Source organism: Lentzea sp. HUAS TT2 (genome assembly GCF_051853195.1).
Taxonomy (GTDB): Bacteria; Actinomycetota; Actinomycetes; order Mycobacteriales; family Pseudonocardiaceae; genus Lentzea.
This window is the reverse complement of the sequence record NZ_CP196667.1, coordinates 7179587-7410272: the sequence shown is the minus strand read 5'-3', so window position 1 is coordinate 7410272 and position 230686 is coordinate 7179587. Positions and strand designations below refer to the sequence as shown.

156 protein-coding genes, 1 pseudogene and 2 riboswitches (2 of these 159 cut by a window edge) are annotated in these 230686 nt (G+C 70.3%); of the genes and pseudogenes, 62 read left to right on the top strand and 95 right to left on the bottom strand.

Annotated features, from left to right (window positions below; all coding sequences use genetic code 11):
* From ACSHWB_RS35115 to ACSHWB_RS35090, 6 genes are all read left to right on the top strand, one after another.
* Window positions 1-75, top strand: the end of a protein-coding gene (locus tag ACSHWB_RS35115; RefSeq protein ID WP_439657597.1) for a YbaB/EbfC family nucleoid-associated protein. 384 nt of this gene lie to the left of the window's left edge; the window shows 75 of its 459 coding nt (coding positions 385-459); its start codon lies off the left edge, out of view; the stop codon is at window positions 73-75.
* 11 nt (window positions 76-86) lie between these two features.
* Complete coding sequence (locus ACSHWB_RS35110) at window positions 87-395, top strand: type VII secretion target (protein WP_439657596.1); 309 nt, start codon at window positions 87-89, stop codon at window positions 393-395.
* Window positions 392-1870, top strand: a complete 1479-nt coding sequence (locus tag ACSHWB_RS35105; RefSeq protein ID WP_439657595.1) for a WXG100 family type VII secretion target — start codon at window positions 392-394, stop codon at window positions 1868-1870. Before ACSHWB_RS35110 ends, ACSHWB_RS35105 begins: the two co-directional genes overlap by 4 nt.
* 85 nt (window positions 1871-1955) lie before the next feature.
* A complete protein-coding gene (locus ACSHWB_RS35100; RefSeq protein WP_439657594.1) occupies window positions 1956-2486 on the top strand; it encodes a pentapeptide repeat-containing protein in 531 nt (176 codons plus the stop codon).
* A gap of 19 nt (window positions 2487-2505) precedes the next feature.
* Complete coding sequence (locus tag ACSHWB_RS35095) at window positions 2506-3012, top strand: YbaB/EbfC family nucleoid-associated protein (protein ID WP_439657593.1); 507 nt, start codon at window positions 2506-2508, stop codon at window positions 3010-3012.
* A 295-nt stretch (window positions 3013-3307) separates the two neighbouring features.
* Complete coding sequence (locus tag ACSHWB_RS35090) at window positions 3308-4345, top strand: hypothetical protein (protein ID WP_439657592.1); 1038 nt, start codon at window positions 3308-3310, stop codon at window positions 4343-4345.
* Window positions 4346-4648: 303 nt separating this feature from the next.
* Here ACSHWB_RS35090 and ACSHWB_RS35085 read toward each other — a convergent pair whose 3' ends face one another.
* The 3 genes from ACSHWB_RS35085 to ACSHWB_RS35075 all read right to left on the bottom strand — a co-directional run bounded on the left by ACSHWB_RS35085 (window position 4649) and on the right by ACSHWB_RS35075 (window position 7988).
* Window positions 4649-5383, bottom strand: coding sequence for an anti-sigma factor (locus tag ACSHWB_RS35085; protein WP_439657591.1), 735 nt, complete (start codon window positions 5381-5383; stop codon window positions 4649-4651).
* Complete coding sequence (locus ACSHWB_RS35080) at window positions 5380-5988, bottom strand: sigma-70 family RNA polymerase sigma factor (RefSeq protein WP_439657590.1); 609 nt, start codon at window positions 5986-5988, stop codon at window positions 5380-5382. The genes ACSHWB_RS35085 and ACSHWB_RS35080 overlap by 4 nt, the downstream gene beginning before the upstream one ends.
* A gap of 209 nt (window positions 5989-6197) precedes the next feature.
* Entirely contained in the window at window positions 6198-7988 is a 1791-nt protein-coding gene (locus ACSHWB_RS35075) for a GAF domain-containing SpoIIE family protein phosphatase (protein ID WP_439657589.1), read from the bottom strand.
* 301 nt (window positions 7989-8289) lie between these two features.
* Here ACSHWB_RS35075 and ACSHWB_RS35070 point away from each other — a divergent pair, with 301 nt between their 5' ends.
* The 4 genes from ACSHWB_RS35070 to ACSHWB_RS35055 all read left to right on the top strand — a co-directional run bounded on the left by ACSHWB_RS35070 (window position 8290) and on the right by ACSHWB_RS35055 (window position 12915).
* Window positions 8290-9840 (top strand): DUF4331 domain-containing protein, encoded by a 1551-nt coding sequence (locus ACSHWB_RS35070; RefSeq protein WP_439657588.1) that lies wholly within the window; start codon window positions 8290-8292, stop codon window positions 9838-9840.
* A 68-nt stretch (window positions 9841-9908) separates the two neighbouring features.
* Window positions 9909-11204 carry a tetratricopeptide repeat protein gene (locus ACSHWB_RS35065; RefSeq protein ID WP_439657587.1) on the top strand — a complete coding sequence of 432 codons (1296 nt, stop codon included), beginning with the start codon at window positions 9909-9911 and terminating at the stop codon, window positions 11202-11204.
* Window positions 11201-12583: a nickel/cobalt transporter gene (locus ACSHWB_RS35060; protein WP_439657586.1), complete on the top strand. Its 1383-nt coding sequence runs from the start codon at window positions 11201-11203 to the stop codon at window positions 12581-12583. Before ACSHWB_RS35065 ends, ACSHWB_RS35060 begins: the two co-directional genes overlap by 4 nt.
* A gap of 8 nt (window positions 12584-12591) precedes the next feature.
* The gene (locus ACSHWB_RS35055; RefSeq protein ID WP_439657585.1) at window positions 12592-12915 is read left to right on the top strand and encodes a hypothetical protein; all 324 of its coding nucleotides are present in this window, start codon (window positions 12592-12594) and stop codon (window positions 12913-12915) included.
* A gap of 647 nt (window positions 12916-13562) precedes the next feature.
* Here ACSHWB_RS35055 and ACSHWB_RS35050 read toward each other — a convergent pair.
* From ACSHWB_RS35050 to ACSHWB_RS35010, 9 genes are all read right to left on the bottom strand, one after another.
* Window positions 13563-13997: an SRPBCC family protein gene (locus ACSHWB_RS35050; RefSeq protein ID WP_439657584.1), complete on the bottom strand. Its 435-nt coding sequence runs from the start codon at window positions 13995-13997 to the stop codon at window positions 13563-13565.
* A 126-nt stretch (window positions 13998-14123) separates the two neighbouring features.
* Entirely contained in the window at window positions 14124-14438 is a 315-nt protein-coding gene (locus tag ACSHWB_RS35045; RefSeq protein ID WP_439657583.1) for a hypothetical protein, read from the bottom strand.
* 513 nt (window positions 14439-14951) lie between these two features.
* The gene (locus tag ACSHWB_RS35040) at window positions 14952-15392 is read right to left on the bottom strand and encodes a hypothetical protein (RefSeq protein WP_439657582.1); all 441 of its coding nucleotides are present in this window, start codon (window positions 15390-15392) and stop codon (window positions 14952-14954) included.
* Between the two features lie 62 nt (window positions 15393-15454).
* Window positions 15455-16981: a hypothetical protein gene (locus ACSHWB_RS35035; protein WP_439657581.1), complete on the bottom strand. Its 1527-nt coding sequence runs from the start codon at window positions 16979-16981 to the stop codon at window positions 15455-15457.
* Window positions 16982-17551: 570 nt separating this feature from the next.
* A complete protein-coding gene (locus tag ACSHWB_RS35030) occupies window positions 17552-17971 on the bottom strand; it encodes a pyridoxamine 5'-phosphate oxidase family protein (RefSeq protein ID WP_439657580.1) in 420 nt (139 codons plus the stop codon).
* Window positions 17968-19683: an aa3-type cytochrome oxidase subunit I gene (gene ctaD, locus ACSHWB_RS35025; protein WP_439657579.1), complete on the bottom strand. Its 1716-nt coding sequence runs from the start codon at window positions 19681-19683 to the stop codon at window positions 17968-17970. Before ctaD ends, ACSHWB_RS35030 begins: the two co-directional genes overlap by 4 nt.
* Window positions 19680-20072: a sigma 54 modulation/S30EA ribosomal C-terminal domain-containing protein gene (locus tag ACSHWB_RS35020; RefSeq protein ID WP_439657578.1), complete on the bottom strand. Its 393-nt coding sequence runs from the start codon at window positions 20070-20072 to the stop codon at window positions 19680-19682. The genes ctaD and ACSHWB_RS35020 overlap by 4 nt, the downstream gene beginning before the upstream one ends.
* 143 nt (window positions 20073-20215) lie before the next feature.
* Entirely contained in the window at window positions 20216-23398 is a 3183-nt protein-coding gene (locus ACSHWB_RS35015) for an ATP-binding protein (protein WP_439657577.1), read from the bottom strand.
* A complete protein-coding gene (locus tag ACSHWB_RS35010; RefSeq protein WP_439657576.1) occupies window positions 23391-24449 on the bottom strand; it encodes a hypothetical protein in 1059 nt (352 codons plus the stop codon). Before ACSHWB_RS35010 ends, ACSHWB_RS35015 begins: the two co-directional genes overlap by 8 nt.
* 526 nt (window positions 24450-24975) lie before the next feature.
* Here ACSHWB_RS35010 and ACSHWB_RS35005 point away from each other — a divergent pair.
* Complete coding sequence (locus ACSHWB_RS35005; RefSeq protein ID WP_439657575.1) at window positions 24976-25728, top strand: sigma 54 modulation/S30EA ribosomal C-terminal domain-containing protein; 753 nt, start codon at window positions 24976-24978, stop codon at window positions 25726-25728.
* Window positions 25729-25767: 39 nt separating this feature from the next.
* Here the strand turns inward: ACSHWB_RS35005 and ACSHWB_RS35000 are convergent, their stop codons facing one another.
* From ACSHWB_RS35000 to ACSHWB_RS34960, 9 genes are all read right to left on the bottom strand, one after another.
* Window positions 25768-26466: a GAF and ANTAR domain-containing protein gene (locus ACSHWB_RS35000; RefSeq protein WP_439657574.1), complete on the bottom strand. Its 699-nt coding sequence runs from the start codon at window positions 26464-26466 to the stop codon at window positions 25768-25770.
* A 159-nt stretch (window positions 26467-26625) separates the two neighbouring features.
* Window positions 26626-27639, bottom strand: coding sequence for a zinc-dependent alcohol dehydrogenase (locus ACSHWB_RS34995; RefSeq protein WP_439657573.1), 1014 nt, complete (start codon window positions 27637-27639; stop codon window positions 26626-26628).
* Between the two features lie 74 nt (window positions 27640-27713).
* A complete protein-coding gene (locus ACSHWB_RS34990; protein ID WP_439657572.1) occupies window positions 27714-28928 on the bottom strand; it encodes a GAF domain-containing protein in 1215 nt (404 codons plus the stop codon).
* A gap of 33 nt (window positions 28929-28961) precedes the next feature.
* The gene (locus ACSHWB_RS34985) at window positions 28962-29273 is read right to left on the bottom strand and encodes a hypothetical protein (RefSeq protein ID WP_439657571.1); all 312 of its coding nucleotides are present in this window, start codon (window positions 29271-29273) and stop codon (window positions 28962-28964) included.
* Between the two features lie 178 nt (window positions 29274-29451).
* Window positions 29452-30174, bottom strand: a complete 723-nt coding sequence (locus ACSHWB_RS34980; protein ID WP_439657570.1) for a mycothiol-dependent nitroreductase Rv2466c family protein — start codon at window positions 30172-30174, stop codon at window positions 29452-29454.
* Window positions 30175-30226: 52 nt separating this feature from the next.
* The gene (locus tag ACSHWB_RS34975; protein WP_439657569.1) at window positions 30227-31315 is read right to left on the bottom strand and encodes an NADH:flavin oxidoreductase; all 1089 of its coding nucleotides are present in this window, start codon (window positions 31313-31315) and stop codon (window positions 30227-30229) included.
* A 253-nt stretch (window positions 31316-31568) separates the two neighbouring features.
* Complete coding sequence (locus tag ACSHWB_RS34970; protein WP_439657568.1) at window positions 31569-31703, bottom strand: PLP-dependent transferase; 135 nt, start codon at window positions 31701-31703, stop codon at window positions 31569-31571.
* 267 nt (window positions 31704-31970) lie between these two features.
* Window positions 31971-32870 (bottom strand): pyridoxamine 5'-phosphate oxidase family protein, encoded by a 900-nt coding sequence (locus tag ACSHWB_RS34965; RefSeq protein ID WP_439657567.1) that lies wholly within the window; start codon window positions 32868-32870, stop codon window positions 31971-31973.
* 4 nt (window positions 32871-32874) lie between these two features.
* Complete coding sequence (locus tag ACSHWB_RS34960; protein WP_439657566.1) at window positions 32875-33255, bottom strand: hypothetical protein; 381 nt, start codon at window positions 33253-33255, stop codon at window positions 32875-32877.
* Between the two features lie 150 nt (window positions 33256-33405).
* Between ACSHWB_RS34960 and ACSHWB_RS34955 the strand changes: the two genes are divergently transcribed.
* Window positions 33406-34335 carry a PDR/VanB family oxidoreductase gene (locus ACSHWB_RS34955; RefSeq protein ID WP_439657565.1) on the top strand — a complete coding sequence of 310 codons (930 nt, stop codon included), beginning with the start codon at window positions 33406-33408 and terminating at the stop codon, window positions 34333-34335.
* A gap of 19 nt (window positions 34336-34354) precedes the next feature.
* Here ACSHWB_RS34955 and ACSHWB_RS34950 read toward each other — a convergent pair whose 3' ends face one another.
* Window positions 34355-34921, bottom strand: coding sequence for a TetR/AcrR family transcriptional regulator (locus ACSHWB_RS34950; RefSeq protein WP_439657564.1), 567 nt, complete (start codon window positions 34919-34921; stop codon window positions 34355-34357).
* 82 nt (window positions 34922-35003) lie between these two features.
* Window positions 35004-36089 (bottom strand): hypothetical protein, encoded by a 1086-nt coding sequence (locus ACSHWB_RS34945; RefSeq protein ID WP_439657563.1) that lies wholly within the window; start codon window positions 36087-36089, stop codon window positions 35004-35006.
* A gap of 99 nt (window positions 36090-36188) precedes the next feature.
* Here ACSHWB_RS34945 and ACSHWB_RS34940 point away from each other — a divergent pair, with 99 nt between their 5' ends.
* Window positions 36189-36542 carry a MerR family transcriptional regulator gene (locus ACSHWB_RS34940; protein WP_439657562.1) on the top strand — a complete coding sequence of 118 codons (354 nt, stop codon included), beginning with the start codon at window positions 36189-36191 and terminating at the stop codon, window positions 36540-36542.
* Between the two features lie 150 nt (window positions 36543-36692).
* Window positions 36693-37889, top strand: coding sequence for an MFS transporter (locus tag ACSHWB_RS34935; RefSeq protein WP_439657561.1), 1197 nt, complete (start codon window positions 36693-36695; stop codon window positions 37887-37889).
* A 400-nt stretch (window positions 37890-38289) separates the two neighbouring features.
* Here ACSHWB_RS34935 and ACSHWB_RS34930 read toward each other — a convergent pair whose 3' ends face one another.
* Entirely contained in the window at window positions 38290-39141 is an 852-nt protein-coding gene (locus ACSHWB_RS34930; RefSeq protein WP_439657560.1) for an AraC family transcriptional regulator, read from the bottom strand.
* A 94-nt stretch (window positions 39142-39235) separates the two neighbouring features.
* Here ACSHWB_RS34930 and ACSHWB_RS34925 point away from each other — a divergent pair, with 94 nt between their 5' ends.
* Both ACSHWB_RS34925 and ACSHWB_RS34920 read left to right on the top strand, forming a co-directional pair.
* Entirely contained in the window at window positions 39236-39886 is a 651-nt protein-coding gene (locus ACSHWB_RS34925; RefSeq protein ID WP_439657559.1) for an alpha/beta fold hydrolase, read from the top strand.
* A gap of 210 nt (window positions 39887-40096) precedes the next feature.
* Window positions 40097-40267: a hypothetical protein gene (locus ACSHWB_RS34920; RefSeq protein ID WP_439657558.1), complete on the top strand. Its 171-nt coding sequence runs from the start codon at window positions 40097-40099 to the stop codon at window positions 40265-40267.
* 50 nt (window positions 40268-40317) lie between these two features.
* On the opposite strand, the gene ACSHWB_RS34915 is transcribed toward ACSHWB_RS34920, so the two are convergent.
* The gene (locus ACSHWB_RS34915; protein ID WP_439657557.1) at window positions 40318-41940 is read right to left on the bottom strand and encodes a hypothetical protein; all 1623 of its coding nucleotides are present in this window, start codon (window positions 41938-41940) and stop codon (window positions 40318-40320) included.
* A 112-nt stretch (window positions 41941-42052) separates the two neighbouring features.
* A complete protein-coding gene (locus tag ACSHWB_RS34910) occupies window positions 42053-42907 on the bottom strand; it encodes a class I SAM-dependent methyltransferase (protein WP_439657556.1) in 855 nt (284 codons plus the stop codon).
* A gap of 66 nt (window positions 42908-42973) precedes the next feature.
* Here ACSHWB_RS34910 and ACSHWB_RS34905 point away from each other — a divergent pair, with 66 nt between their 5' ends.
* On the top strand, window positions 42974-44281 hold the full coding sequence (locus tag ACSHWB_RS34905; protein WP_439657555.1) for a hypothetical protein: 1308 nt from the start codon (window positions 42974-42976) through the stop codon (window positions 44279-44281).
* A gap of 605 nt (window positions 44282-44886) precedes the next feature.
* Entirely contained in the window at window positions 44887-45777 is an 891-nt protein-coding gene (locus ACSHWB_RS34900) for an aminoglycoside phosphotransferase family protein (protein WP_439657554.1), read from the top strand.
* A 249-nt stretch (window positions 45778-46026) separates the two neighbouring features.
* On the opposite strand, the gene ACSHWB_RS34895 is transcribed toward ACSHWB_RS34900, so the two are convergent.
* Window positions 46027-47328: an SLC13 family permease gene (locus ACSHWB_RS34895; RefSeq protein ID WP_439657553.1), complete on the bottom strand. Its 1302-nt coding sequence runs from the start codon at window positions 47326-47328 to the stop codon at window positions 46027-46029.
* A gap of 58 nt (window positions 47329-47386) precedes the next feature.
* A complete protein-coding gene (locus ACSHWB_RS34890) occupies window positions 47387-48493 on the bottom strand; it encodes a PrpF domain-containing protein (protein WP_439657552.1) in 1107 nt (368 codons plus the stop codon).
* Between the two features lie 266 nt (window positions 48494-48759).
* Between ACSHWB_RS34890 and ACSHWB_RS34885 the strand changes: the two genes are divergently transcribed.
* Window positions 48760-49671 carry a LysR substrate-binding domain-containing protein gene (locus ACSHWB_RS34885; protein WP_439657551.1) on the top strand — a complete coding sequence of 304 codons (912 nt, stop codon included), beginning with the start codon at window positions 48760-48762 and terminating at the stop codon, window positions 49669-49671.
* Between the two features lie 227 nt (window positions 49672-49898).
* Entirely contained in the window at window positions 49899-51380 is a 1482-nt protein-coding gene (mycP, locus tag ACSHWB_RS34880) for a type VII secretion-associated serine protease mycosin (protein WP_439657550.1), read from the top strand.
* A 57-nt stretch (window positions 51381-51437) separates the two neighbouring features.
* On the opposite strand, the gene ACSHWB_RS34875 is transcribed toward mycP, so the two are convergent.
* Genes ACSHWB_RS34875 through pdhA form a run of 3 tightly spaced genes read right to left on the bottom strand, consistent with a single transcriptional unit; the run spans window position 51438 to window position 54795 of the window.
* Entirely contained in the window at window positions 51438-52733 is a 1296-nt protein-coding gene (locus ACSHWB_RS34875) for a dihydrolipoamide acetyltransferase family protein (RefSeq protein WP_439657549.1), read from the bottom strand.
* Complete coding sequence (locus tag ACSHWB_RS34870) at window positions 52730-53719, bottom strand: alpha-ketoacid dehydrogenase subunit beta (protein ID WP_439657548.1); 990 nt, start codon at window positions 53717-53719, stop codon at window positions 52730-52732. Before ACSHWB_RS34870 ends, ACSHWB_RS34875 begins: the two co-directional genes overlap by 4 nt.
* Window positions 53719-54795 (bottom strand): pyruvate dehydrogenase (acetyl-transferring) E1 component subunit alpha, encoded by a 1077-nt coding sequence (pdhA, locus tag ACSHWB_RS34865; RefSeq protein WP_439657547.1) that lies wholly within the window; start codon window positions 54793-54795, stop codon window positions 53719-53721. The genes ACSHWB_RS34870 and pdhA overlap by 1 nt, the downstream gene beginning before the upstream one ends.
* Before the next feature lie 160 nt (window positions 54796-54955).
* Between pdhA and ACSHWB_RS34860 the strand changes: the two genes are divergently transcribed.
* Window positions 54956-55414: an Lrp/AsnC family transcriptional regulator gene (locus ACSHWB_RS34860; RefSeq protein ID WP_439657546.1), complete on the top strand. Its 459-nt coding sequence runs from the start codon at window positions 54956-54958 to the stop codon at window positions 55412-55414.
* A 34-nt stretch (window positions 55415-55448) separates the two neighbouring features.
* On the opposite strand, the gene ACSHWB_RS34855 is transcribed toward ACSHWB_RS34860, so the two are convergent.
* The 3 genes and pseudogenes from ACSHWB_RS34855 to ACSHWB_RS34845 form a co-directional block, all read right to left on the bottom strand.
* A complete protein-coding gene (locus ACSHWB_RS34855; RefSeq protein WP_439657545.1) occupies window positions 55449-56762 on the bottom strand; it encodes a protein kinase domain-containing protein in 1314 nt (437 codons plus the stop codon).
* Between the two features lie 134 nt (window positions 56763-56896).
* Window positions 56897-57601, bottom strand: a complete 705-nt coding sequence (locus ACSHWB_RS34850) for a cold-shock protein (protein ID WP_439664726.1) — start codon at window positions 57599-57601, stop codon at window positions 56897-56899.
* Window positions 57602-57631: 30 nt separating this feature from the next.
* A pseudogene (locus ACSHWB_RS34845) lies at window positions 57632-57835 on the bottom strand (cold-shock protein); the annotation flags it as partial.
* A gap of 254 nt (window positions 57836-58089) precedes the next feature.
* Here ACSHWB_RS34845 and ACSHWB_RS34840 point away from each other — a divergent pair.
* From ACSHWB_RS34840 to ACSHWB_RS34815, 6 genes are all read left to right on the top strand, one after another.
* Complete coding sequence (locus ACSHWB_RS34840) at window positions 58090-58893, top strand: AfsA-related hotdog domain-containing protein (protein WP_439657544.1); 804 nt, start codon at window positions 58090-58092, stop codon at window positions 58891-58893.
* Entirely contained in the window at window positions 58890-59540 is a 651-nt protein-coding gene (locus ACSHWB_RS34835; RefSeq protein WP_439657543.1) for a methyltransferase family protein, read from the top strand. The genes ACSHWB_RS34840 and ACSHWB_RS34835 overlap by 4 nt, the downstream gene beginning before the upstream one ends.
* A 64-nt stretch (window positions 59541-59604) precedes the next feature.
* Window positions 59605-62271 (top strand): PEP/pyruvate-binding domain-containing protein, encoded by a 2667-nt coding sequence (locus ACSHWB_RS34830; protein WP_439657542.1) that lies wholly within the window; start codon window positions 59605-59607, stop codon window positions 62269-62271.
* Entirely contained in the window at window positions 62268-63140 is an 873-nt protein-coding gene (locus tag ACSHWB_RS34825) for a hypothetical protein (protein WP_439657541.1), read from the top strand. Before ACSHWB_RS34830 ends, ACSHWB_RS34825 begins: the two co-directional genes overlap by 4 nt.
* A gap of 20 nt (window positions 63141-63160) precedes the next feature.
* Window positions 63161-64351, top strand: coding sequence for a cytochrome P450 (locus ACSHWB_RS34820; RefSeq protein ID WP_439657540.1), 1191 nt, complete (start codon window positions 63161-63163; stop codon window positions 64349-64351).
* Between the two features lie 30 nt (window positions 64352-64381).
* Window positions 64382-64987, top strand: coding sequence for a nitroreductase family protein (locus ACSHWB_RS34815; protein ID WP_439657539.1), 606 nt, complete (start codon window positions 64382-64384; stop codon window positions 64985-64987).
* Between the two features lie 124 nt (window positions 64988-65111).
* Here ACSHWB_RS34815 and ACSHWB_RS34810 read toward each other — a convergent pair whose 3' ends face one another.
* The 17 genes from ACSHWB_RS34810 to ACSHWB_RS34730 form a co-directional block, all read right to left on the bottom strand.
* Window positions 65112-66302 carry a cytochrome P450 gene (locus ACSHWB_RS34810; protein ID WP_439657538.1) on the bottom strand — a complete coding sequence of 397 codons (1191 nt, stop codon included), beginning with the start codon at window positions 66300-66302 and terminating at the stop codon, window positions 65112-65114.
* Between the two features lie 97 nt (window positions 66303-66399).
* On the bottom strand, window positions 66400-67863 hold the full coding sequence (gene ahcY / locus ACSHWB_RS34805; RefSeq protein ID WP_439657537.1) for an adenosylhomocysteinase: 1464 nt from the start codon (window positions 67861-67863) through the stop codon (window positions 66400-66402).
* A 21-nt stretch (window positions 67864-67884) separates the two neighbouring features.
* Complete coding sequence (locus ACSHWB_RS34800; RefSeq protein ID WP_439657536.1) at window positions 67885-68883, bottom strand: carbohydrate kinase family protein; 999 nt, start codon at window positions 68881-68883, stop codon at window positions 67885-67887.
* A gap of 2 nt (window positions 68884-68885) precedes the next feature.
* On the bottom strand, window positions 68886-70085 hold the full coding sequence (gene metK / locus ACSHWB_RS34795) for a methionine adenosyltransferase (protein WP_439657535.1): 1200 nt from the start codon (window positions 70083-70085) through the stop codon (window positions 68886-68888).
* Between the two features lie 44 nt (window positions 70086-70129).
* Window positions 70130-76492, bottom strand: coding sequence for an SDR family NAD(P)-dependent oxidoreductase (locus ACSHWB_RS34790; protein ID WP_439657534.1), 6363 nt, complete (start codon window positions 76490-76492; stop codon window positions 70130-70132).
* A 151-nt stretch (window positions 76493-76643) separates the two neighbouring features.
* Window positions 76644-78851, bottom strand: a complete 2208-nt coding sequence (gene fabD / locus ACSHWB_RS34785; RefSeq protein ID WP_439657533.1) for an ACP S-malonyltransferase — start codon at window positions 78849-78851, stop codon at window positions 76644-76646.
* On the bottom strand, window positions 78848-102175 hold the full coding sequence (locus ACSHWB_RS34780) for an SDR family NAD(P)-dependent oxidoreductase (protein WP_439657532.1): 23328 nt from the start codon (window positions 102173-102175) through the stop codon (window positions 78848-78850). Before ACSHWB_RS34780 ends, fabD (ACSHWB_RS34785) begins: the two co-directional genes overlap by 4 nt.
* Window positions 102162-111521, bottom strand: coding sequence for an SDR family NAD(P)-dependent oxidoreductase (locus ACSHWB_RS34775; protein ID WP_439657531.1), 9360 nt, complete (start codon window positions 111519-111521; stop codon window positions 102162-102164). The genes ACSHWB_RS34780 and ACSHWB_RS34775 overlap by 14 nt, the downstream gene beginning before the upstream one ends.
* 13 nt (window positions 111522-111534) lie before the next feature.
* On the bottom strand, window positions 111535-113520 hold the full coding sequence (gene asnB / locus ACSHWB_RS34770) for an asparagine synthase (glutamine-hydrolyzing) (RefSeq protein WP_439657530.1): 1986 nt from the start codon (window positions 113518-113520) through the stop codon (window positions 111535-111537).
* A gap of 6 nt (window positions 113521-113526) precedes the next feature.
* Entirely contained in the window at window positions 113527-113790 is a 264-nt protein-coding gene (locus tag ACSHWB_RS34765; RefSeq protein WP_439657529.1) for an acyl carrier protein, read from the bottom strand.
* Window positions 113787-115358: a thioesterase domain-containing protein gene (locus ACSHWB_RS34760; RefSeq protein ID WP_439657528.1), complete on the bottom strand. Its 1572-nt coding sequence runs from the start codon at window positions 115356-115358 to the stop codon at window positions 113787-113789. The genes ACSHWB_RS34765 and ACSHWB_RS34760 overlap by 4 nt, the downstream gene beginning before the upstream one ends.
* A 193-nt stretch (window positions 115359-115551) precedes the next feature.
* Window positions 115552-115743, bottom strand: coding sequence for a hypothetical protein (locus tag ACSHWB_RS34755; RefSeq protein ID WP_439657527.1), 192 nt, complete (start codon window positions 115741-115743; stop codon window positions 115552-115554).
* Window positions 115744-115827: 84 nt separating this feature from the next.
* Window positions 115828-116868 carry a hypothetical protein gene (locus ACSHWB_RS34750; RefSeq protein WP_439657526.1) on the bottom strand — a complete coding sequence of 347 codons (1041 nt, stop codon included), beginning with the start codon at window positions 116866-116868 and terminating at the stop codon, window positions 115828-115830.
* 181 nt (window positions 116869-117049) lie between these two features.
* The gene (locus ACSHWB_RS34745; protein ID WP_439657525.1) at window positions 117050-120133 is read right to left on the bottom strand and encodes an AfsR/SARP family transcriptional regulator; all 3084 of its coding nucleotides are present in this window, start codon (window positions 120131-120133) and stop codon (window positions 117050-117052) included.
* A gap of 452 nt (window positions 120134-120585) precedes the next feature.
* Entirely contained in the window at window positions 120586-122343 is a 1758-nt protein-coding gene (locus ACSHWB_RS34740) for a choline/carnitine O-acyltransferase (protein ID WP_439657524.1), read from the bottom strand.
* 1 nt (window position 122344) lies between these two features.
* A complete protein-coding gene (locus ACSHWB_RS34735) occupies window positions 122345-123148 on the bottom strand; it encodes a class I SAM-dependent methyltransferase (protein ID WP_439657523.1) in 804 nt (267 codons plus the stop codon).
* 9 nt (window positions 123149-123157) lie between these two features.
* Window positions 123158-124015: a HalD/BesD family halogenase gene (locus ACSHWB_RS34730; protein WP_439657522.1), complete on the bottom strand. Its 858-nt coding sequence runs from the start codon at window positions 124013-124015 to the stop codon at window positions 123158-123160.
* A 356-nt stretch (window positions 124016-124371) separates the two neighbouring features.
* On the opposite strand from ACSHWB_RS34730, the gene ACSHWB_RS34725 reads away from it, so the two are divergent.
* Window positions 124372-127080, top strand: coding sequence for a GH92 family glycosyl hydrolase (locus ACSHWB_RS34725; RefSeq protein ID WP_439657521.1), 2709 nt, complete (start codon window positions 124372-124374; stop codon window positions 127078-127080).
* Between the two features lie 91 nt (window positions 127081-127171).
* Here the strand turns inward: ACSHWB_RS34725 and ACSHWB_RS34720 are convergent, their stop codons facing one another.
* The gene (locus ACSHWB_RS34720) at window positions 127172-127564 is read right to left on the bottom strand and encodes a TIGR03618 family F420-dependent PPOX class oxidoreductase (protein WP_439657520.1); all 393 of its coding nucleotides are present in this window, start codon (window positions 127562-127564) and stop codon (window positions 127172-127174) included.
* A 970-nt stretch (window positions 127565-128534) separates the two neighbouring features.
* On the bottom strand, window positions 128535-131462 hold the full coding sequence (locus tag ACSHWB_RS34715) for a BTAD domain-containing putative transcriptional regulator (RefSeq protein ID WP_439657519.1): 2928 nt from the start codon (window positions 131460-131462) through the stop codon (window positions 128535-128537).
* 154 nt (window positions 131463-131616) lie between these two features.
* On the opposite strand from ACSHWB_RS34715, the gene ACSHWB_RS34710 reads away from it, so the two are divergent.
* Entirely contained in the window at window positions 131617-132807 is a 1191-nt protein-coding gene (locus ACSHWB_RS34710) for a hypothetical protein (RefSeq protein WP_439657518.1), read from the top strand.
* Window positions 132804-133082, top strand: coding sequence for a hypothetical protein (locus ACSHWB_RS34705; protein ID WP_439657517.1), 279 nt, complete (start codon window positions 132804-132806; stop codon window positions 133080-133082). Before ACSHWB_RS34710 ends, ACSHWB_RS34705 begins: the two co-directional genes overlap by 4 nt.
* Here the strand turns inward: ACSHWB_RS34705 and ACSHWB_RS34700 are convergent.
* Together ACSHWB_RS34700 and ACSHWB_RS34695 are read right to left on the bottom strand one after the other, a co-directional pair.
* Window positions 133066-135171 (bottom strand): tetratricopeptide repeat protein, encoded by a 2106-nt coding sequence (locus ACSHWB_RS34700; protein WP_439657516.1) that lies wholly within the window; start codon window positions 135169-135171, stop codon window positions 133066-133068. The genes ACSHWB_RS34705 and ACSHWB_RS34700 overlap by 17 nt on opposite strands.
* Before the next feature lie 7 nt (window positions 135172-135178).
* The gene (locus tag ACSHWB_RS34695) at window positions 135179-135793 is read right to left on the bottom strand and encodes a helix-turn-helix domain-containing protein (protein WP_439657515.1); all 615 of its coding nucleotides are present in this window, start codon (window positions 135791-135793) and stop codon (window positions 135179-135181) included.
* A gap of 948 nt (window positions 135794-136741) precedes the next feature.
* Here ACSHWB_RS34695 and ACSHWB_RS34690 point away from each other — a divergent pair.
* Together ACSHWB_RS34690 and ACSHWB_RS34685 are read left to right on the top strand one after the other, a co-directional pair.
* Entirely contained in the window at window positions 136742-139591 is a 2850-nt protein-coding gene (locus ACSHWB_RS34690; protein ID WP_439657514.1) for an nSTAND1 domain-containing NTPase, read from the top strand.
* Window positions 139592-139656: 65 nt separating this feature from the next.
* On the top strand, window positions 139657-142929 hold the full coding sequence (locus ACSHWB_RS34685; RefSeq protein WP_439657513.1) for an NACHT domain-containing protein: 3273 nt from the start codon (window positions 139657-139659) through the stop codon (window positions 142927-142929).
* A 154-nt stretch (window positions 142930-143083) separates the two neighbouring features.
* Here ACSHWB_RS34685 and ACSHWB_RS34680 read toward each other — a convergent pair whose 3' ends face one another.
* The gene (locus tag ACSHWB_RS34680) at window positions 143084-143998 is read right to left on the bottom strand and encodes a LysR family transcriptional regulator (RefSeq protein WP_439657512.1); all 915 of its coding nucleotides are present in this window, start codon (window positions 143996-143998) and stop codon (window positions 143084-143086) included.
* A 642-nt stretch (window positions 143999-144640) separates the two neighbouring features.
* On the opposite strand from ACSHWB_RS34680, the gene asnB (ACSHWB_RS34675) reads away from it, so the two are divergent.
* The 4 genes from asnB (ACSHWB_RS34675) (at window position 144641) to ACSHWB_RS34660 (ending at window position 150250) form a co-directional block, all read left to right on the top strand.
* On the top strand, window positions 144641-146806 hold the full coding sequence (gene asnB, locus ACSHWB_RS34675; protein WP_439657511.1) for an asparagine synthase (glutamine-hydrolyzing): 2166 nt from the start codon (window positions 144641-144643) through the stop codon (window positions 146804-146806).
* 3 nt (window positions 146807-146809) lie between these two features.
* Window positions 146810-147838, top strand: a complete 1029-nt coding sequence (locus ACSHWB_RS34670; protein WP_439657510.1) for a diiron oxygenase — start codon at window positions 146810-146812, stop codon at window positions 147836-147838.
* Window positions 147839-147874: 36 nt separating this feature from the next.
* The gene (locus tag ACSHWB_RS34665; RefSeq protein WP_439657509.1) at window positions 147875-149122 is read left to right on the top strand and encodes an MFS transporter; all 1248 of its coding nucleotides are present in this window, start codon (window positions 147875-147877) and stop codon (window positions 149120-149122) included.
* A 93-nt stretch (window positions 149123-149215) separates the two neighbouring features.
* Window positions 149216-150250 carry a pyruvate kinase gene (locus ACSHWB_RS34660; protein ID WP_439657508.1) on the top strand — a complete coding sequence of 345 codons (1035 nt, stop codon included), beginning with the start codon at window positions 149216-149218 and terminating at the stop codon, window positions 150248-150250.
* On the opposite strand, the gene ACSHWB_RS34655 is transcribed toward ACSHWB_RS34660, so the two are convergent.
* From ACSHWB_RS34655 to ACSHWB_RS34620, 8 genes are read right to left on the bottom strand one after another with little or no spacing between them, the layout of a single operon-like run.
* Window positions 150232-150783, bottom strand: coding sequence for a GNAT family N-acetyltransferase (locus tag ACSHWB_RS34655; protein WP_439664725.1), 552 nt, complete (start codon window positions 150781-150783; stop codon window positions 150232-150234). The genes ACSHWB_RS34660 and ACSHWB_RS34655 overlap by 19 nt on opposite strands.
* A gap of 2 nt (window positions 150784-150785) precedes the next feature.
* Window positions 150786-151700 carry an ArsR/SmtB family transcription factor gene (locus ACSHWB_RS34650; protein WP_439657507.1) on the bottom strand — a complete coding sequence of 305 codons (915 nt, stop codon included), beginning with the start codon at window positions 151698-151700 and terminating at the stop codon, window positions 150786-150788.
* Window positions 151697-151984, bottom strand: coding sequence for a PqqD family peptide modification chaperone (locus tag ACSHWB_RS34645; protein WP_439657506.1), 288 nt, complete (start codon window positions 151982-151984; stop codon window positions 151697-151699). Before ACSHWB_RS34645 ends, ACSHWB_RS34650 begins: the two co-directional genes overlap by 4 nt.
* Entirely contained in the window at window positions 151981-152802 is an 822-nt protein-coding gene (locus tag ACSHWB_RS34640) for a hypothetical protein (RefSeq protein WP_439657505.1), read from the bottom strand. Before ACSHWB_RS34640 ends, ACSHWB_RS34645 begins: the two co-directional genes overlap by 4 nt.
* Window positions 152799-153449, bottom strand: a complete 651-nt coding sequence (locus ACSHWB_RS34635; protein ID WP_439657504.1) for an O-methyltransferase — start codon at window positions 153447-153449, stop codon at window positions 152799-152801. The genes ACSHWB_RS34640 and ACSHWB_RS34635 overlap by 4 nt, the downstream gene beginning before the upstream one ends.
* Window positions 153446-154165: a hypothetical protein gene (locus tag ACSHWB_RS34630; RefSeq protein WP_439657503.1), complete on the bottom strand. Its 720-nt coding sequence runs from the start codon at window positions 154163-154165 to the stop codon at window positions 153446-153448. The genes ACSHWB_RS34635 and ACSHWB_RS34630 overlap by 4 nt, the downstream gene beginning before the upstream one ends.
* The gene (locus tag ACSHWB_RS34625; protein WP_439657502.1) at window positions 154162-155220 is read right to left on the bottom strand and encodes a pyruvate kinase; all 1059 of its coding nucleotides are present in this window, start codon (window positions 155218-155220) and stop codon (window positions 154162-154164) included. The genes ACSHWB_RS34630 and ACSHWB_RS34625 overlap by 4 nt, the downstream gene beginning before the upstream one ends.
* Window positions 155221-155230: 10 nt before the next feature.
* Window positions 155231-156232 carry a phosphotransferase gene (locus tag ACSHWB_RS34620; RefSeq protein ID WP_439657501.1) on the bottom strand — a complete coding sequence of 334 codons (1002 nt, stop codon included), beginning with the start codon at window positions 156230-156232 and terminating at the stop codon, window positions 155231-155233.
* A 258-nt stretch (window positions 156233-156490) separates the two neighbouring features.
* Here ACSHWB_RS34620 and ACSHWB_RS34615 point away from each other — a divergent pair, with 258 nt between their 5' ends.
* The 5 genes from ACSHWB_RS34615 to fabD (ACSHWB_RS34595) are packed head-to-tail and all read left to right on the top strand — an operon-like array spanning window position 156491 to window position 168649.
* Window positions 156491-160834: a beta-ketoacyl synthase N-terminal-like domain-containing protein gene (locus tag ACSHWB_RS34615; RefSeq protein ID WP_439657500.1), complete on the top strand. Its 4344-nt coding sequence runs from the start codon at window positions 156491-156493 to the stop codon at window positions 160832-160834.
* Complete coding sequence (locus ACSHWB_RS34610) at window positions 160831-161805, top strand: phosphopantetheine-binding protein (RefSeq protein ID WP_439657499.1); 975 nt, start codon at window positions 160831-160833, stop codon at window positions 161803-161805. The genes ACSHWB_RS34615 and ACSHWB_RS34610 overlap by 4 nt, the downstream gene beginning before the upstream one ends.
* Window positions 161802-166175 carry a beta-ketoacyl synthase N-terminal-like domain-containing protein gene (locus ACSHWB_RS34605; protein ID WP_439657498.1) on the top strand — a complete coding sequence of 1458 codons (4374 nt, stop codon included), beginning with the start codon at window positions 161802-161804 and terminating at the stop codon, window positions 166173-166175. Before ACSHWB_RS34610 ends, ACSHWB_RS34605 begins: the two co-directional genes overlap by 4 nt.
* Window positions 166172-167794: an FAD-dependent monooxygenase gene (locus tag ACSHWB_RS34600; protein WP_439657497.1), complete on the top strand. Its 1623-nt coding sequence runs from the start codon at window positions 166172-166174 to the stop codon at window positions 167792-167794. Before ACSHWB_RS34605 ends, ACSHWB_RS34600 begins: the two co-directional genes overlap by 4 nt.
* Before the next feature lie 15 nt (window positions 167795-167809).
* Entirely contained in the window at window positions 167810-168649 is an 840-nt protein-coding gene (gene fabD, locus ACSHWB_RS34595) for an ACP S-malonyltransferase (RefSeq protein ID WP_439657496.1), read from the top strand.
* 465 nt (window positions 168650-169114) lie between these two features.
* Here fabD (ACSHWB_RS34595) and ACSHWB_RS34590 read toward each other — a convergent pair whose 3' ends face one another.
* The 7 genes from ACSHWB_RS34590 to ACSHWB_RS34560 form a co-directional block, all read right to left on the bottom strand.
* Entirely contained in the window at window positions 169115-170050 is a 936-nt protein-coding gene (locus ACSHWB_RS34590) for an SDR family NAD(P)-dependent oxidoreductase (RefSeq protein WP_439657495.1), read from the bottom strand.
* A 24-nt stretch (window positions 170051-170074) separates the two neighbouring features.
* Window positions 170075-170686: a TetR family transcriptional regulator gene (locus ACSHWB_RS34585; protein WP_439657494.1), complete on the bottom strand. Its 612-nt coding sequence runs from the start codon at window positions 170684-170686 to the stop codon at window positions 170075-170077.
* Window positions 170687-170695: 9 nt separating this feature from the next.
* The gene (locus ACSHWB_RS34580) at window positions 170696-172096 is read right to left on the bottom strand and encodes a fatty acid desaturase (RefSeq protein WP_439657493.1); all 1401 of its coding nucleotides are present in this window, start codon (window positions 172094-172096) and stop codon (window positions 170696-170698) included.
* Between the two features lie 63 nt (window positions 172097-172159).
* Window positions 172160-172456 carry a hypothetical protein gene (locus ACSHWB_RS34575; RefSeq protein ID WP_439657492.1) on the bottom strand — a complete coding sequence of 99 codons (297 nt, stop codon included), beginning with the start codon at window positions 172454-172456 and terminating at the stop codon, window positions 172160-172162.
* 61 nt (window positions 172457-172517) lie between these two features.
* Window positions 172518-174428, bottom strand: coding sequence for a GH36-type glycosyl hydrolase domain-containing protein (locus ACSHWB_RS34570; protein ID WP_439657491.1), 1911 nt, complete (start codon window positions 174426-174428; stop codon window positions 172518-172520).
* A gap of 45 nt (window positions 174429-174473) precedes the next feature.
* On the bottom strand, window positions 174474-176846 hold the full coding sequence (locus ACSHWB_RS34565) for a VIT domain-containing protein (RefSeq protein ID WP_439657490.1): 2373 nt from the start codon (window positions 176844-176846) through the stop codon (window positions 174474-174476).
* Complete coding sequence (locus ACSHWB_RS34560; RefSeq protein ID WP_439657489.1) at window positions 176843-177409, bottom strand: MerR family transcriptional regulator; 567 nt, start codon at window positions 177407-177409, stop codon at window positions 176843-176845. Before ACSHWB_RS34560 ends, ACSHWB_RS34565 begins: the two co-directional genes overlap by 4 nt.
* Window positions 177410-177542: 133 nt before the next feature.
* On the opposite strand from ACSHWB_RS34560, the gene ACSHWB_RS34555 reads away from it, so the two are divergent.
* From ACSHWB_RS34555 to ACSHWB_RS34535, 5 genes are all read left to right on the top strand, one after another.
* The gene (locus ACSHWB_RS34555; RefSeq protein WP_439657488.1) at window positions 177543-178601 is read left to right on the top strand and encodes a hypothetical protein; all 1059 of its coding nucleotides are present in this window, start codon (window positions 177543-177545) and stop codon (window positions 178599-178601) included.
* The gene (locus tag ACSHWB_RS34550) at window positions 178598-179122 is read left to right on the top strand and encodes a GNAT family N-acetyltransferase (RefSeq protein ID WP_439657487.1); all 525 of its coding nucleotides are present in this window, start codon (window positions 178598-178600) and stop codon (window positions 179120-179122) included. The genes ACSHWB_RS34555 and ACSHWB_RS34550 overlap by 4 nt, the downstream gene beginning before the upstream one ends.
* A gap of 82 nt (window positions 179123-179204) precedes the next feature.
* Window positions 179205-180332: a BMP family lipoprotein gene (locus ACSHWB_RS34545; protein WP_439664724.1), complete on the top strand. Its 1128-nt coding sequence runs from the start codon at window positions 179205-179207 to the stop codon at window positions 180330-180332.
* Between the two features lie 54 nt (window positions 180333-180386).
* Window positions 180387-181184 (top strand): ion transporter, encoded by a 798-nt coding sequence (locus tag ACSHWB_RS34540; RefSeq protein WP_439657486.1) that lies wholly within the window; start codon window positions 180387-180389, stop codon window positions 181182-181184.
* 17 nt (window positions 181185-181201) lie between these two features.
* Window positions 181202-181912 carry a type 1 glutamine amidotransferase domain-containing protein gene (locus tag ACSHWB_RS34535; RefSeq protein ID WP_439657485.1) on the top strand — a complete coding sequence of 237 codons (711 nt, stop codon included), beginning with the start codon at window positions 181202-181204 and terminating at the stop codon, window positions 181910-181912.
* On the opposite strand, the gene ACSHWB_RS34530 is transcribed toward ACSHWB_RS34535, so the two are convergent.
* Window positions 181909-182745, bottom strand: coding sequence for an endo alpha-1,4 polygalactosaminidase (locus ACSHWB_RS34530; RefSeq protein ID WP_439657484.1), 837 nt, complete (start codon window positions 182743-182745; stop codon window positions 181909-181911). The two genes, ACSHWB_RS34535 and ACSHWB_RS34530, sit on opposite strands and share 4 nt — an antisense overlap.
* A gap of 113 nt (window positions 182746-182858) precedes the next feature.
* On the opposite strand from ACSHWB_RS34530, the gene ACSHWB_RS34525 reads away from it, so the two are divergent.
* Window positions 182859-184088, top strand: a complete 1230-nt coding sequence (locus ACSHWB_RS34525; protein ID WP_439657483.1) for a putative glycoside hydrolase — start codon at window positions 182859-182861, stop codon at window positions 184086-184088.
* Window positions 184089-184095: 7 nt separating this feature from the next.
* Here ACSHWB_RS34525 and ACSHWB_RS34520 read toward each other — a convergent pair whose 3' ends face one another.
* A complete protein-coding gene (locus ACSHWB_RS34520) occupies window positions 184096-184689 on the bottom strand; it encodes a TetR/AcrR family transcriptional regulator (RefSeq protein ID WP_439657482.1) in 594 nt (197 codons plus the stop codon).
* A 63-nt stretch (window positions 184690-184752) separates the two neighbouring features.
* Between ACSHWB_RS34520 and ACSHWB_RS34515 the strand changes: the two genes are divergently transcribed.
* Window positions 184753-186171, top strand: coding sequence for an aldehyde dehydrogenase family protein (locus tag ACSHWB_RS34515; RefSeq protein WP_439657481.1), 1419 nt, complete (start codon window positions 184753-184755; stop codon window positions 186169-186171).
* A 151-nt stretch (window positions 186172-186322) separates the two neighbouring features.
* Here ACSHWB_RS34515 and ACSHWB_RS34510 read toward each other — a convergent pair whose 3' ends face one another.
* From ACSHWB_RS34510 to ACSHWB_RS34485, 6 genes are all read right to left on the bottom strand, one after another.
* Entirely contained in the window at window positions 186323-187282 is a 960-nt protein-coding gene (locus ACSHWB_RS34510) for a TIGR03564 family F420-dependent LLM class oxidoreductase (RefSeq protein ID WP_439657480.1), read from the bottom strand.
* A gap of 47 nt (window positions 187283-187329) precedes the next feature.
* A complete protein-coding gene (locus ACSHWB_RS34505) occupies window positions 187330-188268 on the bottom strand; it encodes a LysR family transcriptional regulator (protein WP_439657479.1) in 939 nt (312 codons plus the stop codon).
* Window positions 188269-188304: 36 nt separating this feature from the next.
* Window positions 188305-188685, bottom strand: coding sequence for a TauD/TfdA dioxygenase family protein (locus tag ACSHWB_RS34500; protein ID WP_439657478.1), 381 nt, complete (start codon window positions 188683-188685; stop codon window positions 188305-188307).
* 133 nt (window positions 188686-188818) lie between these two features.
* Entirely contained in the window at window positions 188819-188950 is a 132-nt protein-coding gene (locus ACSHWB_RS34495) for a TauD/TfdA family dioxygenase (RefSeq protein ID WP_439657477.1), read from the bottom strand.
* A 94-nt stretch (window positions 188951-189044) separates the two neighbouring features.
* Complete coding sequence (locus ACSHWB_RS34490) at window positions 189045-189638, bottom strand: GNAT family N-acetyltransferase (RefSeq protein WP_439657476.1); 594 nt, start codon at window positions 189636-189638, stop codon at window positions 189045-189047.
* Window positions 189639-190193: a CGNR zinc finger domain-containing protein gene (locus ACSHWB_RS34485; RefSeq protein ID WP_439657475.1), complete on the bottom strand. Its 555-nt coding sequence runs from the start codon at window positions 190191-190193 to the stop codon at window positions 189639-189641.
* A gap of 84 nt (window positions 190194-190277) precedes the next feature.
* On the opposite strand from ACSHWB_RS34485, the gene ACSHWB_RS34480 reads away from it, so the two are divergent.
* Window positions 190278-191207, top strand: a complete 930-nt coding sequence (locus ACSHWB_RS34480; RefSeq protein WP_439657474.1) for an EamA family transporter — start codon at window positions 190278-190280, stop codon at window positions 191205-191207.
* Here the strand turns inward: ACSHWB_RS34480 and ACSHWB_RS34475 are convergent.
* Entirely contained in the window at window positions 191204-193018 is a 1815-nt protein-coding gene (locus ACSHWB_RS34475) for a hypothetical protein (RefSeq protein ID WP_439657473.1), read from the bottom strand. The two genes, ACSHWB_RS34480 and ACSHWB_RS34475, sit on opposite strands and share 4 nt — an antisense overlap.
* A gap of 112 nt (window positions 193019-193130) precedes the next feature.
* Complete coding sequence (locus ACSHWB_RS34470) at window positions 193131-194027, bottom strand: DUF4082 domain-containing protein (RefSeq protein WP_439657472.1); 897 nt, start codon at window positions 194025-194027, stop codon at window positions 193131-193133.
* Between the two features lie 233 nt (window positions 194028-194260).
* Between ACSHWB_RS34470 and ACSHWB_RS34465 the strand changes: the two genes are divergently transcribed.
* The 3 genes from ACSHWB_RS34465 (at window position 194261) to ACSHWB_RS34455 (ending at window position 200113) form a co-directional block, all read left to right on the top strand.
* The gene (locus tag ACSHWB_RS34465) at window positions 194261-197374 is read left to right on the top strand and encodes an NACHT domain-containing protein (RefSeq protein WP_439657471.1); all 3114 of its coding nucleotides are present in this window, start codon (window positions 194261-194263) and stop codon (window positions 197372-197374) included.
* Window positions 197375-197765: 391 nt separating this feature from the next.
* Window positions 197766-198530, top strand: a complete 765-nt coding sequence (locus tag ACSHWB_RS34460) for a hypothetical protein (protein WP_439657470.1) — start codon at window positions 197766-197768, stop codon at window positions 198528-198530.
* Complete coding sequence (locus ACSHWB_RS34455; RefSeq protein ID WP_439657469.1) at window positions 198527-200113, top strand: hypothetical protein; 1587 nt, start codon at window positions 198527-198529, stop codon at window positions 200111-200113. The genes ACSHWB_RS34460 and ACSHWB_RS34455 overlap by 4 nt, the downstream gene beginning before the upstream one ends.
* Here ACSHWB_RS34455 and ACSHWB_RS34450 read toward each other — a convergent pair whose 3' ends face one another.
* Window positions 200114-202147 carry a hypothetical protein gene (locus tag ACSHWB_RS34450; RefSeq protein ID WP_439657468.1) on the bottom strand — a complete coding sequence of 678 codons (2034 nt, stop codon included), beginning with the start codon at window positions 202145-202147 and terminating at the stop codon, window positions 200114-200116.
* Window positions 202148-202178: 31 nt separating this feature from the next.
* Here ACSHWB_RS34450 and ACSHWB_RS34445 point away from each other — a divergent pair, with 31 nt between their 5' ends.
* Together ACSHWB_RS34445 and ACSHWB_RS34440 are read left to right on the top strand one after the other, a co-directional pair.
* Complete coding sequence (locus tag ACSHWB_RS34445; protein ID WP_439657467.1) at window positions 202179-203177, top strand: hypothetical protein; 999 nt, start codon at window positions 202179-202181, stop codon at window positions 203175-203177.
* Window positions 203178-203205: 28 nt separating this feature from the next.
* Complete coding sequence (locus ACSHWB_RS34440; protein ID WP_439657466.1) at window positions 203206-207072, top strand: CHAT domain-containing protein; 3867 nt, start codon at window positions 203206-203208, stop codon at window positions 207070-207072.
* 20 nt (window positions 207073-207092) lie between these two features.
* Here ACSHWB_RS34440 and ACSHWB_RS34435 read toward each other — a convergent pair whose 3' ends face one another.
* Window positions 207093-207965 (bottom strand): hypothetical protein, encoded by an 873-nt coding sequence (locus tag ACSHWB_RS34435; protein ID WP_439657465.1) that lies wholly within the window; start codon window positions 207963-207965, stop codon window positions 207093-207095.
* A gap of 86 nt (window positions 207966-208051) precedes the next feature.
* Here ACSHWB_RS34435 and ACSHWB_RS34430 point away from each other — a divergent pair, with 86 nt between their 5' ends.
* The 7 genes from ACSHWB_RS34430 (at window position 208052) to ACSHWB_RS34400 (ending at window position 213677) form a co-directional block, all read left to right on the top strand.
* A complete protein-coding gene (locus tag ACSHWB_RS34430; protein WP_439657464.1) occupies window positions 208052-208627 on the top strand; it encodes a hypothetical protein in 576 nt (191 codons plus the stop codon).
* Between the two features lie 124 nt (window positions 208628-208751).
* Window positions 208752-209210 carry a hypothetical protein gene (locus ACSHWB_RS34425; RefSeq protein ID WP_439657463.1) on the top strand — a complete coding sequence of 153 codons (459 nt, stop codon included), beginning with the start codon at window positions 208752-208754 and terminating at the stop codon, window positions 209208-209210.
* A complete protein-coding gene (locus tag ACSHWB_RS34420; protein WP_439657462.1) occupies window positions 209207-210940 on the top strand; it encodes a hypothetical protein in 1734 nt (577 codons plus the stop codon). Before ACSHWB_RS34425 ends, ACSHWB_RS34420 begins: the two co-directional genes overlap by 4 nt.
* Window position 210941: 1 nt before the next feature.
* Window positions 210942-211094, top strand: coding sequence for a hypothetical protein (locus tag ACSHWB_RS34415; protein WP_439657461.1), 153 nt, complete (start codon window positions 210942-210944; stop codon window positions 211092-211094).
* Between the two features lie 4 nt (window positions 211095-211098).
* Window positions 211099-211605: a hypothetical protein gene (locus ACSHWB_RS34410; protein ID WP_439657460.1), complete on the top strand. Its 507-nt coding sequence runs from the start codon at window positions 211099-211101 to the stop codon at window positions 211603-211605.
* Between the two features lie 15 nt (window positions 211606-211620).
* The gene (locus ACSHWB_RS34405) at window positions 211621-213165 is read left to right on the top strand and encodes an AAA family ATPase (RefSeq protein ID WP_439657459.1); all 1545 of its coding nucleotides are present in this window, start codon (window positions 211621-211623) and stop codon (window positions 213163-213165) included.
* A 50-nt stretch (window positions 213166-213215) separates the two neighbouring features.
* Window positions 213216-213677, top strand: a complete 462-nt coding sequence (locus ACSHWB_RS34400) for a DNA topology modulation protein FlaR (RefSeq protein WP_439657458.1) — start codon at window positions 213216-213218, stop codon at window positions 213675-213677.
* A gap of 40 nt (window positions 213678-213717) precedes the next feature.
* On the opposite strand, the gene ACSHWB_RS34395 is transcribed toward ACSHWB_RS34400, so the two are convergent.
* The 10 genes from ACSHWB_RS34395 to ACSHWB_RS34350 all read right to left on the bottom strand — a co-directional run bounded on the left by ACSHWB_RS34395 (window position 213718) and on the right by ACSHWB_RS34350 (window position 228093).
* A complete protein-coding gene (locus ACSHWB_RS34395; protein WP_439657457.1) occupies window positions 213718-215388 on the bottom strand; it encodes a cellulose binding domain-containing protein in 1671 nt (556 codons plus the stop codon).
* Window positions 215388-217649 (bottom strand): cellulose binding domain-containing protein, encoded by a 2262-nt coding sequence (locus ACSHWB_RS34390; protein WP_439657456.1) that lies wholly within the window; start codon window positions 217647-217649, stop codon window positions 215388-215390. Before ACSHWB_RS34390 ends, ACSHWB_RS34395 begins: the two co-directional genes overlap by 1 nt.
* A gap of 436 nt (window positions 217650-218085) precedes the next feature.
* Window positions 218086-218919, bottom strand: coding sequence for a TetR/AcrR family transcriptional regulator (locus ACSHWB_RS34385; protein WP_439657455.1), 834 nt, complete (start codon window positions 218917-218919; stop codon window positions 218086-218088).
* A 28-nt stretch (window positions 218920-218947) separates the two neighbouring features.
* Window positions 218948-220330, bottom strand: coding sequence for a flavin monoamine oxidase family protein (locus tag ACSHWB_RS34380; RefSeq protein WP_439657454.1), 1383 nt, complete (start codon window positions 220328-220330; stop codon window positions 218948-218950).
* A gap of 46 nt (window positions 220331-220376) precedes the next feature.
* Window positions 220377-221189: an ECF transporter S component gene (locus tag ACSHWB_RS34375; protein ID WP_439657453.1), complete on the bottom strand. Its 813-nt coding sequence runs from the start codon at window positions 221187-221189 to the stop codon at window positions 220377-220379.
* Entirely contained in the window at window positions 221186-222775 is a 1590-nt protein-coding gene (locus ACSHWB_RS34370; protein WP_439657452.1) for an ABC transporter ATP-binding protein, read from the bottom strand. The genes ACSHWB_RS34375 and ACSHWB_RS34370 overlap by 4 nt, the downstream gene beginning before the upstream one ends.
* Complete coding sequence (locus ACSHWB_RS34365) at window positions 222772-223890, bottom strand: CbiQ family ECF transporter T component (RefSeq protein ID WP_439657451.1); 1119 nt, start codon at window positions 223888-223890, stop codon at window positions 222772-222774. Before ACSHWB_RS34365 ends, ACSHWB_RS34370 begins: the two co-directional genes overlap by 4 nt.
* Window positions 223887-224789, bottom strand: a complete 903-nt coding sequence (locus tag ACSHWB_RS34360; RefSeq protein ID WP_439657450.1) for an ABC transporter substrate-binding protein — start codon at window positions 224787-224789, stop codon at window positions 223887-223889. The genes ACSHWB_RS34365 and ACSHWB_RS34360 overlap by 4 nt, the downstream gene beginning before the upstream one ends.
* Window positions 224786-225625: an ABC transporter substrate-binding protein gene (locus tag ACSHWB_RS34355; protein WP_439657449.1), complete on the bottom strand. Its 840-nt coding sequence runs from the start codon at window positions 225623-225625 to the stop codon at window positions 224786-224788. Before ACSHWB_RS34355 ends, ACSHWB_RS34360 begins: the two co-directional genes overlap by 4 nt.
* Window positions 225625-228093 carry a hypothetical protein gene (locus ACSHWB_RS34350; RefSeq protein ID WP_439657448.1) on the bottom strand — a complete coding sequence of 823 codons (2469 nt, stop codon included), beginning with the start codon at window positions 228091-228093 and terminating at the stop codon, window positions 225625-225627. The genes ACSHWB_RS34355 and ACSHWB_RS34350 overlap by 1 nt, the downstream gene beginning before the upstream one ends.
* Window positions 228094-228175: 82 nt before the next feature.
* Window positions 228176-228294: riboswitch (cobalamin riboswitch) on the bottom strand.
* 119 nt (window positions 228295-228413) lie between these two features.
* Window positions 228414-228526: riboswitch (cobalamin riboswitch) on the top strand.
* Window positions 228527-228561: 35 nt separating this feature from the next.
* Between ACSHWB_RS34350 and ACSHWB_RS34345 the strand changes: the two genes are divergently transcribed.
* Window positions 228562-229560 carry a peptidase gene (locus ACSHWB_RS34345; protein WP_439657447.1) on the top strand — a complete coding sequence of 333 codons (999 nt, stop codon included), beginning with the start codon at window positions 228562-228564 and terminating at the stop codon, window positions 229558-229560.
* A gap of 38 nt (window positions 229561-229598) precedes the next feature.
* Here the strand turns inward: ACSHWB_RS34345 and ACSHWB_RS34340 are convergent, their stop codons facing one another.
* Both ACSHWB_RS34340 and ACSHWB_RS34335 read right to left on the bottom strand, forming a co-directional pair.
* Window positions 229599-230462 (bottom strand): hypothetical protein, encoded by an 864-nt coding sequence (locus ACSHWB_RS34340; protein ID WP_439657446.1) that lies wholly within the window; start codon window positions 230460-230462, stop codon window positions 229599-229601.
* Window positions 230463-230466: 4 nt separating this feature from the next.
* Window positions 230467-230686 carry the 3' portion of a hypothetical protein gene (locus ACSHWB_RS34335; protein WP_439664723.1) on the bottom strand. Its footprint extends 173 nt past the window's final position, so 220 of the gene's 393 nt are visible here — the last part of the coding sequence; its start codon lies off the right edge, out of view — the gene reads right to left on this strand; it ends in the stop codon at window positions 230467-230469.

The following is a 230686-nucleotide window of genomic DNA, read 5'->3' as shown; positions in this document are numbered from 1 at the left end:
CCGCCCGACCCGTTGGCGGCACGCGGACGACTGGTACACGACGACGACCGCGAAGGCCCGTCCGTCATGGAGTGAGGGGGTTGCTCATGAGCGGCGAACTGGATGTCGACGGCGCGGAACTACGCGCGCACGCCAACCGGTTGAGCGGCGTCGAGAGCAAGTTCGACAGCGCGCTGCGGCAGGCCCGCGAAGGCGACTTGCCCACCGAGGCGTTCGGCAAGTTCGCCACCATGTTCCCGCCGGTCGTGCGAGCCGTCGGCGACGTCGGCATCCAGGTCCTGGTGGAGATCGAGGCCGCAGTCGACCACATCATCAAGAACGTGCGCGACACGGCGGACGTCTACGACGGCGTGGACGAGGGCGGCGCGAGCGCGATGAAGGGCAAAGGGCGGTGAACGCAGCCGCCCCGTCGCAGGCCGCGCAGCTCTCCAGCGAGGCGCTCACCGGCATCGGGATCGCCGAGTCGGCGATCGACCTGCGCAACGGCATCGCGAACGGTTCCTGGGTGGAGGGCGGTCTGGCCCTGGCGAGCACCGGCCTGGAGGCGTTGTCGCTCGCCGTCGACCCGCTGGGCACGCTGGCGGAGTACGCGTTCTCGTGGGTGATCGAGCACTGCGGTCCGCTGCGGCAGTGGCTGGACTGGCTGGCGGGCGACGTCGGCCGGATCACCGCGTACGCGGGAACGTGGCACGCGGTTGCCAAGACCGTGGCCGAGGCGACGACCGACTTCACGACCGAGGTCGACGGGAGCGCATCCGCCTGGCGCGGCGACGCGAGCAAGGACTACCGGGCGTCCATCGCCAAGCACGTCGCGTTCTTCTCGGCGAGCCAGGTGTGCGCCTCGACCATCGGGACCACCGTGGAAGTGGTCGGCGCGCTGGTCGGCGTCGTCCGGGAAGCCGTGCGCGACATCATTTCCCGCGCCGTGGCCACGCTGATCGTGCGCGTGCCGTTCTGGGCCGCGGCGGCGAGTGTGCCGGTCTTCTTCGCCACCGTCCCTGTCGCGACGCAGGTGACGACGCTCGTCGAGCGCACCGTCCTCGACATCACCGATCTGACCGTCAAACTGGCGCGTTCCCTGGACAGACTGCGCCCGCTGATGACTCGGCTGAACGGGATCTGGGAGCTCATCGACACGGGACTGCGCAACCTGCGCAAGGCCGACACCGGTGGCGAGATCAAGCTGCCCGATGCGGTGAAGCAGTCTGGCGTCACCACGCCTGCCGGCGCCGGCGGTGGCAGTGGTGGTGGCGCCGGCGGAGGCGGGAACACGGTCACGTCGAATGCGGGCAGTGGCGGCAACCACGCGACGGTCGACCAGCCCACGGCAGGAGGCGGCGGTCAGGGAGATCCGCCGCCGCCCGGAGGCACGAACCCCCCACCCGGCCCCGGTGGACCGCCGAGACCGCCGAGCCGGCGCGCCGATCTCGACAAGCCGCACCGGGAGCTGACGCCGGAGGAACGGAGCAGGCTGAGCAGCCACCTGATCGAGCTGGAGGCCAGGTACCCGGAGAAGTACAACGACACCGTCCGTGATCCGGACCATGGTGGACGCGTCAACCCGTCCTCCCAGGACGAGGCGAGAGTTGCGTTGGACTTGAGGGAACGCGGCCAGCTCACCGAGAACTACGCCCGGCCGTCCGAAAGAGGGAACGGCGACTTCATCGACGACGGCAAGAAGTGGGACATCAAACGTCCGCGCGAGCCGTACGACGACAAGGACTTCAGGGTGGAGCTCGGTCGCCAGATCGGCACCAAAGACCGCTACGTCGTCATCGACACGCGCGAGGTCGCCCAGCAGACCATCGACAAGGTGGCACAGACAGTGCAGGACCCCCGCTGGAGAAACCGTGTCATCTGGTACCCGTGACGAGTGGCGGCCACTGCGATGGCCCGGATCGCCGGAAGCGGCCCACGCCCTGGCCGGCTGGCTGAATGGCGATCGGAGCGCACCCATGTCTGCTGAGGGCCTCGACTTCCTCGGCGCGGACTTGTCCGGGGGGCCGTTCGGCAGGTCGTCATTCCGGCACGCGAACCTCGCCGACACGGCGGTGCGCGGCGTTGAGCTGTGGCGGGCGAACTGCGAGGGAGCCCGGTTCATCCGCGCCGTCCTCACCGACGCGGACTTCGTGAAAGCCTGCCTGCACCGCGCGAGCTTCGTACGCGCGGTGCTGATCGGCGCCGACCTCACCCGCGTGGAGGGCTCGGACGTCCGGTTCGTCGAGGCCGACCTCCGGCGCGCGGACCTCACGGACGCGATGCTCGTGGGCTGCGACTTCACCCGCGCGAACATGTCGGGGGTGCGGGTCGACAAGACGGTGCTCGACAACTCGATCCTGGTCGGCGCCGTGCTGACGGGCATGACGGGCACGGTCTTCGGGCCGGTCATGTCCGCGCCCGGCCACCGCCTCGACGGGCACGAGCTGGAGCAGTGGTTCGCTGCCCGCGGCGCGCACGTGTCCGTGCTGCGTCCCGCGTACCTGTAAGGCTGGCGAGGAGCGCGTGATGACCGATGCCGAGTTCGGTGGCAGCGAGGTGCGCACGGAGCGGGAGTTCGCCCGGTGGGCGGCGGCCGTCGCGGCCGCGTCGGAGAAGTACCAGCAGGTGAGCACGCGGGTGACCGAGGCCGTCGTGCACGAGGCGTCGCGAGACGGCCTGGTGAAGGTCACCGTGGACGCCACCGGGGTGCTGCGTGACCTGGAGATCTCCGACCAGGCGCGCGGAGTGTCCGGTGCGACGCTCACCGCGTCGATCATGACCACCCTGCACCGCGCCCAGTCGCGGATCGCGGACGCGGTGTCCGAGATCGTGGCCGAGGTCGGCGTCGACGCTCCAGGAGATGCCGAAGCGCTGGTGTCGTCGTACCGGCGACGTTTCCCGGAGCCGTCCCCCGACACCCCGGCGTGGGCGAACCAGGTGCGCTCGTCGGCGCCTCCGCCGCCTCTGAAGCGGCCGGCCCAGCACCACTCCCAGGACGACGAGGACTGGGATGGACCCGCCGTCACCGAGTAGGCCTACGAGGTCGTCGCCGGCAGGGCGGCCTGTCCGGTGAAATTCGGCAGCGCCTGCGCGATCTCGTAGCAGCGCTGTGCTGCTCAGTTCTCCGCGGGTGCACGGCACGAGGGATCGTCGTGGCGGAAATGAGTACTGGCGACGATCCTGGGCCTCGATGATCCCTTTGGGCTATGTCCCACGGCATCGGATTTCAGCGAAAGCAGGCAATCCCGATCAACGGGTGGTCGGTCCGCGACACGTGGTGTACGGCTTGTCCGGTACGAGGGGCGCCACGGTTGGCGGAGGGGTTGTGATGGCGGATTCCGGCCGTTTCACCTGGAATGTTGTGCGGTTCTCGGTGCTCACAGCGGTCGCCGCGCTCGGTCTGGTCGCAGGAGTCGGGGTGATCCGGGTCCTGGCGACCAACGCGGCACACGCGCAGGCGACCGTCGAGGTCGTGGGCCGGGTGGTCGACGGGTACCGGCCTCCGGACGAGGAGGCCCTGGTCGTGTGGAACGACCAGGAGGGGAACGAGCAGACGACCTGGTTCGAGCTGGACGAGCCCGGGAAGTGGGCGCCGGGACGTCCGTTCCGCGTCCGGTACGACCCCCGCGAGGGCAACCCGGAGGAGAGGGGCCCGTACCTGCCGGCCTTGGACCGGGAAGCGGTGGTGTCGGCGGAAGCCGGTGCTCACAATGCAGAAGAAGCCGCGGGGTGGGACTACTGGTGGCCTACCGCGGTGATCGGCGCGGTGGTGTTCCTGGTGCTGCTCGCCTGGGCCACGCGCGGTTGGCTCAACCGGTCGGCCGCCACGGGGCGTTCCGAGACGATGAGAGTGGTGGTGGTCCGGGGTCATAGCGACAACCTGGGGGCCAAGAAGAGCATGGCGCTGCTGCTTGCGCCAGCCGATGCGCCGCTGGAGCCGGAGGTGCTGGCCGAACTGCCGAATGTGCCGCGTGTGGTTCCGGGAGCGAGATGGCAGCGCGTCTACTGGCACCCCGTGCTCGAGCGCCTCAACCCCGGTCAGACGGTGACTGCGCGGCTGAAGGACGGGTTCGGCGCGCGGGCGGTGCTGGAACCGGAGCCGCACGTCCGCGTCTGGCCCGCGGGAGGCCTTCGTGCAAGGTCGCGCTGGGGCATCGTCTACACGGTGCAGCCCGCCTTGTCGCGTCCCCGCTGGGTCGACTCGCCGCGCCCGCCCCTGGCCGTGTGGCTCGTGCCGATTCCGGGAGGACTGTTCGTCGCTGCGCGTGGCCACTTCCTCGCCGATGCCCCACTGGTCATCCTCGGCGTGCTCGTCATCACCACGTTCCTGTGGGCCTGGTACACCCCCGCTCCGGCGGAGAACTGACCACTACCGGTCGTCGCGACGGACAGCCGGGCCCGCCCGGCATCCCGTCCCGGTGCCGGGCCGGGGCGCTCCCTCAAGTCCGCACCCATTTGCGCGCCGAGAATCGACCCTCGTTCTGGCTGGCCTGCACCGGACTGCGAAGCGCGGACGTAGGCCGTTGGCTTGTCGCCCAACAGCTTGCGCCATGGCCGAGGGGTGCACCTCCGCATCTCGACCTCGAGCACCTAGACAACGCTCCGCACTGCGCAAACGCGCCGACATCCATCAAGGCGCTGTCCACCTGGCCATGAGCACCGTCTTGGGTCACACCACCGAGACAGCGAAGACCGGGGTCGTGGTGGGACTGGACGACCCACCGCTCGGTTCGACGGTCAGCGCAAGCTTCTGAGCGTCCGCAAGGCCTTCTGCGACAACGGGTTCGTTCCGCAGGAGGCCTGCCGAGCGTGGTCCGTCCGGCCCGACCACCCACAGCTGGTACGTGCGGTCCGACGGCAGCTGCGGCAGTCCACTCGCGAGGAACACCGCCTTGCCCCGGCTCGGCGAGACCACGACGGTTCCCCTGCCACCCGTGGATGCCGAGTCGCTGACGAGTTTCGCGTCGGGAGCGTTCAGCAGATCGGAGACCTGGCTGTGGCCGGCGGCCGACTGGCGGAGCTCGTCGAGTTCCTGACGGTCCTGCACACCCTGAACACCGAGCACGACAGCACCGAGCACAGCGGCGGCGGTCGTGAGCAGGCTCGCCCGCATCAGCCACTTCCTCGGCGAGCGCGGAGCGAGCACGGTCACCGTGCCGGTCGTCTCCGGTGGTGACTGAGGAGTGGCCGCTGCCTTCGCCAGCACCTGTGAACGCAGATGGGGCGGGGGCTCGATCTCCGTCGAGAGACTGAGCCTGACCGAGGTGGCCTGCAGTTCGGCGACCTCCTGGGCGCACGAGCCGCAGTTCGCCAGATGCTCCTCGAACTCCGGTCGTTCGGCCTCCGGCAGGGCGTTCATCGCGTACACGCCGGTCAGCAGGTGCAGATCTGACGACAGGCTCACGCGACCACCCCCAGGCAGTCCCGCAGCCTGATCAGGCCATCACGCATCCTGGTCTTCACCGTGCCCAGCGGGACACTGAGCAAAGTGGACACTTCCGGATAGCTGTAACCCTGGTAGTAGGCCAACAACACCGACTGACGCTGCAGATCGGTCAGCGACGACAGGCAACGACGCACCTTGCGCTGCTCGATGCGGTCGGTGACCTGCTCCACGACCTCGTCGAACGGGGTGTCCACGCTCATCGCCGCAACGCGTTCGTCGCGGTTGGTCGCCGCCTGCGCGGACCGCACCCGGTCCACCGCGCGCCGGTGCGCCATGGTCATGATCCAGGTCGTGGCCTTGCCGCGGTCCGGGTCGAACCGGCTGGCCGTCCGCCACACCTCGAGCATGACCTCCTGGAACACCTCCTCGGACTGCGCCTCGTCCCGCAGCACCCGGCGCACGAGCCCGAACACCATGCCCGCCGCGAGGTCGTACAACCGCCCGAACGCCGCCTCGTCCCCACGTGCCACCAGCGCCAGCAGGTCCTCCGCTGAATCGTCCGGTACCGGGGACTCAGCGGAAGCACGGGAGATCATCCGTCGTGCCAGGTCGCTTTCCTGCATCGCGCTCCTTCTCGTGATCCTGATCGGACCACGGTTCGAAGCCGAGACGTGATCACCTGGGTGAGACGTCACTCCCGCTGCGCAACGCGATCACACACCGGTGCACGTACACCAGAAGCGGTCGGCGATCAGATAGAAACTCAACGTAACTCATTGTCTGCCGATGCCGAAATTTCACTTTCGAGTGAACTGCCACTCCTTTCGTGTAATCAGCAAACAATCTCGCAGGTCGGAACGCGAACGACGAGCACGGCGATGTCGTCGTCCGGGTGCCTGCCGCCGACTTCGTCCACGAGAAGCTCCAGCAGATCGGGCAGAGGCCGTGTCCCGTGTCGGGTCAGGACGGTGATGGCCTTTGCGGTGCCGGAGTCGATGTCCCGATCGAGCTGCTCGATGAGACCGTCTGTGTGGAACAGGACGCAGGTGCCGGGCGTGAGCCTGACCCGGTGTGTGGTTCGTCGTGCCGGCGCCATGCCGGGAAAGAGCATGATGTCGTGGCCCCCGACGGCCTCGACGTCACCCTCGGGCCGGCGCAGCAGGGGGTGCGGGTGGCCGGCGTTGGTCCACGTCAGTTCCCAGCAGCCGTCGCCGTCCTTGCGCAGATGGGCGTGCATGAGGGTGCCGGAGGCGTTCACACCGAGAACGAGGTTCGCGTGTTCGAGCGCGGACAGCACCTCTGAGGGGCCGGCATCGGGGTGGTCGAGGTCGGCCTGGCGCAGCATGCTGCGGATCTGACCCATTTTGGTGGTGGCACGGATGTCGTGGCCGGTGATGTCGCCGATCGTCACGGCGAGTGCCGCCGGGTCGCCGGCGGTGAGCGGGTAGGCGTCGTACCAGTCGCCGCCGACCAGTTCGCCGGTGGCGGCGGGCCGGTAGAGCGCGGCGATCTCCAGGCCGTGGACGACCGGCGGGTCTGTGAGCATGGCCTGCTGCAGTTCCTGGGCCACGATGATGCGGTGGTCGACGAAGACCGCGCGTTCGATCGCGCGGGCGGTGTAGCCGGCCAGCGCGGTGACGATCGCCAGTTCCAGCGCGTCGACCCGGTGAGGTGTGTCCCACGCGATCACGAGCGTGCCCAAGGGGCCGAACGCACTGGGCAGCGGGACGCAGATCGCGGTGTGCAGGTCGAGCATGGTCCAGGCGTCGACAGCGTCTCGGCTGTATCCGCCCGCGGCCAGGTCGTCGGTGCCCTGGATGACGACGGTGGTGTCGTCCCTGGCCGCGCGGGCGGTCGGCCACTGGTCGTCGAGGCCGTAGCGCTCGTAGGTGTGTTCCATGATCGCCGCGCCGTTGTCCTCGTCGATCAGGCGTCGCAGCCGCCTGCCCTCGATCAGCACCAGGCCGACGTAGCGGGGTTTGAGGTCGCCGGTGATCAGGTCGCGGACCTTTCGGCGGACCTGGTGGAGGCCGGTGGTGTTGGCCAGGTCGTCGGCGGCGTGCAGCAGCAGTTCCGCGCGAGTCAGCGCGAGTCGTGTGCTCTCGGTGAGTGTGCGTGCGCGCGCGTGGGCCTCGGCGGTGCGGCGCGACGCGATGAGCAGCTGCAGTTCGGCGCTGCACGCGGCGGCGAGGTCGACCAGGTCCTGCAGTTCGGCCTCGGTCCATTGGTGGGGTGCGGTGTCGATCGCGCACAACGAGCCCAGCACGTTGCCGTCGCCGTCGGTCAACGGCATGCCCGCGTAGGCCGCGACGCTGAGATCGGTGACCGCGGGATGCGCGCACCACTTCTGGTCGGCCTCGGTGTCGTGCAGCACGAGTGGACGACCCGACCGCGTGACGTGCTGGCACAACGAATGCGACAACGGGGTGGTGCGTGAACTCGCCCATGGCTCACCGAGCCCGATGAGACCGGGGAACACCTGCCGGTCCGGCTCCACCAGCGAGACCAGCGCCACCGGCACGCCCAGAACGCTGGCGACCAGCCGGGCGAACCGGTCCATGCCCCGGTCCGGGCGAGCGGTCAGGCCCGTGGCGCGCAGGGCCTCCAGGCGAGCCTCGTCCATTGGCCCCGCCACTGCGTGTGAAGCCTCCGGATGATCATCACTCACTGCCGCATCCATCCCGCCCCGGCACGCCGTCACTGTCGATCGTGAACTTTAACCGCGCCGCAGGTGATGGCCACAGTTCGCCCGCACTTGATGCCAGATACATGCAAGAGGGCATTCGAGTGAACCCGGCAAACCTCTGCTCCATCAGTGGCGAATGGAAGAGGTCCTGTCCGCGTGGCGGGTTTCGCCCCGGACGGGCTTCGATCCGAAGGGATGGAGCATGTCAGCACCCCCTCCCACGCGTCGTCGACGACGCGTGGCGGTAAGTCTGATCGCGGTCGGGAGCACTCTGCTCGCGGCAGGTTTGATCGGTGGTTCAGGCCTGGCCGGTGCGTCGAGCCACCGCGAGGCGCCGTTGATCGCGGGTGATCCCGCGGTGGACAACACCGACGTGTACGCGTTCGTCAGCCCCGACAAGCCCGACACGGTGACGCTCGTGGCGAGCTGGTCGCCGTTCCAGGAGCCGAACGGCGGGCCGAACTTCTACCCGTGGGCCACGGACGCCCGCTACGACATCAACATCGACAACGACGGTGATGCCAAGGCGGATCTGACCTACCGGTGGACGTTCCGCACCGAGGACCGACGCGGCAAGTCGACGTTCTTGTACAACAACGGGCCGGTCACGTCGTTGGACGACGAGAACCTGTTGTTCCGGCAGACCTACACGCTGGAGCTGATCGACCGCGACGGCCGTGACCGCAAGCTGATCCGGTCGGGCAAGGTCGCGCCGTCCAACACCGGCCCGGCGTCGATGCCCGACTACGGCGCCCTGCGCGCCCAGGCGATCACCGACGTGCCCGGTGGCGGCAAGAGCTACGTCGGGCAGTCCGACGACGCGTTCTTCCTCGACCTGCGGGTGTTCGACCTGCTCTACGGCGCCAACCTGTCCGAGGTCGGCCAGGACACGCTGCGCGGCTTCAACGTCAACACCATCGCGTTGCAGGTGCCGAAGTCGCAGCTGGCGCTCAAGGGTGACGCGACCCGCAACCCGGTCATCGGGGTGTGGAGCGACACCGAACGCCAGTCGATGATCCTCACCCCCGGCGAGTCGCGGGCGGTCGGCCCGTTCGTCCAGGTCTCACGCCTGGGCAACCCGCTGGTCAACGAGGTCGTCGTGCCAGCGGGCCTGAAGGACAGGTTCAACGCTCTGACGCCCGACCAGGACGGCAAGACCCCGGAGCTGGTCAAGCGGGTCACCGACCCCGAGGTGCCCAAGCTGATCCAGGGAATCTACGGCCTGCCCGCCCCGGCGACGCCGCGCAACGACCTGGTGGAGATCTTCCTGACCGGCATCACCACCAAGGCCGGCGGTCCGATCAAGGCCGACCTGAACTCGCAGCTCAACAACGCCGACGTGAACCCGAAGAAGTTCACGCCGTCGGAACAGCTGCGGCTCAACACCTCCATCCCGCCGGCGGCCTCGCCGAACCGGCTGGGCGTGCTCGGCGGTGACCTGCAGGGCTTCCCCAACGGGCGCAGGCTCACCGACGACGTGCTCGACATCGGCGTGCAGGCACTGGAAGGCGCCGCGGTCAGCGGCATCGTGCCCGCACTCGCGGCCGGGGACAAGGTCAACGCCAACGACAAGGCGTTCGGCACCGCGTTCCCGTACGTGGCACTGCCGAACAACACCTCCGTCAACTCCGGCGCCGCCGGGGCAGCGGCACCCGCGGGTGGCGCCGGTGGCGGCGGTCTGCCGGACGGACTGATCCTCAACGGCCTCCTCGCGGCGTTGCTGATCGGCTCCGGCGTGTGGCTGCTGAACCGCCGTCCACTTCGGACAGCCGTTCCCGCAGTCGCGTAAGAGCCTGCCGGGGAACGGAATCCTCCGTTCCCCGGCACGTCCCCCGGCAGCAACCCACGGAGCGCGCCATGAATCGCCGCAAGATCATCGCAGTGCTGGCCATCACCGCAGGCGCCGCGCTGCTCGCCACCACCGCCACCGCGCTGAGCCGCGGCGACGACCCCGCTCCTCCCGCTCCCGGCGCCGCTGTCGTGCGCAGCGACGTGCAGCGCACCGTCACCGCCGCCCAGGAACGGCTCAAGCGCGTGCCGGGCGACGCCGCCACCTGGGCACAGCTCGGCTCCGCCTACGTCGAGCAGGCCCGCATCACCGGCGACCCCTCCTACTACGCCAAGGCCCAGGGCGCTCTGGACACGTCCCTGCGCCATAAGCCGGACGGCAACGGCCCCGCCCACCTGGGGCTCGGCGCGCTGGCCAACGCCCGGCACGACTTCGCCACCGCCCGAGACCAGGCCGAACTCGCCCGCGCCGCGCTGCCCGACACCGCCGAGGTCTACGGCGTGCTCGCCGACGCCCTCACCCAGCTCGGCGCGGCGGACGAGGCACGAGCCGCCGTGCAGCGAATGCTCGACCTCGAACCCGGCGTGCCCGCGTTCACCCGCGCCGCCTACGACTTCGAACAACGCGGCGACGTCGACTCCGCGCGGCTCGCCCTCACCCGCGCACTCGACGCCTCGCCCTCCCCCGCCGACACGCTGTTCTGCCGCTACCACCTCGGCGAACTGGCCTTCGACAACGGCGATCTCGACGAGGCCTCCTCCCAGTACGAGCAGGGCCTGCTGATCGACCCGCTCGACCCCGCGCTGCTGCAGGGACGCGCCAAGATCGCCGCCGCCTGGGGGAACCTGAACGACGCGCTCACCGGCTACGCGGACCTCGTGGCACGTGTGCCCTCACCGCAGTACCTGCACGAGTACGCCCTCCTGCTGCAAGTCGCCGGACGCACCGAGGACGCGACCCGCCAGTTCGACCTCCTCGCGCAACAGGAACGGCTGCTCGCAGCCGCGGGCAGCACCGACGAGCTGGCCACGTCGACAGCCGCCGCCGACCGGGGCGACTCCGCCACCGCGCTGGCCACCGCCGAACGCGAGTGGAACCGCCGTCAGCACCCGCTGGTCGCGGACGCGCTCGCCTGGGCGTTGCACCTGGCCGGACGCGACGCCGAGGCCATCGGCCACGCCGACCGTGCCGCCGGCACCGGCTGGCGCAACGCGACGTTCGCCTACCACCGCGGCATGATCCTTCGCGCCCTCGGCCGCACCCAGGAGGCCGCCGACGCACTCGGCTCCGCACTGAAGATCAACCCGCACTTCTCCCCCGTGGACGCCCCGGCCGCCCGCGCAGCCCTGGTTGGCCTGCGGTGAAGGCACTGGCCGTCCTCGTGCTCGCGGTCCTGGCCGCGCTGGCGGTCCCGACCAGTGCCGGAGCCCACCCGCTGGGCAACTTCACCATCAACCACCACCACGCCATCACCGTGCACCCGGACCGGATCGACCTGGTCTCCGTCCTCGACCTCGCCGAGATCCCCACCCTGCAGGAGCAACCCGCGCGCCAGACCGACTACGCGGGCCGCGAGTGCGACACCGTGCGCAGCAGCACCGAGGTGACCGTCAACGGCACGCGGACGGCCGTGGCACTGCGGTCCGCCTCCGTCGAGTACCCCTCGGGCGAAGCAGGCCTCGCCACGACCCGGCTCACCTGTCTGCTGAGCGCGACCACCGACCTGAGCACCGCGGCCACCGTCGAGGTGCGCGACACCTACCGGCCGGGCCGGGTCGGCTGGCACGAGATGACCGCCACCGGCGACGGCATCGCGCTGATCGACTCACCGGTGCCGTCGACCAGTTCCAGCAACGAACTCCGCTCCTACCCCGACGACCTGCTGGCCAACCCCCTCGACGTCCGCACGGTGAGCCTGCGCGTGGAACCGGGATCCGGCACGACCCCAGGGATCGCCGCGGCACAGGACGGCGGCACGGTGATCGGAACGGCCACCCGCGCCTTCACCGCTCTGGCCGGCCGGCAGGACCTCACCCCGCTGGTCGGGATCCTCGCCGTGCTGCTGTCTCTGCTGCTCGGCGCGTCCCACGCCGCGTTGCCCGGACACGGCAAGACAGTCATCGCCGCCTACCTCGCGGGCCGTGACGGCACCGCGCGTGACGCTGTCGTGGTTGGTGCCACGGTCACCCTCACCCACACCCTCGGCGTGCTCCTGATGGGTCTGGTGATCAGCGCCTCCAGCGCGCTGGCCGGAGAATCCCTGCTGCAGGTGCTCGGTATCGCCAGCGGTGTGCTCGTCACCGCGATCGGGGCGTTCCTGCTGCGGTCGGCCCTGCACCGCGAGCCCGTCTCCGTAGGACACGGTCACGGACACGGTCACGGGCACGGCCATGGGCACGGCCACGGCCACGGGCACGAGCACGGGCACGGGCACCGTGTGGGTCGTGGCGGTCTGATCGGCATGGGCGTAGCGGGGGGCCTGGTACCCAGTCCGTCGGCTCTGGTCGTCCTGCTCGGCGCGATCGCCCTGGGACGCACCTGGTTCGGCATCCTGCTCGTCCTGGGCTACGGCCTGGGCATGGCCACCACGCTCACCGCCGTGGGCCTGCTCCTGGTCCGACTGCGCGACCGGCTCTCCGCCGTCGAACGCTTCCGCGACCGCTTCACCGCACTGCCTGTCATCACCGCCGGGCTCGTCCTCGTCGTCGGCCTCGGGCTGACCGCCCGAGCCCTGTTCGAATAGGAGGCGCGATGCGCTTTCTCGTCCCGCTCCTGTGCTGCGCCACCGTTCTGACGGCCTGCACCACAACTGCAGACCCTGGACCGGTCTTCGACAACGAGAACGGCGCGGACCTCACCTGTCTGCGCCACCAGTCCCAGCCACCTGGCCCTCGCTACACCGACGAGTCGATGCGCAACACCGGCGAAACCCTCTCACTGCTGCGCTACTACACAGCACACGGCCGAAAACCCTTCTGCGACAACCAATCCCCCACCGACGCCGACAAGCAGTGGGCCCAGCTCTACGTGACCCTCGGCGCCGACCGCACCAACGTCACCGCGCTGCTCGGCTGAACCTGTCGCAACGAGGTTCGAACCGCCGAGCCTTGGACGTGACGACCTTCAAGCCGGCCAGGCGTTGCAGCGGATCGTGCTGGCCGCGACACCAGGAACATCGACGTCCCGGTCCTGGCGCCCGTCACCTCGACCATGAGAACACGGTTGCGACTCGAGCTCGGGTCGAGTCTGGTACCGCAGGCGCTGCTCAGGATCGGTTACGCCGAACGCAGTCACGCCGAGCACGCCTCAGCACCGACCACGAAACCCGTTTCCCCGCGTTAGAGCGCAGAGAGGACACAAAGACCCTCCTCAAAGGACCAATGACACTCCCCCGCATCCCGCCACATCCCGCACTGTGGTCCTCATGAGCAGTCCGACGGATGGCACATCCCTGCGACCGAGCTACGCCACGTTGATGGTCTGGTTCGACGTAGGGCAGCGGGTCCTGGTCCGTGGCGGGGAGCACCACGGTCGTCGCGGCACAGTGGTCGTGAGACAGCCGGACCTCCGCCCGGGGACCGTCTGGGTTCGGCTGGACGACCTCGGTCCCCGCCTCATGCCCCACTACCGCCTGACGGCGGACTAGAACCCGGCTCTGCGAGCCCAGCCCGGGCTCGTTGCCCGATCAACGGCCATTGTCAGCACGATCCCGACCGCAGGCCTCACACCCGTTCCACACACTCCCGCAGACGGACGAGGTCTGCGGAAATGCTCCTGCGCACCTGGCGGGCCATCAACGGAGTCGCCCAGCCGAAGAACCGGCCCGGTGACCCTGTCGCCCTGATCACCACACGGGTCGCGTCCGGAACGTCCTCCAGCTCGTAGCGCACCGTCATCGGGAAAGGCCGGTCCACCGTCATCTCCACGAGCCGATCAGGTTCGTGCTCGGTGACCACGTACCCGTAGACGAACTCACGGCCGAGAAACCGCGCGGTGCGCTCGACCACGGCCCCCTTCGTGAGCGGACCCGGCTGCGCGGGCCTGCTGGAGGTGATGCCCCCGGTCCACTCGAGGTCGTGGGCGGGATCGAACATGAACGCGGCCACCTCGGCGCGCGGGCGACGCACGATCACTTCAGGGCGTACGTCGACGACCACGGAACACCTCCCGGCGAACAGGCCGAGCCAACCTACGTCATACCCGTCGTCACCGCAGGAGAACTCCGCTCTCGACCACGCTCGGACGTGCTTCAAGCCGGGATCCCAGCGCGATGCCGACCGCGCTCAGCGTTCGAAGGAAGAGCGGCTGCCCGACGACCCGGTTGGCCGGGACCACTCGGTGCGATGGATCTGGTTGGCTGCGGCGACATTGCCCGTCGCCGGCCCGGCAGTGGTGGTCGTGTCGACGACATTGCCGCTTTCCGCGGCCGGCAGCTGATACCAGCCGGAGCACCCGTCGACGCACGGGTGACTCATCTCCACCAGCTCGAGCACACCGTCCTGACCAGACACCGGTTGCCGCCAGAACATCGTGCCGGTGCCGCCACACAATTCGCAGGGGTGCGGGTCGCGGAGTTGGTGGTGCACACCGGCCATCATCCACAATTCTTCGCGTTTGCCCGAATCGTCTCACCTGTACGGACGAACGGCGATGTCGCCGATGACCGCGGGGCGCCGGTTCGGTCGCTGCTGTCGCCTCTGAACCGTGGCGCCGACCGGCACACGGTCACGGCCCCGGGCGAGTTCGAGGAGCGCCGCAGACCTGTTCGGATGGACCGGGATCATCTTGTCGACACCGGTTACTCCCAGCGGCAAGGACACAGCCCTGTGCGTGCCGAAAACTGCATCCACTCAGGTCAAGCGGCACGGCGATACTCGTGTGGGGTGCCAGAACATGGCTCAACGCGCCTGACCTGCGCATCACGCTGCTGCAGGTTCGTACTCGTTGATCAAGCCGCCAAGCACCCGCCGACGATGTCCGGATCTACAGCCTGGATCTCCGGTCAGGTGACCGGGTCGTGTGGAGTGTGGTGTCGCGCTCGGTGTGGTCGTTCCGCGTAGCAGTTGGCCCGTGAACACCGCGGTGGGATCTTCACGACGTCGATGCCGGTGTCAGCGAGAACGGAATCGAACGACGCCGTGAACTGGCCTGTCCTGTGGGCTCGGCGCGTCGCGGACACCGGAGTCGAAGGACACCTCCACCGTGCTGAAGCGGTTCGCGACGACGTGCACATCGATCGGCTGGGCGATCGGCAGGGGCGTTCCCGCGAGGTTCGCGGGGCGCAGGGTGTAGTCGCCCGGTGCCAGGGCGATGCGGAACCGTCCGTCCTCACCGCTGTCGACCACAACAACGTCCTCGTCCGAACCTGCTCTAGTCACCGTGATCCTGGCGGACAGCGGCTTGTCCGGGCACGGCGGCGCGTCACGGGCCGGCGGGCACCCGCCGTCCACCATCGCCACCCCTTCGACACCGGAGTCTCGCGGAGCCGCTGGTTCCTGTCCGCAACCGACTGCCAGCAGCACGAGCGCCGACAGCACGATCAGGCTCTTCATCGGCAACACCACCGGATTCGGCGCGGTGGCGGGCCAGAGGTCGACCCGCCACCTTCAGCTTGTCAGGAGAAGAGCACGTTGTGCGGTTCCGCGTAGGCACCGGCTGCGCCGCAGTGCCCGCCGGTCATCGCATACGCCGCGGCAACCCATTGGGACGGGTTCGCCTTGTAGGTCCGCACCGTCAGGTAGTCACCCCATCGGTAGAGCCCGCCTGTGGAGGTGCAGGTGTTCCCGGAGCCCCACAGGTAGTAGTTCGGCGAGGTGTCGATCGCGTTGGCCGGTGAGTTGTTCACCGCCGCACCGGGGTAGTAGTGCGTGGTGCCGGTGCCACCACCCCAGGCGAACGTGGTGCCGACGCGTCCGGAGTTGTTGGGCGCCATGGACATGTACTGAATCGCGCCCCAGCTGCCCCACTGGTCTCCCGCGCCGATGTAGGCCTTGGTCGACTCGTTGAACCACACGATCCTGGTGTACGGGAACGGGTGCGAGCCGTCTTGCCTGGCGTTGAAGGAGAATCCGAGGATGCCGCTCGCGCGGTAGGCGCCGAGCGTGCGGGAGTCGCCGAACTGGCACCAGTTCCGCACGACGCCGTCCGTGCTGCCGCAGTTCTGCCCGCTGTTGCGCGTGTAGAAGCTGTACGCCGCAACGGTGCGGTCCCAGAAGAAGTAGGTTCCGGAGTTCTCCGCCCAGGAGTAGATGCGGAACGACGAACCGTTGGTCTGTCCCCAGTTGCTGCCCCAGAGCAGGGTGTCGGTGGAGCCGGGGACGAGCTTGAAGGTGAAGCTGTCCGTGCGGTTGAGGAAGTTGTAGCTGAACCCGCTGCAGGTGCTCATAGGGAACTTCGGCAGCCGCACGACCGCTGAGCCCTGCGGTCCTGTGGCGGGGAAGAAGTTGGTGGAGATGGCCACGAAGTTGTTGGTGATCGTGATGTCGTTGTAGTCCAGCGTGGTGCCTGCGGCCAGGCCGAACCACGTGGCATCGATGTTCCAGAAGCACCAGCCGGTGAACGCGCCCGCTCCGGCCGCGGAAGCGTTGGCGAGCACCAGCCGGTTGTTGTACTGCAGCAACCAGAACTGGCGGCCCGTCGCGGCGTCGTACTGGGTCACCTGGTCACAGCAGAACCCGCTGCCGAACAGGGTGAAGGGATCGAGGAAGTTCCAGGTCGCCCCGTTGTTCGTCGATCGGGTCGCGTACCAGTTGCCGACCTGGAAGATGTTGCCTCCGTTGGCATCCGTGCTCGGCTCCTGCGTGTTCGATGCGAACGACGCGCCACCGGACAGCCCGCTCGCCGGGATAGCGGAGTTGCGCAGCACGCTCGCGGTGGCAGTGCTGATTCCGCCGGGCACCGCCATCTCCGGCCCCAGGGCGCCGTGACGCGGCTCCGGCCCCTGCTTGCCGAGGTTGGCGGTGTGGTTGTCCTTCTGCTGCTTGCGCGCGGTGAGTTCGGCGACCTGAGCTTCGGTGTAGCTGCGCGGCTGCTCCGACACCGCCGCCGTGACCCGTGTCCCCGCCGCCACCGCGCGGCTCTGCGTGCCGCTGATGCGAGTCGGCGCGGCGCTACCGGCTGCCGGCGCGGACAACGTGCCCACCACCAGCACACTAACCGCGAAAATTAGCGTGCGTCTACTGCGGTATTCGTCACGAAATGGCATGTAACGCATTGACCCCTCGCTCCGCTAGTTGAAACAGAGTTCAATGAGCGTCACCTGGAACGCGTTTCACAAACAGAGACCAAATACCCGACTTGCACGCTGGATCATTTCCGATTGATCAGGTTTGCGAATGCCGCCGAATGTCCGAAGAGCACAGGCGGAATGCGGACGCGACAACCTCCGCCACCTGCGGAGGCTCCCCATCGCGGACGTTGAGCCGAATGGGTGGCACAGCGGGTTATCGCACTCCAGAAGGCTGACATGGTCATCGCGAGTCGCTTCGCCGTGCGCAGTCGACTACTGGTCGTTGCTATTTGCCATGAAAGGACCTGAAGGATTGATTGATACGCGACCAATGCGAGGCGCCCGGCGGCGGCGGAATTCCTTGTGCGGTGCCGTGAGCGGGTTGCTGATCGCCACGTTGTTCACCGCGCCACACCAGCTGTGGCCGATCCGTGGTCTGCCGGGCTCCTGCAGTGCGCCTTCTGCGGCTTCGACGGTGACCCGCTACGCCGACTCGCGCACGGTGTGCTCGACGAGCTCGAATCCTTTGATGATCCTGGGGCGGATGCGGATGATCTGGTTCATCGGGCCGTCGACCCAGGGCTGCAGCATCTCCTCGTAGCGGCGCACCTCCTCGGCTTGCTGGACGTGGCGGGCGTACCCGGTGACGATCACGCTCCACCCCAGGCGGGTGTGCGGATCGATCTCGTCCGCCTCGTAGGCCACCACCACGCCCACAGAGCTCAGCAACGCGGCCCCCAGGTGCGTGCGGACGATCACCGCACCGCCGTCGACGATGTGGTTGACCGGCCGGATGGCCGGCATCGCGTTCTGCGAGAACACCACGCGACCGAAGGGGACCCCGCCGAGTCTGCGCAGCGCCTCGTCGGCCGCCAGTTCGCGCAGTTGCCGTGTGCCGTTCATGACGTCTTCGTCCCGTCGGGGAGTTCGTTGCCGGTGAAGCCCACGTGCGCTTCCCGGTTGATCCGCTCGATCATGTGCGGATAGTGCAGTTCGAACGCGGGACGGATCGAGCGGATCCTGGGCAACTCGGTGAAGTTGTGCCGCGGCGGAGGACACGATGTCGCCCACTCCAGGGAGTTGCCGAAGCCCCACGGGTCGTCGACGGTGACGATCTCGCCGAATCTGTAGCTCTTCAGGACGTTCCAGAGGAACGGCAGCGTCGAGGCGCCCAGCACGTACGCGCCGATCGTCGACAACGTGTTCAGCCCGGTGAAGCCGTCCATCTCCAGGTAGTCGGCGTACCTGCGCGGCATGCCCTGGTTGCCCAGCCAGTGCTGCACCAGGAACGTCGCGTGGAACCCGACGAACGTCAGCCAGAAGTGCAGCTTCGCCAGGTGTTCGTCCATCATCCTGCCGGTTATCTTCGGGAACCAGAAGTAGATGCCGGCGAAGGTGGCGAACACGATCGTGCCGTAGAGCACGTAGTGGAAGTGCGCCACCACGAAGTAGGTGTCGGACACGTGGAAGTCCAGTGGCGGCGCGGCCAGCAGCACGCCGCTCAGCCCACCGAACAGGAACGTGACCAGGAAGCCGACGGAGAACAGCATCGGTGACTCGAAGGTGATCTGGCCCTTCCACATCGTGCCGATCCAGTTGAAGAACTTGATGCCGGTAGGCACCGCGACCAGGAACGTCAGCAGCGCGAAGAACGGCAGCAGCACGGCACCGGTGGCGTACATGTGGTGTGCCCACACCGCAACGGAAAGCGCGGCGATGGACAACGTGGCGTAGACGAGTCCTTTGTAGCCGAAGACCGGTTTGCGGGAGAACACCGGGATGATCTCGGAGATCACGCCGAAGAACGGCAACGCGAGAATGTAGACCTCGGGGTGCCCGAAGAACCAGAACAGGTGCTGCCACAGCACGACGCCGCCGTTGGCCGGGTCGAACACGTGCGCGCCCAGCAGCCGGTCGGCCAGCAGACCGAAGCCCGCCGCGGTGAGAATCGGGAAGACGACCAGCACCAGCACGCTCGTCACCAGGATGTTCCAGGTGAACACCGGCATCCGCCACATCGTCATGCCCGGCGCGCGCAGGCACACCACCGTGGTGATCATGTTGACCGCGCCCAGGATGGTGCCGAGACCACCCACCGCCACGCCGACGATCCACAGGTTGGCACCGACACCGGGTGAGTGGAGCGCATCGGACAACGGGACGTAGGCGAACCAGCCGAAGTCCGCCGCGCCGCCTGGCGTGACGAAGCCGCCGAGCATCAGGAGGCCACCGAAGAGGAACAGCCAGAACGACAACGCGTTCAGCCGCGGGAACGCGACGTCGGGTGAGCCGATCTGCAGCGGCAGCACGAAGTTCGCGAACCCGAAGACGCTCGGCGTGGCGTACAACAACAGCATCACCGTGCCGTGCATGGTGAACAGCTGGTTGTACTGCTCTGCGGACAGGAACTGCAACCCCGGTCGTGCCAGCTCAGTGCGGATCAGCATCGCCATGGCGCCGCCGATCATGAAGAAGGCGAACGTGGTGACGAGGTACATCACGCCGATCTGCTTGTGGTCGGTGGTGCGGAACAACTGCAGCAGAACCGAACCTTTGATCCGATCACGCGGGGGGTTCGGGTGCACCTCGGCCGGTGCGGGAACCAGCGCGGTCACGTTCTCTCCTGTGTCACGGGAAGCACGCGGGCATCCTGACTCCGGTCAGGCAGGGTCCAGCAGGGACCAAAGTCCCATTGGGGCCGGGACTCTCCCGCGTTCACCAGGTAGCCAGGGTGATAAGTCCGTAATGACCGTCGTGATGCCGGCACAACGCCGCGCCTGGGGTCCGTGTCGGCGTTGCGGAAGAGGCGGAACGGCAACTCCATGGCGTCCAGCCGAGCGCGGCGCCGTGCCCACCAGCCGGGCAAGGCGATAACCCGTCGGGCCGATGCGTAGACCGCACCGTCCTTTCCGGTCTCGGCGTCGACGAACAGATGGATGTCGTAGTCCGTCAGGTCCATCGTGAGCGCCGCCTGCTCCGGCGTGCAGCGAGCTGGGTCGCGCATGCCGCCAGACCGGCCACCCTGCGAGGGTGAGAAGTCGCTGCGCTGCGCGTCAGGTTGTTACGGACGACCGTTCTGCCGCTCAACGAGGTGACCTGAGCCTTTCGAGCAGGAACGACCTCTGTCGACTCGGGCAGCGGTCGTGATCAGTCCTCCTGTGCCGTGCGGACGAGCGGCAGGTGCAAGGTGAAGGTCGATCCGTTCGGGCCCGACTCGTCGAGGACGATGTCTCCGCCGTGAGCACGGGCGATCTCCCGGCTGAGGTAGAGCCCCAGTCCAAGTCCGTGACCTGCACGCCTCGTCCTGCCGTACTTGGTGAACAGCGCGGCTTGCTGTTCCTGGTCGATGCCTGCGCCCCGGTCCGCCACCGCCACGACGACCATCTGGTCCTGTTCCCCGATCGTGATGGTGATCGGGGTGGCACGAGGGCTGGCCTTGACCGAGTTGGACAGCAGGTTCGTGAGCATCTGGCGGTAGCGGAACGGGTCGACAGCCGCCGACACCCTGTCCAGACCTTCGACCGTGACCGGGTTGTCCGCGGTCAGCTGCCGCAGCTCCGCGATGACGGTGCGGGTGAGGGCGTACATGTCACGGCGTTCCAGCACGAGGCCGAGATTTCCCGTGCCGGCGCGCTGGGCGTCCGACATCGCGTTGACCAGCCGGTCCAGCTGGCCGAGGTTGCGTCCGATCGCCTCGATCAGCTCCCGCACCGCGGCGGAGGGCAGGTGGCCGATGCGCTCGGCCAGGAGTTGGTTCAGGCCGGCCGCGGCGGTGATCGGGTTTCTCAGCTCGTGCGCACACGCCGTGACGATCTCGCTCTGGTCGGCTGTCCGCTCGAACCGCTGTCGCGGCGCGGTGCGGGCCGTCTCGTCTGCCGGGTCCGCGGGCGGCGGAGCCGGACTGAAGCTGGTGTTCGGGAACAGGCGCTGCAGCATGCCGGTCAGGTTGCGCAGCGAACCTCCTTTCTCGACGTACGTCGTGGCTCCGCGCTCCAGGGCCTGCCGTGCCACCTGGTCGGTTCCGTACCCGGACAGCACGACGATCTTCGCGGTGGGGCATGCCGCGTGGATCTCGGGCAGGGCCTGCAGGCCGTCGAGCATCGGCATGGCGAGGTCGAGCAGGACCAGGTCCGGGCTGGTCTCGGCCGTGACGAAGATGGCGTCGAGACCGTTGCCTGCCTCCCCCACCACGGTCACTCCGTCGATGGCGTTGAGTGCGAGCCGCAGGGCCAGCCGCACCTCGGGGCTGTCGTCGGCGAGCACGACGGTGATCTTGCCGACGCGGTCGGCGTCCTCGGCTTTCGCGACGCGTTCGGGTGGGTGTTCGGCGGCGCGGGGTAGTTCGGCTGCCGACTGGCGGGCGAGATCGCCCGCTTCGATGCTCGAACTGCCGGACAACAGGTTGCGCATCATCGCGCGCGCGGCATCAAGCGTGCGGTGCACGGTGTCGATCGCGTACGCGCCATCGTCGCGCTCGAACGTGTACAGAGACGCGACCAGTCCCTGGATGATGTTGTCGTTGATCTCCAGCGCCTGCTTGCGGTGCCCGCGCGCCTGATCGAGCTCGCGCATGGCGTCATCGGCGCGTTTGCGCTCGGTCACGTCGCGGATGGCGGCGACGACGGCGGCCTGGCCGAACTCGCCGCCCAGGCCCGTCAGAGGACGCAGGGACACGTCGACCGGGAACTCGGAGCCGCTCTTGCGCATGCCCACCAAGGCGTGTCCGACGCCCATGGGCCTTGCGACCGGGGGTGAGTGCGACAGGTAGCCGTCGCGGTGTTCTTCGTGGCGGTTCCGCAGCCGGTGCGGGAGGAGCAACTCGACCGGCTGCCCCTGCATCTCCTGCTCGGAGTAGCCGAACAGTTCCCGCGCCGGGGCGTTGGTCAGGGAGATGTGCCCTCGAGCGGTGACGCCGATGATCGCATCGGGGACGCAGTCCAGCAGTGTCTGCGTCCTCTGCTCGCTGTCGCGCGCCTGCTGCAGCGCCGCTCGAGCCGCCGTGATGTCCTGGGCGGTCTCCACCAGCCGTACCGGATCGCCGGCGGTGTCCAGCACGACGGCAATCCTCCGGTGCAGCCATCGCACGCTGCCGTCTGCCAGGTCGAACCGATGCTCCACGTCCACGTGCCCGTGCGTGCGCAGCGCACGCTGGTGGGCCGCCAGCACTGCCTCCACGTCGGCAGGCTGCAGCTGTCGCAGCAGGAAGTCGTGGCCGGCTCCGTCCGGCCATTCACTCAGGCCGTGCAGCCACAGCATTTCCGCGCTGCACGTCACCGCTCCCGTGATCAGGACGATCTCCGCGCTCCCGATGTGCCCGAGCTCCTGTGCACGGGTGAACAGGTCTTCACGCTGCTCGAGGCGCCGCACATCATCGGCAAGTTCCGCTGTGCGCACGTGGACCCGCTGTTCGAGTTCCGCACCGGTCCTCGCGATTTCGTCCAGTGCCATGCGCCGCTCGCGGGACGCGGCGGTCAGCAGCAACGTGGTGAGGACGAGCGAGGTGCCATACGTTCCCAGCAGAGCCAGATTCTGCGTCGCGCTGAGGTGAGCGAAGGCACCTGCACCACGTGTGTGGGCGATGATCGCTCCGACGGTTGACATCAGCACGCACCACGCTGTGACGACGTGCTCGAACCGCCAGGCCGCCCAGATGTTCAACGGGAACAGGGCGAGCAACAACGGAGGTCCGCCGATCGCGACCGCCGCGGCGGTGAAGGCGCAGCAGGCGACCGAGATTCCGGCTTCGACGGAAGACCCGAAAGCAACCGCGTCGATCCAGGAGCGGAGCCCGCGCGGCTCGTGCCGGTGCACGAACTCGCAGGCGGCCAGGATCAAGGGGGTGAAGACGAGCACACCGAGCACGTCACCGACCCACCACGAGAGCCACGACGCCGAAGCGGCCGGGTCGAGCCATCGCGTGGCCGCGCTCCCCACCAGGGCGGCGGGAACAGTGCCCATCACGGCACCCGGCAGCACTAGGACCACCGCGTCGCGTGCCCTGTGCAAAGACGTGTGCAGACCGAGACGGGTCAGCGCGAATCCTGTGAGCATCGCGCCCGCGGTGTCGGTCAGCGCTTCAGTGGCGCACAGCACAACGGGACGACCCAGTGCGAGGTTCGCCGTGAACAGAGCGAGCAGAACGAGTGGCCACGCCCGCCACCACAGCAGGGCGGCCGCCAGTGCGATGCCGCTCGACGGCCACAGAGGCAGGATCGCCCCCTCGACCTGGTGTGGTGTCAGAAGGCCTGCCAGCACGGCGATGCAGGCCGCTGCCGCGATGGCCAGGCCGTTCCTCTCCCGCCTGGAGGCGAAGGACGTGCCGTCAGACATCACGGCCGTCCGTCGACACGCCTCGCCGGCCGGACGATCGGCCGGCCGGTCGTCCCTCGCACGTCGCGGTGAGTCGGCTGATCACGTCGCTGACGTCCTCGGTCCTGCGCGGCACGGGCACCGCGGCAAGCTCGGTGAGCAAAGGCCGGAACCGGTCCTTGACCCTCGTGGACGCGACGCTCGCGGACAGGTCGAGGGCGACCGAGCCCCGTTCGAGAGCAAGGCCGATCTCGCCGTCTCGCAGGTGGTTGATGGCGCTCGCGATGAGGGCGAACACGCGGCTTCGGCGCATCTCGGCCGGGTAGCCCTCGCAGGCGCGCTCGATCGCCGGAATCGCGAACGCCGTGTACTTCGGATCTGCCGTGCGGGCCAGCTCCGTCCACACGAGACCGGTGACGGCGGACAGGTCGACCTCGTCGAAGAACCACGACCAGGCCGACACCTGACTTGTGTCCGCGAGCTCGAAGAATTCCCTCGCACTGAAGATGCAGTCCTGGGCTGACGCGACATCCCCCATGCAGGCGTAGGCCCATGCGGAGTTCGCGAGAAGGATGCTCTGAGCGTGGAACTGCCGGCTGCGGGACAGCACGGAGCACCCGCGGTCGAACGAGTCCAGTGCGGACTGAAGATTTCCGTTGTGCAGGTGCACGCGACCTGCTCTGTAGGCAACGTTCGACAGGAGGTCCGCGTTTCCCGCTGCTCCGGCGAGCTCGCGGGCCCGACTCAGGTGGACGAGCGCCGAGTTGGTCAGGCCCCGGTCGAACTCGACCCAGCCGGCGATGTTGTGCACATCGGCGACCGCGCTGAGCAGGCGTGGGCGCAGTTCGTCCTGCACACCGCACAGGAGCAGGTTCGCGCCGACGTCGAGCAAGGTGTTCAACGCGATGCCGACGTGGCCTCCTCCATCACGGTAGTCCCTGGTGCGGACGTCATCGGTCGCCATCTCGACCTCTGCCACGTCCTCCACACCGATCCGGCGACCGGACAGATCCCGTTCGGCGAACCTGTCACCCGATGATCGATCAGCAGGGCCCATGTCAGGCAGCCCCATTTCTCCCCGACATTCCGCTGCATTGCCGATACCCTAAATTCACTCGTCACGGCACGAGCAGAGCACAAGGTCCTCACAAGAAATGACCTCATTCCACGGAATTCTTTCGTGGGTGGAATCACTTTGGCTGCGTCGAGATCGGCGCCTTGCGAGTGATATGTGGTCCTGACTCCAGATCAGCGTGCGGTTCACCAGTGCCGTGGAGTCGAAGTGCTCCACCGGGAAGCGGTACAGGTCCGCGCGGGTCATGAAGTCCCGGAAGAACGGGTCCCATCGAGTCGGCGGGGCATGCCGGGGATCCGAGCTGGACGCTGTTCGTCCAGAAAGGGGCCGCTGTGCTCTGCGGACCACCACGACCGCCCAACGAGCGGAATGGCGACCGGGGGCGGCGTTGAACCGGACGGGTGGCGCTGGGCGGCGGTTCAAGAGACCTCGGCGGGCATCTCGTCGGGACGTTCGACCCTGCTGTCCGCCAGGCGGCGGTCAGACGATGATCGTGTTGTTCGGGTGAGAAGAGGAGGGCTGAGTGAGCCGGCAGGTGGCTTCACCGGAGGACATCGCGATCGCCACGACGGGCGAGGTGGCCGAGGAAGAGCGGGAGCTCGTCCTCCTGCAGGTCGCCTCGGTCATCGACCGGCTGCCGGTCCGGTGCTCCGCGGCACGGGTCAGGTTGACCGCCGCGACCTCGCCGGCCGCGGCGTGGCCGGCGGTGGCCCAGGTGAACGTCGAAGCCGACGGGCGGGTGGTTCGCGCTCAGGTGGGGGCCGCCGTCCTGCGGGAGGCGGGCAGCCAGATGAGCGCACGACTGGGTGAGCAGGTCGCGCGCCTGGCCGCGCCCTGGCGTCCCCGGCGGTGGCCGGAACTCGGCCGCCGCGGACGCCTCTGGTCGTCGGACCGGTACCCGGAGGTCGTGCGCCACAAGGAGGTGCTGCCGGTCCGCTGCTCCCCGGACGACGCGGCGCTCACGATGGATCTGCTGGACTTCGACGTGCACCTGTTCGTCGACGCCGGCAGCGGGCAGGACAGCGTGGTCTACCGGGTCGGGCCCACCGGGTACCGCATGGCCCGCGTGGTCTCGCCGGGGCCGCCCGCCACGCCCCCGCGCCTGCCCCTGACGTTCCAGCCGCACCCGACCCCGGCCCTGTCCGGCGAGCAGGCCGTGCACCGCCTCACGGACACCCAGTACCCGTTCCTGTTCTACCGGGACGCGACCACCGGGCGGGGCACGGTGCTCTACCACCGCCACGACGGCCACTACGGGCTGCTCACACCGAGGTGAACCGCCACCGCCGGACGGTGCGGGCTCGACGACGTGAGCTCAGGCCTGACGCCTGGTGGCGACGATCCGGTCGGACAGCTCGCGCAGCTTCACGTTCGACCGCTGCGACGCCTTCACGATCAGCTGGAACGCCTCCGCGGAGTCGAGGTCGTGGCGTTCCATGAGGATGCCCTTGGCCATGCCGATCGCGTCCCGCGCCTCGATCGCCTGCCGAATCCGCGCCTTGTGCTGCGCGCCGGCGATGGCGATCGCGGCGTGGCAGGCGAACAGGTGGGCGTCCTGTTCCCGGCCCGCGGGGAATGCGCCGAGCTGGGACGAGTAGAGCGTCAACGAGCCGCACACCGCGCCGTCGACGCACAGCGGGGACGCCCAGACCGACCGGATCCCGTGCTCGACCGCAGCCGCGGCGAACTCGCCCCACCGGGTCTCAGAGGCCAGGTCGCCGCCGTGCACCACCCGCCCGTGCAGGGCGTCGAAGCTCGGCCCTGCGGCCGCTCCGTGCTGGAGGTCTCCCAGTGCGGCCGCGAGCGGGCCCGACGCCGCTGCCGCGCTCTTCTCCCCCGGTAGCATCACGCTCGCGTGCTCGGCCCCGTCCAGGTCGCTCACCGCTGCCTCGACGACGGCCTTGCTCGCGGTGTGCAGGTCCGGTGCGCGGTGGGGATCGCCGACGACCGCGCTCAGCAGACGGAGGAGCATCCACGGCTCGTTCCCCTCCGGCTGCGCTCCGCTCGCGCTCATCTGGCTCCACCCCACCTCTTCGTGCTCTGTGGGACCGGCTGGACCACCTCGCTCACCACGCAACGTAGACAGGCGTCCCGTCGCGCTGCAGGACCGGAAGTTCCGGCGACTGAGGACGAACGACTCTTCTGGAAGCGGCGAGGTCCCCTCGCGGGGACGTCACATCTGGAACACCAGCCGCGCGGGCACGCGACCGTTGAGCACGTCGTCGAAGGACTCGTTGACCTCCTCGAGCGCGCGCGTCCGCGTGATGACCTTCGTGCGGCCCGCCGCGTGCAGGGCGAACACCTCGGCCAGGTCGGCACGGGTACCCACGATGGAGCCGATGACCGAGATCCCGCCGAGCACCGTGTCGAAGATCGGGACGGTGATGGCGGCGTCGTCCGCGGGCAGCGCCACCATCACGAGCCGGCCGCCGCGGCGAAGTGACCGGTAGGCCTGGGCGAACGGCTTCGGCGACGCCGCCAGGACGACCGCGATGTCGGCCCCGCCGACCGCGCGGATGGCCTCCACAGGGTCGGTCTGCGCGGCGTTCACCACGTGGTCCGCACCGAGCTCGCGGGCCAGGTCGAGCTTGCTCTGCTCGACGTCGACCGCGGTGACGAAGCCGCCCACGAGGCGCGCGTACTGCACCGCCATGTGCCCGAGGCCGCCGATGCCGAACACCGCGACCCTCTCGGCCGGTACGACCTCGGCCACCTTGATGGCCTTGTACGTGGTGACGCCCGCGCACGTCAGCGGAGCGGCATCCACGGAGGACACGGCGTCGGGCACCTCGACGACCCCGTTGGCGTGGGCGAGGGCGTACTCGGCGTAGGCGCCATCGACCGAGTAGCCACTGTTGATCTGGCTCTCGCACAGCGTCTCCCACCCGGACACGCAGTAGCGGCAGCTCCCGCAGGCGGACCCGAGCCAGGGGATGGCCACCCGCTTGCCCACCCAGGCGTCTGCGACGCCGGCGGCGACGGCCTCCACCCGGCCGATCCCCTCGTGGCCGGGGACGAACGGCGGCACGGGTTTGACCGGCCAGTCGCCGTGCGCCGCGTGGATGTCGGTGTGGCACAGCCCCGACGCCTCGATCCGCACGAGCATCTGGCCCGGCCCTGGCTCGGGTACGGGCAACTCCTGGATCTCCAACGGCTTGCCGAAGTTCGTGACGACCGCTGCTTTCACCGTGCTGTCCTTTCTCGAGGGGCTGTCGACGTTAGGCACGCGAACGCTGCGAACACGCTGCAAGGCGCAAGGTCTCACCCTGCGGAGCCCAGGAGCCCCCTGGCGCGCGCCGCCGCGGCCGCACCGGCGGCGGAGCCCTTCGGCAGGTGCCGGGACAGCGCCTGCCAGACGACGCCGTCGGTGCTCCCCCAGCCGGTGTCCACCCATCGGCGCAGCAGCCGGACGTCTCCGCCGGCCAGCACGGCACCCCGAAGCTGCTGCTCGAGCGACTCCCGGTGCTCCCGCACGAGAGGGGCGTCGGACGACGGCAGCAGGGGACCGTCGTAAAGGGCCATCGCGTCATGCACCCGGCCTTCGGCCAGCAACGCACCCAGGTCGCCGAAGTCCGCGCTCACCTCCTCGCGCAGCTCGTAGGGGCGCGACCCGAGCAGCCGGTCCCCGAGAACAGCTCGCAGCCGTGACATCTCCGCCCGCACGGTCGACGTGCCGAGCTCCGCGTCCGACAGCTCGACGGCCAGCCGCCCGGCGGTCCGGCCCGCTCGGGCCAGCACCAGGACGACGAGGATCTCGCTGTGCCGCCGGCTGAGTCTCCTGACGCGTCCATCCACCTCCAGCAGGGCCTCGTCGCGGCCGAGCGCCCGGATCGCCGCCCCAGGCCGGGGTCGCGCCCTGCGGCCGAGGAGCTCGGCCTCGGCGGCCGCGGCCGCCGCGCGCACCAGCGCCAGGGCGTAGGGGCTCGCGGCTGTCTCGTCACCGGTGACGTCCACCGCGCCGAGTACCCGTCCGGTGTGCGGATCACGAACCAGTGCCGCGGAACAGGACCACGGGTGGACCACCTCGTTGTAGTGCTCGGCGGAGAAGACCCGCACCGGATGGCCCACGGCAAGAGCGGTGCCCGGCGCGTTCGTGCCGGCGGACGACTCCGACCAGTTCGCGCCCTCGGCGAAGTTCATCCGCCCGGCCCGGTCGAGTGCCGCGGTCCGGCCGCGCACCCGGAGCAGCACTCCATTGGCGTCGCTGACCGCGAAGAGGTGCCCGCCGTCGTCGATCGACCCGCCGAGCAGCGCGTCGAACACCGGCAGCACCGACCCCAGCGGATGCCGCATCCGGTAGTCCGCCAGCTCCGCGGCGCCCATCCACGTCGCCGGCAGCCGGCGGTCGTCGGAGCCGGCCCGCGCGAGGGCACACCGTCGCCACGAGCTCGCGACCACCGGGCGGACGAACGGGAGAACGGTCTCGGCGCACACGAACAACTCGTGCGCCTTCCGCAACTCGGACCTCGTGTCCACGCCCTCCATCCGACCGCCGCGGGAGCGCCGCGATCAGGGCCGGACGTCGCTCGCCGGACGGGTCGAAGTACCCAGGTCGACGCTTGTCGGCATGTGGTTGAGGATCTGGCCCTGGAGCTCCTCCAGCGTCTGGAGGGCGTGCCGTACAGCCGCCGCGTCCTCTCCCTCTCCGTCCGCACCACCAGAGGCGACATGTTGCTCGTACTGCCCCTTGAGCCAGGCGCGTTCCGCCGGGTCGTCGAGGTCGACCCGGTACGGCAGCTCCACGGTCTCGATGCGGTGGTCAGCGGGCCGTTGGTCGGGAAGCGACCTCCCTGACCCGAACCGGTCAGCCCGCGGCGTCACTCCCCGACCACCGCCGGATCCTGGACGACATCCGGCGGGTGCCGTCGTCACGGCGGCCGACGCGATGCTGGAACACCTCGTGAGCACGACGGGCTCGGGGTTCCGTGCCGGTCGGCGAAGCGGGCTGGCACGGAACCCCGAGCAGTCCACGGCGGAGCCGCGATCGGTGTCGGCAGCGCTATTTCTTGAGGCGGCGGCTGCCGGCGTGCCAGTCCTCGACTTTGCCGGTCTCCTGGGTGGTGACACCGAACGACGGCAGCTGCGGCTGCTCACGCAGGCTGCGCTTGAGCTCGGCGAAACCGGGGAACCGGGCGAGCCCGACGACGTGGTCCCAGAGTTGCGCCGCCTGCTCCTCGTCGGGCAGGCGGCTGATCACCGGTCCGAAGAACGCGACGCCGTGCGACGGTTCGAAGTGGATGATCGGCGTGCCGACGTCCTTGCCCGTCAACGACAACGCCTCGTCGGACTCGGCCTGGATCTCGGCATCGCGGTCCGTGTCGTCGAGGGCGGCTGCGAGGGAGACCGGCAGGCCTGCCTCGGCGAGCGCGTCGACGACCAGGTCCCCGGCGGCCTGCCAGCCGGGGACTCGTCCCTCGTCCGGTCCGGTTTCCAGGATGCGTGCGCCGAAGGCGGCGTAGAGCGGGCCGACCGCCTCGCGGCCGTGCAGTTCCCGCACCGCCGAGGCCACTCGCAGCAGGCGCAGGCCCGCCGTGTGCTGGGCCTCGTACTCGGCCGGGAAGTGGCTGTCGTAGTCGAGGTGGGAGTTGATCAGGCGCAGCGAGATGAACCGCCAGTCGACGGTGTAGCCGCGTTGCGCCTGGACGAGCCTGATCCACTTGCTCGTCATCCACGCGAACGGGCAGATAGGGTCGAAGTAGAAGTTGATGTCGACGTCGCTCATCGCGATCATCCTTTCAGGACCAATGATGCCGATGAAGGGTCGAAAGTACGACTCACACGCTGGCCCGCTGGACGAAGCTCGGCCATCCACGCATGTGGTTGATGAAGCGTTCGCTCATCCCACCGTCGCGCAGATACTGCGCCGGAACGGGGACCCTCGGACTGTCGTACGACGGATTCACCTTGACCTGCAGGGGAAAGTCTCGCTGGAGAATGCCGGCCCTGCCGATCAGGACGAAGTCGCAGCCCTCGTCCAGCAGCCGCCCAGCGCGCTGGGCGCTCATGATCTTGCCCGCCGTGCCCACGCGCACGCCCCGCCGGGGAATGCTCGTGAAGACGCTGAGCATGGTCTGTCCTCGGAACGCTCCCTCGCGGACGATCTGTGCGGAGTCCCACAGGGCGAGGTCGAGGTAGTCGATCAGTTCGCGATCGAGGATGTCCGCGGTGATCTCACGCAGTTCTTCCAGTCGCAGCCCGTAACGTTCGACCGACAGGCGCCAGCCGATCTGGAAGTCCGGGCCGGTCGCCCGGCGGATCCCCTCGATCACCTCGATGGTGAGACGAGCCCGGTTCTCGGTGCTGCCGCCGTACTTGTCCGTGCGGTCGTTCAGCAACGGGGACAGGAACTCCGACAGGATCCACCCGAACGCGCCGTGCGCGGCGATCCCGTCGAATCCTGCCCGCTCCGCCCTGACCGCGGCGGCGATGAAGCTGTCCCGAATTCGCTCCACCTGTTCCGTGGTCAGCGCCCTGACACCCGGCACCGTGCGACTGGAAGCGGGGGCGACGACTCCTCCCAGGTCCGGGTTGGCGCGATGACCGGCGTGATGCAGCTGCACCGCCGAGAGACCGCCCCCTTCCCGGATCGAGGTGGCCATCGCGGTCAAACCGGGAAGCAGGGCGTCGCAGTGGATGCCGACCTGCCGTTCGAAGCCGATGCCACTCGCCTCGACGTAGGCGGCACCGGTCTGGATCAGCCCGTAGCCGCTGTGCGCGAGCTGCCTGATCCACTCCTTGTCGAACGTGGACGCGGAACCGTCGTGACCGCTCTGCTGGCTGGTGAGCGGCGCCATCATGAAGCGGTTCCTCATCGCCGGCCCGTGCAGGAGGGAAAGCGGTTCGAAGAGGTCTGACACGGACATCCGCCTCACCCGCCGATCCGGCTGCGGTGCTTCAGCAGCGCGGACGAAACCCGCGGAACGTACATCTGTGTGATGGGCATGACTTTCCTCGATCTGGTGAGAGCCCGGGGAGTTGCCGTCCCTGGCTCGTGTCCGGCCGTCGCGGTCGCGTGGCTCCCACCAGGCTCCGACCTTGACATCAGTGTGATAGCAAGCGATGGACGTGAGTGTGTGACGAGGATCAAGCGGCTTCTCTGGTCGTTCCAGTACTTCGTCAGTGCTCGGCACCCGGCGAGGCGAGAGCAGCACCCAGTTCGGCGATGAGGTCGGCGGGCTCCTCGATACCGGTCGAGAGCCGGATCAACCCGTCGGTGATCCCGAGTGACTCCAGTTGGTCGGGTATCCGCACCGTCCGGTTCGTCAGTGCCTCGACGAGTAGGAGCCTGGTGTTCGGGGTGAGGGCGCGTCCTGCGCGCCTTCCAGGTCGGCGACGGCCTCCTCGAGCAACCGGCTGTTGCAGTGACCGAAGCGGTAGTGGGCGTGCCCTCGTTCCTCGCAGTCAAGAACTCGTTGTAAGGCAGCCAGATCCGCGTGGCTGTGCACAGTGCTCTGGTGCAGGGCGTGCACCAGCGGAACGAGCCGTCGGTCTCACGTGAGACCGACGGCTCTTCGGCGCTCAGTTGAAGCGCGAGTACTGCGGATCCGTCCACTTGGCGGGGAAGGCGTTCTCGGTCCAGATCGCCTCGGTGATCCGGAAGACCGTCTCGTGCCCGTTGGCGGGCCCGCTCTCGTCGCCGGCGGACCAGCGCACCTCCGCAGTCCCTGTCAGCTGCAGGGTCGCTCCCGAGTTCCAGTCGGGAAACAGCAGGCCTGCCAGCGGGTTCACGGTGAGGTTGCCCGCGGTCATCATCATCGCGTTGCCCACGTAGTCCGGCCAGACCAGCTCACCGGGCGAGACGACCTCGACGAAACCGGGATTGCCACCGCGGTGCGAGACGTCCACACCGCCTTCCGCAGCGGTCGCGATGAAGAAGGTGTCGGCGTTCGACACGAGGACCGACTGGCGCGTGTCGAGCACCTGGCTTCGTTGCGCCACAGGGTGGAAGCCAGTCGGCTCCTCCGTCATCACGCGGGCCTGGATGTACTTGGGGCAGTTGCCGAACGCCTGGTGCACGTCGATCTCACCGCCGCCGTCCACTGGGCGCCACCGGCCGTTGATCCGCAACCTCTTGCGCATCACCAGGTCGATGGCGAGCGTGCCCACTTCCGTCTCGTCCTTCAGGACTTCGGCCAGCGGGTCTGTCGGCACCACGCGCGCCTGGGCCCGCAACGTGTGCGGGTCGGGTGCCGACAGGAATCCCTCCTGGCCCACCAGGCTGGTGGCCCACGGCCGTCCGTCGTGGTCCTGAGCACCCAGCACCAACATCTGCTGGCGCTCCAGGAAGTCGAAGGCCCCGCGGGGGATGGCGTCCGAGATGATCGGCCGGACCCTCGCCGCCAGCTCGGTGAGTCCGGCCACCCGTTGCGCTTCGAGCTCGCCGGGGTGGAAGGCGAGCGGGTCGACGAGGTCGGTCATGGCGTCAGAAGGTCAGGACGCTGTAGCCGGAGCGGACCAGTTCCCTGATGCTCGCGACACCGTCGGTGCCGGGTGCCTGGTTCTGGCTCACCTGGTCGATGCCCTCGTTCTCGACACCTCCGGTCGCACCGAAGACGGCCGCGCAGCCCCGGGACGCCACCGTGGCGACCTGCTTCTTCACCGCGGTGTAGAGCTCGTTCGCGGGGTGCGCCGGGTCCGCCAGCACGGCGGGCCAGCGGGTGCCCGCGCCCTGGAAGACGACGAGGGCATCGCCGCCCTGCGAGAACTCCCACGCGGTGGCGAGCGCGTTGAAGACGCGGCCCAGCGCCTCCTCGGAGCCGGAGGCCGGGTCGGACAGCACCACTACGGCGGTCTTGCTGGTCATGAACGTTCTCCTCGTGCTCGGAAGGTCGGTCGACGCCAGCATTACCGAACGATCGGTAAAAATCAAGTGACTCGGAACACCTCGCGGAGCTGCGAAGATATATTTACCGTACGTTCGGTAACACCCTGAACGTTCTTCCTGGGAGGACCCATGACCACCACGCCGCTGACCCTCACCGTGTCGGCGCGGACCCCGGTCGCCGCAGAAGTGGTCGCCCTGACCCTCGCGTCCGCCGACGGACGGGAGCTGCCACCGTGGCGGCCTGGCGCGCACATCGACGTGACCTTCCCGACCGGGCAGACCCGCCAGTACTCGCTCTGCGGCGACCCGGCGGACCGATCGGCCTGGCGCATCGCGGTCCTGCTCGCACCACGATCCAGGGGAGGTTCGGCGTGGATCCACGAACAGGCGGGCGTCGGCTCCTCGTTCACGGTCAGCGGGCCGAGGAACCTCTTCGAACTCGAGCCCGCCACCGCCTACGTGTTCGTGGCGGGAGGTGTGGGCATCACGCCGATCCTGCCGATGGTCATCGAGGCCGAGCGGTCGGGCATCCCCTGGACACTCTGGTACGGCGGAAGAAGCAGTGCCTCAATGGCCTTCGTCGACGAGCTCCTGCGGTTCGGGGACCGGGTCCGCCTCATGCCCGGCGATCGCATTCCGATCGCCGAGGTTCTGGGAGCACCCAGCGCCGGCACGGCCGTGTACTGCTGCGGCCCCGAGTCGATGATCGAAGCCGCGGAGAAGGCCTGCGTCACTTGGGAACCCGGCACACTGCACGTGGAGCGGTTCGTCCAGGAAGTCCAGCAGCCAGAAGGAACCGCGGCCTTCGAGGTCCACTGCGCCCGGTCCGGAGTGGACGTTCACGTCGAGGACGGGATCTCGGTGCTCGACGCTCTGCTGGCGGCCGGCGTCGAGGCAGACTACTCGTGCACGCAGGGATTCTGCGGCACCTGCGAGACGCGGGTGATCGAGGGCGTGCCGGACCACAGGGACGACTACCTCGACCACTCCGCGGCACCGGGCACGATGATGATCTGCGTCTCGCGCTCGCGGTGCCCGAGGCTGGTGCTCGACCTCTGACCGGGTCCCGGAGCCTGCTTCACTCCGGCTCCGGCATCAGGATGCTCGGCATCATGGCGACGCTCTGGACGAAGACGTCGGTGTCCCCCAACGTCCGCGCGAGCACCAAGGCCCCTTCGATGCGGACGAAGGCCTCCTTGGCTGCGCGCATCGCTTCGGCGGGCGCGCGACCGGCACGCTGCGAGGCCTCGGCCATCACGTCGATCTGCCCCTGCGCGAGCGACCGCGCCTGGTCCCTGACCTTCTGCGGTGTCCCGGCCAGCGTCATGGTGTCCAGTACGCAGGACAGCGCTCCCGCGCCGTAGAAGTCGCTGAGCCGGCGAGCGGTCTCGGCGATCCCCCTGGCGACGTCCTCGTCCTCCCGCATCGGCGCCAGGATCCACAGGAACCGCTCGCCGACCATGGTCAGAATCGCCTCCGCCATCTCCTCCTTCCCGTTCGGGAACCGGTGGTAGAGGCTTGCCCGCTGCAGCCCGGAGGCCGAGGAGAGGTCTCCGATGGCCGTCCCGTCGAACCCCTTCTCCCGGAACACCGGCAGTAGGAGGTCGAGCAGGTCGGCGGCGCCGATGGAAGGTGGTCGTGCCATGCCGCCACATTACCGAACATTCAGTCAATTAGGGGACGTTGCCGTTGCGCGGTGCGCAAGTACTCGCAGGTGCCCTGCACGTTCACACGCTGAACCGACGCACGAAGCTCTGCCATCCCCGCATGTGGTTGATGAAGCGTTCGCTCATCCCGCCGTCGCGCAGGTACTGCGCCGTCACCGGCAACTCGGGGCTGTCGTGGCAGGGGTTCTCCCGGACCCGCAGGGGGAAGTCCCGCTGAAGGATCGCGGCCCTGCCGATCAGGACGAAGTCGCAGCCCTCGTCCAGCAGGTGCCCGGCGCGTTGCGCGCTCATGATCTTGCCGGCCGCGCCCACCCGCACACCCTTCCGAGGGAGGCCGGTGAAGACGCTGAGCATGGTCTGTCCGCTGAACACTCCTCCCCTGACGATCTGCGCGGAATCCCACAGGGCGAGGTCGAGGTAGTCGATCAGCTCCCGGTAGAGGATCTCCGCGGTGATCTCACGCAGTTCATCCAGTCGCAGCCCGTAACGTTCGACCGACAGGCGCCAGCCGATCTGGAAGTCCGGACCGGTCGCCCGGCGAATCCCCTCGATCACCTCGATCAGCAGCCGGGCGCGGTTCTCGGTACTCCCGCCGTACTTGTCCTTGCGGTCGTTGAGTTCCGGGGACAGGAACTCCGACAGGATCCACCCGAACGCGCCGTGGAGCGCAACACCGTCGAACCCGGCCCGCTCCGCCCTCACCGCGGCCGTGACGAAGCTGTCGCGAATCCGCTCCACCTCCTCCGTGGCCAGCGCCGCGACGCCCGGCAGCGTGGCGGCGGAGGCAGGAGCTGGAATCCCGAGCTCCGGATGAGCGCGATGGCCCGCGTGGTTCAGCTGCACCGCGGACAGGCCGCCGCCGTTGCGGATCGAGGTGGCCATCTCGGTCAGGCCGGGCAGGTGGACGTCGGAATGAACACCCAGCTGCCCCTCGTAGGAGATGCCGTCCGCCTCGACACTGGCCGCCCCGGTCTGGATCAGCGCGTACCCGCCCTGCGCGACCTGCCTGATCCAGTCCTGGTCGAAGGGAGAGGCAGAACCGTCTGGCCGGCTCTGCTGGTTGGTGAGCGGCGCCAGCATGAAGCGGTTCCTCATCGCCGGGCCGTGCAGAAGGGTGAGCGGTTCGAACAAATCGGGAACGGACATGAAAGATCTCCAGGAGACGATCGGGCCGGAAACACGGCGAGCCCGTCCAGCCTCCGACCTTCACATCAATGAGAATGCAAGTGACCACCGGGAGTTGTGATGAGGATCAAGGAGCTGTCCGAGCGGACCGGCGTGCCCGCCCGGCTGCTGCGCTACTACGAGGAACAGGGACTCCTCAGCCCGAGGCGCCAGGAGAACGGGTATCGCGACTACGACGAGCCCCTGGTCGCCAGGGTCGAGCAGATCCGCAGTCTGCTGAACGCGGGCATGACGACCGAGATCATCAGAGCGGTGCTGCCCTGCCTCGCCGAAGCGGCGAGTTCCCAATATCCCGCACCGGACTTCGTGAACCGGGTCCGGGAGGAACGCGACCGCATGGCCGCACGCCTGGACAACCTGGCACGCAACCTCAAAGCGATGGACGACTACCTCGCCGCCGTCGCCGAGAAGTGACGGGACGACGGAGACGCACGTCTCTTCGAACCGCCTTGCCTTCTCACTGATGTCAATGTTCGACGCTTGCCGAAGTACCGCATCAGCGGCACGTCGACCCAGGCCACCGGGTACGCCCCGACGGCTCGGCATCAGATGAAGGAACCACTCATGACCACGACCCGGGATCGGACCGCACCGGTCCAGGCGGAACGTCTGCCGCTTCCGGCTCTCCTCGCCCTGTTCACCGCGGGGTTCATCACGACACTGACGGAGGCGCTGCCGGCGGGTGTGCTCCCCCAGATGAGCGAGGCACTCGGAGTGTCCGAGTCGGCGACCGGGCAGACGGTCACCATCTACGCCATCGCCACGTTCCTGACCGCGATCCCGGTCGCGGTCGCCACCAGCCACTGGCCACGCCGGCGCCTGCTGGTGGTCGCGCTCGTCGGCTTCCTGGTCGCCAATCTCGTCACCGCCGTCTCGCTCGACTACACCGTCACGATGGCCGCGCGGTTCATCGCCGGCGCGGCGTCCGGCGTCACGTGGAGCCTGCTCGGTGGATATGCACAGCGCCTCGTCGGTGAAGAACTGAAGGGCCGGGCGATGGCCTTCGCCTTCGCGGGCACCCCGGTCGCGCTGTCACTGGGAGTCCCGCTCGGGGCGTTCCTCGGCCAGGTCGTCGGCTGGCAGCTGACCTTCGGACTCGTCACCGTCCTGTCGGCCCTGCTGGTCCTGTGGACGCTCTGGCAGCTCCCCGACTTCGCGGGGCAGAAGGCTGAGGACCGGATGCCGCTGCACAGGCTCTTCCGCCTGAAGGGACTGCGGACCATCCTGCTGGCCACCGGTCTCTACGTGCTCGCGCACACCATCCTCTACACCTACATCGCACCGGTGCTCGCCGGCGTCGGGCTCGCGGACCAGGTCCAGTGGATCCTGCTCGACTTCGGCATCGCCTCCATCGTCAGCATCTGGCTCACGGGCCTGCTGGTCGACCGGCACCACCGCAAGCTCGTCATCCTCAGCACGGTCTTCTTCGCCGTCGCCGCGGCAGCGCTGTCACTGGCCGCCGCCAACCCGGTGGTGGACTACATCGCCGTCGCCGCGTGGGGTCTCGCCTTCGGTGGCGTGGCCACCCTGTTCCAGTCAGCGCTGATGGCGGCGGCGGGCAAGCACGCCGACGCTGCCCAGCCGATGATGGTGACGACGTGGAACGTAGGCATCGGACTGGGCGGGCTCATCGGAGGACTGCTCCTCGCCGGCCTCGGCACCGAGTCGCTCGTGGTCGCCGTCGTGGTGCTCGTCACGACGACCGTCCTCATCGTGGTCTTCGCCCGCGACCACGCCTTCCCCCAGCAGGCGAATCGCTGACGGTACAAGGGCTCACAAGCCGGAGTACCGCGGGGAGGGTGCGCCGACAACATGTCGGCACACCCTCCCCGTCTCCGATGCTCGGTCCTGAAAGGATGATCGCGATGAGCGACGCCGACATCGACTTCTACCTCGATCCGATCTGCCGGCAGCCGCCACCTCGAGAAATGGCGCTGTCGACACCGGCCATGACCTGACCGAACCGCGGTGCGCCGCCGGCCTGCCCGGCCGACACCGAGTATCGACAGCGGACGACCGGGCTCGTCCCGTGCCAGGCGGATCTTCGTGCTCACGCCTCCGCGGGACCTGCCGACCGGGTCGTCTCGCACCTGCGGGAGGCGACCAGGTCCCATCGGCTTGCCGGCGACGCCGATCGAGCTGTCCGGTTTGCCGTGCCAGGTCACCGGGCCGTCCGGTACTCACCCGGCGAGCGTCCGGCGAACCTCTTGAACGCGGCGCTGAACGCGCTTTCGGTGCGGTAGCCGACGGCCGCGGCGATCGAGGCGACCGTGCCGGTGGTGTCGCGGAGCGTGCGGGCGGCCTGGTTCATGCGCAGGCGGAACAGGTAGTCGAGCGGTGTCACGCCCATCAAGTCCTTGAACCGCAGGAAGAACGTCGACCGCGACATGGCCGCGACGCTCGCGAGTTCGCTCACGGTCCACGGGTGCGCAAGGTCGTCGTGCATCGCCTTCAGCACAGGACCGAACTGCTGGTGTGTGAGCACGTCCGAGGTGTGGTCGCGCAGCACTTGGAGCAGGAGCACCTGACAGAGGCGGTCGAGGATCATCCTGCTGCCGTTGTGGACCTCGCTCCTGATGAGCGCGATGGTCGCCGCGACAGTGCCCGCCCGGACGTGGATCACCGGCGGCAGGACCTCCAGCAGCCAAGCAGCTTCCGGATCGCAGGTGAAACCGGCGCCCAGCAAGGTCGTGTCGTGGCCTTCGCCGACCCGGGCCGTGTCGCGCTGCGTGCCGTCCTCGTGGTCGTAGTAGGGCTTCGCGAACACCGACGGGATGCTCGGGTCCGCGGCGATCCGGTACGGCCGCCTTCCGGCGATGACGTAACAGTCGCCCTGCTCGGCCCAGAAGCTCTGCCCGGCCACCGCGACGTGCGCGCGCCCCTGGATGACGACCTCCACCCGCAGGTCCAGCAGTCCGACGAAGTGCAGCGCCCACCGTCCGCCCGCGTGCAGGGGCGTCGCGACGGCCCAGTTCACGCTCAGCGTGGACAGCAGGTGCTCCAGCGGGTTCAAGCTCGGACTCTCCCAACAGGACGGCGGACTCTGACGACGGCGGCTGCTGCCCTTGCGTGGTTAGCGTAGGACCAAACGAATGAAGGAGATCGTGATGGACCGCGGGAACTTGTTGCTCGTGCACGGTGCTTGGCACGGAGCTTGGTGCTGGGACCTGCTCGTTCCCGAACTGGAGGCCCGCGGCTGGACGACCTCGGTGCTCGACCTGCCGAGCGCCTCGGGATCACCGGCCCACGGCGTGCGCGAGGACGCGGAGGTCGTGCGCGAGGCGATCGAGGCCCTGAACGGCCCGGTGACCGTGCTGGCCCACTCCTACGCCGGTGTGCCGGTGGGGCAGGCCGCGGGGTCCGCGGACCGGCTGATCTACCTGGCCGCGCACGCGCTCGAGCCGGGTGAGTCCGTGGTGTCGCCACTGGGCGGTCCCTGGTACGAGGCGGGGACCAAGCTGCTGGACGTGCCCGAGCCCGCCCGCGACCTGCTGTTCGCCGACGTGCCTGACAGCCTGGCCTCCTGGGCCGTGGGGCGGCTGCGTCCGCAGAGCGCGCGCTCGTTCGAGGAACCGGTGACCGCGGCAGCGTGGCAGACCGTGCCGACCACGTCGATCCTGTGCGCGGACGACGTGATCTTCCCGCCGGTGTTCGCGGACCGGCTTCGGGCACGCGGTGCGCTGGAACTGCCGGGGTCGCACTCGCCGTTCCTGTCACGGCCCGCCGAACTGGCGGCCCTGATCAGTTCAACAGGATGATCGCGGACGCGATCAGCACCAGCACCTTCACATCTTCGAGCGCGATAAAGGCCTGTGGGGTGCCAAACACGGCCCGATAGGCCTGACCTGCACATCAAGCCGCCTCAGGTCCGCACTTGTTGGTCAAGCCGCCGAGGCAGTCCTGCCGCCCGTACTCGCGCAGCGCGTGTCACATATGGGCCTGACTCCAGATCAGCTCGGCGAAGCCGCTTGCTGAACACGGCGAACACGCTGGCGTTCGTCGCGGGCGCACTGGGAGACGCGGTGGCCGGCGCTTCCGGCGGCGCCGTCGGCACGGCGTTCGGAGCCGTCGGCACGGCGTTCGGAGCCGTCGGTGGCACGCTGGGTCCGCTGGTGCAGGCCGTGCTCAACACCAGGTAGTGCCGGGGTACGCGGACCGGCACTACCTGGTGTTCGAGCCCGGCGGCGGATCAGTCCGAGACCACGCTCGCCTCGATTGACGCGGGGCGCCGCTGTCGGAACTCGTCGCGTTCGGTGTCCGGGATGGTCATCGACTCGGCGAGTACGGCGGCAAGCGCGTCCACCTGGGCGCTGTCGACGTCGGTGTGGAAGAGCCACCGGATGTTCTCGTCGCGCGTGATGAGGTCGATCACCGGCTGCGCGGCCGGTGCCCGGACGTAGCGCACCTGGTCGAGCGGGATGTCCTGCTGGATCTCGGCCTGGTCGAGGAAGGTGTTCGTCCTGGCCACGATGATGCGGCGGTCCGTGACGGCGACCAGTGTCCTGTCCGCGGTCTTGTCCATCGCCGCGGCCAGCATCCCCATCGCTCCGCCGACGATCGACGACAGCGGACCGTCGTCCAGCTGCTCGGGGAAACCGAGGACGCGCAGGACCTCGCCGTCTTCGAAGAGCCATCGCAGGATGCGCAGGTACGGCCCCGATTCCAGGGACGGGGGTCCGCAGAGGACGTCCGGGGTCTCCAGCGCCGGGACCGGCGGGTGCAGGGAGTCGGCGAGGGGCTCGATCCACTCCAGCAGCCGGGCGGAGGACTCGCGGGCCGCTTTCACGTCCTTCCGCTTGCCCGGCAACGGCCACGCGTCGGGCTCGCGCAGTTCGGCGGTGATCCGGAGCTCCCGGACCAGCGCGTCGACGAGGCTCGTCATCTCGGCGAGGGTCGAGTCGAACTCCGCCTGGGTGTCGCGGGCGATGACCTCCGCGTAGTGCGCCTCGCCGGCGTCGTCGCGTCCCGCGGCCCTCGCCCGTGCGGCGCGGAGCGCGTGGTACCCGGTCCACGCGTTGAGAGAGGACAGCAGGGCGTGCACGTCGAAGGCGATGACCTCGGCGTTCGCCTGCAGGTACTCGCGCTGGCCGCGTGCGTCGGCTCGGCTGACCCGGCGGACGTGGTCGCGAACGTTGCCCTGGTAGAGCTCGAGTTGCTTGCGCAGCAACGGTCCGCTGCCCGCGACGTCCTCCCACAGCGACGTCGGGACCGACTCGATCTCGCGCGCCTGGTCGACCGCGCGGTCGACGGCGGCGACGAGTCCGGTCAGCTCGGCCCACTGCTCCTTGCGGATCGTGGTGAGGACCTGGTTGGTCACCGCGAGGGTGGTCCTGACGAGGCTCGAGACCTCGTTCAGCATCATCTCCAACGCCACCATGGCCAGTGCCGGGCCGACCGAGGCCAGCATCGGCGCCTTGCTCACCGCGGTCACGGGGTAGAGGCGGGCCTGAGCCATGCCGCCACCGCGGCCTATCACCGTGCCGAGGAAACCGCCGTCCTTGCCGGCGAGCTTCGCACCGTTGTTCAGAAGAGCCTGCGTCTTTTCGCCCAGCCGGTAGAGCCCCTGCACGCTCGCGAAGGCGGTGCCGACGTTGCCGGTCACGGTCGCCGCGTTCCCGATGGAGGCGAGGATCGCGGAGATCTGCCTGCGGTCGGCGGTCGGCACGATCCCGAAGTCGATCAGGTCGAGCCTCAGTTCCGGCGGAACCTCCCCGGCGAAGACCGCCACCCCGGGGAGCACCTCCACCAGGACCGTCGCCGGATCGTTCTCCTCAGGCTCTGCGGTCTCCACCGAGTCCGAAGGGTCCTGCATCCGTTCTCCTCCCCCGCGTCGGCATCGGGGTGTCGGAGTCTACGGCTAGATGCGTTGCGGCAGAACGAATCCTCAACGGTGTCCTGAATGGCGCCGAAAGTGGACACCGTCCTCAACGGCTTGCGCGCAGCATGCGGAGAGAGCCGAGCGCCGGGGGCAGTTCCCCCGCGCACTCGCCGAGGTATCCGGCGACCAGGTCCGCGGCGGGGTGGTCCTCGACGCCGGTGAACCCGAGTGACCGCAACCGCGCGGCGATGCCGTCGGGCGTGAAGTAGCTGAACACGGGTTCACCGACACCGGCCAGCCGCTCGGCGCGGAGGCGCTGGTGAGCACGTTCCGCGTCGGTGGTCGCGGCCCGCAGGTAGTCGAAGACCACCTCGACCGGCTGCACCTGGCCCGCGATGTAGGCGAGGGTGCTGTGAGCGGCCTCCGGGGTCAGGTAGTAGACGACGCCGAGCCACACGAACGTGGCCGGGAGCGTCCGGCTGAACCCGGCGGCGTCCAGTTCTGGCGCCAGCGCCTGGGATTCGAAGTCGACCGGCACGAACGTCAGCGTGTCGGGGGTGTCGATTCCCGCCACGGCAAGGCGTTCTCGCTTCCACGCCTGCGTCGCGGGGTGGTCGACCTCGAAGACGTGCAGGTCCGGGCGCGGGTTGCGGTAGGCGAAGGTGTCCAGGCCCGCGCCCAGCACCACCACCTGCCGCACACCGGCGGCGACGGCCGCGGTGACGGCGTCCTCGGCGAAGCGGGTCCTGGTGGCGAAGAAGAGACGGCGGGGGCGGTCCGTCACGGCGCCGCTCAGGCGCTCGGTCCCGACCGTGCCCAGGCTCGGCAGCTCGTCCTGGGCGTAGCCGAGCAGACGTGCCGCGAGGGGGTCGTCGAAGATCTTCGGCCGGTCTTCGACCTGGTGGTAGGCGCGGGCGTACGCGGTGATGAGCGCAGTCCGGCTGGGTCCGCCGTTCTCCATGTCCGCGACGCTACTCAGCAAGTCGCGGCGAGGTCAGGTGATCGGGGAAGCACTAGCCTCTCGCGGGTGAGCGAAGCGTGGCACGAGTTCCGTCTTGAGGTGTTCGGCGAGCCTTACCTGGTGTGGCACGAGGGCGCCGACGTCAGTGCGCTGGTCGCCGAGCACGAGCGCCGGCCGGAGCGGGCGGAACGGATGGTGCGCCTCGGTGTCGCCGAACGCGATCACGTCGCGGTCGAGTCGATCGGCGCTCTGGCGCGCGCCGGTCGTGCGCCGTCCGACGCGGCCGACGTGCTGCGGTCCGTTCTTCCGTCTGCAAGCGGCACTTTCCGCGTGCGGACCGCACAGGTGCTGTGCGAGATGACGGGTGACGACGGGTACGTGTCCGAGGTGGCCGCGGTGCTCGAAAGCGGTGGCGGGCACTGGGGCGAACGGATCGACGCGGCCCTGGCTCTTCCACAGCTGCCGCGCACGCCGCGCTCGGTGGCGGCGTTGCACCGCGGCGCGCTCGACCAGGAGTACCTGGTGCGCTACCACTGCGCGAACGGACTGCTCGGCCTGACCAAGCCCGGTCGCGACATCGCGAAGCACAAGGGTTTCGCGTCGGTCAGCGGCGAGGATCCCGCGCGGTGGCGTGCGGTCGCTGACGAGTTCCTCGGAGCGTTCGGTGTGCGGTCCGCCGGAATGCACGGCGACCAGGCGACCTTCGCCGTCGAGCTGGGGCCGGCCGACTACTCCGCGCCGCACCTCCGGGCCGTTCAGGTGCACCTGAACGGCGTGCGGCTGTCCGGACCGGACCAGCTGCACGTGCCGGCGCTGCGCAACATCGGCGTGGACACCAGTTCTCCCGACCACCTGCGCGGCGTGTTGGAGCACCTGGGTTTCGTGGACCTGCCCGAGTCGGTCACGCTCGAGGAAGACGCGACCACGTCCACAGTGGACGCCGTGATCACAGGCCTCGACTTCGACTTCGACGTTGCGCGTTGGCTCTCAACGGACCTGGTGATCGGCGACCAGGCGCGCATCGCGATGGAGATCGGGCCGGCAGATCCGCGCGCACCGCAACTGCGCACGTGCACGCTTTGGCTGGACGGCGCCATCGCGACTCCATACGACAACACGGTGTACGTGCCGCAGTTCGCGCACTCGCTGCGGACGGACGTCGGCCACTACCGGGTGGGGCGATCACCGGACTTCGCGTGCTGGGGTCCCACGACCGACGATCTGTCCGCTGAGCTGCACCCGGACGGTACGCTCGCGTACCGGCTGCGCTCGCAGATCGACGGCGTCGGCGACCGCGAAGGAGCGGTGCAGCTGAGCATCGACGAGATCATCGCGGTTCTGGAGGAGACCGCCGTCGTGCTGGACAGGCCGTGAGGTCATGATCGTCAGTGCGATCGGCCGGTGGATCGAGGCCGACTGTCTCCGGCGCAACAAGGAATGCCCCCAAGACTTTCCCTCTTGTCCACAGTAGACACTGGTGGGCAACTGCGCTCCGCCGCGTCGTTGACACCGATCGTCAGGAAAAGAATCATGGCGACCGCTGGTTCCACCGTTCGAGCCGTGTTCCAGACCGGCTTGGCGCCGCGAGCACGGCCAGTGAGGGGGCTTCGGCATGTCCAATCCTGATGTTCAGGAAATTGTCTCCAGCGCGTTCCGGGAGGTGCTCCGGGTGGCACGTCCGCGTCCTCCACCCCCGCGTCGAGGTCGTCGGTGGTGACGTCGAGCGCATCGATGCCGTCGAGCAATTCCGGCGGGCACGTTGATCCACCGCCGACCACTGCGAGTTTCATCGCCACGCAACTCGTCGTGGAGTGTGGTGGTCGTGTCGACGCACTCGGATGCCGCCGTGCCTTCTCCCGGCGGTCATCCGGTTCGTCGTGACTCGCTGACTGCCGGACCTCGGCACCGACCGTCCAAAATGGAAACAACCGCCCAGTGCCGTCAGGCCTGACCACGATCGGATTTCACCACGCATGGCGATGCACGATGATGGGATCGACGTTCGCGAGGACGTCGTCCGGGCAATGATCGCCGACCAGTTCCCCGCCTGGGCGAGCGAACCGGTCCAGCGGATCGCGTCGGACGGAACCGTGAACACGATCTTCCGAATCGGCGACGAGGCGGCGGCCCGGTTCCTGATCCGGCGACGGACGGTCGACGCAGCCCGCGAGGTCCTGAAGCGCGAAGCCGAAGCCTCCCAACGGTTCGCCGACCAGAGCACGGTCCCGGCGCCCCGCCCGATCGCGATCGGCGAGCCGGCGGAAGGATATCCGCTGCCGTGGGCCGTGCAGACCTGGATTCCCGGGACGATCGCGCCGATCGAGTTCGAAGGGTCCGCAGACTTCTCCCACGACCTCGCCGGCCTGATCACCGCACTGCGAGCCACCGACACCCGGGGCAAGGTGTTCGAAGGCCACAACCGCGGCGGCGACATCCGCGACCACGACGAGTGGGTCGAAGAATGCTTCAAGAACAGCGAGGACCTGCTCGACGTCCCGCACCTCCGCCGCCTGTGGGCCCACTTCCGCGACCTGCCCCGCACCTCGGCGGACGTCATGTCGCACGGCGATCTGCAGCCGCTCAACGTCCTGGTCTCCGACGGCCGGCTGGCAGGCGTCCTCGACACCGGCGGTTTCGCACCGGCTGATCCCGCGCTGGACACCATGTCCGCCTGGTACCTGTTGGGCGACGATTCGCGGGCGATCTTCCGTGAACTGCTGAACTGCGACGACCTGGAATGGGAACGCAGCAAGGCGTGGTCGTTCCAGCAATGCCTCGGTGCGATCTGGTACTACGTCGATTCGAACCCGGTCATGTACCGCATGGGCCGTCTGGCGCTGGACCGGATTGTGGCGAACACGAGGATTTGAGGTGGAGTGCGCCGAATCTCGCCACGGGACTTCGAGCGGCCGGACAGCAGTCGCGCGACGTAGCCGCGCGCTGCTACCGATCCCGCGCTACGTCACCTCCGAGGGAGAACGCGAGCACTTCACCCACTTGATTCTCGGCGCCGGCCAAGAGCGCGGCCGGCCCGGCCCGCTACCTCGACGACCTGGAGCGTCGCGGCGGCAGCGGCTGGGATCTCGGGCACGAGCACTGACCGGTCTCCCGCACCCGGATCAGAACGAGCCCGGCAGGACGAGCACCGCCCACGCTGCGATCGGTCCGAGGGCGACGATGACGCAGGTGTAGGAGATGACCTGACGGTAGAAGCGGTTCCGGTCGACGCCGCGGGCGTTGGCGAGGACCAGTGCGCCGTTGGTGGAGAACGGTGAGACGTCCACGATGGTGGTGGAGATGGCCATGGCTGCGACGACCCCTGCGACGGGCAGTGATCCGGTGAGCAGCAACGGGATCGCCATCGGGATGGTCGCGGTGAGAATGGCCGTCGACGAGGCGAACGCCGAGGTGACGCCGACGATGACGCACAGGACGAGTGCTACGAGCAACGGAGCTCCCAGACCGACCGCTCCGTGTGCGACCCAGTCGATGGTGCCGGAGTGCTCCAGCACGCCCACGTAGGTGACCATGCCGGCGACCAGCAGGATCGTGGGCCAGCTGATGCCCTCGACGGCCTTGCCGAGGTTCGCGCGGTCGAGCAGGGCGAGCACGGCACCGGCGGCCAGGGCCAGGAAACCGATCTGCAGGTGGAAGGCGAGTGCGCCGACGACGAGCCCGACCAGAGCCACGAGCGTGGCGCGCTGGTGCCACGTGACCGTCCTCGTCGTCGGCCTGACCTCGGTGGCGACACCGCCACCGGCAGGTGCACTTCCTCCGCTCGGAGCGTCGTCAACGGCAGGACGGTCGTCGAAGCTCTCCTCGCCGCGGCGGCGGAGCATCACGTAGGTGACGGCGGCGAGGAGCAGGTTGAAACCCAGGCTCGCGAAGAACAACGTCGCGTGGGAGATCGTCAGCCCGGACTTGGCCACGATGCCGTACACCAGCGCGCCGGACACCGCCATCGGCGAGAACGCCCCGGCGTGGGCCCCGCAGATCACCATCATGCCGATCATCAGCGGGCTGATGCGGTAGGTGAAGGCGAAGCTCATCCCGATCGGCACCAGCAGCGCGACGGCCGCCGGGGTGAAGGTGCCCAGCGCGGTCAGCGTGGCCGCCACGAGGAACAGCACCCACGGGACGAGGATCGCGCGGCCTCGTACGAGCCTGATCCCGCCCTGCACCAACAGGTCGATCGTGCCGTTCAGCTTGGCGACGGAGAACAGGTAGGTGACTCCGACGACGGTGATGAACAGCGAGACGGGGAATCCCTCGAAGATCTCCTTGTCCTCGAAGCCGAACACGAAGGTGCCGACGACGAACGACGCGACCAGCGCCAGGATTCCGATGTTGATGGGCAGCATCGTGGCGACGACGAACATGCCGCCCAGAACCAGGATCGCGATCAGCTGTGATGACATCATTGTCCTCTTTGGTCTTGCGGCCGGCCCTGACGCTTCCGTCCGGGCGGGACGGTGCGGGTCAGGAGGCCGACGCGGCGGCCAGTGTCGCGGACGAGATCTCCAAGGGCTCGTCGTCGGGGAGAGCGAGGGTCGCGTCGCCGATGCGACGTGCGGTCCGGGTGACCCCGATCGCGAACAGCCCGTCGCGGATACCCGCGCGGGTCGTCACGACTCCGGCCGGGGTGTCCAGGCGCAGCACCTCGCGCTCGCCGCTCGTGAAGCCGGACAGCACCGTACCCGGCGTGTGCGCCGCGGCGGTGAGTGCGACGCTTCCGGTGATGGCGAGCGCGGGATGGGTCCGTCCCATGGACAACATCCGCACGGTGACGTCCGATCGCCCTGGCCGGCCGGGGCTGACCAGGGCGATCTTGGGGGTGGCCCTGGCGGCCTGGGCGGGGTCGGCGGCGAGACCCATGCGGACCGCCGCGATGCGGCGGATCCGGTCGAGCCGGGCCAGCAGCTCTTCCTGGGCGTCGAGCGCGGACGGCGAGGCGCTGCCGTCCACGCCGACCTCGTCGGCGGGGACGAGGACGACGGGCGCCCCGGCGTCGAGCAGGGTGACGCGCACCCCGTCCACCACGTCGGCGGCGTTGCCCGTGGGCAGCAACGCCCCCGTCGTCCGGCCGGCCGGGTCGACGAACCACAGGTGCACGCCTAGGCCGGGCTGAGCCACCCCGGGATTGTGGTCGCCGCCCTGTTCGGTCACCCGGCCCGAGGGCGTCGGCACCTCGACGACGATCAGCTGGCCGGTGTTGGTGTTGTTGATCCGCACCGTGGTCACCTCGCCGGTGGGCACCACCCAGCCGCGCCGCAGCGCGTAGGGCCCGACGACGGCCGAGCAGTTGCCGCAGTTGCTCGTCCAGTCCACCCGCCCGTCGGCGATGCCGATCTGGGCGAACGTGTACTCGACGTCGATGTCGGGCCGATCGCTCCTGGTGAGGACGACCGCCTTGCTGGTGGTGGAGGTCGCCCCGCCGACGCCGTCGACCTGGCGCGGGTCCGGGCTTCCGTACAGCCGCAGCAGCACCTCGTCGACGCTGCGACCGGGCACCGTGAGCACGTCGCGCTCGAACACCCAGCACTTGCTGGTGCCCCCGCGCATCCACGTCGCCGGTATCTCTCGCACAGTCACTCCTTAGCGGCGGTGGCAACACCGCCGTAACAGCTGGGGAATGACGGCTACCGTGACTCGCATCGAGAGTGAACACAATCACGAGATTCTGAACACCCGTGAAGCTGAGCTTCACGCTCGAAGGGCGCAGAATCCCCCTCATTTGGACGTTGAACGGCCCAAATCCAGGTGAACACCGGTTCTCGGACTGAAGCTAGACTGCACGGAAGTCATGAATCGGTGAAATCGCCGCATCAAAATTCTTCGACGCAGGAGTGCCCATGCTGGACGTCCGACGCCTGGCGCTGCTCGCGGCCGTGATCGACACCGGTTCGATGACCGCCGCCGCGGAACAGCTCGGTTACACCCCGTCCGCGGTCTCTCAGCAGCTGCGACGACTCGAAACGGAGGCCGGTCAACCCCTGCTGCACCGGCAGGCCAGAGGTGTGCGCCCCACCGAGGCGGGAGCCGTGCTGGCCGGCCACGCCCGCCACGTCCTGCGCCGGCTCAGCGCAGCCGAGGCCGACCTCGCCGAACTGGCGGGACTGCGCCGCGGCACCATCGCGGTGGGCGTGTTCCCCACCGTCGCCAGCGCCCTGCTCCCCCAGGTCGTCAGCCGGTTCCGCCGCCAGTACCCCGATCTCCGCCTGGACGTGCGCAGCACCCGGTTCGACGAGCTCGTCGAACTGCTGGAGAACGGCACCGTGGGCATCGCACTGCTGTGGGACTACGAGTGGAACCGGGTCGACGTGGACGACATCTCCCTCACCCCGCTGCTCGACGACCCGACCGTGCTCATCGTCGCCGCCGATCACCGCCTCGCCCGCAAGCGGTTCACCACCATGTCCGAACTCGCCGACGAGGAGTGGATCGTCCGCGCCCACGACCACCCGGTGGCCGAGGTGCTCGAACGCAGCTGCCGCGCGGCCGGCTTCACCCCGAAGATCGCGTTCGAGGCCAACGACTACCAGGAGGCGCAGGCCATGGTCAGCGTCGGACTCGGAGTCGCCCTCGCGCCGAGGACGGCGGTGCGCAACCCGAACCCCGACGTCCGCGTCCTCGCGCTCGGCACCGACGTGCCGGCCCGGCGCGTCCTGCTGGCACACCGCCAGGACCGGCTGCGCGCCCCCGCCGAGCTCGCCATGCACCAGCTCCTGGTCGACGTCGCCCGCGAATACCAGACCAAGCCCTGACCTCCGTCCACAGCGGACCCACGACCAGATGAGCGGTGGGACACCGAGTTCACGCATGAACGCGCGGCGCATCCCTTCGGCGCGTGGCCGCCTAGCTCCGCGGAACCGCCTACCTGAAGCAGGTTTCAGGTTGGGGCGCCCCGATTTTTGCGGCTCCGGGCCTTTCCGTGGTGGACTTCGGTCATCACCGGTCGGGGGGTCGGTGGGTGAGGACCGGGGGGTCACAGGTGAAGATCTTTACCACGGGGTTCCGCCATGGCACGGCGACGGCGATCACCGCGTTGTTGTTGCTGACGGGAGCGGCTCCATCGGCTTCCGCGCCACCGCCGTCATCTGCAGTCCAGCCGAACTCGGTGCCGCCGGCGCTACCACCTGGCACCCAGCCGCCGCGGGACACCGGCGGGCCGGACGTGCCGTACACACCCACCGGCAAGGGATGCGTCGAGTCCGACACCAAGAACGAGCTGATCGAGTACATGCCGTGGGGCCAGGTTCACCTGAACCTCCAGCAGGCACACCGGTTCGCGACCGGCAAGGGCGTCAAGATCGCGATCATCGACACGGGGGTCGACCCGCGCAACCCTCGCTTCGCCGGCCGGGTCGTGCCCAGCGGTGAGTACGTCAGCGGGAACAGGAACGGCGCGGACGACTGCGACGGCCACGGCACCGAGGTGGCCGGCGTCGCCGCGGCGGCCAAGACCGAGGGCGACTTCGTCGGCGCCGCACCGGAGGCGACGATCCTCGCGATCCGCCAGACCAGCGACCGCTTCGAGTTCAAGGGTGACGCCACCAGGGACAAGCGGACGTCCGCCGGCAAGGTCTCGACGCTGGCACAGGCCGTCGTGCGCGCCGCGGACCAGGGCGCAGGGGTCGTCAACATCTCCCTGACGAACTGCGGCCTCCCCAAGGACTTCAGCGCGGACGACCGGGCGCTGCAGGCCGCGATCCGGTACGCGGTCGACGTCAAGAACACCGTGATCGTGACGGCGGCCGGCAACCTCGACAGCAAAGCCGGCTGTCCGCTGCAGAACAACAACCTGGACCCGGCGACCGTCAACTCGGTCTCGTCGCCCGCGTGGTTCGCCGACGACGTGCTGTCGGTGGCGTCGATGGCGCGCTCCGGTGAGGTGTCGGGCTTCAGCGTCTGGGGACCCTGGGTCAGCATCGCCGCACCCGGTGAGGAGATCATCTCCGTCGACCCCAAGGGCACCGGCCTGACCAACGCGAACGTGAAGGCCGACGGCGTGGGAAAGATCCAGGGGACGAGTTTCGCCGCCCCGTACGTCGCGGGTATCACCGCGCTCGTGCGCGAGCGGTTCCCAGACCTCAAGGCGCGCCAGGTGATGGACCGGCTCAAGGCCACCGCGCTGCACCCCGGCAACACGTCCGGCAGGGACCACCGGATCGGCTACGGCATGGTGAACCCGGTGGCCGCACTGACCGCGGTGCTGCCCTCCGAGTCCACGGGTTTCTCCAGTCCGCCGCCCAGGGACCTGGTCACGACCATCAGCGCGCCGCCGGACCGCGACTGGCCGCCGATCATCGCGGCCCTGAGCGGCATCAGCATCGGCTTCGGGCTGCTGATGCTGACGTTGCTCGTCCTCAACTCGATCAACCGCAGACGTCGTGCCGAACCCGGAGGACGAGTCGGCCCACGCCGAACCTCAGCCACCCCGAAGACCCGCGGGGTGCCACCTTCGGCGACGTGAACCTGCGCGGCATCCAGGCCTGACCTCTCGGCTCGGCCACGCCGGGACGCCGACGCGCTACAGGTCCGCGAGCGCCGACTTCGGGTTCTCGACGCAGTCGGCGACGAACCGGAGGAAGCCACCCGCCGTGCCGCCGTCGCACACCCGGTGGTCGAAGACGAGCGACAGCTGCACGATGTGGCGCACCGCGATCTCTCCGTCGACCACCCACGGTCGCGGCAGGATGCGTCCCATGCCGAGGATCGCGACCTCGGGGTGGTTGATGATCGCGGCGCTGCCGTCGACGCCGAGCACGCCGTAGTTGTTCAGGGTGAACGACCCGGACGTGAGTTCCGCGGCGGTGGCGGTGCCCTCGCGGGCGGCGGCGGTGAGCCTGCGGATCTCGGTGTCGAGGCCGCGCATGCTCAGACGGTGCGCGTCCTTCACCGCCGGGACGACGAGACTGCGGTCGGTCTGCGCCGCCAGGCCGAGGTTCACGCCGTCGAGGTGGGCGATCTCGCCGCGTTCGGTGTCCACGCGGGAGTTCAGCTCGGGGAAGCGGGCGAGCCCCGCCACGACGAACCGCGCGACCATCGCGAGAACGCCTGGCGCCGCACCGGTTTCCTTGAGTTCGGCGCGGAGTTCCAGCAACGCCGTGGCGTCGACGTCGACCCACGTCGTCGCTTCGGGGATCTCGGTCCGGCTGCGGGTCAGCGTGGCGGTGACCGCCTTGCGCATGCCCGTCAACGGCACTCGGGTGCGGATCGGCAGACCCGTGCGCTGGTCCGCACCGCTCGCCGGCTCCGGCACGTCAGGCGTGGGCGCAACCAGCTCGGGCACGACGGCGGCGGCCTCGACGTCGCGGCGGGTGATCAGGCCACCGGGTCCGGTACCGATCAGCGCGGTGAGGTCGACGCCGCTGTCGCGGGCGAGGCGGCGCACGATCGGCGACTGCACGGCCGGGCGTTCCCCGTTGCGCACCAACGGAACAGCGGCCGCGCGTTCGCCACTGCCCGCTGTCACAGCGGCCTTCCGGCGGCGGCGTGACGACTTCGCCTCGGAAGTCCCGTAACCGATCAGGACGTTGCCGGACCCGGCACGCTCTTCCTCCACACAGGACTCAGCGGTGGACGCGCCTGCGCCGACGGAGATCAACGGCGAACCGACCTGGAGCGTGTCGCCCTCCGCACCGTGCAGCCGTGCGATCACGCCGCCGAACGGTGAAGGCACCTCGACCATCGCCTTGGCCGTCTCGACCTCCGCCACGGGCTCGTCCACGGAGATGGCGTCGCCGGTCTTGACGAGCCACCGGAGCAGCACGGCCTCGGTCAGTCCCTCGCCCAGGTCGGGCAGGTCGAACACCTGCGTGCTCATGCGGCGTCCTCCCACTGCAACGTGTCGACGGCGTCGAGGATCCGGTCCACGCCGGGCAGGAAGTGGTGCTCCAGCTTCGGTGCGGGGTAGGGCACGTCGAAACCGGTGACGCGGCGGACCGGCGCTTCCAGGTGGTGGAAGCAGCGCTCCCCCACCCGTGCGGCGATCTCCGAGGCCACCGAGGCGAAGCCTGGTGCCTCGGCGATCACGACCGCACGGCCGGTCCTGCGGACCTCGGCGCACACGGTCTCGTCGTCGAACGGGACGATGGAGCGCAGGTCGACCACGCCCAGGTCCCTGCCCTCGGTGGCGGCCTGCTCGGCGGCGGCCAGCGCCACCGGCACGGACGGGCCGTAGGCGATCAGCGTGGCGTCCCTGCCGGGGCGCCGGACCACCGCGCGGCCGATCGGCGGCACGGGCACCGTCACGTCGACCTCCTCGCGGGCGAAGTAGTGCTTCTTGGGCTCCAGGAAGACGACCGGGTCGGAACCGGCGATCGCCGCACGCAGCAGGCCGTAGGCGTCGGCGTTGGTGGCCGGTGCCAGGACGGTGAGACCGGGAGTGTGGGCGTAGTAGGCCTCGGACGAGTCGCAGTGGTGCTCCACTCCCCCGATGCCGCCCGCGTAGGGGATGCGGATGACCATCGGCAGCCGCACCTTGCCGCGCGTGCGGTTGCCCAGCTTCGCGACGTGACTGACGATCTGCTCGAACGCGGGATACGCGAAGGCGTCGAACTGCATCTCGACGACCGGGCGCATGCCGTTCATGGCCATGCCCACCGCCATGCCGACGATGCCGGACTCGGCCAGCGGGGTGTCGAAGACCCGGCTCTCGCCGAACTCGCGGTGCAGCCCGTCCGTCACCCGGAACACGCCGCCCAGCTGGGCCACGTCCTCGCCGAACACCACGACGGAGTCGTCCTCGGCGATGGCGTCCCGCAGCGCGGCGTTGATCGACTGCGCCATCGTCATCTTCTCGGCGCCCATCAGGCCTCCTCGGAGTCGAGCTCGGCCCGCAGACCCGCGCGCTGTTCCACCAGTTGCGGGGTGGGGGTGGAGTAGACGTGGGCGAAGATCTCCTCGGGGTCGAGGGACGTCTCGGCACCGACACCGGCGCGGACCGCGGCCGCCATCTCCTCCGCGGCGGCGTGGATCTCCTGATCACGTGCGTCGTCGAGCGCGCCGATCCCCGTCAGGTAGGTCCGCACCCGCGACAACGGGTCGCGCGGAAGCCACTCGGTGACCTCGTCGTCGGCGCGGTAGCGGCTGGCGTCGTCGGCGTTGGTGTGCGACTCGATGCGGTAGGTGTCCGCCTCGACCAGCGTCGGTCCCCCGCCCGCGCGGGCACGGTCGACGGCCTCGCCGAGCACCTTCTCGAGCACCGGCAGGTCGTTGCCGTCGACGCGGACGCCGGGCATGCCGTAGCCGATCGCCTTGGCCGCCAGCGAGGGCGCAACCGACTGGCGCGCGAGAGGAACGGAGATCGCGTACTTGTTGTTCTGCACGAAGAAGACGACCGGTGCCTTGAAGACGGCGGCGAAGTTGCAGGCCTCGTGGAAGTCGCCCTCGCTCGTCGCGCCGTCCCCGCACAGCGCCATCACGACGGTGTCCTCGCCCTTGAGACGGGCCGCGTGGGCGACGCCGACCGCGTGCAGCAGCTGCGTGGCCAGTGGCGTGGCCTGAGGCGCGACCTTGTGCTCGTTCGGGTCGTAGCCGCAGTGCCAGTCGCCGCGCAACAACGTGAGCACCTCGACCGGGTCCACCCCGCGAGCGGCGATCGCGGCCGTGTCGCGGTAGGTCGGGAACAGCCAGTCGCCCTCCGAGAGAACGGACGCGCACGCCACCTGGCAGGCCTCCTGCCCGCGCGAGGACGGGTAGACGGCCAACCGTCCCTGCCGGACCAGCGCACCGCACTGTTCGTTCAGCCTGCGGGCGAACACCAGCTTGCGGTACCCCTCCAGCAGGGCCTCGGCGTCGGGTTTCGACGCTCCCCTGACCAGGCGGCCGTTCTGGTCCAGCAGCCGGGCCGGGGTGATGGCCGCCTTGAGCTGACCGGCACTCATCCGCACCTCCACGAGGAGTTACACCTAGCCCGAATGTTGCCTACATTGGTGGCCGATCGGCTAGATCCACGCGTGAGAGCGAGACGATTGACTTCACGCCTCGATTCAGCCGGTTCAGTTGGACCTCCACACCGCCCTTTTGCCCCCAGGAGTGAGACACGTGAACGCGGAGCTGGACGAGATCGACCGCCGGATCCTCGCCGAACTGGAGGCGGACGGCCGGTTGTCGGGGCGCGCGCTGGCCGAACGCGTGACCATCTCCCGCGCGAACGCCTACGCCCGGTTCGAGCGCCTCATGGCGGACGGGGTGATCACCGGCTTCACCGCGCGGGTGGACCCGGTGAAGGTCGGGCTGACGACGTCCGCGTACGTGGCGATGACGGTGCGGCAGAACAACTGGAGGGATCTGCAGGCGCAGCTGCGCGCCATCCCCGAAGTGCGGCACATGGCGCTCATGGGCGGCGAGTTCGACGTGATGCTGCTCGTCAGGGCGGCGGACAACGACGCCCTGCGCCGCGTCGTGCTGGAGCAGCTGCAGAACATCCCCGGAGTGCTGTCGACCAAGACGTTCCTGATCTTCGAGGACGTCGACAACCCCGCCTCGCGTCACCTCGGGTAGCAGCGGGCACCGGTGTCAGCGGTGAGCCGACCTTTCAGTTGGCGGTGGAGCAGGTCACGGCCGGGCGAGCGGGGTCAGGACCGGCGGCGACGAACCCGAACGAGGTGGTTCCCCCGGCGGCGAGCACGGCGTTGTGGCCGGCGTTGGTGACGGTCACCGCGGTCGCGTTCTGGGCCAGGGTGCCGTTCCACAGGTTGCCGATGGTGTGGCCGGCAGCCGGCTGCCACGTGATGGTCCAGCCGGTCAGGCCGTCCGGGCTGGTGTTGCGCACGGTCACCTCGACCTGGTAGCCGCCCGGCCACGAGTTGGTCACCTCGTAACGGGCATCGCAGGCGGCCGCGGTCGTAACCGTGGTCGTCGCCGTGGTGGAGTTGGTCTGGGCGCTGCTGCTGGGCTGGTCGCCCTGCACGAAGGTACCGATCACGACACCGGCGGCGACCAGGACGGCCGCACCGGCGACCATCGCGATCACCCGGCGTGGCAGGTGGCGGCGGGTGAGCAGCATCCGCGTCCCGCTCTTCGGGGGTCCAGCGGGCAGCGGCAGTCCCTCCGCGACCGCCGCGAGCAGCTTGTGGGCCTCGGCCATCGTCGGGCGTTGGGCCGCGTCACGATGCAGGAGGCGCACGAGCACGTCGCCGAGCGGGCCACCTGACCGTGGCGGCTCGAACTCCCCCCGGACCACGCGTTGCAGGAGCGCGTAGGGGTTGTCGTCCACACCGAACGGCGGCGTGCCCTCCAGCGCCGCGTAGAGGGTCGCGCCGAGGGAGAACACGTCCGAGGCGAACGTCGCCGCCTCGCCCGCCGCCACCTCCGGCGCCAGGAAGGCCGGCGTGCCGACGATCAGGCGGGCGTCGGTCACCGTGCCCTCGCCGACCGCGCGGGCGATGCCGAAGTCGGTGATCTTCGCGATGCCGTCCTCGGCCAGCAGGACGTTGAACGTCGAGACGTCCCGGTGCACGATGCCCTCTGCGTGCGCCGCCGCCAGCGCGGCGGCGACCTGCCTGCCCACGGCCGCGACCACACCCGGCGGCAGCGCGCCCCGTTCGGCGATCAGCGCCGCGAGGCTGCGGGAGGGCAGGTACTCCAGCACGAGACAGGGCTTGCCGTCGTGCTCGACGACCTCGAACACGCTGATCGCGTGCGGGTGCCGCAGCCGACCCGCGACCCGGCCCTCGCGCAGCATCTGCGCCACCGCGTCCGGGGACCGCCGGTCCGTGTTGAGCAGCTTGACCGCGACCACGCGGTCGAGCTGCTCGTCGCGCGCCTGCCAGACCACCCCCATGGATCCTTGCCCGATCCACGACACCAGCCGGTACCGCCCGGCGATGACCTCACCCTCATCTGGCACATGCCGACGCTACTTGGCTGAGCCGACCATCGGCCACCTTCGACTTCGCGCGGGCCACAGCAGGGACACGATCACCTGAGCAGTCCCAGCCTGGGAAGGACGGGTTCGAGGCGTCGCCTGACCGTCCCTGCCGGTCAGGCGCGCTCGACGGCGTCGGCCTGCGGGCCCCGGTCGCTCTGCCGGATGCGGAAGCGCACCCGGTCGCCGGCCTCCAGGGGCTCGCCGGAGACCACCGAGACGTGCACGAAGAGGTCGGGCCCGCCCGCGTCGGGGGTGATGAAGCCGAAGCCGCGGTCGCCGTCGTAGCGGGCCACCGTGCCGTCGCCGGCGCGGGCTGCGGGCCGGGTGACCGAACGGGCCTGGCTGGGGGCCGCGGTGGCCTCCACCGGCTCGCCGGCGGCCACGAACCGCACGTCGCGCGCCTGACGACCCTGGTCCGCGGTGACCGTGGTGAACGAGACCCGGTCGCCCTCTTCCGGCAGGTACCGGTCGTCGACCAGGGCGCGCACGTGCAGGAAGACGTCACCCGCCCCGTCGTCGGCGACCACGAAGCCGAACGACTTCTCCTCGTCGAACCACAGGACGGAACCGTCGGCACCGTCGCCGGGCACGACCAGAGGGGCCTTGCGGACCCCGGCGTCGAAGCTCAGCGGCACCAGGTGCTGCGCCTGCGGCCCCTTCTCCCCCGCGATGACGACGAAGGCCACCCGCTGCCCGGCCGCGAGGACGCCCCCGGTGACGATGGCGGAGGAGTGCACGAACACCTCCGCACCCCCGCCGTCCGGCGCGGCGAACCCGTAGCCCTTGGCCGGCTCGTACCAGGAGACGGTGGCGAGCACGCCCAGGGTCGCGTCGGGCGCGGTGTCCCCGGTGACGGTGACGTGCAGCGCCTGCGGACCACGGGGTCCCTCACCGGGCTCGAACTCCACCGTCTGGCCCTCGCGCAGGGCCCTGGCCGCGCCCTCGCCCTGCACCTGCGAGACGTGCACGAAGATGTCGTCGCTGCCGTCGTCGGGGGCGAGGAAGCCGAAGCCGCGCTCTAGGTCGTACCAGCGGACGGTTCCCTGTTGCACGGTGCACTCCTGGTCTAGCGGGTGGTCGGAGGTCCAGTGTCCCAGGCGCCTCAGATCCCGGCGCGCGGCAGCTCCACCGTGAGCACATCGCCGAGACGACCGGGGTCCGCTGTGGACCGTTCCGCGAGACGCTCCTCGGACACCGCGGCCGCGACGTAGTCCCGCCGGTACCCGCGCAGGGCGCGGGCGCGGGGAACGAAACGGGAACCGGCGTCGCCACTGTCGTGTCAGCCGTCGACACGATGGGATGACCAATGACAGAGGCGATCAAGCACCAACCCGGTCACGAGCGCGCCACGCTCTCCGTGGACGAGCAGGATCCGTTCTTCTTCGACCACCCGCTCGACCACGTTCCGGCGATGCTGCTGCTGGACACGTTCCTGCACAACGCAGTCCGGTCCGCCGCGGACCACGTGCGGGTGCGTTCGGCCCGGTTCCGCTTCCGGAAGTTCTGCGAGAAGGATCTGCCCACCGAAGTCACGGTGAGCAGCGCGGGTCCGAACCCGTTGAGCCACGAGGTCTCGGCTGCCCAGAACGGCTCCGTGGTCTGCGAGGGCGAGGTCACGCTGGTGCCCGGCGACGAACTGTCGTGGCCGCTGCTGCGGGGCGACGCGCACCGCGCCGACCGGCGGCTCGTGCACAAACTGGTGGACGACCGGGTGCTGGTCGGGCCGGTCCGGCGCAACGGCGACCTGCACACCGTGGCGGCCGGCGGAGCGGTTCCGCGTGACGGGCGACCCGCACTGCACCCGATCACGCCCCTCGTCGAGGCTGCCCGCCAGGCCGGGATCATGACGCTGCACGAGGTGTCCGGGGTTCCGCTCGGCTGGCAGTTCGTCGTGACCAGGTTGCAGATCGACCTCCCCGGTGGCGGGGTGCGTCCCGGTGCGACCACCTTCCGGTACGGGACGTGGCGGCTCAACGGTCCGGTGTTCGTGCTGCCGGCGGAGGTCGTGGCCGGTGGTCGCGTGGTGGGGACCATCTCGTTCTCCGGACGCGTGATGCCGCTGTCCGACTACCACCTGCTGCGTCCTGAGGCGATCGGGGCGAACCGGTGAAGGGCCTGCTGCGCAACCGGTTCCCGGCGGCGGCGTTCGTCGTGGGCATCGTGGGCCTGACCGTCGGCCTGGTCCGTGCCGTGCTCGACAGCGCGCATCCCACCTACCCGCTGGGTGCGGTGTTGCTCGCCCTGTACCTCGCGTGGGTCCTGCTGGAGGTGCCGATCACCCTGCGGACCGCGGCGTCGGCCTCGTCGGAGGACGACCGCGGCAGCGAGCAGATCTACGGCGTCGCGCGCCTGGTGACGATGCTGACCGCCGCGCTCGGGCCGGTCCCCTGGTCCTCCTGGCAGCCGTGGCTGGTGCTGAGCCCGCTGTTCCTCCTCTGCGGTGTCGCGTTGCGGCTGACCTCGATCCACGCGCTCGGCCGGTTCTACTCCCACCGCGTGCGCCTGGTCGACGACCACCAGATCGTCACCACGGGGCCGTACCGGCTGGTCCGGCACCCCTCCTACACCGGGATGCTGCTCGCCAACGCGGGCCTGGTCCTGTACTTCGCCAACCCGGTCAGCGTGATGGCGTTCGCGCTGCTGTTCGTGCCCGCCGTCGTGAACCGCATCCTCGTCGAGGAGCGCGCGATGTTCACCGTGCCCGGCTACCACGAGTTCGCACTGGGCCGGAAGCGGCTCGCCCCGTTCGTCTGGTGACCACCCGCTGACCGCGCGAGCGAGCAGGTGCCGTCGCGCGCCCTGATCTCCGAGGAGTTCCGCCGTGATCGAGACCATGGACCAGCCGATGGACGCCCAGCGGGTCGGCTGGAAGTTCGCCCGGCAGAAGGCCATGAGTGAGGCCGGCATCGAGGTTCCCGAGTTCTTCTGCCTCACCGGTGACTTCTTCGCCAGTGCCGTACCCGCCGCGATCGTGCGCGAGGCGTTGGCGGGCTTGGACTTCGACGACTGGCCGGCCGTGCGGGCCGCCGCCGCGAAGATCCGCGCGGAGATCATCGGCCGTGGTCTGCGACCGGCGGACGAGCAGCGACTCGCCCAGGCACTCGCGGCGCACTTCGACGACGACGCCGTGCTCGCGGTGCGCGCGTCCATGGTGGGCGCCCGCGCCGACGAAGGCGAGGACTCGGCGGAACACGCGTTCGCCGGGATGAGCGACAGCTTCCTGTACGTGCCCGTGCACGGTGTCCAGGACGCCGTGCTGAGGTGCTGGGCCTCGGCCTTCAACCCCGAAGCGCTGCTGTACCGGCACCGGCACGGCCTGTCCGCGACGGACGTGACGGCGGCGGTCGGCGTGCAGCGCATGGTGTTCGGCGAGCGGTCGCTCGTGCTGTTCACCTGCGACCCGACGACCCACGCACGGGACGCGGTGGTCAGCGCGGGCTGGGGCATCGGGGAAGGCGTGGTGGCCGAGCGCACCGCCACGGACCACTACTTCGTCCGCTTCGGCACCGGTGAGATCCGCAGCGTGGTCGCCGACAAGCCGCACATGGTCACCTTCGACGACGAGCACGGTCACGGCGTCCGCCAGGCACCGGTGCCCGCCGAGCGCCGCGGCGCCGCCGTGCTGTCCGAGGCCGAGGTGACCGGGCTGGTCGGACTGGGCCGCCGGATCGAGGCGCTGTTCGGTAGTCCTCAGGACATCGAGGCGACGATCACGCCGGACGGCACCGTCCACGTGGTGCAGTCCCGCCCGATCACCCTCGACCCGGTCCGCAACCGCGTCTTCAGCAGCGCCAACGTCTCGGAGAGCTTCCCAGGGACGACCACGCCGATGACCTACTCGGTGGCGCGGAGGTTCTACTGGCTGCTGAACCACGACTACCTGCGCCGGTGCGGCGTGCCCGAGCGCGAGCTGCACCGCCTGCACGAGACGATGACCCGCCTGGTCGCCCACGTGGACGGCCGGATCTACCACAACATCACCTCCTTCATCCAGATGCTCGACGTCTTCCCGTTGTTCGACGGCCTGCGCCGGGACTGGGAGCGGCTGGTCGCCGAACTGGACACCAGCTACCACTACTCGGACGGCGGGCGCACCCGGCGCGAGCGGATCCGCCGGGCCGTGAAGCTCGCGGCGGGCTGGGGCAGGGCGGCGGTCAACTACGCGTCGCTGCGCCGTGACTTCGCGGCGTTCGAACGCGACTGGGCCGCGATCATGCGCGACCGCCGGGAACGCGACCTGACCGGTGTGCACCCGCTGACCCTGGTCGACGACTACCGCGAGGTCTGGCGGCGGGCGGGCGACCTGTGGGGTGTCACGCTGATCAACTACCAGTTCATGCTGATCACGCACAAACGCATCGAGCGTTGTCTGGAGCGGTGGGGCGTCGGCGACTCGGACACCCTGTTCAGCCAGCTGCTGTGCGGTGGCGAGCAGTTGCGCGGCGCGGAGATCGCCCTGAGCGCGGTGCGGCTGTCGGAACTGGTCGCCGCGGATCCCGACCTGGCGGCGATGTTCGAGCTGAAGCCCCCGGAGGAGATCTGGCGCCTGGTCGCGGCGGGTGAGCTGCCCGGCGCGTTCACCGCCGCCGTCGAGCGGCACCTGACGAGCTACGGCGACCGAGGGCTCGAGGAGCTCAAGCTGGAGCGCCAGAACCTCCGCGAGGAGCCCTGGGAGCTGCTGCGGCTGGTGGGCCAGTACGCGGCGCGCGGGATCACCGCGGCGGAGATGGAGCGCACCGAGGCGGAGACCCGTCTGGCGGGTGAACGCGAACTGCGCCGTGTGCTGCCCTCCGCGGTGAAGCGCAAGGTGCTGCTGGGTCTCTTCGACCGGCTGCGCACCTTCCTCTGCTACCGGGAGGCGGGCCGCTACCAGCGCAGCGAACTGTTCGGCTACAGCAAGCGGATCATCGCCGCGCTCGGCGCCGAGCTGCACCGCCGCGGCGTCCTCAACAGGGCGCAGGACGTCTTCCTGCTGGAGATCGACGAGCTGTTCGGCTTCCTGGACGGCTCGGGCTCGACCTACGACCTGGCCGGCCTGGTCGAGGTGCGCCGCGACGACGCCGCCATGGCGGAACTGAGGCGGCCGCGCCGGGAGTTCTCCACGGCGGACGTCGTGGCCCTGTCGGTTCCGGAGGCCGAGACCGAGACGGCGGACACGAGCGGTGCACTGCGAGGGCTCGGATCGTGTCCCGGCAAGGTGCGCGGACGTGCGCGGGTCGTGCTCGACCCCGCCTTCGCCGACGACCTCGGTGAGGACGACATCCTCGTCGCCAGGGAGACCGACCCGGGGTGGCTGTACCTGATGCTCAGGGCCCGCGGCATCGTCGTCGAGCGCGGCAGCCTGCTCTCGCACACCGCGATCACGGGCCGCAAGTTCGGCATCCCCACGATCGTCGCCGTTCCCGGCGCCCTGCACCGGATCCCGGACGGCGCGCTGGTCGAGCTCGACGGCGCCACCGGCACCGTCACGCTGCTGGAGGACCGATGAAGACGTGGTGGCGGTTCTCCCTGCGGCGCTTCCCACCGCCGAAGTACGTCTTCTACGTCACCCTGCTGGTGGCCGCCGTGCTGACGGCGCTGGCCCCTCTACGTGCCGGGGCGGGCCCCGGTCCCGTCGAGGTGGCGTGCGGCTGGGCGGGCGTGTTCACCCTGCTGTACTTCTTCCGCGTGGTCGACGAGGTCAAGGACCTGCCCTACGACCGCGAGTTCAGCCCGGACAGGCCACTCGTCACCGGTGAGGTGACGCTCGCGAACGTCCGGGCCTACGCGGTGGGCTCCGCGGCGACGGCACTCGTCTTCTCGGCCGTCGCGGGCCTGGTCCCCCTGATCGTGGCCGCCGGCGCGCTGTCGTACTCGCTCCTGCTCCTCCTGGCGGAACGGAGGTCACCGGCGTTCGCGGACGGCATGTGGGGCAACATCGTCGTCACCATCCAGCTCAAGACCGTTCTGGTGCTCTACGTCGTGGCGGTGGGCGGCGGCGGTGTGGCACTGCCCACCGGGCTGCTGGTGGTCTCGTTCCTCTTCGGCTACCTGCACTGGGAGATCGCCCGCAAGACCGTGCGGCGTGAGTTCGAGCGGCCCGGCGAGAAGCTGTACTCGACGGCGGCGGGCTGGGCTGGCGGGTCGGCGGTCGCCCTCGCCCTGCTGGTCACCGCGTGCGTCCTGCACACGGTCGTGGCACTCGCCTGGCAGGACGCGGGGCTGGAGGTCCTCCTGCTCGCGCTCCCGTTGCCGATCACCGTGTGGGGGCTGCTGAAGCTGGCGCGCGAGCACGAGAACCGTTACGCGCCGGGCAATCCCGCTCTGCTGGCCTATGTGGTGTTCCTCGCGGTGTGCACCCTCCGGACGTTCCTGTGACCCTCCTCGAAGGACCCGACGTGAGCCAAGTCCGCTCCTACCCGATGGCCAGGACCTGCCCGTTCGACCCGCCGCCGGACATGCTCGAATGCCGCCCCGCCGAGAAGGTCAGGATGCCGTCCGGCGAACAGGCCTGGCTGGTCTCCGGCTACGAGCTGCAGCGCGTCCTGCTGGCCGACCGCCGGCTGAGCTCCGATCCCCGGCGCCCCGGCTTCCCGTTCCTGTCCGAGGCCGACGCCGCGTTCCGCCGATCGTTCAACGCTTTCGGGTTCATGGACGGACGGGAGCACATCAGGCGGCGGCACCTGCTGGGCGGCTACTTCACGAACAGGCGCGCCGCCTCGATGAGGGCCGGCATCGAGGCGCTCACCGCGACCCTCCTCGACCGGCTGGCGCAGGGACCGCGCCCCGCCGACCTGGTCACCGAGCTGGCGTTGCCGTTGCCGACCGTGGTGATCTGCGACGTCCTCGGCGTCCCCTACGCCGATCACGAGCTGTTCCACCAGAGCGTCGCGACGATCGTCTCGGTCGGCGCGACGGCCGAGGAGGTGGGCGGGGCGTTTCGGCGACTGCGCGCGTACTTCGAGGCGCTGGTCTCGGCGAAGCAGCGCGATCCCGGCGACGACCTGGTGTCGGTGCTGGCCGTCGAGCAGCTCGGCGCGGACGGGGGCCTGCCCCGTGACGAGGTCGTCGACACCGCGATGCTGCTGCTCGCGGCCGGCCACGAGACGACGGCGAACATGATCGCGCTGGGCGTCCTGGTACTCCTGCGGGAACCCGGGCGCATGAGGCTGTTCCGCGAGGGGGACGACGCGGCGGTGGCCCGCGGTACCGACGAGCTGCTGCGGTACCTCTCGGTGGTCCACAGTGGACTGCGCAGGGTCGCGGTCGAGGACATCCCGATCGGCGACCGGACCATTCGAGCAGGCGAAGGGGTCGTGCTCCCCAACGAGGCGGCGAACCGGGATCCGTCGGTCTACGACCAGGCCGGCGAGGTCGACCTGGGCCGGGACGCGCACCAGCACCTGGCGTTCGGGTACGGCCCCCACCACTGCATCGGCCGCCGGATCGCGGAGGTGCAGCTGCGCGTGATCTTCCGCGCCGTCGCCCGCGCGCTGCCGGAGCTACGGCTCGCCGCGGACTTCGCCGACCTCAGGTTCAAGCACGACCAGGCCATCTACGGCGTCGAGTCCCTGCCGGTGACCTGGTAGTCCCGTCCGCGACCCCAGGGGAATCAGATCATGCAGCTCGAAGACGCCCTCACCACCACTCGCGCCGTGCGGCGGCGACTCGACCTGGACCGGCCGGTCGACATCGAGATCGTCCGGCGGTGCCTGGAGACCGCGCTGCAGGCACCGAGCGGCGGCGACCGCCAGGCCTGGCGGTTCGTCGTCGTCACCGAACCCGATCTCCGTGCCGACGTCGGCCGGATCTACCGGCGCTGCTTCGAGGAACGCACCCGTGGTGCCACCGGCAGGACCGTCGACAACGCCCAGCACCTCGCCCGCGTCATGGGGCGGGTCCCGGTGCAGGTCATCCCGTGCGTCGAGGTGCCAGGCGGCGTTCTCCCGCAGGGCAACCAGGCGAGTCTGTGGGCCGGACTGCTGCCCGCTGTGTGGAGCTACCTGCTCGCGGCGCGGGGACACGGCCTGGGCACCTGCTGGACCACTGCCCACCTCGCCGCCGAGGACGAGGTGGCCGCGCTGCTGGGCATCCCGTCCGGCGTGCGGCAGGCGGCGCTCATCCCCACCGCCCACGTCCTGGGCGCCGGCTTCTCCCCCGCCCGGCGACGCCCGCTCGACGACGTCCTGCACCTCAACGGCTGGTCCGGCGGCAAGACCGGCTGACCACCGCCCGGACCGCACCACCGTCCTGGACGTCTGCTCGGGTGGGGCACCACGCACCTCTTCGCCGGGACCGCAGGGACATCTGTGACGGGCGGGTGCCGGCGCGGTGCCGGCCTCCCGCCGTTCACGCGGACCAGGTCACCGGCAGCGAGTGGACTCCGAAGAGCAGCATGTCCGTGCGCAGTGGCACCTCCTCCGGACGCACGTCCAGCCGGAGGTCGGGGAACTCCTGGAACAGCCTGGTGAAGGCGATCCTCATCTCGATCCTGGCGAGCTGGTGTCCCAGGCACTGGTGGATGCCGTGGCCGAAGGCGAGGTGGTGGTGAGGGGCGTGGCGGCGCAGGTCGAGCTCGTCGGGGTTGCCGGGGAACTTGTTCGGGTCGCGGTTGGCGGTGGGCAGGTGCGCCAGGACGGTGTCGCCGGCCTTGATGACGTGGCCGTCGATCTCCACGTCCTCCATCGCGGTGCGCAGCGGCCCGAAGTGCGGGACCGAGAGGTAGCGCATGAGCTCCTCGACGGCGTTGTCGGCGATCTCCGGCTCCTCCTTGAGGATCTTCAGCTGGTCGGGGTGCTCCAGCAGCGCGAACGTGCCCAGGGCCAGCATGTTCGCCGTGGTCTCGTGGCCGGCCAGCAGGAGCAGCAGCGCCATGTTCGACGCTTCCTCGTCGGTCGGCCGTCCGGAGACCAGCAGGTCGCTCAGCATGTCGTCGCCGGGGTCGGCCTTCTTCCTGGTGACCAGCTCCAGCAGGAAGCTCTTGATCCGGCCCAGAGCCGCCATCAGCTCCTGCGGCGTGCTGGCCTGGTTCGCCAGCAGCTCGGTGTCCTCCTGGAACCTGTGCCGCTCGTCGTAGTCGATGCCGAGCAGCGCGCAGATCACCAGCGACGGGATCGGGAGGGTGAAGTCCTTCACCAGGTCCGCCCGGTCGCCCAGGGAACGCAGGTGCGCGATCCGGTCGTCGACGATCGTGGCGATCCAGTCGGACAGCTGGTTCATCCTGCGCACGGTGAACTGGCCCTGCAGCATCTTGCGCAGCCGGGTGTGGTCCGGCGGGTCCTGGCTCACGAAGTTGCCGGGGTCGTCGGAACTCTGGAACCGCGGGTCGATCAGGTGGTGGTTCTCCCTGCTGCTGCTGAACTTCGGGCTGCCGAAGACCTCCCGCAGCTGGTGGTAGCCGGTGACGAGCCAGCCGATGTGCCCGTCCACGAACCGGATCCGGCTCATCGGTGCTCTGTCGCGGATCGCGGTGATCTCGGCCGGCGGGTCGAACGGGTTCTGGCGTTCCAGGGGCAGCTTGTCGAGGATCGGTTCGGTCATCTCACACGGCTTTCCTTGCTGAGGAACGGAGTTCCTGGGTCGGGGCGGCGTCCTGGCGAGGGGCCCGGCACGGCGCCGGACCCCTCGCCGTCCTCGGTCAGTAGCGGTAGTGCTCGGGCTTGAACGGCCCGGCGACGTCCAGTTCCAGGTACGCGGCCTGGTCCTTGGTGAGTTCGGTCAGCTCGCCGCCCAGTGCCTCGAGGTGGATGCGGGCGACCTTCTCGTCCAGCACCTTGGGCAGGCGGAAGACCTCGGAGGCGTACTCGTCGTGCTTGGTGAACAGCTCGATCTGAGCGATCACCTGGTTCGAGAAGGAGTTCGACATGACGAACGACGGGTGGCCCGTCGCGTTGCCGAGGTTCATCAGGCGGCCCTCGGACAGCACGATGATCGTGCGGCCCGTCGGGAAGACCCACTCGTCGACCTGCGGCTTGATGTTGTTCTTGCGGATGCCGGGGTAACGCGCGAGGCCGGCCATGTCGAGCTCGTTGTCGAAGTGGCCGACGTTGCCCAGGATCGCCTGGTGCTTCATCTGCGCCATGTGCTCGACCTTCACGACGTCCTTGTTGCCGGTTGTCGTGATGATGATGTCGGCGATCGGGAGGACCGACTCGAGCTTCGCGACCTGGTAGCCGTCCATGGCCGCCTGCAGGGCGCAGATCGGGTCGATCTCCGTGACGATGACGCGGGCGCCCTGGCCGCGCAGGGACTCGGCCGAGCCCTTGCCGACGTCGCCGTAGCCGCAGACGACCGCGACCTTGCCGCCCATGAGGACGTCGGTGCCGCGGTTGATGCCGTCGATCAGCGAGTGGCGGATGCCGTAGCGGTTGTCGAACTTCGACTTCGTCACGGCGTCGTTGACGTTGATGGCCGGGAAGAGCAGCTCACCGGCGGCTGCCAGCTGGTACAGGCGCATGACGCCCGTCGTGGTCTCCTCGGTGACGCCGCGGATGTCCTCGGCGATGTTCGTCCACTTCTTGCCGTCCTTCTCGAGCGACGCGCGCAGCGTGTCGAGAACGATCGTGTACTCCTCCGAGTCGTCGTCGGAGGCCGCCGGCACGACACCGGCCGCCTCGTACTGGACGCCCTTGTGCACGAGCAGCGTCGCGTCGCCGCCGTCGTCGAGGATCATGTTCGGGCCCTTGCCGTCGGGCCAGGTGAGCATCTGCTCAGCCGTCCACCAGTACTCCGGCAGGGTCTCGCCCTTCCACGCGAAGCAGGCGACGCCCTTGGGCTCCTCCTCCGTGCCGTGGGGGCCCACGACGACGGCGGCCGCCGCGTGGTCCTGCGTCGAGAAGATGTTGCAGGAGGCCCAGCGCACCTCGGCGCCCAGGTCAACCAGGGTCTCGATCAGCACGGCCGTCTGGATCGTCATGTGCAGCGAGCCGGAGATGCGGGCACCCTTGAGCGGGTACACCCCGGAGTACTCGCGGCGGAACGCCATGAGGCCGGGCATCTCGTGCTCGGCCAGCCGGATCTCCTTGCGCCCGAACTCGTGGAGCGAGAGATCGGCCACTGCGAAGTCAATGCCGTTGCGAGTCTGCAACCGTTCCGCGGTCATTGCGAAGTCCTCCAAGACACTTCAGCGAGCGAACTGTCCGGAGTGGACAGATCGGAACAGGTCGGCCTCCGCCGCGGCCACCGGGCCGTAGGCGGCGGCGAACCGGTCGGTGAACCGGGCGGGGTCCACCGAGTACTCCTGGGAGCCCTGCGACTCCAGGACGAAGGTCGCGAGCGTGCAGCCGAGCTGCATCGACCGCTCGGCCGGGAAACCGCGGTCGAGGCCCGCGAGGAACCCGGCGCGGAACCCGTCACCGACGCCGGTCGGGTCCACGACCCGTTCCGCCGCGACGGCGGGCACGTGCACGGTGGGCAGGCCGGCCATCTCCAGCCGGACTCCCTTCTCGCCCATGGTGGTGATCCACGCCCCCACCCGGTCGAGCACCTCCGCCTCGGACCACCCCGTCTTCGACAGCAGCAGGTCGTGCTCGTAGTCGTTGGTGAACAACCACGTCGCGCCGGTCAGCAGCGAACGGATCTGGTCACCGTCCATCCTGGTGAGCTGCTGCGAGGGATCGGCGGCGAACGGGTGTCCCGCGCGCACGCACTCCTCGGTGTGCCGCAGCATCGCGTCCGGGTCGTTGGGCGAGACCAGTACCAGGTCCAGTCCCCCGAGCCGGTCCGCGACGGGGGCGAGGGCGATGTCGCGGGCCTCCGCCATCGCGCCGGTGTAGAAGGACGCGATCTGGTTCTGGGCGTCGTCGGTGGTGCACAGGAACCGCGCGGTGTGGCGGGTTCGCGAGACCAGCACCGACTCGGTGTCGACGCCGTGGTCCTCGAGCCACACCCGGTACTCGGCGAAGTCCTGGCCGACCGCGCCGACCAGCACCGGCCGGGAGCCGAGCAGGCCGAGGCCGAAGCTGATGTTGGCCGCGACGCCTCCCCGCCGCACCTCCAGCGTGTCCACCAGGAACGACAGCGACACGGAGTCGAGCCGGTCCGCGAGGAGCTGGTCGGTGAAACGGCCGGGGAACACCATCAGGTGGTCGGTGGCGATCGAACCGGTGACGGCGAGCCGCATCGTCAGCCTCCGTTCACGAGGTCGCGCAGCGCCTGGGCACGGTCGGTCGACTCCCAGGGGAGGTCGACGTCGGTGCGGCCGAAGTGGCCGTACGCGGCGGTCGGGGCGTAGATCGGGCGGAGCAGGCCGAGGTCGCGGATGATCGCGGCGGGCCGGAGGTCGAAGACCTCGGCGATGGCCTGCTGGATCTTGGTCGGGTCCACGGTCTCGGTGCCGAACGTCTCGACGAACAGGCCCACGGGCGCCGCCTTGCCGATGGCGTAGGCGACCTGGACCTCGACCCGCGAAGCCAGGCCGGCGGCGACGGTGTTCTTCGCGACCCAGCGCATGGCGTAGGCGGCAGAGCGGTCCACTTTGGACGGGTCCTTGCCGGAGAAGGCACCACCGCCGTGACGGGCCATGCCGCCGTAGGTGTCGACGATGATCTTGCGGCCGGTCAGGCCCGCGTCGCCCATCGGGCCACCGATGACGAAACGGCCCGTCGGGTTGGTCAGCAGGCGCACGTCCGAGGTGTCGATGGTCAGCTCGGCGAGTTCGGGCGCCACGACGTACTCGCGCAGGTCCACGCCGAGGAGCTTCTCCAGGTCGATGCCGTCCGCGTGCTGCGTCGAGATCACGACCGTGTCGAGGCGCACGGGCTGATCACCCGCGTACTCGATGGTGACCTGCGTCTTTCCGTCCGGCCGCAGGTACGGCACGGTGCCGTCCTTGCGCACCGCCGTGAGACGACGGGAAAGCCTGTGCGCCAACGCGATCGGCAGCGGCATCATCTCCGGGGTGTCGCTGCAGGCGTAGCCGAACATCAGGCCCTGGTCGCCCGCTCCCTGCCGGTCGATCTCGTCGTCGGCACCCTCGACGCGGTTCTCGAACGCCGTGTCCACGCCCTGCGCGATGTCCGGGGACTGCGCGCCGATGGCGACGTTCACGCCGCACGAGTGGCCGTCGAAGCCCTTCGCCGACGAGTCGTAGCCGATCTCCAGGATCTTCTCCCGGACGATCGTCGGGATGTCGGCGTACGCCTGGGTGGTCACCTCACCGGCGACGTGGACCTGACCCGTGGTCACGAGCGTCTCCACGGCCACGCGCGAACGCGGGTCCTCGGCCAGCAACGCGTCCAGGATCGAGTCGCTGATCGCGTCGCAGATCTTGTCCGGGTGTCCCTCGGTCACCGACTCACTGGTGAACAACCTGCTGTTGGTCATCGCAAAGCGCTCCTTGGAGAGGGGGTTGCTGAGGTCGGGCAGGACTACGCGGCGGGCCGCACGGCTTCCGCGTCGTGCGCGTAGATCTCGTCGCACAGGCGAAGGACCTGTTCCAGCGACTGGGGTGCGGTCATCACGTCCGCGTGGCTGGTGGTGTCGACCACGGTCTCGGTGAAGTCGTCGATCTGGGACTTCCAGTCGTGCCAGTACTCGACGCCGTCCATCCCCGGCAGCTCCGGGTTGGCGAAGAGCACCATGTAGTCCTTGAACTCGCCGAAGAACTCGCCGCTGCGGTTGCGGAAGTAGTGGCAGGACACCGAGTCCCGCCGGGGCAACCTCGACGTCACGTAGTTCTCGCCCTGCATCGCCTCGAAGTACTTGGCGAGCTGGGTGACCTGCTTGCGCAGCTGGACCTCGGTCTTGGTGATGCCGGCGGCCAGCGCGGCCTTGACGAGCGAGTCGAGGAAGTCCTCGTAGGACAGTTCCGGATCGACCTCGTCCCGGTGCAGGATCGGCGTTGTGCCGCTCTCGGTGTCCAGGCTGTTGTTGCCGAGCACGAGGTTCACCGCGCGGAACGCGGAGACCTTCGCGACGGCGTCCGGCTCGGCCCTGCCGCCCTGCATGATCCCGTTGACCCGGTTGGTCGCCGGGGCGTCCAGGGAGTCGAGCATGACCAGGGTGTTCACCTCGGCACCCTGCAGCTGGAGCTGACGCACGACCTCGTAGGCCAGCAGGCCTCCCAGCGAGAACCCGCCGACGTCGTAGGGCCCCTCCGGCTGCACGGCGCGGATCAGCGAGGCGTAGTGCCTGGCCATCGGCACCTGCCCGCCGAGGATGTCGCCGGACCCGGCCCAGCCCTTCGGCTGGATGCCGTAGAACGGGCGCCCGGACCGTTCGGCCAGCGGCGCGTAGGACTCCACTCCCCCGTTGCCGTGGTGGATCCAGAAGACCGGCCTGCCCTCGCGGCCCCGGTTCATCCGGACGAGCTCGGGGTGGTCCTCGATCCTCAGCGCGGGCGTCGAGGCCGCGCCCACGGCGGCGAGCACGTCGCGCAACGACTCGCATTCGGCGAGGACGTCCAGCGACAAGGTGTCGTCGACGTGCTTGCGCAGCTGCGACAGGAACTGGGCCATGAAGATCGAGTCGAAACCGTAGCGCCGCAGCGGCACGTCGGGGTCGAGCTGCTCGGGAGCGAGTTCGAGGACGTCGGCCAGCATCGAGGTGACCTGGTCCGCGACCGTGCCGGGAACCTCCCGCACGGCGGCGGCTTCTGCCACCGCGACGGGAACGGCCGCGGTCCTCGGCTGGCGGACGGCGCCGTCGCTCTCGGCCACGAGGACACCCTCGGTGGTGGCGCGGACATCGCGGAATCCCGCCTCGGCCAGCAGTCGCGGCCACGGTTCGCTCGCCTGGTCGGTGAGCAGCAGGATTCCACCTGCCCGCAGGGCGGCCTTGGCGCTCCGCAGGGCGGCGCGGAGGTCGCGAGCCGCCTGCCGCAGCCCGGTGGCGATGACGACGTCGAACGTACCGGCCTCGATCGCTTGTCCGGCAAGTGGTTCGTCGACGTCGAAGACGCGGGTCTCGAAGTAGTGCGCCGTCTCCCCCCGCACGGCCTCCTCGGAGACTCCGGCCCGGCAGTAGGTCTCGACGTGGTCCTGCCACGACCCGAGGCTCCGGAACACCGCGTCCCCGGCCACGCGGTCACCCGCGCCGATCTCCAGCAATCGCACCGTCGTCATGGCGTCGTCCGCCACGCGCTGCCGCAGGTACTCGACGAGCACCTCGTGCACCTCGCCGCCGGTGAGGCCGTCGCGCGGCAGCCCCGGTGACACGGCCGGCACGTGCTCGATCACGTCCCCGCTGAGAACTCCTTCGAACGCACGGGTGTGCGTCACCCGCATCACCGCGAGCTGGGACCGCCGCGAGCCCAGGAGCGTGTCGTAGGCGGCCATGCCCTCGGCGGGTTCGATCGACGCGACACCACCCCTGGCCATCCGCTCGCGGTGGGCGTCGTCGGCGGCGACGCCCACGCCGCCCCAGTAACCCCAGTGCATCACCTTGACGGGGCAGGACAGACGGGTGCCCAGGTGCTCGGCACTGGCGTCGGCGAACGTGCAGCCGGCGGCGTAGTTGGCCTGGCCGGGCGAGGTGAGGAACGACTGGAGCGACGAGAAGAACGAGACGAAGGCGAGCGGCTCGTCCCCGAACACCTCCGCGATGTTCACCGCGACGTCCGCCTTGGCGGCGTAACCGGCGTCGAAGCGGTCCTCGTCCATCCGCGCCAGACTCTGGTCGGCCAGCACGACGGTCGAGTGCAGCACTCCCCGCACCGGGCCGTACCGGCGCACGACCTCGTCGCGGGCGCGGCGCAGCGCGGCCGGGTCGGTCGCGTCGGCCTGGACGTAGTCGGGGGCGGGCCCGTGTGCGGCCAGCCGGTCGCGCAGTGCCTCGATGCGGCCGTCGAGAGGACGGCGGCCGATCCACACGACACGTGCCTTGTGCTTGCGGATCATGTGCTCGGTCCACACGACCCCGATGCCGCCCGCGCCTCCGATGGCGACGACGACGTCGTCCGGGCGCAGGTTCTCGTGCGCGGGTCCGGCCGGGACGGGCCCGGCCAGCTCGACCAGGCGTTGGCGGTACCACTCCCCGTCGCGGAGCGCGAGCGGCGCGCCGGCCGGCTGCGGGGCCAGTTCCAGGACCTGAGGCCACGGCACGGGTTCCCCTGCCGGCAGGTCCACGACCCGGACGGGCCACTGTGGACACTCCTGGGCCAGGGAGCCGAACAGGCCGTGCAGGCCCGCGCCGGCGGGCTCGGACGCGGTGTCGCCTGGCAGGAGCCTGGTCTGTTCCGTGAGGACGGTCCAGCCGATCTCCCTGCTGTCACCGCCTGCCGCCTGGACCGCCTTCACCAGGCGGAAAGCCGCCCGTGCGTCCACCCCCAGCACCACCACGTGCGCCGCGTCGGCGGGGAACGCCGAGGCCGGGTCCTCCAGCACCTCGGTGTTCGGCCGGACCGCGCGGAACGCGGCTTGCTGATCGGCGCTTCCGCCGAACAGCACGACTTTGTCGTTCTTCGCCGGCCACTGCGCGACGGGCTCCTCGGCGCCGGCGTCCCAGACCTGAGTCATGAGGCACGTCCGGCCGTCCGCCGGCGCGCGCAAGGTCTTGATGCTGAAGCCGAGCAGCCGCACGCGGACGACGCCGTCGGTGTCGCAGACATCTATGTCGAACCGGTGCACGTCGCCACCGCGGCCCTCGGTGGCGCGGCGGATCACGGCCCAGCCGTCCGCTGGAGTCGCGCCGCGGATCTCGACCTCGCGCACCGCGAACGGCAGCGCCAGGCGGCCTTCACCGTCGTCCTCGCCGCCCCACGCGCCGAGGACGGCCTGGAACGCGCCGTCGAGCACGCTGGGGTTGAGCACCAGCGGTGACACGGCCTCGCCGGGCACGGTCAGCCTCGCCACCGCTACGCCGTCGCCCTGGTGCAGGGAACGCACTGCGCGCAGTGACGGGCCGTAGTTCATGCCGAGGCGCTCGTAGGTCCCGTAGAACTCGGCGGCGTCCACGACACGCGGGCACGAATCGAGCAACGCCCGCACGTCGATCTTCTCGTCGGTCGTGGCGAGCGCCGCGTCGAGGTGTCCGAAGCCCTGGGCGTGCGCGGTCTCCGCGCCTTCCACCCTCACCTCGAACGCTCCGTCGCCGGCCGGAAGGCGCACCTCGACGCCGCACGGCCCGGTGACCTCGGCGGGCCGCAGCCAGCACACGTCGCGCAGTCGCACGCCCGCCTCGCCACCGGCCAGCGCTTCCCGCGCCAGTTCGAGGTAGGCGGCCGCGGGCAGGACCGGAACCCCGCGCACGAGGTGGTCGCGCACGTAGAACTCGGTGCCGCTCAACGCACGGGGCTCCGGGCCGCTCGGCGCCGCGACCGCACGGGGAGCACCATCGGCGATCCAGAAGCGGCGCAGGTCGAACGGGTAGGACGGCAGGGACATCCGGCGCGGCGGGGTGTCGCCGTGCCACCGCCGCCAGTCGAGGTCGAAGCCACCGGTCCACAGTTCGAGCAGGCGTGACAGCTTCCCCTTGGCGGCCCAGGTGTCCAGCGCGGCGGCGATGTCCTCGTCGGCGGCGAACGCCTTCCACGGCGCGTTCGGCTGTGGGCTGCCCCGGTGCACGTGCCCGGGCTTCTCTCCGGCGACGAACGCCCGCAACGCCTCTCGCAGGTCCTGCACGGTCTCGACGGCGAACGCGAGCCGCTCCGCCATCGCCACCCTGCCGACCTGCAGGGTGTAGGCCAGGCTCGGCAGATCGCCGTCGGACGGCGCGTGGCCGTCGATCCACGCGAGCAGTTGCTCGGCGCGCGCCGTCAGCGTGCCCGGCTCCCTGGCGGACAACACGATCGCGAACGGCCCGTGCCCGGCACTCGTCGCGACGGGCGCGCGGTACTCCTCCAGCACCACGTGCGCGTTGGCGCCACCGAACCCGAACGAGCTGACTCCGGCACGGCGGGGAAGCTCGGTGCCGGCGGCGTCGAGCGGCGCCGCCCACGGCTGCCGTTCGCGCACCAGGAAGAACGGGCTGTCCTCCAGTTCCACGTACGGGTTGACGTTCTCGCAGTGCAGGCTCCGCACGAGCGTTCGGTGACGCATCTGCAACAGGACCTTGAGCACGCCGGCGATACCGGCCGACAGTTCGAGGTGCCCGATGTTGGTCTTGACCGTGCCGATGCCGACGTGGGCGCCGGTGACGTCAGCGCCGTGGTCGGCGTAGAGCTCCCGGAACGCCTCCCGCAGGCCGTTGATCTCCACGGGGTCGCCGAGCCTCGTACCGGTGCCGTGCGCCTCGACGTAGCCGATCGTGCGCGGGTCGACGCCGGCCCGCCGGTGCGCGTCGAGGATGACCGCCGCCTGGGCCCTCGGGTTCGGCGCGGTCAGCGAGGTGGCGCGGCCACCATGGTTGACGGCGGTCGCGCGGATCACGCCGTGGATGTTGTCGCCGTCGCGTTCGGCGGCGGACAGGCGCTTCAGCACCACCATCCCGACGCCCTCGCCGCGGGAGTAGCCGTCGGCGCGGTCGGAGAACGACTTGCACCGGCCGTCGTCGCTGAGCATCCCGGCGCGGCCGAAGCTGATGTGCCCGTCGGGGACGAGCACGGTGTTGACCCCGCCCGCCACCGCGAGTGAGCACTCACCCCGTTCCAGCGCGGACACCGCCCGGTGCAGGGCGACCAGCGAGCTGGAGCAGGCCGTCTCGACCGGCTCGCTCGGGCCGTGCACGTCGAGGAAGTAGCTCATCCGGTTGGGGCCGATCGACGGCACGGTGGCCGTCGCGGCCACCCCCTCCGCACCGGACGCGTTCTGCTCGATCAGCCGCTGGTAGCCGGTGCCCGCGGTGCCGACGACGATGCCCAGATCGCTGCCCGCCAACGACGAGGCGGCGTACCCGGCGTCCTCCAGCGCCTTCCACACGTGCAGCATGAGCAGCCGGTGCTGGGGGTCCATCAACCGCGCCTCGCGCGGTGAGATGCCGAAGAACTCCGGGTCGAAGTCGGCGACACCGTCCATGAAGCCGCCGTGCTTGACGGTGGTGCGGCCCTCCTGCGCGAACGGGTCGCCGTACAGCTCCCGCCAGTCCCAGCGGTCGGCGGGCACCTCGCTGATGCAGTCGCGGCCTTCGGACAGGTTGCGCCAGAAGGCGTCGAGGTCGTCGGCCTGGGGGAAGCGTCCGCTCATGCCGATGATCGCGACCGCGTCCGTCCCGCGCTCGGTGGGGACCCGGAGCGCGGGTGGCGTCTCGGCCGCGGTGGGGTGGAACGGTTTCCGCGCTACGGGTGCGGGCCGGGTCTCCGAGGTCTCGTCGGCGGTGGCGGGGATCGTTTCCCGCGCCACCGGCGTCTCGCCGGCGGTCATGCGGACCGGTTCCCTTGCCGCGGCAGCGAACCGGTTCCCCTGCGTCTCGGCCACGACCGTGCGCACCGGGACGGCGGCGGGACGCAGGCCGAGGCGGCCGGCGAGCCGGGCGCCGTGCTCGCCCGCGATGTGCGCGGCGAGTTCCCGCAGGTTCGGGTGGTCGAACATCGTGGTGGGCTTGATGTCGACGTCCAGCGCGTCGTTCACCATGGTCGCGAGCTGGGTGATGATGACGGAGTCGAGGCCGTACTCGCTGAGGTCGACGTCCACGTCCAGGTCTTCTGCGCTGACCTTGAGCAGCTGCCGGACCTTGTCCGCGAGAACGTCGCAGACGCGGTCTCGCAGCTCGTCCGGATCGAAGCCGGGCGTGACCGCGGGCGGGGTGTTACCGGCCTCCTGCAGCTGCCTGGCCAGGCGTACGGCTTCCGCCTTGTCGATCCGGCCCTGACTGACCAGTTCGTACAGCTGGGTCACCGAGGTGACGCGGTGGCTCATGTCGGGCTCCGTTCGCGTTCGGGGAAGTGCCGATGCGCCGCGGGGGCACGCGGGAGGTGGCACGGCACCTGCCTCGTTCAAGGTCTCGAAGCGGCTTCCCGCTCGGGTACCGGCCACCGTGCCCACGGCGGTAATGCGGACAAATCGGACATCAAGTCGTGTGCTGGGCCGCGAACTCGCGGAGGTGTGCCGCCGCGGCGTCGAGCAGCATCAGGCCCACCTCGTCGACGTGCCGGTGGCGCCAGGACGCGTGCGGGCTGTCGCGCACCCACTGGTTGAAGGAACCCATGGCCGGTCCGGTGTGGACCTGGTAGTTGACCTTGTCGTCCGTCCTGCCCTCGAGCGCGATCCTTGCGCTGTAACCGAAGTAGCGGCGGAAGACGAGGGCCATCTTCTGCTTGGGTTGCCGCGCCGCGTGGTCGGCGAGCTCGGCCCTGCCGGTCGCCCGCAGGCGCGCCACCACGTCGGCCCAGACCTCCTCCAGCGGCTTGCGGAAGTAGGTCCGTTCGAGCTGCGTCCTGGTCTTGTCCGGCAGCTCGTCGAGGCTGCCGTAGTGGTGGTACAGCGCGTGCAGCTTGTTGCCCCTGGACGGGAAGAACACGCCCTTGCGCAGCACCTGGACCTTGGCGCCGAGCTCGAACATGTCGCCCGCCGGCGCGTACTCGGTGTCCTGCACGTCGATGTCCTGGAGCATGTCCTTGACCACGTCGCTGGTGGCCGCCTCGACCGTGCACTGGTTGATCGACCCGGTCACGACGAAGTCGGCGCCGAGCACGAACGCGGCCGCGACCGCGGCGGGAGAACCGATCCCGCCCGCCAGTCCCATGCAGATCGGCTCGTCGTACCCGCGCTCGGCCTCCACCCGGCCGCGCAGTTCGAGCAGTGACGGCAGCAACACGGTCGAGATGCCGCCGTCGGTGTGCCCACCGGAGTCGGCCTCGACGATGACGTCGTGGCTCATCGGCACCGTCCTGGCCAGTTCGGCCTGTTCCGCGGTGATCGCCCCGGTGCCGGCGAGCCGGTCCAGCACCTTGTCCGGGGGTGGTGCCAGGAACGCGGCCGCGACCTCGGGCCGCGACACCTTCGCGACCACCCGGTGGTCGCAGACCGGAGCGCCGCCGGGACCTCGCCGCAGCCCGGTCGCCCGGTAGCGCACGAGTGCCGGCGACATCTGGATGAACGCCGACGCCTCGACCGTGCGGACGTGGTGACGCAGCAGGAGGTCGACGAGGTCCTCCTCGGACGCCGGGTCGTCGTGGTTCGCGATGAGGTTGACGCCGTACGGGCCGTCCTGACCCACCGCCGCCTGGATCTCCTTGATGCCGCGCTCCACCTCCATCAGGTCCAGACCGCCGGTGCCGTAGAAGCCGAGCATCCCGGCGCGGCCCAGCCGGATGACCAGCTCGGGTGAGCTGACCCCGCGGTACATCCCGCCCGCGACGTAGGCGAACCGGAGTCCGTGGCGCTCGCGGAAGGTCGTGCTGCCGAGGTCCGTCGCGCCGCCGGGACGGCGGTGGGTCGCGCGGGTCCGTTCGACGAGCTTGGTCAGCACCGTGCCGCCGAGCTCCACGAACTCGGTGACGCCCGCGTCGAGCAGGTACCGCACGGTGTCGGTCCAGCGCACCGGGCTCACCAGGTGGTCCGCCAGCAACGACGCCGTGGCACCGGCCTCGTAGGGGGCCGCGGTGACGTTCGCGATCACCGGCGTCCCCGGCGTGCCGAGTGCCACGCCGCCGAGGAAACGGCCGAACTCCTGCCGGGCCGGGCGCATGAGCTCGGAGTGGAACGCCCCGGACACGCGCAGCCGGACCCAGCGGACCTCCCGCGCCTGGAGGAACTTCCCCAGCGCGTCGATCGACTCGACGTCCCCGGACACCACGCACTGCTCGGGTGAGTTGTCGTTCGCCACGACCAGCGTGCCGAACCCGCCCTGCCGCAACAGGCCGGCGACCTGGTCGCGGTCCAGGCCGGTCACCGCGATCATGCCGCCCCCGGCCGCTTCGGCCATCAGCTCGCCCCTGCGCCGCACGAGCCGCACGCCCGTCCCGAAGTCGAACGCGCCGGCCGCGTGCAGCGCGCAGTACTCGCCCAGGCTGTGCCCGGCGAAGAACGCCGCCTCGGTCCCGCTCTCCTCCTTCCACCGCCGGTAGGCGAGCGCACCGACCACGAACAGCGCCGGCTGCGTGAACTCCGTGCGCCTCAGCTCGCGCCGCGGGTCGTCCAGGCACAGCTCCCGCACCGAGTACCCGAGCAGTGCCGAGGCCTCGTCGGTCTCGTCGGGGTAGGCGTCGAACAGGTCACGTCCCATGCCCTTCGCCTGGGCGCCCTGGCCCGGGAAGATCACCGCTGTCAGGCTCATGCCAGGCTCCGTTCGAACTCGGCCAGGCTGAGCGAGCCGTCTCCGGCGGCCTCGATCAACCGGGCCAGGAAGTCGTCATCCGTGTCCGCGGGTGCGGCGGCCCGTGCTCCCCCGAGGGAACGCACGCGGAAACCGTTCAGCCGCAAGCAGATCCGGCCGTCGTCGTCGCACACGTCGATGTCGAACGCCTGCTCGCCCTCCGCCTGCTCGCCCGCGGCGAACCGGGTCACGGCCCAGCCCGCTTCGGGCAGCGGCGCCAGCACGCGCACCTCGTCCACGGCGTGGGGAACCGCGGTGCCGGCGTCGTCCGAGGCGAAGAGACCGAGGGTGCTCTGGAAGGCCGCGTCGAGCATGCTCGGGTGCAGCCCGAACTCGCCCTTCCTCGCGGCGTCCGGCAGCCGCAGCCTGGCGACGGTGAGGCTCGTACCGCTGTGCACCCGTTCGATCGCCCTCATCGCCGGGCCGTAGGCCAGGTCGAGGCGGGCGAACCGCTCATAGCACTCCGCCGCTTCGAGCACCGGGCCGTCACACCGGCCGATCAGGGCGTCGACGTCCTGCGAGGGCAGCGGTTCCGCGCTCGTCTCCCGCAGCGCTCCCCGTCCGTACACCAGCGGTGAGCCCTGACCGGTCGAGCCGAACACCCGGTAGGACACGCCACCGTCCTCGACCGACAGTCCGATGTGGACCTCCGTCGCGGACGTGACCCTGAGCGGCAGCTCCCAGGTGACGCCGGTCAGCGCCCAGGAACGGTCACCGCCCGCCAGTTCCGCCGCGGCCCTCGCCATCTCCAGGTACGCCGCTCCCGGCAGCACCGCCGCGCCGCGCACCTTGTGGTCGGCGAGGAAGAACTCGCGACCGGTGAGCTTCGTGGTGAAGCGGGGTCCGGCCAGGTCCGAGGTGTTGACGTGGACCAGCGGGTGCAGCTTCGACGCCTCGCCCCCCACCGGGGTCGTGGTGTCGATCCAGTACCGCCGCAGCCGGAACGGGTACGTGGGCAGCGGGACGCGGCGGGGTGACACGGGGTGCCAGCGGGTCCAGTCGACCTCGGCACCGCGCACCCAGGCGTCCAGCGCCTCGGCCGGGCTCGTTCCCGCCGGTGTCCCGGGAATCTCGTCCCTGGACACGCGACCGGTGACGATCGAGCCGTCCGGTGCGCCGCGCAGCCACGACCTCAGGCCGGCCTGGAGCTCCGCGACCGTGGTCGCGACGACGCCCAGCCGTTCGGCCATCGGCGTCCTGCCGACGTGCGTGGTGTAGGCGATCGACGCCAGCGCGGCGTCGCCGTGGGCGTTCAGCGCCTCGACCCACTCCTCGGCCAGTGCCCGCAGGACCTCGGGGTGGCTCGCGGACAGCAGGACGGGAACCGGTTGCGCGGGCGGGGTTTCCGCCGGCGGCTTCGCCCGGTACTCCTCCAGCACGACGTGGGCGTTCGCTCCGCCGAAGCCGAACGAGCTGATGCCCGCGCGCCGGGGCAGTTCCGCGCCGCCGCCGTCCACCGGCGCACGCCACGGCTGCTGCTCCTGCACCAGGTAGAACGGCGTGCCGTCGAGCTTCACGTACGGGTTCGTCCTGTCGTTGTTGAGGTTGCGCACCAGCGTGCGGTGCCTCATCTGCAGCAGGACCTTGATCAAGCCGGCGATCCCGGCCGCGACCTCCAGGTGGCCGATGTTGGTCTTCACGGACCCGATGCCGACGTGGCTGTCGCCGCTGCCGGCCCCGTGGTCGGCGTAGAGGTCGCGGAAGGCCTCCTTGAGCCCGTTGATCTCCACCGGGTCGCCGAGCCGCGTGCCGGTGCCGTGCGCCTCGACGTAGCCGATCGTGCGCGGGTCGATCCCGGCCCTGCGGTGGGCGGTGCGGATGACCGCGGCCTGCGCCTTCGGGTTCGGCGCGGTGAGGGAGTTGGCGCGACCGCCGTGGTTCTCGGCGCTGCCCCTGATCAGGCCGTAGACGTGGTCTCCGTCGCGTTCGGCCGCCGACAGCCGCTTCAGCACCAGCATGCCGACGCCCTCGCCGCGGCCGTAGCCGTCCGCGTCGGCCGAGAAGGTCTTGCTCCGGCCGTCCTCGGCCAGCATGCCGGCCATGTTCATGCTGATGTGCAGGTCCTTGTTGACGATGGTGTTGACCCCGCCGACGATCGCCATGTCCGAGGTGCCGTCCTGGATGGCGCAGACGGCGCGGTGCACGGCGATGAGAGCGCTGGAGCACGCGGTGTCAATCGGCTCGCTCGGCCCGTGCACGCCGAGGAAGTAGCTCATCCTGTTGGGCCCCATGCAGGGCGCCGCACCGCTGGTGTCGTAGGCGTCGACCGCCGGCGAGTACTTCGCCACCATGCTCGGGTAGCCGGTGCTGGCGGTGCCGATGACGATCGCCGTGTTCGAGCCCTCGACGGACTCCGCCGAGTACCCGGCGTCCTCCAGCGCCTTCCACGCGTAGAGGAGCAGGAGCCGCTGTTGCGGATCCATCAGCTCGGCCTCACGCGGGGAGATGTCGAAGAACAACGGGTCGAAGTCACCGACGCCGTCGATGAACCCGCCCCATTTGACGTTGCTGGTGTTGGGCTCGGTGACGGGGTCGCCGAAGCACTCCCGCCAGTCCCAGCGGTCGGCCGGGATCTCACCGATGCAGTCACGGCCGTCCAGCAGGTTCTGCCAGAACTCCGCGATGTCACGTGCCTGCGGGAACCGGCCGCTCATGCCGATGACGGCGATCGGGTCCTGGCCGGACGGGTGCGGGGCCGCGACGGGCGCCGGCTGCTCAGCCTGCTCGGGGGCGGGAGGCTCTTGCTCGGGCGCGGGAGGCTGCTCCTCGATCCGCTCCGGCGCCGAGACGCGGTCGGCGTGGTGCTCCAGCAGGAAGTCCGCGAAGCCGCTCAGCGCGGGGTGCTCGAACAGGATCGTCGGGTCCAGGTCGAGACCGAAGCGCGCGTTGACAGCCGTCACCAGCTCGGTCAGCGACAGCGAGTCGACGCCGTAACGGGACAACTCGCGGCTGCCCTCGATCCGGTTCGCGGGCAGGCGCAGCACCGCCGCGGCCATGCCGATCAGTTCACCGAGCAGTGCTTCGTGGGACAGGGCCGCGCGGGACGGGGCCGGTTCGGGTTCGGGTTCCGGCGTCGGTTCGGGTTCCGGCGCCGGTTCGGTGGCCTGGACGGCACCGCCGAACGCTTCGCCGTGGGTGTCCCTGAGGTACGAGGCGAACCCGTCGAGCGTCGGGTACTCGATCAGCAGGGTGGGCACCAGCCCCAGGCCGAACTCGTCGTTGAGCAGACCGGTGTACTCCACCAGGGAGATCGAGTCGAACCCGTACTCGGTCAGCTCCACCTCGCCCTCGATGTCGTCGACGGGCACGTCCAGCAGCGTCGCCACCCGTTCGGCGAGCAGCCTGACCAGGACGTCGTTGTGCGGCACGGAGAGCACCTCCTCTTGCGGGGCGGTGGGGGTGGTCAGGATGGCGCGTTCGATGCGATCCCGGTCGCCGTAGACGACCAGGGCGTGCGGCTCGCCGCTGCCCCAGGCGCGGTACAGGGCCTCGACACCCACGGCCGTGGGCATCGGCAGGACGCCGGCGCCGTTCCACATCGCCTTCTCGGTGGCGGCGTCGACGCGCATGCCGCCGTCCGTCCACAGTGGCCAGCCGATGCTGAGCGACCGCCCGTGCCGCCTGCCCTGCGCCACGAGCGCCTCACGTCGAACGGCGTACCCGTCCAGGAACGCGTTGGCCGCCGCGTAGTCGGCCTGGCCGGGGTTGCCGGACGCGGACAGCGACGAGAAGCCGATGAAGAGGTCCAGGTCCAGACCGGCGGTCGCCTCGTCGAGATTGACGAAGCCCGTGACCTTGGCGGCGAACACCTCGCGCAACTGGCCGACGGTCTTGCGGACCAGGTAGCCGTCGCGCAGCACTCCGGCGGAGTGCACCACGCCCGTCAGGTTCCCGTACGACCGCACGACGTCCCGTACACACCGGTCCACGGCGCCGCGGTCGGCGACGTCGAGCGGCCGGTACTCGGCGCGGGCGCCGGTGGCCCGCAGCTCGTCGAGCAGCTCGCGCTGGCCCGGCCCGGACTCGGAACGCCCGCACAGAACGAGCACCGCGCCGGGCACGGTCGAGGCGATCTCCCTGGCGAACACCGCGCCCAGGCCGCCGGCGCCGCCGGTGATCAGGTAGACACCGCCGGCACGCCACGGACGTTCGGCCCCGACCTCACCCAGGGACGTCCAGCGCGCGACCTCCCTCCGCTCCCCGTGCATCCGGGTCACGACGTCGTCCACAGTGGACGCTTCCTGACGAAGACGCGCGGCCAGCGCCGCGGAGTCCGTGCCCGGTTCGACCACCACGAGCTGGGTGAGCAGGCGGGTGCTCTCGTTGCGCGCCGTGCGCAGCAGCCCGGCCAGTCCGGCGAGCGGCTGGTGCTCCGCGCCGTCCGGGACGACGACCTGCACCAGCACCCAGCCCTCCCGTCCGGCCTTGGCCGCGTCCTGGAGACGGGTGAGCAGGAACTCGGCCCGGCGGGTGTAGTTCGCGGCGATGTCGCCGTCCGCGGGAAGGACTTCGGTGTGCACGCCGAGACGGTCGGCGACGTCACCGGGGTCGACGTCCGCGAAGAGGACCTCGTGGCGGACGAACCGCTTCGTCTCGGTGACGGCGGTGGACGGGTGCCAGCCGGGGCGGCCGAGCACGAGCTCACCGCGGCGCTGGTCCTCGTCGCGCGCCGCGCTCTCGTCGGGCGCTGCGCTCTCGCTCGCTCCGAACTCGCGGAAGGTGAAGCCGAGCAGGCGCACGCACACCTTCCCCGCGTCGTCGCAGAGGTCGATGTCCAGTCGCCGGACCGTGCCGGGCAGGTCGTTGTCCGACGGCCTGATCACCGCCCAGCCCTCCTCCGGCGTCGCCGCGTACACGCGTGCCTCGGTGAGGGCGAACGGCAGAGCCGCGGTCACGTCGTCAAGCCCCTCCGCGAGCGCGAGGCCGTGCGTGGCCTGCAGAGCCGAGTCGAGCATCGACGGGTGCACGGTGAAGCCGTCCCCGGTCCCCGCCGGCCTGCGCAGCCGGGCGACGATCAGGCCGGTGCCGATCTCGAGCGCCTCGACGCCGCGCATGGCCTCACCGAGATGCACCTCCGTGCCGCCGTAGCGGGCGTAGCAGGCGGAGCGGTCGAGCTTGGTGCGCGTGCACCTGGCCCTCAGCGCGGAGATGTTCAGCGTCGGGCGCTCCCCCTGCACCGCGGGCTCGACCCGGCCTTGGCCGTGCACCAGGGTTTCGCCGTCGACGGTCGTCCTGATCTGGTAGGCGAAACCGCCGTCGCGGGGGTCGAGGGTCACCTCGGCCGCGGTGGGAACGGGGATCCGCGCCGGGCGGATCCAGACGACGTTGCGCAGCGTCACACCGGTGCGGCCGTAGCCCTCGCCCTCGGCTGCCGCCCTGGCCAGTTCCAGGTAGGCGACACCGGGCAGCACAGGGACGCCCGAAAGACGGTGCTGGTCCAGGAAGAACTCCTGACCTGTGAGGTCCGCCGCGTAGGACTCACCCCGCTTGTGGACGGTCAGCGCCGCCGCGGTCGATGCGGTGGACGGGGTGGAACCGGCTGGCCGGACCGACGTGCCGGGCCGGGCGGGCACGGCCGATCGAGTCGGCGTGGCCGGGCGAGCAGGCACCGCCGTCTGCCGCGCGGCGGGGCCCGAGGGCGCGACCGGCCGTGACGCGGCCGGGCGAGCGGGCGCCGCCGCCTGGGCCGACCTGCCGGGCCGGCTCGGCACGGGCGGCTCCGAGATCCAGTAGCGCTCGCCGCCGAACGGGTAGCCGGGCAGCGGAACCACGCGGAAGCCCTGTCCGAACAGGCTTCCGAGCACCGCGATCTCGCCGCGCACGAACCGCTGGGCGACCTCGGTCAGCGTCAGGCCGTCCGTTGCACCGGTCGCGGGAGCGTCGTCGGGCACCGCGCCGGTCACCACGGACTCCGTGTGGCCGTCCCGCAGCCAGGTGCGCAGCGCGTCGAGCCACTCGTCGCGGGAGCCCGCCACCACTGCGAGGCGCAGGTTCTCGTGGCGGCGACCCGTGGCGAGCGTGTACGCGAGGTCACCGAGCTCCAGTTCGGGGCGGGCGTCGACGTGGCCGGTCACGCGCTCGACGTGGGAGCGCAGCGTCTGCTCGTCCTGGGCGGACAGCACCACCAGCCACTCGTCCCGGGCGGAACGCTCCGGACGGCCGTGCTCGGGTGCCTCCTCGACGACGAGGTGCGCGTTGGTGCCGCTGGCACCGAAAGAGCTCACGCCGGCTCGGCGCGGTCCCTCGGACGGTGTGGACCACTCCGCCAGCTCGGTCGGCACGCGGAACGGGCTGCCCTGCATGGTGATCGCCGGGTTCGCGCGAGTGAAGTGCAACGACGGCGGCACCTGGCGGTGGTGCAGCGCGAGCAGGGCCTTGATCGTGCCCGCCACACCCGCGGTGAACTGGGTGTGGCCCACGTTGGTCTTGATCGAGCCGAGCGCGCAGCCTCCCTCCGGCGCACCGGTGAAGGCGGCGGCCAGCGCGCCGAACTCGATCGGGTCGCCGAGCGGGGTTCCGGTGCCGTGCGCCTCGATCATCTGGACGCCGCCGGGGCGCACGCCCGCGTCGCGGTGAACCTGGCGCACCAGGTCCTCCTGGGCCTGGGCGCTCGGCGCGGTGATGCCGTTGGTGGCACCGTCCTGGTTGACGCCCGACGCACTGATGACGCCGTAGACGTGGTCCCCGTCGCGCAGGGCGTCGGACAGGCGCTTGAGCACGAGGACGCCGGCACCCTCGCCGGGGACCATCCCGTCCGCGGCCGCGTCGAACGTGCGGCAGCGGCCGGTGGGCGACAGCATCTTCGCCGTGGCCGAGAACTCGTAGAGCCGTGGCGTCGCCTGGACGAACACGCCCCCGGCCAGCGCCATCGACACCGTGCCGAGCCGCAGCGCGTCACAGGCCAGGTGAATGGCGACGAGCGAGCTCGAGCACGCCGAGTCGACGGCGACGGCAGGACCGGACAGGTCGAGCAGGTAGGAGATGCGGGACGCGATGACCGACGCCATGTTGCCCCACATGGTCTGCGGTGGCCGCTCGTCGCCGATCAGCTCGTGGTAGTCGCCGGGGTAGGCACCGACGTAGACACCGCAGGTCCGGTCGGTCAGCCGCTCGCCCGCGTAACCGGCGTCCTCCAGCGCGTGCCAGCACTCCTCCAGGAAGACCCGCTGCTGTGGATCGGTGTAGGTCGCCTCGGTGCCCGAGACGCTGAAGAACAGCGCGTCGAACCGGGCCGGGTCGTCGAGGAAGCTGCCGTACTGGCGGCCCTGCCTCCTGCCGAGCTTCCCGTCGAGGTCCCAGCGCGTGACGTCACCGACGAGGTCGTCGCCCGCGGCCAGGTGCTCCCACAGCCGCGCGGCGTCCGGGGTGTCCGCGAAGCGGGCGGCGAGCCCGACGACGGCGATGGGTTCGTGCAGCGACCTGGTGGCGGCGGGCTGCCCGTCCGCAGGGCCGCTGCCGTTCACCCAGGCACTGCGGCGCTGGAACGGGTAGGTCGGCAGCGGGGTGCGCCGCACGTCCAGCCCGCTGAAGAGACCGTCTGCCACCAGCTTCCCGCCGTCCGTCCACTGTGCACGGACGCGGTCGAGCCCTGCGTCCCGCGCGGGGTGCGAGGTCCCGTCGGCCAGCCAGTCCTCAAGGCGGACCAGCAGGGTCTCGCGGTCGGCGGCGGTGAAGGCCGCCCGGTTCACGAAGCGGGCACGGCCGTGCACCAGGGTGTGGCTCACGTCGGCGAGGTCGATCCCCGGCGTCTCACGCAGGTGCCGGGCGAGGTTCTCGACGAGCTGCCGCAACGCTTCCTGCTTGGGTGCGGACAGCGGGAACAGCAGTTCACGGCCGTCGCGCCGGCGTGCGGCGAGGACCGGCGGCTCCTCCAGGACGACGTGGGCGTTGGTGCCGCTGAACCCGAACGAGCTGGTCGCGGCGACCCGCTTGCCCCAGCGGTTCGGCTCCCACTCCGTCAGCTCGGTGTGGACGCGGAACGGGCTGCCGGCGAGCCGGATCGCCGGGTTCGTCTCGTCGTGGTGCAGCGACGGCGGCACCTGGCCGTGCCGCAGGGCGAGCACGATCTTGAGCACCCCCGCCACCCCGGCGGCGGACATGGTGTGTCCCAGGTTGGTCTTGAGCGAACCGAGCGCGACCCCGCGGGATCCCTCGGCGTCGCCGAACGCGCGGACGAGCGCCTCCGTCTCGATCGGATCGCCGAGCTTCGTCCCCGTGCCGTGCGCCTCCAGCAGGCCGATCTCGGCCGGGTCGACGCAGAAGCGCTCGTACACCTCGCGGATCAGGCGCTCCTGCGATGCCGCGCTCGGCGCCGTGATCCCGTTGGTCGCGCCGTCCTGGTTGATCCCCGAGCCGCGGATCACCGCGTGCACGTGGTCACCGTCGGCGAGCGCGTCGGACAGCCGCTTGAGCACGACCACGCCGACGCCCTCACCGGGCACGAAGCCGTCGGCGGACGCGTCGAAGGTGTGGCAGCGGCCAGTCGGGGACAGCATCCCGGCGTGGCCCGCGGTCAGGTAGGTGTTCGGGGTCGTCTGCACGGCCACGCCGCCGGCGACGGCCAGGTCGGTCTCGCCGTCGCGCAGGCTCTGGCAGGCCAGGTGGATCGCGACGAGCGAGCTGGAGCACGCGGTGTCGACCGCGATCGCCGGACCGTGCAGGTTCAGGTGGTACGCCACCCTGGCGGGCACGATCGACGGGGCGTTGCCCCAGGCGGCCTGGGCGGGCGGACGCCCGGTGAACCACGCCGTGTAGTCACCGCCGGTGCAGCCGACGTAGACGCCCGCGCGCTTGCCGTCGAGCGCGGCACCGACGTAGCCCGCGTCCTCCAGAGCCGTCCAGGCCTCCTCGACGAACAGGCGCTGCTGCGGGTCGGTGTAGGCGGCCTCGCGGCCGGACATGCGGAAGAACTGCGCGTCGAACTCGTCGATGCCGTCGAGGAACCCGCCCTCCCGGCAGGTCACGTCCGTCCACTCGGGACCGGAGGTGTCCCAGCGCTCGATCGGGCAGACCAGGTCGTCGCCGTCGGCGAGGTGCCGCCACAACGCGTCCAGGTCGGGAGATCCGGCGAACCTGCCGCTCGCGCCGATGATCGCGATGGGACCCGTCGAGTGCTGGTCAGACGCCAGCTCGGCGGGACTCGCGGAGGCGACGGGGAAAGGGGGCAGCTCCCGGGAGGCCGGCGGCTTCGGTGCTGCCTGAGGGACCGGCTGTGCCTGCGGCTTCGGTGCTGCCTGCGGGATCGGCGCTGCCTGAGAGACCGGCTGCGGCACAACGGGTTCCCGCACCGCGACGGGCAGGACGGGCCGGTGTTCGGCCGCGATGTGCGCGGCCAGCAGGTCGACGCTGCGGTAGTCGAAGATCACCGTGGTGAGCAGGTCGAGGTCGAGACCGTCGTTGAGCTGCTGCACGAACCCCGCGCCGACGATCGAGTCGAGGCCGTAGTCGGCGAAGGCCCGCTCCGGGTCGATCTGCGCCTCGGTCATCCGCAGCGAGCGGGCCAGCTTCTCCAGGACCACCGCGCGAACCGTCTTCTCCTGCACCGCCTCCGCTGGTGCCGCAACGGCCGCCGGTGCCGGCGCGGGGACCTGCCCCGGCATGACCTCCGCGGGTCCTCGTGACACGCCGTCGCTGAAGGCGAGGGCGATCTGCTGGCCCAGCGGCTCCCCGCAGGCCGCCGCGTGCACGAATCCGGTGAAGCCCTCCTGCTCCAGCACCGCCTGCCAGGACGCCGGGGACAACGCGGGACCGCCGGGGACCCGCAGCTCCGGATCGGTGTGCTCCCACCAGCCGTCGAGCAGGCCGAACGTGAGGTGGTTGACCAGGTAGAACCCGCTGATCTCGTTGAGCGCGAGCAGACCGCCGCCCCGCAGCAGCGCCTTGACCCCGCGCAGCGTGGCGCGGACGTCCTCGGTGGCGTGCAGGACGTTGGCCGCGATCACGACGTCGAACGCGCCGAGGTCCAGTCCCTGCCCGTGCGGGGGCACAGCGGCGTCGAACAACCGGTAGGTCAGGTGGTCGTGCGCCGGGCCGAACGAGTCCTCCGCGCGGTGCAGGAACGCCCGCGAGATGTCGGTGAAGCAGTACTCGGCCACCGGCAGGCCTTCACGGGTGAGCCGGTCGAGGACCACGCGGGTCGTGCCGCCGGTGCCCGCGCCGACCTCGAGCAGGCGCAGGGCCGCGTCCGGTTCCGCCGCGAGCCGGGCCCGCAGGAACTCCACGACGTGCTCCGCGAGCACGGCGTTGAAGTGGTCGGCGACCCGGTTGTCCCGGTACACGCCCTCGACCAGGTCGAACGATCCGTTCGGGAACAGCACGTCCGTGGCGAGCACCTCGCCGCGCAGCACCTGGGGCAACGCGGGAACGGTGCGGGCGAGCAACGCGAGCGGGGTCCGCAGGTCGGAGTTGGCCTCCAGCCAGCGGCTCGTGGACCGGGCCCACTCCGTCCGGCACGCCGCGGAGTCCGCGGTCAGCGCCCAGCGCCCGGCGGCGTCGACGAGGCCGTGTTCGGCCAGCGCGCCCAGCATCGGCGGGACCCACGCCGCGAACCGGGCGTCGGAACGGAGGTAGGAGGGGCCGGCGAAACCCGCGTCGCGCAGTTCGGCCGCGACCCAGCGGCACAGCGCGGCGTCGATCTCGGCCGGCACGGGACCGTCCTGATAGGCCGCGAGAGCGACCGGCAGGCGCGGTTCCACGACCTCGACGGGCGCGACGGCGGCCGGCGGGCGCACCGCGGCGACCTCACCGGTGAGCACACCCTCGACCGGCAGCGGACGGCCCAGCCGCAGGAAACCGGCGACGTCGAGCGGCCCCTGCAGGAGCGCCTCGACCGTCATCATGGCGGCGGCCGGGTCGATCGGGGCGAGGCCGATCGCGGCCATGCCCTCGATCAGGTCCTCGGTGACGTTGCCCCAGTACCCCCAGTTGATCGTCTTCACCGGGCAGCCGAGCGCGGCGCGCAGCCCACCGGCCGTCGCGTCGACGTAGGCGCAGGCGGCGGCGTAGTGCGCCTGGTCGGCGTTGCGGATGAAGCTGACGAGCGACGACACCAGCAACACGAAGTCGAGGCCGAGCCCGGAGAACGCGTCCGCGAGGTGCACGGCCGGGTCCACTTTGGACGCGAGCGTCGCGGCGAGCTCCTCGTCGGCCAGGTCGGTGACAGGGGTGTGGGTGAAGGTCATCGCGAGGTGCACGATCCCGTCGACCCGGCCGTGACGGGCGACGACCTCGTCACGCACCGCGCGCAGGGCCCGCGGGTCACCCGCGTCGGCCTGGAGGTAGAGCGGTCGCGGACCGGTGATGCCGTCCCGGCGGCCGCGGACCACGTCGTCCTCCGCACGACGGCCGACCCACACGACCTTGGCTCCGTGCGTGCGGGCGAGGTGGTCGGTCAGCACGACGCCGAGGTCGCCGGCCCCGCCGATGAGCACGTACACGCCGCCACGGCGGAACGCGGAGGTCTCGGGAACGGGCAGGTCCACCTGGACGAGCCGGCGCCGCAGCCACTGCCCACCGGCCTGCACGACGGGGTGGGCGCGCCGGTCGCCCGGCAGGCCGAACACCTCGGCGGGCTCCCAGGGCGTGTCCTTCGCGAGGTCCACGGCCCTGACCCGCCAGTGCGGCTGCTCCTTGGCCAGCGCGCCGATGAACCCGTGCAGGCTCGCCTGGGCGGGGTCGCCCCCGCCGGAGGCGAACGCGTCACGGGTGAGCAGGGTGAGCTCCAGCCCGCGTCCCGCGTACCGCGTCTGCACAGCCTTGACCATGTGCAGCAGCCGCTGCACGGCCGCACGGTGGTCGCGGACGCGCTCGGCCGGGGTGCCGCCGGTGCGGGTCGGAACCGAGAGGACGACGTGGTCGGCGTCCGCCGGGATCGGGCCGAAGCCGTCCCAGGTGATCGTGCCGGGCACCGCGCTCTGGAGCACGTCGAGGTCGTCGGTGGCCAGCCCGATCGCGAGGACCTGGCCGGAGAGATCGGGGGTACCGGGTCGTTCGACCTCCCAGACCGGGCAGACGGTGAGATCGCCGGCCGGCAGGACGTCGTCGCCCGTGGTCGGGGTGGCACGCGGGGCGGGGACGGACATTGGTGCCAGGTCCTGTGGCACAGCCGAGGAGACCGCGGGGGCCTGCGCCGCAGCCGGAACCGTGGCGGACGCGGGGAACTGCGCCGCAGCCGAAACGGTGGTGGCAGGCGCCACCTGCACCGCAGCCGGAACCGACGAGACCGCCGCCGGTACCGCGGCCGAGGCCTGGCTCACGGCGGAAACCCTGCCGTCAGCGGCCACGGGAGTGGCCGGAGGAACCTCGACCGCGGAGGGCCGGGCCACCGGCTCGGCCGCCGGAGCCCCGAGTGCGGCCACCGGCTCCGCGAAGCCCTCCCCCGCCGCGCCGCCGTCCGGCAGCACGTCGGTGTACCAGTACCGCTCGCGGGCGAACGGGTACGTCGGCAGGCCGACCTTGCGCGGGCGCGGCCCGCCGGCGTGCAGGAGCGACCAGTCCACCCGGACGTGGTTCACCCACGCCTCCGCCAGCGGTGCGAGCCTGCGGCGTGCCGCCCAGCGCACCAGCGTCTCCTGGAAGTCCTCGTCGTCCCGCAGGGCCGCGAGCGACCCCTCCGCGCCGCGACCGTCGCCGGCGAAGGTGTCCGCGGGCAGGTCCGCGCCGGTGGCGAAGGCGTCGAGCGCCGCCACCAGTGCCGGCAGGTCGCTGACCACCGCGGCGAACCGCGCGGTCATCGGCTCGCGGCCGACCTGGAGGGTGTAGGCGATGTCGGGCAGGTCCGCGTCGCTCCACGCGCCGTCGCGCAGTTCGTCGCGCAGCCGCTCCGCCGACTCGCGCAGCCGTTCGTGGTCCGCCGCCGAGAGCACCACCGCCTGGGCCTCGGCTGCACGCTCTGGACGTTCCGGCACGATGTACTCCTCCACGAGCAGATGGGCGTTCGATCCACCGGCGCCGAAGGCCGAGACCACCCCGGCCCTGGGTTGGGCGCCGGTGCGGGGCCAGGGCGCCGCCTCGCGCTGCAGCACGAACGGGGTGCGGCTGAAGTCGATCTCCGGGTTCACCTCGGCGGAGTGCAGCGACGGCGCGTATGTGCCGTGCCGCATCTGCAGCAGCAGCTTGCTCAGCCCCGCGATGCCGGCCGCCGCCTCCAGGTGACCGATGTTCGACTTGACCGAGCCGATGGCGCAGAAGCCGCGGTCGTCGGTGAACTCGGAGAACGCCGAGGTGAGGCCGGCGATCTCGATCGGGTCGCCCAGCGGGGTGCCGGTGCCGTGTGCCTCCACGTAGCCGATCCGCCGTGGATCGACCCCGCCGCGGCGGTACACCTGCCGGATCACCGACGCCTGCGCGACCGGGTTCGGCACGGTGAAACCGTGCGTGTGGCCGCCGTGGTTGACCGCGCTGCCCCGGATGACGCCGAGGACGCGGTCGCCGTCGGCCAGCGCGTCGGCGAGCGGGCGCAGCAGCACCGCGCCGACGCCCTCGCCGGGCACGTAGCCGTCGCCGCCCGCGCCGAAGCTGCGGCACCGGCCGTCACTGGAGGCGAACTGGGTCTGGCCGATCATCAGGTACTTGCTCGGGTGCAGCGAGAGGTTGACCCCGCCCGCCAGCGCGACTCCGCACTCCCCGCGGCGCAGCGCGGCGACCGCCAGGTGGATGGCCGTCAACGCGGCGGCGCACATCGTGTCGATCGCGATGCTCGGCCCGTTCGCGTCGAAGAAGTACGAGACGCGGTTGGCGATCGAGGCCAGGCTTCCCGGCACGACCACCGGCTCGCCGCGCACGCCCTGTTCGGCGCCGTAGAGCTGGTACTCGGTGTACATCGCGCCGGCGAACACGCCGATGTCACCGGCGTCCTCACCGGCCGCGGCCCTCGCGGCGGCGCGCAACGAGTCCCTGGTGTGGCCGGCGTCCTGCAGCGTCTCGTAGGCGGCCTGCAGGAAAACGCGCTCCTGCGGGTCCATGGTGGACGCCGCACCCGGCGAGATGCCGAAGAACAACGGGTCGAACTCGTCCACGCCGTCGAGGAAGCCGCCCCACTTCGCGTAGGTGCGTCCCGGCTTGCCACGCCGCGGGTCGAAGTAGCGCTCGTGGTTCCAGCGGTCCGGCGGGATCTCGGTGACGCTGTCCACCCCGTCGAGCAGGTTGGCCCAGAACTCGTCCAGGTTGCGCGCGCCGGGGAAGCGACCGGAGATGCCGATCACGGCGATCGGCGTCTCCTCGTTCGTTCGCGCCGGGGCCGGCTCGGCGGCGGGAACGGCCACCGGAGCAGGCTGGGGAGCGGACGCGACCTCCGTCTGAACCGCCGGCAGACCGACGAGCGCGGCGAGAGCGTCCGGCTGGGTCTTGACGAAGTGCGCGGCCAGGCCGTCGATCGTGCGCACCTCGAAGAACAGCGTGCTGCCGACGTCGTCGAGCCCGCGGCGCACCGCCTCGGTGAGCTGCACGACGAGGATCGAGTCGATGCCGTACTTGTCGAAGGTCACGTCGGAACGCACCGAGGAGACCGGCAGCTGCAACACGTCCGCCACCAGTGCGCGGAAGTGGTCGCGGGCCCGCTCCAGCAGCTCGTCCTCGCGCCCTGCCGGCGAAGCCTGCTCGGCGACGGGCGCGACGGTCTCCTCGACGACCTGCGCGATGGGTTCGGGCACCGGTCCGGTCGCCGGTCCGTCCGGGAAGGCGTCTCCGCCCTCGGGCACCGGCTGCCGGACGACGCCGTCGGCACAGGCCACGAACACCTGCTGGCCGAGGTCGTCCGCGCCCTCCGCCGCGACGAACGCCGACCGGAAGCCCGTCTCGTTCAGCGCGCGCAGCCAGTCCGCCGGCGTGAGCCCCGGTGACCCCGGGATGCGCAGCGCCGGGTCGTCGTAGCGCCACCAGCCTTCCAGCAGGCCGAACGTGAGGTGGCTGAAGTAGACGTTGTCGCTGAGCTCGTTGAGCAGCAGCACGCCGTTCGCGCGCATCGCCGCCTTGGTGTTGGTCAGCGTCGTGCGGATGTTCCGGGTCGCGTGCAGCACGTTGGTCGCCACCACGACGTCGAACCCGCCGATGTCCAGTGACTGCTCGGCCAGCGACTTCTCGACGTTGAGGATTCGCGTGTCCAGGTAGGGCGCGATGTCACCGAACGAGCGGCGCGCGTGCAGCAGGAACGCCTTGGAGAGGTCGGTGTAGCAGTAGGTCTCGATGTTGTCGCGCCACGGTGCGAGGCGGCCGAACACCACCCGGCTGGTGCCGCCGGTGCCCGCGCCGATCTCCAGCATCCGCAGCCGCACACCGGGGTTCTCCGCGACCCGTGCCCGCACGTGCTCGACGAGCGTGTCCGCGAGGACGTCGTTGAAGTAGTCGGCGACGGGGTTGTTGCGGTAGACGGCTTCCACGAGTTCGAGTGACGACTTCGGGAACATGACGTCGGTGGCGGGACGGCGTCCGGTCAGGATGTCGTCCAACGCCCGCAACGTCGTGTCGACGAGCACCGCCTGTGGCCGCTTGCCGTCGTTGTCCAGCCACGGCGCGCGGTCGGCGTCCCAGCGGCGCCAGGCCGCGGCGAGGTCCACCGGGCTCGCGTCAACTGCGCCGTAACGGCCGCCGGCGGAGCTCAGCAGGCCTTCCCGCGCGAACACGTCCAGCGTGTGCTCCAGCCAGCGGCGGTAGAGCGGGACGATGCCCCCGATCGTCATCCAGTCGTCGGCCGTGCCCGTGCGGCCGGGGCCGAACAGACCCAGGTCGCGCAGCAGCGCCCAGGTGATCCGGACGAGCGCCGGCTCCATGGACCGGCCGTGCCCGTCGGCCGCGACGCGCACGCGTTCGATGGTGGCCCGCCGGTCCGGTCGTGCCGCGAGCAGCGCGGCGGCCGGCGACTTCGCAGGCGGCAGCTCCGTGAGCGTGCTGCGCTCGTAGAACGCGGCGATGCTGCGGGAGTCCGCGGCCTTCAGCAGCGCGAGGCGGTCGTGGGACGAGCCGAGCAGGTGGTCGACGGCGGCCATGCCCTCGCCGGGCTCGATCGAGCCGAGTCCGAGCCGCGCCATCCTGCGCCGGTAGCCGTCCTCGGCCACGATGCCGACGTTGCCCCAGTAACCCCAGTTCATCACCTTGACCGGGCAGCCCAGCCGGGCGGACAGGCCCTCGGCGTACGCGTCGGAGAACGTGCAGCCCGCCGCGTAGTTCGCCTGTCCGGGGGCGGTGAAGAACGCCTGCATGGACGAGAAGAAGACGACGAACTCCAGCGGCTGGCCAGCGAAGACCTCCGCCAGGGCGACGGTCACGCCGGCCTTGGCCGCGTACGTGGTCCGCAGCAGGTCCTCGTCCATCCGCGCCACGCTCCGGTCGCCCAGGACGATGGCGGTGTGCAGGACGCCGTGCACCGGTCCGTACTGCCGGACGATCTCGGCACACGCGCGCCGCAGATCGTCCACATCGGACGCGTCGCACGAGACGTAACCGGGACGCGGGCCGATCGCGGCAAGCCGGTCCTGCTTGGCGGTGATCTCCGCGTCGAGGGGGCGCCGGCCGATCCACACCACCTGCGTGCCGTGGCGGCGCAGCAGGTGCTCGGTCCACACCTCGCCGATGCCTCCCGCACCGCCGATGGCGACGACCACGCCGCCGGGTGCGCGGGACGCGGCGACCGGGCCACCGGTCACCTCGACCAGGCGGGGCAGCAGCCACTCACCGCGGCGCAGCGCCGCGACCCCGCCCCGTGCCGCAGCCGGCGCGTTCAGCACGGCCTCGAACGGCACCGGCTGTCCCGCCGCGATGTCGACGACCCTGACCTGCCAGTGCGGGTACTCCTTCGCGACAGACCCCAGCAGGCCGTGCACTCCCGCGTGCGTCGCGTCCGCGGTCTCGTGCCCGCTCACCCCGACCGCCTGCCGGGTGACGGCGGTGAAGCCGGTCTCGCGGCCGTCGGCGCCCTGCGCCAGCAGTGCCTTGATCCAGCGGAAGACGGTGAACGTCCCGTCCTGCCCGCCGTTCTCCGGCGCGAGCCACACGACGTGGTCCGCGTCCGCGGGAAGCCTCTCGTGCTGTTCGGTGCCGAGCACGACGGCTCCGGGGAAGCGGGCCAGGAAGGCGGCGCGGTCGGCCGCGTCACCGCCGGCGAGCACCGGGCGGCCGCCGAGGGCGGGTTCCAGCTCGACCCCGTCCGGAACCGCGTCCCACACGGGGGCGAGCAAGGCCGTGCGCAGGTCCGGTGCCGCGGTCACGCGGCAGAACGCCAGTCCCCGCAGCCGAACCGCGACACGGCCGGACTCGTCGCACACGTCGATGTCCACTGTGGACGTCTCCGAGCCGCCGCCCGTGTGCCGCAGGTGCGCCCACATCGTGCCGGACACCGGCCGGAGGACGTCGATCCGGTCGACCGCGAACGGCAGGGCGGGACGTCCGCTGCTCTCCGCGAGCTCACCGGACTCGCCTCCGAAGAGACCGACGACCGCCTGGATGGCGCTGTCGAGCACCGCCGGGTGGACGGCCAGGTCCTCGTCGTGGGCGCCGGCCGGGACGACGAGCCTCGCGAGCACCTCGCGGTCGCCGACGGCCAGGCTTTCCAGTGCGCGCAGGCGAGGCCCGTGGGCGATGCCGACGGCGTCGAGCGCCGCACGGCACTGCTCCGCGCTCAAGGTCCGCGTGCCACGCGCCCTGATGGCGTCGAGCGGCACGGTCTCAGCCGGTCCCGGCTGGACGAAACGACCGTGCGCGTGCACGTCCGCTCCGTCCCGGCGGATGCGGAAACCCTCGCCGTCGCGCTCCACCGTCAGGTCCGCGCCCTCGGCACCGACCGGGAACGGTGTGGCCCACACGAGGTCGCGGATCCCGACCGGCTCGAACGCCCCGGCGGTCGCCGCGCGCCGCGCGAACTCCAGTGACAGCACCGCCGGCAGGACCGCGCGGCCGTTGACGTGGTGGTCGGCGAGGAAGAACTCCTGCCCGGTGAGCCGGGTGCGGTAGGCGGACGTGTCGCGCGTGGGCCAGTAGCGCTGCCTCTGGTACGGGTAGGTGGGCAAGGGAACGATCCTCCGCACGGCGGCCGGGAACGCGGTCTCGAGGCGGGCGAGGTTCTCCCGCACGAAGACCGACGCGAGTTCGTGGGCACTGCTGGGCAGGACACCGTCGCGCGGTGCCGCGTCGACGGCGACTTCGCCGGTGTGGGTGCCGGTCGTCGTTCCGGAGAGCCAGGCGCGCAGGCGCTGGGCGGCTTCGGTCGTGCTCGGCGCGACGACGGCGAGACGGTGGGGCAGGTGTGCGCGGCCGGCCGCGAGGCTGTACGCGACCTCCGCCGCGGACAGGCGTTCGCGCTCCAGGTGGGTGGCGAGGCGGCCGGCCGCCTCGCGCAGGGCGTCCGCGGACCTGGCGGACAGCAGGAACGCCTGCTCCCCCGGGACGTCCGCGACCGGGTTCCGCCGGTACTCCTCCAGCACGACGTGGGCGTTGGTCCCGCTGGCGCCGAAGGAACTGACGGCTGCCCGGCGCGGGCCCTGGTCGGGTTCCGGCCAGGCGACGGTCTCCGTCGGCACGGTGAACGGGCTGCCCTGCAACGGGATCCGCGCGTTCGCCCCGGTGAAGTGCAGCGAAGCCGGGATGGTGCGGTGCCGCAGCGCGAGGACGGCCTTGACGACACCGGCGACGCCCGCGGCGAACTGGGTGTGCCCGAGGTTGGACTTGATCGACCCGAGCGCGACGCTGCCCGGTCGCGCGCCGGCGAAGACCTTGGACAGGGCACGGAACTCGATCGGGTCGCCCAGTTGCGTGCCGGTGCCGTGCGCCTCCACGAACTGGACGCCGCCGACGCCCAGGTTGCCGTGCACCTCGCGCAGCAGTCGTTCCTGGGACAACGCGCTCGGCGCGGTGATGCCGTTGGTCGTGCCGTCCTGGTTGACGCCCGAGGCGCGGACGATCGCGTGGACGTGGTCGCCGTCGCGTTCGGCGTCGGCGAGCCTCTTGAGCACGATCGCGCCCGCGCCCTCGCCGGGCACGAACCCGTCCGCACCGGTGTCGAAGCTGCGGCAGCGGCCCGACGCCGAGAGCATTCCGGCCACGGAGGCGGACCGGTAGAGCCGCGAGGTGTTCTGGACGAAGACGCCTCCGGCGATGGCGAGGTCGGCGGTGCCCGCGAGCAGGTCGCGGCAGGCGAGGTCGATCGCGACGAGCGAGCTGGAGCACGACGTGTCGACCGTGAGAGCCGGACCGGTGAAGTCGAGCAGGTAGGCGATCCGCGACGCGACGACCGAGCCCATGGTGCCCCACAGCGCCTGGGCGGGCGCGTCGTCACCGAGGTGCTCGGAGTAGTCACCGGCGTAGCAGCCCACGTAGACGCCGGCCCGCGAGCCGCGGTGCCGCCCTCCCGTGTACCCCGCGTCCTCCAGCGCGTTCCAGCACTGTTCCAGGAAGACGCGCTGCTGCGGGTCCATCGCCGTCGCCTCGACACCGGAGATGCCGAAGAAGGCGGGGTCGAACAGGTCGGCGTCGCGCAGGAAGCTGCCGGTGCGGCAGGCGATGCCGGCGGGCAGCGGCCAGCGCGTCACGGGCTCGACCAGGTCGGTGCCGGAGACCAGGTGCGCCCACAGCGCCTCGGGGGTCTCCGCGTCCGCGTACCTCGCGGCGAGACCGACGATCGCGATCGCGTCGTCCTCGCCGGAAGTGGTGGTGGCGACGGGAGCGACGGACGGGCGGGAGCCGGCCAGGAAGGTGGAAAGCCGCTCGAACGTGCCGTGGTCGAACAGGTCGGTCGTGTCGACGGACGTGCCGAGGACGTCGTTGAGCCGGTGCACCAGGCTGACGCCGAGGATGGAGTCGAGGCCGTAGTCGGCGAACGGCCGGTGCCGCTCGATCTCGGAGACCGGCATCTGCAGGATCTCCGCCAGCTCGGCGAGCACCACGCCGTCCACGTCCACCGCCGCGGGTACGGCGGCGGGCGCGGCCTGGGGCTGCGGCGCGCTGGGCTCGAACCAGAACTCGGGTCCCGCGAAGGGATAACCCGGCAGGTGCACCCGCGGCCTCGTGCCGTCCACTTCGGACCAGTCGATCGGCGTGCCCCTGACCCAGAAGGACGCGAGCTCGGCGTGACCACCCGTGGCCAGCCAGTGCTCGATCAGCTCGCGCAGCTCGGGTTTGGCGGCCAGTGCGGCCAGCGTCTCGTTGTTCGCCTCGACGCGGCCTCGCCACCACGACTCGCCGGAGGCGTCGGTCGCGGGAGCGGCGAGGAACGCCCGCAACTGGCGGCGCCACTCCAGCACGTCCCGCGCCACGAAGCACACCCGCTCGGTCATGGCCTCACGGCCGGTGCGGAGGGTGGCGGCGATGGAGGCGAGGTCCGGCTTCTCCTGGGTGTCGAGCCACTGGGCCAGTTCCGCCACGCGCGCCCGCAGGTCGTCCTCGGTGCGCGCGGACACCGGCAGCAGCGCCGGAATCCCCTGCTCGGGTGCGGGAACCGCGGTGGAGACGTGCTCGGCGACGATGACGTGCGCGTTCGCCCCGCCCGCACCGAACGACGAGATGCCGGCGATCCGGCGGCCTCCGTCGGGACGCGGCCAGGTGGTGGCGCGGGACAGCTCGAACGGCGTCGCCGCGAAGTCGATGTCGGGGTTGACTCGCTCGGCGTGCAGGGTCGGCACGAGTTCGCCGTTGCGCAGCTGGAGCACGACCTTGGTCAACCCGGCGATGCCCGCCGCCGCCTCGAGGTGGCCGATGTTGGACTTGACCGACCCGATCGCGGCGGCCGAGTCCGTCCCGAAGGCCTGGGTCAGCCCGTCGATCTCCACCGGATCGCCGAGGCGCGTGCCGGTGCCGTGCGCCTCGACGTACCCGATGTCGCCCGGCCGCAGCCCGGCGGCCTCGATCGCCGCGCGGACGACGGCGGCCTGGGCGCGCGGGTTCGGCACGGTGTATCCGTTGGTGCGGCCGCCGTGGTTGATCGCGGAACCGAGGATGACCGCGTGGATCGGGTCACCGTCGGCCTCTGCCGCCGCCAGCGGCTTGAGCAGCACCGCGCCGACGCCCTCGCCGGGCACGAAGCCCTCACCGCCGGCACCGAAGCTGCGGCAGCGCCCGTCGGCCGCGAGCATCCTGGAGCGGCAGAGCTCCACGAAGGTCGAGGGGTGCAGGTAGAGGTTCACGCCGCCCGCGATGGCGACCTCGCAGGAGCCCTGCCGCAGGTGCTCGCACGCCTCGTGGATCGCGGTGAGCGAGGCCGAGCACATGGTGTCGACGGGCAGGCTCGGGCCGCGCAGGTCGAGCAGGTAGGACACGCGGTTCGCGAGCGAGGCGAACGACGTGCGGGGCGACCTGCGCGGGCCGCTCACCGGGGGCGGGACGTTGCGGTCGAAGCCGGTCTTGGTGACCCCGGCGAACACGCCGACCCTGCCCTGATGCCGGGTGGCGAGCCGGTCCCGCGTGTAGCCGGCGTCTTCGAGAGCGGACCAGACCGTCTCCAGGAAGAGCCGCTCCTGCGGGTCGATGTCGGCGGCCTCGCGCGGCGAGATGCCGAAGAACGCCGCGTCGAAACGCGCGAACCCGTCGAGGAAACCGCCCCATTTGCTGTAGCTGGCACCGGTGTCGACGGCCTTCTGCTGGTCGGGTTCGAAGAAGCCGTCCAGCGACCAGCGCCGCGCCGGGACCTCGCGGACGCTGTCGCGGCCCGCCCTGAGGTTCGCCCAGAAGTCGTCCAGCGTCGGGGCGTCGGGGTAGCGGCCGCTGAGACCGATGATCGCGATCGGTTCGCCGGAGGCGTCGGGGCGCGGTGCGGCCGGACGCACGGGCCGCGTCGTCACCTCGGCGACGGACTCCGGCACCACGGCCGGGGCCTCGGTGTCGTCCAGCCAGCGCGCACAGCCCTCGGAGTGGCGTTCGACGAGGTGCGCCGCCAGTTCCGCGAGCGTCGGGTACTGGTACAGCACGGTCTTCGGCAACGCGCCGAACCACCGCGCGAACCGGGTGTTCAGCTTGGTGACCGTGATCGAGTCGATGCCGTGGCTGTCGAGCGGTGCGGTGGCGTCGAGGGTCGCGGGGTCGAGTCGCACGGTCTCGGCGATCAGGTCCTTGAGCCGTCCGAGCACCCGCCCGCGGAGGTCGTCGGTGCCGGTCATCAGTTTTCCTTCCCCGGAGATCACGACGTGGGTGGCACCGAGCGCGACGGCTCCGTGCAGTGCGGCCAGCGCGGCCTCGGTGGGCAACGGCGGGCCGAAGCGCTCGACGAGCGCGGGAAGTTCCTCGCCGGGCACGCCCATGCCGCCGTCCCGCCACAGGGGCCAGCCCAGCGAGACGCTCACCCCGCGCCGCTCGCCGCGGGCGACGAGGTCCTGCCGGTGCGTCGCGTAGGCGTCGAGGAAGCCGTTGGCGGCCGTGTAGGCCGCCTGACCGGCGTTGCCCAGGGTTCCCGCGGCCGCGGAGAACGAGGCGAAGAAGTCGAGCGGAAGAGCGCGGGTGGCCTCGTCGAGGTGCACCAGGCCCGCGGCCTTCGGCGCGAGCACGCTCAGGAAGTCCTGGTAGGAAGCGCGGATCAGGTAGTCGTCCCGCAGCGACGCGGCGGCGTGCAGCACACCGTCGAGGCGGCCGTGCCTGCGGACCACGCCGGCCACGAGATCGCGCACCGCCGTCGCGTCCGTGACGTCGACCCGGTGGTACTCCCCTGGTCCGTCGGAGGTCGCGGCCCGTCCGCACCGCACGACGACGGCGTCCGGCGCGTGCCGGGCCACGTCCTCGGCGAGCAGCCGGCCGATCCCACCGCCACCGCCGCTGATCAGGTAGACACCGCCCGCGCGCCACACCGGGGCGGCGATCGCGTCCCGGACCGGCTGCCAGCTCACGGTCTCCCGACCGGCCGGCGTGTGCCGCACGTGCTCGCCCCGCCCGTGCAGCGCCGCCACCAGTTCCGCGGCGGACGGCTCGTGCACGAACTCGACCAGCCGCACGGTCAGGCCGGGGTCCTCCTGCGCGGCGGTGCGCAGAAGTCCCAGCAGGCCGCGGTAGAGCGAGTCCGCCCGGCACGCGACCTGGACGACGCAGGAACGTCCGTCCGAAGTGGACATGAGCCGCTTGAGCTCACCGAACAGGCGCACGGCCGCGCGTTCGTAGGCGACGTACGGGGCGTCGCCGCCGGTGGTCACCTCGGCGGTCTGGACGCCCGGCAGACCGTCGCGCAGACCGGTGGCGGGCAGGTCGCACAGCACGACCAGCCGCCGGCCGCCGGCGGGTGCCTGCGGGACCTCCGGCTCGGCACGCCACACGGGCACGCGCAGGACGCTGCGGATCACGGCGGGGCTTCCTTCCGGGAACGGGGCGGGCTCAGGCGAGCGCATCGGGCACCTCCTGGTTGGCCAGGACGGCTTCCAGCAGGGCGGCGCGGGCACCGACGTCGAAGGCGGGAGACGGGATCACGGTCACGGGCAGGCTCTGGGCACTCGCCGCGGGCTCCACCGGAGCACTCGTTGCGGGCACGGCCGGAGCACTCGCCCCAGGCACGACCGGGACGCTCGCCCCAGACACGGCCGAGGCACTCGCCACAGGCACCGCCTGGTGGTTCGCCCCGAACGCGGCCGGAGCAGTCACCCCGGACACGACCGAAGCACTCGCCGCGCACTCGCCCAGGGCGGCCGTCTCCGGCACCCAGTAGCGCTCGCGGGCGAACGGGTAGGTGGGCAACGCCAGCACTCGCCGTTCACCGGCCCCGTGCAAGCTCGCCCAGTCGACCGCGCGACCGTCGCACCACAGAGCGAGCACCCGGTCGAGATCGCCGCCGCGCAAGGCGTTCGCGACCTCCCCGTCCATCTCGCGGTCGCGCCGCACCGCCGCTCCCCGTGCCCGGCGCAGGCTGCCGGTCCGCACGCCGCCACCACCGGAGAGGAACGCGTCGAGCTTGGCGGCGACCTCTCCGACGTCCTGGGCGACGAAGCCCAGGCGGTGTTCCATCTCCTCCCTGCCGACCTGCAGCGTGAAGGCCAGGTCCGCGAGCGCGGGCGAGTTCTCGACGAGGTGGGCGCGCAGGTCCCGGGCACGGGCTGCCAGACGGTCCGCGTCACGGGCCGAGAGGACGATCGCCTGCGGTCCGGTGGACGACGCCGGCACCGGACGCGACGGCGGGGCCTCCAGGACGACGTGAGCGTTGACCCCGCCGAACCCGAAGCTGCTGACACCGGCGCGCAACGGCTGTTCGGTGCCGGTGGCGTCGGTCCTCGGCGTCCAGCGCCGCGACTCGCGCAGCACCTCGAAACCGCTGCCGTCCAGCTTCAGGTGCGGGTTCAGCCGGTCCAGGTGCGGCACTGCGGGAAGTTCGCGGTGGTCCATCTGCCGCAACACCTTCAGCACGCCGGCCAGGCCGGCCGCCGCCTCGGCGTGACCCATGTTCGCCTTGAGCGCGCCGAGAGGACGCGTGGCCGAGCCGCCCAGGTTGCGGTACGCGGTGGTGAGCGCGTCGACCTCGACGGGATCACCCAGCGCGGTCCCGGTTCCGTGCGCCTCGACGTAGCCGATGCTGTCCGGGTCGATGCCCCGCATGGCCGCCTCGATCACCTCGGCCTGGGCGGACGCGTTGGGGGCGGTGAGCGAGGCCGCGCGGCCACCGTGGTTCTCCGCCGTGCCGAGGACGACACCGTGGATGGTGTCGCCGTCGCGCAGGGCGTCGGACAACGGCTTGAGCAGCACCGCCGCCACGCCTTCCGCACGCACGTAGCCGTCCGCGTCGGCTGAGAACGTCTTGCACCGGCCGTCCGGGCTGAGCATTCCCGCCGCCTGCGTCGAGACGAACGTGTCGACGCTCAGCAGCAGGTTCACCCCGCCCGCGAGGGCCATGGCGCACCGACCTGACCGGATGCTCTCCACGGCGCGGTGCAGCGCCACCAGCGAACTGGAGCACGCGGTGTCGATCGGTTCGCTCGGGCCGCGGACGTCGAGCAGGAACGAGATCCTGTTCGCCAGCACGGCGTGCGAGTTGCCGGTCGCGGTGTAGCCGTCCGGCTCGACACCGCTCGCGTTGAGCAGGTGGTGGTAGTCCGTGCCGGACACGCCGAAGAACACGCCCGTGTCCTCTGGCAGGCGCGCCGGCGAGTACCCGGCGTTCTCCAGCGCTGTCCACACCGTCTCCAGCGCGAGCCGCTGCTGCGGGTCCATGAGCTCGGCTTCCAGGCGGGACAGGGAGAAGAAGCCGGCGTCGAACCGGTCGACGCCCTGGATCAACCCCGCGTGCTTCGGGAAGTCGGCGCGTGCCACGACATCCGCGTAGCGGCCGTCGAAGCGGCCGGCCGGGTACGACGACACGAGATCCGCGCCTTCGCGCACCCGTTCCCAGAGCGCGTCCGGGTCGTCCGCACCGGGGAACCTGCCCGCCACACCGATGATCGCGACGGCGCCGGTCTTCTGCCCGACCGGCGGCAGCGCCGCCGGGAGGGCCTGGGGAAGCGACGACGGCACCGCGGGAACGAGCCCCGCCGGAGCCGGCGTCCCGACCTCCTCTGCCAACCGGCCGACCAGTCCGCGGATGTTGGGGTGCTGGAAGAACACCGCCGGGCTCAGGTCGATGCCGAGCCGTCCGCCGAGCTCCTGGGCCAGCGAGGCCAGGCTGATCGACTCGAACCCGAACGCCGGGAAGTGCGTGTCGAGGTCGATGTCGGCCGGATCGCTCCTGAGCAGCGCGGCCACGGTCTCGCGGACCTGGGTGGTGAGACGGTCCCTGACCGCGCCGTCCTCGTCCCGCGTCTGCGTCACGGCGGCCGGGGCGGCGCCGAACTCGACGCCCTCCCACCGGCCCAGCACGGCACCGGTCTCGTCGAGCAGCAACACGTCGAACGCGGAACCCTTGTCCTCCAGGACGATCGCCCTGGTACGGCCGAGATCCGCGCCGTCGGCCGACCGCACCCGCACCACCGTCGCGTCGGCGTCGGAGGTCAGGTACTGCACGCCCTGCACCAGCCCGTTGAGCACCCGGGCCGGAACGCGGACGCGCCGCTTGTGCGGGTCCTGGCACACAACGGGTTCCGCGACGCGGACGAGCAACCGTCCGCCGGTCTGCGCGACTCCCTCGACCACCCTGGCGAACGGCCTGGCGTCCACGCCCAGCTCGCCGAGCTTCGCGTAGAACGCCTCCTCGTCCACCGTGATGGGCGAACTGATCGCAGAGTCTTGCTGCCGCAGCGGTTCCGTGACAGCGACGAGGTCAGCGCCGAACACGACGGTGCCGTCCTGGTCGTGCAGTTCGGCACGGTTCGCACCGAGCTTCCAGGTGAGCTCCTGCTCCTGCGCGGGGCTGGGCAGCGCGGCCCAGCGGGCGTCCCGCACGGCCCAGCCGTTCCCGAGGCCCGCGACGTCCGCGAACGCGAGCACGCCGTCCAGCAGGGCGAGGGTGGTGTAGCGCTTCTCGCGCCGCACCGAGTAGGTGTAGTCGAGCAGTTCGTCGCCGCGCAGCGCGAGCCGGTAGTGGATGCCGTCCAGGTCCGAGGTGTTGACGCCGACCCACGGGTGCGCCCGCCGGGCGAACGCGATGGGGTCGAGCACGCTCGGGGCGTCGTCGAACTCCGGGTACCAGCAGCGGACGCGCTCGAACGGATAACCGGGCAGCGAGAGCTTCCCCGGCCGGGCGGTCCGCGGCCACAGCACGTCCCAGTCGACGTCCGCGCCGGCGGTCCACACCGCCGCGAGCGCACGCAGGTCGTTGTCGTCCAGCGCCTTCTCCACGTCGGCGGTGTCCGGCGGATCGGTCACGCCCATCGTGCTCGGCACGAACCACACGCCCTCGGGTGTGACAGGATCCGTCCAGTCCACTTCGGACAGCTGGGCGAGCCTGGACGCGACGGCGTCGACGCTCTCGGCGACGAACGCGAGGCGCGAGGACATCTCGTTCTTGCCGGTCTGCAACGTGAACGCGAGGGCGTCCAACCCGGGCCGCGAGCCCACCACGTGTGCGTGCAGGTCGCGCAACACCCGTCCCAGGGCCTGCGGAGTGGCCGCGGAGCACACGACCAGGCGCGGCACTCCGGTGTCGGCCGGCGCGACGGCCACGTCGTCGTGCTCCTCCACGACGATGTGCACGTTCGCGCCACCCGCCCCGATCGAGGTGACACCGGCACGCCTGGGCACCGTCCGCCCGTCGAGCACCGGCCGCGCCCACTCCGTGCGCTCGTGCTGCACGACGAACGGCGTCTCGGCGAAGTCGATCGCCGGGCTGAGCGTCTCGGAGTGCAGCGACTTCACGATCGTGCGGTGTTTGAGCTGCAGCAGCACCTTGGTCAGGCCGACGATGCCCGAACCCGACAGCAGGTGCGCGATGTTGGACTTGACCGAGCCGAGCGCGCAGAAGCCCCTGTCCGCGGTGTCGCGGCGGAACGCGCTGGTCGCGCCCCGGATCTCGATCGGGTCGCCCAGCGACGTCGCCGAACCGTGGCCTTCGAGGTAGCTGATCGTGCGGGCGTCCACACCCGCGTCGTCCAGCGCCTTCTCGATGGCGCGACCCTGCTGCACCGGGCTGGGCACGGTGAACCCGTTGCGCACGCCCGCGTTGGTCATGCCGCTGCCCCGGATCACGCCGTACACGTGGTCGCCGTCGGCGACTGCCTCGGCGAGCGGCTTCAGCACGACCATGCCGACGCCCTCACCGAGCACCGTGCCGTCGGTACCGATGCCGTAGCTGCGCAGCAGGTCGGCGGTCTTGCTGGTGAAGTGGGCCTGGGAGGTGCCGATCAGGTCGTACGGGTGCAGCATCAGGTTGATGCCGCCGACCACGGCCATCCGGCATTCGCCGGCCCGCAGCATCCGCACGGCCTGATGCACGCACGTCGACGAGGACGCGCACATGGTGTCGAGGAACATCGAAGGCCCGGTGAAGCCGTAGAAGTACGACAGCATGTTCGCGAACACGCCGATCTCGCTGCCACTCGTGGCCGTGCCGCGCAGGAGCATGTTCTGGAAGCCGTACAGCGAATAGCTGTTGTTCATCGACCCGACCAGCACACCGACATCGCCCTGGTAGCGGCGCTGGATCGTCTCGCGGGAGTAGCCGGCGTCCTCCAGCGCCGTGACACCCGCCTGCAGCAGCAGCCGGACCTCCGGCGAGAGCAGCTCGGCCTGTCGCTGGGACAGGGAGAAGTAGCGCGGGTCGAACGCGTCGATGTCGCGCAGGAACGTCCCGGTCTTCACCACGGACTTGCCCAGCACGTCCCGTTCGCCGTAGTAGATGTCCTGCTGGCGCCACCGGTCCCGCGGCACCGGCTCGAAGCTGTGCCTGCCCTCGCTGAGCAGGTCCCAGAACTCGTCGAGCGTGTCCGCGCCGGGGTAGCGGCCGGACATGCCGATCACCGCGATGTCGTGTTCGCCGTGCTCGGCGCGCGGCCGTTGCACGACCTCGGCCCGGACGACGGGTGCGGGCGGGAGAACCGGCTCCACGACCGGCACCTCGGGCGTCTGCTCCACGGGCGTCTGCTCCTCAGCGGGTGCGAACAGCTCGACGAGACGCGTCCGGTGTTCGGCGAGCAGGTAGCCCGCCACGCCGCGCAGATCCACGTGTTCGAAGAACAGCGTCTTGGGCAACGACCCGAAGTCGTCCTCCAGCCGGCTGGTCACGTCCACGATGACGAGCGAGTCGATGCCGTAACGCTCCAGCTTCTGGTCGGCCCGGATGCGCTCCGGCTCCCGACCGGTCAGCTCGGCGAACAGGCGGCGCAGGTGCTCCTCGGTGCGCGCCGACAGCGTGCGATCGTCCACTTCGGACTGGACCGCGACGGGTGCGGCGACCGGGCGGGCGGCGGGCGCGTCCTTCGTCAGACCCGAGTAGCGGCGCAGTTTCGGCGCGTCGCCGAACAGCACGATGCGCTGCGACGGGGCGTCGACGCCCAGCGCTCGTTCCAGGGCACCGAGTGCCACGCCGGTCGGCAACGGGACCGTGCCGGTCGTCTTGAGCATGTACGCCTCGGTCGCCGCGTCCACGCGCATGCCACCGTCCGCCCACAGCGGCCAGTCGACCGCGCGGACGACGTGGCCACGGGCGCGGGACGCCCAGGCGTCCAGGAAGGCGTTCGCCGCCGCGTACCCGGTCTGGGCCGCACCACCGAACGCGCCCGCGACCGAGCCGAACAGGAGCAGGAACCCGGCGTCGTGCGCACGGCAGAGCTCGTCGAGGTGCGCGGTACCGGTCAGTTTGGGAGCCAGCACGGACGCGGTGGTCTCGAGCGGGGTGGTCTTGAGGTAGCCGTCGTCCAGCACGCCGGCCGCGTGGAAGACGCCGTCGAGACGGCCGAAGCGGTCACGGATCGCCTGCCCCGCGGCACGGACGCTCGCCGCGTCGGTCACGTCCGCCTGCTGGTAGCCGATCCGGTCGCCGAACCGCTCCCGCAGCCCCGAGATGTCCGCGCTCCGGGCCCGTCCGCTCAGCACGACGCTCGCGCCGTGCCGGGCGCACAGATGCGCGGCGATCAGTTTGCCGATGCCACCGGCGCCACCGGTGATCCAGTAGACACCGCCGTCGCGCAACAGCGACGCGCCACCGTCGACGATCGGGAGTTCTTCCGTCTCCCTGGTCAGGCGGCCTCCGGTGGCGTCGTAGGCGACCTCGGCATCGTCGGAACCGGCCTCGGCGCGCACGATCCCGTCGAACCGCGCGGCGTCGACAGGGCCGTCGACCAGGACGAGCTTGCCCCGGACCGCCGGGTTCTCCTTCCGCAGCGACTTCAGCACCGCGGCGATCGGCGCGAACACGGGTTCGTCCGGGCGTCCCGGCGCGACGACGACCACGGTCCGTCCAGCGGGACCGGGCCGGTCGAGCAGGGACCGCAGGTGCCGGTAGGTCGCGTCGAACACGACCTTCGCGGAGTCCGCCGCGGTGCCCGGGAGTTCCTTCGGCAGAGGCAGGATCTCCGCGTTCAGCCGCTGGGCGACACGGTCGTCGCCCAGCACCGCGTCGAGCACGACGAGCGGGCCGGCGGACGCGGTCGCGGGCACAGGAGGGCAGGCGCGCCACACCTGGTGCGCCTCGACGAGAGTGCCGTCCGCCGTTGCGGGCACGCCGTCCGCCGCCACGGGTGCGAGCGGACCGCTCGTCCCCCCGGAAACCTTGGCCGCCAGCGCACGATGCGTGTAGCCGCGCAACCGGGCGCACAACGTCCCGTCCTCGTCGAACACGTCAAGGTCTACTTTGGACTCACCGCGGGCGCGCAGCACGGCGTGCACCGCCCGGCCGACGGGAGCCAGCAGCGTCAGCTCGTCCAGGGCGAACGGAACGGCCACCGCGTCCGGGGTGCGCCAGCCGGACTCGTCCGCACCCAGGGCGAGGACGGCCTGCAGGGCGCTGTCGAGCAGCACGGGGTGCAGCAGCCAGCCGGAAGCCGCCTGCGCGGGAACCTGGATCCGGGCCAGCACACCGCTCTCACCCCGCGACACCGCCGTCAGGCCGCGCAACGCCGGGCCGTGCTCGATTCCGCTGGCACGCAGTGCCGCGTACCCTCGCTCGACGTCGACCGGATGCGGGAAGCGTGCGGACAGGTCACCGGCGGGCTCGCCGCCCGCCTGCCCCGGCGACAACTGTCCGGTGGCGTAACGGTTTCCGGCGTCGTCGACGACCGTGAAGCCGTACCCTCCGTCACGCGGGCCGAGCAGCAGCCGCACGGCCAGCCGCTCCCCCGTGACCGCCAGCGGCCGCAGCCAGCCGACGTTGCGCACACTCGGCACGTCGATCCCGCCGATCTGCTCGGCGGCGGCGAGGACGAGACCGAGCACGGCGACACCGGGCACGACCGGAACGCCGTTCACCACGTGGTCGCGGATGGTGTCCTGGCCCGCGTCGAACGTCAGCGGGAAGGTCCAGCCGCCGTTCTCCTGGACGCCGGCACCGAGCGACGGGTGCCCGGCCTCCTCCAACGGCCGGAACCAGTACGGCGTGCGCGCGAACGCGTAGCCGGGGAGGTGGATCCGCCTGCCGGTCGCGGGCCACGCGGACCAGTCGACCGGGAGCCCGCGCACCCAGGCGCGGGCGAACTTGCCGGTGTTGCCCTGTTCGCGCCACACCGCCACCAGGTCCGTCAGGTCGCTCTCGTCGAGCAGTGCGGTCTGTTCGTCCTCCGCCTGTCCGCGCACGCTGTCGCCGCGCAGGGTCCCGTCCTGCCCGAACGCTTCGAGTTGGGCGGCGAGGTCGTCGAGGTCCTGGGCTCGGAAGACCACTCGAACGGGCAACGGCACGCGGCCCTGCCTCAGCGTGTGGGCCACGTCGGTCAGCGAGGGCGGTACGTCCTCCGTCAGTCGTGTGCGCGCCCATTCCGCGAGCCCGGCGCACGTCTCGCGCAGCCGGTCCTCGTCCCAGGCCGAGACCGGCACCCATTCGTCCTCTTCGGACGGTGCGGTCGGCTCCGCCGGTGGAACGGACTCCAGCACGGCGTGCGCGTTGGTGCCCGCGAACCCGAACGAGCTCACGCCGGCGCGCAACGGCTCGCCGTCCCGCGCGGTCCACTCGGACAGCGCGTCGACGACGCGGAACGGTGACCCGGTCAGGCTGATCAGCGGGTTGAGCCGCTCGAACCCGACGGTGGCCGGCAACCGGCGGTGCCGCATCGACGCGATCACCTTGAGCAGACCGGCCACCCCTGCCGCGCCTTCGAGGTGCCCGATGTTCGTCTTGACGGAGCCGAGGCCGCAGTGCTGCTCCCCGCCCGCGTCGCCGAGTTCGGCGAACGCCTTCTTCAGGCCGCGCACCTCGATCGGGTCACCGACGGGCGTACCCGTGCCGTGCGCCTCGATGTAGCTCACCGACGCCGGGTCGATCCCGGCACGCCGGTAGGTGTCGACGATCAGCTCCGCCTGCGCGTCGGGGTTGGTGACGGTGAGGGAACTGGTGCGGCCGCCGTGGTTGCTGCCGATGCCGCGCACGACCGCGTGCACGTCATCGCCGTCCCGCAGCGCGTCGGCGAGCCTCTTGAGCAGCAGGACGCCACCGCCCTCGCCGCGCACGTACCCGTTGGCACCGGCGTCGAAGACCTTGCTCCGCCCTGCCGGGGAGAGCATGCCCGCCTTGCTGAACGCGACGAAGTGCCGCGGCGACCACACCAGGTTCACGCCGCCCGCCAGTGCCTGGTCGCAGTCACCGGCCTGCAACGCCTGGACGGCCTGCTGCACCGACACCAGCGAACTGGCGCACGCGGTGTCGTTGACCACGCTCGGGCCGCGGAAGTCGAAGAAGTGCGAGACGCGGTTGGCGATGACCGCGTACGCGGCGCCCGTCGGGTAGTACGCGTCGATCGTGGCGAGCTCCTGCTCCAGGAGTTCGGCGTAGTCCCAGTGGCACACCCCCATGAACACGCCGGTGCGCGACCCCGCGAGCCGGTCGGCGCGGTAGCCCGCGTCCTCGACGGCGTGCCAGCTCAGTTCGAGGGCCAGCCGTTGCTGCGGGTCCATCAACCGCGCCTCGCGCGGGGAGATGCTGAAGAAGTCGGCGTCGAAGCACTCGACGTCGTCGACGAAACCGCCCCAGACGCTGGCCGTCTTGTCGCCGTCGCGGCGCGGGTCGCCCGCGAAGTCCGCGGCACGCCACCGCTTCCGCGGCACCTCGCTGATCAGCGAGCGTCCCTGCTCGAGGTTCGCCCAGAACTCGTCGATGGTCCGCGCGCCGGGCAGCCTCAGTGCCTGTCCGACGACCGCGATCGCGGTGTCCTGCGCGCCGGAAGTCTGCTGTGTCATGGAGGTTCCTCGTCTATTCCTGGCCGTGTCCGGCCGGCAGCGCGCTCGTGCGGCGATCGACCACGTGCAGCCCGGCGCGCAGGGGCGAGGCGTCGAACGCCTGCCTGCGGACGAACCAGTGGTGCAGCCAGTGCAGGGAGGCCAGCAGCGTGAAGGCCTGGTTCTCCTTGGTCCCGATCCGTTCGGCGGGACTGGTGAAGACGCGGTCGACCAGGGCGCGGGTGAACCGCGGGTCGAGCACGCCGATCGCGTCGAGCGTGGTCTGGTCGGTCAGGACGTCGCGGAACTCCGGCCAGGCACGCACGAAGGCCGCGCCGTCGGTCGCGCGGTAGGGGAACTTGCCCTTCTCGACGACCTTCTTCGGCAGCACGTCGGCGAAGGCCCGCTTGAGGAGGTGCTTCTCGTCGAACGGGTCACCGAAGCGGTGGTTGAGCGACGCGGCCAGCCGCACGACGGCCGGGTCCAGGAACGGGCAGCGGTTCTCGACGCCGTGGGCCAGTGCCATCCGGTCGCCCTGGGTCGAGAGCAGGTAGCCCGAGAGCAGCGTGCGGAACTCCAGCCACTGCGCCCTGCGCACGGTGTCGAGCGCCGTGTAGCCCGGTTCGGACGCGACCATCCGCTGGGCGGCGGCGAACGGATCGGTGGCGCCGCGCAGCAGACGGGCGGCGAACTTGCCGTTCTGGAACCGCATCTGGTGCGAGAACAGCCCGGTCAGGTGTTCCTCCGTGTACTGCTGGTAGAGGCCCAGCATGCGCTTGGGAGCGTTCTCGCCGGAGAAGTGCGGGAGGTAGGGGTAGATCCGCCCGATCCGGTCCAGCCGCTCCTTCTCGTCGAGGTCGTGCCAGGAGTCGAGCAGCAACGCGTCCTTGAAGATGCCGTAGCCCAGGAACGCCTCGTCGGCGCCCTCCCCGCTCAGCACCACCTTGATGCCCGCCTCGCGCACCTTCTCCGCGAGCAGGTACATCGGCACGAACGCGGTGCGGAACGCCGGCACCTCCGCGTGCTTGACCGCGGCCGGGAACGCCTGGACGACGTCGTCGTCCCGGACGCGCACGGACTGGTGGTCGGTGCCGAGACGCGAGGTGAGCGCCTCCTGCTCGGCCGACTCGTCGAACTGGGCGTCCTCGAACTCGATGGAGAACGTCCGCAGCGGGTGCTGCTGCCGTCCGGCCGCCAGGTGCGCGATGATCGAGGAGTCGAGCCCGCCCGAGACGTAGACACCTACCTCGACGTCGCTGCGCAGCCGCACGTCGACCGCCGCGGCCAGTTCGGCCCGCACCAGTTCGACCGCGTCCTGTTCGGAGTCCGGCGGCAGCCCCGGCTCCAGGTCGAGCGGCGCCCAGCGGCCCCGTTCGACCTCGTCGCCGCGCAGGCACAGGAACTCGCCCATCGGCACCTGTTCGACGTCGCGGTACCCGCTCTGCGCCGGCAGCGGAGTCCAGGTCGCGAAGATCGACGCGAGCTGCTCGGAGTCGAAGGAGAACCGGAAACCGGGAACGGCCAGGAACGCCTTCATCTCGGAGGCGAACAGCCACTGCCCCTCGTGGCGCGCGACGAACAGCGGGCGCTTGCCGAACCTGTCGCGCACCAGGGTGAGCTCGCCCGTCAGCGAGTCGTAGACGGCGAAGCCGAACGCGCCGTTGAACCTGCTCAGGCAGTCACGCCCCCAGGCGATCCACGCCTGGAGCACCACCTCGGTGTCGGAGTCGGTGCGAAAGCGCGCGCCGAGCCGCTGGAGCTCCGCGCGCAGCTCGCGGTAGTTGTAGAGCTCGCCGTTGTAGCAGAGCCACCACCGGCCGTCCTCGCTGCCGACCGGCTGGGAGCCGTGGGTGAGATCGATGATGCTCAGGCGGACCGTGCCCATCACGAGGTGGTCGTCGAGGTAGCAGCCGGCCTCGTCAGGACCGCGGTGCTCGATCTGGCGCAGCATTCCCGCGATCAGGTCCTGGTGCCCGGAGATCCGGTGGGTGCCCGCGTAGGCGCCCGCGATTCCACACATCCCCGGTCACCGACCATCCACTGAGGACAGAACGTGGGCCTCGACGAACTTCACGATCGCGTTGAGCGAGACCAGCACCTCGTCGAGCAGCTGCTCGCCGAGCTCGAGGCCGTAGCGCTCCTGCACGTGGTTCATCAGCGAGATGTAGCCGTACGAGTCGAGCACACCCGCCTTGAACAGGTCGGTGTCCTCGGTGATCTCGTCGCCGAAGGTGAACAGCGCCTCGTTCTCCAGATAGCTCTTCAGCTCCGCGGTCAGCTCGGCGGTCATGGGGTTGCTCCTTCGATCAGGTGGGCCAGTTCGGGCCAGTGGGCGCGGATGAAGAAGTGGTCGCCCGGCAGACGGTGGCGGACGAGCGGTGCGGTGGTCTCTCGTTGCCACGCGGCGACGTCCGCCTCCGTGAACGGCTCGAGGTCGCCGGTGACGACCGTGATCGGCACGTCCAGCGGTGGCTCGTCGCGGTGGCGGTAGCGGCCGAGCGCGGTGAAGTCCGCGCGGAGCACGCGTTCGTAGTGCGCCATGAGGTCCTCGTACTGGCGCAGCTGATGGGGCACCCCGCCGAGTTCGTCGAGGTGCGCCCAGAAGGCGTCCCCGGTGAGCTGCCAGGTGTCCCGTTCCCTGCTGGGCACCGACGGCCCGCACTCGCCGGACACGACCAGCCGCACCGGTGCGGGCAGGCCCTCGGCGCGCAGCCGCCGGCAGACCTCGAACGCGAGCCTGGCGCCGAGACTGTGGCCGTAGACGGCGAACGGCTCGTCGCCGCGCAGGTGGTCCCGCAGCTGGGTGGTCAGGTCCTCGACGAGCGCGTCGGGATCGGTGACGAACGGCGCGGAGTGACGCCGCCCGCGGCCGGGCCGTTCCAGCGGCACCACCTCGACGTCCGCGAGGTGCTCGCCCAGCGGCCGGTAGGAGTTGTCGTCGCCACCGGCGAACGCGATGGTGAACACGCGCCGCGGTGCCGGCACCGGTGTCGCCGGGGCGGTCTCGATCTGGCGCACCATCCTGGTCAGCACCCCGTTCCCGCCGACTTCCCGAAACCGTGCCGCGGGCAGCCGGCTGAGCACCGCGAGGACGCTGTCCGACCACCTGACGGCGCCGTCGAGCTGGGCCGACAGCGTGCTGGCCACCTCACCGTCGCGGTACGGCCGCGCGGTCGCGTTGGCGATCACCGTGCTGGTCAGCGGCGAGAACCGGAACCCGCGCAGGAACGCCGCGAACTCCTCCCGCGCGGACTTCATGTACCGCGAGTGGAACGCCGCGGACACGCGCACTCGCGCCACCCGCAAACCCTGTTCCCCCAAGGTCTCGCGGGCCCGGTCGATGTCCGCGGCCGGCCCGGAGAGCACGTTCTGGTTCGGGGTGTTGCGGTTCGCCACGTCCAGGGTCGTGAGCCCGTTCTCGGCGAGCAGTTCCTCGAGCCGGGACAGCGAGGCTCCCACCACGGCGAGCATCGCGCCGCCACGTTCGGAGCCCATCAACGCGGACCGCTGCGCCACCAGCTTCAGGCCCGTCTCGAAGTCGAACGCCCGCGCGGCGAGCAGCGCGTTGTACTCCCCCAGGCTGTGCCCGAGCAGCACGTCCGCCGGCGGTTCGCCGCCGGCGATGCCGTCCCAGTAGGACAACGCGTTCACCACGAAGATCGCGGGCTGCGTGTAGCGGGTGTCGTCGAGGCGGCCGTCGGGATCTTCGAGACACAGGCGCTCGATGTCGTAGCCGAGCACGTCGCTCGCCAGCGAGACCGCCTCGGGATGTCGGTCGAACAGCCCCGCCCCCATCCCCTTGGCCTGGGTGCCCTGGCCGGGGAAGAGCGCGACGCCGCCTCCGTGCGTGACAGGCATTGCTGCTCCGCTCTCGGATGAATGTGATCGGAAGAGGCCTTCCCGTCCGGGAAAGGCGATCGGCGCCACCGGCCGGAAAAGGTCGTCACCAGACCGTTTTCGGGCATGGGTCGACCACGGTCGGAATAGAGGAGAATGTGTCGCCGGCCGGAGTCGGTCAGCGAGCGAACCAGAACGGAACGGCGGCGCGAAATCAGGCCGTGAACACGCCGGCATGGACGGCGGAACCACCGGCGATCGGCGCCGATGCGAACGTCGGTGCCACGTTGGGTCCTTCGACCCCGGAGTCCCCGATGCCCAGGACGAGGGCGGCCACGGCGGCCAGGCCCATTCCGGTGACGCGGGCGAGGATGACGAATCGCTGTGCGGTCGCGTTCTTCAACACTGTGTCACTCCCATTCCTTCGACTGGAACCACTGTCGCAGCCGTGGTTCCCGATCCGTTCCTTTCCCCGATACCGCTTCAGTACCTACGCGATGGGATCGGATCCGCGGGATCTCGACGGGGAATCGGAGTCGAGCCGGGCCCGGTCCAGCAGTGCCTCGACGGCTTCCGGTGTCGGCCCCTCGGCCACCACGTACAGCGCGCCCCCGTCACCGCCGCGCGTCGAGTGCGAGTGCTCCGCTCCCGCGAACCACCGGGCGCCCGACGACCGGATCCGACCACCCGCCAACGCCCGGAACAGCTCGGTCCGCAGGTCGACGCCCGCCGCGATCTCGATGAGCCGGGCGATCGTCCCCGACCCGAACCCCGGCCGGACGCTGACGACGTGAGGCCCGTGCTCGGACAGGACGAGCGTCGTCTCGGAGGGCCCGAACTCGTAGCCCACCAGGTCGAGCACCGCCGCGACGGTCGCGCGGGTCTCCCGTGAGGCGCTCTCGTCCTGTTCGGCCGGGTGCAGGTACCGCGTCCCGCCGGCCACCGCCCACTTGGCCGTGACCCCGACGACGCGGTGCATGCCGTCGACGGTCAGCGTGGTGATCACGACCTCCGGCCCGAAGACGAACTCGGCGATCTCGACCGGGCCGGTGTCGCCGCGCAGCCAGTCCGTCAGCTCCGCGCTCCGGCGCAGCACGACCTCGTCCCGCCGTCCTGAGCGGATCAGCACGGGCAGGCCGATCCTGCCGACGGCCTCGGGGATGTCCGCTCCGGCGGCGGTGGTGCGGCGGATCATCGGATACCGGCTCGTCGCCAGCACCTCGGCGAGCCGGTCGTCCTCGGCGAGGACGTGTGCCGCGCCGGCGGAGTGCGGAACCGTCTGCGCGGCAGGGAATCCGTCCTCGGTGAGGACGTGCGTGATGTGATGATCGCGGACGACCTGGGCGACGGTCCGTGCCACCGCGTGCTCGTCGTCCGGGTCGACCACGTCGATCCGGTCCTCCGCGAGCATCTCGAAGGCCTGCCGCTCGTCCCGCGCGACCACCAGCCGCAGATCGACTCCGCTGCGCACGGCCTTGCGCGCGAGCGACACCGACGGGAAGCACAGCAGCAGCCGTGTCTCAGGGCTCATCTCGGCTCCGCGTTCCCGGTCCTGCCGGACCGATCACTCGTACGCCGCTGCTCCATCGTCGTGCTCCTCGGCGGATCAGTGTGGCCAAGGGAGTTTCCCGGACCGCAACAGCTGGTGACACCTGCTTCAGAGCAAGAGTGCCCTCAGCGGATACCGATCCGTTCCCGCGCCGCCGCTGCCGTCAGAAACGCGCGTGGCGGGGAACTCCGAGGCTGTCGAACAGGGTGCTCGCCTGCTGTGCGAGCGAGAGCGCCCGCTCGTCCTCTCCGCGCCGGTCGCAGATCTCGGCCAGGCCCGCGAGCGCCCGTGCCTCCTCGATCCGGCACCCGATCCGCGTGGCGAGGCCGAGCGCGCGCTCGTGCAGCACACGCGCTTCGTCCAGTTCGGACTGTGCCCGGTGCAGGCGCGCGGTCAGGTTGTCGATGACGACACTGCGCAACGGGGTCCAGCGCACCTTCTGGTGGCCCAGCCCCAGTCCGAGCGCGGCGAACTGGCGAGCCTCTGTCGTGCGACCCAGGCGGTGCCCGACCAGTGCGGAAAGGACGTACACGAACGCGATGTCGCCGGGAACGCCGACGGTCAGGGTGAGTTCGCGCGCGGTCGTCAGCAGCGCGTCCGCCTCGGACACCTCGCCCATCGCGAGCCGTGTCATCGCGAGGTAGGCGAGCGTGACGACCTCGTTCTCGTGCACACCGAGCACTCGGTTCAGCATCAGAGCGCGTTCTCCGACGGCGATGGCCTCCGCGTAGTCACCTCGTTGCTCGTGCAGCGTGCCGAGGTTGACCAGCGACTCCGCCTCCGCTCGTCCGGCACCGAGCTCCCGCTTGATCCGGATGGACTCCTCCAGCAACGGCTGGGCCTCGTCGTAGCGCCCCTGTGTCAGCACGAGCAGGCCGAGCACCCCGGTGTCCTTCGCGACGCCCCTGCGGTCGTCGATGGCCTTCGCGACGGCCAGCGCCTCCGACACGGCCTCGATCCCCGCCGTCAGCCGGCCGAGCTTCCAGTTGGCCACCGCGAGGTTCGACAGGCTGAAGCGCACCAGCTCGGCGTCACCGACCTTGCGCGAGGAGACGACGGCCAGCCGGGCCACCTCGGCGAACTCCTCGACCAGTCCGTCCGCGTCGAGCAGGAACACGATGTTGCGGGCCAGCCGGGCCACCTGGCTGTCGAACCCCCGCTCGTGCGCCAGCACGAGCGCCTGTCGCAGGGTGGCCTGCTCGCGGTACGTCCACTTGCGAGCCGCGTCGCCGGTGGCCATCTGCGGGAGCTCGAACATCGCGGTGACCGGTGTGCCGCTCAGCACCGCCCTGCCGGGGAACAGGACGTCGCACGCCTGGTCGGTGGCCCGCACGTAGTACTCGAGGAGGCGGGCGAACGCGGCCTGGGTCTCCGCTTGGACCTCGTCCCCGCTTTCCGCGTGGGTCAGCTGGCGAACGAAGCTGCGCACCAGGTCGTGGAAGGTGTAGCAGCCGATCTCGTGCTGCTTCAGCATGTGCGCGTCCAGCAGCACCTCGAGGACGGCCTCCGCCTCGAGCGCGGACATGCCGAGCAGCGCGGCCGACGAGTGGACGTCCACGTCGCGACCGGGACACACGCCGAGCGTCCGGAAAGCCGTGCGGTGCCGTGACGCGAGACCTTCGTAGGACATCCGCAGCGAGAGGTCCACTCCGCGCTCGCCCGACTTGAGCTCGTCCAGCAGCCGGGACTCGTCGCTCATGCGGTCGACGAGGTAGCTGATCGGCCAGCGGGGCCGGTTGCCGAGACGGCTGAGCGCGATCCGCAGCGCGAGCGGCAGGTGCCCGCACAGCGCGACGAGCTCGGCGACGGCCTTCGGCTCCGCGGCGGCCCGGCGGCCACCCAGCACCTGGGCCGCCATCGCGGCGCCGTCCTCGTTCGTCATCGTCCCGAGGGTCAGCCAGTGCGCGCCGTCGAGGTCGATGAGCCTCGTGCGACTGGTGACCAGCACCAGCGCCTGACCGCTCTGCGGCAGCAACGGCAGCACCTGGGCGACGTCGCAGACGTTGTCCAGCAGCACCAGCAGCCGGCTGTCCGTCGTCATCGTCCGCCAGAGGGCGATGCGCGCGTCCGCCTCGGAGGGCAGGGCGTCGGTCTCCACGCCGAGCATGCCCAGCAGCTTCTCCGCGGCGACCGCCGGCGACACCGGCGTGCCACCGGCGGTGTAGCCGCAGAGGTCGAGGCAGAGCTGGCCGTCCGGGAAGGTCTCGGCCACCAGGTAAGCGAAGCGCACGGCCAGCGAGGTCTTGCCCACGCCGCCCATCCCGTCGATCGCGACGACCCGCGGGCCCTGGCCGGCCGGTTCGCTGACGATCTCGCGCAACGCGACGAGCTCCGGCTCTCTGCCGATGAAGTCCGCGAGGTCGTAAGGCAACGCGCGCAACGCGGCCCTCTGCGCCGGGACGACGGCCGGGAGCGTCTCGGCCACCGGGGAGTCGGCCGGCGTGGCGGGGCCGAGCTCCGGGTCGTTGCGCAGGATGCGCTCGTACAGGGTGGCGAGCTCGCGACCGGGGTCGATCCCGAGTTCCTCCGCCAGCAGCCGGCAGACCTGCTGGTACTCGTTGAGCGCGAGAGCCTGCCGCCCGCAGCGGTACAGCGCCAGCATCAGCTGGGAGCGCAGCTTCTCGCGCAGCGGGTTGGCGGCGACGTGCTCGCGCAGCTCGCTCACGAGCTCCCGCGACTCGCCCCGTGCCAGGCGCAGGTCGGCGAGCTGCTCGACCGCGTCCAGATACCGTTCCCGCAGCGCCACCTCCGCGGTCTGGATGGCCTGGCCGCCGCTGCCCGCGAGCACCTCGCCGCGCCGCAGGGCCACCGCGGCCTGCAGGTGTGCCGCCGCCTCCTCCCAGCTCTGCCGCGAAGAGGCTTTCCCTGCCTTCTCCAGCAGGTCCAGGAAGACCCTGAGGTCGAGCTGGTCGACGGGCAGCTCGATCCGGTAGCCCGGCCCCTCGGTGAGGATCATCTCCCCGCCGGAGGGGATCAGCTGCCGCAGCCGGGCGACCGCCTTGCGCACCTGGTGGGTCGCGGTGGCGGGCGGCTCCTCGTCCCACACGAAGTCGACCAGCTGCGAGACCGACATGACCTGCCCCGCGTCGAGCAGCAGGGCGACCATGACACGTTCCTGCACGGGGCCGCCGAGGTGGATCCGGCGGCTGCCCGCCCAGCACTCCAGCGACCCGAGCAGGTTGATCCGCAGGTCCTCCTCCCCCGCCGGCCGCCGGGTCGACGAAGGACCTTTCGACGTGCTGGTCACATCGTCACCTCACTCGGATCGGGCTTTCGTCGACCCAACGCGTTTCCGTCACAGGAACGAATGACGAGTCCGTTCGGTCAGCATCAGAAACCTACTACGACAAACGATACAGATCAGCACCGAATGTGAACACCTCACGCCGCAGCACCGCCCGACTGGACCGCCGCCACACCTTCCACACCCCATCCTGCCAGGCAGAACACCCTCGCATGAAATGCAGGACAGCAAGAGACTGGTCGTTCGCCAGGTTCTTCCCCCGCATGGAATTACGGGAGTTCCACCAAATACCGCGGGATCTTCACAGGTCTGGGTGTTTCCCTAGCAACAATGCGCTAAGAACGAAGTAGCACCTTTTCAACTCGCGAACTCGGCGACGACCGAACGGGCTGTCGCCCACGCGCCGACGGCGCAAGACGACAGTCCGATCCCCGTCGACGACCCGGCCAGGAAGGTCAGTCCTCGGTGGCGAGCAGGTCCTGCAGCTCGGTGATGGCCTCACCGAGGTAGGTAGCGAACCTGTGCATCTCCTCGGCGACCGGCTGGGGCGTGCTCAGGTAGAGGTTGAAGCGGTCCGGCAGCAGCACGTACGCGACGCCGATGCACTTGGCGCTGGTCGAGCCGAAACCGAAGTACTGGATGTGCTCCGACGGCGCCGAGCTGGTGCTCAGGTAGTCGTCACGCATGATCGTCCAGCCCGGCGTGTCGTACAGCGGCAACGGCTCCGTGCCGCCGCGCCGCTTGTGGATCAGCTGCAGCTCCCACAGGTGCTGCTCGGGCGCCGATCCCGCCTGACACTCCTTGGCGCGCCGGACGTGCGCGTCCGCCGCTGACCTGAACGCCGCGCGACGGTCGGCCCGCGAGGACGACGGGTCCTCCACAGTGGACACGAACGCGACCGCTTCCGGCGTCACCACGCGCATCGCCTCGGTCCGGCCGTTCTGGAACTGCCGGGTGCCGATCGACTCGTACGTCGCACCCTGCAAGCCCTTCGACCGCTGGTGCGCGAGCTGGTACGCCATCTGCACGAACGCGTCCGGCGAGATCTTCAGCTCCTTCGCGCGCTGTTTGCCGAAGTCCTCGAACGACAGCGTCACGGTCGCCGTGTCCGCGCCGTACTGGGCGAACGACGCCGCGGCCGCCACCGTGTCCTCGCGCAGCTCCTCGGAGAGCACGAACTCGACCGGCTCGGTCGCGGGCAGTCCCTGCGCAGAAGCGCCGGACACCCGGAGGTGTTCCTCGGTCGGCACGCTCAGCATCGCGTCGGTGAACGCGAGGATGGTGGTTCCGTCCAGCTCGCAGTGCTCGACGTTGATGCCTGCCCGGCCGTCCGCGAAGACGATGAACGTCACCGCCTTGTCGAACCACCGGTTCGCGCTGTCGCCGTGCAGCAGCTGGTCGCACGCGGCCAGCGTGTCGGCGGGCGCGAAGTCCTCCAGCGCCACGCAGAACAACGCCGTCTCGATCGTCTCCAGCGCGGCAGCGTTGTCCACCAGCAGCGCCTCACGGCTCTGCGCCCACGCCGCCCGCGCCTTGGTGGTCAGCGGCCCGGCCGAGAACTCCGCCCGGTCCGCCTTCATGATCGCCTGCAGGCCGCCGGCCAGGTCGCCGAGGTCGTGCGGCACGCCGTCCGGCCCGAACACGTCCATCTTGAAGGCGTTGCCGCGGAAGAAGACCACGACGTGCCGCGCGTCCGAAGGGAACGTCGTGCGCGCGGTGTCCTGCTGCACGTGCGGGATCCGGGTGGCGGAGAACAGGAACTTGTTCTGCACCATGGACTGCGGTTCGCCGCGCAGCACGACCGGCGGGATCGCCTCGGCGTCGAGCCGCACCTTGTAGGCGACGGCGGCGGAGATCAACGCCGCAGCCCGCTGCTCCTGCGTCTCCTCGACGTCGCGGAAGAGGAAGAAGAAGTTGGCGTTCAACGCGATCCGGTCGCGGCGGCCGAGGTAGCGGGTCGGCCAGAAGAGGTCGAGCCAGCTGCGGACGCCCTCGGTGCCGTCGAACTCCTCCAGCGCGGCGTGCAGCGACCGGGCCGTGCTGTCCGGCGCGAGGAACTGCTCGACTGCGGCCTCGGTGGTCGCCAGTTCGGCGTCGGTCAGCAGCGGGGCGCACCACTCGAGGAACCGCGCGCAGGTCTCCTCCAGCGTCGGCAGGGGCACCCTTGGCAGCTGGTCCTCGTAGCTGAACGTCTTGCCGTCGCTCACAATCACCTCAGGTGCGCTCGATAGGTCGTTGGGACAGGTAGAGCTGAGCGTAGAACCAGCCGCCGTCCTCCAGGCCGCTCGGGTCCACGCCCACGCCGGCCAGCGTGTCGAGCACCCGCGACTGCTCCTCGGCCGAGATGAACCGCCGCTGCCGGAACAGCCCGTCCGCCCGCACGGTCTCGTAGCCGAGCTGAGCGAGACTCGCCTCGATCTCGTCGAACGGGAACATGCGCAGCACGAAGTGGGCCATCCAGGGTGCCCCGCTGGCCTGCACCACGCGCGCCAACGTGGGTGCGCCGACGTAGCCGAGGCTGCCGGTCGAGATCACCAGGTCGACGTCCGCCAGCGTGCGCTGCTGCTCCGGGGTGGGATCGGCGCGTTCGAGGTCGGCGAGCACGGCGTCGTCGAGAAACCCGGCAGCGGTCGCGTAGCTCAACGCCGGCGAGGAGATGTCCAGGCCGACGAACCGCGCCGGGATCGCCTTCCCGCGTTCGCGCACGAGCTCCTGGTCGTCGGCCAGCACCTCGGCGGACGATCGTGCGTCCAGGTCGTAGCGGTCGTACAGGTCCTCCATCGTCAGGTCGCACCGCAGCAGTGCCGCGTTGATGCCGTACGAGCTGCCGATGTCGAGCACCGTCGGAGTGTCGATCCCCGTCGTGGCCCGGTACTCCTCGACCAACGCCGTGAAGTGCGGCTTGGCCAGCTGCGGGATCTGGTACTCGAGTCCCCGCAACGACGAGAAGTACGAGCGCGGGTCGGGCTGGGTGTAGATCTGGTCGAACTCGACTTTGCCGGTCGCGTCGAATCGCACGTGTCTCCCTCAGGCCAGTCGTTCGTCCACTCGCACGCCGTCACCCTCTGCCGCCAGGTGTTCCGGCAGGACCCTGCCGAACAGCTGCCGCGTCCGCGCCACCGTTCCGACGACGCCGGGCCGCAGGCTGTAGGCGAAGATCGCCGTGTGCCGCTGCCGGTCGCCCCGGACCGTGCTGACCTGGTGCAGCGAGTAGCGGCCCTTGAACAGCTGGAGGTCGCCGGCGCGCAACGTGAGCCGCTGGACGAGCCGGTCGTCGCCCGCGAGCACCGCGCGGACGTCGTCGAAGTTCTCCTCGTCCGCCGACCGGATGTTCGGGCAGTACTGGAACTCACCGCCGCCCTCGGGTGCCTGGGTCAGCATGCTGACGGTGAACTCGTTGGTGTCGAAGTGCCACGGGTGCGCGCGGCCGGGCGGGATCACGTTCAGCACCAGGCCGGACAGCGGGTCGGCCAGCTCGTGCAGCTCCGGCAGCTCGAAGCACGCGGCGACGAACCGCTGGAACACCTCGCTGGTGTAGAGCTGGTGGATGATCGCGTCGCGCGGGACGACGTCGCGGGCGACGAACGCGTTGCCGCGCTCCATGGTCTTGCGGCCGGGGTGGTCTGGCGGCAGCGGGGTGTCGACGTCGATGTTGTAGGCGTTGACGGTCTCGACGTCGTAGTAGGCGTGCGGGGCGATCTCGGCGCCCTCCCGCCGCAGGTCCTCGTGCAGCGCGGGTCTGATGAAGTCGGGCAGGACGCTGCACCCGACGGTGTGCAGGTCGCGGTGGGTGCGTTCGACGACCTCCCGCCACGCCGCGCCGTCCGGTTCGGTCAGCGGATAGTCCGTGGTGTTCACGACCTGTTCGAGCAGTCCCGCTTCCATCCGGTCAGTGTCACGGCGGCGATCACGGTCGCCAAGCCCCTTGTGAGATTGTCCGTGCCAGGCATTCGGCGGTACCGGATCACCACGGCGGCGGCCGAACGGCTCCCTGTCCGCGGGCCCTGCCGCTAGTAGCGTCCCGGACATGAGACGACTGCTCACCGTCGCGTTGTCGTTCTTCCCCGTGGACCCGCCTCCATGCGGCCTTGGACAACGTTGGCTCGACGAGGGTTGCCCGAGAGTGGCGTCGTCGTTCTTCCCCGCCTGCTAGGGGATCCCCCAGTTTCGCGTGGCACGGACCTCGTGCCCGCTCGGGCGATGACAACGTTGTCCAGCCCGTGTCCGAGAGAGGAAGGTCCATGTTCGGCTCCCTGCACCGACGTGCCAGACGCTCACTCCCCCTGATGGTCGCCGGCCTGCTCACCGCAGGCCTCTTCACCGCCACCCCTGCCCTCGCCGCCCCGATCCCGCTGACCCAGCACGTGAACCCGTTCATCGGCACCGACAACTCCAACTCGCCCAACCCCGTCCCCGGCGGCGCGGGCGGCAGCACCTACCCCGGCGCCGTCGTGCCGTTCGGCATGGTGCAGCTCAGCCCGGACACCCCGACCGCCTCGCCGTCCGGCTACCGCCACAGCGACACCAAGATCGAGGAGTTCAGCCTCACCCACTTCAACGGCGCGGGCTGCGCCAACAACGAGGACCTCGGCATCCTCCCGATCACCACCGGTTTCCCCACCTCCCCCGGCACGAACTGGACCACCTACGCCGGCAACTACACGAAGGCGAACGAGTCGGCCGCGCCCGGCTACTACAGGAACCGCCTCGACAACTACGACACCGGCGTCGAACTGACCGCCACCAAGCGCACCGGGTTCATGAAGCTCACCTACCCGGCGACGACCACCGCACGGGTGCTGGTCAACAGCAGTCGCAGCGCGACCGGCAACCGCTCGGGGTCGATCGCGATCAACGGCAGCCAGCTCACCGGCACGTTCACCGGCGGTGGCTTCTGCGGCTCCTCCAAGACCTACCAGCTCTTCTACGCCATCCAGTTCGACCGCGCGCCAACGGGTTTCGGCACGTGGCTGGGCGGGACGGTGAACGCGGGGTCCGCGAGCACCAGCGGCGTGAACTCCGGCGGCTACGTCACGTTCGACACGTCGTCGAACCCCGTGGTGCAGCTGAAGATCGGCGTCTCGTTCGTCAGCGTGGCGGGCGCGCAGGCCAACCTGGCGGCTGAGAACTCTCGATTCGACTTCGCCGGTGTCCGAGCCGCTGCCGACGCCGCGTGGAACGACGTGCTGAACAAGGCGCAGGTGTCGGGAGGTTCGGCGGCGGACCTCCAGAAGTTCTACACCGCGCTGTACCACGTGTTCCAGAACCCGAACATCGCCAGCGACGTCAACGGCCAGTACCGCAGCTTCGACCAGACCGTCCGCACGGCGTCGCACACCGTCTACCAGAACTACTCGGGCTGGGACATCTACCGCTCGTGGGCGTCGCTGATCGCGTTGCTCGCACCCGCGGAATCCAGTGACATAGCCAAGTCGATGGTGCTGGACGGGCAACAGGGCGGGTTGCTGCCGAAGTGGTCGCACAACAGCAACGAGCACTTCGTGATGACCGGCGACCCCGGTCCGATCGTCGTGTCGAGCCTCTACGCGTTCGGCGTGCGCGGCTTCGACACCGCCGCCGCGCTGGCGTTGATGGACAAGAGTTCCAACGGCGGCACCACCCAGGGCCAGCCGACGCGCGGCCGTCAGGCGGGCTACCTCAGCCGGCACTACGTCACCGAGGACCCGTCGGACTCGCTGGAGTACTCGGCGTCCGACTTCGCCATCGCCCAGTTCGCGCGGGCCGTCGGTGACACGGCGAAGTACAACACCTACATGACGCGCGCCCAGTGGTGGCAGAACGTCTACAACCCCGAGTCGGGCTACGTGCAGAAGCGCAACGCCGACGGCTCGTGGGCCTGGCCGGTCACGCCGGCGAACCCGTCCGGCTACACCGAGGGCAACGCGTCGCAGTACACGTGGATGGTGCCCTACAACTTCGGCGGCCTGATCAACCTGATGGGCGGCCCCAAAACAGCCGTCCAGCGCCTGGACCACCACTTCACGCAGCTCAACGGCGGCCTGAGCCTGCCGTACTTCTACATCGGCAACGAACCCGAGCACGGCGTGCCGTGGGCGTACAACTACGCGGCCTACCCGCAGGGCACGAGCGCGGCGGTGCGGCGCGTGATGACCGAGTCGTTCACGACGGCGGCCGGTGGCCTGCCCGGCAACGACGACCTGGGCGCCACCTCCGCGTGGTACGTCTGGGCGGCGCTCGGCATGTACCCGTCGACTCCGGGTTCGGACGTGCTCGCGCTGCACGGCCCGCTGTTCCCGTCCGTGACGATCACCAGGCCGGGCGGTGTCCTGCAGATCAACGCCTCCGGTGCCGGTGCGCAGTACGTGCAGTCGTTCAACCGCAACGGGGTCGCGTCTTCGCGGTCCTGGCTGCGGTACGGCGACATCTCGGGCGACGCGACGCTGAACTACGCGATGGGCTCGTCGCCCAGCTCGTGGGGAACCGCCGCCTCGGACGTGCCGCCCTCGTACAACGACGGCTTCACTCCCCCGCCGGCCGCACCCGCGCTGGGCACGAACCTGGCGCAGGGCAAGCCCGCCACGGCGTCCGCGGCCTGCAACTCGGCCGAGGAGGCGGCGAAGGCGTTCGACGGCAGCCTTTCCGGCAAGTGGTGCTCGCCGGCGTCCGGCACGAAGTTCCTGCAGGTCGACCTGGGATCGACGCAGAACGTCGGGTCGTTCGTGCTGAAGCACGCGGGGCTCGGCGGTGAGACCACCGGGTTCAACACGGGTGCGTACAACATCCAGACGTCCGTTGACGGAACCACCTGGACGAACGCCGTGACCGTGTCCTCGGTGCGGGCGAGCCGGTCGTACCACCCGATCACGCAACGGCAGGCGCGGTACGTGAAGCTCAACGTGACCACGCCGACGAACAACGGCAACACGGCCGCGCGGATCTACGAGTTCGAGGTCTACGCGGGCTCGTAGCAGATCTCGGTCCCCTCGGGCGGCGCACCAGGACAGCACGTCCCGGTGCGCCGCATCGAGCTCACCGCACGGTCCGATGTGGACCCACGGATCAGGGCGTGTGCATCCGGTCGACCTTGATGGTGAGAACGACGCGCTGCTGTTCACCGCCGCCGAAACCGGGGTAGGGACGGCCGATGTACTTCTCGGACAGCTCGTCGATGTGTTCCCGGGCGCCGTCCGCGGTGATGTCCACGACGCTGCCGCGCAGAGCCCAGTAGCGCGAGGGCGCAGCGGGGTCGGCGATGCCGAGGGCGACCCGCTGGTCACGCCGGACGTTGCGGGTCTTCTGGTGGGTGTCGACCGTGTTGATCAGGACGTGCACGCCGTCCGTTCCCGCCCAGGTCTGGGAGATCTGCGGCGACCCGTCCGGCATGAGCGTGGTCACGAAGCAGATCGCCTTGGCGTTGAGAACGTCGATCAGGTCGCCGGGCAGAGCCGTCATGGGACTGGCCTTCATTTCGTCTGGTCGTTGTAGAGGTGGTCGATGACCGACTTTTCCGGCTGGTCGCCGGACAGTTCGGCGTGGCGCAGACCACCGGCAGGCCCTCGATCACTACCACCAGGCCCTGATCCTGCGCCGCACCCTCGCAAACCTCTACGAGGTCGCGAACACGCTCGACAACATGGACCGCCCTCGGACAGCCCACACGGCGTGGCAGCCGGCCGGGCCGTCAAGTGAGGCCGAGACCGCGGAGAACACATGAAGCGCGGCATGCCGCGCCCCATTTGCGGGTGCTGGCGGGTGGCCCTCAGGTACAGGACGAACAGCTCGACTCCGTCGACCACGATGAGCGGCGGCAACGTTGACCGGGCCCAGCTTCGCCGCGGCGTTCTCCTCGAACGCCCAGGGCGACCGGAAGTGTCACGATCCATGAGACTGATCATGGTGGCATGCGGTCCAGGGGCGCGAGCAACGCCCTGTCCACTGGTCGCAGTCGCGGGCGCTGATCGCCGAGCTACCGGCGCAGAACGCTCGAGCTGATGGCGCAGAGCGAGGATCTCGACGTCCGGCGCCGATCCGCTGGCACTCGTGGTCGCCTTCCAGGAGGCGCCGACGGAGCTTCCGTCGCTCAGCGACGGGGAGCGCACACTGCTCTCCGAGTGGCTCGGGCGGACGAGCACCGAGTTCCAGGAGCGCCGGAACCGGGCGCCCACAGTCGACAGTGGCGAGTAGACGGTTGAAACTGGACGACGTTCCTGGCAGACCTCAATCTGCCAGGAACGTCGCTCGTTCCAAGGTCAGATGCACCGGATCCATTCAGCCACCAGCTGTTGCCCCTCGGGGGAGCTGATCAAAGCTACTATGATGTTCAGCACGTCGAGAGCCTAACCACAGGTACGCGAGGCTCTTCGGCCGGGGGTGCGCTTTCGATCAAGAGCGCAGCTGTGCCGAGGACGAGCAGTCTGTCGAACTACACCGCGCTGCTGCGGAACTGGTCGCTGGCGGCCGCGAGGTGCTCGCGGATCAGGTCTCGGGTCAGCTCGTCGGTGTGCGGGCAGAGGTCCAGAGCACGCAGCCAGGCACCGATCGCCGCGTGCCGCTCGTCCAGGACGCTGCAGATGTGTCCGATCAGGTGCAGTGACCGGGTGGCCTCGTCCAGCTCCTGCAGTTCCTCGGCCAGGACGACCGCCTGCTCCGCGTGGCGTCGAGCCAGCTCCAGCTCGCCCAGGTCGTACTCGATCGCGGCCAAAGTGGCCTGTGCGCGGCAGCAGCCCAGGCGGTCACCGGCTGCCCTGTGCGCGAGCAGGCCCTCGCGGCATTGCTCGAGTGCGGTCTCGGGTTCACCGAGCGCCTGGTGCAGTGCCGCCAGGGCGGTGAGCGTCTCGCCCCTCCCCCGCACGTGCCCGATCTCGCGCCGGATCTCCAGGCTCTCCAGGAACCTCGTCCTCGCCTCGTCGAACTCACCGAGGCGCTTCAGCGCCAACCCCATGCGGTGGAGTTGGTACGCCTCGTTCTCCCGCATCCCGAGCCTGCGGTGGATGGGCAGCGACTCCTCGTAGTACCGCATCGCCGTTCGATCGTCACCTCGCTCGTAGTGGATCGCGCCGAGGTTGTTGAGGGTCACGGCTTCGCAGCGCGCATCGCCGATTCGCCGCGCCATGTCGAGGTTCGCCGAGAACGCCCGGTAGGCGTCATCGAGTCGATGCAGGTTCCAGTAGAGCGCACCGAGGTTGTTCAGCGTCCCCATCTCCGCTTCGCCGTTGCCGGTCGCCTTCGCCGACTCCAGCGCGATCTCGGTGCAGGTGAGCATGTCGTCGTGGTACCCGGAGCGTTCGAAGACCTCCGCCGTCGCCGCCGGCAACCTCCAGGCGTGCTCGTGGAAGCCGTTGTCGGACGCGAGCTTGGTGGCGGCGACGAGGTTCTCCCGCTCGAGGGCGGAGAACTCGAGCGCCTCCTCGTCGGACGCCAGGCTCAGCCGGTCCACTTGGTACGACGAGGGCAGGGACGGGACCGGTTGGCTCTGCGGCGAGAGCTGGGTGTACACCTCCATCGCCGCCTGCACGTACCAGGTCAGCACTCGCTCCATCGCCTCGCGCCGGTCTCCCGTCCCGTCCACTCCGCGCGCCTGCTCAGCGGCGTACTCGTGGACCAGGTCGTGGAAGCGGAACCGATCGGCGACGTCGTGGTCGAGCAGGTGGACGCGAGCGAGCAGCTTCAGGAACCGGTTCGCCTGCGAAGGCGTGACACCGGCGAGGGCGGCGGCGGTGGCGCCGTGCAACCGAGGTCCCGGGTGGAGTCCGATCCGCCGGAAGAAGCGCGCGGTGTCGGGAGCCAGGGCCTCGTACGACCAGCTGAACGCCGCGCGCAGGCTGTAGGTCGCCTCGTCCTCATCCGGCGAGGTGAGCACCCGGTGTGCGCGGAACTGGTCGGCGAGGTTCGCCAGCCTCTCGCGGGGACGGTCGGCGACGTGCTGTCCGATGATCTTCAGAGCGAGCGGCAGACCTCCCGACAGCCCGGTCAGCTCGTGCAGTCCTGCCTCCTCCTCGATCGCCCGCTCGGGCCCGATGGTGCTCTGCAGGAGAACGGCGCACTCGTCCGGCGCCATCTCCGGCACGATGATCGGGCACACCCCTTCCTCGATCACCAGGTCCGGCAACCGGTCCCGGCTGGTCATGAGCACGAACGACTCGACAACCGCGTCGAGCAGCGGTCGCACCTGGTCCGCGCTGCGCACGTTGTCCAGCACGAGCAACACCCTTCGCCCCTCGAGGGTCCGGCGCAGCGCCCGCGACCTGCGCACCGGGTCGATCGGGATCTGGTCGGCCGGCACGTCCAGCTGTTCGAGCAGCAGCGACAACGCGTTGTCGGGGGTGAGGGGTTCGTCGGGACCGTGACCGCGCAGGTCCAGCAGGATCCGGCCGTCCGCGAAGTGCGCGCGGTGCAGGTTGCCCCAATGCACCGCCAGGCTGGTCTTGCCGACCGCGGGCATGCCGTGCAGCACGACGGCGGGCGGGTGCGGGTACCTGCGCGGGTCGAGGAACGAGTCCAGCCTGTCCAGCAGGGTCGACCGACCGGTGAACAAGCCTTTCTGCCTGGGGAAGTCGTGGGCCAGCGGGTCTGGTGCACAGCGTTCCTGCGGCCTGCGGCCCTCAGGGGAACGAGGGGTTTTCAACATGTCCGTGTAGAGGCGTTCCAGTTCCGGCGCGGGCGGACTGCCGTACTCGGTGAGCAGGCGTCGCCGGAACTGGATGTAGAAGGTGGTCACGCCGTTGCGGTCGCCGAGCCCGGCCAACGCCAGCATCCTGAACCGGGCCAGCGTCTCGTCCAACGGGTACTGGTCGGTGAGCGGCACGAGTTGCTGCAGCACCTCCAGATGCTCGGACAGCTGGAGCTGAACGTCGAACAACGAGAGGTGGGCCCGCAACAGATCATTCTCCACCATGGACGAACGCTTCAGTTCGCCCCATTCACCGCGCACGTCCGCCAGCGGAATTCCGTTCCATAGAGCGATCGCCTCGGAAAGAAGGCGTTTCGCCCGCAAATGATCACCGGCCGAGTTCGCCGCTCGACCGGCGGTCACCAACCGACCGAAGCGGTGGTAATCCACAAGATCCTGATCGACGTCCAGGCGATATGAGTCGCCCTGGCGACGAATTTTGAACTGGACACCGGATTTGACAAGCGCCTGACGCAGTCTGCACACCTGGACCTGGAGGTTCCTGCGGGCGCTCACCCGGTCACGGCCAGGCCAGAGCGCCTCCAGCAACGTCTCCACCGAGACCGGATGGGCGACGTTCAGCAGGAGCATCGCCAGTAGCGCGCGCTGTTTGAGCGCACCGAGATCTGCAAGCTCGGAACCCAGTTGCAAAGTCGTGGGCCCCAGGATCGTGAATGCCACAAGGCCACCTCCCCCTATGGCCACCAAATCTTAACGGCGACAGCCAGCGCTCATGAGCTTTTCTGCAACCGAACTGCAAGTTCACTGGCAAAAGTCACCCGGATGCTCTCCACCGGCTCCTGGATTTCTCTTCGATCTGGAAAGTGGGTGGGGCATGAGCTCATCAGAGTGGCTCGACGTACCTGTCGGCCTGAACGCGGACCGGTGGATCACGCGGCGGAACTGCCGCACGGTGCTCGCCGTGGGGCACACGGTCACGAGTTGCGAGCGATTGCTTGAAGCGGTGGAACTGCTGGAGCCGGACCGGCGCGTGCAGGTGGTGTGGACGCAGGCACCGGATGCCTTCGGCAACGGTGTGGCGGACTTCCTCCGGGCGACCGGCGGGGTCGTGCTGCCGTGGGAACAGGCGCGCAGGGAACGGTTCGACCTCGGGCTCGCCTGTGCGTACGGCTCACTCCACCAGGTGCACGCGCCGGTGGTGGTAATGCCGCACGGCGCGGGTTACGCGAAAGGGCGGACGGTCTCCGGGACCATGCGTCCCTACGGTCTGGACGGCCAGCGCCTGCTGCACAACGGGAGGCCAGTCGCGCAGCTGATCGTGTTGTCGCACGACCAGCAGCTCGACGTGCTGCGGGAGCAATGCCCGGAGGCCGTCGACGTGGCCGAGGTGATCGGCGACCTCTGCTACGACCGGCTCGTCGCGAGCCTCCCCTCTCGCGACGCCTACCGCGACGCCCTCGGCGTGAGTCCGGAGCAGGAGCTCGTCGTCGTGGCGTCCACGTGGGGCGCTGCATCGCTGTTCGGCGCGCACCTCGACCTCCTCCCCCGGTTGCTCGACGAACTGCCACCGGACCGCTTCCGCGTCGCCGTGCTCGTCCATCCCGCCGTGTGGTTCGGTCACGGTCCCCGACAGGTGCGCGCCTGGCTGTCCGACTGCCTCGACGCCGGGCTGCTCCTGTTCCCGCCGGACCTCGACTGGCGAGCGGTCCTCGTCGCCGCCGACTACGCGTTGGGAGACCACGGTTCGACCGCGACCTATGCCGCGGCCATCGGCACACCCGTCCTGCTCGTCGAGTCACCACCTCAGCTGGCGGTGGCCTCCAATGCCCCGCAGGCCAGACTCGCGGAGCTCGCACCGCGGCTTCAGCTCGACCGGCCGATCCTCGACCAGTTGCGGGACGGCGCCAGGGCGCGCACGGCCGTCGCGGATGTCGTGTCCGCACGTCCCGCACGCGCGGCCGGCAACCTGCGACGCGCCTTCTACCGGCTGCTCGGGCTGACCGAGCCGGGAGCACATCGGGCACTGACCCCTGTTCCCGTGCCGCACGGCTGGCACAGGCCGTGACACCCGACCCTGTCGTGCTGGAGGCACGCGGCGGGCGCCTGCCCCGATCCTGCGCCCTCGCGGACGTCATCCGGGCCACCGCGGCCGACGTCGGATCAGGAGATCGTTGGGCGCGCGGGGTGTTCGCCCAACTCCCCGGACTCGCGTTGGTCGCGGTGGACCTGCCGGGCAGCCTCGTGGCGTTCGTGCCGAGACAGGGCAACGTCTGCGTTGTCCGCGCACGGGCAGGGCTGGTGGACGAGGTGTACCGCCGGCTGGTCAGCCCAGGGCGCTGAGCCGCTCCTGAGCAAGGCCTGCCATGGCCGACCCCAGAGAGAGGAACAGCTCGACCGCCGCCTCGAACTGGGCGCGTGCCTGCGTCAGATCCCCTGCAGCACAGGCGATCTCGCCCAGGGCCAGCCGGGCTTCCGCCTGACCGTTCGAGGAGCCGAGCGCTGTCATCGTCCGCAGCCCCTCTGCCGCTGCATCCTCCGCGGCAGCGAGAACGCCGGTGCGGCACAGCGCCACCGCCGAGGCGACCAGTGCCCGCGCAACGTTGTACGGATCGGACTCCGCCGTCTCGTCCAGCACCTCGCGGGCGCGGGTGAGGCGGGACACGGCGTCTGCTGGCCGGTTCAGGTCGAGCAGGACCAGGCCGAGGTTGACCAGCGTCAGCCCGACGAGCCGCGGCGCGCCGAGCTCCTCGGCCGCCGCGGCCGTTCTCTCGTACTGTTCCCGCGCTTCCTCCAGCCGACCGGTGTCCCAGTACAGGCGGGCGAAGCTCCGGCCGGTGTCGCACAGCGCACGCCGGTCTCCGAGTTCGGCCCACAGCTCCATCGACGCGGCGTACTGCCGCTCCGCCTCCTCGTACCTCTTCGCGATCGTGTAGGCCCGCGCCAGCCGCTTGCGCATGTCCGCTTCCGCGAACCTGTTGCCCCACATGACAGCAGCATCGACACCGCGCTCGTCGGTCGCCAATCGATCCCGATAATGCTTGTGGTAGAGGAAAACTGGCCAGAGAGCATCCGCGATGTGCCAGGAGAGCTCCGCGCATCCCTTCTGCCACAGGACCTTGCTCATGGCGATGAGGTTCGACCGCTCCTTTTCGAGCCAAGCCAGCGCCTCGTCGCGGTCGCCGAACGCGTGCACGCCCCGCGGCGGCTCCGAAGAGAGATAGGAGAGCCGTCTCCGGTACGGCGTGAGCACCTCGTCCGCGTTGCGCGCCGTCGCGAGGTATCCCTCGCCGATGCGGCGAAGCGCTGCGAGCGCCTCCTCTGGCGACTCGTCCACCTCCAGCCGATGTGCCGCGTGGAGCCTGACCAAGTTGTGGAACCGGTACCGCTGCTCCGCCGGCTCTTCGATGAGGTTGGCTTCCAGCAACGACTCCAGGAGCGGGTCCGGATCACCGGACACCACGGCGAGAGCCACCTCACCACCGAACTCGCCCTCCGGGTGCAGGCTCAGCCTGCGGTACAACCTGGCAGCGTCGGGCCCGAGCATCTGGTACGACAAGTCGAAACAGGCTTGCACGGAAAACTCCCCCGCCGGTGAAAGCCTTGCGAGCCGCGACTGCTCGGTCCTCAACTCATCGCAGATCCTGCGCACCGACCACCGCGAGCGCACCAGCAGGCGCGCGGCGACCACCCGGATGGCGAGTGGCAGGCCACCGCACAGCGCGACGAGGTCCTCGGACCACTTCCGCTCGGCCAAGACCCTGGGCTCGCCGATCACCGCCATCAGCATCGACAGGGCCGCCGACTGGGGCAGCGGCCCCAACTCGACGTGATGCGCGCCCTCGCCGACAAGCCCGGTCAACCTGCTTCGGCTGCTGACCACCACGACACTCGCCGGCGACGCCGGGAACAGCACTCTCGCCTGAGCCGCGGACACGGCGTTGTCCAGCACCACGAGCAGGGCCTTGTCTGCGGTGAGGGACCGGTACAACGCGGCCTGCTCCGCGAGGTTCACCGGCACTCGTTCGGGCGGCGTGCCCAAGGCCCTCAGAAACGCGCTCAGTGCCTCACCTGGCTCGGCCGCCTCGTCGAGGCTGAACCCGTTGAGGTCGTAGAACAGTTCACCGTCCGGCAGGCACAGCGAACTCGCCCACCGCAACGACAGCGCCGTCTTGCCCACACCGGCAGGGCCGGTGAGCACCACGATGGTCGACTGGGCGGCACCAGCCGACCTCGGCACCGCATCGAGAGAGGCCAACTCGGTGTTCCGGCCGGTGAACCGTGCGGGCGGCGCCGGCAGCTGGCGCGGTACTGGCACGTCGACCGTGCGTTCGTGGACGTGCACGCCACCGTTGATCGTCGCCGCCTGCACGACAGTGCCGTGCACGGCACCCCCGACGTGGTTCTCGACGAACTCGGTCCGCTCGATCACGGGCACATCACTGACCGCTCGCGTGGGCTCCGCCCTGCCCGCGCAACCTGGTTTCCGCCTCGACGAGCAAAGATCGAACCGTGCCGTAGGAGAGCCGGTGCTTTTCACTCAAGGCACGGATGCTCGCACCGTTCTCGTATTCGCGGCGGAGCATCATCGCGCCCCGCAGTCGCAGCGGATGGTCGCTGCGGAGGTGCTTCAAGACGGTGCCCAGCGGTTGGTCGATGACCTTCGGCTCCACCGCCGGCGCCGAGTTCTCGGTCGCCAGCTGCTCGGGCGTGACCCCGCAGAAGAGCAGCAGTCCGTGCACGACCCGTTGCCCGGACGGCGTCTGCGGGCGGATGCTCTCGGTGACCTGCGCGAGCATGTCCAGCGGGTCGGTCCCGTAGAGCCGCGCCAGTCGAACAACGCGTGTCATCGACGGTCGCCAGGTCGCGTCCTCGAAAAAGCGCAGGGTGTCTGTGCTGACTCCGATCATGCTCGCGGCCTCTTCGCGCGCGAATCCTGATCTCTCGCGCAGCTCGACCAGATGTCTGCCGAGCGCCGGTTGATATGCCTCCAGGTCCTGAACAGAGTGGAACTGGACACCAGGAGTTGACATTAACTCGCCGTCGCCGGCCATCTCAGGAGCCCCCCGGTCTCGCCGATCATGCACTGGCTGCGCGGCCTCGGACCTGTTCGGACAAGAGCGAGGCCCGCCGGTCGTATCGCACATGTCACCGCTCCTGTTACCTGCGCGGAGCTGCGGTTCAACTGTTCACCACGTCGCCGGACCGGACTTCGAGAGCGCGGGCGGGACAGACCACAATCCCGCAGTCTTCCGAAATTTGATTACCGGAAAACAATATCGGAGGCCCAGTATCGCACCCCGTCAACACCCCGGAGCCCTTGTCACACAATCGGCGTAATTCTCACCAAAAATCGAAGATCCTTTCCACCGGTCCAAGCAATGCCATTACCCCCATGGAGTGCAGCCATGGAAAATTCGGCGTCGCATGTCATTGCAGAAGATCAACAATTGCCGTGAGGTTCCCCCGAAGTGCTGACTGCCCCGCCCTCCGGCACCAACGGAGACGGTGATCGACAGCTGGCCCCGGTCACTCGACAGGTTGATCACCACCAGTCGACCTCTCGTGCTCGGAGCCCTCCGTTGACCGCCCGTGCCCGCTTGCGCGTCCTGGTCGACGCGCCGTGGTTCCAGAGTGATCACCGCCTGGGACAACACCGGGCGAGTGGAGATCAAGGCCACTCGCGCAACCGATCTGCTCGACCTGCTGCCGGCCTGCCTCGGCACGATGGTCGGCACCGGCGGTCATCCGCTCACCGACACCCAGTCGGGACTGCTCGATCGTGCGGCCGACGCGGCTCTCGCCGGCATGGCCGAACGGGCAGAAACCTGGCACGAACGAATCGGGATGATGATCCAGCGGTCTCCTCGATCAACTCCGGATCGACCGTCCGCCGCAGCTGGTCACGTCCTGTGCTTTAGTGGCTCGGACGTGGCAGGTTCGCCGACCTTCGATCAAGGCGTGCAGCTGTCCTTCGAAGGCTGTGAGGGAGACGATCGACGGTGCCGCGGAGTGAACGCGAACTGGTCCGTGACGGCTCGGCGCTCGTGGAGTTCGCCGCCGACTTGCGACTGCTGCGCGCAAAAGCGGCGACACCGTCCTATCGAGACATGGGCAGCGTCGTCCACTACTCGGCGACCACCCTCTCGGAGGCGGCACGCGGACGGAAGCTGCCCAGCCTGGCGGTGACGCTGGCGTTCGTCCGCGCCTGCGACGGCGACGAGGCTGAATGGGAACAGCGGTGGCATGCCATCGCGGCCGAGCTCAACGAGAACTCGGCCATGACGTCCACCGCCGAGGAGCTCAGCGGCGCACCATATGTGGGGCTGCGGGCGTTCGGCCCGGACGACCAGCATCTGTTCTTCGGACGTGAGCGTCTCGTCGCCGAGGTCGTCGGCAAACAGCAACGGTTGGTGCTGCTGTTCGGCGCGTCCGGATCAGGCAAGTCCTCGGTGCTGCGCGCGGGCGTGATGCCCGCCCTCACCGCTGCGGGGAGAACACCGCTGCTGTTCACCCCGGGCACACATCCGATCGAACGGTGCTCGATCCTGCTCGCCTCGAAACTCGGCGTGACTCCAGGGGCGGTGCTGGACGAGTGGCGTGACGACCGAGCCCTCCACCGACTCGTGTCCCAGATGTCACCGGACGGCGAGACGGTCATCGTCGTCGACCAGTTCGAAGAGGTATTCACGCTCTGCGACAACGATGTCGAGCGCGCCAGGTTCATCGCGGCGCTGGCCGTCGCGGCGAACACGCAGGGCAGCCGATGCCGGGTGCTGCTCGGCGTGCGGTCGGACTTCTTCGCGCACTGCTCGGCACATCCGGCGCTGCTCGACGCCATGCCGGACGGGCAGGTCGTCGCCGGGCCGATGAACGCGGAGGAGTTGCGCCAGGCCATCGTGGCGCCCGCGACCAAGATGAACTGCACGGTGGACAACTCCCTGGTGGCGGACCTGCTCACGCAGGCGTACGGCAGGCCGGGAGTCCTGCCCCTGTTGTCGCACGTGTTGTTGCAGGTGTGGGCCCGCCGCAGCGGCAACCGCCTTTCCGTCTCCGCTTTTCAGCAGGCGGGCGGGCTCGACGGTGCGTTGAGCCGCACCGCCGAAGACGTGTTCGCCGGCCTGGGCGAGACGGGGCAGCACCTGGCCAGGACGTTGTTCGGCAGGCTGGTCGCGCTCGGCGAGGGCACCGAGGACACGAAACGACGGCTCGACACCTCCGAGCTCGGCGACGCCCCCGACCTCGCGGCCGTGCTCGAGGCGTTCACCCGCGCGCGACTGCTCGCCAAGGACAAGGACGGGGTCGAGATCGCGCACGAGGCGCTGATCCGGGCCTGGCCACGACTGCACGGCTGGTTGCACGACGACCGCGAGAGCATCCACCTGCACCGCCGGCTCACCGACGCCACGGACGCGTGGGAGTCGCTGGGAGAGGACAGCGGCGCGCTGTACCGGGGTGCGCGGCTCGCGCTCACGCTCGACTGGGCGGGCGAGCACGAGTCCGCGTTGTCGCCACGCGAGCAGCGCTTCCTCGACGCCAGCCGGTCCGCCGAGATCACCACCAGCCGCCGCCTCCGCAGACTCGTCGCGCTGCTCAGCGTCGTGTCCCTGGTCGCCATCGCCGCCACCATCGTCGCCGGGATCGCACAGCGAACGGCCACCGACCAGCGCAACGCCATCCGGGCCCAGGTCGTGGCGGACGAAGCCGCCGCGCTGCATCCGAGCAATCCTGAGCTCGCCGTGCAGCTCGCACTGGCCGCCCACCGCACAGCCCCGTCCACCCACACCCGTGACGGGTTGGTCAGCACCCTGCCGCTGGCGGTGGTCCAGCAGAGCAGCGTGGCCATGTCGGTGGCGTTGAGCCCCGACGGCCAGACCATGGCGACGGGCAGCGACGACCACACCGTGCGGCTGTGGAACATCAGCGATCCGCGAAAGCCGAAGGAGGTCGTCACGCTCACCGGCCACACAGAACCGGTCTACGCAGTGGCGTTCAGCCCCGACGGACGCACCTTGGCGTCGGCGGGCTTCGACCACGTCGTGCGGCTGTGGGACCTCACCGACCCGCGAAACCCGGCGCAGCTCACCCCACTGGCCGGCCACTCGGTGAACATCCACGCGGTGGCGTTCAGCCCGGACGGCCGCACCCTGGCCTCGGTCGGCTGGGATCGCACGGTGCGGCTGTGGAACGTCGGCGACCCACGCCGAGCCACCGAAATCGCCGTGATCGACGACTTCCGCGACGTGCTCTACGACGTCGTGTTCAGCCCCGACGGCCGAACACTGGCCGTGGTGGGCGACGAGCCGGGAGTCTGGTTGTACGACGTCACCGACGCTCAGCGGCCCGCGCGACTCGTCGGCATCGCCGGCCACGACAACGGGGTGTACGAGGTGGCCTTCAGCCCGGACGGCCAGGTCCTGGCGACGGTCGGCGAAGACCGCACCGCACGACTGTGGAACGTCTCGGATCCTCACCAGCTGCCTTTGCTGGCGGTGCTCAACGGCCACCAAGACAGCGTCTACTCGGTGGGGTTCAGCCCGGACGGACACACCCTCGCCACTGCGGGCGACGACCGCACCACGCGCCTGTGGGGCGTGACCGACCCCCGCCACGTGACGGGACCGGTCACCGTGTCCGGAAGCCTGGACGCGGTGGAAGCGGTGGTCTTCGGCGCCGACGGACGCACGTTGGTCACGGTCGACTGGAACGCCCAGCTGCGGCTGATGGACACCGACCTCGAACGAACCGTCGCCCACGCCTGCGACACCGTCCACACCGTGATCACCGAAGCCGAGTGGAACCGCTACTTCCCCGGCCTGCGCTACCAGCCGCCCTGCCCAGGCCGACCCTGAGGCCGTCCGCCGAGAAGTCGTGAACGCCCGTACGATCGGGGCGCGCGGCGTGAGAACGTGTAGCCGTGACGCGGTTGACGTACCAGGACGCGCTCAAGATCCTCGGCGCAGGCCAGAGCCCCCTGGTGTCAGCCCTGGACAAGGTGTTCGGCGGGCTCCTGCTCGGCACCACACCGCTCGTGCCGGACCTGCTGTCGATCTTCGACGCGAAGAGCGAGCTGGTCCGGCTGACGCACGAGCTGGTCGCCAAGGGCATCGACCGGCGGCACCGCCTGGGCCAGTTCGACCGGATCCAGCGGCTGCACGCGGCTCGCGGCGTGCTGACGGTCGTCGCCTACTTCGAGGCCCTCGAGGACGCCGATCTGCCGTTCCAGCTCGACGACGCCCGGATCTCCCGCTCGGAGGCGGTCGGCCTCGCGACGGACGCGTTCAAGGGCCGAACCCTGGCGGACGTGGCGACCTCGCTGCTGGAGACGGACCTGCCGCTGCTCGGAGTGCAGGCGACCAGCAACGACGCCCAGGAGCAGCTCGGCCGGTTCTACCAAAAGCTGAACGAGACCTTCAAGCGCTTCCTCGAAGGCTTGAGCCTGTGGGAAGAACTCGACGCGACCAGGCAACTGCAGGCGATCGGAGCGCTCGCGCGTGTCGTTCCGGCGGCACTGCGGGTGTTCGACGCCTCCCTGTACCGACTCGCCGCGGACTGTCCGGAGTTCGCGATCTGGCTGGACCTCTCCGGCCAGAGAGGAATCAGAGACGGACTCGACGAAGTGCAGGAGGCCGTGCAGACGCTGCTCGACCGGGCGGAGCCGGTGGAGTCGGTTTCGCCCGTGCTGCAAGGGATCGTGCGGTTCAACCGGTCCGCGCTGACCAGGACGTTGCTCCCGGCGGAGGAACTGCCCAACGGGCTGGAGACGCCCGAGATCGGCCGCGCGTACGTCGACCCCTACTTCCGCCTGGTCGAGGTCACCGCCCAGGCGCCGATCAACGACGAGGACTTCTGGGCCCAGCTCGTCGTTCGCAAGGACTTCGACGAGTTCCTGCTCGGACACCTCTCCACGCCGTGGGCGTGGACCAGTCCGCTGGTGGTCCTCGGGCATCCGGGCGCGGGCAAGTCGCTGCTCACCGAGGTGCAGGCGGCGCGGCTGCCGTCGCCGGACTTCGTGTCCGTGCGTGTGCCGTTGCGGGACGTCCCCGCGGGTGCCGAGATCCACGAGCAGATCGAGCGCGCGATCCGGTTGTCCACCCACGAAACCGTGTCGTGGCCCGACTTCGCCCGCGCCGCCGGCGACTCGCTGCTGGTGGTGCTGCTCGACGGCTTCGACGAGCTGCTCCAGGCCACCGGTGTCAGCAGGTCCGACTACCTGGTGCGGGTCAAGAGGTTCCAGCAGGTCGAGGAGACCCAGGGGCGGCACGTCGCGGTGATCGTGACGAGCCGGGTGACGGTGGCCGACCGGATGCAGATCCCCGCGGGCGTGGTCGCGGTGCGGCTCGAACCGTTCGAGATCCACCAGGTCGAGGAGTGGGTGGAGGAGTGGAACGAGACCAACGAGTCCTACCTGTACGCGTCCGGGGGTGACAGGTTCGACCTCGACGTCATCGAGAGATACCTGGATCTGGCCCGGCAGCCGCTCCTCTTGCTGATGCTCGCGATCTACCACGCCGAGAGCGGCGGGATGGACGCGAGTGAGCAGGGGCTGAGCCAGACCGAACTCTACGAACAGCTGGTGCGCCGGTTCGCCCACCGCGAAGTGTCCAAAAAAGACAGTCAGGCCGCCGATGCCGAGCGGGAGCTGCTGATCCTCTCGGTCGTCGCTTTCGGCATGTTCACCAGGTCCGCTCAATGGGTCACCGACGCCAAGGTGGCCGAGGATCTCACCGCGTTGGGCATCACCCGGTCCGCGGGGCAGGTCGTCACACCGGCGCACCAACGGCTGGCAGGTGAGGCCAAGGACGCGCTCGGGCGTTTCTTCTACATCCACCGCGCCAGGACCATGCTCGAAGGAGAAGACCTCGGGACGTACGAGTTCCTGCACGCCACCTTCGGCGAGTTCTTCGTCGCCCGGCTGACCTGGCGCTGCCTGACGGAGCTGGTGGAGCAGGTCCGTACCGAGAAGGCTCGCATGTTCTCCGGTCATCGACGCGTGGACGACACTCAGCTGCGGACGTTCTTGTCCTGGGCGCTTCTCTCCACGCGCACGACCACGCTCGACTTCCTCTCCGAGATGGCGAGGCACGTGTCTGTGGCGGAACTGCGGGACATCCGCGAGGCGCTGCTGATCGCCTTCCGGAACGTGCACGAGCCCGCGGTCAACTCGGTCTACCAGGCCTACCGCCCGTTGGAGAGGACGCAGACCGCACGGATCGCCACCTACAGCGCCAATCTGCTCCTGCTGCTCATGACGGTCGCCGAGGAAGTGTCGTCGGCTGAGCTCTTTCCCGGCGTGGCCTATCACGCCGACGAGTGGACCCGGTCGGTGCACCTGTGGATGTCCCAGCTGAGGCGTGGCGAGTGGAGCGGTGTGACAGAACTGCTCAGAGCCGACCGGGCTCGTGATCCGGACGAGAACCAGTCCGTCGTGCTGTCCTGGCGCGGGTCGCCGTCCGCACCTCGCGCGGAGCCGATGTGGGCGCGGAATCCGACGATCTCGGGTGTCGTGACGGACTACGAGTTCGGCATCAACTTCTTCCGGTCAGCCGAGTTCCTGTGCGAGTGGGACACGGACGTCGTGGTGACCGCACTGAGCGGAGCCGGCACGTTGTTCACCAGGCTGGTTCCGCACTACATGCACCGTGACGAACAGCTTCGATCTGTCGCCGCGGACCTGCTCCACGCATCGTTGTTCCACGTCGACCAGACCAGGCTGGAAGGGCGGACGGTCGTGTACGACCGGCTCGTCGACTTCGCCACGGGTCCCTATCTCGACCTGGATCACGTGGTGGACGCCGAGCTGGAGATGTACCTCCTCCAGCTGCTGGTCAACGACGAGCTGGTGGCGGCGGAGTACGTCGTCGACAAGGTGACCGGACTGGCGGTCACGAACGATCCGCGCGGGCCGGAGAACCTCTCGCTCTTCCTGCGGCTCTTCGCGAAGGCGGACGAACCCCGATGGTTCCTGGACCTCGTGGAGAGGCTGCTCGCCCGCGAGGTGCTGAGCGTCGAACAGGTCGCCGAGATCTGGTGCGCGTTGGCGGACAAGGGGATCGCGGGTTCGGCGTATCCGGAGGCGCTCCTCGACGAGGCCCACCGCCTCCGCTGGCCGGCGCGCGAGCAACTGCTCGAGCACCGGCCGGATCTCCTGGCGCGGTTGTCGAAATTGGAGGACGACGAACTGCTCTAGCCGTTCTCGTCAACCCGACAAAACACCGGCGCAACTGCGTTCACAGATCTCGCACTGCTACAACGCATGGGCGCTTTCGATCAAGGATGTGCCGCGAATGTGAATCGCTGGAGGGCGCCGCGGAACCCCCATCAATGACCAAACCGGGCAAAGTCTACGACGCGAGGCCGATCAACGATCCCTTTTCCTGACCCGTGGTCCTGGTGACCAGGTCGATGAAGATCTGCGCCTCCTTCGTGAGCTGCCTGCCCTGCCGCCACACGATCTGGGCGAACACCTCGAAAGAGGGCTGCCAGTCGAGAACGCTCAGTCGTCCCGACTCGACGGCGCCCGCCACGGTGATCTCGGGCAGCACGCTGACACCGATCCCCGCCTCGATCCCCTGTTTCACCGACTCGATGTTGCCGAACTCGAGCAGGGAGATCGGGGCCTCGGCGCCGTCGCAGAACTCCGCCTCCAGCAGCGAGCGGTAGGAACACTCAGGACCCGGCGCCAGCACGGGGAACATCCGCAGGTGGGAGGTCGACACCGGGGAGGCCCGGTTGAGCGGATGGCAGGGTGCGACCACGGCCACCAGCCGCTCGGCCCCGAGGACCTTGGTCTCCAGCCCCTCGTGCCGAGTCTCGGCCTCGACCAGAAAGCCCAGGTCCCGCACGCCGCGCCGGACGGACTCGTGTGCCTCCGCGCAGGTGGTCGACTGCAGGGCCACCTGCAGCCGGGGGTAGCGGTGGTGGAAGAACTCGAGCAGGACGGGCATGCGGTAGGAGATCAGGCTCTCGACCGCGCCGACCGTCAACGTTCCCGACGGTTCGGCCTCGTCGCCCAGGCTGCACCGCGCCTCGTCGACCAGTGCGAGGATGCGTTCCGCGTAGGGCACGAGCCGCTCGCCGTCCGGGGTGAGCCGGATCTTCCCGCCGAGCCGTTCGAAGAGCTCCTTGCCCAGGGCCGCCTCGAGCCCCTTGATCTGCGCGGTCACGCTGGACTGCGCGTAGCGCAGCTCGGTCGCGGCCTTGGTGAAACTCATGTGGGTCGTGACCCGGTGGAACGTACTCAGTTGCTTCAAATCCATCTCACACATCCCCCAATGCGCAAATGCCGCGGCCACACCGAAGACCACCCTGAGAACCGCTGAATGCCGACTTCCTCTTTGTCTCGTGACCGCGTTTTCTTTACTTCGCCTTTGTCATCGGCGACCTCCGTCGCTCACCGACACCGTACGTGGCATGTGGCCGGGTCCGCCCAGGTTTCGCACATGCACCCGCCTGGTCCGTCCACTGCCGACTGCCTGCGACCAGTAAATAACACGACCGGTTATTTCGCGGTAAATCCACAGAAGATCGCCGGTCACAGCCGGTGCACGAGCGCCGGTGCTGTCCGGGAAGGACGAACGGGCGTGTTCGGTGAGGACCGAATCCCTGGACCGCCCCCTGCCGGCGATGGTCTTGTCGTGATCACCAGACGGGAGCAGGGCGGGCACACCCCCGGCTCCCGGACGGAGAACACGAAGCGGAGGAGGTGAAAGACATGAAGAAGTACGCCAAGCCGGCTGTCAGCAAGGTCTCGCAGGAGACGGTGCTGAAGGTCAACACCTGAGCCTGACACGGATGGCCGTCCTCGAGACCGAAGGGCGGATCCGTAGGCAACCGCAGGTGCGCGCCCTCGTTCGCAGGGCGCGCACCTCCGCCTGAACCACCCGTCAGAAGGAACAGCCATGTGCGGAATCGCGGGAACCGCCCGCATCGACGGACAGGACCTCGGTCCTGAGGCCGACGCCCTGCTCGAACTGCTGGCCGACACGCTGCACCACCGCGGGCCGGACGATCGGGAGTGTCTGCGCACCGGACCTGTCGGCCTCGCGTTCACCCGGCTGTCCCTGGTCGACCCGGAGGACGGGAGCCAGCCGCTGGTCAGCGACGACGGCAACCTCGTCCTGATCGCGAACGGTGAGGTCTACAACCACCGGGAGCTCGTGGCCGGGCTGCCCGCCGGGACGCGCATGAAGACCGGCTCCGACTGCGAGGTGCTGCTGTACCTGTACCGGCAGCACGGTCTCGACTTCCTCAACGACGTCCGCGGCATGTTCGGGCTCATCCTCTTCGACCGCGCGCGCAACCAGCTGGTGCTCGCGCGCGACCGGTTCGGCATCAAGCCGCTCTACTACCACCGCGACGCCCGGCGCATCACGCTGTCCTCCGAGATCAAGGGCCTGTTCGCCGACCCCGCGACCCCGCGCGCCTTCGACTGGGAGGGCTCCCTCGCGATCCCCTACCTGTCCGCGTCCGCCCGCTTCGGCGGTCCCGGGACGAGCACCTGGTTCTCCGGTGTCGAGAGCGTGCCCGCCGCGACGATCCTGCGCATCGACCTGAACGACGGCCGCACCCACAGCCACCGCTACTGGGAGATGCCCACCGAAGCCGAAGAGGGCGTCAGCGCGGAGCAGTTCGTCGAGCGCTACCGCGCGCTCCTGGAGCAGTCCGTCCAGGAGTGCGCGACCGCCGACACCGAACTCGGCCTCTTCCTGTCCGGCGGCATCGACTCGGCGGCCGTGCTCGCCCTGGCAGCCCCCCAGCTGCCGGGCCTGCGCACCTTCACGGCGCTGTCCGGCGGCACCCAGGTCAACGGCGACGCGGAGCACGCGAACTGGCTGGCGAAGAACCTGGGCGTCGAGAACCACCAGGTGGTCTTCGACCGGGACCACGTGCCGACGCCCGAGGAGTGGGCACGCCTCGTGTGGCTGGCGGAGACGCCGATGACCGGCCCCGAGGTCTACTACAAGCACGAACTGCACCGGTTCGCCCGCGCCGAACGCCCGGAGATGCGCGGCATGCTGCTCGGCGCCGCGAGCGACGAGTTCAACGGCGGCTACTCCGACGAGCTGAGCGGCGGCGCCGGCTGGGAGTCCTTCGTCGAGAGCCTGCGCTACCTCGACCGTGCGACCCGCCTCGACCAGCATCCCGGCCTGCGCCGCTGGTGGGCCGAGGGCCACGACTTCTTCTCCGACGCCGCACTCGCCCAGTCGCTCGACGGCGCCACCCCGGACGTCTACCAGGCCTATGTGGCTTCCGAGTACACGAAGGTCCAGCAGTACAACGTCTGGCACGAGGACCGCACCGCCGCGGGCAGCGGCACGGAGGCCAGGGTGCCGTTCCTCGACCACCGGCTCGTCGAGCTGACCGCGGTCATCCCCGAGCACCTGCGCCCACGGCTGCTGTGGAACAAGCAGATCCTGCGCGAGGCGGTGCGCGACCTGCTGCCCGCCCGGATCGCGGAACGTCCCAAGGGCCCGTTCTTCTACGGCTCGGGCACGTGGCACGCGTACCGGATGCTGATCCGACTGCTGCGCCGCGACGACAGCGAGCTCGTCGAGCGCGCCCTGGCCGCTCCCGGCGCCGACCGGTACCTCGACGGCACCGCGATCCGGCGTCGCCTCGCCGAGTTCGGCGACGGCGAGACGAACGCGCCCGCCGCGGAGATGCTCGTGCGGGTCGTCAACATGGGTCTGCTGGCGGAGATGGCGGCGGCCCCGCCGCGCCTGGCGGACCTGTCCCCCGGCCCGGTCCGGGTCAGCCTCGCGGACGCCTCCGACGCGGGCGCCACGCCGTTCGGTGCCGAGCACGACCACCCGGAGGAAGGCGTGCTCGCGCTCACCGCCGACGTCCAGCTCCTCACCGACACCCAGGAGTCCTGGTTCCTGCTCAACGCGGGCCAGATCGAGTACGTCCTGGAGCAGGACAGTCCCATCCTGCGGGTGCTGAGCCTGCTCGACGGCACCACGACCTTCGGCGAGGTGCTCGACAAGGCGGGGGTGCACGCCGACGAGGTCCGGTCGGACCTCGAGGACCTGCTCGGCGAACGACTTCTGACGTTCAGCGGGTGAGGCATGTACGAGTCGATGGCTCAGGAGCAGTTGCTGCGGGGTGACGCCTCGTCGCGCCCTCCGGTGACCGTGTACGCCAGCAGGTACGAGCGCTGGGAGGACCTGGCGAGCGTGCGGCGCAAGCCTCGGCGGGACTACGTGCCGGGCGAGGAGACGTCAGACCTCTTCTTCCCCCCGGAGCTCTACCCGGTCGTCCTGCACCCGCTGGTCACCGCGAAGGGCGAGGTGGTCGTCAAGGCGCTGCTGCTGTGCCGCCTCTACGACTACCTCGACTTCACCACCGAGCTCGAGAACCTCGCGGTCATCCCGGTGGCCACCAAGATCAGCCGCGGCCGGTCGGGCCTGGTCCTGCCCCCGCAGATGAAGGCCGACGCGTTCAAGATCGTGACGGACGAGGCGTGGCACGCCCAGTTCTCGCACGACTTCGCCCGGCAGATCGAGGCCGGTACCACCATCCCGTACCAGGTCCCCGAGCACGACGCGGCGCCGTCGTTCCTGCGCAAGCTCGACGACCTGCGCGAACGGCTGCCGCACGACATCCGCGGCGTCGAGTCGCTGCTCTTCGCCATCATCAGCGAGACGCTGATCTCCGGCATCCTGTCGGACATCCCGCGCGACGAGCGGCTGCCCGGCAGCGTGCGCGAACTGGTCCGCGACCACGCCGCGGACGAGGGCCGTCATCACCAGTACTTCCGGACGTTGCTCAAGCACCTCTGGCCCGCACTCACCTCGCGCGAGCAGCAGGCCATCGGGCCCCACGTCCCCGCCGTGGTCGACGCGTTCCTCGAACCGGACTACGAGCAGACCTTCCGGCACCTGCGCGGCATCGGCCTGACCGACGACGAGGCCGCCCAGGTCATCGCCGAGTCGTGGCCGCCGCACACGGTCCGCCGCACCATCGCCGACGCGGCCCGTCCCGTCGTCCGCTACTTCACGGAGGCCGGTGCGCTCGACGACGCCCGGACCAGGGAGGCCTTCGAACGGGCCGAGCTGTGGGGCGTGCACACCACCGGAGACCTGGCCGCCAGCTGACGCGTGTCTGGCGAGAACCGAAGGGAAGGCGCTGCGTTGAGCGGCAACGACAAGGCCGGTGCCACCATCGCACCGGCGATGAGCCCGGCCGCGGTGTTCCGCCGGTTCTGGATCGCGACCACGGTCAGCGGCGCCGGGTCCGCGGTCACGATGCTCGCGCTCCCCCTGGTCGCGCTGACCGTCCTCGACGCCTCGGTCTTCGAGGTCACGCTGCTCAACGCGGCGGGCCAGGCCGGGTGGCTGGTGCTCGGCCTGCCCGCCGGCGTGATCGTGCAGCGGTTCCCGTTGCGCGGCCTCCAGGTGGCGATGGACCTCGTCCGGCTCGCGGCGATCGGCTCGATCCCGCTGGCCTGGTGGCTCGGCGGGCTCACCTACGCGCACCTGCTGCTGGCGGCGCTCGTGGTGGGCTTCGCGAACGTCCTGTTCGACATCGGCAACTCGACCTTCCTACCGGCGATCGTGGACCGCAAGGAACTCAACGCACGCAACAGCCTGATGTCCGGGACACAGGCCGTGACCCAGACCGGCGGCCCGTCCGCGGGCGCGGTGTTGATCCAGGTGGTGGGCCCGGTCCTCGCGTTGCTGCTCGACGCCGTCAGCTACCTGGTGTCGGCGCTGACCCTGCGCACCCTCCCGGAGCACCGGAGCACCGGCGGCGGCTCCCCCGTCAAACCGGGCCAGTTGATCAAGCAGGGCTGGACGTTCGTCGTCCGGCACGCGGTGATGGGGCCCTGCCTGTGGTGGGCGACGGCGACGAACTTCTTCGCCACCGCCCTTCTCGCGCTCACGCCGGTCTACCTGGTGCGTGCCGCCAACGTGCCGACCGCCGCCGTCGGTGTCGTCCTGGCCATGGACGGGCTCGGCGCGGTCCTCGGTTCGGCCGTGGCGACCCGGCTCGCCACCTGGCTCGGCACCGCCCGCGCGCTGATCGTCGCGAGCACCACCGGAGGCCTGCTGGCCCTGGTCATCCCGTTCACCACGAGCCTCGGCACCCTGCCCTACTTCATGATCGGCAACGTGGGTCTGTCGGCCGGCGTGGTGGTCGGCAGCATCCTGACCCGCACCTACCGGCAGACGGAGAGTCCTCCCGAGCTGCTGTCCCAGGTGATGGCGACCACGCGGTTCGTCTCGTGGGGCGCGATCCCGCTGGGTGCCGCGGCCAGCGGGCTGGTCGCGGACTCGGCCGGCCTGAGCCCCGCCCTGTGGCTGGTGTGTGCGGGAACTCTGCTCGCCCCGCTCATCCTGGTGCTCAGCCCGTTGCGCGGGCGCCGCGACTTCGGGTGAACAGCGGGCCATCGAACGCGCTGATGCGGGTCATCGAGGATGCTGCGCACTGACGCGTTGCCCGGCCGCTCGCCCGTCGAAGAGGATCGGCTGATGACGGCCATACTCGCGACCATCGGTCCCGCGACTCGCGCGCAGGAGACCATGGCGGCCCTGATCCGCCTCGGCGTCAGCGGGTTCCGGTTCTCCGCGTCGAAGTTCGGCGTCGCCGAGCTCGCGGCCCAGGCCGCGGACGCCCGTGCGGCAAGCCGCGCGGTCGGCCGGGACGTCGACCTGCTGCTGGACCTGCCGGGCGCCAAGATCCGGTTCACCAACACGGAGACGCTCGATCTCGGTGCCACACCGCGGTTCCGGGTCGCCTTCGCCCAGCAGCCCACCCGCCACGACCACGACCTGCCCGAGATCGGTCTGTCCGATCCCGAGCTGGGTGAGGGCATCGCTCCCGGCGACGTCCTCCTGGTCGGCGACGGCGAGATCGCGGCCCGCGTGGTGTCGGCGACCAGGACGCACTGCGTGGCCGAGGCACTCGAAGGCGGCGTTCTCGGCCCACGCAAGGGTGTCTGGGTGGTGGGGAGGTCACGACGACCGCGGTCGTCGGACGCCGAGGCGGACCTCGCCCTGCTCGACCGGTTGAACGACTCGGCGTTCACCGGCGCGATCGTCTCGTTCGCCGAGGACGCTGCCGTGCTGGAACCGGTGCGCGCGCGGTGGGGCGGGCGCGGCGCCAACGCCGTCGTCGCGAAGATCGAGACCCGGGCGGGCGTGGCGAACGTCGCCGAGATCGCACCGGCGGCGGACAGCGTGCTGGTGGGTCGTGGCGACCTGCTCATGGACAGCGGGGTGGTCGACTTCCACGCGCTGTGCACGACCGCCGTGCGGGAATGCCGGCGGCTGTCGGTACCGGTGGTGGTGGGCACCCAGTTGTTGTCCGGTTTGGAGCACTCGTGGCTGCCGCTCCGCTCCGAGCTCGCCTACCTGTGCGGCCTGCTGGAGTCCGGTGTGGACGGGCTGTTGCTCACCACCGAGACCACCTTCGGCCGTGATCCGCTGGGGGCAGCGGGTCTGCTGGCCGACCTGGTGCACCGGTACGGCGACCGGCGCGACGTGCGTCAGAGCGTGATCCAGTAACGCCGCTTCGGGCCGATCACGGTGTCCCGGACGTCCTCCAGCACGCCTCCGGCCTTCTCGATCATGCGGCCGGAGGCGTGGTTGTCCGGCGAGCAGGTCAGCAGAACCCGGTCCATGTCCCGCGATCGTGCCCGGTCGAGAGCCGCGTCGAGCGCCCAGGTCGCGAGGCCGCGCCGCCGGTACCGGGGACAGACGCTGTACCCGATGTGCCCTCCCGCCTCCAGCAGGAGCGGGGTCAGCTCGTGACGCAGCTCGATCGCGCCGAGACAGACGTCCTCGTGGGTGATCCACCAGTAGGTGGAGTGCGCCCGGCCGGGCGCGGGGACGACCGCAGGGTCGGCGCTGCGGAGCAGTTTGGCGACCCACGCGGCGAAGCCCTCCTGGCTCGTCACGTCGTCGTCGGCACCGAGCCCGGCCCCGTCCTGGTGCGACCCCGCCGGCCACTCGGCGTACGAGGCGAGCCAGGACGCGTGCAGCCGCGTGTGCGGCCGGGTCAGCTCGGGATGGATCTCGTCCGCGCCGCCCACACCCATGCTCACAACCCCAGTCGTTCCAGCAGGGCCACTCCGCCCTGGTCCAGTTGGTACAGGACCCGCCCGCCGAACCGTTGCTTCCACACCAGACCGGACGCGGACAGGACCGTCAAATGCTGTGACACCGTACTCTTGGCCATCCCCAGCGAGGCCGCCACCGCAGTGGTCGTCTGCGGCACCTCCAACGCCCGCACCACCTGCGCACGCCCGCTGCCCAGCAGGATCGCGAGGCGGTCCTCGGTGCGGGAGACCCGTTCGGGCGCGGTCAGCACCTGGAAGAACCCGGTGGCCCGAGCCTGGTACGAGAGCGCCACGACGCCCGCCTCCTGCTGGAACAGCCGCACACCGCCGGCGAACACGGTCGGCACCAGCAACAGCTGCGAGCGGGTCACCGGCACGTCGAGGTCGCAGTGGAACGGCGCGGTGAGGACGGGCCGCGACCACAACACCCTGCCGTCCAGTTCCTCCAGCATCGCCTCCGGTCCGGACACGACGAGCGTGCGGCCCCGGAAGAGCGCCTCCTCCTCCAGCGACGCCCGCATCCGGGCCCAGTGCGGGGCGATCGCCCAGTCCCAGTACCGCTCGAGGAGCGCGCAGAGCCGATCGGCGCCGCGGCCCTCGTACCGGCACCGCAACTCCCCCAGCTCGGCCGCGAGCGTGCCGCGTTGCGGGCTGGGCAGCGGAACGGAACCGGGTGGGAACAGCGGCGGGTCGGCCCGCCGCAACGGCTCCACCAGGCCCTCCACCAACTCCTGTGGCATCCCGCGGCGGACCGTGCGGGCCCAGCGGGAGTAGGGCGACGGAGCCTCGCCCGGGTAACGGGCGAGGATCGCCAGACTGCCGATGGTCTCCCACAGCGGACTGAGCGCGAGCCGCACCCGGCCGAGGCTGTCGTCGTCCACCTTCAGGCGTATCACCGCAGGGGCTCCTCGCCGGCCCATTCGACGACACCGCGGCCGACGAGCACGTCGAGGAACTCGGCCACGTCGTCGCTCACCTCGGTGACGTCGGCGTCGTAGGCGGCGGCGACGATGTCCGCGATGTCGGCGACGCGGTTGCGCCCGTCCGCCGACTCGTAGATCAGTTTCGCCACGTCGGCGAGTTCCAGTCCGTCGTCGTCGACGCCGAGGACGAGGTCGCCGGAGACCCGGCGGACCCGGACACCGAGACAACGACGCGGTACCCGCAGGCCGGCGCTCATGAGGTCTCCACCCGCATCGCGATGTCCTGGCAGACCGTGAGCACGGAGCGGACCCACGGCCGGGCGTCGGCCGGGTCGTAGTCGCGCATCGTCTCCAGCTCCCAGTACCTCTCGAACGACAGCACCTCGGGAGCGGCGGCCCTGAACCTGTTGGGACGCCACTTGGGCATGTGGCTGCCGTACTCGCCCGCGCTCTCCAGCAGCGCGTCGACGGCGTGACCGAGCGCCCGGCGGGCCGACAGCACCGCACTCTCCAGGTGCCCGGACTCCAGCTGCCCCAAAGCGTCCTCGGCTGCGTCGTCGGCGAGCCCGAGCGAGCGGACCACGACGATGGAGCGGAACGCGGACTGCTTCATCAGCTCGTACTTGGCGTCGATCCACTCGCCGCCCAGCAGCGGGAGGCAGTGGGCGAACCGGGCCAGTGAGGTCTCCTCGCGCGGGGAGAGGATCTCGCCGGCGAAGACGCCCCCGGCGTACCTCTCCCAGGTGATCTTGGCGAGCATCTGGTCGATCTGGCTCTCCAGCCAGTAGGTGACCTCCCAGCGCCTGCTGTTCTCGTAGAACACCTCGCTGCGGACCCGCGGCGGGTCGAGCGGCATCAGGGTGGCGCTGCAGGTCTCGGTCTCCCACTCCTCGTTCGTGACGACGTAGATGTCGAAGTCACTGCGCGAGTTGTCCCAGCCGCGCGCGACCGAGCCGACGACGAACGCGGCGAGCGCGTCGGCGGGGAGCAGGTCCCGTTCCCGCAACGGGGCGAGCCGGTCGGAGGGATGCTCCCGCTCGTGCGTGGACGTCGCCACGGCGTCCCGCGCGCTCACTTGCGCCACGCCAGCGACATGCCGTCGGCGACGGGGAGCATGACGACCTCGACCCTGGAGTCCTTGGCGAGGCGCGCGTTGAACTCGATGACCGCGTGGTCGGCCGACTTGACCGGCTCGAGCACCCGGCCGCTGCGGAAGGTGTTGTCGAACGCGACGATGCCGCCCTGCCGGGTCCGCACGACGAGTTCCTCGTAGTACTCCAGGTACCCCTCCTTGTCCGCGTCGACGAAGGAGAAGTCCAGGTACCGCTCGGCCGGGAGCGCGCGCAGCGTCTCGATCGCGGGCGCGATGCGCAGCTCTACGAGGTCCGCCACGCCTGCCGCCTGCCAGGCCTCGGTCGCCACCGGCGTCCAGTCGTCGGAGATGTCGCAGGCGATCACCCGGCCGCCCGGCTGAAGGCCCCGGGCCATCGCCAGCGAGGACATGCCGGTGAAGCTGCCGACGTCGACGGCGTGCCGCGCGCCCAGTGCCCGGACCAGCAGCGTGATCAGAGCGCTCTGCTCCGGCGCGGTCTGCCAGTGCGCCACCTCGGGCAGCGCCGTGGTGCGCTCGATCAGCCGTTGCTGCACGGCGTCGAGTGGCACGCTGTGCGCGAGCATGTAGGCGCGCAGCGGTGCCGGTATGAGGAGGGTGCTGTCCTTCACGAGGCGGTGGCCTTTCCGATCGTCAGGTGGTCGAGGACGTGACTGGAGGTGCTGCCTGCCCGGCCGGCGGTGTCGAAGAGGTCGAGCACCTGCTCTGCGAGTTCCTGTGCTCCCAGGTGGTCCGTGCGCAGCACCGTCCACTCGGGATCGTCGACGACCTGCCGCAGCGTCAGCTCGTCGAGCCGGATGATCTCGTCCAGGTGGCGGTGCAGGAAGGCGTTGACGGCGTGCTTGGCGGGGCCCGTGCGGGCCGCCATCCGTTCCCGCCGGGCGGCGGGAGAACACGTCAGGTAGACCTGCACCGCGAAGCGGGGAGCCCTGGTGCGGATCCACTCCGGTGCCAGGTAGCCCTCACCGGGGGTCAGGAAGGTGTTGAACGCGTGCTGGGTCAGCCAGTACCGGTCCTGCACCCTGACCTCGTCCGGTGTGGACCGTGCCAGTTCGGCGTCGACGACGAGCTGCGCCGAACGGATGCTGTTGAACCGGCGCCACAGCCTCAGGTCGTGGAAGGGCCGGTCCGCGGCGTCGTCGAAGACCGCCACCGCCTCACGGAGCATCGCGTCCACGAGCCCGCCCTTGGTCAGCGTGCCGTGTGACTGCGTGACCGTGCGGCCACGCGCCTGCAGGCCGGCGCTGATCACACGGGCGAGGCTGGTCTTGCCGCTGCACTCGTGTCCGTCCAGCAGGACTCCGGAGATGAAGGGTCGCCGGGTCATGGGCGGCTCGGGAAGAGCGCGGTCCGGGCGGTGGCGGGCGCGTACCGGTCCCGGAGTCCACTGAGGAGCGTCACCGCGCGGACCGGGTCGGCGAACCCCGCGGTCTCCTCGGCGAGCATCAGCCCGGCCACGCCCTCCGCGAGCAGCTCGCTGACGGCGGCCAGTTCCGATCGGTGCGGCAGCCAACCGGCCGCGAGGCTCGTCAGCAGCTGGGTCCCGACGACCACCGGACGCCCTGCCGTGCGGCCCGCGTCGAGCACCCGGCGGCAGGCCGCGTGGAACTCGACGGGGCCGGTGTCGAGCAGCAGGTCGCCGCGGCCGAGCAGGATCCCGTCGGCGGCACGGGCGACCTCGTCGGCGGCGGCAGCGCCGGCCGCGGTCTCGATCTTGGCGACCACGGCGGGGAGCGAAGCCCCGCCGACGCTCTCGCGCAGCACGGCGCGAGCCCGTTCGACGAGATCTGCCGACTCGGCGAAGGAGAGCACCACCGCGTCGAACGGCGTGCCCGCCATCGCCCGCAGCCCGGCGATGTCGTGGTCGGTGAGCTCCTGCGCGTCCCCGGCGCGCCGGATGCCGGGGAACGAGAGCCCACGCCGGATCCCGATCACACCGGTGGTCAGCGGTACCGCCGTGCACGATCCGGCGTCGTGCCCGACGACCCGCAGCGCGTCCTCGCCGTCACCGATGACGACGAGGTCGCCTTCCTGTGGCAGCGGGTCACCAGGACGCAGGCCCGCCACCCCGAGCACCGGTAGCGCGCCGGAGACCTCGGACGGGCCGCCGTCGAAGCGCAGCACCAGCTCGATGACACCGGCCAGGTCGAGGTAGTCGTCGTTGGTCAGCCGCTGTTTGGCACCGGGAAGGTCGAGCACCAGCTCGACCGGCAGGCCGAGGCCCGCGGCGAGCTCGCGAACCCCCTCGGCGAGGGTGACGAGCTGGGCCACGGGGGTCTTGGAGGCCGTGAGCCTGAAGACGTCCACGCCTGCCTTCAGCAGGTCGGCGAGGACCTCCGGCGAGGAGCAGGCCGGTCCGGCGGTGGCGACGATGTGGGTCATGTCCGCCCGCTCAGACCCGAGCACCGAGCAGCCCGAGCGTCTCGGCGGCGCGCGTCGCGGCGTCCGCGTCGAGGCGCGCCATGCCCGCGTGCACGAAGGACAGGCTCAGCCGGAAGACGAGCCAGCCCACCTCCTCGTTGTCCCTGCGGGAGAAGTCGAAGGGGTCGCCGAGCATGTCGGGGGTCCAGGTGCGCAGCCGGTCGTGCATCTCGGCGGGCACGAGGGACAGCGCGCTCAAGCCGTAGCGCAGCAGCACCAGGCAGGCCATCAGCTCCAGCCGGGCCATCTCGGCCGCGTCGGCGGGGCGGTCGAAGTAGGCCAGGAGGAACTCCTCGGCCAGCTCGCCGTCGATGCCCTGCGAGAGCATGGCGTTGGCCAGGTCGTACATCGGGTCCCCGATGCCGAGGTGGTCGAAGTCGATGAGCCAGGCGCGCACGCCGTCGAACACGACGTTGCCGCGGTTGAGGTCGTTGTGGCACAACCGGTCCGCGATCCCGAGCCGGGCGAGCGCGGCACGCAGGGTGTCGAACCGCTCGGACGCCTCGCGGTAGAGGGCGAGCTCAGGGATCCGGGCCGCGACGCCGTTCACGGCCTCGGTCGCGAGGCGCTCCTTGTGCACCTGTAACCGCGGCTCGCCGTCCATCTCCAGGGTGTGCAGCTCCCGCAACACCCGAGCGAGCGAGAGCGCCTGCCACCGGGTCAGCGGCCGGGTGACCGCCGGCGTGCCGTCGATCTCGTCCATGACCAGCACACCGGTCCCCGGGTCGGCGTGCTGCACCCGTGGGCCGACGCCCTGCTCCCCGAGCAGCCGGGCCGCCCGGAACTCCGTCGGCACGACGCCTTCCTCGGCGAACCGCAGGTCGATCAGGCGCGCGACGCGGCGGGTGCCGTCAGCCTCGATGGAATAGGTCGACGCCCACGGTGTCGGCGTGGCCGGGAAAGGGCGTACCGTCGCGTCGTCACCCAGCCCGAGAAGCTGGAGAACACCCGCGATCCGGGCATCAGCGGACATGGATGACCTCTTTCCGATCGGCGTTCCCTGCAGCATCCGACCGGCACGTTTCTTTAGTCAAGGAGCCGATCGAAACATCCGATAGCGGCTTTCACGAATTTCGATGAGACCGAACCGAAAAGCCCTGTCATCGCTGGTAAACAAGGTAGAGGTGACCTGTGACACTCTCGCTTGACGATGTCAACAATCGGTTCCTACGGTGCGCTGACATCCGCAGGAGGCAGTTGGAGCCTTAATGCCGTCGTGGGGGCGAAATAGATGCGTGAAGATGTTGCGATTGTCGGCATCGCCTGCCGATATCCGGGCGCGGAACACGCGGGCGCATTCTGGGACAATCTCGCGAACGGGCGGTCCGGGATCACGGAGGTCGGCCGGGACCACTGGAGTTCGGACACCTTCTACTCGCCCGACGGCGCCGAGACCGGGCAGGTCAACAGCAAGTGGATCGGCAGCCTCGGCGGCTCGCGGAACTTCGACCACGCGTTCTTCACCATGTCGCCGCGCGAGGCGGTCGCGCTGGACCCGCAGCACCGCCTCCTGCTGGAGGAGGCGTGGCACTGCCTGGAGGACTCCGGCCTGCCGATCGACCTGCTCCGCCGGTCGCGGACGTCGGTGAACATCGCGCTGTCGGTGCACGACCACCTGCTCAGGTCGACCGCCAACAACAAGCCGGTGGACGTCTTCGACCCGCTCGGCAACTACCACTGCCTGTCGGCCAACCGCATCTCGTACTTCATGGATCTGCACGGGCCGAGCCGCGCGGTGGACACCGCCTGCTCGTCCTCACTGGTGGCGCTGAGCAACGGCCGGCAGGACCTGCTGCACGAGGGCTGCGACTTCGCGTTCGTCGGCGGGGTCAACCTGGTCTCCTCGCCGTGGCGGTACCTGGCCTTCACCCAGTCCCGCATGCTCAGCCCAGACGGCCGCTGCTTCACCTTCGACTCCAGGGCGAACGGCTACGTCCCCGGTGAAGGCGCCGGAGTGGTGCTGCTGACCACGCTGTCGAACGCGGAACGGCTCGGCTGCCACGTGTACGGGGTGCTCAAGGGCATCGCCACGAACCACAACGGGCGCAACCGGAACATCACCGCCCCCAGCGTCCCGGCGCAGGTCGACGTCATCTCCCGCGCTCTGGCCGACGCACGGATCGAGCCTGCCCAGGTGACCTACGTGGAGGCGCACGGCACCGGCACCAGCCTGGGCGACCCGATCGAGGTCGAGGCGCTCGACCTCGCCTACGCCCGGCAGGACCGGACCACTGCGTTGTCGGTCGGCTCGGTCAAGACCAACATCGGCCACGTCGAGGCGGGCGCGGGGCTGGCAGGACTGATCAAGGTCCTGCTGATGCTCGGCAACCGCACCATCGCCCCCACCCTGAACATCGAGCGGGTCAACCCGCTCATCGAGAACTCCGCCGGGCGCATCGAGTTCCCCGCCGACGCTGTTCCGTGGACGAGCGAGGGGCCACTCATCGCGGGCATCAGTTCGTTCGGCTTCGGCGGGGTGAACTGCCACGCCATCGTGTCGGAGTACCAGCCGAACTCGGTGCGGGACAACGCATCCAGCGGTGATGCCCCGGTCTTCACCCTGGCGGCCAAGACCCCCACCGCACTCACCCGCTCGCTCGCCGACTGGTCCCGGCACGTGCGGTCCGCGTCGCCGGAGGCCCTGACAGGCCTCTGCCGCGCGTCGAACCAGCGCGACCTGACGCTGCCGTACCGGTTCGCCGCGCGCGCCGATGATCTCGCCACCGCACTCAGCGGCCCGGACATCCGCCACTGCGAGGGCCGGCCCGAGGTCGCCGTGCTGCTCACCGCCGGCCCGTTCGCCAGCCACTTGGCGACGCTGCGCGCGTTGGCCGAGCGCAACGTGCACGGCGCCGAACTGGTCGCGCTCTGCGGCAACGGTGCCGCTGCCGCCATGGTGCACTCCGGGATGATGTCGATCAGCACCGCCACCGACGCGCTGGCAGGCGACGGCGTCCTCGTCGCGTCGGCGCCGCCGGCGATGGCCGTGCACATCGGCGGACAGTTGTTGCTGCCCAACGAGATCACCGCCGACTACCTGGCCGGGCTCACCGACCGCTGCGCCCGCTCCACAGCCGCCGTCGCCGGCTACGCGGCACAGGCTGCCGGTCTCCTCGGACACCAGCACACCTTCACCCGCGCGATGAGCGGCTGGGTGAACCCCGCTCGCGCCCACGGCGTGGACCTGATCGAGACCGTCCAGGACTTCGCGACCACTGCGGACTCGCTGACACCCGAGCAACGGGCGATGATCGCCCTTGCGATCGACGTGGCGCACACCGAGATCGACGACGCCTGGGGCCTGACCCCTGCCGGATGGCTCGACGAAGGCACGCACGAGCTGGCGAACCTGGTGCGCCGCGACATCCTCTCCCCCATGACGGCACTGGAGCTGCTCGCCGGGACCGCCGACCTGGCGGTGGTCGCCGCGCAGGCCCGCGACCACCGCGACGTCCGCTCCACGGTGCTGGCCGACCTGCCGCTGCTCCGGGAGCACACCGCCAACCGGTACGCCGGCCTCCGCATCCCCGCCAGCGCCGAGTGGGAGTACCCGCAGGGTGTCCGGGCGGACTGCCTGGCCGTCATCGGTGCGTTCACCGATCCCGCGATCCGCTCGGTGCGAATCGACACGTCGACGACGGACGAGTTCGCCGCCTCGCTGATCGGGCTCTGGCTCGCGGGGTGCGCGGTCGACTGGGCCGGGGCGCAGACCGGCATCGAGCGCATCCCGGGACTGCCCGGCTACTCGTTCGACCAGCACGAGCACTGGCAGGAGGACGCGGAGTTCAGGTTCGACGGCCGGGAACCCGCCGAAACGGTGGCGCGGCACGAGGTGAGCGCTCCGGCGCCAGCCATCCCGCAGACCACGACGGACTCGCAGGCCACGACAGACTCGCAGGACGACCTGGCGGCGGACCTGCGCGAGCTGTTGCGCGAGCTGGTGGGCAAAGGCACCCGCAACCCGCTCGCCGCGGTGCTGCCGGACACCGAGTTCGCGGACCTCGGCATCGACTCCCTGATCATCCACTCGCTCAACGGGGAACTGTCCCAGCGCTTCGGCGAGGTCGCGGTCACGCTGTTCTTCGAGTGCCGCGACATCCGCTCGCTGGCCGACCGCGTCCTGCGGGACTACCGGCCGGCGGTCGCCGCCCACTTCGCCGCTCGAGGTGACGCTCCGCGCGGTGCGGAAGCCGCTGCCAGCCGGCCGGCACCGCCGATCACACCCCGGCGGCACCACCGGACCGAACCCGGCCGCGCCACCGACCAGCCGATCGCCGTCATCGGCCTCGATGCCCGGTTCCCCGGCGCGGACACGCTCGACGAGTTCTGGGCAGGCCTGTGCGCGGGCACCGACTCGATCACCGAGATCCCCCGCGACCGCTGGGACCACGACCGCTACTTCGACCCCCGCCGCGGCACGCCGGGCAAGGTGTACGCCAAGTGGGGCGGCTTCCTCTCCGACGTCGACTGCTTCGACGCCTCCACCTTCGGCATCGCGCCGTCCGACGCCCGGTTCATGGACCCGCAGGAGCGGCTGTTCCTGGAATCCGCGTACGGGTGCCTCGTGGTCGCGGGTTATGACCGGGAGCGTCTGCGCACCGCGCACGACAACGAGGTCGGGGTCTTCGCCGGCGCGAGCTTCAACAACTACCAGCTGATCCAGCACGAGGCCGACCAGACGCGGGGCAGCGGTCCGAACGGCGTGCTCAACTCGCAGACCTACGCGATCGCCAACCGGGTGTCGTTCACCTACGACCTGCGCGGCCCCAGTCTCACCCTGGACACCGCTTGTTCGTCCTCGTTGTACGCCGTGCACATGGCTTGTGAGAGCCTGCGCCGCGGCGAGTGCGAGCTGGCGATCGCGGGCGGGGTGAACCTGTCGCTGCACCCGTCGAAGTTCCAGATGATGGCGCACTACCAGTTCCTGTCCTCCGACGGGCGATGCCGGGCGTTCGGTGCCGGCGGTGACGGTTATGTGCCTGCCGAGACGGTCGGCACCTTTCTGCTCAAACCCCTCGACGCCGCGGAACGTGACGGCGACCGGATCTACGGCGTCATCCGGGGCAGCGCGCTCACCCACGGTGGCCGCACCAACGGGTTCACCGTCCCCAACCCGGCCGCCCAGGCGCTGGCGATCGAACGGGCGCTGCGCCAGGCCGCGGTCGATCCGGGCACGATCAGCTACGTCGAGGCGCACGGCACGGGGACGCAGCTGGGCGACCCGATCGAGATCGCCGGCATCACCGCGGCGTTCGGCACGGCGCGGAAGCAGTACTGCGCCGTGGGTTCGGTGAAGTCCAACATCGGCCACGGTGAGGCGGCGGCGGGCGTGGCCCAGATCGCCAAGGTGGTGCTGCAGATGCAGCACCGCACGCTGGTTCCGTCACTGCTGCACTCCGACCGGACCAACCCGTCGATCGACTTCGCGAACTCGCCGGTGTACGTGCAGCGCAGCCGTGAAGAGTGGAACCCCGCGCGAACGGGGCTCGGCGACATCCCGTTGCGCGCCGGCATCTCCTCGATCGGCGCGGGCGGCACCAACGTCCATCTCGTCATGGAGGAGTACCGAGGATGACCGCCGCTCGTTACGTCCTCACGATCTCAGCGGGCACCGCCGAGTCCCTCACCGCCTACGCGCAAGGGCTGGCCGCTTTCCTTGCCAGCAACGGGCCACGGGCGTTCGGGCACACCGCGACGCTGCCGGGCGTTGCCGCGACGCTGCTCAACTTCCGGCGATGCGCGCCGCACCGCCTCGCGTTGAGCGCGGCCACCCTCGCCGAGGCCGCCGCCAAGCTCGCCGTCTTCGGCGAGCACACGTCGAACCCGAAGCTGCTCGCCCCCCAAGGCTTGTACGCGAACGTCGTCGACCGGAGCGCCTTCGACGGCGTCGAGGACCAGGACCTCGACTACCTGCTGGCGCTCGCCGCGAGCGCACGCCACGACCAGCTCGCGAGGCTGTGGTCCGTCGGGTTCCCTGTCGACTGGCGGCACGTCTACCCCGAGCTGGCCACCGAACGTCCGGTCTACCTGCCGCCGCCTCCGTTGCACCGGCGCCGGTACTGGCCGGGGCCCCGGACCGAAGGCCCGCCTGAGAGAACGACGACGGCCGCGCCGCCACAGGCCGTCGTGCCGGAGCAGGCCCAGCCGGCGCGGCTGCTCACCGAGCTGACGACCCTGCCGACCCCGCTGCGCGTGGGCCGGATCTGCGACTACCTGCAGGACCACATCGCCCGGCTGCTCGACTACCCCCAGGGCGAACTCCCCCACACCGACAGCGGTTTCTTCGACCTGGGCATGTCGTCCGTCCACCTGGCACAGCTGCGTCAGCACGTCATCGCCGACACCGGGTTCGAACCGGCGGAGACCTCGGCGTTCGACCACCCGACGATCGCCGCGTTCGCCACTCACCTGGCGCACGAGCTGGCAGGCGACAACGAGGCCGCGCCCGGCCCTGAGCTCCCGCTGCTGCACGCGCTCGGCCAGGACGACATAGACCGGCTCTCTCCCCACGAGCTCGAACGGGCCCTCGCCGAGGTGCTCTCATGACCCACGAACACGAGATCCGCACGCTCAAAGCGTTGCTGCGCAAGTCACTCGACACGATCCGCGAGCTCAACCACAGCGAGCCGATCGCTGTCATCGGCATGGCCTGCGAACTTCCCGGCGGGGTCACCACGCCGGAGGAGTACTGGGACCTGCTGCGGTCCGGCCGCGAATGCGCCCGCGATCTGCCCACCAGCGAATGGGTGGCCGACCGCTATCGGCGCTACTTCGACCAGCATCCGCGCCCGGCCCGCTTCGCCCGCGCCAACTACCTCGACAGCGACGTCATGCGGTTCGATCCGCGCGCCTTCGCCATCTCCCCGAAGGAAGCGCGGGACATGGACCCGACGCAGCGGCTCGCGCTGAAGCTCACCGCGCAGGCACTGGAGCGTGCGGGATACCAGCCGCGGCGCGTCGACGGCCGCGTCGGTGTGTACTTCGGTGTGATCGGCGGCGAGTACGGCGCGCTCGCAAGGCAGTCGGCCGAGCCGGGCTCGTACGCCGCCACCGGCTCGCTCAACAGCGTGGTGGCCGGCCGCATCAGCCACACCTTCGACTTCACCGGACCCGCGGTGGCCGTCGACACCGCGTGCTCGTCCTCTTTGGTCGCGCTGCACCTGGCGTGTGCGGCCATCCGCGCCGGCGACTGCGACGTGGCCGTTGTCGGCGGGGTGAACCTGCTGCTCGACCCGTCGATCTTCACCGTGCTGTCGGGCATCGGCGCGCTGTCCGCCGACGGCCGATGCCGCCCGTTCGCCGCGGAAGGTGAAGGATACGGCCGTGGTGAGGGCGGCGGCGTGATCGTGCTGAAGCGGTGGAGCGACGCCGTGCGTGACCGTGATGACGTGCTGGCGCTGGTGCGCGCCACGTCGATCAACCACGACGGCACGTGCAGCGGGCTGACCGTGCCGAACGGCCGGGCGCAGAGTGCCCTGATCGAGCAGACCCTGCAGCGGTCGGGTCTGCGCGCCGCCGACGTCGACTACCTGGAGGCGCACGGCACCGGCACGCGGCTGGGCGACCCCATCGAGATGTCGGCGGCCGGCGCGGTCTACGGCCGCGATCGACCCGCTGACCGGCCGCTCGTCGTCGGTTCCGCGAAGGCGCAGATCGGGCACCTCGAAGCGGCGGCGGGCATCGCCTCGCTCATCAAGCTCGTGCTGGTGCTGCAGAACCGGCTCGTGCCCGCGCAACTCGTCGCGGGCGAACCCAACCGCAACATCGACTTCGAGCGTCTCGGCCTGCGCCCGTCCTCCACCGAAGCGCGGCTGGCCTCTCCTCACCCCGTCGGAGCGGTCAGCTCCTTCGGCTTCAGCGGCACGAACGGGCACGCGATCCTGTCGGCCGTCCCGCCGGCGGAGGCCACGCGGGCGGGGCAGCGGTTGAGCGCGCAGCCGATCCTGCTGTCGGCTCGCTCGGCGACCGCGCTGACCGACCAGATGCGCCGGCTGGCCACCTGTCTTACCGAGACGGACGCCGACATCGAAGACGTCGGGTTCACGCTGGCGGTCGGCCGGGAGCACGGACCGTTCCGCGCCCACCTGCTGGCCGAGACTCGCGAACAGGCAGCACGCGTCCTGGAGGCCAGGCTGGCCGCCGCGTCGATCGTCACGCCGTCGCGGCTGTTCCGTGCCGGGCAGGCCAAGCTCGGGTTCTTCATCGGGGCGGCAGGAACCGGGCAGCGGCCCTGGTACGGCCTGTTCCCGGCATTCCGCGCCGGGTTCGACCGGGTCGACGCGGCCTGGTCCGACACGGGTGAGCCGGCGCTGGCCCGCTGGCTCGAGCCGGACGCCCGGCCTACCGACGCGGTGGAGTCCGCCGCCCTGCAGCTCGCACTCACGTGCGGCACGGTGCGGGTCTGGCAGGCTTTCGGCATCCAGCCCGCGATCTGGCTGGCCGAGGGAATCGGCTGCCTCGCGGTCGCCGTCGAGACCTCTGCTCTCACCCCGCGTGAGGCCCTCGCCGAGCTGAGGCTGCTCGTCACCGGAGCCGAGGTCCGTCCGGACCGGAGCATCGACCTGCCGATCGCCGGCGCGCCCGGCCACCGCGAGTTCGACGCCGCCGTCATCTGCCCCCGCGACGGCGACTTCGTCGGTCCCCGGCACCTGGCCGACCCCGCCTACTGGGCTGCGGCCGCCACCGCCCGCGCCGACCTCGACGCGGCGGGCAGACTGTGCCGGGAGCACGACGTGCGCCTCGGCCTGGTGATCGGTGACAGCGGTGCGACCACTCGTCTCCGGGAGCAGCTCACCCTCGTCGACGCGGCCGAGGACCTCGTCGGGTGCCTGACGCGCCTGTACGAGCTCGGCTTCGACCTCGACTGGCGCCCGCTCTACGAGCACACCGCGGCACGCCGGGTCGTCGTGCCCACGAGCCGGCTGGACGAAGCGGTGTACGCCTTCGAAGCCGTTGCCGCGCAACCGGTCCGCTCCGGTTCGCTGCAACCGGTGCGGCAGCTCTCGCCCGGTGGCGGCGTGGAGGTGGGCTTCGAGCTGGACCCGGCCGAGCTGGCACTCGCGGACACGCACCACGTCGTCCACATCGGATTCTTCGTCGAGATGCTGTTGCGCGGGCTGAAAGAGGTCGCACAGGACCGCGACTTCGAGGTGACCGACATGCGGTTCAGCACCGCACTGGTCCTGCGCGACACACCCGGTACCGTCCGGCTGGTGTTCGAAGGGTTGCGCGGCCCCCAGGCGAGCTTCGCGTTCCACTCGCTCTCCGATGCGACGAACAACCAATGGCAGCAACACGTGCACGGCACACTCAGCGCGCAACCACCAGCAGCAGAGCAGCAGCGTGCTCACCCGTTGGCACGCGTGTGCTCCGGGACCGAGTTCTACGCCGGCTTGGCGGCACGCGGAATGCACCTCGGGCCGAGTGTGCGCGTTGTCGGCGAAGTGTTCCGTGACGACTCCGGCGTCCGGGCCACCGTCGCGCCGGAACACCGCACCGCGCCGGCACAGGCCGCCACTCGGGTCACCCCCGGTCTGCTGGACGCCTGTGCGCAGCTCTTCCACGCCGCACTGCCGTCCGGCGAGCAGTCGGCGTTTCTGGTGGAACGGTTGCAGGGCCTGGTCATTCACGCCGGCGCACCTGTCACGGCGTCCGAGCTGCGGCTGGACGACGTGCGGTTCGACCCCGCCGAAGCCCTCGCTCATGGTCGCGTGACGGTCTACGACATCGGCGGCCGGACCGTGCTCCACTGCGCCAACGCCACCGTGCGCATCGTCGAAGGCGGCATCGAGTCGGTGCTGGCCGCCGCCGAACCCGTCGCCGGCGACCTGCTCCTCACCGCCGACGACCTGGCCGCCACGACAGCAGGCGAGCGAGCCGCCGTCGAAGCCATCGTGCGCCGTCTGCTGGCCAAGCTGACCGACGCGCCCGAGGACAGCATCGGGCCGCACGACTCGACGACCGCGCTCGGCATCGACTCCCTGCAGGCCACCACACTGCACCGGGCACTGCGGCCGATCGACGCGGACGGGCGGGTTCCGCTGGCGGACATCGTCGCCGGGATCTCCGTCGCCGACCTGACCACCCGGCTGCTGGGCAGGCGCAACGGGGTCACGGTGCCCGCACGCGCCGGCTATCTCGGACAGAGGAAGGACACCACGGCCAAGGTCCGGCTGCTGTGCATCCCCTACGGGGGCGGCAGCACGCTGCTGTTCCAGCGCTGGCAGGGGCTCCTCGGCGACGACGTGGACGTGTGCCCGGTGGCGCTGCCCGGCCGCGGCGAGCGCCTCGGCGAACCGTTGGTGCCCAACGTGTACGACCTGGTGGACGCCCTCGAACGGGAAGCCGCGCAGTACTGCGACAAGCCCGTCGTCATCTACGGACACAGCGCCGGCGCGCTGATCGGCTACCTGCTGGCGCTACGGCTGCGACGACGTGGCATCACCGCCGTGCGGCACCTCGTCGTCGGTGCCTTCAGCAGTCCCGGACGTGGCGAGAACCCGTTCTACCGCGACTGCCTGCGCTCCCTCTCGGACGCCGGCTACCCGGAGATGCCGAGCACCGCACAGATCCGGGCGCTGGACGTGGCCGGGCTGCGCACACTCGCGCGGCTGATGCTGCTTCCCACCCCGCCGGACGTGGACGCGGAGTTCCTGCGTCTCACACTGCCGATCCTGGCCAGCGACATCCGGCTCGTGGGCAGCTTCCGGCACAGCGACGCGGAGACGCTCGACATCCCGATCACCGCGGTGCACGGCACCGGGGAAGACCGGGTGTCCGGTGACGAGATGCGCGAATGGCGCCGCCACACGTCGGCGGGCTTCGACTTCCACGCCTTGGCGGGCGACCACTTCTTCCTCCATCCCGACCAGCGGCAGCACGAACTGCTCGACATCCTTCGTGAGGTTCTGAAATGACTACCGTGGACACAGCCGAGGTCGAGGTGCTCGTGGTCGGCGCGGGCCCTGTCGGCCTCGTTCTCGCCTGCGCACTCGCCGACAGCGACGTGCGGGTGCGCATCATCGACAAGCACGAGCACTGGTCACCGTTGAGCAAGGCCATGACTCTCACGCCGCGCACGCTGGAGTGCTTCCACATGCTCGGCGTGGCCGAGACCTGCCTGCGGCAGGGCATCATGTCGCAGCGGATCAACCACCACACCCAGCGCGGAAGCATCATCGGTGTGGCGGACCTGGGCGAGCTCGAAGGCGACTACCTCGGGTTGTTGCAGCTCGGTCAGAGCGACACGACCGGCATCCTCGACCGGGCGGCGGCCGAGCGGGGCATCACCGTCGAACGCGGCCGCGCGCTGACCGACATCGACGTCGACGGCGACGGCCATCGCTGCCACCTGCTCGACACCGACGGCCGGGCCTCCACGGTCACCGCGCGGTTCGTGGTCGGCACGGACGGCGGCCGCAGCCGGGTCCGCGAGATCGTCGGCGCGGAGTTCGACGGTGCGGAGCAGGACGAGACCTTCATCATGGCCGACATCGAGATGAGCGGGTTTCCCCATCACGCGCACGAACGGCACCAGTTCTGGCTCGACGAGGGCACCTTCCTGGCCGTCCTGCCGATCGACGGCCGCATGTTCCGGCTCGTCTCCACCTGCCGGGTCGCTTCCGCCGAGGTGGACGAGGAGTTCGTGCTGCGCCGGTTCCGGGAGGTGCTGAGGGCCGTCGGGCTCGACACCGTGGCGCTGGGCGATCCGTACTGGGTCAGCCGGTTCAACCCCCGGCAGTTCATCGCCGACCACTTCCGGACAGGGGGAATCTTCCTGGCGGGCGACGCCGCGCACGTCCAGAGCCCCATCGGCGCCCAGGGGCTGAACACCGGCATCCAGGACTCGGTGAACCTGGCCTGGAAGCTCGCGCTGGTGCTGCGCGCCAAGGCGGGTGACGCCCTGCTGGACACCTACCACGGGGAGCGGTTCCCGGTGGCGCAAGCCCTGTTCGACTACAACAACATGCTGAGCGAACGCGTCTTCGGCCGGGACCAGTCCCAGCGCGAGCGGCTGCGCCGCGACAACGAACGCCTGCGCGATCCTGCCTACCACACCGCGGAGATCGCCAAACTCAGTCAGTTCGCCGTCGCCTACCCGGCCCCGGCGGGATCCGTCACCCGTCCCGGGGTCATGCCCGGCCGGCGAATGCCTTCCTGCACCCTGACCACAGCCTCCGGCCCGTTCGACCTGCTCAGCGAACTAGGCGCCCGGCGACACGTCGTCCTCGCCTTCGCAGGCCCGCACGACACCACAGAGTCACTCCTCGGGCAGACCATGGAGAAGTACCAGGAACGCCTGGGACACAATGCACTCCGCGTCCACACCGTGCACGAGCGCGTGTCCCCCGCCCAGCGGTACGACGCACCCGCGGGTCTGATCGACATCGCCGGCCGCTGTCGCAACAGCCTCGGACTCCGGTTCGGCGACGTCGTCGTGATCCGACCCGACGGCCACGTGGGAGCGCTGGCCGATGCCACTTCACCGTCCATTCTGGACGACTACCTCGACCGCCTGTTCACCACGGCGAACTGACCGAAGGGGAGCACCGTGCCGGTGTTCATGTTCGCGGGCCAGGGCTCGCAGTTCGCGGGAATGGGCCGCGACCTGTTCGACGAGTTCCCCGAGCACCTCGCGCACGCGGACGAGGTGCTCGGCTACTCCGTGCGCGACCTGTGCCTGGACGAACGGCGACTGACGTCCACCAGGTTCACCCAACCCGCCCTGTACGTCCTGAACGTCCTGACCTACCTGCACGTCCAGCGAACCCGTGGGCTCGAACCGACCGCTCTGCTGGGCCACAGCCTCGGCGAGTACTGCGCACTGCACATCGCCGGCGCGTTCGACTTCCGCACCGGACTCGCCCTGGTGGCTCGCCGCGGCGAGCTGATGGCAGCAGCCGACGGCGGCGCCATGGCCGCCGTTGTAGGACTCGATGCCGACGCCGTGCACCGCGCACTCGCCGACTGGAGCGGATCCGGACTATGGGTAGCCGGCTACAACACGCCGGACCAGGTCGTGCTCTCCGGTGCACACACCCAGGTGCACGCGGCCAAGGACCACTTCCTCGCCGCAGGAGCACGCACCTATGTCCCGCTCAACGTCAGCGGCGCCTTCCACTCCCCCTTGATGGCGGCGGCCCAGGCGGATTTCGAACGCGAGCTGGCCCGAACCGACCTGCACACCCCACGTGTACCAGTGGTGAGCAACAGCACCGGCACCGTCCACACCGACGAAAGGCTCCGACAGCACCTGGGCGCACAGATCTCAGGCCCGGTCCGGTGGGTGCAGAGCGTGCAACTGCTGGCCGACCGCGGCGAGACCTGCTGGATCGAGATCGGTCCCCGGAAAGTCCTCACTCCGATGGTCGAGAAGATCCTCGCGGCCTGAGGCACCTGACCGCGGACCCACGGGGTTGCGGCTCGCCGGCTCGGGCTGCGTCAGCCTTTGCACGGGCGTGTGTCCGGTGCGGCGATGCGGGCCGTACCCAGCCCAATCAAGCGGAAGCCTCGACGATCTCCGCCTTGAACTCCGGGATGAACGCGCGACGAGGACACCCAGGGGCTTGTTCGAGCCCGTGGTCTTCACAAAGGACATCCCTCCGGGGCACGACCCCGATCTCAGATGTCCGTCCTCTGAGCACCTGACCGGAAGTCCTGTCCGAAACGACGGGCTACCCCCCACCCCGAACTTGAGCGCGCCCGGCTCAAGTCTAGAACCGCACGCGGGGACCTTTCGTACTGTCAGAGCACACGCGGGGACCCCGCGTACTGCAAAAAAAGGGCGTGCCGGGCCCCTTGTGACTCATCGGGAACTGGACCCGACGGGCCGGGGACAAGACTTCTCGCCAGGTGCTTAGGGGAGAACTCCCGCCGCGCTCGTGCAGTACTGCCAGAACGCGACCACGTCCTCCGGCTTCTCGCCGGTGGTCGGCAGCAGGTGGGTCGGACGCTCGCGGCGGTCGTGCCAGAACTGGCCGGTGCGCGGGGCGGGACTCGTGGCGGCCAGCCAGACGATCGTGTCGGCGCCTTCCTCGGAGGTCCGGAGGAAGGCGCCGGTCAGCTTGTGGAAGCCGGGCAGTGATCCGGCGACGCCCGGGGTGTCGGCCCAGCCTGGGTGCATGCCGTGCACGGCGATGCCGTCGGCCGCATAGCGTTCCGCCAGCAGTGGGACCAGCGCGACCTGCATGCGTTTCGTGCGCGCGTAGGCGGTGGCGCCGCGATAGGTGCCCTCGCGGTACTCGGGGTCGTCGCCGCGGAGACGTTGGGTGTACATGCCGCCGGACGAGACGAACACGACTCGCGGGTCGTCGGAGGCCGCGAGCAGCGGGCGCAGCAGGTCGGTCAGCAGCAACGGGCCGAGGACGTGCGTGGCGAACGTCAGCTCGTGGCCCTCGGCGGTGACCTTGCGTTCCTGCGGCAGGACTCCGGCGTTGTGCACCAGGACGTCGAGGCGGTCGATCTCCGCGGCGAACCGGCGCACGGACTCCGGGCTCGACACGTCGCAGAGCCCGATCTGGACGACAGCCTCCGGGACCGCAGCCACGATCTCGGCACGGGCAGCTTCGCCCTTGCGTTCGTCGCGTACGGCCAGCACGACCTCCGCGCCGAGACGGGCCAAGCCCAGCGCGGTCGCCTTGCCGATGCCCGAGCCTGCCCCGGTCACGACGGCACGGGCGCCGTTCAGGGCGCCGGGTTCCAGGGCGGACCAGCTGCCCTTGCGGAGCCGGTAACCCCACTTCGAGTAGCCGGGGACCACGAGCCGGTCGGCCACGGTGTCGAGCACGCTCATCAGTCCGCTCACCTCTGGTGTTCGTCAGCCGTAGCGAAGTGGTTTCCTCGCGGGGCCGTCGAGCACACGTGACGCCAGCCACGCCAGCCCGTCCGCGGTGGTGGCCGGGGTGCCCGTGGGCTGGACGACGTGGCTGAGCACGGTGCGCGTCATGAGGTCGATCAGCACCTCGATCTGCTCGGCCGTCAGGCCCGTCCGGTACGACTCGACGCGGGCCGCGAGCATCACCTTGACCTCGGTGAGCAGGGTCTCGGCGTGGGTGGTCAGCAGCGGGACGAGCTCGGTGTCGGCGCCGTGCGTGGCGGAGGCGATGGCGCGGACCAGGAGGTTGCCGCGGGCGAGTTCGAGCACGTCGCGGACGGCGTCGTGGATCGCCTCGACGAGGTTGTCCGCGTGACGGTCGAAGGCGTCGCTGATGGCACTGATGAACCGGTGCAGCTCGTGCGCGAGCATGGCGTCGGCGAGGGAGTTCTTCGAGCCGATCTCGTTGTAGACGGTCTGACGGCTGACGCCGACCTGCTCGGCGAGCCGCGTCATCGTGACCGCGGCCCAGCCGTCGCGGGCGGTCATCTCGATCGCCGCTTCGATGATCGGCTGCCGGCGTGGACCGGAAGCCGCTGGAGAAGTACCGCCCATGACCAGATCCTAGGCCGACGTCACGCGGCCCGGCGCCACGAAGTCGATCTTCTCGCGCACCCCGCAGTCCGGGCAGCACCACGAGTCGGGGATGTCCGCCCAAGGCGTTCCGGCGGGGAAGCCCTCGCGCGGGTCGCCCGTCTTCTCGTCGTAGACGTAGCCGCAGCCTGGGCACATGCCGCCCGCGGTCGCGTCACCACGGCTGTCCACGATCACGTCCGAACCGGTGTCCGTGCCGCCGTACCGGGCGAGGACCTTCGCGCGCTTGCCGGGCTGGATGTTGGCGCGGCCGATGTCACCGCCGAAGTGACCCTGCACCCGCGGGTCCATCACGCGCCGCCACAGCGGCGGCACCAGGGCCAGCAGGATCATGCCCGCGTACCCGGTCGGCAGCACCGGGGACTCGGCGAAGTCGCGCAGCGTCTGGTAGCGCCGGGTCGGGTTCGCGTGGTGGTCGCTGTGCCGCTGCAGGTGGTAGAGCAGGACGTTGGTGGCGATGTTGTTGGAGTTCCAGCTGTGGCTGGGATCGACCCGCTCGTACCGCCTGCGGCCGGGCGCCCCGACCATCTGCCGCCGCATCCCGTAGTGCTCCATGTAGTTCACGACCTCCAGCAGCGAGAAGCCGATCACCGCCTGGACCAGCAGGTACGGCACGATGCCCGCGCCGAGCCACGCGATCATTCCGGCCCACAGCACGGCCGACATCAGCCACGCGTTGAGCACGTCGTTGCCCAGCCGGTACGGGTGCCGGTCGCGCCGGCCGTACCGCTTGCGTTCGAGCCGCCACGCCGACTTGACCGAACCGAAGACCGTGCGCGGCCAGAAGCGGTAGAAGCTCTCGCCCACCCTGCTGCTCGCCGGGTCCTCCGGGGTCGCGACCCGCACGTGGTGGCCGCGGTTGTGCTCGATGTAGAAGTGGCCGTAGAAGCTCTGCGCGAGCGCGATCTTGGACAGCCAGCGCTCGTGGCTCTCCTTCTTGTGGCCCAGCTCGTGCGCCGTGTTGATGCCGATCCCGCCGATGCACCCGATCGACACCGCGAGGCCGATCTTGTCCACCACGGCCAGGTCACCGCGCGCGATCAGCCAGAACGCCACCACGAACCCGATGTACTGGATCGGCAGGAACAGGTAGGTGATCCAGCGGTAGTAGCGGTCGTTCTCCAGCCGCTCGATCACGTCGTCGGGAGGGTTGCTGCGGTCGAGACCGGCGAAGAGGTCGATCGCCGGGACGATGACCAGCACCACGATCGGGCCGATCCAGAACCACACGCCCCAGCCCGTCGCCGCGTGCATCCCGATCGCCAGGAACGCAAGCGACGGGACGACCAGCCCCAGCAGCCACAGGTACCGCTTGCCGTCGGTCCACTGCTCGGTTGAGCCGACGGGCACCGTTGCCTTCATGTCGCTCATGCCACTCTCCTCCGGAGGTTGACAGAACGGTAGGGCATGTAAACCCAGTTGGACAAGAGGGCACTATTTGTAAACCGCGAGCAGCGTCGTGGTGCGCCGCTTGTACGCGACGGCCGACACCGTCAGGCGGACGCGCACGTCGGGGAGCACGGCGCCGAGGGCCGCGGAGATGTCGTGGACGGTCCGCAGCGGCGAACTTCCGCGCCACACCACGACCTCGACGTGGATCTCACCCTCGGAGGACAGTTCGACGCTGTGCACAGCGGGGTGACACAGAGCGGTCTGCTCGACGACAGACAGCCGCTCGTCCTGGGTCAACGGCGTGCGCAGCTGGACGACTCGGTGGCTGGGGCTGGTCAACGGAACTCCTCGTGCAACTGGTGCGGGGGCACCAGTCAGGACCACGGGGATGCCCGGTCCGTCACGCTCGTTCACCGAATCGGGGTACGACGCCGTTCAGCCGCAGGTAGGCGAGCAACGGCTGGGAGTGGCTGTGCAGGTTCGCGACGGGATACGCCTGCATCGCGGTGCCGAAGTCGGGCAACGCCCACGTCTCACCAGGACGGTCGCTGTCCGGGGCGAGGTAGCAGTCGGGGCCGGACAGCGTTCCCGACCACACCTCTGGATAGGCGGCCGTGTGTGCGTGCAGGGTCATGCGGTGCCACTCGTCCCACGCCAGGTCCATGTCGTAGTGGGAAGCCGCCCAGATCAGGGTCATGTTGACCGATGCCCACACCTGGCCCTGCGTGCCTTCGGGAACGGGCCAGCGGTGAAGGGCGCCCAGCGGTGAACCGGCCCGGCAGGTCTCATCGATGGTCTTGAGGAGTGCGCGCGCCTGGTCAGAAGTGGCGGCACCGCACAGGATCGCCCACGGCTGCACTTCCAGCCACAGGTCATGATCACCGACTACCTTGCGGCCGGGGCCATGTGCGCGCCGGAACCAACTGCCGTTCCACTCCCCTGCGACGAGCTCACGAAGAACCGCAGCGCGTTGGCGTGCCTCGGCAGCGGTCGCGGCATCACCCAGGCGATCGGCGAGGTCCGCGTACAACGGGAGCACCCAGGCCGCCATCGCCGAGTTCAGCACCGACTCGCCCCGCTCGATCATCACCTCACGGTCCACTCCGGACTCCTTGATGGCGAGGTCGTTCCAGTCGGCGTTGAGGATCCGGACGTGGCCGTGCTCCCCCACGCCCACCTCGTCCACGAAGAACCTGAACTGGCGCCGCAGGTTCTCGCCGAGTGCAACGGGATCGGCGCCGTGGCTCGGGTGGTACGGCACGGGTTCGCCGAACGCGGCGAGGTCTCCGGTCGCGGCGGCGTACTCGGCGGCGAGCCAGAGCGCCCACAGGTTCTGGTCGGACGGGCGGAACAGCTGCGTCCATGGTTGTTTGCGGCCGCCGAGCGCGTACGGGAGGTCGCCGTCCTGGCTTCCCCAGGCACACGTGTTGCGCAGCACCGAGAGCGCCAGGTCCGGTTCGAGGTGCACCAACGGCAGGGCGTGCTGCAACGGATCCCTTGCGGCGCCGTTGAAACCGTGCCGGAACGAGTACGCCGAACCCTGGTTCAGCGTGTGCCCGCCGAGCACTCCGTCGACGCAGGCGCCGCCCGTCAGCAACGCCGCGTGCCACTGGATCTCGGCGGGTGCCGACGGGAGACGGTCCCGCAGGCCGGCCAGACTGGCCGCGTAGAGGGCTTCGGGGTCCGCGGGTCCGTCGAGCAGGCCGAACCGGAACCACACGGTCGTCCGTTCCCCCGACACGAGGTCGAGCGCGGCCTCGACGGTCAGCGTCCCGGCGGTGGTCTCCGCCCGTTCGCCGCCGAAGTTCTCCAGCGCCACCACGGGCGCGTCCGGCGGGGCGTCACCGCGCACGGGCCCGAACTCCAGGTCCACGAGACGCGGCCGCACCACCCACTCCTCGCTCAACGACCGGCGCAGCACCCCATCGCACCGGTTGAGCACGTCGACCCTGATCAGCACCCACGGCACCGCACCCTCCGGGCACAACACCGTGCGTTCGACCTCGACGTCGTCCGACACCACGGCCATCCGGCAGAAAGTCGGCCCGAAGAGCTTCGCGGAGGAGTCGATCGGCAGATCGCCGAGCCGGGCGACACCGGTCTGCTCGGCGATCCACCGGCAGCCGAGGTGCTCGTCCCAGACGCCGAAGAGCCCGTCGCTGTCGGCCACCAGGGTGATCCGGCGGTTGCCCAGGTGCACCCGGTGCGTCGACGACGGCGGGTCGATGATCGGATCCCACGACCGAGGGCCTGCCCGGTACTCGAACGCGGGCAGGCCCTCGACTGTCGTCCACTCACCGAACGCGCTCACACGGGAGAGCGTTGCGGCACGACCACCTGGCGGGCAATCGTCCGATCAGCGCCAGAACCCGCGGCGGCGGTCCGGTTCGGCGGCCTTCACCGCCGCGAACCCCCGCAGCACCTCCAACGCCCGCGCCCACGTCCTGTCCACGTCTGTCCCGGCGCCGATCTCCTCGACCAGGGCGCGCAACGGCTCGTACGCCGCGCCCTGCCGGCCGGAGATCAGGATGCCGAGCCGGCTGGCCAGGTCGGCGAGCAGGTCGCGTCGCTCCCACGCGGGCAGTGCCGCGTCCTGCTCCAGGCGCTGCACCTCGCGCGCGACGATCTCGCGCAGGTCGGCCGGGTCGTCGGCCGGCGGGACCGGTGCGGGCGCGGAGATCCGCTTCGGTGCCGCCGCGTCGGCGGCCGGCATTCCCTCGGGTGCGGAGCCGCGCATCAGCTTCCGCGCCCTCGGCCGGCCGGCCGAGACGGCCATGGGCGCGGCAGGGGGCGGGGGCGCGCCGTAACCGCCACCCGGTGCTCCACCGGCGAAACTCGGTGCGGCACCGGCAAAACTCGGCGCCGCCATCGGGAACGCCGGAGACTGGAGCTCCCACCCGGCGGGCTGTTCGACCGGCTGCACCACCCGGTGCACGGTCCCGTCGGACACGACCCGCTCGTCCACCGCCACGAACGCGGTGAAGCGGCACAACACCCCGAACTTCAGCGAGGTCTGGACGATCTCCGACTCCAGCGACCGGTCGCCGACCGCGTACCGGTCCTCCAGGTCGCGCAGCGCGGCCCGGGCCCACTGCGCCCGCACGGCCGGCGAGGTGTGCCGCCGCACGGGTACCGTCTCCTGCCAGTCCGCGCCGTCCCTGGTCCGGCCGCGCACGCTGAACGACTCCGGCGCCGTGCCGCGGTACCGGCCGAACGCGACCAGCGGCACGCCCGGATAGATCGCCGTGGGCAGCCGGGGCAGGTCGGACGACGGCGACAGCACCACGTCGGTGATCACCGGCGCGCCGATCCTCCGCTGGATGTGCGTCATCGCCTCGTCGAGCCGGTCCTCGCTCTCGACCAGTTCGCACCGGCCCGCACCGGCGGCGGCCAGCCTGCCGAGGAAGCCCGCGTTGACGGCCGAGTCGATGCCGACGGCGTGGATCCGCGTCCGGTTGATGACCGGGGCGATGTCTCGGAGCATCTGGTCCTCGTTGCCGACCTGACCGTCCGTGACGAGCACGAGGACGGGGTCGCGTCCCGAGGCCGCGTCGGCGAGCAGGCTCAGGCCCTGCCGCAGCGGTTCGTACATCTCGGTGCCGCCGCGGGCCTGCACGCCTGCCAGGTGCTCGACGGCGCGGAACCGGTGGCGGTCGGTGGCCGTGACGAGTCCGCCGCCGAGCGTCTCCGGCCGTTCGACCTGGTGGTCGAAGGTCAGCACGGAGAACGTGTCGTCCGCGGTCAGCGTGTCGACGATGCGGGCGGCCGCGCGCCGGGCCGCGACCATCTTCCAGCCCGACATGCTGCCGGACCGGTCGAGCAGCAGCACGACGTCACGCGGCCGCACCGGTGCCTCGGGCTCGGGCGGCAGCACCGTCAGCTGGTAGGTGCCCTCACCGCTGTCGTCCGGGTCCGGCACGCACACGACCGCGGAGCTGTTCCCCCGGTACGCCAGGCGGAGCACGAAGTCGCGGTCGACCCGCTCACCCGGCGTGACCGTCACGGTGTTGCCCTCGGCGACCACGGTGTGCAGGCTCGACCGCACCTCGCCGAGCTCCAGCCCGGCGGCGTCGATCTCCACGCCGATCCCGAGCCGCACGGGGTTCGGGAAGCCCGGCAGCAGCACGGGCGGCGAGATCCGGGACGCGTCCGGCACGAGGTCCGTGTCGGTGGCGTGCCCGTCGCCCACGGACGGGCCCGGCAGCGGTGTGCCCGGCACGTACCTCGGCGCCACCACCAGCGGGAACCGGAACGTGGCCGCGCCGTCCTCGAACACCAGCGGCCCGACCATGGTCAGCTCGACGGACACCCGTTCACCCGCGGGGATGTTGCCCACGCGCATGGTGAAGACGTCGGGCCGTTCCTCCTCCACGATGGACGCCTGCTGGCCGGCCGCGATCGCGTTGTCGTAGGTCTGGCGGGCCTGGGCGCGTTCCTGCAGGTCGGCTTCCACCGTGCGGTCACCCGCGGTCATCTTCATGCCGGTGACGGCGGCGCGGTCCGGCAACGGGAACACGTAGGTCGCTTCGAGCGCGGTGTCGTAGGTGTTCACGAACCCGGTCTTGAGCACGACGCGGCCGACCAGACCGGTGATCGTCGCTCTCACATCTAGCTGTTCCAGGGGCAGGTTGCCGCGTTCGGTGCGCAGCGCGCCGAGTCCCGCGTCCTCGGTCGTCCGGCCGATGCGGTCGGTTTCGGCGGCCTTCATCGGGGCGACGGAGAAGGTCATGACGGTTCCCTTTCGTTGAGCAGGCCGCGGGCGGCGAGCAGGTCGAGCAGTGGCCGGGCGGCCGCCGCGATGTCCGCGCGGTCGGCCGCGGTGGGCGTGCCCGGCACGAGGACGACGGCACCTCCGCCGAGCGCGACGCCGTTCAGGGCGAAGGCCTCGGCGGGTGCGGGCGGGGCGGGCGGCGCGGCGGCGGGTTCGGCCCAGAACCTCGGGCGAACGGCCTCCGGCTCCGGCGCGTCACCGGAGTCGAGCAGCTGGTCAGGAACGCGGGCGATGGTCGCGAGCGTCGTGTCGGTGGCGCCCGCGAGCTCGGCTTGGATGTCGGCCAGCGTCCTCCCCTGCGACTGAAGTCTCTTCACCGCCACCAGCTGGAGCAGGTGGCGCTTCTCGTACAACGCCGTGCGGCCGCGCATCGCCGACGGCCTGTCGACCAACCCTGTCGTCGCGTACCAGCGGACGGCCCGTTTGTCGGGCACGTCCCGGACGCGGCCGTTGGGCGCACCCGAGTACTCCGCCGTCAACGCGGCGGAGACGCGGTCCAGCAACTCGTCGAGCGTCCACACCCCCGAATAGTGACACTGCAACCGTGACAGTGTCAACGTCGTAAACCTGATGATGTTCACGCCCGGTAGCCGGGTAGGGTCCGGCGGGTCCGCGTGCCCCTGCAAGCCCCCCACATGAGGACGGAGAGCACGAGTGACCACGGACGAGGTCGGCATCCTGACCGACCACAGCGCCGCGTTGGCGCCGCTGAAGACGCAGACCGCCAAGATCGAGTACGCGCTGGAGCACCTGCCGCGCGGCTGCACGGTGGAGGACGTCCGCCGCTGGCTGCACAAGCAGGGCCAGGCGGTGCCCACCAGCTCCCACACCAGGGCGATCGTGAACAAGTGGCGTGCGCGCAACGGCATGACCGACACGGCGGGCCACGCGCTGCTGACGCCGGAGCTGCTCGCGAAGCTGGACGAGGCCGACAAGGCCGTCCCCGCCGAGCTGCCCGCGCCTGCCGCAGCACTGCCTGCTGCCGAACTGCCCGCCGCACTTCCTGCCACCGAACTGCCCGCGGCCGAACCGCCCGCCAAGCCCGCCAAACCGGCCGGCGCCAAGGGTTTCTACGCCGTCGCGCTGATGAGCATCGGTGTCAGCGTCGACACCTCGTGGCGGTTCTTCGAGCAGCGCCTGGGCATCACCGACGTCGTGGAGCGGGTCGTCCTGTTCTCCGTGATGGAGGCGGCCCTCATCGCATGCGGCTGGGCGATGCGCGGAGGGGTGCGCCGCGACGGCCGTCCCGGCCCTGCCCGCCTGGTGGCCTGGGCACTGACCGCGTTCGCCGCGTTCGCCGCCTTCAGCCTGTCCGGCCCGGTCGCCGGTGGCGCCCGCGTCCTGCTCGGACCGGTCCTCGGCCTGGTGATGCTGCACCTCGCGCTCGGCATCGAGATCCGCGCCTCGCGTCAACGCACGACGACGTGGGCGCGCATCGGCCGCGAGCTCCGGGAACGCCTGTTGTCGTTGCTGGGCCTGGGCGACGACGGCCGCGACGCCCTGGCGCGCACCCGTGACAAGGCGGCGCTGCGAGCCGCGAAGCTCGCCATCGCGAGCCCGTGGACACCGCGCCGGAAAGCCCGTCTGCGCAAGGCACTGCACGCTTCGCACGTCGCGCACGACCCGGTGCAGCGCGACCGCATGCTGCGCGAGCTCGGGGTGCTCCAGCACGCCGACGAGCTCGCCAAGATCTCCCAGCCGTCGCCGTGGTGACCCCGGTCCTGATCTCGGACACCGGGCTCGCCGCGGAGATCGCGGCACTGATCAACCGCGTGTACGCCGACGCGGAGCAGGGCATCTGGCTGGAGGGCAACAGCCGGACCACCGAGGCCGAGGTGGCGGAGCTCATCGCCACCGGACAGCTCGCGGTGGTCCGGTCGGGCGGCCGCGTCGTGGGTTCCGTGCGCGTCCAGCAGATCGAGGACGGAGTCGGCGAGTTCGGGATGCTCGTCGCAGCGCCGGAGGAACGGGGCACCGGCCTGGGCCGCGACCTCGTGTCGTTCGCCGAGAACTGGGGCCGTGCGCACGGTTTCGCGGAGATGCAGCTGGAACTGCTGGTGCCGCAGGGATGGGCGCACCCGGTCAAGGAGTTCCTGCGCGGCTGGTACACGCGCATCGGCTACAGCCTGGTGCGCAAGGACAGTCTTGAGAGCGCGTACCCGTTGCTGGTGCCGCACCTCGCGTGTCCGTGCGACTTCCTCGTCTTTCGTAAAATCCTCGATCCCAGTAAGTGAACTCTCAACCGGTTTGATCGAGGTGCGAGGTAGCGTCCGCCTCCTGAAGCCGAGTTTGAGGAGACGAACCGTGCGTCGTCGTATGCGTGGCACCGCCGTGGCCGCGATCGCGCTGACCAGCCTCATAGTGGTGAGCGCCTGCGCCAAGGACTCCGGTGGTGGCACCTCGCCCACCGGGTCCGGCAGCGCCTGCGAGTTCTCGACGCCGCCCACCGCGCCCCCCGCGTCCAGCACCAGCGCCGCGAGCGGTGACAAGGTCGACGGCAGCGCGTTGAAGATCGGCCTGGCCTACGACATCGGCGGCCGCGGCGACGCGTCGTTCAACGACCTCGCCGCAGCCGGGTTCGACCGGGCGATCAAGGACATGGGCGTCAAGAAGGAGAACACCCGCGAGCTCTCCGCGGCACCGAACGAGGACGAGGCCGCGAAGCAGACCCGCCTGCGCCAGCTCGCGACCGAGGGCTTCAACCCGATCGTCGGCGTCGGCTTCGCCTACACCGAGTCGCTCAAGGTCGTCGCGCCGGAGTTCCCGAACGTCAAGTTCGGCCTCGTCGACTCCGCTGTGGACGGTGCGGCCAACGTGACGCCGCTGGTGTTCGCCGAGCAGGAGGGCGCGTTCCTCGCGGGCGTCGTCGCCGCGTACCAGAGCAAGAAGTGCCACGTGGGCTTCGTGGGCGGCGTGGACATCCCGCTGATCCAGAAGTTCGAGGCGGGCTACAACCAGGGCGCCCGCACGGCGGCGCCGAAGGTCAAGATCGACAAGAAGTACATCACCCCGGCAGGCGACTTCACCGGCTTCCAGGACCCGCCGAAGGGCCAGGAGGCCGCGAAGGGCCTGATCGACAAGGGCGCCGACGTCGTCTACCCGGCGGCGGGCGCGTCCGGCATCGGCGTGTTCGCCGCGGTCAAGCAGGCGGGCGTGCTCGCGATCGGCTGCGACGCCGACCAGTACAACCAGCCGGCACTCGCGGCCAACCGCGACGTGATCGTCGCGTCGAGCCTCAAGCGCGTGGACGTCGCCGTCTACGACTTCTTCCACGCCGCAGCGGCCAACAACCTCGCGTCGCTGCCCAAGGTCTTCGACCTCAAGTCGAACGGCATGGGGTACGCGACGTCGGGCGGCAAGATCGACGCGAAGCTGCAGGGGATCCTCGAGGGCTACAAGGCGCAGATCATCGAGGGCAAGATCAAGGTCGCCGACCAGATCTAGCGGCCGAACGGGCGAACCGGAGAGCACGAAGATCACCTCGATAGGTTGATCTTCGTGCTTCCCCGTGCTCGGCTGCGCGTCCTGGTCGACGCCCCGTGGTTCAACAAGCTGATCACCGCGGTGATCCTGGTCAACGCGGTGACGCTGGGCGCGGAGACGTCGCCGGAGCTGCTCGCGTCGTTCGGCGAGGCCCTGCACGTGATCGACCGGCTGGCGCTGGCGGTCTTCGTCGCGGAGCTCGCGCTGCGGTTCGGCGCGTACGGCAGGAGCTTCTTCCGCGATCCGTGGAACTGGTTCGACACCGTGGTCGTCGTGGTCACCCTGCTGCCGGCGGCGTCCGGGTCGTTCTCCGTGCTGCGCGCGTTGCGGGTCCTGCGGGTGCTGCGGCTCGTGTCCGTGGTGCCCAGCATGCGGCGGGTCGTGTCGGCGTTGCTCACGGCGTTGCCGGGCATGGCCTCCATCACCGCGTTGCTGGCGCTGGTGCTGTACGTGTCGGCGGTCATCGCGACGAAGCTGTTCGGCACGGTCGCGCCGGAGTACTTCGGGCATCTCGGCGACTCGCTGTTCACCCTGTTCCAGGTGATGACCGGCGAGGCGTGGTCGGAGGTCGCGCGGCAGGTCATGGCGGAGAGGCCGTTCGCGTGGGTCTTCTTCGTCGGCTATCTCGTCGTCACCTCGTTCACGGTGCTCAACCTGTTCATCGCGGTCGCGGTGACCGCGATGCAGAGCCAGATGACCGAGGAGCACGCGGAGCACGACCGCGAGGAGATGGCGGCGACGATGGAGATCCTCGCGGAGGTCCGCAGGCTCCGCGCCGACGTGGAGGCACTGCGCGGCAAGGCCTCGGTCTGAGCTGGCAGGATCGGCCCATGCGCGTGCTGCTCCCCCTGCCCGACCAGGACTTCGACGTCACCGAGGTCGCGGTGCCGTGGAAGGTGCTCACCGACGCCGGGCACGAGGTGGTCTTCGCGACCGAACGCGGCGGCACCGCGCCGGCGGCCGATCCGTTGCTGCTGACCGGTGTCCTGTTCGGCAAGCTCGGCGCCGAGGCCGAGCCGAAGGCGTTCTACCGGGAGATGCTCGACTCCCCCGCCTACCGCGCACCGCTGGCGTGGAGGTCGGTGGTGCCGGAGGAGTTCGACGGGCTCGTACTGCCCGGCGGGCACGCTCCGGGGATGCGGCAGTACCTGGGTTCCGCGGAGCTCCAGCAGGTCGTCGCGCGGTTCTGGGCGCTGCGACGGCCCGTCGGCGCGATCTGTCACGGCGTGCTGGTGCTCGCCCGCGCCGGGGTGCTGGCCGGGCGGCGCACGACGTGCCTGCCGAAGTACATGGAACGGGCGGCGTACTTCTCCACTGCGTGGCTGCGCGGGCGGTACTACCGGACCTATCCCGCGTACGTGCAGGACGAGGTCGTGGCGTCGGGTGCGGTGTTCGAGCGCGGGCCGGTGGAGCTGAGCAAGCGCGGCACGGCCACCGACGACGGGCCCGCGTTCGTGGTGCGGGACGACCAGTACGTGTCGGCGCGCTGGCCGGGTGACGCCTACCTGTTCGCCAGGACGTTCGCGGAGCTGCTCGCCTAGCAGTGCTGGAAGGCGTACGCCGCGTTGTCCGGCCCGACCAGCTTCCGGTCGCGCAACGTCGTCGTCTTCGGGGTCGCCGGGTCCGCGCACACCTCGGCGAACGTGCCGCGCAGGTTGTCGGTGTACTCGATGTCCATCACCTGGGCGCCGTAGACCTCGGTGTACGCCGAGCACTCGGAGAAGGCGTGGCACTCCTCGGTGACGGCGAAGTCGAAGCCGACCTCGTCGTGGGCGCGCCTGCTGACCTCGGCCGAGTTCTTCTGGCCGATCGGCAGGCCCCGGTCGTGGGTCCGCGCGCTGAGCAGCGCCGCGTACGCGAGGTTGTGGTCGATCGTCAGCCGGTCGCCTGAGCGCGTGTACGAGTCGAGGTTGTCGATCTCGACGGACTGGAAGCCGCGGTCGGCGCAGCGGGTGATCGACTCACCGGTGATCCGCGCGAGCTCGTCCCGGTTGGACGGTGCCGAGGTGTCCAGCAGGAGCTCGTCCGGCCACTCGGGATCGATCACCGGTTCGCCGCCGGAGTCCTTGAGGATCAGGTGCCTGCGCTGGGTCAGCCACAACTCGCGTTCCTGCGGCTGGGTCTGGAAGCCGTTGACGTAGCAGACGTTGTGCACGCCCGGCGCGGGTGAGGCGGTGCTGTCCCTGGCCACCAGGGTGACCCCGGCTGGCGGCGGGTACGCGGTGCCCAGCTGGTAGTCCAGCACGGCGGGTGACGGCGGCAGCGTCACCGCGGCCCGGTGCACCGGCGGTGGGTCGTCGTGACCTCCTGTGCACCCGGCGAGCAGTGCGACGAGCAGGAGGATCACCCTGCCAGGAGCGGCGGTCGTACTCACCGTGTCATTTCATCACACCGCCACACCGCAACAGGTGGTTTACCACTTCGCCGTCATCTCGTTTCCCCGTGACGGGTACTCCTCACCCGCAGGAGTTCGGGCGAGGAGGAGCGATGCTTGAGAAAACAGGCAAAGTGCGGGGAATCGTCGCCGCGCTGACATTGCTGGTCACCGCGATCGGCCCGGCCGAGGCCGCCTCGCCGCGGACGACCGCCCCCGTGGGACGCACGCAGTCGTTCTGGCTGCACCTCAACAGCACGCCGGTGGACGACGCCACGATCGCCACCGAGGCGAAACGCCGGGCCCACGTCGTGCTCAACGCGTGGGAGGGCGATCTGCTGCGCAAGCTCAAGGCGGCGAACCCGCAGGTCAAGGTGTACGTCTACAAGGACCTCTCCTCCACCCGCTCCTACGCGTGCAAGCAGGGCAGGGACGACGCCTACCTGCCCACGGGTCTGGGCTACTGCGCCGTCCGGGAAAGCAACCCGGAGTGGTTCCTGCGCGGAACCGACGGGAAGGAACTGCTCTATTCCGGTTACGAAGGCCATTGGCAGATGGACGTCGGAAATCCGGATTACCGCAAGGCGTGGGTGAGCAGCGTTGTGGCGAGCTCCAAATCCAGCGGATTCGACGGGGTGTTCCTCGACAACGCCCTCTACACGTGCGACGCCTATCACTCCGGCGAGTGCCCGCCGAAATATCCGGACAACGCGTCGTTCCAGGCGGCCTACAAAGGAATGCTCGCCGAGATCAGGAGCGCCTTCTCGGCCGCGGGACTGCTCTCGGTCGGCAACCTGACCAACGCGCGGCTGCACGCGGGCGGCTGGGACGCGTACGGCGCCTACCTCGACGGCGGGTTCGACGAGTGGTGGCTGACGTTCTCCAGCGACCGGCTGCTGGAGGACTACCCGGAGGGCTGGCGCCGGCAGGTCGCCGAGATCGCCTTCAACGAGGCGAACGGCAAGATGACCTGGGTGCAGCCGCACTTCGACGTGGGCGACACGAGGGCCTTCCGGTACGCGCTGGCCAGCCTGTACATGACCACCGGCGGGAACGCCGCGATCGCCGAGATCGCGAAGACCGACGGGTACGCGGGCCCGACGCCGTGGCACCCCGAGTACGACTGGTACCTCGGGCATCCCGCCGGCGCCTACCGGGTGGTCTCGGACAAGGTCTTCCGGCGGGACTTCACCTGCGGCATGGCGCTGGTCAACGCGAACCCGACCGGCAGCCCCGCGACCACGGTCTCGCTCAACCGCACCTACCAGGACCACGACGGCAAGCCAGTGACCTCGGTCAGCCTGCCCGGCACCACCGGTGTGCTGCTGCGCGCGAACTGCTGACGTCCGCTCAGGCTCCGGTGATCACGGCCAGCAGGAGGCGGAGCTCGGCCTCGGCGGCCTCAGGGGCGGCGGTCTGGATGAAGACCGACCTGGCCAGGGCGGTGCCGATCAGCACCAGCGTCAGGACCTCGATCTGCGTGCCGTCGATGCCCCTGGCCAGCTCGCCCCGGCGCACGCCCTGGGCGATCAGTGCGCCGAGCTGTTCGCGGACCGCGAGGTACACGTCGTCGTGCAGGATCTGCCGCAGCTCCGGGTCGTGCGCGGCCTGACCCATCAGCGAGAGCAGCGCAGGCCCGGTGGCGGCCTCGAGGATCCGCCGCTTGCGTGCGAGGAGCTCCCGGACGTCGCCTTCGAGGGAGCCGGTGTCGATGCCGCTCAGCTCGGCCTGGGTGATGTGGCGGGCCACGGCCCCGGCGAGCGCCTGCTTGGACGGCCAGCGGCGGTAGAGGGACGCGGTCGAGGCACCCGCGCGCTTGGCGACGGCCGTGGTGGTGAACGAGGCCCACCCCGTCTCGTTCAGGACCTCGATGGCGGCGTTGATCAGGGCCGCGTCCACCCGCGGGTCCTTCGGGCGCCCCTGCGCGGCTGCTCTCGTCGTCACCTCGCCCACTGTACCGGTCGAGAAACGAAAAGAATCTGTTTCGTATTGCGGTAGGGTGGGTGCATGCCCACGACGACAGCTGACATCCCCGCGGCCGTGTCCGGTGCGCGCGAGGTCTTCGACTCCGGCGCCACCCGCCCCGTGGCAGCCCGCGCCGCCGGCCTCAGGGCGTTGCGCGCGATGCTCCTCGAGAACGAGCGGGCGTTCGAGGCCGCCCTGTGGAGCGACCTGCACAAAGGCGCGGGTGAGGCGCAGCTGACCGAGATCGGCGTGGTGCTGGCGGAGATCGGCCACACGCTGCGGCACCTGCGGAAGTGGTCGCGGGCGAAGCGAGGCCCGGTGCCGATGGGGTTGTGGCCGGCGCGGGCCAGGCTGGTGCCCGAACCGCTCGGCGTGGTGCTGGTGATCGCGCCGTGGAACTACCCGATGCAGCTCCTGTTCGACCCGCTGGTCGGCGTGCTCGCGGCGGGCAACACGGCCGTCCTCAAGCCGAGCGAGCTCGCGCCGGAGACGTCCGCGCTGATCGCCCGGCTGGTGCCCGCGTACTTCCCCGACGGCACCGTGCGCGTGGTCGAGGGCGGCGTCGCGGAGACCACCGAGCTGCTGACCCAGCGGTTCGACCACATCGTCTTCACCGGCAGCGGCACGGTCGGCCGGATCGTGATGCGGGCCGCGGCCGAGCACCTGACGCCGGTCACGCTGGAGCTGGGCGGCAAGTCGCCTGCCTGGTTCGACGACGACGCCCACCTGGACCAGGCCGCCCGGCGCCTGGTGTGGGCGAAGTTCACCAACGCGGGCCAGACGTGCGTCGCCCCCGACTACGTGATGACCACGCCAGACCGGATCCCCGCGCTCGTGGACGCGCTGCGCAGGGCGATCGAGGACCTGTGGGGAACGGACCCGCGGGCGAGCGAGGACTACGGCCGCATCGTGAACGAGCGGCAGTTCGACCGGCTCGTGTCCCTGCTGGACGGCACGAACGTGGTGGTCGGCGGCGAGCACGACCGGGCGGAACGCTACCTCGCGCCCACGGTCGTGACGCTGAGCGGCGGCCGGCTCGCCGTCGGCCCGGACGCGGACCACCCGGTGCTGCGGGACGAGATCTTCGGCCCCGTCCTGCCCGTGGTGGCGGTCGACTCGGCCGAGCAGGCGGTCGAAGTCGTCAACAACTGGGACAAGCCACTGGCCCTGTACGTCTTCACGTCCTCGGCCCGCACCCGGCGGCTGTTCGAGCAGCGCACCTCGTCCGGCGCGGTGGTGCACGACGCGGGCCTGATCCACGTCGCCGCGTCGGGGCTGCCGTTCGGCGGCGTCGGGGCCAGCGGGATCGGCGCCTACCACGGGCACCACTCGTGGCGGGCCTTCTCGCACCTCAAGCCGGTGCTGCGCAAGCCGCTCGCGCTCGACACGCTCCGGCTGGCCCAGCCGCCGTACACCGGGTTCGGGGCGCGCCTCGCGCAGCTCATCATGCGTCGCGGGTGACCCCGACGGCGAAACGGCGTTCCTGCCGCTGCCACTCCGCGAGCCGACCAGCCAGGTCGAGCACGGCCGCCGACCTCAGGACGGTTCTGCGCGTGTGCTCGGTCGCGGTGCCAGGTGACGTAGCCCGGTGGGGTAACTGCGACAAGTCCGACTACAACGTCGACACACTGGTCGCCTCGCGGGTGAGCGCCCCGGCCAGCCGGCGGGTCCTGGACTGGGTGGCGGCGTCGAGGTCGTGGTGCGCGGTCAGCACGACCTCGGTCGCACCGGCCTCGACGTAGGCGCGCAGCCCCTCGGCCACGGTGTCCTCGTCGCCGAGCAGCGCGAGGTCCACGGGGTTCTCGGTTCCGTTGAGCGCGAGGACGCGCCGGTAGGACTCGAACTGGGTGTAGAAGGCGAGCCCGCCGGCCATGGTGCTGTGGGCGTCTGCGCTGGTCGTGACGGCCGCGGGCACCAGCGCGACGATGCGGGGAGCAGACCGTCCCGCGGCTTTCGCCGCGGCGGTGATGGCGGGGACGACGTGCTCGGCCAGCGCTCGCGGACCGGCCAGGTACGGAACGGTGCCGTCCGCCAGCTCCCCGGCGATCCGCAGGGCCTTCGGGGCCATGGCCGCGACGAGGAGCGGGGTCGCGGACGCTCCGGGGACGGCGGTCGGCAGCAGCGAGCGGGCGGTGATCAGCTCGCCCTCGTGCGCGACCGGCTCACCGCGGACCAGCGGCCCCAGCACGGTGAGGAACTCGCGCAGGCGGGCCACCGGGCGTTCCCACGGCAGGCCGAACGCCTGCTCGACGATCGGCGGCGCGCCCAGGGCCACTGCGAGGTGAAACCGGCCGCCGAGGGCCGCCTGCGTCGTCTGCGCCTGGCTCGCCACCAGCAGCGGGTGCCGGGCGAACACCGGTACCGCGGACACCCCGACGTCGATGCCGGGCACCCGAGACCCGACGAGCCCGGCCAGGCCGATGGCGTCGTAGTCCAGGCGCTGCCCCATCCACACCGAGGCGGCGCCGTACTCGGCCGCCTCGGCGGCCTCGCGCACCGCGGCCTCGACCAGGTTGTCCCCCGGCGGGCCTCCCAGGGTGACGCCGTACCGCACTTGCGAAGTGATCGACATGTCCCCATGTCACCCGCTGCGGACCCCGCCCGTGGCGGCGATGCCCGTCAACGCGGCTCGTGATGCTTCCGGGGCATCAGCCGGGCCAGGAGCTTGCCCGTGCCGGGGCAGTGCGCCCTCGTGACGTCCAGGAAGGCACCCAGCGGCGGCGACACGTCGGCGCTGCGGAACGACATGGTGAGATCGGGCAGCCGCAGCGGTGGGTCGACCTCCACCATGACGGTCTCGGCCCTGGCCAGCCGCCGCACGCTCGACGGCACCAGCCCGACTCCCATCCCGCAGGCTGCCAGCCCGATGACGGTGTGCACGTCCCGGGCGTGCGTGACGCCGCTCCCGGCCTCCAGCAACGGGGCCAGCACACGCGCAGCGGACGGCTCGTCGGCGGCGGGGGCGGCGATGAGCGGCTGGCCGCGCAGCTGTCCCGGCGTGATCGCCGGCCTGCCCGCGAACGGATGGCCGCGGTGGCACACCGCGATGAGGTGATCGGCCGCGACCGGCACCGCGGTCAGCCGCTCTGCGCCCTCCCCGGACGGCGCGCCACGGCTGATCGCCAGGTCGATGTCGCCCGCCAGCAGTGCCGCACCGCTCTGGGCCGTCGACAGTTCGCGGCACTCCAGCACCACGCCGGGATGCGCCGAGCGGAACCGCGCCAGCAGCGACGGCAGCAGTTCGATCAGCGCCTCGCCCACGAAGCCCAGCCGCAGCGATCCCGCCTGCCCGCGCGCCGCCCGTTGCGCCTCGGTCGCCCCGGCCTCGACCTGCTCCAGCACCCGGCGGGCGTGCACGACGTAGACCGCGCCCGCCGCCGTCGGCACCACGCCGCGCGCCGTCCGTTCGAACAACGTGGTGCCGAGCTCTCGTTCGACCGCTCCCACCTGCCGGGACAGGGAGGGCTGTGTCATGCCGAGCGCCAGGGCCGCGCGCCGGAAGTGGCGGTGCTCGGCCACCGCCACCACGTACCTGAGTTGCCGCAGTTCCACACCCACCAGCCAACCACCTCGATGCCTGGCGGGCATCGGCTCCTACAGGGCGGCGAAGTGGGCCGCGTCGCCGACGATCGTCGTGCCGGCCACGCCCTCGACGCTCACCGGCACGTCACCGGCGATCGTGACCCGGTGCAGGCGGCGGCGCAGGTCGTCGTAGTGCTGCGTCGCCCGGTTGTCCCACACCGCCACGTCGCCGTCGGACCACTGCCAGCGCACGGTGTTCTCCAGCCGCGTCACGCGGTCCTGCAGCAGCTTGAAGATCGCCCGCGACTCCGTGGCGCTCACCCCCACGATCCGCTTCACGAAGTGCCCGAGCAGCAACGCCCGTTCGCCGGTCTCCGGGTGCACGCGCACGATCGGGTGCTCGGTCTCGTAGCGGCGCGACTCGAACTCCTCGCGGTAGGTCTCCTCCTTCACGTCCACTCCCCCGATGCGGGTCGAGTCCGACGTGGCCCGCGTAGTCGTAGAGGTTGGTGTGCACCGCCCACAGCCGGTCCACGAGCGCTTTCAACGCCTCGGGCAGCTCGCTGTACGCGCGCGCCGTGTTCGCCTACACCGTGTTGCCCCCATAGGGAGGGAGCTCGATCGCGCGCAGGATGCTGATCGCCGGCACGCGGTCGACGAACGTGACGTCGGTGTGCCAGCTGTTCGCCTTGCCGTGCTCGGAAAGCTGTGCGGTCATCGCGAACTTCCTTTCGTGGAGGGCAAATCTGTCCTCCACGATGCGGATGCTCGGGTGGCCCCGACGACTTTGCGTGGCGCGAAAACAAGTCTTCTCAACTGCTGGAAGGGATTGACCGCGTGCGCAGCCTGGCGTGCTGGTGCATGTCGTGCCAGCCGTCGGCGTGCCGTGCGGAACCCCGCAGCGTTCCCTCGACCTCGAACCCGAGCCTGGCGGCGACCCGGCACGACGCCAGGTTGGCCGTCGAGTGCTCCAGTGAGAGCCGGTGCAGGGCAACGACTTCGAAGGCCCACTCGGTCATGGCGAGCGCGGCGCGTGCGGCGATACCGGCTCCGCGGGCGTTGGGGAGCACCCAGTACGACAGGGCGGCCGATCCTTCGAACAGCGAGAGGTGACGCAGGCCCACCTGACCGAGCACCTCGTCGTCGCGACTGATCGCCCAGCTGGCGTCCGTCTCGTCACGCCAGCGCGTCGCCCAGCCCTCGATCCAGCCCACGGCTTCCTCGCGCGAGTCCATGCGCCGCACGTGCCACCGTTGGATGTCGGGGCAGTTGAACGCCTTCATCACGGTCTCGGCGTCACTCTCGCGCCACGGCCGCAACACCAGGCGATCGTCGACGTCCAGGCGTGGTTGTTCAAGGGCGCCCAGGGAGCCTGCGGGGCTCGACGGGCCGACGAGAAGAGGCACTCACTTATCGTCCGCGCGGCGTTCGCGGAACGCGATCATGTTCATCCGGTTGCCGCACCGCACGCTGCAGAACCGCTTGAGGCCGTTGCGGGACAGGTCGAGCAGCAGGCCCTCGCAGTCGTCGGCCGCGCAGACCCGCAGGCGGGCCATCTCGTTCATGCGGATCACGTCGATGAGGGCGAGCGCGGCCTCCACGCGGATGCGTTCGGCGAGCGGCGAGCCGGGTTCGGTGGCGTGCATGTGCCAGTCGAGGTCGTCGTGCCGCACGAGATGGGGCAGGGCTTTGGCGTCGCGCAGCATCTTGTTGACGGCCTCGACAGCGTCGTCCCTGCTGAGCGACCACACGCGCCTGAGCAGGGCCCGCGTGCGATGGACCTCCCGCAGTTCCGGCTCGTCGCGGTCGATGCGGCCCGTGTAGTGGTACTGGCCGAGCACCACCATCAGCTGGTCGACCGTGGCCAGTTCGTCGTCACCGCTGCGGGACGCCGACGGGTCGGTGTTGCACAGCGCCACGACGAACGCGAGCGACTCCTCCGTGTCAGGGGCAAAACGCAAATTGACTCCTTACCGAGACCGGCCTAGCGTCAGGGCCGTAAGCCAGGTTAGGCCATTACATCGTTTGGGTCGGGGAGGCGCGACATGGGCATGCCGTCGAAGTCCACGGGGCTGATCGCCGCGGCGGTCTCGTTCATCGCGTTCGGCACCTCCGGCGCGTTCGTCAAGCCGCTGCTCGAGGCCGGCTGGTCCCCCGCCGCCGCCGTCACGGCCCGCGCGCTCACCGCCGGGCTGGTGTTGCTGCCTTTCGTCGCCGTGCAGATGCATGGCCGGTGGGCGTTGTTGCTGCAGGCCCGCTGGCCGGTGCTGGGCATGGGCCTGGTCGGGGTGGCGATCACGCAGGTCCTCTACTTCGCCGCCATCGCGCGGATCCCGGTGGCGACCGCGCTGCTCATCGAGTTCCTCGCGCCGCTGATCCTGGTCGGGTTCACGTGGGCGGTCAGCAGGCGGACGCCCGCGCCCGTCGTCCTGATCGGCTCGGTGCTCGCGGTCGGCGGCCTGGTGCTGGTGATCGGGCCCGGCGCGATCCAGGCCGTGGACCCGATCGGTCTGGCCGCGGCGTTCGGCGCGGCCATCGGGTGCTCCGTGTACTTCGTGATCGCCGCCCGTCCCAACGACGGCCTGCCCCCGGTCGCGCTGGCCGGCGCGGGACTGCTGCTGGCCGCGCCCGTCCTGGCCCTGATCGGAGCCACCGGTCTGCTGCCGTTCACCGCGACGTTCGGGGACGTGCCGTTGTTCGGCACGCCGACGGCCTGGTGGGTGCCGCTGCTCGTCGTGGCGGTCATCGGCACGGCCGTGGCGTACGCGAGCGGTATCACCGCCTCGGGGATCCTCGGCTCGCGGCTGGCGTCGTTCATCGCATTGCTGGAGGTCGTCTCCGCCTCGCTGTTCGCGTGGCTGCTGCTGGGTGAGGGACTGTCGCCGTTGCAGCTGTTCGGCGGCCTGCTGATCCTCGCCGGGATCGCCTCGGTCCGGGCCGAGCGGCAGGCAGAGCCGGTGGCCGTGCCCGTCTAGCGGGTCCGCAGGTGCTCGATGTAGGCGTCAGGGCTCGCGTGCTCACGGTCCTGCGCGCCGCTACGGGTGTGCACGAGCCCGTGGTCGCGGCTCACGCGCAACGTCGTCGTCGCAGCCCGTCCAGCAGCCGGTGCCCCGTCTGCGGCGTCGAGGACGTGGACCTCCGCAGCGAACATCGCCCGTGCCTCGGCTGCTGACGCCGCCGGACTCGACCCGGTGCGGTTGGCGCTGCTCACGTGCAATGGCCCGACACCGGCAAGCACCGGCAGCAGCGGCGACCAGCAGGCACCGAACACCAGCGCGTGGTCGTCGCGGGTGGCTTGGCGTGCCCAGTCCGGCACACGTCCAGGCACCAACGGCAGCAGCAGCGTGAGGCGTTCGCGCACCAGCAGATCGCGGGCGAACTCCCGGGTCGGCCCGTCGAGGTCCAGTGCCTCGGCGAACTCGGCCCAGCGCTCGTCGTCGGCGAGCCAGAGCGCGACCGCCTGGTCCGCCGGGCGCCCCTTGGCGGTGTTGACCACGTCCGGGGCAGTGGCCGCGACGACCGAGGTCAGCGGGAACGGGTTGGGCAGCACGACGGCCTCACCGGCCCGCAGCGCCTCGGCGGCCGCACGCAGCCGACCCACGAACCCGGCGAGGTCTCCGTCGGGAATGACGGCCTCGTTGCGGCGGAACGCCTCCGCCTTCACCCACGCCAGCGCCGCTGCCGTCTCGGCCCGGTCGAGGTCCAGCCCGGCCCGTTCCGCCACCGCGCGCAGCACGCGGGCGCTGGCCAGGTGCGTCAGCACGACGGTCGGCTCGATGCCCAGCACCGCCGGGTCGTAGGGCTGGAACGTCTCCGGCCGCACGAACGGCGTGCCGGTGGAGATCGTGCCGACCCCGGTCCCGACGATCGGCGTGGTCACGGTCAGCGGCAGCCCGATCTCCGCCGACACCTGCCGGGCGATCGCGGGAAGCCGGGTCAGATCAGGGCTGGTGTGCCAGAGATCGGCCTCGCCCAGCAGTTCGTCCGCACGTTGGGACACGAGGAACAGGAGCTGCTCGGTCGCGACCATGCCACTGCGTTCGGCGACACCCAGCCACGAACTCGACACCACCCGCACGCCGGCCCGCACCGCCGCGAGCGTGTTCGCCAGACCCAGCCCCAGGTCGTTGTGCAGGTGCGAGGCCAGCACGACCTCGTCGGCCACCCTCCCGGCCAGCTTCTCGAACAGCTCGGCGCAACACTCGGTCAGCAGGTCACCGGTCGTGTCGGCGATGACGATCACCCCAGCGCCGACCGCGGTCAGCTCGTTGGCCGCTCTCACAAGCTCATCGACGTCCGCACGCGGAGCATCCGCAAAACACACGTCGGCGATGACCCCGTTGGCACGCGCGGCAAGCACCAACGGAGCAGCGTCGTCCAGCGCCTTCACCGCGGGCTGGTGGACCATCGCGTCGGCCATCTCGTCGGACGACGGCACCACGATCATCACCCGCGCGTGCGGAACACCCCGGACGGCCTCACATGCCTGCTGGACGTCCTTGAGGGTGCCCCGGCACACGGCAGCGGGACTGACAAACCCCTCCGCCTCCAACGCCACCCGCCGGGTAGCGGCGAACTCCTCCTGGCACACAGCGGGAAAACCGGCCGCGAACACCACGTGCCGCGGCCCGTCGTCACCGAACAGCAGACCTTGCTCCCGCGCCAGGTGCACGCGAAAGTCCGCACTCATCAGGGTTTTCCCCTGCGCGCCGTCGCGGGCCGACTCCTCCCACAACACGAGCCGACCGCCCAGCGCGGACTCCCTGACCAGATCCCGCAGTTCCACCGTGACGCCCTTTCGACGACCACCGAGTGAACTGGGCAGGTTCGCACCGCGTCAAAGTACGGACGATCACAGTGCACGAAAGAGGGATTCTCGCCTGCGGGCCTTGCGCCAGTCAGGACTGGAACTCGGGCGTGACCCAGTAGTGGCTGTCGTTCCACGTCTGCGTGGGGAACCCGTCGTCGTAGCTGTAGACACCGGCGTGCGCGGGCAACACGAACGGCGCCTGCAGCACCGTCGCTGGGAACGTGTTCTCACTGATCCGGTACAAGCCGCGCCACGAGGTGAACGAGGCGACGTACTCCTCCCCCGGCACCACCGGCACCGGCGTGGCGAACGGCCCGGCGTACGCGCTGTCGACACGCTGGTCGGCCAGCAACGTCCCATCAGCACGCCACAACCGCACCCTGCTGGCCTCGTTGGTGTTCCACGACGTCACGATCCTGGTCACCGAACCAGGCCGATCGACCCGGAACCGCAGCCCGAGCTCCACCGGCCGCCCCTCGGAGTCGTTCACCAGGGGGTTGTACGAGTAGAAGGTGCACAGATAACAGCTCGCCTGCACCGGCGCGGGCACACCGACGTACAACGTCCGCGGTGCGGAGACCTGGCCGTACAGGGTGTCGGTGTTGACCCTGCTGACGATCGTGTAGACGCCGGCCTCCTGCGGCGTGAACACGTACGCCCACAACGCCTGCGAGATCCCGGTCTCGCCACCCAGCGGGATGGTGGCGGTCCGGTAGCCGGCGTTCCAGGTGGTCCCGCCGTCCACCGACACCTCGTAGTCCTGCAGCGCGTCGGGCCGGGTCTCGTAGTAACCGCCACCGGAGATCAGCACGGGTTCGCCGACCTCGACCCGCCCGTTGTTGGACGGCGTGTAGAGGTGCGACTGCGGGAGCGGCGCCGCCGCGTACGCCGTGCCGGAGAACAGCATCACTGCTGCTGCGGCGGACGCCAGCACCTTGCGCCACACGGGTCTCGATGGGAGCGGGATCATGACCTGCCGGGACATGCGTTTCTCCTCGCGATCGCTACCGCACGGGGACGGTTCCCCTGAGGTGGATCGCGCGAAGTGATCGGCTCGCTACACAGTGCGGCGACCAGAGCAGGGGCTGACGCGCAGACGGACCACCGGGTGGCCGTGATGGCGCATTCCGCGTTCGTTGGACTGCATTGCTTGCCGTGTAACGCCTCCCCACCGCTTCACGAAGCCCAGTGAGACTTCGCGGGCTGGTTGGGGAGTACATGGCGCAGGAACCGGAACGGTTGCCACGGGCGGGATTCGTGGTCGCCACGTTGACCGTGCTCGTCGGCGCGGGTGTCGGCCTGGTGACCAACGCGGCGTCGTCGGACCCGCGGTGGCCGTGGTTGCTGGACCACCTGAGGCAGCACGCCTGGACGTGGCTCGGTCTGCTGCTGGTTGTGTCGATGGTGCTCGCCGTGAGCTCGCTGGTCGTCGGACGCCGGCAACGCGCCGCGGTGCGCGCCCAGCAGTTCCAGCAGAACCGGGAGGCGTTGCTCGCCCAGGTCCGCGCGCGGCTGGACGAGCAGCTCGGCGTCGGGAAGCTGCGCCGGGTCATCAACGTGCCGATATCACGGCATGCCCACAACCACGGCGTGGTTCGCGTGGGCGGGCTCCAGGAGGTCGCGAACAGCGCTCGCGCCCATTGCCGCTTGGTCGTCGTCGGCGCCGTCGGCAGTGGCAAGTCCACTTTGTTGTTGCGCATCGCGGACGAGCTGGCCTCTGGGGGTGGGCCGGACGCGCCGATCCCGGTGCCGGTGAACCTCTCCACGTGGAACCCCGCGCAGGAACGACTCGACGACGTGATCCGCAAGGCGATCACCGGCGTGCGACAGGGCGGGCGGCAGCGCCGGCGCGCCTGGTGGCGCCTCCGGCGGCGGACGTTCCAGGTCACCCCGGACGACCTCGTGAGCAGCAGGCTCGTGGTGCCGTTGCTGGACGGGCTCGACGAGATCCCCCAGGACCTGTGGGACGATGCCCGGCGGGAGCTCGGCAGCGCGCTCGGCGCCCGCGACCGCCAGTTCGCCCTCGCGTGCGCCGAGTACGCGTTTCCCACCCTGGTGCCCGACGACGTGACGACCACGGCGGGCACGCAGGTGGTGCGGATCGAACCGGTGTCGCTGACGTCCGCCGAGGACTACCTCGTGAAGTCCAGTGTGGACCCGGCGAGGTGGCGGCCGGTGCTCGACGCGATGCGGGTCGAGAGTCACCCCGTCGCGGTCTCGTTGTCCACGCCCTTGATGCTCTACCTGGCGCGGGTCGTGTTCGAGGACTCGCGACGTGAACCCGCCGAGCTGCTGGCGCCGCGGCTGGGCACGAGGGAGGCCGTCGAAGCAGAGCTGCTGAGGTCTTACGTGCCCGCGGCCTATGCACCGCGCGAGCAGTCGCCGGACCTCGCGACCGAGTCTGCCGTCCGGTTCGAGGCTGGTGACGCCGAGCGCTGGCTCCGGTACCTGGCAGGATTCCTCGACGCCAACCAGTCGACGGTGTTCCGCTGGTGGGATCTGTCCGAGTTCAGCCCTGCACCGAAGCAGTTGGTGTCGCGGTGGAACTGGACCCTATGGGTGATCGTGACGGGGTTCGCGATCCCGGCCTTCCTGGCCGGCTTCGCACTTCTCGGCCTGATGCTGATCTGCCTCGGGTGGGTGCTGGGGAAGGTCCTGCGGTGGATCCCGGATCCGGACCTGGCCTTGCCGGACGAGCTGCAGCCTTTGCACGCCTGGATAACCGAGATCGACGTCTCCAGTCTCGCGCACAGCTTCGTCACGACGCCCGCGGTGCTGTTGTCCGCGGTCGTGCTGGCCGCCGTGGCCGGCCTCGGGACGAGCACCTGGCTGATGATGGAGGCGGGGGAACAGGAGACGTTCGCGGCCGTCGGCGCTCGTGACAGCATCCGAGCGGACGCCCGGATCACCCGCGTCCGCGCGGTGACCGCGTTCGTCCTCGCGTCAGCAATCGTGTTCCTGGTCAAAGACGGCGTCTGGGGCTGGTTCGCGCAGACCGCGGCGCCGTGGATCGACCGCATGTCCCAGCTGCCAGCGACGGTCTCCGCCTGGGCGGAGGGTCAGCAGAACGGGATCTTCTGGTGGGGAACGGGAATCAGCCTCCTGGCGGGCCTCGTCGCGGCCGGCGCTGTGGTGGTGAACAGCGCCTGGTGGCACTTGCGCGTCGGACAGGCGAAACGCGTGACACTGCGCCAACTCCCCGCCGACCTGCTCACGTTCCTCGACGACGCGAACCGGCGCGGTGTGCTGCGCCGCTACGGCCCGGTGTTCGCGTTCCGGCACCGTCGTGTCCAGTGGTACCTCGCCGACCGGGACCGCGCAGGACGCACACCGGAGGAAGTGCTCGACGAGGCGCGTGAACTCGTGGCCGCCAAGAGGTTCAGTCAGGCGGTCGACCAGCTGACCCGGCTGGCGAACTACGACACCCGCGCGTCCGTGGAACTGGCGCTCATCCACGAACGATGGGCGCGGCAACGACGCTGGAACTTCAACGACCGCCAGGACCGCGCCCAGCGCCTGGTGCGGGCCCGGTCTTGGTGGGAACAGGCCGTGGAGGAAGGAGACCAGTCAGCGGCAGTGGGTTTGGCCCAGTTCCTCGCTCGGCGCCTCGACTCCTACCCGGGCACGCTCATCGGCGGCGCGCGCTCGATCTCGACTCACCACAACGCGGTGCGGACGTGGGAAGAACTGGCATCGATGACCACGCCACCGGTACGCGACGAGATCATCGCATTGCTCGATCAGCGCGTCTCGGTGCCTCCGCCCACATTCCTGCACGACGTGATGCGCGACCAGCTGGTGAAGGCCGTCGCCCGCCTCCGCAGCACCAGCCCGCCGCCGGTCGACGAACTGCACTGGTGGACCTCGATCGCGTTGGGAGACGTTGCCGCACAAGCGTTGCAGCACGCTGCACACCGCAGCGGCGTCCTTCGCACCGGAGACCTGCTCGCCGCACTCATCGAGGCGGACCCCAGGGCCGAGGACTGGGCGAGATTCACCCTGCACACCGGCTCTCCGTCACCGGACGACCTGCGCCGCGCGGACGACACCCCCTGCGCCGCGGCAGACCCGCCGTTGCCGCTGGGCGCCGACGGGCTGGTCACGGTGTCCCAGGACGTGATGGCGGCCCTGCGGCTGCTGCCGCTCATGAGCACCCAGTACGGCATGAATCCGATCCCGGCCGGCGCCCTCGCCCTGGCGATCCTGAGCGTGCCCGGCGGCGGAGCGGCCAGGATGTTGCGGGCCTACAGCGGTCTTGACGACCCCGCATTGCGCCAGGCCGTGAAGGATCATCTGCTCGGTGCCCCGGGCCTACCGGAACTCGTCGTGTGAACAGGCATCGCACGACGAGAGGGCGGGTGCCCGGCAGAGCCGGGCACCCGCCCTCTCGTCAGTTGTCGCGCAATGAGTTCGCCACCGCGACCAAGATCTGGATGATCACGATGGTCACCTTCACCACCAAATTCCAGTTCACGCGGCGCTTGCGCTTCTCGTCGTCCTGCTCAGGCATGATCTCTCCTCAACCGTTCCTGTCGTCCTCGTCGCCACCGCGCACGGGCCCGCTCCTTCCGGCAACTCGCGGACCCGTTCACCGGCCCGGCCGGCGTGTGCCGGCACCTGGGGCCTCACCGACGGCTCGGCACGCACAGTTGTTCGCGAGCCCCGGACGACAAGGCACCGGAGCGGTCGTCCGTCGAAGTACGGCGAGGAGAGGAGGCAGCGGATGCTGACGGCGTGGGACGGCTACGCGCGGGTCGACTTCGTGGCGGCGCCCCGGCTGGTGCGGGTGACGCTGCTGACCGCGGAGCCCACCGTGTTCCGAAAGGTGCGCTCCGGCCTCGGGTGCGCGTTCGCCGCCGACGACGCCGGCGGACCGCCCACGTTCGTGGAGGTCGACATCGGCGCTGGACTGGGCGACGACGAGCAGGCGTTGTTCGGCGAACGGCTGACGTCGGCGATCTCCGGCCTCGTCGCCGACCGGGCCGGTTCGCTCCACCTCCGGCTCGCGCTGGACGAGATCGCGCGTCTGGCCGACGCGTGGGCGCCCTATCGATCCGAGGTGCTCGACGTGGAAACCGTCTCCGGCGCGTGGACAGGTGGGCTGTGGACCTGGTTGCGCGACCTGAACGTGCTCGACGCGTGGCAGCGCTCCGCCCCGCTCGTGGCTGCGGTCCGCGGTGACGCTCCGGACGCCTACGAGGGGTGGCCCGAGATTCGGCTGCCCGCGGACCTCGCCCGTGCGGCCGGGGTGCGGGAGGTGCTGCGCTGGCAGGTGCTCGGCGCGCCGGACTCCGTCGTGCTCGTGCTCGTCACCTCACTGCCGGGCACAACACCGCGTCTGCGGGCGAGCCTCGACGACGGCACCGGGACGTGGGTGCCGTTCGAGGAGGAACCAGAGATCGCGAACGGGTTCCTGGCCGAGTTGCCGTTCGATCCCGCGCTCGGCGACCCCGCGCTGCGGTTGCGCACAGGAGGTACGCCCGAATGATCGACGAGGACGCGCTGCGCAAGTCCGCGTGGCTCGTGGTGGAGCACCTCCCGGTCGACACAACGGCCCAGATGGTGTCCAGGTACGGCGGCGCAGAAGAGCTGGTGGACAGCATGGTGAAACGTGGGGTGCAGGCCGGCCGCCGGCTCGCCCGCGCGGGCCGTGAGCCGATGTTGGACGAGTACTCGATCTTCGCCGTGTCCCTGCTGTCGATGAAGCGGGGGTACGAGGGCGTCCAGGAGAACCCCACCAACGTCATCAAGGAGTTCGACCAGCTCAGGTCGTTCGGCGACGTGCCGCTCACCGTCGCAGTGCGGTCCAGGCTCGTGCGGGGTAAGGATCTCGTCCCGTTGCTCGCCGCCACCTCGCGACTCGTGCACGAGACACGCTCGGAGGTGCTGCCGGACGAGCTCACGACGATGGTCGCGGCGGCCGTGGTGACACGGCAGGGCCCGGACGCGGCAGCGGATGTCGTCACCTCCGTGCTGGCCCGAGGCGCCGAACTCGCCGGCCGCAGACCACAGCACGCACACCAGTCCGGTGTGGACGATCGCTACCCGTCAGTGGCCAATGTGGACTTCGCGTGTCAGATCGCCGCGTACCGCGCCGCCCTGGACGAGTTCGACGGCACGCCCGCGACAGACGCGCTCGTCGCCTCCCACACCGCCGAGGTCACGCGCGTGCTCCACGAGGCGATGACAACACCGCGGGGCCGCCGAGAGCCGGATGTACTGCGCGCGTTCGACACGTTCGCCCAGTTCCTCGGCGGTGACGACACCGCCGTGAAGATCTTCAGCCACCTCCAGACCGACCTCTTCTCGGCGAGGGCGCCGCGGTTCCGCGAGGTTCCGGTCGACCACGACGACAGCGCGTTCGTCCGGCTCGACAGCGAGGACGCCGCAGCTCTCACACTCGCCGTCGACGAGGTCGCGCACCGCATCCACGACGAGCTGTGTCTGGGAACCAGTCCCGCCGAGCGCGAAGCGTTGGTGCGGTGGCTCGCCGGCGCTCACCGCGCCGACTCCCAGGACAACCTCCTGTTCCTCCTCGACCGGGTGCGGCGGGTGGATCGCGGCGTGCGGGTGGAACCGCCTTCCGTCACGGTGCCGCGACACCCCGTGCTCGCCCGCGTCGTGCGGTCGCGGGTGACAGACGCCCTGCGGCTGGGCCTCACCGGCGGCACGCTGCTCCAGGCCGTCCTTCCTCCACTGTGGACGAATCGGAACGCGGCCGTGCTGTTCGTCGCGAGCAAGCTGCGCGTGCGGATCGGACGAGGATTCACCCGTCCTGCCAAGCCGAACCTGGTCGCGTCCGTCGTCGTACGGGCTCCAGCGCAGCAGGTGCACCGAGCCGCTGACCAGGATCGTCCAGAAACCTGTTGCTGCGTCACCGAACACGGCCGCCGTGCACCCGAGCCCACGTTGGTCTGCCCGCACCGGCTGTGGTCGGAAGGTGGCCGGGTGGAGGACTACACAACGCTCACCGCGATCACCGGGTACCCCTCGGACGATGCCACGCGCATGCATCTGCGGCGTTATCAGGGTCCGTGGGACCACTGGGTCGCCGATGCGCTGGAGCCCTGATCAGCACTCCAGCTCCGCGAGACGCTTGCGGATGACCTCGATCTCCTGGTGGCGCACCGCGAACTCCGGCCGGCCACGTGTGGCAGTGACGAGCCAGCGCGCCGCGACGTCGGCCCACTCCCGCACCCTGGCGAGCTGGGACGGGGTCACCGGAGCCACCCCGAGTTCGAGGGCCAGCAGCAGAGCCGGCGCCGCGCGCAACGCGAACAGGCCCGCGTACTCGCCCTGTTCCCCGGCGAGGCGGGCGAACTCGTCATCGGCGAGCACCCGGTCGATCCACTCGTAGCCGAGCCGCGCCCACCGCACCGCCTCCGCAGGATCTCCGTGCGTCCGCGCGTGCTCACCGAGCCGTGACGTCGCCGCAGTGGCGATGTACATGCTGCGGCCGAGCGGCCCGAACGCACCCGTCCGCTCGTGCAGCCTGCGTCGTGCGGGGATCACGAAGTCGCGGAACAGCCGCACAGCCTCGAGCAGGTCGTCCTGGTCGGTCTGGCTGCCGAGGAACGCCGCGTAGTTGTGCAGGTGGTGCCCAATCGGGGCGGGATCGCCGAGATCGGCCTGCAGGGTCGCGGCGAACCCCTCCCAGTACCGGCGCACGATCGTGGCCAGCTCGACCGGTGACGGCAGGGCGTCGGCCGCGTCCAGGGCGTTCGTCGTCCGCACGGCGTTCAGCTCCACGCTGACCGCACTCAGCAGGTCGGCGACGGCGCCCCGGTCGAGCACCCCCTGCGCGCACAGCCCGAGGCACGAATCCGTGTCCGCGATCACCCGATCCACGAGCGTGCTGATCGCGTTCATCCTGTTGTGCCGCAACACGATCAGCCTCAGCAGCACGACCCTCGCGCGCAGGGCGGCCATGTCTGGTTCGCCGCCGGTGAGCGCCTCGATCCCGTCGAGCAACGCGAGGAAGTCGTCGAGCGGCACCGAATCGGTCCCCGCTCGCGGACGTATCGTGCGTGCGATACCGAGTGCCGCCACCACCAGCACTCGCCGGGTGAGGGCAGGCAGGACGCGCGCCTCGCGCGGCGAGGGCAGCACGAGGCGTGGCACCTCGGCCCCGTCGCGGCCGTGCACCGCGAACCAGTGGCCCAGCAGGCTTTCCACGAGGCCCGACGACGGCAGCATCGCCTCGGCGACCACCTGGTCCTCGGCGCGGGAGGTTGCCCAGACGTGGCCGACACCCTCCGGTTCGCAGGCGTCCAGCACCAGGCCGACGAGGTGGTCGGCCAGCTCGTCGGCGAGGTCGCGCGCCGCGCCGCGGGAGGCGAGACCGAGGTAGGACACCGTGCGGTCGAGGAACATCAGATCGCGGGGATGGGTAACCGGATCGAGGTGGTCCGGCTCCGGACCGATCTCGCACCGAGCCCTCGCGGTCACCGAGGGGTGCCGGGTGATGTGGGGGCCGCCGAGGAACTCGCGCTGGATCCGCCGTGCCTTCGCCGCCGCCGTCGCCAGAGCGGGCTGCGAGCGGAACACCTCGATCACGGCCGAAGCCCACGCGGCGATCCGCAGTCCGAGCGGCACCGGGCCCCCGCCGGCGGCGCGCACCAACGGCAGCGCCTCCTCGATCGCGGTGGCCACGGGGTCGAGGAGCACGTTCGTTCCAGTCAACACCACGGCGGACTTGGTGTGCGGGCCGTACCGGTTGGTCGTGGCGCTGATGATCTCGTTGGGCAGCGTCGTGCCGGGCGCCGCGAGCACCGCGCGGCCGTCGTAGACCCAGCCGCCGTCCGGGACCGAGTCGCGCAGAGCGCGAGCCTGCTCACGGGTGGGCAGCGGCGCCCCCCTCGCGATCTCCGAGAGGGTGATCCGAGTGAAGTCGCAGAGCCACGTGGTCGAGCCGAACGGGCTGACCGGCGACGGCACGCCGAACAGCGGCGCGAGGTTTCGGGCCAGCCGTGTGGGCACGACTTCCGACCGCTTCGCCGGTTCCAGCGGCACGACCGCGGGCAGCAACGACATCGCCCCTCCCTCCAGCTCACCGGTGCGCATGATCATGCCGGGCCGCACGCCGTTCCGTTTCAGGGATTCCACCGCGCGACGTTTTGGCATATAAAAGTATGCCATGACCGCCAGTGCGCAGCGCGCCGAACTCGCTCTCACTCCCTTGACCGTCTCTCCGGAAATCCTGCTCGCGTTCTGGTACGAGCTGCGCGGCCCCCGTGACCAGCTGCACCGCCGGCACACCGGGCCGTGCGACACCGAGCTGCGCGTCGGCGGTCTCCGGCTGGGCAGGGCGACCTCGATCGCACCGCGAGGCAGCGCGTTCCACCTGAGCGGCCACTGCCCCTGCCGCGACCTGGTGGCTGATGCATACGTCCTGGTCGTCGAGTTCCTCACCACCCACGCGGGCTCCCTGCACAACCCGCCGGGCGCGATCCGCACCCATCTGCGCTACCGGCTCGCCGACCTCGCCAGAAGGGCTCGCGGCGACCGCGGGGCACAGGTGAAACCCGAGACCGTCTCCGCCAACCGATACGGCCGCGCCCTGCCCGACGACTTCCACAGGGAGGTCTTCGTGATGCTCGCCGACGAGGCGGGCTACTCCACCCCCATGCTCGGCAAGGAAGGCCTGCTGGACCGGCTCGCCGCTCGCTGCGGTGCGTCGTTCGCCGGCACGCCGGAGGAGCACCGCGCCCTGCTGCCGTCCGTCCTCTCCCGCATCGAGGAGGCCTGCCGCTCCGGCCCCAGGGTGAACGTCGGCACGGCCACCGAACCCGAGCTCGTCACGTGGTGGGAGGCCTACGTCGACCGCCCGCTCGGCAGGCGCCCGAACCCGGCGGACGTGGCCGTGGAGGACCAGCACACCGGCATCGCCGCTCCCGACCTCGTGACCGATCCCGACGACGAGCTGCTGACCTCGTTGCTGAAGACGGTGCCCGGCCGCTCCGACGAACGCGCCGCACTCACCTCCGCGATCACGCGCCTGCGCGACCACGGCCTGCTTCCCCACACCCGAGCACAGCTGCTGCTCACCGACGGACAGCAACAGGACCTGGTGCTGCGGCAGCTCCGCGATCTCACCCGTCCGGACCTGAAATGCCTGCGGCACAAAGACCGATGAACACACCACCCGACCCGAAACGAGACCGATGACGGACGACGAGCAGGCCATCGAATCGGCCCGGCGCACCGCGCGCCGCCTTTGGCAAACCCTGCAAGAAGATCCGAAGCTCGTCTCGCCCGCCTCGGCAGCCGCCAACGCCCACCTGGCCACCTTCGGGCTCCTCATGAACGCACCGGACTTCCTGGAAGAACTGCGGATGCTCGTGGACCTGCTGCGGTACGGCGTCGAGAACTGCTCGTCCTATGAAGACCAGTTCGGCATGTGGTGGCTGAGCCTCGCCCAAGCCCACGCCGAGATCGCCGAGCGCACCGACTCCCTCGCGGACTGGGAGAAGATGGCACAGTGCGCCCGAGCCGCCGCCGACTCGTCCTACGTGGACGATGAGATGGCCGAGTACTCCGCGTTCGGGCTCATCGGCTTTCATGCCAGGCGACTGCAATGGTACTTCGACGCGGGTCTCGACGAAACCGTGACACAACAACAGGTGTACGAAGCAGTCGTGGCGATGCCGGAAGAGATCGCAGAACTCTCCGCTCGTCTCATGAAGCCGGTCTACCTGCCGGTGGCACAAGCACATCGCGCCGCGGCGCATTGTGCGCGCTGGGCCGCGTCCGAGTCGGAGGACAGTTCCGATCTGCACGACTGCGTGAGACTCTTCGCGGACAATGTCTTCCAGCTGCACCATGACTTCCCTTTCCGCGTCGACTACCTCGCGATGTTCGCCGAGATGTGTCTGGAGCAGCACTGGATCGCCCCGGAACGCGTTCCGTACGAGCACGCGATCGCGGCGGCGGAGGAAGCCAACCTTGCGCCAGAAACTGAGGACGACCCCGGGCTCCACCGGCTCGCCGCCCGCCTCATTGAACTCAGTCAGGACAGGGACGACCCGGCGGTGAACGACCGCATCATCGCCCACTACGTCGCCTGCGCCGAGGAGGAACCGCAGACGTGGGACCTGTACGGCCTGGCCCTGTACCGGCGAGCCGAGCAGAACGACGACGCCGACGCCTACCTCGCCGCAGTGCACTGGTTCGAACGGCACGTCGGTAACCAGGAGACGTTGGACGAGGGATCGTGGTGGTCGATCGCACTGATCTCGGACAGCTATCGACAGGTCTGGCGGCTCCGGCAGCAGCCACGACACGCCGATCTGGCGATCGAGCACGCGACCAAGGCGCTCGCACTGCCGCTACCGGACCTCGAATCGGCCCAGACCGTGCACTGGCACCGGCTGTGTGTACTGCTCGACCACCTTTCCAGCCCTGACGCGGCCAAACGAGTCGCGCCCCTGCCCTACCTGGACTGGCTCTGGGAGGCGGAGGCCGCACTGGACGTGACAGCGACACCCATCACCCCCGAAGCCGCCCTGCTCGCGGGCACCATCGGCGTCTGCTGGTTCAAGGCGATCCCCACGTTCCCCGAGGTGATGGGCGGCACTCCCGCCGACGTACGGCTACTGTACGGGCGATTGGAGTCGATGCTGCTGCTCGCGAAACACATCGACGACACGGACCCCGAGTTGCCGCAACAGCTCGACATGATGATCGAGTTCGTGCGCAACATCCAGCGGATCGCGTTCGGCGACGGCGATGCCGACCTGACCCATCTTCAGAAACTCTTCGCCGCCACGCAGAGCAGGTTCGGGACGGCCAGATATCTCGCCGGCCTCATCGGTTCGATGGTGGGCATGAAAGTCAAGGCTCTCGGCCCCGTCCGTGCAGCCAGGAAGCTGCTGGCGATGACCGAGGACATGGACGAGGACGAACAGCGGGAGGCCAAGGCGTACCTCGCCTTCTTCGACCTGATGGAACTGGTCAACCTCAACGGCAAGGGCGAGGAGTACTTCACCCGCACCGAACGCGCCTGGCGGATCATCGACGCGCTGCCCGACTCACCCAGCACGATCATGATGAAACATTTCACCGAGGGATTCCGCCGCCTCGCGGAGCTGCGCAACGGCCGCACGCCATCGCCTGGCCGCCCGGTGGATCAGTCCATGCTGACCGGACCTATGGTGGCCGCGATCAACATGGGCGCGGACATCGCCCACGCGAAGTTGACCGGCAACGGCGACCGGTTGCGAGAGCTATGCGCCGAACTCGCGAAGCTGATGACACATCCGGGCAGCGTCCTGAAAGACGGAGTCAACCCCGTCCAAGGGATTCTCGGCATCGCGCTCACGGCGCTGTCCGACGTCGAACCTGGCGACCGTCAAGCGGTTCAGGAGGCGATCGACTGCACCACAGACCTCATCGAGGCAGCACCGGTCAAACACACGCACGACGTTCAGACGGCAACCCACGCTCTGGCGCGGCTGCTGCGGCGCCGCAACGACCGTGGTGACCGTACCCGCGCACGGAAGCACGGCCTCGAACTGCTCGCCCACGCCACCTGGACAGTGCTGCAACAGGCTGACGCCGGGCATGCGGTCGAGATGGCGCACAACGCGACCAAGGTCGCGGACGAGCTGGTCTCCTGGTGCCTCACCGATGACGCCGTAGACGATCTCGTGCGCGTGGTGGACGCACGCAGGGGGTTGGTGCTCAAAGCAGCAGGTACCGGCCGTGCCATCACCCGCTTTCTCATCGACACCGGGCATCACGAGCTGGCGCGGAAGTGGGCGGAGGCGGGTGGGCAGGACGCCTCGCTCATTCCCGGCTCCGACGCCGCCGCGGACAGCTGGGGCGGGCTGCGGCGCGAGGTCGTGCGGGTGCTGGACGAGGAGTCGCTCGCCCTCATCACTTCGCCGTCACTTCCGGAGATCAGGGAAGCACTGCGGCAGCACGGTTCCGGCGCGCTGGTGTACCTGCTGCCCGGCAACGCGCGGTACGGCGGCACAGCGGTGGTGGTGCCGGCCGACGCCGAGCCGTACGTGGTTCCGCTGGTCGGGCTTGATGTCGTCGAGGACTCGCCGGTCGCGCGGTACCAGAAAGCTTACGAGGTCTGGCACGAAGCGGAGACGAAGACCGGGCCGGAGTCTCTGCTCTGGCGCGCAGAACTGCGGAAGATCTGTGCGTGGGCCTGGGAGGTCGCAGGCAAAGAACTTCAAGCCATCGCAGACAAGATCGTGCTGGTACCGGTCGGAGCGCTGGGCATGATCCCGTGGCACGCGGCCGGGCACGACGGTCGTCACCTGGTCCAAGACGTCACGATCTCGTACACGCCGTCCGCGCGGATGTTCTGCGATGTGATCGAGCGCGACGAAGTCATGGCCGGTACGCCGGTGCTCGTCGGCAATCCGGCGCGGAACCTGCACGCCGGTGCCATCGAGGCCAACGGACTTCGCGACGCGTTCTACCCCGGCGGACTCTTCCTCGGCAGTCTCACCGCGATGCCACGGGCGTGGAGGCCTGCACAGGACGGGGCAGGCACCGCCGACGACGTGATGCGGCTACTCGCGGAGCCTTTGCCGTTGCTGCATCTTGCCAGTCACGCGGTGGCAGACATGCGGGAACCGTTGCGGTCACAGGTGGACCTCGCCTCCGGGCCGCTGTCCGCGCGCGCGCTGCTCGACATCAGCCCGGTCGACATCCTGCCGCTGGGACTGGTGAACCTCGCCTGCTGCACCACGAACGTGTCCGGCGTCGACTACGACGAGGCGCTCAGCCTCGCGACCACGTTCCTCGCGATCGGTGCGCGGACCGTCGTCGGTTCGCTGTGGTGGGTGCCCTCCGGGCGCGCGACCGCGCACCTGATGTACATGTTCTACCACCACCTCAACGCGGGGTTGTCCGCCGCGGAAGCGTTACGGCGGGCCCAGTTGTGGATGCTCGACCCTGGTCGCGTTCTCCCCGACGCGATGCCGGAGGAGCTCAGGGCGATGATCCCTGCGGACGGGTTCAGCGAGGAGCAGATCGAGTGCTGGGCCGGTTTCACGCCGCTGGGCCGATGAAAACCGTCCTCATCGGACACTCAGGCGGTCGGTCCCGCCGAGGACACCGCGGCGTAGACGACCTGCTGCATCTGCGTCCAGTCGGTGGCATTCGAGGCACCGTAGACGATGTAGTCCAGGCCGGCACGCCGCCAGTAACGCGCGAACGCATGCCGCTGCACACCTTCCGCCGTGTACAAGAACTCCCACTCCACGACCTCGGCGCTGGACGACACCGTGGCCAGCTTGATCCGCTGGTATCCGGTCTTCACCCCGGACTCGTTGGCCGCGACGGCGTCGTAGAGCGGCCTGGCCTCGGAAGCGCTGGCGCCGTAGCGCACGACGTTGCCCGGCGTGGCGGGATCGCCTGCCTGGTGGTTGGTCGGCTGGCTGCCCTCGGCGACCGTCCAGGTCTGCGGGATCGAGACGAAGACACCGTTCGGTCCGGTCACCTTCCGGTAGCCCACCGGGGTGAACGAAGAAGTGGACACCGAAGTGGACGGACGCGTGGTCGTGGATCTCACCGTTGGCTTCGTGGTCGTGGTGGGGTAGTCGAATCCATTCGACGTCACCGGGACTGGCGCCGCGGCGACGTCCGGTTCGGCCGAGGATTGACTCTGGCCGCGTACAAAGCTCACGACGACCACGGCGGCGACGACCACGAACGACACGATCATGGCCGCGACGACCGCCTTGCCCTCCAAAGGTTTCCGCGCGGCCCTTGGCGCCACGGACCCGCTGGTGAACTGCGTCGTTGCGGCCGCGGAGGGCTGCACCGGCGGGTACTCGTACGTCGGTGCGGCCGGCGGGCCGGGCGGCGCCGGTGCACCGGAACCCGGCGCCGGTCCCCACAGCGGAGCTCGGGACAGACCCGCGTTCTCCCTTGTCACACCGGTGTTCTCGGCGTCTTCCATGCCGGTCCGTCCTTCCTTGGGCCACATCCACCAGAAACAATCGCCACCACCTCGCGCGATGTTTCTCGCATGACGAGGAGAGCACGATGACCGACGACCGTCCCGCTGCGGGAGATCTGACGGACCAGCGCGTACCGGGCCGGGCGGCGGTCGGCACCATCACCTGGATCGGCGCCGTCCGTCAGGAACCTCCCATGAGACGAAGCACGACTCTCGCCGCCTGGGGGTGCGCCGCGCTCGCCTTGGCCGAGACGGCGTTCAGCCCGGCGGTGGGCGGGGTGTCGTTGCTGGCCAAGGCGGTTCTGGTCATCACAGTGGTCACGGCAGCGGCGTTCGCTTTGCGGCGCTGGGTGCCGGGACCTGACCTGATCGACGTGCAGCCCTTCACGGTCAAGGACGTCACCGGTGCCGAACATCCGTGTCGTGTCAGGGGTTCGTTGCCCCACGGCCTGCCGTCGGAGGGCACCGGCGTCGAGGTGTACGGCCGGGCCGACGGGTCTGGATCAGTGCTGGTGAGGGAGCTGATCACCGAGGACGGCCGAGCGTGGCGCCCCAGGTTGCCCCTACCGCACCGGATCGCGCGCGGTGTGCAGCTGCTGAACGTCCTTCTGTGGGCAGTGGCCGCACTGGCCGTGGCATGGCTGTTGGTGTTCTCCCGTTGAACGTTGCTCCGGTCGAGTGACTGTTCCGCGGGAACACCGCCTTCCGTAATGGTTTTTCCGCTGCGTTCGATGAGACCGGCATCGAACGCGTGACGTCCTCGATGGACATGAGGGAGCTGGTGGCGTGCCGAGGCCACTGATGAACAACAGATCCGACTCCGCCACGCGGATCGGACGGACGACCGGTTCGACCCCCAGAGCCGGCACGAAGGTTCTCGCCGGCCGCCGCTCAGCGCGCTATCTGCGCTCACTTCAGGGACTCGACGCCTCCGGCAAGGTGGGCACGGTCGACGTCAGTGAGCTCGTCGACGCTGTGCACCAGGAGTTCGCCGACAACTTCTGTGCCACGCCACTGGGAATCGTCTCGCGCTGCTACCTCGGTGCGCCGTACGAAGTCCACACGCTCGCGACGGACGGCTCCATCATCTCGCACTACCGCACCGGGGAACCCCTGCCGCACGGCATGGACCGCGCGCGATCCCTCGCGGAGTCCGAGCGCTATCTCGCCATCGAGGTCTACCCGGATCGCCTCGTGTGCGTCCGGCCCGACGGCTCGACCGTTCTGCTGGAGAGTGACAAGTGAACTCGATCAACATCCCTCAGCTCAACGGTGTGATCAGCGAGTTGGCGAAGGTGGCGCGGAACCAGGAAGCGCTCGGCCAGCAGCAGGTCGCCCTGCACGGCGCTGTGTCGACCGTGCAACGTAACCAGGACAACACCCAGCAGGAGCTTCTGGGCCTCAAGGCGCAGTTCGTCGAGTACGTACGGCGGGACGAGCTGCGGCAGAACCTCCAGCTCGCCCAGGTCCAGATCCTGGAGGTGCGCGGGCAGCTGAACGACAAGTTCGGGAAGTTCGCCGAGGTGCGCGAGCTCGCCACCGGCACGCTGCAGGCACTCGACGCGGGCATCGTCTCGCACGGCGCGATCCGCGACCTGTCCGAGGAACTGATGTTGCGCACCCCCGGCTACTGGCTCGCTCCCGCGCTCATCTCGATCGCCGCCTGGATCAGGGACGAACCGGAGCTCGCGACCAAGGCGATCGGCGAGGCCCTGCGCAGGGACAACGACAAGGCCTCCCTGTTCTTCGCCCTCGTGCTGCGCCGACACCAGCGCGACCGGGCGACCGCCGCCTGGGTGAGGCAGTACGCGGCACGGCAGGACCCGGCGAAGCTGTCCAGGGAGTTCGTCGTCGTGCTGGACGCCGTGTCGACCGGCACGTTCGGGCGCGAGGCGAAACCGATGCTGCTGGAGCAGATGTCCGAGTGGTACGGACGGCTGAGCCAGGAACAGGACACTGTGGACAGACAGGTCGACCGCTGGGCGAAGATGCTCGACACGATGCGCCGCCCGGCAGACCCGCGCTACCACCTGCTGCCCGAGCTCAGCCCGACCTGGCCGCAGCTCAAGGACATGCTCGAGGGCGCGACCGTGCACGGCGCGGCGGAGGAGATGCTGCGCGCCACGTTCGAGGGACCGGTGCCGCAGAGCCAGGACCTCCACGCTCGGGTCGACAGCATCCTCGACGGTCTGGTGCGCGACTTCGACGCCGAGGAAGCCCCGTACCGCAAGCAGGAAGCGTGGCTGCAGGCCGTCGTGAACGCGAAGGGCGACCACGACGTGGCGGACAAGGTGATGGCCGCGGAAGACCCGTTGCACGAGCAGACGGTCGACTTCCTCACGCTGCTCAGCAATGCCGCACTGCACGGCGACCGGGCAGGCGCCTCCCCCGGCACCCAGCGGTTCACCCTGGCGCTGGCGCGCGACTGGCTGGTGCAGGGCGCCGGCAGGCTCGAAGCGGGCAACATCGCCGCGATGCCGGACCGCGTCGAGCTGCGTGCCGAGGGCTGGACCGGCTGGGTGGACGGCAGCACGGACGAGCAGAAGCTGGTCGGCTCGCTGTCCGAGCACATCGACCGGGAGACGGCGAAGGCCGTCAGCGACGTGCAGATGAGTGGTGGCGCGCAGGCGGCTTCCGTCTTCGGTGGCCTGGCGCTGCTGGGCGCGCTGCTCTCGGCGGTCGGCGGCGCCGGCGGGTTCGCGCTGTTCCTCCTGCTCGTGGCAGCGGCGCTGGGCATGTGGGCCGCGTTCGACCTGCGGGCCCTCCCCGCACGCCGGGCGGAGATCCGCCGCAAGGGTGACCAGCGCCGCGTCGCCGCCGTCGTGCGGCTGCGTGGGGCGGTCGCCGAGCTCGTGGACCTGCGCGGCGAGTGGCAGCGGGAGATCGCGAAGGCCCAGTCGCTGCGCGCCTTCGCGGAGGGACTGACCGCGACCGCGTTCGTCGCCACCGCGCCCGACCAGCTGCGAGGAGCCTGACATGCCCGGCCCGGCCCACAGCCACGACCAGACCCCGCGCGAGCCCGCGAACACTCCACGCCACGGCGTCGCCGAACGGGACATCGCGCTGCAGCTGCCTGAGTGGGACCTCCTTCCGCCCGTGGAGTTCCTCGACCGCCACCGGAGGCGGTGACCCGATGCGACCCGCACCCGGCCCCTACGCGGACTGGCGCGCGTGGCTCGACGCGTTCGCCGAGGGCACCGACCTGCCCGCCGAGCACCTCGCGCCGATCAACGAGCAGATGGGCCCGCACGTGCAGGAACGGTTGCTGCGGCACATCTCCGAGGCGTTCGCGCGTCGGCAGCGCCGTTGGGCGGACGCGTTCCAACGCGACCTCGGCGCTCTCGTCGGCGATCCGGGGCGGGCGATGCACGCGCTGGCGGCGGCGATGACGAGTGCCCGCACCCGGCTAGCTCCGTTGCGCCGGCTCTGCACGCTCCCCGTGATGCCACCGGTGCTGCGTGACGAGCTCGCATCCGCACTGGACGAGACCGTGCGGTCCTCACAGCGCAGCCTCGAGGACTCTGTCCGGCACGCCCCGTTGGAACTGCAAGCGGTGGTGCGCGCGAACCGGCTGACGGCCGCGCCACCCCCTCCCCCGGCGCAGGGCAGGCAGAGCCCTGGCCGGCGAGTGATCATCTGAGCATCGGAGAACCACATGCCCAACGGAGCGGAGACCAAGGCCCGCGTCGAGTCGTACCTGCTCGCCCGGATCCCGTTCGTCTCCATCCGCACCGTCGAACGTGCCCGCGTGCTGGACGCGCTCGGCGAACTGGCCCGCGAGAAGCAGCTCGACGTCCTGGTGCACACCCTCAGCCAGGGGTTGCGCGACGTGCGCACCAGGACCGTGATCAGCGACGACAAGTCGTTGCTGGGCGCGCTCGACCTCGCCGGCGAGTGGTTCCAGTCGAGGTCGAACCTCACGATCGTGTTCACCGACGTGCAGCACCTCAGCGACGACAACGACATCTCGCGGCGGTTCGCCGACCTCGCGGCGCTCGCGGAGGAGCACGGCGGCTGCATCGTGATCATCACCTCCGACCCGGTGTGGAGCTCGCTGCAGCGCATGGGCATGTCGGTGCGGCTCGACCTCCCCGACTTCGACGAGATGCACCAGGCCATCAGGGAGTTCCTGCGCCCGTACGCCGGCGACATCCGCATCGAGTGGAGTCCGGCGGACTACGAGCAGGCGGCGTCGATCCTCGCGGGTGTCACGAAGACCGAGGCGCTCAACATCCTCGCCACGTTCGTGGTGAAGAAGGAGATCACCAAGGCCGACCTGGTGGACCTCAGCCGTGCCAAGGACTCGATCTTCAGCGAGCTCTCCGGCATCGAACGTGTCGAGCTGCGTCCCGGCGAGTACGAGGTCGGCGGTCTCACCGGCCTGCGGCAGTGGCTCGACCGCAAACGCGACCTTCTCACCATGGACCTGCGCGACCGGGGCATCCGGGCTCCGCGCGGGGTGCTGCTGGTCGGCGTGCCGGGCTGCGGGAAGTCCTTGTCCGCCAAAACCATCGCGTCGGACTGGCAGCTCCCCCTGTACCGGCTGGACATGGGAGCGGTGCTCGGCGCGTACGTCGGCCAGTCGGAGAAACGCCTTCGTGAGGCGCTCGCCACCGCGGACACCGTGGCACCGTGCGTTCTGTGGATCGACGAGATCGAGAAGGGCCTCGCCGGCTCCGGCACCGACTCGACCGGCGTCACCACCCGCCTGGTGGGCCAGTTCCTCTACTGGCTGCAGGAGTCGCGGGCGAGGGTGTTCGTCGTGGCCACGGCGAACGACGTCCGCTCGCTGCCCCAGGAACTGCTGCGCAGCGGCCGTTTCGACGACATGTTCTTCGTCGACCTGCCGGAGCCGGACGAGCGCCGCGAGATCATCTCGATCTACCTGCGCAAGTACCTGCGCACGCCGGTCGAGCCCGCCCTGGTCGACGAGCTGGTGCGGATCAGCGACGGGTTCGCCGGCTCCGACATCCAGGCCGCGGTGACCGAGATCTGCCACGAGGCCATCCGGATCGGCGACCACAACGTCGGTGAGGACTACTACCTGAGCTGCTTCCGCAACGTCGTCCCGCTGCTGCGGTCGGCGCCGGAGAAGGTCGAGGAGATCCGGCAGCTGCGGGACAGGGCCATACCGGCGTCGGGCCGGAGCCGCGCCGCGGTCGACCAGCCCGCCGCGTCCCGCCGGGTGGTGCTCGGCTGACCCGCCCGGGCCCGAATTCTCCCGGGTTCCGGCTCTGGCACGATCGCGCCATGAAACGCGTCGTCATCCTCGGTCGCGGCGGCGCCGGGAAGTCCACCCTCGCGACGACGCTGGGCACCGCCACCGGCCTCCCCGTCGTCGAGCTCGACCAGCACTTCTGGGGACCGGACCTGGAACCGACCCCGAAGGATCTCTGGGCGATCGTCCAGGGCGAGCTCGCCGCAGAAGACCGCTGGATCATGGACGGTGACCTCGGGCCGCACGACGTCCTCGAGGTCCGGCTCCGCCGGGCGGACACCGTCGTGCTGCTCGACTACTCCTTCCCGCGGTGTGCCTGGCGGGCGGTGCTGCGGTCGCGGGAGAACGGCGAGTTCTGGCGCTGGGTGTGGTCGTGGCGGCGCCGGTACCAGCCGCTGTTGCTCGAAGCGGTCGCTGCTCATGCAGTGGACGCGCGGCTGCACGTGTTCCGTGGTCCGCGCGCGACGGCACGTTTCCTGGCACAGCACTCGTGAACGTACCCGGCGTCCACAAAGGACGCCGGGCACGAAGGTGTTAAGGGGTCACGGGGGCGTTGGTCAGGCCCTTCACCGCCCCGGTCACGGTGTTCGAGGCGTAGACGACGTTGGGCATCGCCGAGCACTTCGACACCGAGGTGATGTTGATGGCGTACTGGCCCACTCCGCCGAGGTCCGAACGGTTGTTGCGCCAGGTGTTGCCGCAGCCGTTGGGCAGGGTGGGAGTGGTGCTGGTGTTGTGCGTCTCGTAGCCGTTGGCGAAGGTGCCGGGGCTGCGGAACGTGCCGGTGTTGTCCTCGACGAGGTAGCCGATGCCCTTGACGTCGATCCAGGAGTCGGCCGAGTTCTGGCCGGTGATGCCCTGACCGTCGAAGGTGTTGCCGCGGATGACTCCCTCGTAGGTGCCCTCCTTGACGTCGACCGCCTCCGCGGCGACGTTCGGGCCGATCCTGTTGCCGAGCACCTGGACCCGGTCGCTGCGGTCGATGCCGCCGTTGTTGCCGTGGCAGGACCAGTTGGAGTTGGCGGAACCGAGGTACACGCCCTCGCCGAAGCCGGGCTGGACCAGGCCGGTGTCGGTGATCACCGAGTTGCGGATGATGCCGTCGGCCGACGAGCGGCGGAAGTGGACCGCTTCCTCGTCCACGTGGTGCACCGAGACCGCGTCGATCGTGACGTGGTGCGCGTTGTCGAGGACGATGCCCTTCTTCGACTCCTGCACGGTGAACCCGGTGAGGTTCCAGTACGGGGAGTCGAAGACCCACAGGCCGTAGCCGGAGTCCCAGCCCGCGGTGGGCGCGGGACAGGACGGGGCCTCGCCGGTCGGGCCGTCGTTGATGATGACGGCGTCGCGCGGGCCGCTCAGGGTGATGCGCTGGGACGCGGTGCCCGCGCGGGCGTTCACCACGAACGAGCCGCGGTAGGTGCCGGCGGCCATCTTGATGGTCTGGCCAGGGGTGGCCGCGGCCAGTGCCACCTGGAGTTGTGCCGCGGTGGCGACGTCGACGGTGCTGCCGCCGCCGGTGTCCGGGCTGGTCGTGGCGGTGACGGCGGTGCTCGCCGCCGAGGTGTTGCCCGCCGCGTCCTTGGCGCGCACGGAGAACGCGTACGCGGTGGCCGGGGACAGACCGCTGACCGTGGCCGTCGCGCCGGTGACGGTGGTGCTGACCGCGTTGCCGAGCAGCACGTCGTAGCCGGTGACGCCAACGTTGTCCGTGGACGCCGTCCAGGTCAGCGACACCGAGCTCGACGTCACCCCGGTGGACCGCAGGCCCGCGGGCACGGTGGGCGCCTGCGTGTCCGTGGGCGGGGTGGTGCCGCCGCCGCAGGCCACGCCGTTGATCGTGCAGTTCGTGGGGAGGCTGCCGCCGGAGGCGTTGAAGCCGAACTTCGCGCTGGCGCCCGGTTTGACGGCGCCGTTGAAGCTCGCGTTCGTGAACTTGTGGTGCTGGCCGCTCGATGTTCGGACCGAGCTCCACGAACTGGTGATCGTGGTGCCGGACGGCAGGTCGAACTCGATCGTCCACGACGTGCTCGCGGCGTCACCGGTGTTGGTGATCGTCACGTCCGCGCCGTAGCCGCCGTTCCACACCGACGTCTGGGTGACCGCCGCCTTCAGCACGGGTGCGGCCGCCTGTGCGGACACGCCGCTGAGCAGGGCCGCGACCGTGGCGGCGACCCCGGCTAGAGCCAGTGCCCTGGTGCCCATCAGTTGCCTCCGCAGGAGTTGCCGTTGACCTTGCAGCCGGTGGGGAGACCGGTGCCCGAAGCGTTGAAGCCGAACTTGGTGGTAGCACCGGGTTTGATCGTGCCGTTGAAGTTGACGTTGGTGAACTTGTAGTGCTGGCCGGTGTTCGTCCTGACCGAGCTCCACGAGCTGCTGACCGTGGTGCCCGACGGCAGGTCGAACTCGACGGTCCACGACGACGTCGCGGTGGCGCAGCCGTTGGTCAGCGTCACGTCGGCGCCGTAACCGCTGCTCCACACCGAGGTCTGGGTGATCTTGGCGGTGACGCACGAGCCCGCCGGCGGCGTGGTGGTCGTGGTGGTCGTCGGCGGAGTGGTCGTGGTGGTGGTCGTGGTCGACGTGGTGGTGCTGGTCGGCGGGGTTCCGTTGATGGAGCTGAGGAACAGCGACGCCGCGGAGTCGGTCTTCGTGGCGTCGACGCCGTGGCCACCGGTGAAGTCGCGCTGCTCGTTGGTCGCCCAGTCGGTGATCGGCGTGCCGCCGATGTCCAGGTGCTGGTAGGCCGTGCCGTTCCAGCCGAACTGGTAGATCCGCGCGCGGTCGGCGTAGTAGTCGTTGAACGGGCCGCCGGTCGCGGTCTGCTTGGTCATCGTGTTGTTGTGGAAGACGTTGCGGGGACCGGACGCGCCGGACCACTTGACCGCCTTCTTGCCCGCGCCCCACCAGATCGGGAACCAGTTGGAGTTGTCGGGCCCGCCGCCGCCCTCCTCACCGCAGTTGGCGCGGCAGTTGGCCGAGCGGTGCGCGTACGGCACCCGGACCGTGTTGAGCTCGAACAGGTTGTTGCGCTCCCAGCCGCCGTGCAGGTTCAGGTCGGAGTCGAAATCGTTGCCGATCACGACGTTGCCGGCCGCGGACCACTGGAAGGTGAAGTGGCGCAGGTTGCGGGAGGTGTTGCCGGCGTAGAGCGAGTCCCACACGCGGGAGCCGCGGAAGTAGCCGTTGCCGCCCTTGCCCTTGTTCCACGAACCGTCGAGCTCGTTGTTCACGATCTGCAGGTTCTTGGCCTCCTCGGTGACGATCGGGTGCGACCCCGTCATCTCCGCGCGGATGCCCTTCACCCACGAGTTCGCCGCCCACTTGAAGACGATGCCGTGCATCTCCGCGGCAGGCGCCATGTTGCCGTAGTTGCTGACCGCGTCGGCGGGGTTGAGACCGGGCATCGCCTGGGTGAAGCCGAAGTCCTCGAAGCCCACGCCCTCGACCGGGTCGACCAGCGGGGCCACCTTCGAGTCGTAGGGCGTCCCGCCGATCGGCGCCGAACCGTCCGAAGTGGAGTTGACGGGGACGTCGAACTCCAGTGGCTTGTCGAGCGTGACGGCGGTGCCCGAGACCGAGGCGACGGTGAAGATCTGCTGCCGCATGTGCATGTTCAGCATCGGGAACTCGGTGCCGGTCGCCTGCTGCTGCTCGTAGAACTTGACCGAGTTGGCCGCACGGACGTTCACGAACATGCCGGCCTTGATCTTGCTCGCCGACTGCACATTGATCGTGCGGTCCCCGATCTTGGCAGCCGCGGCCACCTTCGCGCCGACCTTCCAGTGCACGTTCACCGTGCCCTCGAAGAGGTCCTTGCGGTTCTCCGGCGCCGCCGCGTGGTCGCTCGCGTAGCTCGGGTCGACGCCGCGCGACTGGACGCGGAACAGGCCGCGGCCCGGCCACAGCCAGCCGCCCTTGCCCGCTCCCGAGGTCATGCCGTCCTCGTCCCAGTCGGAGCCGTCCGGGGTGAGGGCGTCGTAGAGGGTGTTCGCGTCCGGCCGGTAGGTGATCTTCGTGGCGTCCTTGCCCGCTCCGCGCAGGATCAGGTAGTCCGCGTCCACGTGCAGTTCGCGCGACACCGCCAGCTCACCGGCGGGCAGCGTGATCAGGCTGAGCCTGGTGTAGTTCGCCGTCGGCGAGCAGGTCGTCCTGATCGAGTCGATGGCCGCCTGCAGGCCCGCCGAGTCGTCCTGGCCGTCGTTCGGCTGGACGTTGAACTGGCTCGCGAGCTCGGCCGCGGTGATCTGGCAGGCCGCGCTGGGGTTGACGTCCCCTGCGCCGGGGAGGTTCTGGCCTCCGCGGTACCCGGCCCTGCTCCAGTCGTACAACCCGCTCACGGGCGCCCGGCGGTTGGCCACCGAGGTGTCCAGGCCGGTGAGCGCGCCCGCGCCAGGGGCCGCGTCGGCCACGTTCACGAGCACGGCGATGCCCGCCGCGGCGACTGTGCCCACGATGCCGAGCACCGCTGCTCGTCGTAGGCCTTGACTTCGGGACACGCATGCCTCCAGGGACTGTTCGGGCCGCGGTTGTGGGGCGGCTCACACCGCGGAGCCGAATTGTGAATAGCCCACCAAGTCCCCGTCAACAATTCGCGCATAATTCGCAGCAACGTTCGTGCATGTGAACATCAGATATGTGAATTAGGCAATCGACAACGTTTGCAGAACTCTATTGAACACTTTTCCCGGTATTCGAAAGTGAATATCCGATTCGGATTGCCGCTGGTCAGGGCTGCTTGCACGCCCGAACGGGTCCGCGCAGGCTACTGGACCGGCCACCGGTTCGGCCGCTGACCGGGAGCAGTCGTACGGGGCCAACGGAAGGTTCACCGAGGACGGGCCGGGAAGGGTGCGACTCTGCGGTTCGGTCGGGGAAAGGGTGGTTGCCGAGCGCCGCCGCTCAGAGCACCAGGTCCGGTTCGAACGCCCGCAACAGCAACGACCGCATGCGTTCAGGCCGCATCTCCGTCGACGAGGCGAGGATCTGGATCGCCAGCCCGTCGACCATCGCGGTGAACCGGTCGGCGAGCGCCTCGACGTCGGCGTCGGCGCACAGGCCTTCCGCACGGCACTCGTGCAGCAGCTCCACGACGAGCCGGCGCCAGTCCGAGTAGACCAGCCGCTGGGCCGGGCGCAGCCGGGGTTCGAGCATCGCCTGGCTCGAGAACTGCACCCACACCGACCACTCGTCCACGTCTCCTACGGTGACCGGGAGCTGAACGTCGATCAGGCGGCGGAGCTTGTCGCGGGCCGAGGTGAGCTGGCCGAGCTCCCGTTCCACGCGGGCGCGGAACGAGCGGTCGTAGTAGGCCAGCGCGGCGTGCAGTGCCGCTTCCTTGCCGGGGAAGTGGTAGTGCACGGTCGCGGTGCTGGTGCCGCAGTAGCGGGCGATGTCCGCGACCCGGACGTTGTGGTAGCCGCGGCGGGCGATCAGCACGGTGGCGGCGGCCAGGATCTGGTCCCGCCGTTCCGGCGCCGTCACGGCCGGAGCGCGGTCACGTGCGCCGGCGGCGACGGGTGCCGGGCCAGCGCCGTGTGTCAGGTAGGCGACCGGCACGGAGCACGCCTCGGCGATGGCCGCGATCTCCTCGTCACGCAGCCGCCGCGTGCCGCGCAGCGCCTTGGACAACGCGGTCGGGTCCATGCCGATGCGCACGGCCAGCCCGCGCTGCGACAGCGCGGCCGCCCGAAGCGCGGTCCGCACGCGCGCGCTCAGGCCATCCGTGCTGGTCATCACGGTCACTATGACAGCAGCGGCGATTTCACGCCGGTCGTCCGGCGATCTTCAGCGACCTGATCACCTCGTCGGCGGCCCGGTCGCCCGAGGTGATGGCGCCGTCCACGTAGCCGTTCCAGACCGACGCGGTCTCGGTGCCCGCCCAGTACAGGCTTCCGGTCGGCGCGCGCCAGCCGTGCTCGCCGTACTCGGTCCAGCCGCCGGGGTACACGAAGCACTCGTAGCCGCCGATGACCCAGCCGTCCTCGGACCAGGCCATCTCGGCGTAGTCGATCGGCATCCTGGCGCGCGGCCCCGCGACCTCGGCCAGTGCCGCGAGGACCTCGCCGCGGCGCACCGAGTCCGGCGCGGCGGCCCAGCGGTCGACCCGGTCGCCGTAGACGAACGCGACGAGCACGCCTCGTGACGCGTCCTCCGGAGAGTTGTCGAACACCACGCCCACGGGGTTGCGGTTGTAGAAGGTGGCGATGCCGGAGCGGTCCTTCTTGCGCCAGAACGGTTCCTCGTAGACCGCGTGGATCTTCGCGACCCGTCCCATCGGCGCGTGGCCAGCCCAGCCGCGGCGTGCGGGCGGCAGCGCGGGCTCGAACGTGATCCGTCCCAGCGCCGCCGGGGGCACGGTGACGACCGCACGCCGGGCGCGCACCACCGCCTTGCCGGTCTCCACCTCGACGCCCTCGGCGGTGTGCCGGATCGTCCGCACCGGCTCGTCGAGCCGGACGGGCAGCGTCGCGGCCATCGCCAGCGCCACCGCGTCGGCGCCACCGGAGAAACGGGAGTCCTGCGCGCAGCCGGTGGTCTCCATCAGCTGCTCGAAGCCGCCCGCCGAGGCGATGTAGAACAGCACGTGGAAGAACGAGATCTCCCTTGGCTCGCAGCACCACACGCCCTGCACGGCCAGTGCCAACCGGCGCTGAGCGTCCTCGTCGTGCGTCTGCGAGAGGAAGAACTCCTCCGCGGACAACGCGTCGAACTCCTCGAACCGCTGGGTGTGCCACGGCTCGACCAGGTCGACGGTGCGGGCGAGCTCGTCGAGCGACGCGGTCACGCGCAGGTACTCGGCCATGCCGGGACCGGACTTCGGCACGGCGCCGGAGTAGTCGGAGCGGGTGTCGTCGTGCCAGATCTCGACGTGCGTGCCGGTCTCCCACGTCGGGAAGGTCGCGCAGCCGAACTTGGCCGCGAGCTCGTGGAAACGCTTCTGGGACGGACCGATCCACTGCCCGCCGTGGTCCACCCGCACACCGGACGGCAGTTCCTCGCTGAACACCCGGCCGCCCACGCGGTCCGCGGCCTCCAGGACCACGACGCCGAGTCCGGCGGCCGCCAGGCGGGACGCGGCGGCCAGCCCCGCGTAGCCGGCGCCGACGATCACGACGTCGGCCGAATGCTGCTCCAGTCCAGTCACGACGCACACGATGGGCAACATTGATCCGGCAGTCAAGTTCTTGCGGTCAGCGGTCGGAGAAGCTCGGCAGGGTGCCGTAGGAGGCCTTGTGCGACGCGCGGCGCAGGGTCGCGAGCACCGCGGGTCCGAGCACGAGGATGGCGACGGTGTTGGTGATCGCGCGGCCGGTGTCCCAGCCCGCGGTGGACGTGAGCAGGGTGAAGACGGCGAAGCGGTGCAGGTTCTCCAGCACCGGTGCGCCGGGCACGTAGGAGATGTGGCCGTCGTGGTACGGCACCTCGGCGTCGGTGATGAACGGCCAGAACCACAGGTTCATCAGGAACCCGAACAGGTACGCGACCACGATCCCGTACGCCACGAGCATCGCGATCTCGGCCTTGCCGGTGATCCGCCGGGGCAGCAGGCCCGCGCCCATGCCGATCCACGCCGAACACATCATCTGGAACGGCAGCCACGGCCCGACACCGGCGGTGAGCAGGGCGGAGGCGAACAACGACGTGCAGCCCAGCAGGTAACCGAAGCCGGGGCCGAAGACGCGGCCCGCCAGCACGAGCAGGAAGAACACGGTCTCGATGCCCGCCGTGCCCGCACCCAACGGCCGCAGCGCCGCGTTGACCGCCGACAGGACCCCGAGCATCGCCAGGGCCTTCGAGTCCATGCCGCCCTCGGAGAGCTCCGCGAGGACGATGATGATCAGGACGGGCAGGATGCCGATGAAGACGAACGGCGCGTCCGGCCCGTGCTGCATGGACTGGGGTTCGACGCGGACCAGCAGCGGCCACACGAACATCATCAGGCCCGCGACGGAGGCGAGGGTGAGCACCGCGACCGAGCGCGGCCCGACCCGGACGGCGTTCACGCGACCTCCTGCGGCAGCGCGGCGCGGACGTCGGCGACGGTGAGCCAGGGTTCGCCGAGGATCTTGGCGACCTGGGTGGCGAACGCGGGTGAGCCGCCGAGCACCTCGGCGGTCGGGCCGTCGGAGACGATCTCGCCCTCCGCCATGACGATCGCGCGGTGGGCGACGGTGGCGACGAACTCGACGTCGTGCGTGGCGACGACGACGGCCCGTCCCTCCGCGGCGAGCTGGGTGATCATGCCCGCCAGCGCGGCCTTCGCGGTGTAGTCGAGGCCTCTGGTGGGTTCGTCGAGCAGCATCACGCGCGGTGCGGCGGAGAGCTGGACGGCCAGCACCAACGCGAGCCGCTGGCCCTCGGAGAGGTCGCGCGGATGGGCCTCGGCACGGATGCCGGGCGCGAGCCGGTCGAGCAACGCCCTGCACGAACCGGCAGTGGCGTCGGACTCCGCGTCGGCCGCGGCGCACTCGTCGGCGACGGTCTGCAGGTACAGCAGGTCGCTCGCGGTCTGCGGCACCAGGCCGACCAGCTTGCGCGCCTCGCCGGCCGTCAGCTTCTTCGGGTCGGACCCGGCGACGTCGACCGCGCCGCCCTGCCGTGGGCCGGAGCCCTGCAGCGCCCACAGCAGCGACGACTTGCCGGAACCGTTGCGGCCCATCATCGCGACGATCTCGCCCACGTGCAGGTCCAGGTCGACCGCGCGGACGGCGATCTTCGGGCCGTAGCGGACCACGACGTCCGACGCGGTCAGCAAGCTCTCCCCCGTCGGCGTGACCCGTGCCGGCGGAGCGCCGAGCTCGATCGGGCGGCGGCGGGCGTCGCGCACCGACAGCGGCAACGGGTCCCAGCCCGCCAACCGTCCCAGTTGGACGATCGGCGGCGCGATCGGCATGTCCCGCAATACCTCGGCCGGAGCACCGTCGACGACACCGCCGTCGCCGGGCACGTAGATCATGCGGTCGGCGAACGGGACCACGCGTTCCATCCGGTGCTCGGCCATCAGCACGGTGGTGCCGAGGTCCTGCACCAGCCGGGCGAGGGTCGCGAGCACGTCCTCGGCAGCGGTCGGGTCGAGCGCGGAGGTGGGTTCGTCGAGCACCAGGACCTTGGGGTGGGTGGTGAGGACGGCGCCGATCGCGACCCGTTGCTGCTGGCCGCCCGACAACGTGCGCAGCGCGCGCCTGCGCAGTTCGGCGATCCCCAGCAGGTCCAGGGTCTCCTCGACGCGGCGGCGCATCACCTGCGGCGACAGGCCGAGCTGTTCCATGCCGTAGGCCAGCTCGTCCTCGACGGTGTCGGTGACGAACCCGGCCAGCGGGTCCTGGCCGACCACCCCGACCAGGTGCGCGAACTCCCGCGGCGGCCGCGAGCGGGTCGAGACGCCCGCCACCGAGACGTCGCCTTCGAGGTGGCCGCCGGTGAAGTGCGGGACCAGGCCGTTGATCGTGTCGAGCAACGTCGACTTGCCCGCGCCGGTCTGCCCGGCGAACAGCACCAGCTCACCCTCGCCGATGGACAGCGTGACGTCCCGCAGCACGGGTTCGGTGCGGTCCGGGTACCGGAAACCGACCTGGCTGAGCTCGATCATGCCGTCTTCTCTTCCGCTGGTTCCGCCAGTGCGGCGTGGGTCGGTTCGGGTGCGGGGCTGAGGAACGCGGGCGCCACCCCGATCAGCACCCCGGCGAGCGGTCCCCACGACAACAGCGGCCAGGACAGCTGGATCAGCGACGGGTTGAGGTTCGTCGGGTCCACACTGGACGTCACGAACAACACCACCGCGACGGCGATCCCGCTCGCGGAGACCACGATCTCGGGCAGGTGCCAGCGATCCGGCCGGTACCGGGTGCGTTCGACCCGCCTGCCCGCGAACCGGAAGCCGATCAGGCCGACGACCAGTCCGGCGGAGAGCACTGGTGCGGCGAGGTAACGCGGCGTCGAACCGTCCAAAGTGGCATAGACGCCGACGCACACGCCGATCAGGCCGACGATCATCAACGTGCCGGTGAGCAGCCGTGCCCGCGCCTCGACCACGCCCGCCCGGCCGTACCCGCGCGAGTCCATCGACGCGGCGAGTTGCAGGGACCGGGCCAGCGCGTCCTCCAGCACCGGGATCAGGATGGCGTGCAGCGCGCGGACCCTCTTGCCGCTGGCCCTGCCCCGCAACCGGCGCGCGCGGCGCACCCGCAGGACGCTCTCGGCCAACTGAGGGAACACCGACAGCGCGACGATCACCGCCGTGCCGACCTCGTACAGCGCCGGTGGCATGGCTTTGAGCAGCCGCTTCGGGTTCGCCAGCGCGTTGGCCGCGCCGAGGCAGATCACCATGGTCGCGAGGCGCAGGCCGTCGTAGAGCCCGCCCAGCAACGACTCCGCGGACACGTCGCCGAACAGCCGGATGCCCGCCGCCCACTCCGGCAGCGGGATCTCCGGCAGCCGCAGGACGATCGTCGAGCCCTCGGCGCCGCCGAACACGAGCCGGAAGAACACCCGGATCGCCACGATCCACGCGCCCAGGTAGAGGTACAGCCGGAACGCCAGCGCCCACGGCGCCTCGGAGCGGCGGGCCACGACCACGTAGCCCGCCACCGCGACGATGGTGAGCAGCAGCCACGGGTTCGTGGTCCGCGTCGCCGCCACCGCGAGCCCGAGCGCCCACACCCACCAGGCGGCCGGGTGCAGGTCGCGCGGCAGGAAGTACTTCACGACTCGTTGACCCGTTTCCGCCGCCGTGCAACGAAGAACCCGGCCACCAGCAGCACGAGAACGGCGCTGCCCGCTGCCCAGGGCGCGAGGTCGCTCGCACCGGACTGGCGTTTGATCGCCGCGGTGACGTCCTCGGCCTGTTCACCGCCGCTGAACGCCACGTTGCTCGACGGGTCTTTGGCCTTCGGCCGGGGTGTCGCGCTGGCACGGGGTTTCGGGGGTGGCAACGCTCCGGTCGGTGCGCCCGCCTGCGGGGTGTCCACTGGGGCCTCGGGGGTGGCCTGTGGCGGACGGCCCTGGACGGGCGCCTGTTTCTCGTTGGGGTCGTTGGAGACCGGCTTGGGTTCCTCGACCGCGTTGCACGCCCGTCCCTCGGTGCCGGGACGGACCGCCGCGACGCGGGGTTCGGGGTTGGAGTCCGCGGTGGCGTTCAGGGAGAACGACCAGCCCTCGAAGCCGCCCGCGAGGAAGTCGCGGTTCTTCACGCCCCACTGGCTGTAGTCCCAGGCGCAGTTGTTCGCGGCGTGCCAGTACGACCAGTAGGCGCCGGCCGGAGGGGTGTCGATGCACAGCTCGCGGTAGTTCTCGCGGCCGTCGACCGGGATCTTCTCGGCGGCGGACGGCTTGTTCTCGATGCGGCAGACGAACGCCTCACCCCACCGCTGCACCCCCGCGACCTGGAAACCGGCGCCCTTGAGCGCGTCGAGGCCGGTGCCGCGCGTGGCCTGCGGGTTGCAGCGCACGTACGTCTCGCCGCCGAGCTGCTGGAAGTCGATGACGACAGTGACGCCCTTGTCGTCCTTGCAGAAACCGGGGTGGCCCTTGCCGTGGTCGATCGCGTGGGCGGGAGAGGCGCTCGCCGTCAGCACTGCCACGGCGAGCGCGGCGATCATCCTCATTGGACGGTCAGGGTGGCGGACGAGTACACCGTCACCCCGTTCCCGGTCGCGGAGATGATGTAGGTGTACACGCCGGTCGCGGTGGGCGTGACGTTCTGGGTGCCGCCGGGCGTGGCCAGGGAGCCTGACCAGGAACCGCCGCCGGTGGCTGGTGACACCGAACTGGCGGTGACCGCCGTGGCGTTGGTGGACGTCCAGGTCAGCGACGTGGTCTGGCCGAGGGTGATCTTGCGGTCCAGGTCGTTGACCGACAGGCCGACCGCGGGGTTGTTCGCGCTCACGGCCGGGTTCGTCGGCGTGACACCGGGTGCCGGGTTCGTGGTGGCGGACTTGTTGAGGGAGAAGGACCAGCCCTCGAAGCCGCCGGGGACCACGGTGCGGTTCAGGGCGCCGTAGCTGCTGTAGGTCCAGGTGCTGCCCGCGCCGTTGGCGTGCCAGTAACCCCAGTACGCGGAGGCGGGCGGGGTGGTGAAGCAGGCCTCCTTGTAGGTCGGGTTGCCGGTGACCGGGAGGTTCTCGGTGGCCGACGGGCGGCCCTCCAGGCGGCACACGAAACCGAGACCCCAGCGCGTGGTGCCCGCCACCGCGATACCGGCGTCCTGCAACGCCTTGATGCCCGAGCGGTCGGTGCCGGGGGTGGCGTTGGGCGAACACCGGGTGATCGTCGGCGCGGCGACTCCCCCGTTGCCGTCCAGTTCCTGGAAGTCGATGACGATCGTCGTGCCGGTCAGCGCGTCCGGTCCCGTGCAGAGGCCGGCGTACCCGGCGGCGCTCGCGGGTGCGGGCGCCACGACCAGGCCCGTCAGAACCAACGCGGCGGCAAGAACTCTGCGCATCACTGAACCCCCTTGATGAGACGACGACGAAGCAGCAGAACGAGTCCGGCGAGCACCATCGCGCCGCCGAGTGCGAAGTACGACCAGAGCGGTGGCGCCCACGGCGACGCGGCGGCCAGGTTCTGGGTGGCCGGCTTGACGTCGGTGAGCGGCAGGCGGACGACCGGGGACAGCGGCGAACCGTCCGCGCTGCTCCACGACCGCCCGGCGATGCCTTGCGCGGCCTCGACACTCGTGGCGAAGTCGGTGGTGCCGTCGCCGCCGGAGACCGCCGTGCGGGGCAGCCCGCCGTCGGCGAGCAGCAGCCCGGCGAGGGTCTTGGACGTGGTCGTCGCGTCCAGGCCTGCCACCTGGCGGGCCCCGGCGACGGCGGCACTGAGCGCGACAGCGGGTTCGCCGCCCTCGCCGTCGACCATTCCCTTGCCATTGGTCCGGCCGCTGAGTGCGGTGACCGCCCTGGTGAAGGCGCTCGCCCGCTCGCCCGACCAGTCGCCCGGCGTCCGGGTCGCGGGTGTGTCGTCGGTGAAAGGCCTGCTGTTCAACGCGGTCACCGCGGCTGCGGTGGCGGCGACGTCGCCTTCCTCGCAGCCGGTGGTGTCCATGCGTTCGGGGAACAGGCCGTCCTTGCAGATGCGACGGGACAGAGCCTCGATCGACTGCCCGGGATCGGCGATGGTGGCGAGCACGGCCCAGGCGTGCCTGCGGACCGAGTCGTCGGAGTCCGCGAACGAGCCCGCGTCGGTGAAGAGGCCGTCCGCGCCGCGCAGTTTCGCGAGCTTGCCGCGCAGTTCGTTCGCGATGTCGGTCCTCTGCTGGAACTGGGCGAGGATCACGAGTTTCGCCAGTGGTTCGGCGTAGGCGGCGTCGCCGGTCTCGTACGGGGCGCCGTGCGCGTAGGCGTTGACGGAGTCCGGGGTGAGCAGGAAGTCCGTGGCGCGCTTCACCGCGTCCGGCTGTTCGCCCAGAGAACGCAGTGCCAGCACGACGTTCGCGGTCGCGTCGTAGTCGACGTAGGTCTTGTCGCTGTCCACGACCTCGACGTGGTCGCCGCGCACCAGTTTGTTCGCCAGGTAGGCGCCCAGCTTCGCCTGGGCCGCCGTGGCGACGGGTTTGACGGTCTGCGGTGCCGGCGAGGGCTGACGGACCACGGCTTTCGGCGCGGGCTTGGGCAGAGGCGCCGGCACCGCAACGGTTTCAGTGCTGGTGTGCACCACGGTCGTCGTCGAGGTGACAGGGCTCGATGTCGATGACGGCACCGTCGGTTTCGCGGTCGTGGTGGTGGTCGTGGGCCCGGGATCGACGTCACCCTTGGCCAGTGCGTAGAGGCTGACCTGCGACAACCCGAGTGAGGCCTGCGCGCTCGCCCTGATCCACGTGTCGATGCCGGAGATCCCGCCCTCGCGGGCCGCGACGTACGACGCCGGGTTGTACGCGATCGCGCCGAGGTGACCGGCGAGCGCGGTGTCCGCGTCGGAATCCTTGGCCTGCGCCGACTTGAGGAACGCGACACCGCTGTCCACCTGGGACTCTGCGCCGCCCGCGTCGGCGAGCGCCTGCACGATCAGACCGGTGCTGTTGGTGTTCGGTGCCTCCGTGCCGACACCGCCGCCCCAGCCGCCGCCCGTGACCTGGTTGTCCTTGAGCCACTTCACCGTCCTGGCGATCGGCTGGTCGAGGTTCGCCGCGCCGGCGCGTTTCGCCGCCAGCATCGCGGAGAGGGCGAGGCCGGTCGTGTCGCCGTCCGGTGAGGCGGCGCCCTCCGCCTTGCCCTCGTCACAGCTCGACACCCTGACGCCGTCGGGAGTCGTGAGGTAGCCGAAGAAGATGCGGAAATAGCCCTCGGAACACTGCTGTGTCAGCATCTTGTCGAGGGCGAGCTGGTCGTTCTCCCCCGCCGCTGCGAGCCCGATGACGGCGAGGGCCTGGCCGAACATGTTGGCGTTGTTGCTCACCATGTCCGACCACTCGGGGTTCTTCGAGTAGTCGCTGATCCGGCCGGCGTCGACGCCGGAGCGGCGGATCGCGGCCTTGGTCTCGGCGATCATGTCGTGGCCGTCGAAGTCGCGCGGGTCGTGGCCGGAGATCTGGGCCGCCAGCAGGGTTTTCGCCGCGGCGCCGCCGACGATGATCTGGTCGAACCCGCTGTCGGGGACGAGCCCGTCCCACGTGAAGTAGTCGGTCGCGTGGCCCCCGGTGTCGAGGAAGTCCACGATCGGCTCGGCGAGCGCGCCGTCTCCGGAGGCGTGCATCGCGAACACCAGGTCGAGCATCAGGCCGTGGTCGGGAAGCGCGCCGCCGAGCGGGTTCTCGAGCGTGCCGTCGGGGCGCAGCTGGCGGGAGAGCCAGGCAGAGGCGGCGTGCGCGGCCTCGCGATCACCCGCGGCCGCCGCGGTGCCGCTGACCAGGGCGGCGATCAGACCGGTGCTGACGACGAACGCCAGTGCGGCCGCAGTTCCGCGCTGCTTCATGCTCCCCCTCCTTTGCTGCAGGCAGGAGGGGCACGGCGCGAAGCGCCGGTAGCCACCCCTGCTTCTCGCGACAGCGGTCGGACCGTTCTCAACCCGCCCGATCGGTATCCCGACTCGCCACCCCGAAGGTGGCCCACGGTTGCGCGACAGCGCCGGATTTCGACCGGCTTCCCCGTCACGAGCGGAGGTGTGCAGTTGTTTTGCCCGGCAGAGGCTAACACCAGGATTGCGCCGATCGGCACCGCCGACGGCGTCGGCGGTGAGCGTCACACCGCGACTTCGGAGTTCGTGGCACGGGGCCTTGTGCGGCATGAGAGCCTTTGGGGCGTTCAGCGCGGAGTGGGGGAAGTCCGGTGGGAATCCGGCGCTGTCCCGCAACGGTGTGCCTCTTCGCGAGGCGAGCCCGGTCACCCGTTCCGCGCGTTGTCACCAACTCCTGTCGTGGATGTGCGGGAAAGGGTTCTGCTGATGAGACGTCTGGTGCTCGCTGCTGTCCTGCTGCTGGGCATGGGCACGGTCACCCCCGCGGTGGCCGCCACCCACAACAAGGCCGACGCCGCTGCGGGCTGGCTCGCGCGGCAACTGGTCGACGGGGAACGGTTCGAGGCCGACTTCGGCGGCCAGAAGTTCCCGGACCAGGGCCTCACGATCGACGCGATCTTCGCGTTCGCCGCCGCCCGCGCCTCGGACACCAACGCCGAGAAGGCCATCACGTGGCTGGCCAGGCCGGAGATCACCACCGGGTACGTCGGCACCGGCACCGAGTCGTACGCGGGCGCGCACGCCAAGCTGCTGCTCGCCGCCCAGGTGCGGCACAAGAACGGCACGTCGTTCGGCGGCGTGAACCTCGAGGCCGGGCTGCGCGCGCTGCTCGCCCCGTCCGGCCGGTTCTCCGACCGCTCGGACTTCGGCGACTTCTCCAACGCCTTCTCGCAGTCGCTGGCGTTGATCGCGCTCGGCCGCACCTCCGGCGGCACGCCCGCGTCGTCGGTCACGTTCCTGGCCGGCACCCAGTGCGCCGACGGCGGTTTCCCGCTCGACTTCGGCCAGGCGACCTGCGTGAGCGACGTCGACTCGACGGCGATGGCCGTGCAGGCGTTGCGCGCCAACGGTGACAGCACCAACGCCGACGAGGGCACGACCTGGTTGGCCGGCAAGCAGAACACCGATGGCGGCTTCTCGTTCGGCACCAACGCGTCCAACGCCAACAGCACCGGTCTGGCGGCCGAGGCGCTGGCCGGTCACCGTCCGGCCGCGGCGGTGAAGGCCCGGCAGTTCCTGCGCTCGCTGCAGGCGGGCTGCTCGGCACCGGTCGTGAACCGCGGCGCGATCTCCTACGACGCAACGGGTTTCGACCAGACGACCGCTCCTCGCGCCACGGCCCAGGCGGTGCTCGGCCTGACCGGCGTGAAGCTCTCGGCCCTCGACGGTGGCGGCAAGACTCAGGCACCGACGCTCGCCTGCTGACCACGCGGTGCCCCTGAACTCGTTCAGGGGCACCGCCATCAGCTCTTCGACGCGGGCAGGATCCGGTGGATCACGGGCAGCACGAACGACTTCGGCGGCTCCCAGACGTCCCGATCCTCGAACCGCCACGCGTAGGTCAGGGCGCCGTCACGAACGCAGTCGAGCAGGCCGGGTTCGGAGAGATCGTCCGCTGACCACTCGTAGAGCCGTTGCAGCCGCGGCACGATCATCCCGAAGTCCACGAGACGGGCGAACCCGTGCTCCTGGCTGAGGTAGAACCGCACGTCGTCGCGCAGCGGGTACTCGTCCGGCAGCACGCGGGAGAGCTGCAGGAAGATCCCCGTCATGCCCAGCCTGGGGTCGCCGAGCAACGGCGCGAGCGCACGCAGCCAGCCCAGCGACAGCCGGGGCGCCGCGACCAGGGCGTGCGTGTACAGCACCCGGCACAGGATGACGTTCATGAAGAACCGCTCGGGCTCGCTCTCGGCCTCCGCGAGCGCGCGGTTCTCCAGGTAGGCGGCGACCACGCTGCCGTTGTGCGCGCGGTACCAGGTGTCCGCCGTGGGGTTGCGCGCGAACGTGAGCCACTGCGCCGCCGTGTGCGACGACGGCGGGCCGCTGAGCCGGCCGCTCAGCCCCACCGCCTCGCAGCCGTCGCGGAGGATGCGCTCGTTCACCGCGCGCCACCAGCGGCTGCCGGGACGCGCGTGGAACGACGGTTGCAGCACGCCCCGCCGCAGCTGCCAGCGCATGAACGACCTGGCGGCCCGGCGGAACGGCAGGTGCTGCGGCGCCTGGCCGAACGGGCCGTAGTAGCAGCGTTCCATCAGCGCCAGGCGACCAGGCGGGTCGTCGCGGACCGCCGCCACCTGTCGCTCGGCCCAGGCCGCGGCGTCCGGCACGGCGTCAGAAGTGGTCGCTGCTCGTCAGCTCGTGCTCGATGGCGTCCGCGCGGCCGACCAGCAGCGCGAGCGGGCGCTCGAACTCCTCCCGCACGCTCAGGTCCTCCAGCGGCACCACGTGCTTGAGCAGCGCGAGACCGTCCACCACGGCCGCCCCGCCGACCTGCGGCTCGCCCGCCAGCTCGAGGAAACGACGCAGGTCGACATCGGCGGCGCGGCCGACC

Excerpts from the sequence above, each read along its gene's own strand:
- ACSHWB_RS34825 (WP_439657541.1), top strand. The coding sequence starts at position 62,268 with ATGAAGACGTGGTGGCGGTTCTCCCTGCGGCGCTTCCCACCGCCGAAG.
- asnB (WP_439657511.1), top strand. The coding sequence starts at position 144,641 with ATGTGCGGAATCGCGGGAACCGCCCGCATCGACGGACAGGACCTCGGT.
- ACSHWB_RS34435 (WP_439657465.1), bottom strand. The coding sequence starts at position 207,965 with ATGGAAGACGCCGAGAACACCGGTGTGACAAGGGAGAACGCGGGTCTG.
- ACSHWB_RS34935 (WP_439657561.1), top strand. The coding sequence starts at position 36,693 with ATGACCACGACCCGGGATCGGACCGCACCGGTCCAGGCGGAACGTCTG.
- ACSHWB_RS35110 (WP_439657596.1), top strand. The coding sequence starts at position 87 with ATGAGCGGCGAACTGGATGTCGACGGCGCGGAACTACGCGCGCACGCC.
- ACSHWB_RS34360 (WP_439657450.1), bottom strand. The coding sequence starts at position 224,789 with ATGAGGATGATCGCCGCGCTCGCCGTGGCAGTGCTGACGGCGAGCGCC.
- ACSHWB_RS35080 (WP_439657590.1), bottom strand. The coding sequence starts at position 5,988 with ATGCAGGAAAGCGACCTGGCACGACGGATGATCTCCCGTGCTTCCGCT.
- ACSHWB_RS34350 (WP_439657448.1), bottom strand. The coding sequence starts at position 228,093 with ATGAAGCAGCGCGGAACTGCGGCCGCACTGGCGTTCGTCGTCAGCACC.
- ACSHWB_RS35100 (WP_439657594.1), top strand. The coding sequence starts at position 1,956 with ATGTCTGCTGAGGGCCTCGACTTCCTCGGCGCGGACTTGTCCGGGGGG.
- ACSHWB_RS34980 (WP_439657570.1), bottom strand. The coding sequence starts at position 30,174 with ATGAGCGACGTCGACATCAACTTCTACTTCGACCCTATCTGCCCGTTC.
- ACSHWB_RS35000 (WP_439657574.1), bottom strand. The coding sequence starts at position 26,466 with ATGAGCGCGAGCGGAGCGCAGCCGGAGGGGAACGAGCCGTGGATGCTC.
- ACSHWB_RS34395 (WP_439657457.1), bottom strand. The coding sequence starts at position 215,388 with ATGGGCACCAGGGCACTGGCTCTAGCCGGGGTCGCCGCCACGGTCGCG.
- ACSHWB_RS34660 (WP_439657508.1), top strand. The coding sequence starts at position 149,216 with ATGACGGCCATACTCGCGACCATCGGTCCCGCGACTCGCGCGCAGGAG.
- ahcY (WP_439657537.1), bottom strand. The coding sequence starts at position 67,863 with ATGACCGCGGAACGGTTGCAGACTCGCAACGGCATTGACTTCGCAGTG.
- ACSHWB_RS34800 (WP_439657536.1), bottom strand. The coding sequence starts at position 68,883 with ATGCGGCTCGCCGTCACCGGTTCGATCGCCACCGACCACCTGATGGTG.
- ACSHWB_RS34465 (WP_439657471.1), top strand. The coding sequence starts at position 194,261 with ATGGCGCAGGAACCGGAACGGTTGCCACGGGCGGGATTCGTGGTCGCC.
- ACSHWB_RS34625 (WP_439657502.1), bottom strand. The coding sequence starts at position 155,220 with ATGACCCACATCGTCGCCACCGCCGGACCGGCCTGCTCCTCGCCGGAG.
- ACSHWB_RS34445 (WP_439657467.1), top strand. The coding sequence starts at position 202,179 with ATGACCGCCAGTGCGCAGCGCGCCGAACTCGCTCTCACTCCCTTGACC.
- ACSHWB_RS34355 (WP_439657449.1), bottom strand. The coding sequence starts at position 225,625 with ATGCGCAGAGTTCTTGCCGCCGCGTTGGTTCTGACGGGCCTGGTCGTG.
- asnB (WP_439657530.1), bottom strand. The coding sequence starts at position 113,520 with ATGTGTGGAATCGCGGGCGCCTACGCGGGCACCCACCGGATCTCCGGG.
- ACSHWB_RS34925 (WP_439657559.1), top strand. The coding sequence starts at position 39,236 with ATGGACCGCGGGAACTTGTTGCTCGTGCACGGTGCTTGGCACGGAGCT.
- ACSHWB_RS34780 (WP_439657532.1), bottom strand. The coding sequence starts at position 102,175 with ATGCGCTCGCCTGAGCCCGCCCCGTTCCCGGAAGGAAGCCCCGCCGTG.
- metK (WP_439657535.1), bottom strand. The coding sequence starts at position 70,085 with ATGACCAACAGCAGGTTGTTCACCAGTGAGTCGGTGACCGAGGGACAC.
- fabD (WP_439657533.1), bottom strand. The coding sequence starts at position 78,851 with ATGAGCCTGACAGCGGTGATCTTCCCGGGCCAGGGCGCCCAGGCGAAG.
- ACSHWB_RS34940 (WP_439657562.1), top strand. The coding sequence starts at position 36,189 with ATGAGGATCAAGGAGCTGTCCGAGCGGACCGGCGTGCCCGCCCGGCTG.
- ACSHWB_RS34875 (WP_439657549.1), bottom strand. The coding sequence starts at position 52,733 with ATGAGCACGCAGGTGTTCGACCTGCCCGACCTGGGCGAGGGACTGACC.
- ACSHWB_RS35055 (WP_439657585.1), top strand. The coding sequence starts at position 12,592 with ATGCGCTTTCTCGTCCCGCTCCTGTGCTGCGCCACCGTTCTGACGGCC.
- ACSHWB_RS35015 (WP_439657577.1), bottom strand. The coding sequence starts at position 23,398 with ATGTCTGACGGCACGTCCTTCGCCTCCAGGCGGGAGAGGAACGGCCTG.
- ACSHWB_RS35095 (WP_439657593.1), top strand. The coding sequence starts at position 2,506 with ATGACCGATGCCGAGTTCGGTGGCAGCGAGGTGCGCACGGAGCGGGAG.
- ACSHWB_RS34415 (WP_439657461.1), top strand. The coding sequence starts at position 210,942 with ATGCCCGGCCCGGCCCACAGCCACGACCAGACCCCGCGCGAGCCCGCG.
- ACSHWB_RS34895 (WP_439657553.1), bottom strand. The coding sequence starts at position 47,328 with ATGATGTCATCACAGCTGATCGCGATCCTGGTTCTGGGCGGCATGTTC.
- ACSHWB_RS34870 (WP_439657548.1), bottom strand. The coding sequence starts at position 53,719 with ATGGGCGCCGAGAAGATGACGATGGCGCAGTCGATCAACGCCGCGCTG.
- ACSHWB_RS34400 (WP_439657458.1), top strand. The coding sequence starts at position 213,216 with ATGAAACGCGTCGTCATCCTCGGTCGCGGCGGCGCCGGGAAGTCCACC.
- ACSHWB_RS34610 (WP_439657499.1), top strand. The coding sequence starts at position 160,831 with ATGACCGCCGCTCGTTACGTCCTCACGATCTCAGCGGGCACCGCCGAG.
- ACSHWB_RS34630 (WP_439657503.1), bottom strand. The coding sequence starts at position 154,165 with ATGACCCGGCGACCCTTCATCTCCGGAGTCCTGCTGGACGGACACGAG.
- ACSHWB_RS34410 (WP_439657460.1), top strand. The coding sequence starts at position 211,099 with ATGCGACCCGCACCCGGCCCCTACGCGGACTGGCGCGCGTGGCTCGAC.
- ACSHWB_RS34840 (WP_439657544.1), top strand. The coding sequence starts at position 58,090 with ATGACAGAGGCGATCAAGCACCAACCCGGTCACGAGCGCGCCACGCTC.
- ACSHWB_RS34585 (WP_439657494.1), bottom strand. The coding sequence starts at position 170,686 with ATGGGCGGTACTTCTCCAGCGGCTTCCGGTCCACGCCGGCAGCCGATC.
- ACSHWB_RS34370 (WP_439657452.1), bottom strand. The coding sequence starts at position 222,775 with ATGATCGAGCTCAGCCAGGTCGGTTTCCGGTACCCGGACCGCACCGAA.
- ACSHWB_RS34605 (WP_439657498.1), top strand. The coding sequence starts at position 161,802 with ATGACCCACGAACACGAGATCCGCACGCTCAAAGCGTTGCTGCGCAAG.
- ACSHWB_RS34580 (WP_439657493.1), bottom strand. The coding sequence starts at position 172,096 with ATGAGCGACATGAAGGCAACGGTGCCCGTCGGCTCAACCGAGCAGTGG.
- ACSHWB_RS34725 (WP_439657521.1), top strand. The coding sequence starts at position 124,372 with ATGTTCGGCTCCCTGCACCGACGTGCCAGACGCTCACTCCCCCTGATG.
- ACSHWB_RS34460 (WP_439657470.1), top strand. The coding sequence starts at position 197,766 with ATGCTGACGGCGTGGGACGGCTACGCGCGGGTCGACTTCGTGGCGGCG.
- ACSHWB_RS34945 (WP_439657563.1), bottom strand. The coding sequence starts at position 36,089 with ATGTCCGTTCCCGATTTGTTCGAACCGCTCACCCTTCTGCACGGCCCG.
- ACSHWB_RS34695 (WP_439657515.1), bottom strand. The coding sequence starts at position 135,793 with ATGGCCGGCGACGGCGAGTTAATGTCAACTCCTGGTGTCCAGTTCCAC.
- ACSHWB_RS35090 (WP_439657592.1), top strand. The coding sequence starts at position 3,308 with ATGGCGGATTCCGGCCGTTTCACCTGGAATGTTGTGCGGTTCTCGGTG.
- ACSHWB_RS34470 (WP_439657472.1), bottom strand. The coding sequence starts at position 194,027 with ATGTCCCGGCAGGTCATGATCCCGCTCCCATCGAGACCCGTGTGGCGC.
- pdhA (WP_439657547.1), bottom strand. The coding sequence starts at position 54,795 with ATGAGTGCCGGTCAGCTCAAGGCGGCCATCACCCCGGCCCGGCTGCTG.
- ACSHWB_RS34900 (WP_439657554.1), top strand. The coding sequence starts at position 44,887 with ATGCACGATGATGGGATCGACGTTCGCGAGGACGTCGTCCGGGCAATG.
- ACSHWB_RS34455 (WP_439657469.1), top strand. The coding sequence starts at position 198,527 with ATGATCGACGAGGACGCGCTGCGCAAGTCCGCGTGGCTCGTGGTGGAG.
- ACSHWB_RS34955 (WP_439657565.1), top strand. The coding sequence starts at position 33,406 with ATGACCACCACGCCGCTGACCCTCACCGTGTCGGCGCGGACCCCGGTC.
- ACSHWB_RS35075 (WP_439657589.1), bottom strand. The coding sequence starts at position 7,988 with ATGGACGAGGCTCGCCTGGAGGCCCTGCGCGCCACGGGCCTGACCGCT.
- ACSHWB_RS34345 (WP_439657447.1), top strand. The coding sequence starts at position 228,562 with ATGAGACGTCTGGTGCTCGCTGCTGTCCTGCTGCTGGGCATGGGCACG.
- ACSHWB_RS34790 (WP_439657534.1), bottom strand. The coding sequence starts at position 76,492 with ATGAGCCACCGCGTCACCTCGGTGACCCAGCTGTACGAACTGGTCAGT.
- ACSHWB_RS34525 (WP_439657483.1), top strand. The coding sequence starts at position 182,859 with ATGCTTGAGAAAACAGGCAAAGTGCGGGGAATCGTCGCCGCGCTGACA.
- ACSHWB_RS34950 (WP_439657564.1), bottom strand. The coding sequence starts at position 34,921 with ATGGCACGACCACCTTCCATCGGCGCCGCCGACCTGCTCGACCTCCTA.
- ACSHWB_RS34510 (WP_439657480.1), bottom strand. The coding sequence starts at position 187,282 with ATGTCGATCACTTCGCAAGTGCGGTACGGCGTCACCCTGGGAGGCCCG.
- ACSHWB_RS34430 (WP_439657464.1), top strand. The coding sequence starts at position 208,052 with ATGACCGACGACCGTCCCGCTGCGGGAGATCTGACGGACCAGCGCGTA.
- ACSHWB_RS34545 (WP_439664724.1), top strand. The coding sequence starts at position 179,205 with ATGCGTGGCACCGCCGTGGCCGCGATCGCGCTGACCAGCCTCATAGTG.
- ACSHWB_RS34620 (WP_439657501.1), bottom strand. The coding sequence starts at position 156,232 with ATGTCCGCTGATGCCCGGATCGCGGGTGTTCTCCAGCTTCTCGGGCTG.
- ACSHWB_RS34765 (WP_439657529.1), bottom strand. The coding sequence starts at position 113,790 with ATGACCGCCGAGCTGACCGCGGAGCTGAAGAGCTATCTGGAGAACGAG.
- ACSHWB_RS35030 (WP_439657580.1), bottom strand. The coding sequence starts at position 17,971 with ATGAACGGCACACGGCAACTGCGCGAACTGGCGGCCGACGAGGCGCTG.
- ACSHWB_RS34750 (WP_439657526.1), bottom strand. The coding sequence starts at position 116,868 with ATGAGCCCTGAGACACGGCTGCTGCTGTGCTTCCCGTCGGTGTCGCTC.
- ACSHWB_RS34535 (WP_439657485.1), top strand. The coding sequence starts at position 181,202 with ATGCGCGTGCTGCTCCCCCTGCCCGACCAGGACTTCGACGTCACCGAG.
- ACSHWB_RS35065 (WP_439657587.1), top strand. The coding sequence starts at position 9,909 with ATGAATCGCCGCAAGATCATCGCAGTGCTGGCCATCACCGCAGGCGCC.
- ACSHWB_RS34815 (WP_439657539.1), top strand. The coding sequence starts at position 64,382 with ATGCAGCTCGAAGACGCCCTCACCACCACTCGCGCCGTGCGGCGGCGA.
- ACSHWB_RS34495 (WP_439657477.1), bottom strand. The coding sequence starts at position 188,950 with ATGACCGCACAGCTTTCCGAGCACGGCAAGGCGAACAGCTGGCACACC.
- ACSHWB_RS34810 (WP_439657538.1), bottom strand. The coding sequence starts at position 66,302 with ATGACCGAACCGATCCTCGACAAGCTGCCCCTGGAACGCCAGAACCCG.
- ACSHWB_RS34565 (WP_439657490.1), bottom strand. The coding sequence starts at position 176,846 with ATGACCTTCTCCGTCGCCCCGATGAAGGCCGCCGAAACCGACCGCATC.
- ACSHWB_RS34680 (WP_439657512.1), bottom strand. The coding sequence starts at position 143,998 with ATGGATTTGAAGCAACTGAGTACGTTCCACCGGGTCACGACCCACATG.
- ACSHWB_RS34440 (WP_439657466.1), top strand. The coding sequence starts at position 203,206 with ATGACGGACGACGAGCAGGCCATCGAATCGGCCCGGCGCACCGCGCGC.
- ACSHWB_RS34730 (WP_439657522.1), bottom strand. The coding sequence starts at position 124,015 with ATGGAAGCGGGACTGCTCGAACAGGTCGTGAACACCACGGACTATCCG.
- ACSHWB_RS34775 (WP_439657531.1), bottom strand. The coding sequence starts at position 111,521 with ATGACACAGCAGACTTCCGGCGCGCAGGACACCGCGATCGCGGTCGTC.
- ACSHWB_RS34720 (WP_439657520.1), bottom strand. The coding sequence starts at position 127,564 with ATGACGGCTCTGCCCGGCGACCTGATCGACGTTCTCAACGCCAAGGCG.
- ACSHWB_RS34915 (WP_439657557.1), bottom strand. The coding sequence starts at position 41,940 with ATGCAGGACCCTTCGGACTCGGTGGAGACCGCAGAGCCTGAGGAGAAC.
- ACSHWB_RS34965 (WP_439657567.1), bottom strand. The coding sequence starts at position 32,870 with ATGACCGACCTCGTCGACCCGCTCGCCTTCCACCCCGGCGAGCTCGAA.
- ACSHWB_RS35040 (WP_439657582.1), bottom strand. The coding sequence starts at position 15,392 with ATGAAGAGCCTGATCGTGCTGTCGGCGCTCGTGCTGCTGGCAGTCGGT.
- ACSHWB_RS34910 (WP_439657556.1), bottom strand. The coding sequence starts at position 42,907 with ATGGAGAACGGCGGACCCAGCCGGACTGCGCTCATCACCGCGTACGCC.
- ACSHWB_RS34385 (WP_439657455.1), bottom strand. The coding sequence starts at position 218,919 with ATGACCAGCACGGATGGCCTGAGCGCGCGCGTGCGGACCGCGCTTCGG.
- ACSHWB_RS34710 (WP_439657518.1), top strand. The coding sequence starts at position 131,617 with ATGAGCTCATCAGAGTGGCTCGACGTACCTGTCGGCCTGAACGCGGAC.
- ACSHWB_RS34960 (WP_439657566.1), bottom strand. The coding sequence starts at position 33,255 with ATGACCAGCAAGACCGCCGTAGTGGTGCTGTCCGACCCGGCCTCCGGC.
- ACSHWB_RS34405 (WP_439657459.1), top strand. The coding sequence starts at position 211,621 with ATGCCCAACGGAGCGGAGACCAAGGCCCGCGTCGAGTCGTACCTGCTC.
- ACSHWB_RS34590 (WP_439657495.1), bottom strand. The coding sequence starts at position 170,050 with ATGAGCGTGCTCGACACCGTGGCCGACCGGCTCGTGGTCCCCGGCTAC.
- ACSHWB_RS35045 (WP_439657583.1), bottom strand. The coding sequence starts at position 14,438 with ATGATGGCCGGTGTGCACCACCAACTCCGCGACCCGCACCCCTGCGAA.
- ACSHWB_RS34670 (WP_439657510.1), top strand. The coding sequence starts at position 146,810 with ATGTACGAGTCGATGGCTCAGGAGCAGTTGCTGCGGGGTGACGCCTCG.
- ACSHWB_RS34615 (WP_439657500.1), top strand. The coding sequence starts at position 156,491 with ATGCGTGAAGATGTTGCGATTGTCGGCATCGCCTGCCGATATCCGGGC.
- ACSHWB_RS34975 (WP_439657569.1), bottom strand. The coding sequence starts at position 31,315 with ATGTCCGTGTCAGACCTCTTCGAACCGCTTTCCCTCCTGCACGGGCCG.
- ACSHWB_RS34885 (WP_439657551.1), top strand. The coding sequence starts at position 48,760 with ATGCTGGACGTCCGACGCCTGGCGCTGCTCGCGGCCGTGATCGACACC.
- ACSHWB_RS34760 (WP_439657528.1), bottom strand. The coding sequence starts at position 115,358 with ATGCCTGTCACGCACGGAGGCGGCGTCGCGCTCTTCCCCGGCCAGGGC.
- ACSHWB_RS34480 (WP_439657474.1), top strand. The coding sequence starts at position 190,278 with ATGGGCATGCCGTCGAAGTCCACGGGGCTGATCGCCGCGGCGGTCTCG.
- ACSHWB_RS35020 (WP_439657578.1), bottom strand. The coding sequence starts at position 20,072 with ATGCGCGACCCAGCTCGCTGCACGCCGGAGCAGGCGGCGCTCACGATG.
- ACSHWB_RS35010 (WP_439657576.1), bottom strand. The coding sequence starts at position 24,449 with ATGGGGCTGCCTGACATGGGCCCTGCTGATCGATCATCGGGTGACAGG.
- ACSHWB_RS34655 (WP_439664725.1), bottom strand. The coding sequence starts at position 150,783 with ATGGGTGTGGGCGGCGCGGACGAGATCCATCCCGAGCTGACCCGGCCG.
- ACSHWB_RS34645 (WP_439657506.1), bottom strand. The coding sequence starts at position 151,984 with ATGAGCGCCGGCCTGCGGGTACCGCGTCGTTGTCTCGGTGTCCGGGTC.
- ACSHWB_RS34515 (WP_439657481.1), top strand. The coding sequence starts at position 184,753 with ATGCCCACGACGACAGCTGACATCCCCGCGGCCGTGTCCGGTGCGCGC.
- ACSHWB_RS34600 (WP_439657497.1), top strand. The coding sequence starts at position 166,172 with ATGACTACCGTGGACACAGCCGAGGTCGAGGTGCTCGTGGTCGGCGCG.